Below are 228,281 nucleotides of genomic sequence, written 5' to 3' on the forward strand. Positions count from 1 at the left end.
GTTCGGAAAACGTAATCCGCCCAGTTGGCTGGCGATGGTGCACGGCCTGCTGGCTGCGGCCGGACTGACCTTGCTGGCATACGCCGCAATTGCCGGACAGGTACCCAACCTGGCATGGGTCGCGTTGGGCCTGTTGGTGCTCGCGGCAGCGGGCGGTGCGTTGATGAATCTTGTCTATCAGTGGCAGCGGCGGATATTGCCGCTGGGACTGCTGCTGGGCCACGCGATCCTGGCAGTCGTCGGCTTCGTGGCCCTGATTGCGGCCGCGTTTGGCTGAGTCACGAAGCCTGTTTGGCCGCGCCCGGCCTGGGGTCGGCCCAGACGCTGTGCGGATCACCTTCGCGCCCGCGCCGCGTGCTGGCACGGGCCAGTGCGGCGAAGCTCACCGCCAACACAATCGCCATCGCATCGACCGTGACCAGCACCCAGTGCCCTGCGGCCGCGGCCTTCCATAATGGCCAACCACTGGCGAAACCGTGCGCCATCGGGATCGCCAGCGTCACCAGCGCGGCCAGCCACAGCAGCTCGCGGACCCCACGCGATGGTGGCCTCAAAGCCGCCCACAGCGCGCATAGCGCCCAGGTGCCGAAACAGGCCCAGCGCTCGGCCACGGCGGTATCCAGCCCGAACATCGGCGCCAGTTGCGCGGCCACGAAGCTGGCCGAGATTGCCACGCACACGCCGATGCAGACCCCGACCGTGGCGCGCGCCATGTTGATCTGCGCGCGTCCCTGCTGCGGCGAGCGCTTCTTGCGTCGCGACTCGATCCACAACAGGTTGCCCGAATAGAACAGGAACGCGCCGGCCAGCCCGAGCAGGAAATACAGCCACTGCACCAGTGCGTTGCCGAACTCGCCGAAGTGCAGCGCGTAGGTCGCCTGCAAGGTCGCGTGGTTGGCGTCGCGCGCACCCTGCAATTGCACCGCCAGCACCTCACCGCTGCCGGCATCCAGCGCCACCGAGCCCATCGCCCCCAGCGCGCGCGACGTCTCGCCGGTGATCTCGACCACCGCGTTGGCGTCGCCGCCATGCTGCAGCTTCAGGTACGCCGGCTCGAAATCGTCGATGCCGTGCTCGCGCGCCGTCGCCACCGAACGCGCATGCCACTGCGCCAGCGACTGCATCGCGGCGGGCTCGCCGGAGGCAGCGACCACCGGCGCGGTGTCCATCGCCGCCGGCACCTCCGACAACAGCTTGCCGTCGTAGACCAGCGGGTTGAGCAGCGGCATCAGCACGAACAGCAGGCACAACACCGCACCGGTGACCGCGAACATCACGTGCGCCGGCAAGCTGAGCACGCCGATGACGTTGTGCGCGTCCTGCCAGAAGCGCTTGAGGTTGCGTCCCGGGCGCAGGGCAAACAGGTCCTTCGTCAGCCGCGGCAGGTGGATCACCACGCCGCTGACCAACGCCAGCCCGTACAGCAGGCTGACGATGCCCATCAGCCAGGTGCCAACCATCGGGATACCGAGTGAGAAGTGCAGCAGGTTGACCAGCTCGGCCAGGCTCGAGGTCGGCGGGGTCGGGCTGCCCTGCAGGGTGTCGAGGGTCGCGAACTGCCATATGCCCTCACCGTCCAGCCACCAGGCCGAAGCCTGCGCCGACTCGGCTCCGGGGAAGCCGAAGCCGAGGTGCACGCGCGCGCCGTCATGACGCGCCAGCACCTCGTCGAACAGGCGTTGGGCATCGGCGATCGAGTCGGGCTCGGCCTCCACCGCGCTCGCCTGCCAGACCGGCAGCTCGTGGTGGAACATGGTGATCGCGCCGGCATAGAAGGCGACGAACAGGGCGAAGCCGGCGACCAGCCCGACCCAGCTGTGGACCGCGGTGAACACCCGCAAGGTATTGGCGCGCAATTTCATCGAAGCGTCCTCATGCCGCCCACCCGCTCGCCTGCACGAGCCGCAGCAGGCCCAGTGCCAGCAATGCCATCCCGCCAATCCAGGCCCAGGCCCGCAGGCCGCTGGCGAAACGGAAGCTGGCCGCCGCGATACCGATCCACAGCGGGAACATCAGCACCAGCCCCGGCACCAGGGTTGACTGCCACGGGCCCGGCAGCAAGCGTCCGAGCAGGCTCACCAGGGCGGCGGCGAGGATGAAGCCCGGCAGTGCGCCGGCGGTCGCGCGGCCCCACATCAGTCGGTCCCGAGCGCAGCGCGCGGCTTGACCGGCGAAGACGTTTCGCGAGTCGCTCGTGCGCCCTCCGGTCGTGCATCTGCCGGCCGTCGCGCGGTCGTCCACCACGCCAGATACGGCAGCGCGACCATGGCGAGCATCCACGTCGCCAGCATCGCGCACAGCCCGGCGCCGACGCCGAGCACGGCAACCCACGCAGCCAGCGAGGCCAGCGCCAGCACCCCGCCGAGCATGCGCAAGCCGCCCCGACCGGCACCGGGCCGCCACGTGCGATTGGGCGAGGCCAGGTACAAGGCCAGCGCCGACAACAACGCGGCGGCGGCCGCGAGAATGCCCCATGCCATTTCCATCATCCGGCTCCGCTCGCCATCACCAACGGTAGCGCACGGTCGCAGTGACCGTGCGCGGGTGGCCGTAGTAGCACCACATCGCGCTGTTGCAGACCGCCACGTACTCCTTGTCCATCAAGTTGCTGGCGTTGAGCTGCAGGCGCCAGCGGTCGAAGTCGTAGTGCACCGCAGCGTCGAACAGCGTGTACGACGGCGTCTTCCACTCGTTGTAGATGTCGCCGTAGACCGAACCGGTGTGGCGCACGCCGCCGCCGAAACCGAGCCCGGACAGCGCGCCGTAGGCAATCGTGTAGTCGAGGCCGAGCGAAGCCTGCTGCTCCGGCACCAGCGCGACGCGCTTGCCGAGCGCGGCGGCATCGGTGGTCTGCGTGACCTCGGTGTCCATCCAGGTCGCGGCGCCGTACACGCCCAGCGTCGGGGTGAGGTTCCAGCGGCCTTCCAGCTCGACGCCGCGCACGCGGGTCTCGCCCTGCTGCACCGAGAACAGCACGTGGTCCGGGTCGACGCTCAGCGTGTTCTGTTGGCGGATGTCGTACACCGCCAGCGTCGCCAACCCGCGGCCGCTGGGCGGCAGGTATTTCACGCCGGCCTCGATCTGCTCGCCGGTGGTCGGCGCGAATGCGTTGCCGTCAAAGTCGACCCCGACCGTCGGCTGGAACGATTCCGACCACGCCACGTACGGCGCGAACCCGGAGTCGAACACGTAGTTGACGCCGAGCCGACCGGAGAACGCGTCGTCCTCCTGCCGGCTGCGCGTCACGGGGTCGGCGATCAGGTTGTCGGCGCGCGTGCGCACCTGATCCTGGCGGCCGGCGACGGTGACCACCCAACGGTCCAGCCGCAGCTGGTCCTGCAGGTAGATGCCGGTCTGCTGCTGCACCTTGTCCTCGTGGAAGGTGTAGTCCGGTATCACCACATCGGCGCCATAGACCGGGTTGAACACGTCGATCGGATCGATCCCGAACGCGAATGCCGACGCGTAGTCACTCTGCAGCCGGCGGTAATCGACGCCGGCCAGCACGGTGTGTTGCCACGCGCCGGTGACGAAGTCGAAGCTCACGTTGTTGTCGACGCCGAACGCCTTGGAATGCTCTTCCAGCGGGAACAGGTAACGGTTGAGCGTGTGCCCGTCTTCCTGCAGCCCCAGCGTGCCGATGCCGGCGTCATGGTCGACGTCGGTCTCGCCGTAGCGCAGGTTCTGGCGGAACGTCAGGCCATTGCCGAACACGTGCTCGAACTCGTAGCCGGCCGACTTGCTGGTGCGGATGTAGTCGTTCCAGCCCGGCTCGCCGGTGAAGACGCTGGGTGAGATCTGGCCGTGCGGACTCGGCAGCAGCGTGCCCTCGGCGGGCAGGAAGCCACTGCCGTTGGCGGTATCGGCCTTCTGCCAGCGCGCCAGCAACGTCAGCGAGGTGGCCTCGCTGGGCTTCCACGCCAATGCCGGGGCGAAGAAGTAGCGGTCGTCCTCGACATAATCAACCAGGTTGTCGCTGTTGCGGGCCAGGCCGGTGAGCCGGTACGACCACACGCCGGCCTCGTCCAACGGCCCGCCGAAATCGAACGCGGCCTGGCGCAGGTCGAAGTTGCCCAGCTGCACCTCGACTTCGCGCAGCGGCACATCGGTCGGGCGCTTGCTGACCAAGTTGACCAGCCCGCCCGGCGGCATCGCGCCGTAGGACACCGATGACGGCCCCTTCAGCACGTCCATGCGCTCCAGCCCGTACGGCTCGACGCGGGTCGCGCCGGTCCAGACGCCGTCGGTCAGCGCCAGCCCGTCCAGGTAGCGCGCCGGGCTGAAGCCACGCACCAGCAACCAGTCGCTGCGGGTGTCCTGGCCGTAACCGCCGCCCTGGGTGCCGGCCAGGTACCACATTGCCTCGTCGATGCCGTGCAGGCCGCGGTCGGCGAACTGCTGCGCGCTCACCACCGACACCGACTGCGGCGCCTCGGTGATCAGGGTGTCGGTCTTGGTGACGGTCTGGCTGCGCTTGATGATCTGCGCCTGGACCTGGACGGTGTCGAGGGTGGTGGCGTCGGACGACGCGGCGACGTCGGCGGTGGCGGCCAGTGGCGTGACCTGCGCAACGGCCGGTAATGCGGCCAGCAGTGACAAGCTGAGCAGGGCCGCGCGCGGTGCGGGCGACAGGAAGGATCGAGCGTCCTGGGACATATAAAGCCTTGACGGAAAAGAATAAGGAGACAGAACGACGCGCGTAACCCACGCGGCCCAGCCCAAGTTGATAATGATTCGCATTCTATTCCAGGTTGCGGCCAGCGACAACGCACACCCCGCAGTCCAAAGCCGCCACAACGTCGCCGCGACCCGCTCCGGCGAAGGTGCAGCGGTCACGTATCGGCCCGTGCGTCGATTGGCGTTAGCATCGGCTTTCCTCTGGGGAGACGACCATGCCGCTGCCAACCATCCGTTCGATTGCCTTGCCCGCCTTGATTTCTTTGTTGGTGTCGCCCTGTGCGCTGGCCCAGGCGGACCCGCAGCAACGGCCGGTCGTCACCGCCGCGGCCGAACGCCTGGGCGACGAGGTCGTCGAACTGCGGCGCTGGTTCCATGCCCATCCCGAGCTGTCCAACCGCGAAGAGCAGACTGCGGCCAAGGTCGTCGAGCACCTGCGCGCGCTCGGCCTGGAGCCGCGCACCGGGATCGCCCATCACGGCGTCACCGCGATCATCGACGGTGGCCTGCCCGGCCCGAAGATCGCCCTGCGCGCCGACATGGACGCCTTGCCGGTGACCGAGCAGACCGGACTGCCGTTCGCCTCCACGATCACCACCACCTTCAACGGGCAGGAAACCGGGGTGATGCACGCCTGCGGCCACGATGCGCACACCGCCATCCTGCTCGGCGTCGCCGACGCGCTGGTGGCGATGAAGGACGAGTTGCCCGGCCAGGTGATGCTGGTGTTCCAGCCGTCCGAGGAAGGCGCGCCGGCGGGCGAGGAAGGCGGCGCCTCGTTGATGCTGGAGGAAGGCCTGTTCGCCGACTTCAAGCCCGACGCGATGTTCGGCCTGCACGTGTTCTCATCGCTGCCGGCCGGCACCATCGGCGTCCGCGGCGGCCCGCTGATGGCCGCGTCGGACAAATTCACCATCACTGTCAACGGCCGCCAGAGCCATGGCTCGGCGCCGTGGGGCGGGATCGACCCGATCGTCACTGCCGCCGACCTGATCGGTACCGCGCAGACCATCGTCAGCCGCAACACCAACATCGCCAAGCTGCCGGCAGTGGTGAGCTTCGGCGTGATCAACGGCGGCATCCGCTACAACATCATTCCCGACTCGGTGGAACTGGTCGGCACCATCCGCACCTTCGACGAGGACATGCGCTCGAAGATCCACGCCGAGCTCGAAGGCGTCGCCCAGCATGTCGCCGCCGCGCATGGCGCCACAGTGACGACCGACATACCGGTCGGCACCGGCAACCCGGTGACCGCCAACGATCCGGAACTGACCGCGAAAATGCTGCCAAGCCTGCGCGCCGCCGCCGGCGTCGAACACGTGATCGAGCCACCGCTGCAGATGGGCGCGGAGGATTTCGCCTATTACGCGAAGGAAGTGCCGTCGATGTTCTTCTTTGTCGGCGCCACCTCGGCCGGGATCGACCCGGCGACCGCGCCGACCAACCACTCACCCCAGTTCAAGCTCGACGAGTCGTCGCTCGACCTGGGCCTGCGCGCGATGCTGCAGGTTTCGCTGGACTACCTGCACGGGGTCGAGGGCTGACCAGTAAACTGGCGTGCATGACTGCCATCGACCTGCCCCTGGGCCGCCACGTTGACTACCCGCGTGTGTACGACGCCGCGTTGCTGTTTCCCATCCCGCGTGCGCTGGGGCGGGGCGAACTCGGCCTGGACGCTGCCCGGTTGGCGCAGGCCGACTTGCCGTTCATCGGCCATGACCGCTGGCACGCCTACGAGCTGGGCTGGCTGGACGGCCGGGGAAAGCCGAGGGTCGCCACCGCCACCCTGACGGTCCCGGCCGACTCGCCAAACCTGATCGAGTCCAAGTCGCTCAAGCTGTACCTGAATTCCTTCAACGCGACCCGTTTCGACGACGACGCGGCCATGCTCGCGCGCATCGCTGCCGACCTGTCACGGGTCGCCGGCCGCCCGGTTGCGGTCACCTTCGGCTTGCCGCCCATCGACCAGGCCGACGGCGCGACCGATGATGACGGCAGCGACTCGCTGGACACGCTGGAGATCGATGTCGACCACTACGGCCCGCCGCGCGCGGACTTCCTGCAGGTCACGCGCGACGAGGTGGTCGAGGAAAGCCTGTCCAGCGCGCTGCTGAAGTCGAACTGCCCGGTGACCGGCCAGCCGGACTGGGCACGGGTGCGGATCGACTATCGCGGCCCGCGACTGGATCGCGCCGGCCTGCTGCGCTACCTGGTGTCGTTTCGCGACCACGCCGGCTTCCACGAGCAATGCGTGGAGCAGATTTTCCTGGACCTGATGCAACACGCGCAGCCGCAGCAGCTGTCGGTGCAGGCCCGCTACACGCGCCGCGGTGGCCTGGACATCAACCCGTGGCGGGCAACAAAAGGCTTTGCGGCCCCCATCGCCGGACGCGACCTGCGCCAATGAACGGCTGACCGGAAGGTTCACACCAGCACGATCCGTTCTTAACAACCTGCGTGGCAAGGTTATCCCGCCAACAAGGCAGGAGCCCACCCACGATGACCACCCCAGACAAAAAGGCCGACTTCTCCGGCGTCACCAGCAATGTCGACACCACGGCCAAGAAGGTCGAGGAAAAAGCCGATTTCTCCGGCGTCAGCAGCAGCGTCGATACCACCGCCGAGAAGGTCGGTGCGTCCGCACAGCAGACCTATACCGTGCAAAGCGGCGACACGCTGTCGGCCATCGCCAAGCAGTTCTACGGCAAGGCCGGCGCGTGGAATGCGATCTACGACGCCAACCGCGACCAGCTTGACGATCCGGACCGGATCCAGCCCGGTCAGATCCTCAACATCCCCGTCCAGGACGACAACCCGGCCGTTTGATTCCGGCACCCGACCGCCTTTCAGGAGAATCCCATGACTGCCAACAAACTCCCCTACGCCGTAGCCGCCGCCCTTGTTGCCTCGCTGGCGCTGGCCGGTTGCAACAAGGACAAACCGGCCACCGACACCACCATGGCCCCGCCACCTGTGGCGAGCGAGCCGGCCCCGCTGCCGCCCGCCGAGCCGATGCCGACCGAGGCCGCACTGGACGTCACTTCAGTCACCCTGGGGTCTGAAGCCGGCGCCGACAAGTCGATCGCTTCTCCAGTGACCACCTTCGGCACCGCGGATCCGATCATTGTCTCGATCGCCACCAATGGCGCGGCAAGCAATGCCGTCATCAATGCGAAGTTGGTCTACGAGGATGGCCAGACTGCCGGCGATGAGTCGCAGTCCGTCACCACCACGGGCATGGAAACCACCAACATCACCTTCAACAACGCCAACGGCTGGCCGGCCGGTACCTACACCGCGGAAGTCTGGGTGGACGGTGCCAAGTTGAACAGCACGCCATTCTCGGTCGAATAAATCCCGGTCAAAATAAGAAATACGCCTGAACAGTGGCATCTCTCTCCCTCCGGGCGCGACGAAAGTCGCGCCTTTTTTTTATTGCTGGTGGGATGGAGGGTCTTCATCACCCCTTGGGGCTACCATTCCCCCCAATCCCCCAACCCGTGTCGAAACCACCATGACCAACCCGCCAACCTATCTCGACGACGAGCAGATCGAGCGTCTCGCGGACCTGCTTGAGCGGCGCGCGGTACCGTTCCGCGGCTTCAACCTGGAAGCCCTCGACGGCTACCTGTCGGCGTTGGCGGTATCGCCCGGCGAGATCCCGATGAGCGAGTGGGAGCCGCCGGTGTGGGGCAAGGTGCCGCGTTGGGACGACCCGGTCGAGCGCGCCGGGGTCGAGAAGCTGCTGCTGGGCCACCGCAACATGGCCAACTTCCGCGTACGCCATGGCGACAGCGACTTGCCCGACCACCTCGCCCCGCTGCTGTGGCTGCCCGAAGACCTCGACAAACCCGAGGCCGAAGCCCTGCAGGAAGATGACCTGGATGTTGGCCGCGACTGGGCGCTGGGGTTCTTCACCGCGGTGGCGCTGCGCGAGGCGCAATGGGACCAGTGGCTGGACGACAACGAGTGGATGGAAGACATCTTCGACCTGTTCGACCGGCTCGCCAGTGGCGAGGTGATGGCCGAGGACCCGACCGCACCCGCCACCCCGATCAGCTACCGCGAGCGCCTGGAGATCGTCGCCGGACTGCCCGGCATGCTCGCCGACCTCAACCACCACCGCGTCGAAGCCCTCACCCCGCGCGAACCGATCCGCACCGAGCCCACCCCCGACCGCAACGCCCCCTGCCCCTGCGGCAGCGGCAAAAAATACAAAAAGTGCTGCGGCACAACGTAGGTCGGGTTTCAACCCGACACCGCCAACCCCGCATCACCGCCAATGTCGGGTTAAAACCCGACCTACAGGCAAGGACGAACAAAACGCACGGCCGTAGGTCGGGTTTCAACCCGACACCGCGGACCCGGCGTCACCGTCGATGTCGGGTTAAAACCCGACCTACATGCAGGGATGGACAACTACACAGCCAGGTTCACGGAGGAACAATGGCTTACACCGATTTGCGCAGGGGACGCGTTTCCCACACGGGCTTGCCGTATCACATCACGACGGTGACACGGGATCGCTTCCCGCATTTTTCGTCCCTCGATAACGGACGCAAGGTGGTGCAGGAGCTGATGGCATTGCAGGCCGCGGGGCGTGCCGAAACCCTGTGTTACGTGGTGATGCCAGATCACCTGCATTGGTTGATGGTGCTACACGAGGGCAAGTTGTCCGACGCGGTGCGTTTGTTGAAAGGGCGCACGGCGCGCGCGATTGGCCATGGCGTCTGGCAGCCGAATTATTTTGATCATGCGGTGCGCAAGGATGAGCAGTTGCGCGCAATCGCACGCTACATCGTGGCAAATCCGCTGCGAGCAGGCTTGGTCAAGCGGATCGGCGACTATCCGTTGTGGGACGCGATCTGGCTCGACGAAACCCTGTCAGGGTAGGTCGGGTTTCAATCCGACATCGACGGTGACGACAGATCCCCGGTGTCGGGCTGAAGCCCGACCTACGGGGGGGATGGGGTTTGGATCGATGAGACCTTATCGGGGTAGGTCGGGTTTTAACCCGACATCGGCGGTGACGACAGATACCCGGTGTCGGGCTGAAGCCCGACCTACGGCGGGGGATGGGGTTTGGATCGATGAGACCTTATCGGGTAGGTCGGGTTTCAACCCGACATCGGCGGTGACGACAGATACCCGGTGTCGGGCTGAAGCCCGACCTACGGCGGGGGATGGGGTTTGGATCGATGAGACCTTGTGGGGTAGGTCGGGTTTCAACCCGACATCGGCGGTGACGCCGGATTTGCGGTGTCGGGCTGAAGCCCGACCTACGGCGGGGGATGGGGTTTGGATCGATGAGACCTTGTCGGGTAGGTCGGGTTTCAACCCGACATCGGCGGTGACGACGGGTTTGCGGTGTCGGGTTGAAACCCGACCTACGGGGGCGGATGTGTGCGTCTTTGCTCCGGCCGGCGTCGGGGGCGACAATGGCGGGCCCGACCCGGGGGTGCCACGGGCACCGTCGGGTCCGCGCCGGCGGTGTCGGGTTGAAACCCGACCTACCCCGTCGCCCCCATTCCGCACGCGAGACCAACATGCCCAAGATCATCTACACCCTTACCGACGAAGCGCCGCTGCTGGCCACGCAGTCGCTGCTGCCGATCGTCCAGGCGTTCACCGGTACCGCCGGCATCGGCGTGGAGACCCGGGACATCTCATTGGCGGCGCGGATCCTGGCCCAGTTCCCGGAGCTGCTCGGCGAGCGCAAGGTCAGCGACGACCTCGGTGAGTTGGGCGCCATGGCCACCACGCCGGAGGCCAACATCATCAAGCTGCCCAACATCAGCGCTTCGGAGCCGCAGTTGCAGGCCGCGATCGCGGAGTTGCAGCAACGCGGCTACCCGTTGCCGGAGTATCCCAGCGCCCCGGCCAACGACGAGGAGCGCGACATCCGGGCCCGCTACAACCGGGTCAAGGGCAGCGCGGTCAATCCGGTGTTGCGCGAGGGCAACTCCGACCGGCGCGCGCCGCTGTCGGTGAAGAACTTTGTGCGCAAGCACCCGCACCGGATGGGCGCGTGGAGCGCGGACAGCAAGTCGCATGTCGCGCACATGGAAAGCGGCGATTTCTACGGTAGCGAGCGCTCGGTGGTGATCGGCCACGACGGTGCGGTCCGGATCGAGCTGATTGGCAACAACGGCGTCACCACCGTGCTCAAGGAAAGCACCGCGGTGCTGGCCGGGGAAATCATCGATGCGGCAACCATGAGCCGGCAGGCGTTGGCGGGCTTCACCGATGCCCAGATCGAGGATGCCAAGGCCAACAACGTGCTGTTTTCGCTGCACCTGAAGGCGACCATGATGAAGGTCTCCGACCCGATCATCTTCGGCGTGGTGGTCCGCGAGTTCTACCAGCCGGTACTGGAAAAACATGCCGCCGCGCTGAAGGACATCGGCTTCAATCCCGACAACGGCATCGGCGACCTGTACGCGCGCCTGGGCGGTTTGCCGGAAGACCAGCAGGCCGCGATCAAGGCCGACATCGATGCGCTATACGCCCCGAAGGAAGTCCCCTTGGGGGACGTTCAGCGCCCCAGTCTGGCGATGGTCAACTCCGACAAGGGCATCACCAACCTGCACGTGCCCAGCGACGTGATCGTCGACGCCTCGATGCCGGCGATGATCCGCGACTCCGGCAAGATGTGGAACGCGGCCGGCGAGCTGCAGGACACCAAAGCGGTGATCCCCGACCGCAGCTACGCGAGCGTCTATCAAACCGTGATCGACGACTGCAAGGCCCATGGCGCGTTCGACCCGGCGACGATGGGCAGCGTGCCCAATGTCGGGCTGATGGCGCAGAAGGCCGAAGAATACGGCTCGCACGACAAGACCTTCCAGGTGCCCGCCGATGGCTCGGTGCACGTGGTCGACGGGACCGGCAAGATCCTGCTCGAACATGCCGTGCAGGCCGGCGACATCTGGCGCATGTGCCAGACCCGTGACGCACCGATCCAGGATTGGGTGAAGTTGGCGGTCAGCCGTGCGCGTCTGAGCCACACGCCGGCGGTGTTCTGGCTGGACCCGCAACGCGGCCACGACACCGAGGTGATCGCCAAGGTCGAGCAGTACCTGAAGGACCACGACACCGAAGGGCTGGACATCCGCATCCTGGCGCCGGTGGAGGCCACGCAGTTCTCGCTGGATCGGATTCGCAAGGGCGAGGACACCATCTCGGTAACCGGCAACGTGTTGCGCGACTACCTGACCGACCTGTTCCCGATCATGGAGCTGGGCACCAGCGCCAAGATGCTGTCGATCGTGCCGCTGATGGCCGGCGGTGGCCTGTTCGAGACCGGCGCCGGTGGATCGGCGCCCAAGCATGTGCAGCAGCTGGTGCAGGAAAACCACCTGCGTTGGGATTCGCTGGGCGAGTTCCTGGCCTTGGCGGCGTCGCTGGAGCACCTGGCCACGACCACCGGCAACGCCTCCGCCCAGGTGCTGGCCGACACCCTGGACACGGCGACGGGCACCTTCCTGGACAACAACAAGTCACCCTCGCGCAAGGTTGGCGAGATCGACAACCGTGGCAGCCATTTCTACCTGGCGATGTATTGGGCGCAGGCACTGGCCGCGCAGGACGTCGACGCCGGCTTGAAGGCGAAGTTCGCCCCGCTGGCCAAAGCCTTGACCGACAACGAGGCAAAAATCATCGGCGAACTCAACCGGGTCCAGGGCCAGCCGGTCGACATCGGTGGCTATTACCACCCCGACCTGGCGCTGCTGGACCAGGTGATGCGGCCGAGCGCGACCTTCAACACCACGCTGGCGTCACTGTCCGCTGATTGATCCCGACTCGCGGGAGCGCAGTACCAGCAGGCCCGGCAGTCCGGGCCTGCTGCTTTGTCCGGCCGCGACAACCCGGCCGTTTATCCGCCCGACCTGACTATCGGCTTGGCGAGCCGCTTGCGCTACGCTGGCGCCTTCGCTGGATAGAAGGATTTCCGCATGAAACGTCTTTTGCTTGCTGCCTTGCTGCCGGGCCTGCTCACCGCCTGCAACGCCAATTTCACTGGCGGCTCCACAGACGCGGTCGCACCGGCGGATAGCACCGTCGCCGACGTTCCGGCCAGTGAAACCGCGGCCACCACGCTCGACGCCGTCATTGCCGGTGATTGGCGCGACCCCGCCAACGCGGCGCGCGACCAGTACCGGCACCCCGCCCAGACGCTCGGCTTCTTCGGCCTGCAACCGGACCAGACCGTGGTGGAAATCGTCCCCGGCGGCGGCTGGTATGCCGAGATCCTGGCACCCTACCTGCGCGACGGTGGCCAGTACATTGCCGCTGTGGTCAATCCCGCGGCCCTGCCCGCCGGCAATGGTCGCGATTATCAGCAACGCACCAGGGATGGAATCGAGGCGAAGTTTGCCGGCGCTCCGGCGCAGTTCGACCACGCCGAGGTGGTGGCCTACGACCCGGCCGCGCCGGTGTTCGGCCCGGCCGGCTCGGCCGATCTCGTGCTCACCTTCCGCAATGTCCACAACTGGCGCTCCAGCGGTCAGGCCCAGGGCATGTTCGACGGTTTCTTCGCGGTGTTGAAGCCCGGTGGCACCCTCGGTGTGGCCGAGCATCGCGCCGCCGCGGATGTCGCCGACGACGACAAGACCGGCTATGTCGGCCAGGCCCAGGTGATCGCGATGGCCGAGGCCGCCGGTTTCGTGCTCGACGCCAGCAGCGAGGTCAACGCCAACCCCCTCGACACCAAGGACCACCCGAACGGGGTCTGGACGCTGCCGCCAGGCAACAACCACGACGATGCCGACGCCGCCAAGTACGCCGCAATCGGCGAGAGCGACCGCATGACCCTGCGTTTCAGCAAGCCCGACTGATCACGTCGCCGACCCGCCGCTGCCAGGCGGCGTATCGCGTGCCGTCGTCGGTACCGACACCATGCTGATTGCGTTCAACAAACCCTACGGCGTGCTGTGCCAGTTCACCGATGCCGCACACGGACGTGCGAACGCCGAACCACCACGACCGACGCTGGCCGGCTTCGGCCTGCCATCCGGTGTGTATGCGGCCGGCCGGCTGGACTTCGACAGCGAAGGACTGTTGCTGCTGACCGACGACGGCAAGCTGGCGCACCGGCTGACCGACCCGCGCCACAAGCAGGACAAGACGTACTGGGCGCAGGTGGAGGGCGATCCAAAGCCGACGCAGCTGGCCGCGCTGCGCACCGGTGTCGAGCTGAAGGATGGCCCGACGTTGCCGGCCCGCGCTCGAATGATCGCACCGCCGGCATTGTGGCCACGCAATCCCCCGGTGCGGTTTCGCAAGAGCGTTCCCGACGCGTGGCTGGAGCTGGCGATCCGCGAAGGCCGCAACCGCCAGGTCCGTCGCATGACCGCCGCCGTCGGGCTTCCCACGCTGCGTCTGGTGCGGGTGGCCGTCGGCGCCTATCGGCTGGATACGTTGGCTCCCGGTGAGTGGCGCGAATTGTGAGGCCAGTGCCAGGGGCCACTGACTGAACGGTTCAGCGTTACTGCCGGCAGCCCTTCCGCTGGGAGCGATATCGCGCCGCCTCGCAGGTCTTTTCTGCTAACGTTTCATCTACGTTCAGCTTCTTCGCACGCCGCGCAACGGGATGAAACCCTCTTGACGGATTCAACATGCCTGTAGTCACCACCGTTGGCAGCATCCTGGTCGTTGATGACCAGCCAGCCAACTTGAAGATAGTCAGTGTCTTGCTGACGCGACAGGGCTATCACGTGGTGACCGCCACCAATGGCGAGGACGCGCTGGCGTGCTGTGCCGCCGCGGCACCGGACCTGATCCTGCTGGACATGATGATGCCCGGCATGGACGGCTTCGAGGTGCTGGCCGCGCTGCGGGAGCAGGAGCCGAGACTTCAGGTGCCGGTGGTGTTCGTCACTGTCGCCCACGACCGCGACCTGCTGCTGCGCGCATTCGAGGCCGGCGTTGTCGATTACGTGACCAAGCCCTTCCTGCCCGAAGAGCTGCTGGCGCGCGTCAATGCCCACGTCGGCCTGAAGCTGGCCCGCGACCGCCTGGAACGGGTCGCCCAGGAGCGCCAGGAGCTGGTCAACCTGGTTGCGCATGACCTGAAGAACCCGCTGTCGAGCGTATTGTTCGCCAGCGAAATCCTGATTCAGGACGGCTGCAGGCAGGAACGTATTCCCCGCTATCTGCAGATGATCCACGAGAGCGCCAATGACGCGCTGGGCTATATCCGCCACTACCTGGAAACCGGTCCGAGGGCGACTGGCGAAGCCGACCCACACGCCTGCGCCAGCCTGGGCGCAACCCTGGAATGGCTCGAGCAGCGCTACGCAGTCCAGCTTGAGGCGCACGGCTGCCAGTTGCAGCTGTTGCTACCGGCGGGCGATGCCAACGTTGCCATCGACGAGCGGGTGTTACGCCAGCTTGGCGAGAACCTGGTGACCAACGCGATGAAGTACGCACCCGGTACCGAGTTCGTGCTGGCGGGGCGTGCGGGTGCACCGGGGTTCTGGCAACTGGTCGCGGCGGACCGTGGACCGGGCATCTCCAAGTCGCGGCAGCGCGAATTGTTCAAGCCGTTCAACCGACTGGATCAGCCCGATGACGGGAATTCCAGCGGGCTGGGACTATCACTGGCCAAACAGATCGTCATCAACGCCGGTGGGCAGCTGTGGTACGAAGATCGCGAGGATGGTGGCGCGATGTTCGTGATCGAGTTGCCGGAGGCGGCGTCGACGACGGGTTGCGATGTAGAGGAAGCGCCTGCGCCCGCCTGATTTGGAACGCTGGTCCAGTGCGCCCGGTTCAGCCGGGACGGAATCGATTAATCCGAACGGGCAGTGGTTGCCACCGCACTGCGCTTGCGCACCGGGGTCTTGCGCGCAGGACGCTTGACTCGCCGCGTCTCCACCCGTGTCGCCTTGCCCTCGATCGCTGCGTTTTCCGCCCGCCTGGCCCGACGGCGTGCGGCATACCACAACAGTCCGGCGCCAGCCGCGGCGGCAACCGCCACCGCCGGGTTGCGGCGGATGAAAGTCGTGGCCACACGCCCACCGGTCTTGAGTGCACCCAAGGCCACACCGGCCTCCAGCAGGCCGCCGTTGCGCAGTTGCTTTGCGGTGGTCGGGATGGCATGCCGGATGCGGTCGCCGACCTGGCTGGCCAAGTCCAATGCGCGATCTGGGAGGTGGTCGAATCTGCTCATTGCGGTATCCGCGATATAGAGGTCGGACCCCAGTGTCGACAGATCGCCGTTGATGCGGCGTGAGACCGGTGCACCAATGCCCGCGTCGGTTCAGGTGCCGCGTGGCTTGGCACGATGGGTCGCCGTGGCCGTCCACGGGTCTTCAGGCCAGGGATGCTTGGGGTAACGGCCCTTCATCTCCTTGCGGACCTCCGGATAGGTGCGTTCCCAGAACCCGCGCAGGTCGCTGGTGACCTGCAACGGGCGACCACCCGGCGACAGCAGGTGCAAGGTCAGCGGCACCCGTCCGTCGGCGATTCGCGGGGTGTCGGCCAGCCCGAACAGTTCCTGCAACTTGACCGCCAGTACCGGCGCAAGGGGGACATCGGCCGCATCGTCGAAGCCATACTCGATCCTGCGTTCCAGCCCTGAGGGCACCGCGATCCGGGTCGGCGCCAAGGTGTCGATCGCCTGCCGCGTCGGCCAGGACACGCCCGACTTCAGTGCTTCGGCCAGTTCGGCCTCGCTCACCGCATCCAGCCGGCTCTTGCCCGCCAATGCCGGTTTCAACCAGCTCTCCAGGCTGGGCAGTAACACCTCGTCCGCCAACTCCGGCAGTGATGGATCCGGTCGCCAGACCGCCAGGCAACGCACCCGCGCCCGCCACTGCTGCAGGCCGTCGCTCCACGGCAACGCCACCAGGCCGAGTTGCCGCACCGCGTCGATCAGGGCCTCGGCATAACGCGAGCGATCCGGGTTCGGCAGCGACTGGCTGTCCAGCACGATGCGGTCGAAGTGTCGCTCGCGCACCGCCGCGATGCGCCGCGCATCCGCGTCCCAGAACACCCGGTCCCGGCTGATGAAGCGCTGCGGCCAATCGCGTTCAAGCCGTACCGGGTCCAGGGGTGCGGCGCGCAGGATTCGCGCATCGCGCGGGTCATCACGCAACTCGCTGACCAGCAGCCACGGCTCGCCAAACACCGCGCTGTCATCAAACAACCGGGCACTGCGGCCATTGGCGAGCTGGTAGCGCAACGGATCACTGCGGTGCTGATGGGCGATCCGGTCCGGGAAGGCATGCGCGAGCAGGTCGCCGAGACGGTGGGCAGCGGCATCCGCCGGAGGCCTCGCGCGAACCCGCAAGCGTCGGCACCACTGCGCGGCCGCCTGGTCGATTGCCACCAGCGCGCCGCGCGACGCCTCGGCCGGGACGCGACCGTTGCGGAAGCTGGCCAGCGCCTGCCAACGTGCGGCCAGCGCATCGCTGCGGCTTCGCAACGGGTCGCGCGCCTCGATCAGCGCGGCAAGGTCACACGCCAGCGCGCACTCGACCGGATCCTCGCAGGCCAGCAACATCGCCGCCAGCCGTGGGTGGGTGCCCAGGCCCAGCATGCGACGGCCCAGCGCGGTGATGCTCGTCTCGTCGAGCGCGCCCAAGCGCTGCAACAGCTCTTGCGCCGACGCCATCGCGCCCGGTGGGGGTGGATCGATGAAACGCAGCTCCGGATCGCCCCAGGCCGCCAATTCCAGCGCAAGACCGGCCAGTTCGACCTGGGTGATTTCCGCCCGGCGCTGCGGCTCCAGTCGTTGCGATTGCGGCCACAGGCGGTAAGCCCAGCCATCGGCCACCCGTCCGGCACGACCGGCGCGCTGGTCCGCCGAGGCCTGGGCGATGTGGACGATGTCGAGCCGGGAGAAGCCGCTGTTGGGGTCGAAGCGCGGCTCGCGGGCCAGGCCGGTGTCGATCACCACGCGCACCCCGGGCAGGGTGACGCTGGACTCGGCGACGTTGGTGGCCAGCACGACCCGGCGGCGACCGTCGGGATCGGGCTGCAGTACCCGCGATTGCTGCTCCACCGACAACGCGCCATGCAGCGTCAGAATGTCCACGCGCGGCGGCATTGCCACGAGTCCGGACGCGCCTTGTGCATCACCATTGCGCCCGCCCAGCAACCGCTCAACGCGGTTGATCTCCTGCTGCCCGGGCAGGAACACCAGCACATCCCCGGGATGGTCCGCCAAGGCATCCGTTACCGCGCGAGTGACCTGGTGTTCGATCTTTTCGTCACGCCGCGCGGGGAAGTGGTGGAGCTGCACCGGGTAGCTGCGGCCCTGGCTGCTCAGCCGCGGCGCATCAAGGAACTGCGCCAGTCGCGCGCCGTCCAGGGTCGCCGACATCACCACGATCCGCAGGTCCCCGCGCAGCGCCGACTGCACATCCAGCGCCAGTGCCAGGCCGAGATCGGCGGCGAGGTGGCGCTCGTGGAACTCGTCGAAGATCACCGCGCCGACCCCGTCCAGGGTCGGATCGTCCTGGATCATCCGGGTCAGGATGCCTTCGGTAACCACCTCGACCCGGGTCCGGGCCGAGACCTGGTTGTCGAAGCGGATCCGGTAGCCGACCGTCTCGCCCACCGCCTCGCCCCGCTGGCTGGCCATGAACCGCGCCGCCGCACGCGCCGCCACCCGGCGCGGCTCCAACATGATGATCCGCCTGCCCTGCAGCCACGGCGCATCCAGCAACGCCAGCGGCACCCGGGTGGTCTTGCCCGCGCCCGGCGGCGCCTCAAGCACCAGCCGGGAGTGCGTGGCAAGGCTGTCGCGGATCTGCGGCAACAGGACATCGATGGGGAATTCGGCGCGGCTCATCTGGGCACAAGGATATGGGGCGTGCGTTGAGATTGCTTGGACGATATCCCCGCCACACTGTAGCGACGGGGGTGAATGCCCTTGGGTGTGAAGTAAAGGAGGAGGCATCGGCTTCATCGGTGCCGGGGGACATTCGCACACAAGGGCGTTCGCGCCCGGTACCCCCGCCACCTAGACTGTCGCCATGAACCTGATCGATATCGGCGCCAACCTCACCCACGACTCCTTCGACCACGACCGCGACGCGATGATGCAGCGCTCGCGCGATGCCGGCGTCGTGCAGATGATCGTCACCGGCGCCAGCCACGAGCATTCGCCGCAGGCGCTGGCGCTGGCCCGTGCGCATCCGGGTGAGCTGTTCGCGACCGCCGGCGTGCACCCTCATCACGCCAGCGAATACACCACCGAATGCGATGCCGAAATGCGCGCACTGCAGGCGCAGCCGGAAGTGGTCGCGGTCGGTGAGTGCGGCCTGGACTACTTCCGCGATTTCTCCCCACGCCCGGCGCAGCGGCGCGCGTTCCAGATGCAGTTGCAGATCGCCGTCGACAGCGGCGACTCCGCGACCGGGCGCAAACCGCTGTTCCTGCATCAGCGCGATGCCCATGCCGACTTCCTGGGAGTGATGGCCGAGTTCGACGGCCAACTGGGTGCGGCCGTGGTGCACTGCTTCACCGGCAGCAAACAGGAACTGTTTGATTGCCTGGACCGTGACTGGCACATCGGCATCACTGGCTGGCTGTGCGACGAGCGCCGCGGCCTGCACCTGCGCGAGCTGGTGAAGAACATCCCGGCCAACCGCCTGATGATCGAGACCGACGCCCCCTACCTGCTGCCACGCACGGTCAAACCCGCGCCCAACCACCGCCGCAACGAGCCGATGTATCTGGCCCATATCGTCGAGGAGCTGGCGCGCGACCGCGATGAGGAGGCCTCGGTGACGGCGGCCAACAGCACCGCGACCGCGCGCGCGTTCTTTGGATTGCCGACGCCGGACTGATCCGGCTTCCGCCAGCTCAACTGCGCAGGCCAACCCCGCGCTTGAGCAACCACAACGCCAACGCCGTCAGCGCCACCACGAAGCCGATCATCAACGCGTAGGCGACCCACAGCGGCACGTCACTCACCCCCAGCAGGCCGTAGCGGAATGCGTTGACCATGTAGAAGATCGGGTTGGCGTGGGTCATCGTCTCGGCCCAGCCGGGTAGCAGCTTGACCGAATAGAACACGCCGCCCAGGTAGGTCAACGGCGTCAAGATGAAGGTCGGTACGATCGCCACATCGTCGAACTTGGTCGCAAACACCGCGTTGATGAAGCCCGCCAGTGAGAAGATCGTCGCGCCAAGCAACACCGTGGTCAGGGTCACCAGCGGATGCGGGATGTGGACGTCGGTAAAGAAGGTGGCAATCAGCAGCACGATCACCCCGACCGCCACGCCACGGGTCACCGCGCCGATGACGTAGCCGCCCAGGATCACCCAGTTGGGCATCGGACTGACCAGCAACTCCTCGACGAAGCGACTGAACTTGGCGCCGAAAAAGCTGGAGGCGATGTTGCCGTAGCTGTTCTGGATCACGCTCATCATCACCAGCCCGGGGACGATGAAATCCATGTAGCCGATGCCGTCCATGGTCCCGATCCGCGAGCCGATCAGGCCGCCGAAAATCAGGAAGTACAAGGTCATGGTGATCGCCGGCGGCACCAGGGTCTGGGCCCAGATACGCAGGATGCGGTTGACCTCACGACGGGTGATGGTGGCCAGGGCGACCAGGTTGGGATGGCTCATGCGGATTGCTCCGGCCGGGCCACCAGGCGCACGAACAGCTCCTCCAGCCGGTTGGACTTGGTCCGCATCGAGCGTACCCGGATACCCGCCCCGTCCAAAGCGGAGAACACCTGGTTGAGGCTCATCTGCCGGGGCATGTCCAGGTCCAGGGTGCGGTCGTCACGGGCAAACATGATTGCGCCGTCGATCACCGGCAGCGACGACGGCAACTCGCCATCGACATCCAGCACGAAGCCTTGCACGTCCAGCTGCGCCAACAGGCTGCGCATCGGGCCCTGGGCGACGATGCTGCCGTGGTCGATGATCGCCAGGTTGCGGCACAGGCTTTCGGCCTCCTCCAGGTAATGGGTGGTCAGGATGATGGTGGTGCCGGCGTCGTTGATCTCGCGCAAGGTCTCCCACATGCCGCGGCGGATCTCGATATCGACCCCCGCGGTCGGCTCATCCAGGATCAACAGCCGCGGGCGGGTCATCATCGCCCGGGCGATCATCAACCGGCGCTTCATCCCGCCCGACAGGGTCCGGCTGGTCATCTGCGCCTTGCCCCACAGGTGGGCCCGGCGCAGTTCGACCTCGGCGCGCTCCAGCGCCTCCTTGCGCGGCACGCCATAGAAGCCGGCGTAGTTCACCAGGATATCCAGGGGCTGCTCGAACAGGTTGAAGTTGATCTCCTGCGGCACCAGCCCGATCAATCGCATGGCGGGCTCGCGCTGCCGGCCCAGGTCGGCCCCGAAGATCTCCACCGAGCCGGAAGTCAGGTTGACCAATGACGAGACAATGCCGATCAGGGTGCTCTTGCCGGCGCCGTTGGGGCCCAGCAAGGCGAAAAAGTCGCCCTCCTCGACATCAAGGGACACGCCTTTGAGCGCCTCCACCGTATTGCCGTAGGTCTTGCGCAGGTCTCGCACCGACAAGGCCGGCGGGGTGAGGGTCGGAACCGGAGCATCGGGCGCAGCCATGGCGCTCGGTCGGGTTTGAGTCATCGGGTTTGCAGCCTTTGCCAGGGCCGTCGCAGGGAAGCGGGGCGACGATCACGGTAGTATAGGCGGCTTGATGGCCACGCCCCGGCCACCCTGTGTTCCGGTTGCCACGCGCCGCCGACACGGTTGCCCCCGACCAAGACAAGGCCCCTGTATTCGTGGCAGTCCAGCACTTTTCACTCAAACTCGTGTCCCGCCGCATGATCGCCCCCCAGGTCGGTCATTACGTGTTCGCCCGCGACGACGACCAACCGCTGGACTTCATCCCCGGGCAGTTCATCCAGGTCCACTTCCACTACGCCGATGGCACTGCGACCAAGCGCAGTTATTCGCTGGCGACCATCCCGGACCCGTCCAAAACACCGGACAACCTGGTGGAGATTGCCGTCAGCTACGTGCCTGGCGGCGCGGCAACGGCGTTGTTCGAGGGTCTTGAAGAAGGCGACGCGATTGATGCCACTGGTCCGTTCGGCCGTTTTTGCCTGCAGCCCACCGACAGCAACCCGCGTTACCTGTTGATCGGCACCGGCACCGGGGTCACTCCGTACCGGGCGATGCTGCCATTGCTGGAGCAGGCGATTGTCGAGCGCGACCTGCGCGTGGTGCTGCTGTTTGGTGCCCGCAATACCGACGAGCTCCTGTATGGCGATGAGTTCCGTGCGTTCGCCAATCGCCATCCCGACAACTTCCGTTTCATCCCGTGCTTCTCGCGCGAGTTGCCGGCGGCCGACTCGCCGCATGCGCACGCCGACGTGCGCCACGGTTATGTGCAGCAGTTCCTGCCCGGGTTCGCCCCCGATACCGCGACCGACGTGGCCTATCTGTGCGGCAATCCGAACATGGTCGATACCTGCTTCGAGGCACTGAAAGAGTCCGGCCTGGAGATCAGGCAGATCCGGCGCGAGAAGTACGTGTCCTCCAAATAAGGCTCGCCCGGGTGTCAGGTTTCGCGCGCCGGCTGCGTCTGTCATCCTGAACGGCGCCGAACATCCGCGTCAGGTTCATGCGCGCCAGGTTCACGCGCGTCAGGTTTTCGAAGACAAAGGGGCAAGTCATGACGATCCGTTGTTTGCTCGTCGCAATCGCGATGACACCGTTCCTGGCCGGCTGCGGCCAAACCACCGATCGCGATACCGCCGGTGGCGGGGTCGTGGATGGCGCCGCACCGGCCGGGGCCACTCACGACGCGCAGGGCGTCCGCTATTTCGGGGATATCGCGTTCGAAGCATGCGCACTGGCCAGTGCGACCGGCGGCAAGACCACCGAAGCCCAGTGCGGCACCTTCCAGGTGCCCGAGAACCCGGAACAGCCCGACGGCCGCATGATCGGCCTGAATATCGCCTGGTTGCCCACCGACGGTGGTAACGCGGCCCAGGACCCGGTGTTCTTCCTCGCCGGCGGCCCGGGCCAGGCCGCAACCGAACATGCCCAAACGGTGATGTTGGCGCTCGCCGACGTCGCCAAGCAGCGCGGCATCATCCTGGTGGACCAGCGTGGCACCGGCGATTCCAATCCCCTGGATTGCCGTGACGCCGATGGCGAGCCAATGGAAATGGATGCATCCGTCGAGCCAAGCCTCGCGCAGATCCAAACGTTCGCCGCTCAATGCGCCTTGGGCCTGCAGGGCCGCGCCGACCCGCGCTTCTACACCACCACCGATGCGGTGCGCGACCTGGACCGGGTACGCGGGGCATTGGGCGTCGAGAAGATCAATCTGGTCGGCGTGTCCTACGGCACCCGCGTCGCCCAGCAGTACGCGGCAACCTACCCGGAGCACACCCGGACCGTGGTGCTGGATGGGGTCGCCCCGAACTCGCTGGTGGTGGGCGGCGAGTTCGCCCGCACCCTGGAAGACGCGCTGACCCTGCAATCGACGAAGTGCCAGCAGCTCCCGGCCTGCCGCGAACGCTACCCCACCGATATGCGCGAGCAGCTGCGCACGGTGATGACGCGGCTGCAGGAAAGTCCCGTCGAGGTCGATTACCGCGACTCGCGTACCGGCGAGCTGCACCACGACACCGTTACCGCCGACGCGGTGGGCGGACTGGCTTTCATGTTCTCGTACGTCCCGCAGACCGCCTCGCTGTTGCCGCTGATGATCGACGAGGCCGCGCAGGGCCGCTACGCGCCGTTGATGTCGCTGGTGCAGATGAGCACCGAGCAGATGCAGGGCCAGATGACCCGCGGCATGCAGTGGTCGGTACTGTGCGCCGAGGACGCCGGCCGCTATCGTCCCGACCCGGCATCGAGCGACACCATCATCGGCAGCGATGTGGCGGAAACTTTCTTTGCGCCGTGTTCGGTCTGGCCGCACGGGAAGGCGCCGGCAGACTTCCACCAGCCATTCACCTCCGAGCTGCCGGTACTGCTGCTGTCGGGCGAACTGGACCCGGTCACCCCACCCCGCTATGCCGGGCAGGTCGCCGCCAACCTGCCCAACGGCCGCTCCCTGGTCTTGCAAGGCCAGGGCCACAACGTGTCCGCGGTCGGCTGCGTGCCCAAGTTGCTGGGTCAGTTCATCGAAACCGCCGATGCGGCGTCACTGGATGTCGCGTGCCTGGACAACCTGAGCTACGTGCCGCCATTCGTGAACTTCAATGGTTGGCCACCATGAGCCGGTTTGCCACTGCGCCCTTGTCCACACCACCGGTCAACGGTGGTCACCGCGCCGCACGGAGTCGCCCATGATCAGCGCCGAAAACCTGCACAAGTCGTTCCAGACCAAGAAGCGCAAGAACCATCCGGGCGTGGTCAAGGCGGTCGATGGTGTCGACTTCCAGGCACCCGATGGCCAGATCACCGGGTTGCTGGGCCCCAACGGCGCCGGCAAGACCACCACCTTGCGGATGCTCTACACGTTGATGAAGCCCGACGCCGGCAAGATCCTGGTCGACGGCATCGACACCGCCATCGACCCGGCCGCGGTGCGCCGTGCATTGGGTGTATTGCCGGACGCGCGCGGCGTGTACAAGCGCCTGACCGCGCGCGAGAACATTGCGTACTTCGGCGAGTTGCACGGTTTGTCGAAGGCCACCATTGCCGAGCGCACCCGGGCCTTGTCGGCCGCGCTGGACATGGACGAGATCCTGGACCGCCAGACCGAAGGCTTCAGCCAGGGCCAGCGCACCAAGACCGCGATCGCCCGAGCCCTGGTGCACGACCCGCGCAACGTGATCCTGGACGAGCCGACCAACGGCCTGGACGTGATGACCACCCGCGCGATGCGCGGCTTTCTGATGCACCTGCGCGACGAGGGCCGCTGCGTGATCTTCTCCAGCCACATCATGCAGGAGGTCGCCGCGTTGTGTGACCGCATCGTCATCATCGCCAAGGGACAGGTGGTCGCCGCCGGCACGGCGGACGAACTGCGCGCCAGGTTCGATGAACCCAACCTGGAAGACGCCTTCGTCAAGGCAATCGGCAGCGACGAGGGATTGCACGCATGAGCCGTCAGGATCCGTCCCCGCGACCGCCCGGCGTCTTCGCCACCTTGTGGTCGGTGATGCGCAAGGAGTTGCGTGATTTTTCGCGTGACCGCCGCACCCTGGCATTGACCTTGCTGATGGGCCCGTTGTTGTACCCGCTGATCATGCTGGGCATGGGCACCATGGCCGAGAACCGGGCCAGGACCCAGCTGGACAAGGAACTGGAAGTCCCGGTGATGGGCGCCGAACGCGCGCCCAACCTGATCGCATTCCTGGCGACCCATGGCATCAAGGCGATCGCACCACCGGCCGACGTCGACGCCGCGGTACGACAACAGGACGTCGATGTCGCCCTGGCGATCGACGCCGAGTTTGCCGAGGACTGGAAGGCGGGCCGGCCGGCGCGCGTCGACCTGATTCTCGACAGTACCCGCCGCAATGCGGACATCCCGGTGACCCGGCTGCGGACGGCATTGGCTGCCTATGGTGGGCAGGTGGGCGCATTGCGGCTGTATGCGCGTGGCATCGACCCCGCGATCATGCAACCGGTCGCGCTGGGCCGCCGCGACCTGGCCACCCCGGAGGCCAAGAGCGGCGTGATGATGGCGATGCTGCTGCCGTACCTGCTGATCCTGATGTCGTTCCTGGGCGGCGCCTACCTGATCATGGACGCCACGGCGGGAGAGCGTGAACGCCAATCGCTGGAACCGCTGTTGGCCACGCCCGCCTCGCGCGGGGCGATCGTCAGCGGCAAGATCGCCGCCGCCTGCCTGGTGGGGCTCACGTCGCTGTTGTTGACCTTGCTGGCGTTCAAGCTGAGCGCCCAGGTCGCCGGGCAGATGGCCTCGATGCTTGACGTGCGTTTCGCCGCGATCGGCAAGCTGCTGCTGATCCTGTTGCCGATGTTGTTCATTGGCACCACCTTGCTCAGCTACCTGTCGGCCACCTCCAAGAGCATGAAGGAGGCGCAGAGCCACATGACCTGGTTGATGCTGCTGCCGATGCTGCCGATCATGTTGCTGGCGGTGAACCCGCTGAAATCCGAACTGTGGCAGTACGCGGTGCCATTCCTGGCCCAGAACCAGTTGATCCAGAAGGTGATCCGGGCCGAGCCGATTGGCGCGGACATCTGGTTGATATACATGGTCGCCGGTTTCGGGCTGGCCGCCTTGTTGTGGTACGCGGCCGTGCGTCGCTACCACCAGGAGAAGCTGGCGATCTCCGGCTGACAGCGATCGCACGCCCACCAACAACAAACCCGGCCGAAGCCGGGTTTGTTGTTGCGCGAGTAGCCGATCGGATCAGCCACCGGCCGGACTGAAGCCGATGGTGCGCCGTGTAGTCACCGGCGCGGGCAGTGGCTGGAAGCGCCAACGCTCCACGGCTTCCAGGGCGGCGCGATCGAAGATACGCCGGGGTTCGGAGTGGATGACCCGGGCCGAGCTGACCGATCCATTGACACCCACGATGAATTCAACCTGCACCTCGCCGGACGTTCCGGCGCGGAACGCGTCACGCGGATACTCCGGCGCCGGCGTCGACAGCGGGCGCAAGTCAGCCGCGGTGGGCTTTGCGGCGGCCTTGGCCTGCGCAGCCGCCGCCGCTTTCGCCTCCTCGGCCTTGCGCCGCTCGGCCGCTTGTTCTGCCGCCGTGGCGGCTTGTTGCGCCGCGGTGTTCTCGGCAGCGTCATCCTCCGCCTGCTTGGCGAGCAGCGCCTTCGCCGCTGCTTCCTGCTGCTGCTTCTGGTCCGCCACGCGCTGGCGTTCCAGATCGGCTTGCCTGACCAGCTGTTCCTCGGCCGTCACCTCTTGCCGCGCGGCGCGCGCGGCGACCTCTTGCTGACGCGTGTCGATGCTGGACTTCAGGCGCGCCAACGCCGGGTGCTCCGGCTCCGCCTTCTCCAGCAATGCGGCCAGACGCTGGGCTTCGGCGAAGTCGTCACGGTTTATGCTCTGCTCGGTGGCAATCACCGTCATCGGCAACAGATCGGTCAACGCACTGGACACACCGGCGTCGGCGGGCGACTTGTCGCGCAAGGCAAGGAAGTACTCAACCGCGTTGTCCCCGGCGGGTGCGTACAGGCGATTGTCGCTGTATGCCTTGCGTGCCGCGTCGCGCAAATCCTCGCTGCTGAGGGCCTGCAGCTCCTCGGACACCGCTGTCTCGGGCGTCGCGGCGGGCGCTGCGGCGGGCGTGGCTGTGGTCGCGACCGGTGCGGTGACGTCTTCGGCAGGCTGCTCGTTGCCGCAAGCGCCCAACGCCAGGCCCATGGCCACTACCAGTGAAAATCTTGAAACCGTGGACATCCGGCAGGATGGCCGGATGGATGAATTGCTGATCATGACGAGCTCCCCTGAAGCGCATCCTGGTGGACACACTTGCACAAGGTCGCGAGAGTACGCCTGCTTTGTCAAGCTCAATCGGACAATCGGACACCACACCGCGGCACTCGACAGTGACCCACATTGCCATCCCGGATACGGGCGTTGGTTTTCCTCCACGGCGTTTTTGTGGTCGAATCGACGCTTCAAGCCGATCCTGGGGCGGTTTGGGGATGGACGGCTCTGGATATTTGAACTGCGCGGATGGTTGCCGATCCCGGTGCGGCGGCCGATGCAACGCGACCTGTCACCCAACCCAGTAAAAAAAAGGACTTCAGATGAGCCACTTGATCGATATTTTCCTGCAGCCCAGCAAGGTGTTCGCCGACCTGCGCGAGAAGCCCACGTTCTTGCTGCCATTGCTGGTCATCGCCGTGCTGTCGGCCGCCATGACCCTGGCCTACTTCCTGCGCGTCGACCCGGACTGGTACCTGGACCAGGCCACCCTGGCGATGAGCGCCGGCGATGCCGCACAAGCCCGCGAGATGATGCCGGGCGCGCGCACGATGGGTTACATCGGCGCGATCAGCTCACCGCTGGTCATCGTGGTGATCATGGCCCTGACCTCGCTGTACTACCTGCTGGCCGGCAAGGTCACCGGCAACGCCGTGTCCTTCAAGCACGGCATGAGCCTGGCCAGCTGGGCCAGCATGCCGGCCGTGCTGGGCACCCTGGTGGCCCTGATCGGCGCACTGATGATGGACCCGCAGACATCGCTGGAGTCGCTGATGCTGGCCAACGTGGATCCCTTGCTGGTGCAGCTGCCCGCGGATAGCCCCTGGTCTGCACTGGCTCGCAGTTTCAGCTTGCTGGTGTTCTGGTCCCTGTTCCTGACCGCACTGGGCTGGCGCATCTGGGGCAAGACCAGCTGGTTGCAGGCGATCGTGGTGGCGGCGCTGCCAAGCGTGCTGATCTACGGCGGCATGGCTGCTTTCGCGCTGTTGAAGTGACGGGCCTGCACGAATGAAGTTCAACAGGAAGTGGGTCGCAGCCGCGTTGGTGATCGCGGTCGTCGTGGTTCCTCTGGTGATCAAGAACAGCCGCGACGCCCGCGGGATCGAGGTCGAGATCGCGCCGGCCGAACAACACGAGGTGCGGCCGACCATCCTGGCGTCCGGGCTGCTGGCCTATCGCACCGAGGTCGACCTGACCGCCGAGGTGGTCGGCAAGGTGATCGAGATCCTGGTTGAGGAAGGCGATACGGTCGAGAAGGGACAGCTGTTGGCGCGGCTGGACCCGGAGACCTACAACAACGCCATCCAGCGCGAGGAAGCCAGCCTCCGGCAGAACCGCATCAGCATCGAGCGCCAGCGTGCGGAGCTGTCGCTGCGACAAAAGCAGTTCGAGCGCAGCAAGCAGCTGGTCGCCGGGCAGTTCATCGATCGCAATACCTTTGATGAAGATCGCAACCGCCTGGACGTGGCGCGGGCGGACCTCCGCGGCAGCGAGGAAGCCTTGAAACGCACCGTCGCGGTGCTCGACGAAGCGCGCGAGCAACGGGCCAAGACCGAGATCCGCTCCCCGCAGTCCGGCCAGGTGGTGTCGCTGCCGATCAAGGTCGGTGAGACCGCGATCCCGTCGACCTCATCGCTGGCCGGTGCAAAGCTGATGCAGATCGCCGACACCACCACCGTCCAGGCCGAGCTCAAGGTCGATGAGGGGGATATCGCCAAGGTCGCGTTGGGCCAGCACGCCGACGTCTACCCGGCGGCCTATCCCGAACAGGCGATCAAGGGCACGGTCAGCCAGATCGCCCTGGTACCGACGGTCGAAGGCCAGGGCCGCGCCTACCTGGTCACGGTGCACCTGGACCGGCCCGACGGGCTGACGTTGCGCTCCGGCATGAGCGTGCGCGCCGACCTGTTCCTCAGCGATGGCCGCAAACACCTGGTGGTGCCAGTGGAGGCGGTGCTCACCGACACCAGTGAGGCCGACCAGACCACTCGCCATGTATGGGTGGCGCGCGATGGACAGGCGCACAAGGCGACCGTCACCACCGGCCCGTCCGATGACCGTTGGGAGTCGATCGAGAAGGGCCTGGCGGCGGGTGACAAGGTCATCGTCGGTCCCGCCCGCACCCTGCGTACCTTGAAGGAAGGTGACAACGTGGAGGCGGTCAAGGCTGACAAGAAGAAGGACGCAGATAGCGACAGCAGCAGCGGCGATCGCGGCAACGACGGCGACGACGGCGACGATGCCAGCGACGACGACGCCGCATGATCTCGCTGAGCAATATCGTCAAGCGCTACCAGATGGGCGAGGAGACGGTGATGGCGCTGGCGGGCATCGACCTGTTCATCGACCGCAACGAGTATGTCGCGCTGGTCGGTCCGTCGGGTTCGGGCAAGTCGACCCTGATGAACCTGTTGGGCTGCCTGGACACGCCCAGCGAGGGCACTTACACGTTGAACGGCCGCGACACGTCTTCGATGAACGAGGACGAGCTGGCGCAGGTGCGTAACCGTGAGATCGGGTTCGTGTTCCAGAGCTTCCATCTGCTGCCGCGGCTGACCGTCCTGCAGAACGTGATGCAGCCATTGGTCTATCGCGGCATGCCGATCGCGGAACGGCGCAAGCAGGCGACCGACGCGCTGGTCAAGGTTGGCCTGGCGGATCGGCTTGGGCATCGGCCAACGCAGCTGTCGGGCGGGCAACGGCAGCGCGTGGCCGTGGCCCGCGCGCTGGTCGGCCAGCCTTCGATCCTGCTGGCCGATGAGCCCACCGGCAACCTGGATTCACGCACCTCCGCGGAGATCATGGCGTTGTTCGACGAGCTGCATGCGCAGGGCCAGACCGTGGTGGTGGTCACCCACGAGCCGAGCATCGCGGACCATTGCCGACGCTCCATCCGGGTCAGCGACGGGCGCATCGTCGAGGATCTCGTCCAGCCTGGCAAGACCTTGGTGAACTGACATGAGCGCCCTCATGGAGTCGTTTCGCGCCGCGCTGATCAGCCTGACTTCGCACCGGATGCGCAGCTTCCTGACCACCCTGGGGATCCTGATCGGGACCGCCTCGGTAATCGCGGTGGTCTCGCTGGTGCAGGGATTCTCGGACTCGATCAAAAGCCAGCTCGCCGACATGGGCGGCAGCACGCTGACGCTGACCGCGGAGAACAACAGCGAGAACTTCCGCACCGGCAAGCTCAACCACATCACTTTCGATGACATCGACGTGCTGCGCTACCGGGTACCGGGCGTGGACATGGTCGCCCCGTTGATGGCGATCCAGGCCGCCGGTGCGAGCTACGCCAACCACAGCGCGAGCCCGCAGATCTACGCCACCACCAGCGAGTTCCAGCAGGTCCGCAACGAGTACCCGGAGCACGGGCGCTTCATCGTCGAGAGCGATGACCAGGGGCGGCGGCGGGTGGCGGTGATCGGTACCGAGTTGCGCGACGAACTGGAGATGCCGGACAACCCGGTCGGCGAGTATTTCCAGATCGGCAGCGAGTGGTTCAAGGTCGTCGGGATGATGGAGAAGAAAGGCAAGATTCTCGGCTTCAGCCAGGACAATTTCGCCTACGTTCCGTTCGGCGTCGGCCGGGCGATGACGGGCAACAGCAACGAGCCGATACTGCAGGCGACCTTCACCGTCGCCAACCTGGAGGACGTCGAACTGGTCCGCGAGCGGGTCGAGCGCGCAATCCGGGCGTCGCGCGACATCGCGCCGGGCAAGGATTCGGACTTCAAGGTCGATGCCGCCGATTCCTTCCTCAAGCAGTTCAACCAGATTGCCGGCATGGCCACCGCGGTGCTGGCCGGTATCGTCGGCATCTCGCTGCTGGTCGGTGGCATCGGGATCATGAACATCATGCTGGTATCGGTGACCGAGCGGACCCGCGAGATCGGCATCCTCAAGGCGCTGGGCGCTACCCGCCGCGACATCCTCACCCAGTTCCTGCTTGAGGCCGGCCTGCTGGCCTTGCTGGGCGGGCTGATGGGGATCGTGCTCGGGGTCGGGGTCGGGATGGGCGTGGCCGCATTGATCCCCGGCTTTCCACCGGCCAATGTACCGCTGTGGGTGGTGGTGGCGGCGGCCGGTTTCTCGGCCATGGTCGGGGTGGTGTTCGGGATCATGCCGGCGTCGAAGGCGGCCGGGCTGGATCCGATCGAGGCGCTGCGCTACGAGTGAGCACATCGCGCGGTGGCGCTATTTGCCGACGCAGAAGCTCGAAAAAATGTGTCCCAGCAGGTCATCGGCGCGGACCCTGCCGGTGATTTCACCCAGGGCATCGTGACTGGCGCGCAGCGCTTCGGCGGCCAGTTCCAGCGCGTCATGGTCAAGCTGTGCACTCGCCTCGACCAGCTCGACACGGGCGCGTTGCAACGCGTCCACATGGCGCGCGCGCGCAGTGAATGCACCGTCGCCGGCATCGACTCCATCGCCCAGGGCCAATGCGCCCAGGTGGGCATGCAGGTCGTCCAGGCCGATGCGGGTGCGCGCCGATACCCACAGGTGCGATGACCCGTGATTGGCGTCCATCTGGCCCGATGCCGCCCGGCCTGACTTCATCGAATCGGGGATCGCCCCATCCAGCAAATCGGCCTTGTTGTGCAGCCACAGGATCCGCGGCACGCCGGCAATCGCCTCGGCCACCGCGGCGGTGCCGGCCTGCGGGTCGCGTGCATCCAGCACCACGATGGCCAGGTCGGCGCGTTCCAGCTCATCGTGGGCGCGGCGCATGCCTTCGCGCTCGATCGCGTCACCACCCTCGCGCAGGCCGGCGGTGTCGACCAGGGTCAGTTCAACGCCGTCGATGCGCACCACTTCCTGCAACAGGTCGCGGGTGGTGCCGGCAATGTCGGTGACAATCGCCCGGTCGCTGCCCGCCAGCACGTTGAGCAGCGAGCTCTTGCCGGCGTTAGGCGGGCCAATGATCACCGCATGCAGGCCATCGCGCAGGCGACGGCCGCGCTGGGCGGCCGCCAGCAGCTGATCCAGGGCTTGCTGCAGCTGCCCCAATTTGGCGCGCAGCTCATTGCCGCCCAGGGTGTCGAGCGGCTCGTCGGCAAAATCGATCGCCGCCTCCACATGCACGCGCACGCCGATCAGGCCGCTGGCGATCGCCTCGACCCGCGATGAGAACTCGCCGTCCAACGCCCGCCGCGCCGCGCGGGCGGCGCGCACGTCAGCCGCCGCGATCAGGTCGGCAACCGCCTCGGCCTGGGCCAGGTCGAGACGACCTTCCAGGAAGGCACGCTCGCTGAATTCCCCCGGTCTCGCCTGCCTGGCACCCAGGTCCCAGCAGCGAGCCAACAACGCCTGCAGCACGGCCGGCCCACCATGGCCCTGCAACTCGACCACGTCTTCACCGGTGTAGCTGGCCGGTGCGGCGAAGTACAACGCGATGCCGTCGTCGATGGTCTCGCCGCCAACGTCGGTGAACCGTACGTAGTGGGCGTGGCGCGGGACCAGCGGACGCAGGCAGACGGTCTCGCCGATTGAGCGCGCACGCGGGCCCGACAAGCGCACGATGCCCACGCCGCCCGCGCCGGGCGCGGTCGCTATCGCAGCAATGGTGTCGCGGTCGGGCCCGGTCATGGTGTCCATGATCGCAGATGGTCTCGTGGTAGGTGCCTGGTAGGTGCCGACGACCGATAGCAGAAACCCGCCAGTTGGCGGGCTCCTGTCTTCATTCCAGCGAGTGGCTAAGCCTTCACTGGCGCCGGCGCTTCGCTGTACTTCTTGATCATCCACCACTGCTGGATCAAGCCCAGACCCGCGTTGGTCACCCAGTAAAGCACCAGGCCTGCCGGGAAGAAGGCAAACATGACCCCGAACGCCAGCGGCATGAACTGCATCATCTTCTTCTGCATCGGATCGACGCCGGCCATCGGAGTGAGCTTCTGGGTCGCCCACATCAGCGCGATGTTGATCGCCGGCAGCACGAAGAACGGATCGCGTGCGGTCAGGTCCTGGATCCACAGGATCCACGGTGCATGACGCAGCTCGACCGACTCGGACAACATCCAGTACAGGGCCAGGAACACCGGCATCTGCAACAGCAGCGGCAGGCAGCCACCGACCGGGTTGATCTTTTCCTTCTTGTACAGCTCCATCATGGCCGCTTGCAGCTTCTGCTTGTCGTCGCCGTAGCGCTCCTTGAGCTGGGCCATGCGCGGCTGGAACTTGCGCATCTTCGCCATCGACTTGTACTGCGCCGCCGACAGCGGAAACATCACCGCTTTCAGCAGGAACACCAGCCCGACGATCGACCAGCCCCAGTTGCTCAACAAGCCATGCAACCACTGCAGCACCCAGAACAGCCATCCGGCCAGGGTCGCCATCGGTGAAAACCGGCTGAAGTCGACGGCGCGGTCCAGACCCGGCACCTGCTGGGCCTGGATCTGGCTGACCAGCTTGGGACCCACCCACAGGCGCGCCTGGGTGCTGGCAGTCCCGCCTGGCGCCACGCTGACGCCCGGACCGACCTCACGGATCAGGTACCGGGTGGCCCCGTTTTCACTGGCGGTCGTCAGCGAGAAGGTGCTGTCATCAGCCGCACCGGGAATCCAGGCACCGAAGAAGTGGTGCTGCAGGAACGAGATCCAGCCGCCGTTGACCTGCTTGTTCAGCGGGCCGTCCTCGATGAAGTCTTCGTACTTGCGCTTCTCGTACTTGTCCGTGGCACTGAACCACGCCGCGCCCTGGAAGCTGTACTTCTCCGGACTCATCGGTGCGCTGCTTTCCAGCGCGCGTGGCACCCGGCTCAATTGCCGATAGACAAAGCCCTGCCACGGATCCGTACCCTGGTTGATTACCTCGTCACGCACATCGACCACGTAGTTGCCGCGGTGGAAGGTATAGGTGCGCTGGATGCTCAGGCCATTCGGGCCATTCCATGTGTAAGGCACCACCAACTGGTCTTCACCCGGATCCAGCTGGAAATCCGCCCCTGCCGGCAGCGCGTCGCGGTCCAGCACGAAACCCGACTGGTGGGTCGGCGTGGAGCCGCTATTGCTGACCCAGCCACTCTGGGCGACAAAATAGTCGGCCGGGTCCTGGCTGAACAACCGGACCGGCGCGCTGTCTTCGTCCGCGGTGCTCGGATAGGCCAGCAGATCGGCCTGGAGCACCTCGCCACCATCAAGCACGATCTGGAGCACGTCAGTGGCGACGGTGACCGTCGCCGATTTAACGCCCGAGGTGGCGACAGCGTCGGGCGCAGCGGCCGCCGCCGGCGCAGCCATGGTCGGCACCCCGGGGACGCCGGCGCCCGTGCTGCCGGCACCATCAACGCCGGCGGGACGGTTTGCGGCCGGGATCGTCGACGTGCTCGCCGAGGTGCTGGTCGTCGGCGTCGTAGGAGGCGCGTCCTGCTCTTTGTTCCACTCCATCCACAGCAGGGTCGCCACCATCAGCCAGGCGAAAATCAGGAATACACGGGTCTGGTTCATGGGCAACAGGCAGGCTCATCCGCCGCCGGAAGGCGGCGTGGGGTCGGTGGAAGAAGGAACGTCGGAACGTCGGGATGGCGGCATTGTGCCGTCCGCGCCAGGCCGCGGCAACGGCGCCGACGCGGAACCGCGGGCCGCCATGGCGTCGATCGGCAGTGCACCCGCTCGCTGCAACAGCCCGAGAAAGGCCGCTTGCAATTGCTGGTGGTCACAGCGTGCGGCACCGACCCGGGCGACCAGCACGTAATCACCGTCAGCCAAATCAGCACGACAGGCGCGGAAAGTCTCGCGCAACACGCGCTTGATCCGGTTGCGCCCGACCGCATGCGGATCGACCTTGCGCGAGACCGCCAAACCCAGGCGCGGGCCCGATTCTGGACGCTGGAAACAAGGTCGACTGGAGCCGGGACGTTCACGGCGGGCCAGTTCACAGCTCGCTCGCGCCGCATCGGCGGTCTGCCAATGCAATGCGAGCACGGGCAGCGCCACGCGCCGGCCGTGCTTGAATATGCGGTCGAAATCGGATTTCGCGCGAACCCGCGCAGTGCGCGGGAAGCGGGTCTTCGGCATCAGGACGTCAACGGCGGCAAGGGGCTGCCGTTGCGACATCACCTGCGCTTAGGCGCAGAGACGCTTGCGACCCTTGGCGCGGCGACGCGACAGGATCTTGCGGCCATCGGCCGTCGCCATGCGTGCACGGAAGCCGTGGTCGCGCTTGCGCTTGAGGTTGCTGGGTTGGTAGGTGCGCTTGGTGGACATGGCTGCGGTTCTGCATTTACGGCGGAATAAGACCGGCAAGTCTAACGAGGATTCAGCGGGCTGGTCAAATGGCGGCGATCCGGGCCGCTGCGCCAGGCGCGTCCAGCCGCTGCAACGCGCCGCACAGCCGGCCAGCTGCGGCACCTGCGCCGCGTCATCGCCCGGTTCTGCTGCGTGCTAGTCTGGCTCGCCACAACCTTGATCCGCGCGGCGCGATGCCCATCCTCGCACACGCCGATCTTCGCCATTGCATGAAAGACCCTATGGACGCTTGGCCCCACTGCCTGGAACGACTCGAGGCCGAATTGCCGGCCGAGGACGTCCACGCCTGGCTCAAACCACTGCAAGCCAGCCGCCGCGACGGCGCTACCGTGCTTTTTGCGCCCAACGCGTTCGTCGTCGAGCACGTGCGGGAGCGCTACCTGGGGCGGATCCGCGAATTACTCGCGCATTTTTCCGGCGATGGCGATGTCAGCCTGGAAGTCGGCTCATTGCCGCGCGAAGCCATGCCCGCCGCGCTGGTGCCCTCCCCGGTACGCCCGATCAGCAGCGCTGCGATCGAGCCGTTCAACGGCAACCTGGACAACCACTACACGTTCGAGAATTTCGTCGAGGGGCGCAGCAACCAGTTGGGCCGTGCCGCCGCCATGCAGGCGGCACTCAGTCCCGGTGAGCGGGGCCATAACCCGCTGCTGCTGTATGGCGGCACGGGACTGGGCAAAACCCACCTGATGTTTGCCGCCGGCAACCTGATGCGTGCCAACAACCCCGCCGCGCGAGTCATGTACCTGCGTAGCGAGCAGTTCTTCAGCGCCATGATGAAGGCCTTGCAGGAAAAGGCCATGGACGGGTTCAAGCGGCATTTCCAGCGCGTCGACGCCTTGCTGATCGACGACATCCAGTTTTTTGCCGGCAAAGACCGTACCCAGGAAGAGTTCTTCCACACCTTCAATGCGCTTTTCGACGGCAAGCAACAGATCATCCTGACCTGCGACCGGTTCCCACGCGAGGTCGAGGGGCTGGAACCCCGATTGAAATCGCGTCTGGCCTGGGGCCTCAGCGTGGCGATCGATCCGCCTGACTTCGAGACCCGCGCCCAGATCGTGCTGTCCAAGGCGCAGGAACGCGGCGTGGCGATCCCGGAGGATGTCGCATTCCTGTTGGCCAAGAAGATGCGGTCCAACGTCCGTGACCTGGAAGGCGCCCTCAACACACTGACCGCCCGCGCCAACTTCACCGGTCGCGCGATCACCATCGATTTCGCCCAGGAAACCTTGCGTGACCTGCTGCGCGCACAGCAACAGGCCATCGGCATCCCCAACATCCAGAAGACCGTGGCAGACTACTACGGTCTCCAGATGAAGGATCTGTTGTCGAAGCGACGGACACGTTCGCTCGCGCGCCCACGGCAGATGGCCATGGCGTTGACCAAAGAGCTGACCGAACACAGTCTGCCGGAGATCGGCGACGCGTTTGCCGGACGTGATCACACCACCGTGCTGCACGCCTGCCGACAGATCAGGACGTTGATGGAAACGGACGGAAAGATGCATGAAGACTGGGAAAAATTGATCCGTAAACTCAGTGAGTAGTCCCTCCGGCAACGGTGTGCAGCACTGGGGTACAAGTTGTGGATAACTCGCACGTCGGGGTACGGGTCAAAACTTGTCCACAGGTTCAAGCTTCATTGAAGCGGCAGTTGTACCAGGTTTTAGATTGGCGGTTAATCTAGTTAAATCAATAGGTTGGGATGGTTATCCCGGATATTCCCGAACACCACCACCACCAGGCTTTTGATTTATACATTCTTTTGTATTGGGCATAGGGGTAGGACCGAATGCGTTTCAGCCTGCAACGAGAAGTGTTTCTCAAACCGTTGGCCCAGGTCGTCAACGTGGTCGAACGCAGACAGACCCTTCCGGTCCTGGCCAATTTGCTGGCCCAGGTCAAGGACGGCCAGCTGTCTCTGACGGGCACCGACCTGGAAGTCGAGATGGTCTCGCGAGTGGCGGTGGACGAAGCCGAGGATGGGGAAACCACAATTCCGGCGCGAAAGCTGTTCGATATCGTTCGGGCCCTGCCCGATGGCAGCAAGATCACGGTGTCCCAGAGCGGGGACAAGCTTTCCGTGCAAGCCGGACGTTCGCGTTTCACCCTGGCCAGCCTGCCGGCCAATGATTTTCCTTCGCTGGACGAGGTCGAGGCCACCGAACGGGTGCAGGTCTCCGAAGCAACGCTGAAGGAGTTGATCGAACGCACTGCCTTCGCAATGGCCCAGCAAGACGTCCGCTACTACCTCAACGGGCTGCTGTTCGACCTGCGCGAAGAGAGTCTGCGCTGTGTAGCCACCGACGGCCACCGCCTGGCACTGTGCGAGGCGCCCTACGAGGGTAACGCCCAGACCAAGCGCCAGATCATCGTTCCTCGCAAAGGCGTGACCGAGTTGCAACGTCTGCTGGAAGGCGGTGACCGCGAGCTGGAACTGGAAATGGGCCGCGGCCACATCCGGGTCAAGCGTGACGACGTTACCTTCACCAGCAAGTTGATCGACGGACGATTCCCCGATTATGAAGCGGTGATCCCGATCGGCGCCGACAAGGAAGTCCGGATTGACCGTGAAGTGCTGCGTGCTTCCCTGCAGCGCGCAGCGATCCTGTCGAACGAGAAGTACCGGGGCGTCCGCATCGAGGTCTCCCCGGGCCAGCTCAAGATCAGTGCGCACAACCCTGAGCAGGAAGAAGCGCAGGAAGAAGTGGAAGCAGATACCAAGGTCGACGACCTGGCGGTTGGCTTCAATGTCAATTACCTGTTGGACGCGTTGTCAGCGCTGAGGGGCGATCAAGTGGTGCTGGCATTGCGTGATGCAAACTCTTCGGCCCTGGTGCGAGAGGCCGACAACGAGCGTTGCCGCCATGTGGTGATGCCGCTCAGGCTTTGACGGACCCCGTACCCCACATGTTCCACGTGGAACGCGTTTACCTTGCCACTACGCCCGGTTTGTCCGGGCGTAGTGGTTTCTGCCGCGCGGCGATTGGCTTAAGGTGCGGTCAATGCGTGTAACCCGCCTTGATATCCGGCACCTGCGGCGATTTCAGGAACTGTTGCTGCAACCTGGCCCAACGGTGAACCTGATCACCGGTGATAACGGCGCAGGCAAGACCAGCATCCTTGAAGCACTGCATTTGATGGCTTACGGGCGCAGCTTCCGCGGTCGGGTGCGCGACGGGCTGGTCCGGCATGGGGATGACACATTGGAGGTTTTTGTTGAATGGCAGGAACTGACCAGAAGCCGTTCCGGGGGGCACTTCCTGCCGACGGGAGCCCCTGACGGTGATATCCGGATGCGGAAAGCCGGTTTGCGCCATAGCGGGCAAGACTGGAGTGGCCGGCTGGATGGGGCCGGCGTGTCTCACCTGGGAGAACTGTGTGCTGCTTTGGCGGTGGTTACGTTTGAGCCAGGAAGTCACGCACTGATAACAGGGCCCGCCGACATTCGCCGGCGCTACCTTGATTGGGGACTGTTCCACGTGGAACCGGGCTTTCTCCCCTTGTGGCGGCGCTACTCCCGGGCCCTCAAACAACGCAATGCGTTGTTGAAATCCCGCTCTGGTCACTCCCAGATCGACGCGTGGGATCGTGAGCTTTCCGAGGCAGGTGAGCCGCTCACCAGGTACAGACACGCCTATCTGTCCGCTCTGCAGCCTCTGTTCAGCGAGGTCGCGGCGGATCTGGCGCCGGCATTGGGGGGTGTCACGATGGACTACCAGCCGGGTTGGCGACGCGATGACCTTCCTCTTGCCGATGCGTTGCTGCTCGCCCGTGACCGGGACCTGCAGACGGGCTTCACTTCGCTGGGGCCGCACCGTGCCGATTGGCGCATCCAGTTTGGTTCGCTGCCAGGTCGGGACGCGTTGTCTCGCGGGCAGGGAAAGCTGACCGCGTTGTCCGCCTTGCTGGCGCAAGCGGGCCATTACGCGGCGACTCGTGGGGAATGGCCGGTGATTGCGTTGGACGACCTGTCCTCGGAGCTGGACCGTAACCATCAGCAACGTGTGCTTCAGCGTCTGTCAAACAGTGGCGCGCAGGTATTCATCACTGGAACCGAGCGGCCCGCAGCGCTGGCTGCCCTGTCCATCGATGCCACCTTGTTCCACGTGGAACAAGGTGTGCTGAGCGCAGGCGATACCGTCTAGTTCCACCGCAGGAGGCGCTCCACGCTGCCCATGCGGCTGCCTGAATGCCAATCCGGGCGCCGGGCCGTCAAATCCGCGGCAAGGCGCAAGGACACTCGTCCTGCCTGCTATACTGAGCTACGTTTTCCCTTGCGTTTCGACGCCGCCGCGTACTTGGCGGCCGCGTCGTCGGAGCCTGTTGCCGCATGACCCAGATCGAACACGATCCTTCCCCGATCCGCAGCGAAACCCAGCCGGACGCTACCTCGCCGTCGCAAACCTACGATTCCAGCAAGATTACGGTCTTGCGTGGACTGGAGGCCGTACGCAAACGTCCAGGCATGTATATCGGTGACGTGCACGACGGTACCGGGCTGCACCACATGGTGTTCGAGGTGGTCGACAACGCCGTCGACGAAGCCCTGGCCGGCCACGCCGACGATATCGTGGTCACCCTGCACGAGGATGGCTCGGTGGCGGTGTCCGATAACGGGCGCGGCATCCCGGTCGACCTGCACAAGGAAGAACACGTCTCTGCGGCCGAGGTCATCATGACCGTGCTGCATGCGGGCGGAAAGTTCGACGACAACAGCTACAAGGTATCGGGTGGCCTGCACGGCGTCGGCGTATCTGTGGTCAACGCCTTGTCCGAGCATCTCTGGCTCGATATCTGGCGCGATGGCTTCCACCACCGGCAGGAATATTCGCTGGGCGAGCCGCTGTACCCGCTGAAGAAGCTGGAAGCCTCCGACCAGCGTGGCACCATCCTGCGCTTCAAGCCGGCCACCGCGATTTTCTCGGATGTGGAGTTTCACTACGAAATCCTCGCCAAGCGCCTGCGTGAGCTGTCTTTCCTCAATTCCGGGGTTCGCATCACCCTGCAGGACGAACGCGGCGAACAGCGAAAGGACGTGTTCGAGTACGAGGGCGGCATCCGCTCGTTCGTCGAGCACCTGGCCCAGCTCAAGACCCCGCTGCACCCGAACGTCATCTCGGTCACCGGTGAGGAGAATGGCATCACCGTGGACGTGGCGATCCAGTGGACCGACGCCTATCAGGAAACGATGTTCTGCTACACCAACAACATCCCGCAAAAGGATGGCGGTACCCACCTGATTGGTTTCCGGGCCGCGCTGACCCGCACCCTGACCAACTATATCGAGCAGTCCGGGCTGGCCAAGCAGGCCAAGGTGACCTTGTCGGGCGATGACATGCGCGAAGGCATGATCGCGGTGCTGTCGGTCAAGGTGCCGGATCCGAGCTTCTCCTCGCAGACCAAGGAAAAACTGGTCTCATCCGACGTGAGACCGGTAGTTGAGCACACGTTCGGTGCACGTTTGCAGGAGTTCCTGCAAGAGCACCCGGTTGAAGCCCGTGCGATCACCGGCAAGATCCTGGATGCAGCCCGTGCCCGCGAGGCCGCCCGCAAGGCGCGCGACCTGACCCGTCGCAAGGGTGCCCTGGATATTGCCGGCCTGCCCGGCAAGCTGGCCGACTGCCAGGAAAAGGATCCCGCGCTGTCCGAACTGTTCATCGTCGAGGGTGACTCCGCCGGCGGCTCGGCCAAGCAGGGCCGCAACCGCAAGAACCAGGCGGTGTTGCCGCTGCGCGGCAAGATCCTCAACGTCGAGCGCGCCCGCTTCGACCGCATGCTTTCCAGCGCCGAGGTCGGCACCCTGATCACCGCGTTGGGCACCGGCATCGGCAAGGACGAATACAACCCCGACAAGCTGCGCTACCACCGCATCATCATCATGACCGACGCCGACGTCGACGGCGCCCACATCCGTACCCTGCTGTTGACCTTTTTCTACCGGCAGATGCCAGAGTTGATCGAGCGCGGCTACGTCTACATCGGCCTGCCGCCGCTGTACAAGATCAAGCAGGGCAAGACCGAGGTGTACCTCAAGGACGATGCGGCGCTCAACGCCTACCTGGCCAGCAATGCAATCGAAGGCGCGGCGCTGATCCCGGCCGAAGGTGAGCCACCGGTCACCGGCGTTGCCCTGGAGCAGTTGTTGCTTGCCTACGCCAGCGCACGCGAAGCGATTGCCCGCAATGCGCATCGTTACGACCCCGAGGTGCTCGAGGCGTTGATCGATTTCACGCCGCTGGACGCCGAGCATCTATCACAGAACATCGACGAACGCCATGAGCTGGACCTTCTGGAACAGCGCCTCAACCAAAAGCAGTTGGGCAAGCCGCGTTATGCGTTGAGCCTGCAGGCCGCCACCGATGCGCATCCTGCGGCGCTGGTGGCCAAGCGCACGCACATGGGCGAGGAGTTGCTGCAGGTACTGCCTTTGGCCGCGTTTGCCGGCGGCGAGTTGCGACCGTTGCGCGAGGCCGCCGCCCATCTGCATGGGTTGATCCGCGAGGGCGCGAAAATCATTCGTGGCAACCGCGAACAAGCCATCGACAGCTTTGCCGAGGCCCAGGTGTGGTTGCTGGAAGAGGCCAAGAAAGGCCGCCAGATCCAGCGCTTCAAGGGCCTTGGCGAGATGAACCCGGAGCAGTTGTGGGACACCACGGTCAATCCGGAAACCCGGCGCCTGCTGCAGGTGAAGATCGAGGACGCGGTGGCTGCCGACCAGGTCTTCAGTACCTTGATGGGCGATGTGGTGGAACCGCGCCGCGCGTTTATCGAAGACAACGCGCTGAAGGCGGGCAACCTGGATATCTGACCGGTCGTGCACCGGCATGTGATACCGCGCGGTGCAGGCATCGCGCGGGAGCCCGCTGGGGGGCGTTGACCTGGCATTCATCGCTTTGCGGTTACACCGAAAGCATCGCAAACAAGGAAATACCACCATGAAGCGTCTGCTCCTCGGAGTTGCGATGGCGGCCGTCGTCGCCGCTTGCGCGACCACCACCTCGCCCACTGGCCGCACTCAGGCGGTGGGCGCGATCTCGCAGCAGCAGCTCGACCAGATGGGGGCACAGGCGTTTGCCGAGTACAAGGCCAAACTGCCCCAAAGCAAAAATTCCAGCCAGACCCGTTATGTGCGCTGCGTGGTTGACGCTGTCACGCAGCAGCTGGGAAGCGGCGGTGGCAACACACAATGGGAGGTGGCGCTGTTCGACAACGATGAACCGAACGCCTTCGCGCTACCGGGCGGGAAAATCGGCGTCTACACCGGGATCTTCAAGGTCGCCAAGAACCAGGATCAGCTGGCCGCGGTGATCGCCCATGAAATCGGGCATGTCATCGCCCACCACCATGACGAGCGCATTACCCGGCAGATGGGCGCGCAGGCCGGGCTGGGTGTCCTGGGCGCGTTGATCGGTTCGCAATATGGGACCGGCGCAGCGCAAACGACCCAGCAGCTTGGCGGTATGGCGGTACAGACCGCGCTGTTGCTACCCAATAATCGGACCCAGGAGTCCGAGGCGGACGTTGTCGGACAGCGATTGATGGCACAGGCCGGATTCGACCCGGGGCAAGCGGTGAACCTGTGGCAGAACATGATCGGTGCCAGCTCCAGTCGCGCGCCCGAATGGCTGTCGACCCATCCCGATCCGCAGAGCCGTATCGCGGAGCTGGATGCGCGGGCGGACGGGTTGGCGGCGACCTATCAGCAAGCTCGCGCCGCCGGCCACGTTCCCAAATGCGGTTAAGGCGGCATCAGGCTAGGACGAAATGCACCTTCTACCCGCAATAAGTTTCTGCTAGGTTGTTCGTCCACTGTCCTCCAACCGATCCGCAGCCTCTGGCAGCGATCGCTGCCAAGGTGATTGAATGAACGGTTCCATGTCCTCCAAGCGGCTGCTCGCCGTTGCCATCGGCGCGATGTTCGCTGCGGCAGGTGGGGTCGCAGCGGCCCAGACGCAGCAGGCGCCCGACGCCGGTGCGACAGCGGCAGTCGCTGAGGCGCAGGCCGGCTCGTCGTCGTCCGCGCAGCAATCGACCGAGCGTCGCCGCGGCGGCGCCAGGCAAGCACGCACGGATCGGAGTACCCGCGGGAGCCAGGACGCGCGGGCCGAGGTCGAGCAGGCCTACCCCGAGGCAACCCGGCAGAATCCCGAGACCAATGCGAGCGCGAGCGCGTCACGCAAGATGAGCAAGATGATGGATCTGTATGAGGCGGACGAGGGTGCCCAGGCGCGCGCGATCGCCGATGAAATCCTCACCGATTCGAAAAGCAATAGTTATGAGAAGGCCTACTCGGCCCAGTTCGCCGGACAGGTCGCCTACGACGCGGATGACCAGGACGCCGCCATCGGTTACTACAAGCAGGTGATCGAGTTGGACGGGCTGGACAACAATGCCCACTACAACGTGATGTTGAACCTCGCCCAGCTGCAACAGCAGAAGGAGCAGTATCCGGAGTCGCAGGCGACGTTTGAACGCTTCTTCAAGGAGACCGGAAGCCAGGATCCGACCGCGTTGATGATGCAGGGTCAGGGTCTGTATCTGATGGAGCGCTACGAGGACGCCGCTGCGACCATGGAGCGGGCGATCGCAGCAAGCGCCGATCCCAACCCGCAGTGGCAGGCGCTGCTCATGCAGGTCTATGCAGAAGGCGGCAACAACGCCGAAGCGGTCGGCATGGCCGAGAAAGTGGCCGCCGCCAAACCGGACGACAAGCGCGCCCAGATGAACCTGGCGGCGACCTACCAGACCGCCGGCATGCCCGACAAGGCAATTGCCGTCCTGGAGCAGCTGCGTGCCAGCGGTCAGCTCAGCACGGGTAACGAATACCAGGTGTTGTACGCGACCTATGCCAACATGGACGGGCGCGAGAAGGACGTGATCGCCGTGATCAACGAGGGCATGCAAAAAGGCGCACTGGAGCCCGACCATCAGGCCTATCTCGCGCTGGCGCAGGCTTACTACTTCTCGGACCAGCCCGATCTTGCGATCGACGCGTACAACAAGGCGGCCCCGCTGGACAGCGACGGAAGCACGTACCTGAACCTTGCCAAGGTCCTGCATCAGGAAAACCATATTTCCCAGGCGAAGGATGCCGCCAGGAAAGCGCTTGAAAAAGGCATCGAGAAGAAAGAAGACGCCAACCGGATCATTGCGCTGCCCGGAAGCTGACCGCATCACGAAACCGTGCATTGCCGCTTGGAATCAGCGGTTGAGTTTGATATATCCTAGGAGGTTCCCGCCGCCCAAAAGCAGCGGAAACCATTTGACGGCCCGAGGCGTTACGTACGCTCCCGGCACCCCCACCCGAGCTGATGGCGCATGACGCAAGACCTGGAAATCCCAACCAAGAAACGAGACGACCGCGAAGGGTTGAACTGGGCGCGTGTCGCCGGTATCACCATCGCGATTGCCGTGCACGCCGCAGCGTTGCTGTTGATGCTGGCGCCGATGGCAGCTCCTCCGGTGGATACGGCAGAGGAGGAGGTGACGATGGTGAACATCATCAAGCCACCGCCGCCGCCACCACCACCGCCGCCGCCGCCGCCGGAGCAGCCCAAGCCGATTACTCCGCCCAAGGAGTTGTCGCCGCCGAAGCAGACGCCGTTGCCGCCGCCGCCGGAACAACCGCCCATCATCGTCGATGACCCGAGTCCGATGGATGTCCCGGCGCCACCGCCGGCACCGCCAGCACCACCGGCGCCACAAGACACGCTGGGCTCGGTCAACCCGTCGTCCAGGGCCATGAACCCGCCGAAGTATCCGCCCTCTGCGGTCCGAAGCGGAATCGAAGGCACCGTGATACTGGTCATCAGTATCGATGCCCAGGGCAACGTGTTGGACATCGAGGTAGAGAAGTCCAGTCGCAACCGCGATCTTGACCGGGCCGCAATAGAGGCGGCCAGAAAGTGGCGGTTTGCTCCGGAGATCAGTAACGGGGTTCCGGTCGCCAGCCGGGTTCGCGTCCCAGTGGACTTCACCCTTGATTGACCTGGCAGCAAATGATTTCGCAACAACTGTCCAGATAACATCCTGCGCAGGCAACACCGATTCCCAGAACCACCCATTGCAGTACTTTGACTTTGCAGTTCCCTTCTTCCACGACATCCAAAGGTAAGCGTCATGCTTCAGGAAACCACCACCGCTGCCGCTGCTGGAGGCAACAACGCCGACGCGTTCCAGCAGATGAGCTTCTCCCACATGGTGCAGAACTTCGATCTGGTAGCCTGGATCGTATTCCTCACCCTCACGCTGTTTTCGGTGCTGTCGATCTACTGGATCGTCGTCAACCTGATCAAGGGTGCGCGGCTGCGCTCCAAGGCCGATCGGGTCATCGAGACGTTCTGGGAAACGACCAACGCGCAGGATGCCATCCGTTACATGGAAGAACAGGGCAGCTCGGAGCCGTTCTCCAAAATCGCACTCGATGCGGCCCAGGCTGCGGCCCATCATCAGCGCAACGAAGGCTCTCGCCTGGTCGAATCGCTGAATCGCTCCGAGTTCGTCGACCGCGCCTTGCGCCAGTCGGTGACCCGTGAGTCGATGAAGCTTGAAAATGGACTTACCGTACTCGCGACCGTCGGTGCGACCTCGCCGTTCGTCGGTCTGCTGGGTACCGTTTGGGGCATCTACCACGCCCTTATTCGTATCGGCCAGAGCGGCAACGCGTCGATCGATGCGGTGGCCGGCCCGGTGGGTGAGGCGCTGATCATGACCGCATTCGGTCTGTTCGTCGCGATCCCGGCGGTGGTGGCATTCAACTTCTTCACCCGCGTCAATCAGGTGACGAACAGCCGCTTCGATACTTTCGCCCACGACTTGCACGACTTCTTCGCCACCGGTTCGCGGGTGGGTGAGTTGCCGTCCCAGCGCTGATAGACCAGCGTTCCCAGGCATGAGGTTGGAGTCCGGATATGTCCTTCAGTTCAAATAGCGGTGGCCCGATGGCCGAGATCAACGTGACACCGTTGGTGGACGTGATGTTGGTGCTGCTGATCATTTTCATGATCACGGCACCGCTCATGGCGCACAAAGTCCAGGTCAAGCTGCCTGAAGTGGTGATCGAAGATACGAAAAAGGAGGCGCCGGAGGTGCAGCCGATCACGATCGCGATCGAGGCCGACGGCTCGGTGTTCTGGAATGACGAGCCGGTCACGCCATCGTTGATGGAGAGTCGTCTGTCGGTCGAAGCCCAGAAGACACCACAGCCTCAGATCAACGTGCGCGGCGACAAGACCACCAAATACCGCATCATCAAGGACGTGGTGAACGTTGCGCAGTCGCAAGGCATGCGCAAGGTGGGCTTCATCGCTGTCAGGGATCGCACCCAATAAACCCGGAGAACACGAAATGTCCATGAGTTCAAGCTCCGGCGGCGCGATGGTCGATATCAACGTCACCCCACTGGTTGACGTTCTATTGGTGCTGTTGATCATCTTCATGGTGACCGCGCCGATTGCTACCTACCCGATCGAAGTCAACCTGCCGCAACGTTCCAACCAGCCACCGCCGTTGTCCGAACCCCCGCCGCCGATCCGCGTGCGGATCGAGGCGTCCGGCCAGGTGTTCTGGAACAACTCGCCGTACCCGTTGAGCGCGATCGCGAGCATGATGAAAGCGGAAGTCGCGCGCGATCCGACCAACCAGCCGCAGCTGGAGATCGACACCAACGATGATGCCGACTACGGCACGTTGGCCCAGGTGCTGTCGCTGGCCAGGAATGCGGATATGAAGAAAATCGGTTTCGTCGAGAAATAATCGTCAAGCGCTACCGTGGATTTGGAAACGCCACCTTTGGGTGGCGTTTTTTTTGCCACATCGATCAGCCTTGATCGCCGTCCTGCAGGATCGACAAGTAGCCGCGTACCGTCGCCGCCAGTCCGGCATACAGCGCTTCGGCAATCAGGGCGTGCCCGATCGATACCTCCAACAAACCTGGCACCGCGCGCACGAATGCCTGAAGGTTGTCCTGGCTAAGGTCATGGCCGGCGTTGATTCCCAGCCCGACCGCCTGCGCCCGGGCGGCAATGGTGTGGAATCGGACCAGCATCGCTCCGCTGTTGCCAGCCGCTGCGGATTCGGCATACGGGCCGGTATACAGCTCGACCCGGTCGGCGCCTGTGTGTGCGGCCAGCTCGATGCTCGCGGCGCGCTCCGGGTCCCACGCATCGGCAAACAGACTGACCCGGCAGCCCGAGCCGTGCAACTGGTCCACCAGCGGGCGCAAGCGTTCCGCGTCACGTCGGAAATCGAAGCCGTGGTCCGAGGTCAGTTGGCCGTCCCCGTCGGGCACCAGCGTCGCCTGAGTGGGTCGTACCCGCTCACACAGGGCCAGGAACCCGGGGTAACCGGGGCGGGCGGGAGCGAAAGGATTGCCCTCCAGGTTCAACTCCACACCGCGTGAGGCGGTCAATTCCGCCAACGCAAGCACATCATCGGCGCGGATATGACGGGCGTCGGGACGTGGGTGCACGGTGATGCCGTGGGCTCCGGCATCCAGGCAGGCACGCGCGGCATCCACCACGTCAGGTTGGTTGCCACCGCGCGAGTTGCGCAACACCGCGATTTTGTTGACGTTGACACTGAGGAAAGTCATCGCCGAAGCATAACGCGGCGGGCAGGGATTTCGCGGCGGGCGCACACGAAGCCCTACAGCAGCGGCGATACCAGCCGGGCCAGCGCTTCGGGTAGCCGGCTGCGCCACAACGGTCGTTCCCGGTCGTCCCTGACCCGCACCGAGTTTCCGCACTCGTGATCGACCAGTTGCGCCAGCCGCTGCGCCAACGGCCGGTTGCGAAACAACACCGAGACTTCGAAGTTGAGGCGAAAGCTGCGATGGTCGAAGTTTGCACTGCCGACGATGACAAGATCCTCGTCGCACACCAACGCCTTGCTATGCAGCAACCTGGGACCGTACTCGTAGATCCGTACGCCGGCGGCCAACAGGTCGTCGAAGTACGAGCGTGCCGCATGGGTAACCAGCCGGCTGTCACTCATCTTGGGCAGCACCAGACGGACGTCCAGCCCGCCCAGTGCAGCGGAAGTCAGCGCCATCATCGCGGCTTCACCGGGCACGAAATAAGGCGTCATCAGCCAGACACGGGTGGTGGCGGAATGGATGGCGGCCACGTGCAGCCGATGGATCGCCTCCCAGGACGAATCCGGCCCCGACACGAGGGTTTGTGCCGATATCCCGCCCGGTTGCGGCGGCGGGTGGTCCAGCGTCAACGGCGCGGCGCCGGTGGCGTAGGCCCAGTCCTCGACAAACACCAGTTGAAGGGAACGCACGACGTTGCCCTCCAGGCGCACGTGCACATCGCGGTAGGCATTGGGCTGCAGTTGTTCGTCCTGCTCGTCGGTGATATTGATGCCGCCGGTAAAGGCGGTGCGACCATCGATGACCACGATCTTGCGATGGGTCCGCAGGTTCAGCCAGGGGCGCTTCCAGAACCAGCGCAAGCGCATCGGATGAAACCAGCAAAACTCGCCGCCGGCGTCCAGCAAGGGCTTCAGGAATCTGCGCGAGACGCGACCGGAACCGACCGCATCCAGCAGCAGGCGCACCTTGACCCCGGCCTGCGCCCGCTCGACCAGCGCGTCACGCAACGCAGTCCCGGTGCGGTCGGGCAGGTAGATGTAGTACTCCAGATGGACGTGCTCGCGCGCCTGGGCGATGGCGGCGAGCAGTTGCGAATAGGTCTGCGCGCCATCGATCAGCAGCTCGGCACTGGTGGCGGTAGTGGGGGGTAGGCCGGTCGTTGACTGGGCCAGCCGGGCCAGCTCGATCGCATCGGGATCCAGCGACTGGCCGGGCGGCGGCGGTGGCAGCGCGGCATGCGCGCGAACGCGGCGCAGCCGATGCCGCTGGATCTTCTGCGGCCCGAAGAAATAATAGATCAGAAACCCCAGGTAGGGCAGGGCCGCCAAGCTGATCAACCAGCTGAGGGTTGCCGCCGGCTCGCGTTTTTGCAACACGATCCACAGTCCCAACCACACCACATAACTGGCCCAACCCACCGCCAGCCATAGTTTGAGGTGCTCAATGGCGAGCAGGTCGCGCCACAGTTCAGTCAAGACGTCGATCACGGCGTACCCCCCGGCTCACGCAGCGAGTGCCATCAGAACAACACTGGCAGCAGCGGCCCATCCAGCCACAGCCAGCGGGTCATCCACGCGCACACGAATGCAATCACAACCGTCAATGGGACTCCCACCCGCAGGAAGTCGCCGAACCGGTATTGGCCTGGTCCGAGGATCAGCAAGTTGCCGTGATGGCCGATCGGTGTGAGGAAGGCAACCACCGCCCCCAACGCGGTGCAGACCACGAACGGAGTGGGGTCCATGCCCAGCGACTGGGCAAGCTCGACGGCAATGGGACCCAACAACACCGTGGTCGCGGAGTCGGAAAGGATCTGGGTCAGCAAGCCGGCCATCGAAAACAGCACCAGCAATATCGCCAACACTGGCCAGCCGGCGACCACGTGGCGCAATCCGGAGGCCAGCAATTGCGCGGTGCCGGTCTGCTCCATGGCGATGCCCAACGGAATCACGCCGGCAATCATCACGAACACCCGGACGTCGATTTCCCGATAGGCCTGGCCGATCTCCACGCAACGGGTCGCAACGATGGCCACCGCACCCAGCAGGAATGCCAGCGGCACCGGGAGCCATTCGGTCACGGCGGCAAGGATGGTCAACCCGAGGATCACCAGTGCCAGAGGCGCGCGCACCCGCCGCTTGGCCTCCCCGGCGAATGGCACCAGCATGAGGAAGCCATGATGGGTGGCCAGCTCGGCGAATCGTGACGGCCGGCCCCACAGCACCAGCAAATCCCCTTCGCGCAGCCGGGCGTCCGCCAACCGCGGCGCGACATGGCCTTCGCGCCGCCACAACCCGACGATGACGGCCCGGAACTGGCGCGAGAAATCCAGCTCACGGATGCTGCGACCAATGAACTCCGAACCCGGTGCGACCACGGCCTGGACCAACTGCGCCTTGCCTTCATCCTCGCCGGTCGCCCGTGCCCCGAAGCGCGCGATGGCGTGCAGGTCGATGCCGGTATCGTCGTGCAGCGAGGCCAGCGCGTCCGCGGAGGCTTCCACCAGCAGCACGTCGCCACTGATGAGGGGACTGGAATCGCCCAGGTCGCGGCGCAACTTGTCGTCGCGCATCCAGCCGATCATGCGGAACTTGTCGCCCAGCGCTTTCTGCAATTCGGCCAATGGCCGGGTGCTCCAGCGCGAGCCTTCCACGATCAGCAGCTCGGTGCGGTAGCGATCCAGCCGCAGGTAGCCCTCATCGCCCAGCTCAGCGCCGCGCTTGGGCAGGATCCAGCGCGTGAGCAGCATGTAGACCATCCCGATCAATACCAGCGCAATGCCGATCGGGGTGATCGAGAAAATCCCCAGACCTTCCGCCCCGGTACGTTCCAGCAGGTTGTCGGCGAGCAGGAACGCCGGCGCGCTGACCAGGGTCAGGCAGGTGCCCAGCGAAGCGGCCAGCGACATCGGCATCAGCAATCGTGATGGGGCCAGCCCCTTGTCCTTGGCCAGCCGGCTCAGGATCGGCAGCATCATCGCGGTCACCATCACGTGATGGGTGAACGATGCCATCACCGCAACGGCCGGCATCGTCACCGCGATCGATCGTGCCTCGCTCTTGCCCGAGGCGCGGCCGATCCACTGGCCTATGTGCTCGGTGATGCCGGTGGCTGCCAGCCCGCCGGAGATGATGAAAACCGCTGCGACGATGATGGCCGGCTCACTGGCGAAGCCGGACAACGCCTGCTTCTCGTCCAGGATTCCGGTGACCACCAGCGCCAGCAGGATCAGCATGGCAGCCACGTCGACGCGCACCCGTTCGCTGATGAACAGGTACAGACCGCCTGCCAGGATCAGCAGGAATGTCAGTTGCTGCAGGGTTATCGGAAGCCAGTCCATGGGGGCCATTGTGCGGTACAACACCGGAGCTTCGCACGGTGGCCACTTCCGTGATCGGCCACCGAACCATCACAGGCCATCCCATTACAATGGGGCTGCCGGAATCACGTACTGCAGATGAACCAGCCCAGCCCCCCACAACTTGGCGATGATTGCTTCCGACTGGCGGTGGAGGCTTGTGTCATCGGCATGGGCATCACCGACCTGGAAGGTCATTGGCGTGAGGTCAATCCGGCCGTTGAACGCATGCTGGGCCGTGACGCGACCGCCTTGATCGGTCGGACGGCATTTGACTGCCTTCACCCGGACGATGAGCCATCGGCGCGAGAGCAACTGGCGGCCCTCGTTGCCGGCCAGATCGCGACCATCGACCAGCAATTGCGCTACCTGCGCAGTGACGGTAAGTCGGCCTGGCTGCAGGCCGACGTCGCGATACTGCGAGACCCCGAGGGGGCGCCTCAATACCTGCTGATGCAATGGCGCGATGTATCCGCCGAACACGGACGCGCGGCCGACGCGGAGGTCGCCAGCGGCCAATTGCAACTGTTCGTTGACGCAGCCACGCACGACCTGCGCGCGCCGTTGCGGTCGATCGAAAGCTTCGCCTCACTGCTGGCCCATCGCACTGGCGACGCGCTTGACCCGACCAGCCAGGAGCACTTGACGCGGATCCGCAACGCCGCCAAGGGCATGGGCGGCTTGCTGGCGGCGCTGAGCGACCTGTCGAGTGCGACCCGCGTCGAACTCAAGCACGCGCCGGTCGATATCAGCCTGCTCGCCGACTGGGTGGCAGCGGAACTGCAGGATGCCGACCCGCAGCGCAATGCCGAGATCGTGGTGCAGCCGGGATTGATGGCGCACGGCGATGAGCATCTGCTCAAATTGTTGCTGGTCCAGTTGTTGCACAACGCGTGGAAGTTTTCCCGTGACCGGCCTGCGGTGTGGATCGAAGTAGCCGGTCGGGTTCAGGGGGCCACCCTGGAGCTGCACGTGCGCGACCACGGCTGCGGTTTTGACGGGCAGTACGCCCACAAGTTGTTCGAACCTTTCCAGCGCCTGCATGGCCCCGATGACGGCGGTGGACATGGGCTGGGGCTGGCCATTGCCCACCGCATCATCGATCGCCATGGCGGACGCATCCAGGCGCAGTCCGAGCCGGGCGCCGGCGCCACCTTCTATCTGGAATTGCCCGCCGCGCGGGCCCGGGAATGCAATGCAGACACATAAGGTCATCCTGCTGGTCGAAGACAACCCGGACGATGTCGAGCTGACCCGGCTTGCCTTCGACGAGGCCAAGATCGCCAACCGCCTGGTCGTGGTCGGCGACGGTGCAGAGGCGCTGGATTATCTGTTCGCGCGCGGCGCCCACGGTGATCGCGATCCGGCCGACCTGCCCTCGATCGTCCTGCTCGACCTGAACTTGCCCAAGGTCGATGGCCGCGAGGTGTTACAGGCGGTGCGCGCCAACGAGGCGACCCGCAGCCTGCCCGTGGTGGTGCTGACCACCAGCACCGAACCGTTTGACGTGGAGGCCAGCTACGCGTTGGGCGTCAACAGTTATATCCAGAAGCCGGTCGACTTCGAGCAGTTTGTCTGGGCGGTCAAACAGGTGGGTTTGTACTGGTTGGTATTGAACCACCCGCGCACGCCGTAACCGGGTCAGGTCGCCAGCGCGTCACCCCTGCGCGTAGAGTTTTTGCGCCCGTTGGAACAGTATCCAGCTGGTGGCAATGACCTTGTCCCCGCCCACCGGCCGGTTGCCGCGGTGGGTATGGGTGAACGCCGCCGGCGCGATCAACAACGAGCCGGTCCGGGGTGCCACCTTGCGCCGCTGGTACAGGAACTCGGTCTCGCCTTGTTCGAACTCATCGTTCAGGTACACCGTCCATAACAGATGTCGGTGCAGCGTTTCCGCGTGCTGGTCGCGGGGATAAAGCTCGCAATGCCAATAGGGATAGCCGCCGCGGTCGCCGCGGTAGCGCTGCAGGTTGATCGCCCCCGGTCGCAGGACGGTCTGCACCACCGGCGCAAGGGCCGCATCGTCCATCGCCCGCAGGCGCTCGGGGGTTAGCCGATGATGCCGACCTTCCGCGTCCGGAACCTCCAGCATCAACGGCGCGATCAACGCATACGGATACCGGCGCAGGTAAGCCAGCAGGCCCCGGAGGACCGCATTGTTGAGCGTAGCCTCCACATCGCGCCACGGCTCGCGCCCGGTGATGGTCAGGTCCAGGCTGTCCTTCAGGTCGGGTTGTACGCCGCCACCGACCTGACCCGGCGTGGTGTCGTTGCTGCGTTCGAAGCGCGCCACCACATCGGCGCACCAGTCGCGTTCGAGCGCATCGTGTTGGGTCTCGATGAAGTCATCGACGTGGCCGCTATCCGGGTCGGTGCGGGACTCGATGGGGGAGGCGGTCATGTCAGGCATGGTGCTCCACGGAGCGATGGCAACAGCGGCCATTCTCGCACCCGACCCGCGGATATCGAAGCCGGGCGCACGAACCATACGCCGGCGTTGTAACTCTGCGGCCGGGATGTGTATCACCGGCGTTACACCGCTGAAAGCCAGTCACCGCGGGGCGATGGGCCAAATCGGGGCGTCCTGGCCGGATTTGACTGTGAGCCAGGTGTAACAACCGGCGATATAGAACCACCGGAATATCCTATTAACTCATTGTAAATAATGGGTTTTTCCGCTTTGGCATGGTGTCTGCGTGGAGGCTTAGACACCTACCGCGGGGAAATGTCATGCAAGGCGCTCGTCTCAAGCTCAGTCATTTGCTGTCGCCGCTGTTCATGGGCGTGTTGCTGGCGCCAGCGACGGCATTCGCGGCGGATGCCCACCAAGGCGTCAATGCAGAGCCGGGTGAGATCGTGCTGCTGCGGGATGTCTCCGCCCGTCATGCCTACCGGTCACCGCCACCGGGCATGGCACTGATCGTGGACCCGTCCCCGAAAAGCGAAATCAGCATGATGCTGGGCACCGGCGAATTGACGGACGCGGAATACGCGTCCATGGGCGCCGGCGCCGTGAGCCCGCGGCCGATTACCACCGTAGAGCGGATGACCACCCGCGCCATCGGCGGCTCGCTGGCGGGAGTGACCTCCGGCAACGGCATGCTTTCTGGAAGTGGAATCACCCAATCGCTGGGCGTGCACATGGGCGCGGTCGGCAATGTGACCCGCGGCATCGGTGACCAGGTGCAGGGCGCGCTGTCGCAGTTCCCGTTGGTATCGCCGCCCGCCAATGCGCCGCCGGGAGGGTGAGGATGGACATTCGTTCACTCACTGCGTTGACGACCGTGCTCTGCGCCGCGGTATTGGCCGTGGCCGTCGCGCCCGCCAACGCACAATCCGCCGATGACTACGCCGGCATGCTCGATTATCTGGCCAACAGCCGGATCGATGGCCAGGCGTTCGACGCGGCCAATGGCGCCATCGCTGTCAACCTGGCGGCGGGTGATTTCAACCAGCAAGCCAACCTGCGCAGCTTTTCCAGCGGTGAGCGCGCCGATAGCCAGGTCGTGGCCGTCCAGAAACAAACCGGCAACCAGTACGACATGCCCCTGCACGCCGCGGCAAGCATTGGCGGCGGAGCGTTCCATCGGACGAGCGGACTGGTGTCGATCAACCAGGCCAGCGGCAGTGGCAACGCGGAACTGAACGTTGTTACCGCCGCGCTGGCCAACCAGGGCATACGCGAGACGACCGACGGTGGATTGTCATCGGCCGTGTTCGCGACAGCGGGGGGGCAGCCGCTTCCGGATTCGAACGTGGCCATGACCGGCACGCGCAGCGTTGCGGTGGAGTCCACCGCGCTGCAGGGATTCGAGGGCGTCCTGCAACTCAACCAGATCGCGGGATCCGGTAACAGCATCAGCAACCAGTTTGGTCTGTCGGTGCATGGAGGCCCGTGAGCGACGTGTTTTTCAAGCAGTACCACGAGAGAGAGAGAGGAGTTACACCATGATCAACCTAAGGAAAACCGCCATCGCCATGGCTGTCGCCGCATTGGTGACCAGCCCGCTGGCCTTCGCGCAAACCGTCGACGACCCCAACATCAGCGCCGACATTCTCCATAACCATGTCGTCGTGGAAGACTGGGATATCACCGTCGACGACACCCGCAATACCACCGTCAACAACGACACCACCAACAGCACCACCGACAACACCAACGTCAACAATTACACCACCAACACGCAAAGCGATTCGTACTCCAGCGATGTGTCCATCAACGACGACCGCAGCTACAGCACTTCGGTAAGCGATTCGTACACCAGCGACTACACTAGCGACGTGTCCATCAACGATGACCGCGACTACAGCTGGAACAGCGATGTGACGGAAAACATCGAGCGCAACGAAGTGGTCAACTCCGATATCCGCAAGGAAGGCAACGAGCATCAGGTCGCGGTGTCCCTGAAGAAGGACCTGTCGCTGAGCTCCGATATCGCCATCACCGGCGCCCCCACCGTCTCGGGTGACATCGTCATTGATTCGGCCGCCATTGCGGTCGTCGACAACCGTCAGTCCTCCAGCGACAACGAGGGCTTCAACGACATGCTGACCAACGACGCTTCGATCGAGGATGACGTCGGCTCGGAAGCGTCCGGCAACCTGGCGTTCAACGTCGCCGCCGGTGACAACAACGTGCAGGACAACGCCGCCGCGCTGTCGGCTGCCGATGCCAGCTTTGCGTTTGGCATGGCCGACGCCGAGGTGTTCGTCAACCAGGCCGGTAGCGGCAACCTCACCACCAACGTCGGCGTGATCAACGATGCTGGTATCGGTGGCAACGCGTTCAATGCCGCTTCCGGCAACATCGGGGTCAACGTCACTTCGGGCAACAACAACCAGCAGAAGAACGCGCTGGCAGCCTCGGTCGCGACCAGTGCCTATGCGCAGTCCAGCGTCAGCTCCAACCAGAACAGCTCGGGCAACCTGACCGACAACATCGGCCATTATGAGAGTCGTAGCGAGACTGTCGATATCGACATCACCGGCTTTGTCGATGGCTTCACCGTCGCCGAAGGCTCGGGCAGCTATGAAGGCAGTGCCTCCGGCGAGTACGCCGGTACCGGCAACGCCTACCAGGCGCACAACTTCTATCCGGATGACTGGGATGAAGGTCCGCACCCGGGCGGTAACGATTCGGGCCATACCGACTTCGACGGCGAGGCCCAGGGTGCGGTCAACAATCCGTATCGCGACGTGGACGATGCCGGCACGGAAATCGGCGGGTTTGCGTTCGATACCGATGAAGCCGGCACGTACGAAGGCAGCGAGTCCGGGGAGCTGGGCTATTCCGAAATGGGCATAGCGATCCTCGACGCGACCTTGAGTGGCAGTGTCACCAACTGGTATGACATCGCGGTCAACGCCACCAACACGGCCAGCTTGTCGGGCAGCGCGTTCAGCGCCGCATCGGGCAACATCGGCGTCAACGTGTCGGCCGGCACTGGCAACATGCAGGCCAACAGCCTGGCCATGGCCGTGGCCCAGCCGTCCACCGGCGGTGGCGGCGAAATTCCTCCTGTTGAGTAACAAGATTCATCAAGGAGCGTAAAACCCCGGCCACTCCCTGATGGCCGGGGGTTCCCCGGAAGCCCCGCTCCACTTCCCCCGGGAGTGGGGCTTTCTCTTTCCAATGGATGAGCCATGTACCGAGGACTATTGATCACCGCCCTGCTGTCATGCGTCTGCATGGGAGTGGCGGCACCGGCCCAGGCCAGCGAGGTCGCCTTCAGCGGCGTGCTGCCCAACGGCGCGGTGTATACGGGCAACGTGGAGAGCATGCGTGAGGGCCGGTTCCGCAACGTGGTCCGGCAACAGACCGACTACAGCTGTGGTGCCTCCGCGCTGGCGACCATCCTGCGCTACGCCTACAACCTGGATGCGGACGAGAAGACCGTGATCCAGGGAATGCTGGGGGTATCGGATGCGGAGTTGGTGGCCCAACGCGGGTTCTCGCTGCTGGACATCAAGCACTACGTGGAATCGCTTGGGATGCGCGGTCGCGGCTACCGGGTCACCGAGGCGCGGTTGCGCACGTTGCGGGTCCCCGGACTGGTGTTGATGGATGTGCGTGGCTTCCGCCATTTCGTGGTGCTCAAGCAGGTGGTCGATGGCTATGCCGAGATTGCCGACCCGATCCTCGGCAACCGAAGTGTCCCGATCGAGGAATTCCTGGAGTCGTGGCCCTCGCGAGCGGTATTCGTCGTTATAGGCAGTGACTTCAATCGAAACACCGTGCTGCTGGATCCGGTCAGCCGGCCCAGCGCACGCGCATTGCTTGCCCGGCAAGCGCCAGTCACCGATGCGGAGTTGCTGGATTTTGGTTTCACCCATGCGGATCTATTCTGAAGGAGCGCAATCATGCGCATTCGCCCAATTCATCTTCTGGTCGCCGCCTTCCTGGCCTGCCTGCCAGCGGTCCCGGTCATCGCTGCGCAGGACGCCGGGCAGGCAACCCCTGGGCCGGCCGCTGCGCCTGGACTGACAGCCATCCCCGACCCCGAACTGGCCCTCATGCGCGGTCGCTATACCGTTGGCGACAACGCAGTGGCGTGGTTTGGGGTGTCGATGATCTCCACCTGGCAGACCGCGTCCGGTCAGACCCTGCAAAGTACGTTGGCGTTGGGTATGGACTTCAGTCAGTCACAAACTCCGACGATCTCTTTCACCCCGACGGTCAGCATCACCGCGGCGGATGCCGCGATGCCGGAGACCAGTGGGGTGGTGCGTAGCGTTGATGCCTCCGGGCTTGCCAACGTGTCGGGCATGACCCAAAGCGTGCAGGTTGCCGGTGATGGCAACCGCGCCAACAACATCACCCAGCTGAATGTCCGTGACGGGTCCGCACCGGCGGGCGCGGCGACCGGCATCGGTGCCAATGCGGCCCAGAACCAGGGCAATGCGTTGGCGAGCGCCAGCTTCCAGGACAACTCGGCCAGCGTGCTGCTGGCCATCGACGGCCAGGGCGCGGTGCGGCAGTGGATCGGCAATGGCGGTCTCGGCCAGTCCATCCAGTTGACTGCGGACAACCAGCAGGTCAGCAACCAGTTGCAGATCGACCTGGTACGGCAGTCGCTCGCCGCCAACGTGCAGCTTTCACAGAACGTGGCCCAGGCGATCAACCTGACCCGCGGCATCCCTGGCGGTTACTAGGCGTAGGCGGAGCCGATTCATGAGCACGGATGGCAGCTTGGACACCGAGGGAACCTGGCCGATGAAGATGATCACCGCCGCCATGGCCGGCGCCTTGATGTCGGGCGTGCCGGGCCTGGCGCTTGCCCAGCAGGCCCAAACCGCGCCGGATGCGCAGGACACGCCAGCTGTTGCCACAGACGTCACTGCCGCTGATCAGGCCGATGTCCAGGCGTTGCTGGCCGAGTTGGAGTTGCTGAAAAACAGCTACGCGCAGGAGGTTCGTCGCCTGCGCGAGTTGGACATGCAGGTCCAGGCCCTGCAATCGCGCGTGCAGGGCAAGACCATGCCCGCGCAGACCTCCGCGCCAGTGGCCAGCCACAACCAGCCTGCACCGGCGACCGCAGCCCAAGGCGCTGCCGCCCCGGCGCAGGCACCCACGCCGTCGGCGGAAGGCTACGCCAGTACGGCCGCCGAGGCCAAGCAGGCGCAGCAGGCCCCGACCCGCAGCGTGCAGGACGTCAAGCAACAACAAGCGGCGTTGTTCAATCGCCGGTTGACGCTGGAGAACAGCGTTTCCTACAACCGCTACGACCGCAAGCAACTGACCCTCACCGGCTTTCTCGCGCTGGACGCGATCTTCCTGGGCAATATCGCGATCGAGAATGTCGAGTCCGACACGCTGACCTACAATTTCGCCGCCCGGTATGGCGTCAGCCCACGCGTGACCCTCAATCTGGACGTGCCCTATATTGCCCGCAAGACGGTGTACCAGAAGGGCGGTGCAGGTGGGTCGGCAGCGGCGATCGCGCAGGAAGACACCACGGGTCACGGCATCGGCGACATCACCGTCAGCGGCAACTACCGCGTGCATCCGGAGAGCACGAGCTGGCCGGAAACCATCCTCACTCTTGGCGTTACCACCCCCACCGGACGCGAGCCGTACGGGATCTCCTGGAACGTACTGGAGCGCGATGACGACGGCTTCATCCGGTTCGCAGTGCCGGAAGACGAGCCCACCGGCAACGGCGTGTGGCAGACCAATATCGGCATGTCGATGGTCAAGACCGCCGACCCGGCCATCCTGTTCGCGAATTTCGGCTATATCCACTCGTTCAAAAACAGTTTCGACGATCTGGACAACAATCCGGACACCGTCAACCCCGGTGACGTGCAGCTTGGCCGCAGCTTCTACTTTGGCGCCGGCGTTGCGTTCGCCTTCAACGAGCGCACCAGCCTGAGCATTTCGGTGAGCGACAAGCTCAGTGCACGTGCACGCACCCGTTATGACGGTCAGGACTGGCTGAAGATCATCGGCAGCGATGCCAATGCGGCGATGTTCAACCTGGGCGTGACCTACGCGTTGAGCGAGCACACCACCCTGGTCAGCCAGCTTGGTATTGGCTTGACCCCGGACGCGCCGGACTTCAGCCTGTCATTCAAGGTTCCGTACATGCTGTAACCGGTGCCCGGCGGCGCGGCGCTGTTAGCGCAGGTCGCTCAATACCAGTCCGTGCTTCTTGCACAACCGGTACACCGTTACCCGGGACACCTTCAACCGGCGCGCGGCTTCGCTGACGTTGTAGCCACTGTCACGCAGGCAGGCCAGGATGGCGTCGCGTTCGGCGCCCTCGCGTGCGCGGTCCAGGAGGTTGTTGCCGGCAGCGGAAGCGCACTTGCCGTGCCCTGCTGGCAAGGCGCCATCCACGTCCGCCACGCCTGCATCCGCCAAGCCCATGTCCTGTGCGGTTATCAGCTCGGTGTCGGCGGTGACGGCGGCGCGCTGAACCCGGTTGAGCAACTCACGTACATGGCCGGGCCAGCCGAAGCTGCGCATCGCCTGGCGCGCCTGCGGCGTGAACGAGCGTGCGCGGCCGGGATATTTGCGCTGGAAATCGTCCAGAAAATGCTGGGCCAGCAGCTCGATGTCGCCGGCCCGGTCGGTCAGATCGGGCATGTGCAGGCGCAGCACATTCAGGCGGTAGAACAGATCGCTGCGAAACCGTCCTTGCGAGACAGCCAGGTCCAGGTCGATATTGGTCGCCGCCAGCACCCGGACATCAATCTCGATCGACTGGTGGCTGCCGACACGCTCCAGGTGGCCTTCCTGCAACACCCGCAACAAGTTGGTCTGTGCCTCCAGTGGCAGGTCGCCGATTTCGTCCAGGAATACGGTGCCGCCTTCGGCGAACTCGAACAGCCCGGCCCGTCGCGTGGTAGCGCCGGTGAATGCGCCGCGTTCATGGCCGAACAACTCCGACTGAACCAGATTGGCCGGCAACGCGCCGCAGTTGATCGCAGCGAACGGCTGGGTGCGGCGGCTGGAAAGATCGTGCATGGCCCGCGCGGCGACTTCCTTGCCGGTACCGGTGGCGCCGGTGATCAAGACCGAAAGGTCCACCTGGGCGTACTTGCGGATGCTCAGATGGGCGTCCTGCATGACCGGGCTTTTGCCGATCAACGCATCGATCCCGCGTGCATCGCCGCCGTGCTGGCTGCCGATGGCGATATCCAGTGCATGGATCAGACTGGTCAAATCCACCGGGGTCGTGAACACCTTCACGCAGTGGTCCAACAGGCGTTGTGTCGCGGGGTCTGCGGTCGTCGCGCGTGCGGGCCGGATGGCCATCAGCAACAGGTACGTGTAGTCGGAGGTCAATGGTTCGATCTGCGCCAAGCCGTCGTTACCGGCGCTGCGAAAATCGACCAGTCCGACCACCGTATCGCCGCCACGCATGCCGACCCCGCCGCCATCGGCCAGGTTCGCAATGCGGACTTGCCAACCCGCTGCCGCTAGCGCATCGCGTTCGCGTTGCAGTGGCCGCCCGAACCAGATGACGCATTGCCTGGACAGGTGTGGAATCGCAGCCATGAGACCCCTTCGAAAGCCGGTCGAATCGGATCAGCCCGCCCCGGCCGCGACCAATCGGCTTTCGGTGGCATCGGTCATCCCGCGGCGCCCATGAGTACCCACGCGGTGGTGACGTCGTCATGAAATCGGGCATATGACGACTTCGACCCTTGTCGGAGGGGCCTGTCCGGCGCATGACGACGCCAAAACGACCGGCTACGGCAGTAGCCGGTCATCCCAAGATGCGGGGCAGAAAATACGGCGCTGGGCGTTGGCTATCAACGGTACCAGCAAGGGTATCCGGCCACTTTCTGACCGCCAGTCCAGTGACGACGGGTTGCGGGCCTCGGCGTGGCGGGCTTACGCCTTCGCGTCGTCGGGGTTCTGGTCATGCTCGTGGTGATAGCGCACCGCCGCTTCCACCTCGTGGCGGGAACCCAGGAATACCGGCACCCGCTGGTGCAGACCGGTGGGCTGTACCTCCAGCATCCGCGTCCGTCCGGTGCTGGCGGCGCCGCCGGCCTGCTCGACCAGCATCGCCATCGGGTTGGCCTCGTACATCAGACGCAACTTGCCGCCCTTGGCCGCGCATTTGGCATCCAGCGGGTAGCTGAAGATGCCGCCGCGGGTCAGCAGGCGGTGCACGTCGGCGACCATGCTGGCGACCCAGCGCATGTTGAAGTCCTTGCCACGCGGACCGGTCTTGCCGGCCAGCAGGTCGGCCACGTAGGCCTGCATCGGCGGCTGCCAATGGCGCTGGTTGGACATGTTGACCGCGAACTCCTGGGTGTCGGCCGGGATCTGCATCCCACGGGTGGTCAGCATGAAGCTGCCGATCTGGCGGTCCAGGGTGAAGGCGTGGGTGCCATGGCCGACGGTCAGCACCAGGGTGGTGTTGGGCCCGTAGGTGCAATAGCCCGCGGCGAGCTGGCTGGTGCCCGGTTGCAGGTAGTGCTCGTCGGCCGGCACGCTCACGCCCTCGGGACAGCGCAGCACCGAGAAGATCGTGCCGACCGAGATGTTCACGTCGATGTTGGAGCTGCCATCGAGCGGGTCGAACAACAGCAGGTAGTTGCCGCGCGGACCGTCCGGCGAGATGTCGGCGATCGGCACGCTGTGGTCCATTTCCTCCGACGCCAGCCCGGCCAGGTGGCCGCCCCAGGCGTTGGCTTCCATCAGCACGTCGTTGGCGATCACGTCGAGCTTCTTCTGCGCCTCGCCCTGGATATTCATGCTGGCCTGGCCGGGCGTCCCGGCGTCTCCCAGCACGCCGCCCAGCGCCCCTTTTCCAACCTCGATGGAGATGCGTTTGCAGGCCCGTGCGACCACTTCGATCAGCAGGCGCAGGTCCGGACCGATGTGACCGGCGCGTTCTTCCTCGATCAGGAAGCGGGTCAGGGAGCGGGGCGAGGAGAAACTGGCAGCGGCGTGGGTCATGGCATCGAGGCGTCAGTGGCAACGGCCCGCATTGTAAGCCGCCCAGCCGGTTGCGACCGGCGGCACGGCGGTTCAGGTCAGGAGTCCAGGGTGTCAACACCGGTCTTGGCGTGTTTAGATCAACTACCCCATTGGTTGGAGTGTCATGCCTACCTACTCGGCGTTATCACTTGCATGTTTGCTCGCCGCCGGCCTGTTGGCAGGCTGCGAGGCCGCGCCGCCTGCGGCCCCACCGCAAGTGGATGCCAGCGCCACGCCGGCGCGCCAGTTGACCGAGTCGGTTGGCAGCGACGAGCAACTCAGCCTGGATGACCGGCTTACCTGTCAGGAAGCCGAGCTGTTCGAGCAACCGCCCTGGGTCCAGGCGGCGTGGCTGGCCCACGGCGTCGCGTTGTCATGCGAAGTCGATCCCGGCACCGCCCCCGAACCGCCGGCGATGCCGACCGCTGACACGACCGACGACGGCCAGCCGCTGCGCGCCGCCAGCGCGAGGTGCACCGGTAACGGCAGCCTGCGCCTGTTCGGCTTGCCGGTACTGGCGGTCCGCGTTGCAGCGGTGGGTCAGCCCGGTCAAGGGCTGGAAATCGACTTGCGCGCCAGTGCCGGTGAGCTGGCCGTCGCCGCCGGACAGGCGCTGGGCCTGGTGCTCCCGCCGCGCCCGCCGACCCCGGGACCTGCTGGCCAGGGTACGGGTGACAAGGAGGCGTACCAGGCAACGGCAGACGACGGCCGCATCTTTTATGTCACGGCGCGACAAACCGGACCGGTCCAGGTGACCCCGGAGCCGACCGGGATCGCGACCTTTGGCTGCCTGCGGCCGGAGTCCGTCATCGAAGCCGCCAACGATACAAACGCCAAGGCGGGGTAATCGGCTCAGACGTCGCCGTCGTCGAGCCAGCCCTCGCCACTCCCCCGGTGGTAGACCTTGTCGCCATCGCGCACCTCGCCGGCGGGGATTGAATCCTGATCGGCCAGTCGCTGGTAGATCGGTGCAAAGTCCGGCCCGGTGGCTTCCATCAGCTGCTCGAAGCCGTCGATCACGAAATAGGTCTTCTGGAAAGTGTCGATGCGGTAGCGGGTGCGCATGATGCGCTCCAGGTCGAAACCGATCCGGTTGGGCGCGTCCGATTGCAGGCAGTGGATCGACTCACCCTTGGAACTGACGATGCCGCTGCCGTAGATCCGCAACCCGTCCTTTTGTTTAATCAGTCCGAACTCGACCGTGTACCAGTACAACCGGGTCAGGTTGACCAGTGCGTCGGCGCCGATGCCGTGCGCCTTCACGCCGCCACGGCCATAGGCCTGCATGTAGTCGGCAAATACCGGGTTCATCAACAGCGGCACGTGGCCAAACAGGTCGTGGAACAGATCCGGCTCGGCCAGGTAATCCATCTGATCGGGCTTGCGGATCCACCAGGTGACCGGGAAGCGGCGATGGGCGAGGTGCTCGAAGAAGGTCAGTTCGGGCAGCAGGCCCTCCACCCCGATCAATTCCCAGCCGGTGGCCGCGCGCAAGGTCGGGTTGAGGTCGGTGAACCGGGGGATCTGGTCGGGCGTCATTTCCATCGCCGCCAGTGCCGCGATGAACTCGTCGCTGGCCAGTCCGGGCAGGACCTGCTTCTGGCGCTGGAACAATTGTGCCCACACCGCGTGGTCGGTCTCGGTATAGCGATCCCAGGGTTGTTCGACGACGGCGGTGGTATACACCGGCACGTAGCCCTTGTCGGTCATGCCGGATTGTTGGTTGTGGTTGGGCGATTCCATGCATGGCACTCCTGTAACGGGTGGAAACCCGGTGATACACACAACTGTAGCGACAAACCGCCGCAAATGGATTGCGTTGTTGCAGAGGGTGCCCGCTGTATTGCACGATACTTGCGTGTAATAGACCATGAGCGCAGATATATGCCAACTGCCACCCTCGACCGTACCGATCTCCTATTGCTGGCGGCGCTGCAACAGGCCGGGCGCCAGACCAATGCCGAGCTGGCGCAGCAGGTCAACCTGTCGCCATCGGCTTGCCTGCGCCGCGTCCAGCGACTGGAGCGCGAGGGGGTGATTGCCGGCTACCGGGCGGTGGTCGGTCCGGAACATATCGGGCTCGGCCTGCAGGCCTTCGTGCGGGTCCAGTTGAGTCGTCACGACACCAAGGCGATCGATGCCTTCGGGGAGTTCGTCAATCAGTGGGACGAGGTGGTCGCCTGTCATGCCTTGACCGGCGACATGGACTATCTGCTGCAAGTCGTGGTGCGCGACCTGGAGCATTTTTCCCATTTCCTTCTGGACCGGCTGCTCAACCAGGCCGGCGTCGATGACGTCAACTCGAGCTTCGTGCTGCGCACGGTCAAGGCGTTCCGGGGGTTGCCGTTGCCAAGTGCCACATCCTGAACGCCGCTGATTCAGGGCTTGGCCCTAGGTGCCAGGCGGCAACTAGCTGCCGCTGTCGGTGATGGCCGCGGCACCGTCGCAGTCGGACTTGTCACCGAACCAGCCTAGTGCGGCCTTGCAGCGGGCAATCGCCTCGGCCTTCGCCGCCGCCGCGGCTCGCGACTTCGCGATCGCGGCATCGACCCGCGCCTGCTTCATCGCCGCCAGCTGCGCGCGGATCTGCGGGATCGCCGCCAGTGCGGCCTGTTCGCCGGCAAGGATCGCGCGGTTACGCTGCGCGAAATCGGCGGCACCGATATCGTTGACCTTGGGACGGATCACCACGTCGGCGCGCGCCAGTTCCTGGGTGCCGAGCTGGCGACCCATGATCGTGACCGACTGTTTGACGATGCCCAGCAGGCTGTCGGGCATGTGGCCGCTGGCCTGGCTGGAGATGTCGACCGCGATCACGAACTCCGCTCCCAGCTGACGTGCGGCGTCGACCGGGACCGGGCTGACCACGCCGCCGTCGACGTAATGCCATTGGCCGATCGCCGCGGGTTCGAACACGCCGGGGATACTGCTGGAGGCGCGCACCGCCTGGCCGGTGTCACCACGCAGGAACACGCTGCGTTTGCCGTCCTCAAGCCGGGTCGCGACCGCGGCGAAAGGTTTGTCAAAGGCGTTGATCGGGCGCTGGTCGACCAGCGCGTTGACGTAATCCTGCAGCAACTGGCCCTTGATCAGGCCGCCCGAGAACAGCCGGACATCGCGGATCTTGCTCTCGTCGAGCGCGACCGCGTGGCGCTGCAACGCGAATGCATCCATGCCGCTGGCGTAGAGCGCGCCCACCATGCTGCCGGCGCTGGTGCCGGCGACCACCTCCGGCTCCAGGCCATTGGCTTCGAGCATCTTGATCACGCCGATATGGGCGAAACCTTTGGCCGCGCCACCACCGAGGGCGAGGCCGATGCGGATGTCGGGCACCACCGGCTCTGGCGCGACGGCATCGGGTGGCGTCGGCCGGGTCTGGCCAAGGCACGCGCTCAACAGCACGGCGATGGGCAGCAACAGCAGCGGGCGCAACCGCGAGGGCGCGTTCGTCGACATGATCAGGCAGTGATGCGGGTGAGCGGAGCGGGGAGCATACCGGTAACGGCTTGAACCACGGATTAGAACCCGCGGTCGCCGCTGATCAGGCCGCCAAGGCCGCCGAGCACCGAGCCTTCGCCCTTGTCGCGGCCGCCACCACCGGGCGCCGCCGCCAGCATCCGTCCGGCCATCCGCGAGAATGGCAACGACTGCAACCAGACCTTGCCCGGCCCGGTCAGGGTCGCCAGGAACATGCCTTCACCGCCGAACAACATGCTCTTGATGCCACCCACGGCCTTGACGTCCATGTCGACGCTGGAGTGATAGGCCATCACGCAGCCGGTGTCGACGTCGAGCCGTTCGCCGGCCTTGAGGTCGATCTCCATCACGGTGCCGCCGGCGTGCACGAACACCCAGCCGTCGCCCTCGAGCTTCTGCATGATGAAGCCCTCGCCGCCGAACAGCCCGGTCAGGATTTTGCGCTGGAACTGGATCCCGATCCTGACCCCGCGCGCGCCGGCCAGGAAGCTGTCCTTCTGGCAGATCAGCCGGCCGCCATGGTCGGACAGCTTCATCGCCATCACCGTGCCCGGATACGGCGCGGCAAATGCCACCTTGGCCTTGCCCTGGCCGGAATGGGTGAACACGGTGGTGAACAGGCTCTCGCCGGTGACCACGCGCTTGCCGGCCGACAGCAACTTGTCCATGAATCCGCCGCCACTCTGGCCACCGTGGCTGCCATCGCCGAACACGGTGTCCATCTTCACCACCGAGTCCTTGTACATCAGCGAGCCGGCCTCCGCGATCGCACTTTCACCGGGATCCAGCTCGACCTCGACGAATTGCATGTCGCTGCCGACGATGCGGTAGTCGATCTGGTCATCGTGGCCGCGGCCGGAGCCGGTTGATGGCAGTGCCGGCATGCTTGGCGGAGTCCCGGCGGTCACCAGATTCAACTCGGCGACGTTGCCGACCGGTTGCCACTGGTCAAACCCCTCGCGCCAACAGAAGTCTTCGGGGTGCTGCTGCGCGTACGCGGATGCCGCGTTGTCGTCGAGCGGGCCGACCCGTGGGCTGTTGCTGCCGGCGCTGAAGTACCAACGGTCCATGGCGAATCCTTGTGTTCTGGTCGGGTGGGAATCCGAGTTTACCCGTCAGAGGCGGCCTCACTTCGGTCCTGGGCAAGTGCAACGGCGGCATCGTGGTGTTCTATGCTCAGGCGGTGTTTGAACTCAGATGCGTTACCAAAACCCATGGCCGGGTGCTTGCGCTCGACCGCGTCGACCTGCGCATTTCCGCCGGCCGCACCACGGCCTTGATCGGTCCCAGCGGCGCTGGCAAGTCGAGCGTGCTGCGGATGCTGATCGGGCTGGACTGGCCCGATGACGGCGAGGTTCGTTTTGATGGCGAGCCGCTGCAGCCGGGGCAGTTGCTGGAACAGCGACGCCGGATCGGTTACGTGATCCAGGAAGGCGGGTTGTTCCCGCATCTCAGCGCCGCTGCGAACGCCGCGTTGCTGGCGCGCACGCTGGGTTGGTCGACGGCGCGAATCGACGCGCGCATTACGGTGTTGGCCGATCTGTGTCGGCTGCCGGCCGCTGCGCTGCGACGCTATCCGGCCGAGTTGTCCGGCGGCCAGCGCCAGCGGGTGGGACTGATCCGGGCGTTGATGCTGGACCCGAAAGTGCTGTTGCTGGACGAGCCGCTGGCCGCGCTCGATCCGATCGTCCGCCATGAGCTGCAAGCGCAGATGCGCGAGTTGTTTGCCGAGCTGCGCAAGACCGTGGTACTGGTCACCCACGATGTTGCCGAGGCGGCGTACCTGGCAGACACCCTGGTGTTGCTGCGCGGCGGGCGTATCGTCCAGCAAGGCCGTGCGCGTGAGCTGCGCGATGCACCAGTCGAGCCGTTCGTGACCGAGTTCATGAGCGCCCAGCGCAGCCTGGAGGAATGCCTGTGAGGGCGCGGCTGGCGCTGGCGATTCTGGCGGCGATTCTGGCGGTCTGCGGGGCCAGCGTGTCGGCGGCGCAGGCCAGGCCGGTGGTGATTGGCTCCAAGGCATTCACCGAATCGGTGATCCTGGGTGAGATCGGCGCCGACCTGGCGAGCGACGACGGCGTCGTGGTCGAGCACCGACGCCAGCTCGGCGGCACCCGCATCCTGTGGCGGGCGTTGATCGAAGGTGAGGTTGACGCCTATCCCGAATACACCGGCACACTGAAGCAGGAGTTGCTGCTGATGCCCGCCGCGACCACCGACCAGGTGCGCGACGCGCTGGCCGAGCGCGGGTTGGCCATGACCGGGCCGCTGGGTTTCAACAACACCTATGCCCTGGGCATGCGGGCGACACGGGCGGCGGAACTCGGGATCAAGACGATCTCCGACCTGCGCGCATACCCGGCGCTGGTGATCGGCCTGAGCAACGAGTTCATGCAGCGTGCCGATGGCTGGCCCGGTCTGCGACGCGAATACCGGCTGCCACAGCAGCCCGATGGCCTGGACCACGATCTTGCCTACCGCGGCCTCGCCAGCGGCGCGTTGGACGTTACCGATCTGTACAACACCGATGCCGAGATCCCGTACTACCAGCTCGCAGTGCTTGACGATGACCGCGGCTATTTCCCGCAATACCAGGCGGTATATCTGTACCGCGCCGACCTCGCGCAGCGCGCGCCGGACTGGTTGGAGCAGCTGCGGGGCCTGGCCGGACGAATCGATGCGGCCACCATGCAGCGGCTTAACGCACGGGTGAAGATCGACGGTGAGACCGAAGCGGCGGTCGCGGCGGATTGGCTCGGCGTCGCCGCACCTGAGCAGCGCACTCGCGCATCCCGGGTCTGGCAGCGCACCGGCGAGCATCTCGCGCTGGTCGGCATCTCGCTTGGGTTGGCGTTGCTGGTGGCACTGCCGCTGGGAATACTGGCCGCTCGCAGGCCGCGGCTGGGGCAGGTGATCCTGACCACAACCGGGCTGCTGCAGACCTTGCCGTCGCTGGCGGTATTCGTGTTCATGATCCCGCTGTTCGGGATCGGTGCCGGGCCGGCGATCGCGGCGCTGTTCCTGTACAGCCTGCTGCCGATCGTCCGCAACACCCACGCCGGGCTGACCGGGATCCCGCGCGAGTTGCGCGAAACCGCCGCCGCGCTCGGGTTGCCACCGCGAACGCGGTTGCGGCGGGTCGAGTTGCCGCTGGCGTTGGGCACGATTCTGGCCGGCATCAAGATTGCGGCGGTGATCAACGTCGGCACCGCCACCCTGGGCGCGCTGATCGGCGCCGGCGGCTATGGCCAGCCGATCCTGGCCGGCATCCGGCTGGACGACATCGGTCTGATCCTGGAGGGCGCGGTACCGGCGGCATTGCTGGCGTTGGTGGTGCAGGGCGGATTCGAGCTGATCGAGCGCGGACTGACCCCGCGCGGATTGCGGCTGGCCGCGCGGCAGTGACCGTTACGCCGGGGCAGGCATCACTCGCGCCGCCGGAACGGCAACACTACGCCGCGTTGGTCATCCTCGGGCCGATGCCACAACACCGGCACGTCATCGGGCGAGGCTGGCTCCAGGCTGTCGCGCTGGTCGCGTAGCGCTTCTGCCGCCGCTTGCTCCTCTTCCAGATCCCAGCTGTACTTCTTGCGTGGGGGTTGCGGGTCCAGCCGACGCCACAGCAAGGCGGCAAGCACCCCACCGATGGCGCCGCCGAGGTGGGCCTGCCAGGACACCCCGACCTCGCGCGGGAACACCGTCAGCAACATGCCGCCATAGAGGAAGAACGCGATCATCGCCGCTGCAATCGCCGGCCGGTCGCGGCGCAGCAGGCCGAGCACGAACACCAGGAACATCAGGCCGTGGGTGATGCCACTCGCGCCGAGGTGATGCGAGCCGGCCTCGCCCAGCAACCATGCGCCCAGTCCCGATCCCAGCCACATCAGCGGCAGTGCGCGCACCGTGGCGCGCGGGTACATGCCGCCGGCGAGCGTGCCCAGCATCAGCAGCGAGATCGCATTGGCGACCAGATGGTCGAACGAGCCATGCAATAGCGGCGCCCCAATCACGCCCAGCAGGCCGACTACCGACCACGGCTGCACCATCCAGTCGCGCAGGTCGACGCTGCCCTGGGCGGAAAACACCACCACCAGCAGCAACACGAACCCCAGGCTGAGGTTGAATGCGCCCATCCAGCGCTTTCGGTCCACCGCGCGCTGGGTCTTGGCGTCCAGCGGGCGGGCTTCAATGTCATCAGTGGCAGCCATCACTCAACTGTGGAGACCGCGGCGGCAAATACAAGGCTTGCGGCCCCGGTAGAATGGCCGGATGAACAATGCAATCGCTGCTGCCATCCCCACCGTCCACCTGAAGAACGCCTGGAAATCCTCGCACCCGTGGATCTTCCAGAGGCTGGTCGCCAAGCCCGAAAAGCGGCCCAGGTCCGGCGAGATCGTCGATGTGATCGGGGTGGATGGCGACATGATCGGTCGCGGCTTCTACAACGGCCACTCGCGCATCGCCCTGCGCATGCTCGACCACAACCCCAATGCGGTGATCGATGCGGACTGGTTCGCACGCAAGATTGCCGCGGCGGTATCGCTGCGCCGGGACGTGCTGAAGCTCGACGAGGTCAGCGATGCCTGGCGCGTGTTCCACAGCGAGGGCGACGGCATCTCCGGTCTGGTGATCGACCGTTACGCCGACTTGCTGGTGCTGGAGTTCTTCAGCGCCGGTGCGTTCCGCTACCGCGAGTGGATCCAGGCGGCGTTGCGCGAGCAGTTCCCCGGTTGCCGCTTCTACATGTTTGCCGATGAGCATGTGCAGAAGCAGGAGAGCTTCGACTTCCGTGGCACCGAGCCGGTCCAGCCCAGCGTGATCACCGAGCACGGCATCAAGTTCCGCGCCGATCCGTGCGGGGCGCACAAGACCGGCTTCTTCGCCGACCAGCGCGAGAACCGCCAGTGGCTGAGCCAGCACGTCGAAGGCAAGCGCGTGCTGGACCTGTGTTGCAACACCGGCGGCTTTGGCATCTACGCCGCGGCGCGCGGTGCGACCGAGGTGGTCGGGGTCGATATCGATGCCGACGTGCTGTCGATCGCCAAAGGCAACGCCAAGCTCAACAACGCTCACGTCAAGTTTATCCAGGCCGATATTTTTCCGTGGCTGCGCGATGCGGGCAACGCGGGCGAGCAATACGACGTGGTGATCCTGGACCCGGCCAAGATGACCCGCGACCGCGAGCAGGTGATTCCGGCGCTGAAGAAATACCTGGACATGAACAAGCTGGCGATGAGCGTGGTCAAGCCCGGTGGGCTGCTGGCGACGTTTTCGTGCACGGGGCTGGTGGCGGAGGATCAGTTCCTCGACATGATCCGGCGCGCGGCGTTCTACTCGAACCGCACCGTGCAGATCCTCAAGGTCGCCGGTGCCGGCGCGGACCACCCGTGGCTGGCGCAGGTGCAGGAGTCGCGTTACCTGAAAGCGGTGTTCTGCCGGGTGCTGGACTAAACGCTGCCGCAACAGCAACAGCAACCGCAACCGCAACCGCAACCGCGGGAGCGTATGCGGGCGCCGGATGGGCGACGCCCGGTGCGGGTATTGCTACTCGGTTCGGGCGGCCATCCTTGGCCGCACTCACCGCCGTGCGCCATCCATGGCGCACTCTCCGCAATACCCGCATCGGACGCCGCTTCGGCGTTTGGCTGTCGGCGGTTCTTTGAGTGAGCGTCATCTCCCAACAAACCGTCATCCCCGCGAAAGCGGGGATCCATGGACTTTAGGCCGTTGATCGGCACCGAAACAGCAGCCGGTGGGGCAGGAGGTGGCCTGTGGGGGGATTGCGGAAAAGCGGGCCATGGATGGCCCGCGGCCCGCCTCAGGGCAGGATGCCCTGACGAAGGGCTGGAGCAATCCCCCCGCAGGCCGCCTCCTGCGCAGGACGGGCGCTCCGAAGCCGGTAGAGCTACAAGGCGCGCCCGTCGTAAGGGTGGACCGGGATTGCCTCCAGATCGATGTCTTCCAGGCAGCGGATGTTGATCGCCGCTACTGCGTTGCCCTTGGGGTCGACGCCCTCACCGTACGGATGGATCCCGCAGGTAGCGCAGAAGCGGTGTTCAATCAGGTGCTTGTTGAAGGTGTAGATCGACAGCGCGTCCTCGCCGGTGACGCGCAGGCGGTCGCGTGGCACGAACCACAGCAGCGAGCCCTTACGCTGGCAGATCGAGCAGTTGCACGACACCGCGGTACCGATCTCGCCGTCGGCTTCGAACGTTATCTTGCCGCAGTGGCAGCTTCCCTTGTGGGTCATCGCGGGCCTCCTTCATCGGCCGATGGGGTGTGGTGACGATACTCTCCCGCCCCCGCGTCTCAACTGCCGCGACGGCGCCGGATACACTGGTGGCATGCCTGAATCCTCATTGCTGCTGATAATCCTGCTGCTCGCGGTCCTGGTCGCGATCGTATTGCTGGTCCTGCTGTTGCTGCGCAAGCCCGATGCGGTGCTGGAGGCCCACCGGGCCGGGCTGGAGCAGGCCTTGCGCGATGAGCAGCGCGACGGCCGCGGCGAGTTGCGCCAGCAGCTGGACAGCATCGCCCAGCAGCAGGACACGCGCATGGAAGGCTTCGGCGGCAAGCTGACCGAGCTGACCGTGCGTACCGACCAGCGGCTGGACCTGTTGCGCGACGCGCTGCTGGAGGACGCGCGCAAGGCGCGCAGCGAGGGCGCCGAACTGCAGCAGCGCTCCAGCGATGCGGTCGGCCAGCGGTTGACCGAGTTGACCCAGCGCAACGAGCTGCGCATCGGCGAGATGCGCACCACGCTCGAGCAGAAGCTTCGCGAGCTGCAGACCGACAATGCTGCCAAGTTGGAGCTGATGCGCGCGACCGTTGACGAGAAACTGCAGACCACCCTGGAGACGCGGCTGGGCGAGTCGTTCCGGTTGGTGTCGGAGCGGCTGGAGCAGGTCCAGCGCGGGCTCGGCGAGATGCAGCAGCTGGCCAGCGGTGTCGGTGACCTCAAGCGCCTGCTGACCAACGTCAAGACCCGCGGCACGTTTGGCGAGGTGCAGTTGGGTGCGTTGCTGGAGCAGGTGCTCACCGTGGAGCAGTTCGACTGCAACTACGCCACGGTGCCGGGCAGCAGCCAGCGGGTCGAGTTCGCGGTGCGCCTGCCCGGCACTCGGCCGGACACCCCGGTGCGGTTGCCGATCGATGCCAAGTTCCCGCGCGAGGATTACGAGCGCCTGCTGGATGCGCAGGACCGGGCGGACGCGGAGGCCGTCGCGGTGTCGTCGTTGGCGCTGGAGCGCCGTATTCGCGATGAGGCCAAGAAGATCCAGCAAGCCTATGTCGCCCCGCCCCACACCACCGATTTCGCGTTGATGTTCCTGCCCACCGAGGGCCTGTTTGCCGAAGTGCTGCGCCGCCCTGGTCTGTTCGAGAGCTTGCAACGCGAATACCGGGTCACCGTGGTCGGCCCGACCACCCTGCTGGCGCTGCTCAACAGCTTGCAGATGGGCTTTCGCACCTTGGCGATCGAGCAGCGCTCCAGCGAGGTCTGGCAACTGCTGGGCGCGGTCAAGAGCGAGTTCGGGAAGTTCGCCGGGGTGTTGGAGAAAACCCGCAACCAGCTCGACACTGTGCGCAACAGCATCGACGCCGCCGGCGTGCGTACCCGGGCGATCGAGCGCAAGCTCAAGGGCGTGGAGACACTACCGGCCGACCAGAGTCAACGCCTGCTGGGTGCCACGCTCGAGGTTGATGATGAAGACGAGGGTTGAGCCTGGCTCTCAGTTGCCCGGCGGCATGACCGGCATTGCACCCACCGGCACGATCGGGTTGTCGTCTTCCAGCAAATAGTCGGGCAGCGCGGTCTCGCCTTTGTCCTGCATGCGCTCACCAAAGATCTGGTAATCGCGGCGTTGCATCCACGCGTCGCGAACCAGCGCATAGTCGTCGGCGGCGCCGACACGCAGGCTGTCGGTGGCCAGCAGCTGGGTACGTACGTTCACCAGCTGCAGGCCCTGCAGCGGTATCCGGACCTTGTCTTCTTCGATCTGGCGCAGCGGGCTCAGTGGCGCGTCACCCACCATGCCGAACACGTCACGGATGGTGCGTGGCCCGAACAGCGGCAGCTCGACGTAACGCGAACGCTCCCAACCCCAGATCCCCAGGGTCTGGCCGAAATCTTCGCTGCGGTTGTCCAGCGAGGCGTCACTGGCCGGGTCGAAGATGCCGCCGATGCCCAGCGTGGTGTTGAGGGCGAAGCGCCCAAGCGACTGCGCCGCCTCCGCCGGCTTGCCCTGCAGCAGTGCATTGACGGCGGTCACCGGCTGGCCAAGGTTGCTGAAGAAATTGCTCACGCCCAGCCGGATCGGGCGTGGCACCGCAGCCACGTAGGCACGTGCCAGGGGCCGTGCAACGGCGCGGTCAATGAAGTTGTTGAACACGTGCATCTTGCGGTTGTAATTTTCCCACGGGTCGTAGGCGCCGCGTATCCGGGCCGGCTCGGGCAGGGTTGGATCGGCGACCGGGTCATAGGGCTGGCCATAAATCGCGTTGAAGTCGAGCTCCGCCGGGGTGGGCGGGGCTTGCGCGCTGCCGGGCCCGCCGCCTGCCGTTTCCACGATCCCGGCCGGTGGTGTGTCAGAACCGTCGGTGGCCGCGATCTGGGCCGAGGTGTCTGTCGCGGCCGGAGCCATGGCCTGCTCCGCGGCCGGGGTCGATGCACAGCCGACGGCACCAATGGCCAGCACGAAGGCCAGCGCGGGGCCGCAGAAGGCGGCAGCATCCCTGTCACGACGAGGGCTGATGGATTTTTGCACAGACATTGGGGGATTCTAAGGGACGATCGGGGCAACCAGGACCAGCGGGGGCGGGACGTTGAATCCCGTTACCTGGTTCCGGTCACTCAATGGGAGAAATCCAGGTCCGAGCCAAGCCGGTAGGCGGCACGAAGCTCGGCCAAACCCACCGGATCACCCACGATGGCGACTTTGCCAGCGCGCGAGGCCAGCTCGGCCAACAACGCCACGCCGGCGCTATCGACCCGGCTGACCTGACCCAGCTCGAAGCGGATAACGGACTGCAACTGCGGCAGGGCGGATTTCCACAAGGCGGGCACGGCTTCGCGTTCCAGCGCGCCGTTGAACACCAGCGCATCGCCATCGCGTGAAACCGTTGCGGGCCGGGTCGCCATGGCTACTTGGCGTCCGCCTGCAGCTTGCCGGCTTCCAGATCAGCGGCAACTTCGGCGATCGACTTGCGCGACAACGGGGTGTCGAACTGGTTGCGGAAGGTCTGGATGAAGCTCACCCCTTCCACCATCACGTCGAATACCTTCCATTGCCCGCCGACCTTGTGCATCAGGTAATCGACCGGAATCGGTTGGCCGCCCTGGCGCAGGAACTCGCTGGATACCTTGACCATCGAGCCGCCACGCAACGGGCTCTCGGAATTCACCCGGACCTTCAACTGGGCGTTGAAGTCCAGCAGCGATGAGCCGTAGCGCTGCATCAGGTTGCTGGTCAATGCATCGGCAAAGCGTTTGACGTCGGCATCGGAAGCGCCACGGCCATGACGGCCCAACACCAGCCGCGCGGCGTAGTTGGCGTCGAACATCTGGTCGAATTCACCGGCGATGAACGTGCTCAGCGCGGCGCGATCGGTGGTGAACTCGTCGCGACGGGCTTCCAGGGTGGTCAGGATGCGGGTCGCGTTGTCGAGCACCAGCTTGCTGGGCGCGGTGGCCGGCGCGGCGGTCTCGGCCTGAGCGGGCGCACCGGAGGCGAACGCGAGGACAGGCGACGTCGTCAGCACGGCGGCGGCCACCAGGGCAGCCAGTACGGTCGGGATGGGATTGCGAGTCATGGCAGTTATTCCTTGACGGGGGCAGGTTCGCTTTCCTGCAGGTAGGCCGGCACGTCGGCAGGGGCGGGTGTATCGGCATTGCCGGCGGGTGTATCGCCATTGTCCGGACCGCCGCTGAACATGTACTTGCCGACCATCTGGATCAGGTCGACCGACGACTGGGTAAGGAAGATCTGGTCGCCGGGCTTCAGCGGCTCCAGGTCACCGCCAGGTTGCAGCCCGATGTAGCTCTCGCCGAGCAGGCCGGAGGTCAGGATCGCCGCGCTGGTGTCCGATGGCAGGTCGTTGTAGCGCTCATCGATGGCCAGCGTCACCACCGAATCCAGCTTCACCGGGTCCAGGGTGATATTCGACACGCGACCAATCGCCACCCCGCCAATCTTGACCGGGGCGTTGGCGCGCAGCGGGCCCAGGTTGCTGAAGCGGGCGGTGATTTCGTAATCGCTGCCGCCAAACCAGCCCAGCTTGCCATTGGTGGAGCTGATCGCCAGCACCAGCAGCGATGCCAGCGCGAGCAGCAGGAACGCGCCAACGGCGAATTCGATACGGGGGCTACGGTTGCTCATGGTGTCTACCTTGGTGCTTGCGCGCATCGATTAGATGCATGGGGTTGTTGATGCATGGTGCTACTGGAACAACAGTGCGGACATCACGAAGTTCAACATCAGCACCAGCAGCGAGGCGTTGACCACCGCCTTGGTGGTGGCGACCGAGGTGCCTTCGATGGTCGGCTCGGCGTGGAAACCGACGTAGGCGGCGACCAGCGCGGCGACCGCGCCGAACACGGCGGATTTCACCATCGCCATGCCGAAGTCATCGACCAGATCGACGCTGTCGCGCAATACCTGCCAGAAAATACCCGAGTCCACGCCGATCACGTGCACCGCTTCCAGGTAACTGGCACTGATCGCCAGCGAGCAGAAGAACCCGGTCAGCAGCGGCACGCACAACACCGCCGCCCAGAACCGTGGCGCCACCGCCTTGCCGACCGGATCGATGCCCATCAGGCCCAGCGCGGTGATCTGGTCGGTGGCGCGCATCAGGCCCAGCTCGGCGGCGATCGACGAACCGGCGCGGCCGATGAACAACAATGCGGTCAGTACCGGGCCCAGTTCGCGGTAGATGCCCAGCCCCAGGATCATGCTGACCTGGTTGCTGGCGCCGTAGGTGTCGAGTGCGCGATAGGCCAGCAACGTCAGCGATAAGCCGACGAACGCGCCGCCAACGGCGATGATTGGCAGCGAACGTGCGCCGATCTTGTAGATCTCGCGGACCAGCTCGCGGAACAGGTCGACACTGGGCACCGAGGCACGCAGCACCGACAAGGTAAACAGGCCGGCGCGGCCAACGGAGCGGGTAGCGGCAGCCAGGGCCATCAGGCGACTTCCTTGGTGGTTGCGGTGGCGGGGTTGCCGGGCTCGGTGCCACGAAGTTCGGCGCCGCGAGGCAGCGCGTCAAAGCCGATCGGACCGTCCGGGTTGCCGTCCAGGAACTGCCGGACCAACGGGTCGGTGCTGGCCTCCAGCGCGTCCGGGGTGCCGGAGAACACGATCGTACCGTTGGCGATCACGATGGCATGGTCGGCGATCGGCAAGGTCTCGCGGACGTGGTGGGTGACTACGATGCTGGTCAGGCCAAGGCTGTCGTTGAGCCGACGCACCAATTCCATCACCACTCCGCTGGCAATCGGGTCCAGCCCGGTCAGCGGCTCGTCGTAGATCATCAGCGGCGGGTCCATCGCCAGCGCCCGCGCCAAGGCGACCCGGCGCGCCATGCCGCCGGACAGCTCGCGCGGGAAGGCGTCCGCTGCCGCGCGCAAACCGACCGCGTGCAGTTTCATCCGCACCAGTCGCTCAATCACCGGTTTGGGCAGCCGGGTATGGGTGCGCAAGGGCAGGGCGACGTTCTCGGCGGCGGTCAGGTCGGTCAGCAGCCCGTTGCCCTGCAACATCACCCCGATGCGCTTACGCAGTTCCAGCAACGGTCGCGACGCGCGCGGCATCGGCTGGCCGAAGATCTCCACCGAGCCGGCCGCCGGCCACAATTCACCGGTCAGCGCCGCCAACAGGGTGGACTTGCCGCTGCCCGACGGACCCAGCACCGCGACCACCTGCCCGCGCGGGACTTCCAGGTTGATATCGCGCAGCACCACCTGGTCGCCCCGGTCGAGGCGAAGGTTGTTGACGCGGACGATGGGGTTGGAGTCGGTCATCGGCAAGGATTGGCGCGCCGGCATGCAGGCGCAGACATCGCGCAGCTTGGTGGGCGGCACCTGAACAAGGGTTGTCGACATTGTCGCAGGGTGTTGCCGCTCGCGCAGGCATTGGGGCCAGTCGCGGCGTTTGCGACGGCGCTGCGGCAAGATGAGAGCATGCCCGACGCTGCCGATTTCCGCCTCTACCATTCCAACGCACTTGATCTGCTGGCCAACCTGCTGGCGGCGGAGTTGCGCACGCCGGCGCCGGGGCAGTCGCTGCTGACGCCCGATATCGTGTTGATCCCGCAGGTGGCGATGCGGCGTTGGCTGCAGGCGACGCTGGCGCAGGCGCATGGGATCGCGGCGAACCTGGAGTTCCTGACCCCGGGCGAGTTTGTCCAGCGGGCGCTGGATGCCAACGTGCCCGGCGCGGCGGATGATCTGGCTGCCGACGCGCTGCACTGGCAGCTGTACGGCGCGCTCACCACCCCGGCACTGTTGCGCGAGCCGGCGTTGCGGGCGCTGGCCAGCTACCTCGCCGATGGCGACGCGCTCAAGCCATGGTCGTTGGCGGGCGAGCTGGCCTCGGTGTTCGAGAAGTACCAGGCCTGGCGGCGCGACTGGCTGCTGGCCTGGGAGGCCGGGAAATCCCCGCTCGATCCGCAAGCGGTGCTGTGGCGTCATATCGCGGCGGGTAAACGCCATCGCGGGCGCCGGATCGACGACTATCTGCGCGGCTTTGCCGAGCCCGGCGCGCCGTTGCCGGCCGGGCTGCCATTGCGGCTGTTCGCGTTCGCGACGCTGAATATCTCGCCGGACGTGTTGCGGGTCATTGCAACCCAGGCCCGGGTCGGGGTGCTGCATTTCTACCTGCCTACCCCGACCCGGTCGTACTGGGGCGACCTGCAGACCCTCGCCGCGAGATTGCGGGCGCAGGCGGCCGACCCGTTTGCCGATGACGGTGCGGACAACCCGCTGTTGCAGGCCTGGGGCGCGGCCGGGCGCGACTTCATGGCGGTGTTGGGAAACTACGAGGTGGTGCATCCCTCGGGCGAGATCGCGGCGTATGTCGATCCGGAGCAGGCCGGCAATTCGCGCACGTTGGCCGAGGACGGGCTCGCCGACAGTCTGTTGAAGCGGCTGCAGGGCGACTTGTTCCATCGCCGCGCCACGCCGTCGGGCGCGTTGCGCGCGGGGGTGAATCGCAACGACCCCAGCCTGCAGGTCCACGCCTGCCACACCCGGCTGCGCGAGGTGCAGGTCCTGCACGACCAACTGCGTGGTCTGTTGGAGGACCCGCGCTTCGATCCACCGTTGCAGCCGCGTGAGATCGTCGTGCTCGCCCCCGACATCGATCCCTATGCGCCGCATATCCAGGCCGTGTTTGGCGGCTTGGCGGCCACGCCGGCGTTCATCCCGTACGCCCTGGCCGACACCAGTCCGCTGGCGTCAGAGCCGCTCGCCGAAGTGTTCCTGCGCCTGCTCGAACTGCCGATCTCGCGTTTCGGGTTGAGTGAAATCCTCGACTTGCTGTCCAGCCCACCGATCGCCGCCGCTGCCGGCCTGGACGCCGCTGCGCTGGAGCGCCTGCAGGGCTGGCTGCAGGCGGCGGGTGCACGCTGGGGCATCGACGCCAGGCACCGCCAGCAACACCAGGCGCCACCTGATGACGCCTACACCTGGGCTTTCGCACTGGATCGCCTGCTGCTGGGTCATGCCAGTGGCGATGACGCTGAAATCGCCGGGGTCGCGCCGTGGCCGGGGCTGGAGGGCGGCGCACTGGATGCGCTGGACGCGTTGATCCGCTTGCTGCGCGTGCTTGCACGCCACCAGCGCATGCTTGGCGCGGCCATGACACCCCACCAGTGGCGGGACCGTTTGCTGGAGCTGCTGGCGGCGGTCCTGCCGCTGGCGCCGCAAGAGCCGGCCGACCAGCGCGCGTTGGAGCGGTTGCGCAGCCAGATCGACGCCTTCGCCGATGCCGCAGTGCGGGCAGGGTACGAGTCCGCGGTGCCGCCGGAAGTGGTGCGGGCATACTTCAATGCTCAACTGGCCGAAGCCGATACCCGTGCGCCATTGCTGACCGGCGGGGTGAGCTTCGGCCGCATGGTGCCGATGCGTCTGCTGCCGTTCCGGGTGATCTGCGTGCTGGGCATGAACGATGGCGACTACCCGCGTCGCGACCCGGCCGCCGGCCTGAACCAGTTGACCGCGGAGCTGGGCACCGATCGGCGCCGCCATGGCGACCGCTCGTTGCGCGACGACGACCGCTTCCTGTTCCTGCAACTGCTGGCCGCGGCGTCGGACGTGTTCTATCTCAGCTACCTGGGCGCCGACCCGCGCGACGGCAGCGTGCGCGAGCCATCGGTACTGGTATCGGAACTGCTGGATGCCGCGGCCGGCTACCACCAGGCCGCGCCGGACGATCCCGATCGCGATGGGGTACGCAAGGCGCTGGTCGTGCATGAGCCCTTGCAGCCGTTTGCCCCGGCGGCATTTGGCAGCGACGACGAAGACGGCCTGGAGCCGCGCCGTTACAGCTACCGCGGCGAATGGCATCCAGCAGCCAGTGTCGGCGACCATCGCCGCGTTCCGGTGGCGCGCTGGTTGCTCGATCCGCTGCCCGCCGGCGAGCGGGTCGAACGGGTATCGCTGGCCGACCTGCGCAACTTCCTGCGCGATCCGGCTGCGGCCTTCCTGCGTCAGCGCCTTGCGCTGCGACTGCCGGCGGCCGCCGACGCCGTGGACGACGGCGACCCGCTCGCTCCGCCTCCCGCCGGCCTGCAGCGTTGGCATCTGCAACAAGCGGTATTCGGGGCGTGCGTGGACGGCGAGCGTGGTGGTCGGCCCCCGAACGCCTTGCACGAACGCCTGCGCGCGCAAGCACTGTTGCCTTCCGGCCCGCTGGGCGAGCACCAGTTGCAGACGGTGTTGCGGCAAGTGCAACCGTATGCCGAGGCGTTCGTGGAATGGCGCGGCGACAAGCCGGCGCACAACGAGGATTTCGAACTGGAGCTCGATGGCGTGCAACTGCATGGCCGGATCGAGCAGGTCCATGACCACGGCTTGCCACGTTTGCGCTACGACAAGCTGCACGGCCCCGCCCAGATCACCCACGGACTGGACTGGCTGGTGCTCGGCGCGCTGGGCATGGCACAACCGCTGGCGCAGTTTTTCCAGACCGGTCGTGGGCCCGGCCCCGTAGTGCGTGAGCCGGCAGCCACCGAGCCGGCGCGCGCTGCATTGGCCGCCTTGTTGCGGCTGCGGGCCTGGGGGCTGCGTGAGCCATTGCCGTATGGCCCGCGTGCCGGCTGGGTCTGGTACGACGCCGACAACGATGAAAAAGGCTGGGCGGCGGCGCTCAACCAATGGCATTCCGAGCGCGGCTTCAGCGAAGGCGCAACCGACAGCGCGGTGCTGGCGCTGCGTGGACGCGATCCATTTGGCGATGACGAGCTGGCCCAGGAGTTCCGCCGCATCGCCCGGATCGTGTTCGATGCCGTGGTCCGCGGCATCGATGCGGAGGCCGTATGAGCAACAGTGCGAGCAGCAGTGTGAGCAGCACCGAGGACGATGCCATCGCCATCACCGATCCCTACCTCGACATCGCGTTGTCCGGGGTGCAGCTGATCGAGGCCAGCGCCGGCACCGGCAAGACCTTCACCTTGGCGACCCTGGTCACCCGGCTGGTGGTCGAGCGCGACCTGCGGCTGGGCCAGATCCTGGCAGTGACCTTTACCGACGCGGCCACCCAGGAACTGCGCGCACGCTTGCGCAAGCGGCTGGCGAAGGCGGCGAGGATCGCACGCGCGCTGGCTGCAGATTCGACGGACCCGCTGGCCGGTGCCGACCCGGGCAACCCTGGCTTGACCGGCGACGGCGCGGTCATCGACGCCTGCGCGCACGACGACCCCGAAAGCCGGCTGACCCGGACCATCATCCAGCGCCAGTTGCAACATGAGGATGCCAACGTGCTGGCCGCCCGCCTGCACCGTGCCGAACTGGAAATCGACCTCGCGGCGGTGTTCACCATTCACGGCTTCTGCCTGCGGGTACTGAGCGAGCACGCGTTGCTGACCGGACAGGCGTTCTCGCCGCCGGAGCTGATCGGCAATGACCGCGAATTGCGTGATGAGGTGGCCGCCGATCTGTGGCGCAGCCATGGCGCCCAGCCCGACGATGCGCCGCTGCTGCACGTGCTGTGGAGTGCTGGACCAGAGGCCTTGGCCCAGGACCTGGGCGCCTTGTTGCGTGCGCCGGAACTGATGCCGCCAAGGCCGAATGGAACACCGGACCCGCTTCCCGACCTGGAACGGGCCGCCGTCGGTTTGCGCACCGCCTTCGCGGAGCACGGCGATGACCTGCGCAAACAGCTGGACGACGCGATCGCCAACAAGGTGCTCAACGGCAACAGCTACCGCGCAGGACTGCCCGACCAACTGTGGGCGGAATTGCGTGGCTGGTGCGTGGCGGGCGTGGCCACCGCCGACATCGATGACCGGATCAGCCGGCTGACACCCGGCCAACTGGCACTGAGAACCAACAAGGACCGGCATGCCGGTACGCCGACGTCCCCGTTGTGTGAGGCTGTTGCCGGCTTCATTGCCGCCCGTGAGGCGCGCGGCGAATGGCTCGCCGCACAGGCGTTGATCCTGCTGCACCGTATCCGTGACGAGGCCGCGGCGCGACTGCGACAACTCAAGCGCACCCGCCGAGTCCAGGGCTACGACGACCTGATCGATGGTGTTGCCGACGCCCTCGAAGGCCCGCATGGCGACGAGCTGGCGAGGCAGCTGCGCGCGCAGTACGCGATCGCGCTGGTGGATGAGTTCCAGGATACCGACGCGCGGCAATGGGGAATCTTCCGACGGGTATTTGGCCCCGACTCTGGTGCCGTCGACGCCGCCACTGGCGCCACCGACGCGGGCCCCGCGCTGTTCCTGATCGGTGACCCCAAACAGGCGATATACGGCTTCCGCGGCGGCAACGTGCACACCTATCTGGCCGCCAGCCGAGATGCGGTGATCGCACCGCCGCTGACGCACAATTTCCGCTCCCGGCCGGGTGTGTTGCGCGCGATCGAAGCGCTGTATACGCAGGCCGGCGAGGACGCTTTCATCGACTCCGGCATCCGCTTCCGCAAGGTTGAGCCGGGCGCGGGCAACAGCGATGCCGACTACCAGCGCAACGGCGCCAACGCGCCGGCGTTGACTGTGCGGCAGATACCAGTGGCGAGCGATGACAAACCGTACAAGGCCGATGAATCGCGCGCGGCGGTGACCCGCGCCTGCGTGGCCGAGATCCATGCCGTGCTTGGCGATGCCCGCGCCGGCAAGGCCACCATCAAGGGCCAGCCGGTGCAGCCCGGCGACATTGCTGTGCTGGTACGCGATCACAGCCAGGCATCGCGCATGCAGGCCGCGTTGGTGAATGCCGGCATTGCGGCGGTGGCCGCCGGCAAGCAGAGCCTGTTCCAGAGCGAGCAGGCCAATGAATTGCTGGCGGTGCTGGAAGCGTTGCTGCAGCCGGCCGACGAAGGGCGCCTGCGGGCCGCATTGGCGACGGTGCTGGTCGGCATCGATGCGGCCGGAATCGACCGCCTCGACCACGACGACGACTGGCGTCAGCAGCAACAGATGCAGGCACTGGGTTGGCGCGAGCGCTGGCAGCGACACGGCGTAATGGCGCTGGTGTCGGAACTGTGCGCGGCCAATGCCGAGCGCCTGCTTGGACTGGTCGACGGCGAGCGCCGGCTGACCAATCTGATGCAACTGGGCGAACTGCTGCAGGAGGCGGGCGCGAAGGCCGTGGGCATGCATGGCCTGCTCGACTGGTTGCATGCCCGCATCGCCGACGCCGACCCCAATGACGATACCCAGCTGCTGCGGCTCGAGTCCGACGCGCGCCGGGTGCAGATCCTGACCTTGCACAAGAGCAAGGGACTGGAGTTCCCGCTGGTGTTCCTGCCGTTTGTCGGTATCGGCAGGAAACCCGGCCAACCCGCGCGCCACTGCCAGGTTCCCGATGAGTGTGGCGGCGTGTTGCATTGGAAAGCCGGTGATCAACAAGACCCGGCGCTGTGGGTCGGCGCGGTAGAAGACTGGCAGCGCGAACAGCAGGCCGAGGATGCCCGGCTGTTGTACGTCGGCCTGACCCGGACCCGGCACGCGCTGTGGCTCGCTTGCGGTCCCCTGTACCAGTCCGCGAACGCATCGGTGCAGCCCATGCTGGCCGACGCGGAGCGGCTGCGCGAGCATGCCGACATCGTGGTGGATGAAGACGAATTGCCTGCGAGCCTGCCGCCGCTGGCGGCGCAATCCAGCAGTGCGGTACCACCGGCGCGGATCGCGCAACGCAACTTGCCGCGTGACTGGTGGGTCTACAGCTTCACCCAGTTGAGCAAGGCCGATGCGGGTCTGGGCGAGTCCACCAGTGCCGCCAGCATTGCCAATGAGCGTGGCGCCAGCGACGAGCCCGTGCTCGATGAAGGCATGCTCGATGAAGGCACGTTTGAGGAAGGCACGCTTGAGGAAGGCGTGCAGGATGCCGCCGAAGGTTCCGGTGCGGAGCCCGTCGCGCCGGTGCCGCTTGATCAACATTTTGATCATCGCTTCAGTGGCAGCCGCTTCGGCAACGTCCTTCACGACGCGCTGGAGCACGTCGACTTCCATGCCTGGTCCGGCTGGCGCGCCGCGGCCGCGCCCGAGGGCCAGGCCGCGCCGTTGGCCGCGGCATTGCGGCGCGGCGGCTATCCCGACGCCGATATCGACGAGGGCGTCGTCGAGCTGACGTCGCTGGTCGGCCGCACCCTGACCGTCACGCTTGCCGAGGGCGGGCGGCTGTGCGAGCTGCCGCCCGATGCGCGTCGGGCCGAGTTGGAGTTCCATTTCGCCATGCAACCCACCTCAACCGAAGCGTTGCTGTCGATCCTGCACGCACACGGGGTGGTCAGTGAGCGCCGGGCCTTTGGCGCCAGGCGACAGCTGGAAGGCTTGATGACCGGCAAGATCGACTTGACCTACACCCGCGACGCCCGTTGGTACCTGCTCGATTACAAATCCAACCGGTTGCCCGGCTACGACGCGGCCAACGTGGCGCGCGCGATGACGCACAGCGAGTACGACCTGCAGGCGCTGGTCTACACCGTCGCCCTGCACCGCTGGCTGCGGTTCCGGCTGGGCGGGGACTATGACTACGAGCGCGATTTCGGCGGCACGCGCTATCTGTTCTGTCGCGGTTTGGCGATCGGGACCAGCACGGGCATCCACGCCGCCAAGCCAGCGTTTACGCTGGTCGACGGGTTGGATGCGTTGTTTGAAGGCGGGGCCAACCGATGACTTTGTTCGACCAGCTGAGACGCAGCGGCGGCTTGCGCGCCATCGACCACGCATTGACGCAAAGCCTGCGGCGGCTCGAACGCGGCGACCCGTCGGGAACCATCACCGACGACAGCCCCGTTGCCACCCACGACTGGGTGCTCAGCGGTGCCGCGCTGGCATCGCTGGCGGTGGCACACGGTCACGCCGGCTTCGACCCGGCGCAACCGGGCTTGCTGCTGGATGCGGCGATCGACTGGCCCGATGCGGACGACTGGCGCGAGGTGCTTGCCGCGTCGCGCTGGGTCACCACCCCGGCAGCGCAGGCGGTGGCGCCGACCCATGCGCCATTGGTGCTGGACGGTGGCCTGTTGTACCTGCGCCGCTACCGCGAATACGAACGTCGCCTGGCCCTGCGCCTGCAGGAAATCGCCGCACACACGCCGGCCGCGGGCGACATGACGGCACTGGCGCCGGTCTTCAGCGCGTTGTTCCCGCAGGCGGGTGACGGCGAGGATCGTCAAGCCCGCGCCGCCACGCTCGCTTTGGTGCGCTCGTTGTTGCTGGTGACCGGCGGGCCCGGCACCGGCAAGACCACCACCATCGCCCGCTTGCTGGTGCTGTTGATCGCGCAGGCCAGGCTGAAGGGCACGCCACCGCTACGCATCGCGCTTGCCGCACCGACCGGGCGCGCCGCTGAACGCATGGCCGAAAGCCTGCGCGCCGCCGCGGGGACGATGCGCGAGCTGGCCGCGTTCGCCCCGGCATCGCCCGACGCCACACTGCTGGACGCGTTGCCGACCGAAGCGAGCACCCTGCATCGCCTGCTCGGCACCGTTCCTGACAGCCCATCTTTCCGCCATGGCATCGACAACCCGCTGCCGTTCGATGTGATCGTGGTTGACGAGGCCTCGATGGTGGACCTGCCATTGATGTGCAAGCTGGCCGAGGCGGTGCCTGAGGGCGCGCGCCTGATCCTGCTGGGCGACCCGGACCAGCTGCCATCGGTTGAAGCCGGCGACGTGCTGGCCGGTATCGTCGAAGCCGCCGGCGCCGGTGATGGGCTGCCGTCCGGCGTCACGACGGGTCTGGCTGGCCACCGTGTGCAACTGCAACGCGGCTATCGTCAGACCGGTGCGTTTGAGCTGGCCGCGCTCGCCGATGCCGTGCGTGCTGGCGCTGCGGACACCGCACTGGAACTGCTCAGAAGCGGGTCCCTTGCCGGTGTGCACTTCCACGAGAACCTGCTGGATCCCCTGGACCGGCGCCAGTCCCACCGCGACATTCTGCTGTCGCATTGGCGCGCGCTCGGTGATGCGCCCGACCCGGCCACTGCATTGGCGCGGGCCGGACGGGTGCGCCTGCTGACCGCTCTGCGCGACGGCGCGCAAGGCGCACGTGGATTGAACGAGCGCATCGAGGAGGCACTGGTGGGTCGCCAGCGCGGGGGCTACTTCCAAGGGCGGCTGTTGCTGGTCACCCAGAACAGTTACCGCCATCGCCTGTTCAACGGCGACATCGGCATCTGCCTGCGCGATGACCGGGGGATGCTGGTGGCCTGGTTTGCCGATAACGGCATCGACCGCAACGTTGCGTCGGCAGCCGACGGGCCCGCTCCCTCCACGCGTCACGAGGGGGTGCGGGCCTTTCATCCAGCCGCGCTGCCGGCCCACGAGAGCGCCTTTGCGATGACCGTGCACAAGGCACAAGGCTCGGAATTCGATGAGGTGTGGTTGCAGTTGCCCCGCCAGGACGGTCGCGGCGTGTCGCGCGAGCTGGTCTATACCGCACTGACGCGGGCGCGAAACGAGCTGCATCTGTGCGCCAGCGAGGCGGTATTGCGCGGCGCATTGGCGCGTCATGCGGGGCGGGTATCCGGGCTGGCTCGGCGCCTGTGCCAACCGCAAAGCGGTGGATGAACGAGGTCCCCCTGTTCATTCATTCCTTCACTCCAGCACGATCAGGCCGCTCCTAGTGTCGTGGCATCCGGTGCCGCAAGCCGGGTACCCCCCCCACAACGGAGCAAGCCCATGAACGATGTCAAGAAAGACCACAGTATTGGTGCAGGTGCCGGCGCGGTCGCCGGCGCGGTGACGGGCGCGGCGGTTGGCGCGGCAGGCGGGCCGATCGGCAGCGCGGTGGGCGCGGTGGCCGGCGGCGTGGTCGGGGCGAAGGCGGGCGATTCCATGGCCGAGGCGGTCAACCCCACCGAGTATCGCGAGCATTTCCAGCGCGAATACAAGAACGCTCCGTACTATTCCGCCGATCGCCAGTGGAATGACTACGAGCCGGCCTATCAGTATGGCTATGACACCTACGGCCAGTACAACGGCAAGAAGTTCGACGACGTCGAGCCCGAGTTGCAGCGCAAGTGGGACCAGACCCGGGCCCAGGACAATTCGCGCATGGAGTGGAACGACGCCAAACACGCGGTACGTGATGGCTGGCACCACATTGAACGCGCCATGCCGGGCGATGCCGACCGCGACGGTCGCTGATCGGCCACAGCCGCACCCACAACAAGAAACGACGCATCAGTACTTCAACGGGGCCGCCTTGCGGCCCCGTTTTTTCTTTGCTGGAGTAGCATGATCGGCCCGCAAACAGGTGCGCGACCCATGGCCGACCCCAACCAACCTACTCGTGAGCAGGCCGAAGCCGCCGTGCGCACTTTGCTCAGCTGGGCCGGCGACGACCCCACCCGCGAGGGCTTGCTGGACACGCCCAAACGCGTCGCCAAGGCATATGCCGACTGGTTCAGCGGCTATGCGATGGATCCCGACGAGTACCTGGCGCGCACCTTCGAGGAGGTCGCCGGCTACGACGAGTTGATCGTGCTGCGCGACATCCGCTTCGAAAGCCATTGCGAGCATCACATGGCGCCGATTATCGGCCGCGCCCATATCGGCTACCTGCCCGACGGCAAGGTGGTGGGCATCAGCAAGCTGGCGCGCGTGGTGGATGCCTATGCCCGCCGTCTGCAAGTGCAGGAAAAAATGACCGCGCAGATTGCCGACTGCATCCAGCGGGTGCTGAACCCGCGCGGCGTCGGCGTGGTGATCGAGGCCACCCATGGCTGCATGACCACCCGCGGCGTGCACAAGCGGGGCGTGGCGATGATCACCTCCAAGATGCTTGGCGGCTTCCGGGACGACGCCCGTACACGCTCGGAGTTCTTGCAGTTCATCGGTACCACAGGCTCGCGTTGAGTGGCTCCGTCACGTCGTCCTAACCCGCCCGGCCATGCCGGTTTGTATGCTTGAACCATGCCCGTGACCATTGACTCCAGATCGTTGTCGGCGGCGGCCACCGTGCCGCCCCGCGACCTTGCTGCCCGCTACCGGGATGTGCGCGCACGCAGCCTCGCGTTGGCGGCCCCGCTGTCGGCCGAGGATGCGATGGTGCAGTCGATGGCCGACACCAGCCCGAGCAAATGGCACCTCGCGCATACGACCTGGTTTTTCGAGCGTTTCGTGCTCGGCGCCCGCGACGATTACCAGCCGCTCAATGCGGCCTGGGACTATCTGTTCAACAGTTACTACCAAAGCGTCGGGCCGATGCACGAGCGCACACAGCGCGGGCTCTTGTCGCGGCCCACGCTTGCGCAGGTGCTGGACTATCGAGACCAGGTGGATGCGCGGATGGCCGCGGCGTTCCTTTGCGGCGATTTCGAGTCGGCGGAAGATGGTGGCGGCGGATTGCTGCAGCGCATCGAGCTGGGGCTCCACCATGAGCAACAGCACCAGGAGCTGTTGCTGACCGACATCAAGCACGCCTTGTGGTGCAACCCGCTGAAGCCGGCGTACCGCACCGATCTGCAGCAGCCACGCAGTCACCCCAGCCCGCTGGAATGGATCGGCCAGGATGAGGCCATCATCCACGTGGGTGCACCGCCATGGCCGAACGCCAGCGACGTTTTTGCCTATGACAACGAATCGCCGCGGCACCGGGTATTGATGCCGTCCCACGCGTTGGCAAGCCGACCGGTCAGCAACGTGGAATACCGCGCCTTTATCGACGATGGCGGCTATCGGAACCCGGCGCTGTGGCTCAGCGCCGGCTGGGCGCAGGTCAGTCAGCAGCGCTGGTGCCGGCCGCTGTACTGGGAGCAGGCGCTGGAGCGTGAGTTCACCCTTGGCGGGCTGCGGGAGATCGACCCGCATGCGCCGGCGTGCCACCTGAGCTATTTCGAAGCCGACGCATTCGCGCGCTGGGCCGGCGCGCGACTGCCGACCGAGTTTGAGTGGGAGCATGCCGCGCAACCGCTGCCGGTTGATGGGAACTTTGTCGACGACGACCGGTTGCAGCCGCTTGGCGTTCGCGCCGATGGCCGCACGCCGCGGCAAATGTTCGGCGACGTCTGGGAATGGACTTCCAGCAGCTACAACGCCTACCCCGGCTTCCGCGAGATGCCCGGCGCGCTGGGCGAGTACAACGGCAAGTTCATGTGCGGCCAACAGGTGTTGCGCGGCGGCAGCTGCGTCAGCCCGGCCGACCACCTGCGAGCAAGCTACCGCAATTTCTTCTATCCGCCCGACCGCTGGCAGTTCTCCGGTCTGCGCCTGGCCAGGGATGCCTGATGACAACTGTCGAGACCGCCGTGCTACCGCAAATCACCGACCTGCAACCCACCCCCGACGACATCACCGGCGACACCCTGGCTGGCTTGTCATCCACGCCGAAGACGCTGTCGTCGAAGTACTTCTACGATGAGCGCGGCTCGCAACTGTTCGAGCAGATCACCCGTCAGCCCGAGTACTACCTAACCCGCGTCGAGCTGGAACTGCTGCATGCCTCGATGCCGAAAATCCGCGAGGTGGTCGCCGCAAACGCGCACGTGGTCGAGTACGGCAGCGGCAGCGGACGCAAGACCCAACTGCTGCTGGAAGGGCTGGATGACCCGGTCGCCTACACCCCGATCGAGATCTCGCGCACCGCGCTGGTGGCCAGTGTCGAGCGGCTGGCACTGATGTTTCCGCAGATCGAACTGTTGCCGGTGTGCGCCGATTTCACTGATGCGGTACCGCTGCCACGGCCGGTGCGCGAGGCGGGCCACACGCTGGTGTTTTTCCCCGGCTCGACCCTGGGAAACTTCGATGAAGCCGCTGCGTTGCGTCTGCTGTGCTCGATGCGCGCAACCATGGGTGCACGTGGCCAGGCGCTGATCGGGATCGACCTGGACAAGGATGGCGCCGTGATCGAGTCGGCCTATAACGATGCCGCCGGGGTCACCAGGCAATTCACCCTCAACCTGCTGGCCCGGCTCAATCGCGAGATCGACAGCGATTTCGACCTGGATGGATTCACCCACCGCGCGGTGTATTCGCACGAGCGTGGCCGCATCGAGACCGATCTGGTCAGCCGGCGCGCGCAGGACGTCCACGTTGCCGGTAAAACCTTTCATTTCAGCGAAGGCGAGGCGATGCCGGTCGAGTACAGCCACAAGTACACCGACGCCAGCTTCGAAGCGCTGGCCGAGCGTGCCGGACTACGCGTGGTCGAGCGCTGGAACGACCCGCGCGACTGGTTCGGCCTGCGCCTGCTGCAACCAAGGTGAATGTCATGCCCCCTGAATCAAGCCAACCTCCCGCGAGCTACCAGGACCTGCGAGCGCTGTTTCTCAACTGCACGCTCAAGCGCAGTGATGGCGAGGACTCCCACACCGCGCGACTGATCGAAGTCGCCGCCGGGGTGATGCGCGCGCAGCAGGTAAGTGTCGATATCGTGCGCGCGGTCGACCTGGATCTGGCTCCGGGCGTGATGCCCGATATGACGGAGCACGGCTTCGATCATGACGACTGGCCGTTGTTGTGCAAACAGGTGATGGCCGCCGACATCCTGGTGTTGTGCACGCCGATCTGGCTCGGCGAGCAAAGCTCGGTCTGCCGCCGGGTGATTGAGCGGCTGTACGCTGAATCGGACAAGACCGGCGACAACGGCCAGTACCTGTATTACGGCCGTGTCGGCGGCGCGCTGGTGACCGGCAACGAGGACGGCATCAAGCATTGCGCGTCGAGCCTGCTTTACGCGCTCAACCACATCGGCTACACCATTCCCCCGGCTGCGGACGCCGGGTGGATCGGCGAGGCCGGTCCCGGCAAGTCGTATGGCGACGACGGCAGTGGCTTCGACAACGACTTCACCCAGCGCAACACCACCTTCATGGCGTGGAACCTGATGCACCTGGCGCGGTTGCTGAAGGACGCCGGCGGCGTACCCGCCCACGGCAACGTGCCCGCTGCCTGGGAGGACGGCCAGCGCTTTGGCCATCCGGACCCGGCCGAAGCCGCCGGTCGCGCCGACCGGCGCTGAGTTGGTGACGGGCGCCCGCGCCGGGAAACGGTGTTTGATAGGCTTCCGGCAAACGCCACTACCTGCCGGGGTTTCACCATGCGCCTGCTTCCTCCAGTCACTCTTCTTGCCACCTTGGTGATCGCCGGCTGCAGCGGTGTCGAGTACCGCGACACCAATGCCGCCGTCGACGCGCGCCCCGAATGTAGCGGCGCCGATGAGGGCCGCCCCGGAGAAGGCGTACCGGCATGGTGCGAGCGCAGTCAGGAAGCGGTGTGGTCGAGCGATTCAGAGCCGGCCGGGATCGACTTCAGCGCCGGAGACGACGATCGGCGCTAGCTGCCTTCCTCCAGCCGGATTGTTCAATCGGCGTGGAGGTCGTCGCCGGTTTTCTTGACAGTGGATTACACAGTGGCGATTAGCGTGGTCTGCACTGCGAAGTTGTTGGACTTCGCGATCACTGGAGGCACCTCATGACCACCAATCGCACTGGCGACAACCCGACCCGTCTGCTGGATGAGACCAGCCAACAGGCCTACTGGAAGAACCAGTACAGCAAGGAAGGCTATTACGAGGCCGGCCGCACCTACGACGAGTACGACCCGGCCTATCGCACCGGCTATCAGGGCCAGCAGCGATACCAGGGCAAGACCTTCGACCAGGCCGAGCCCGAGTTGAAGAGCGACTACGAGCAAGCTCGCGGCCAATCCCAGCTTGGTTGGGAAAAAGCCAAGCACGCTGTCAAGGCCGCCTGGCACCGGGTCGAGGACGCGCTGCCGGGTGATGCCGATCGCGACGGGCACTGACGCGACGGCCACTGAACCGGGGTCTCATCCCAAGGCTTGAACGCTGGGTGCCGTGGACGCCTGCGGCACTCAGGGTTCCAGCGTTTCCAGCGTCTCGGCCGGCAGCGGAACCATCGCCCAGAAGGGAACGTTGCGCTCGCGCCAATCCGTGGCGGCCTCATTGAGGATCGCCAGCAAGGTGTTGAAGCCGGCATCCCGGGTGGCCTGCCATTGGCCGCTGTTGTCCAGCACCAGCAGGTAGCCGGGTGCGGGCAGCCATGACAGGTCGCCGAGGCAGTCGGCGAGCGCATCCCAGTTGGCGCCGAACCAGTCCGGGAACTGCAACGTCTCGCCGATCCTGGCCAGCGCGCCGGCCTTGTCAGCGCAGTTGGCCAGGTCGATGCGCGCCACGGTGAAATCCAGGGACGCGGCAGCGGCCGTCATTGCCGGGGTGTCGCGGCCATCGATGAAGTACGCCCCGGCGCGCAGCGGGTCAACCAGCATTGGACGCAGTTCGCTGGCGTTGGTGGCGTTCATCGCGATGCCGCCGGTAGTTGGAAACGACGAAAGCTGCGGTAATGGTCGTCGGTGTAGAAATACTCCACCGGCGGGTCGCCGCCGGTCACGATGCGCCGTGCGCCGCGATCGCGGGAGCCGGGCGTAGGCACGGTGAACTCGCGGTAATAGCCGCGCGGCTGCGTCGGCAACTCGCGTTCGCGATTCTGGAACACGCCGCCGTCCTGGCGATAGTCGTACGGCCCGCCACGGGCGATATCGGCCAGTACCGCATGTGCCTGGGGCGGCAGGAATGCCGGATAGCCCGGGCCGGTAGCCGACGCGGAACCGGTGACGTCGCCGGGCAATTCACCGGGTGCCGTGGCCGGTGCGTGGACACCGGGCGCGCTGACCGGAGGGAGCAACGCGCCGTTATCGGGTCGTTGGGTCCATGCCAACAACCCGACCAGGACAACGCCGGCAACCAGCCAAGCCGATCGGTTGCGGTGCATGGCGCTGTGTCCTAGCCGCAGGTCAGGCTGTTGATCGCGCCCAACTCGTTGACGTGCATGTTCAGCCGGTCCTCCCGGTAATCCTGGGTCACGGCCTGGTTCGGTTCGATCACCCGTACGTGGCTGCTGTTGCTCTCGATGCGCGCGCGCTCGACAACTTCGGCGGTGGCGGCGTTGCCGATCGCCCACGAGATCGTGTCGGTCGTGCACGGGCCCACGATTACCTGCGGCGGAGGTGCTGCCATCGTGGTGCAGCCGGCGGCCGCGAACATGATGATGGCGGCAGGTAAGGCGATTCGAATCATGGTGCTGCTCCTGATAGTGATTGCCGTGAAGTCATTGCCGTGAGCGTGCCGTCGAAACCGTTAGGATCATGTAAAAGCCAGTCGCAGTATCAGCCGCGCCAGGGTCACCACGTCCTGATGGTTGTGCGCGCACACGCGCCGCAGCAGCGCGGACGAGCCGCCGCGCAGATACGATCGCCACGCCGCGGGTGCTTGCGAGCCGGGCAGGTCGTCCTCGCGAACGATCTTCAGCAACTCGCGCTCGATCGTCGCAAGCCGGCAGTTCTCCCACGTCCCGCGGTAGCGACGCCGCGTCGGGAACAACAGGTCGACATGGTCCAGCGGCGTGATCGGGTCGTCCATCCGCGCGAGCCGGTAGCGCGTCTTCAGCAACGGCGAGTCGTAGCAGCGGCCGTTGTAGCTCGACAGCACCGTGGTCGGCGCCAGCCAGTCGGCGAACGTGCGCAGCATCAGTGGTTCGGCCGCCAGGGTAGTGATCAGCAACTGGCGCACACGCAAGCCATCGCCATGGGTCGGATGACGATGCCAGTCCGCCGCGCCGATCTGGAACGCGCGCGTGCCGGTGCCGCCGGCCAGGCCGGTGGTCTCGGTATCGAAGAACAGCAGGTCGCGTGGGTTGACCGTGTCGTCGCGTTTGGCAAAGGTCAGCGGCAGCGCGTCGACAGGCGCCGCGAACGGCAGCCAATCCTCGATCAGCCGCAGCCCCGGGGCGATCTCCTCGCCGGGCAGTGAACGGTCAACCGGACCGCGCGGCGGTGTCGCATAGATGGGCAAGCGCTCGCGCACGCCGAGCAGGCGACGCAACGATTCGATCGAGGTCTTCGCGCTTCCGGGGTCTGGTCGGGTGTCCGGCTTGCCAGCCTCGCGCTTGAGCGCGCGCAGACGTTCAAGCGTGATGCTCACACCGCACCCACGGTTGGCACCAACAGGCCCAGCACCCGTCGTGCCAACGACTTCGGGGTGAGGCCGTCGCCGTCTTCGGTGGCGGCCAGGATCGGTCCGACGCACGCCGGGCAACCGCCCTTGCAATCGCACCGCTCGACCAGCTCGATCGCGCGTTGCACCAGTTCCGCCTGCCGTACCCACAACGGCTCGCTCAAGCCCACGCCGCCGGGGAAGTTGTCGTACAGATAGACGGTCGGCACGAACTGACGGACTTCGATCAGCGCGCGGTCGGTGGCCGCCTGGCTGACCGGTGAGCGTGAGTCGCCCGTATCGCCATGGCTTCCGCCACCATGATCCCCGTCGCCTTCCCACCCGCGCAGCCTGCCGCGGCCGCTGGCGTCGGCAACGGCGAACCACGCGCCGTCGTCGTTGCCGACCGACTTCTGCAAATCGCGCGCATCGGCCATCACCGCCACCGTCGCCACCACGTGCAGTGCGTAGGCCGCGCCGAGGAAGCCATCCAGCGCATCCTGGCGCGACTCGAACCACGCCAGCAGCACCGACTGCGGCAGCTGCCACCACACCGCAGTGGTGTGCAGCTCCTGGTCGGGCAGGTTGACCGGGCCGTAGCCGATGTTCTCGTGGGTGTAGTAGCGGATCTTCTTGTAACCCGACACCCGCCGCACCACGTGAACCTCGCCGTGATGCGCGTTGCCACGACCGGCGAGATCACTGTCAAAGCGCTCCAGCACCTTCAGCCTGGTGTAGTCGATCGAGTCGGTGTAGTAGTCCACGTGGGTGCGGGTGACAAAGGCCTTGCGTCCATCCCAGTCGAGCCGCTCGACCTGGTACGGGGTGCTTTGGACCATGTGGATCGCGCCCTCGTACAGGGTCAGTGCGGCCGCCGAGTAATCAACCTCGGCGATGATCCGCTGCTGTCCACCGGTCTTGTCGACTACCACGAAGTTGCCGTCGGCGACCGAGCGCAGCGACACCGAACCGGCCGGATAGCTGTCGGCGATCCACTCCCAGCGGTCGCCTTCCCGGTGCACCACGTCGGTTTCGGCCAGGGCTTGCAGGTACACGTCCGGCTCGATTGGGCCGAACATCTCGTCCACCACAAAGGCCAGCTCGAACGCCGCGCAGCGGATGTGGTCGAACAGGATCAGCGGCTGGTCCGGGGCAATGCGGGCGTGCTCCGGTGGTGCATCGGCGAAGAAGTCCGGGTGCCGCACCACGTACTGGTCGAGCGGCTGCGAATTGGCCACCAGCACGCCCAGCGATGGTCGCTGCCGCCGGCCGGCACGGCCGAAGCGTTGCCACGTCGCCGCGACCGTGCCGGGATAGCCGTTGAGCACCACCACGTCGAGCGAACCGATGTCCACGCCCAGCTCCAGCGCCGAGGTCGAGATGATCCCGTCGATGCGGCCGTCGCGCATGTCGCGCTCCGCCAAGCGGCGCTCGGTCGGCAAATAGCCGCCCCGGTAGGCGCGGATCCGCGGCGGCTTGCGCGGGTCGGAATCGAACACGTCTTTCAGATACTTGGTCAGCACCTCGACCATCAGCCGCGACTGTGCGAACACCAGCGTCTTCAGCCCGGACTTGATCGCGATCCGCGCAATCCGGTTGCTCTGCGACCGCGCCGAGGCACGCAGCCCCAGATCCTTGTTGACCACCGGCGGATTCCACAGCAGCACGTGTTTGTCGCCGGTCGGCGCGCCGGATTGGGTGATCGTGTGCACGTCTGCCTCGATGAGTGCGCGCGCATGCTCGCCCGGATTGCCGATCGTCGCCGAGCACAGGATGAACTGCGGCGTCACCCCGTAGAACGCGCAGATCCGTTTCAGCCGGCGCAGCACGTTGGTCACGTGCGAACCGAACACGCCGCGGTAGGTATGGATCTCGTCGATCACCACGTAACGCAGGTTCTCGAAGAACTGCGCCCACTTGGTGTGATGCGGCAGGATCGCCTGATGCAGCATGTCCGGATTGCTCACCACGATGTCGCCGTGCAGCCGGATCGCCTGGCGCGCATCGCCGGGCGTGTCGCCGTCGAAGGTGAACGCTTTCACTCCGAGATTGCCCGCGCGGTTGAGCTCCAGCAACTCGGCTACCTGGTCCTGGGCCAGCGCCTTGGTCGGGAACAGGTACAAAGCCTTGGCCTTCGAATCGCCCATCGCCGCCGCCACCACCGGCAGGGTGTAACACAGTGATTTGCCCGACGCGGTCGGCGTCACGATGGCGATATTTTCGCCACGTTGGGCTGCCTCCCAGGCCTCCGCCTGATGGCTGTACAGCCGGTCGACCCCACGCGCGCGCAACGCCGCCGCCAACGCCGCCGGCACGTCGTCCGGGATCGGCTCATACGATCCCTCCTGCCCCGGGACCATGAAACTGCCGGTGATACGGTCCGCGTAGCGTCGCGACAGCCGCTGAGTCAGCAGCGCACTGTCACGCGACGGCTGGCCATCGGTGGTGGCCAGCGAACGTTCGGCGCTCTCGGTGCGGGGAGCGAGGGCAAAGGCCATGGCGCAAGATCCGGGGAAAGAGCGCCATCGGACCACGGGGGTGTCTCAGGGTGTGAGACGGGCTTTTTCAACAAAAACGCCCGCCGGGGAGAGAGACCGGCGGGCGCCCGTACTGCACGTTTATCAGCGTTTGGCGATCAGTTCGTGATCTTGACGTCGTCGATGTAGACGTTGACGTTGTAGGCGGTGTTGGCGTGGTACAGCCAGATCGCGTCGAGTTTGACGGTGCTGGCGGTAATCGCGCCGTTGCCGCCGACCCAGGCGCTCCACTGGGCGGCGTCGGTCATCGACCAGGACACATAGGTCCAGGTATTGGTCGCAATCGACTTGCTGGTGGAGCGTTCGGTACCGTCGCTGTCGTCAATGCCCATGCCCACGCGCATGCCGCTGCCGCCGGTCCACACCCAAAAGCCGATCTTGCCGTTGGAGCGGGTCAGGGCGGTGTTGCTGCCCGGGCTGCCGCCGCCGGACAGCAGCCGCACGTTCCAGGCTGCGGTGGTGGCGGTGTTGTCCTTGAGCAGCACCCGCAGCGAGCACGAGCCGTACTTGCGCGTGCCGCAGTCGCGGGTCGCGGTCGAGGCGGTGGAGATCCCGGTCGTGCTGCCGGAGTAGGTGGGGCTGGTGTTGAAGTGGCCGACGCTGCTTTCGAAGCGGTCGAGGTACCTGGTGGTGCCGCCGCTCGTCGGATTCAGCAGCGAGTAGTACTTGCTCCAGTTCCAGTTGATGCCCGGATCGGTGTGGGTCTGTCCGCTGAAGTGCTGGTGGCCCTTGATTTTGACGCTGGTGGGCAGGACTTTGATGCCGCTGCTGGCGGCACCCTTGTATGCGCTGGCGCAGGAGATCGCGCTGTACTTGGAGCAGAAGTTGCGCACCAGGGCCGCGGATGCGTTGTACATCGAGGTGGTGTACCAGGAGCTGTTGTTGACGTACCCCTCGTGCTCGATGCCCAGGGTGTAGCTGTTCTGGTTCCCCACGTGCCAGCCGGTGTGGGCGTTGCGCACCATCTGCGTCACCTGGCCGTCGGAGCTGCGGATCACGTAATGCGCGCTGACGTTGGCGGCCGGGTTCTTGAACCACGAAATCGTGCCAGCGTAGCTGCCCTGCGCGGTGTGGATGGTGACCGCGCTGATCGCCGAGGAGCGCGAGGCGGTGTAGTTGGTCGAGTGCGCCGCGTTCCAGATCGCCGGGCCGTAATCGGTGCTCTGGATGCCGACATCGGTGGCCGGTGCCGCGTCGCCGGCGGCCGACAGCGACGTGCGCGGCGACTTGGCCCGCAGGGTTTCGCTGATCGGATCGAGCTCGTAGTCGGCGGTCTCGATGCGGTCGTTCTCGACGTCCAGCCGCACCATCGGCGCGCGCAGCTTGATCAACTGGTCGATATCGAACGCCCGCTCCCACTCGATCGCGTGCTCGGGCACCACGATGCCGCGGTCGTTGACGCCGCGGTCCTGGGCCAGCAGGACGTCATACGCGAAGCTGGTGCGCGCGTAATCACCGACGGCGCTGGCCCGGGCGGCCTCGACCGGCGATGGCGAGAAGCCCGCGTACCGCATCAACGCCGGGCGGATGTCCTCCGGTGACCGGGCCACCGCGCCGCGCTTGTCCAGGCGCGTGCGGGCGTCGGCTGCGGGCGGGTCCTTGCGGATCTCCGCATCCAGCAGCGCCGCTGCGGCCAGCACGTTGGTGCGTGCATCGCTGCGGACCAGGCTCGGCGACACGCCCAGCAGACGCGCGCCCTCGGTGACCTGGTCGGCAAAGCCCTGGCCGGCGTACAGACCCATCACACCGTGCGCGGCGGGCATGTGGTGGTGCGCCTCGGCCTGGGTCTCGTTGCGCTCGGGCTGGATGTGCATCCAGCGGCTCTGGACGTAGGCGATGGATTCCAGCGTACCGGCCGGAATCGCGGGATAGCGGGCATAGGCCTGTTGGAAATACCTCTGGAATGCCTGGCGTTGCGGCAGCAGCGCGGCCTCCTCGGCATTCAAATGCGCCCCCAGTGTGGCGTCCTGCATCGGTACCGCGGATTCTTCTGCCAGTGCGGTGGTGGCGAGCAGTCCGCCGATTACCACGGATAACAACATGCGCGAATATCGCTTCATCTTGGTCAAACTCCGTTTTTGGATGTGCTCCCCCTGGAGCGTCAGCTTCTACACCACCCGGCCAGCTGGGATTCAGGAAGTTGCGGATGCGTGACGGCCTTCGCCTTCCGGCCGTGATCGGGCCCGAGTCAATCGGAAAAATCCGTCGCGGTGCCTCCGGATTTGCCGCGGCGCATCGACACGCCGCGCAGGAAAACCGTATGGACGGCGCTGCGGACGGCGGGGCGGGTGTAACGACGCTGCGGTTCTATCAGGCGGCCGGAGCTTGGGTGGTTTCTAGCTCCGTCGCCGACACCGGCCGCAGCGTGAGCGCACGCAGGCGCCGGCAATTGGCAACGCCGATACCGCTGTCGCGTCCGGCGGTGTGCAGCGTCACGTGCGGCGGCGGGACCGGTAGCTGGCGGCCGAGCAGACGGCCCAGCGCGTGATGGAACGGGGCCATTGCCGGCAGCTCGACCAACTCGATGATCGAGTGGGCGATGCCAGGTTGGCCTTCTTCATTCAACGGCTTGCGCAGTAGCAGATGCCGACCGGTGCGACTGAAATCCCAACGCTGGGACGAGAACGCGTCGTCAAGCGCGCCGGTGAGACAAGCCTCGGCGAACACCTCGCGCAGTTCGCAGCCCAGGGTGTTGCCGATCAAAGTGACATGGAGCTCGGGCTTCGGCTCCAGTACCAATCCGTCGATGGCGACATCGGCACGTGGCGGCGGCCAGCGCTCCGGGGGAATCGGCAGGATGAGGGTGTTGCCGGAGAGCATCATGGCCCCATCATGGGCGAGGTCCGGACTTGGCGGTAACGCGGACGCGCCCCGGCCGTCGCGCGCATCACAGTGTTTCATCCGCCGTTCTGTAATGCCGACGTGTTGCGGCGCACAATATGCCGTTGTATTTGCAAGGATCCGGCCCGTGGCGGATACCCCAACCTCGACCATCCCGGTGCTCGACCGTCGTCGCATCGCCCTGATACTGTTCGCGTTGGCGACCGGCGGCTTTGCGATCGGCACCAGTGAGTTCGCGATGATGGGCTTGATGCCGAGCCTGGTGCTGGGCCTGGACATCACCGAACCCCAAGTCGGTCATCTGATCAGTGCGTACGCGCTCGGGGTCGTGGTCGGCGCGCCGGTGCTGGCGATCCTCGGTGCGCGGTTGCCGCGGCGCTCGTTGCTGCTGGCGCTGATGGGCTTCTACGCGCTCGGCAACCTGGCGACCGCATTCGCCCCGAACTACCACGCGATGCTGGCGTTCCGCTTCATCGCCGGCCTGCCGCACGGCGCCTTCTTCGGTGTCGCGATGCTGGTCGCCGCCTCCATCAGCCGCCCCGACCAGCGCGGCGCGGCGATCAGCAAGGTCATGCTGGGCCTGTCGATCGCGATCCTGGTCGGCAACCCGCTGGCCACCTGGCTGGGACAGGCCCTGAGCTGGCGTTACACGTTTGCCCTGGTGGCGGTGGTCGCGGTGCTGACAGTCGTGATGATCGCGCGTTTCCTGAGCGCTGATCCCTCCGAGCCACGCCAAAGCCCGTTGCGGGAAATACGCGCGTTTCACCAGTCGCAAGTGTGGTTGACGCTGCTGATCGGCGCGGTCGGCTTCGCCGGCATGTTCTGCGCCTTCAGCTACCTCGCGCCCACGCTGACCGAAGTGACCGGGGTCAGCGACGGCTGGATCCCGATCGCGATGGCGGTGTTCGGCGTCGGCTCGGTCATCGGCAACCTCGCCGGCGGCTGGCTGGTCGACCGCATGCAGTTCCGCGCCACCGCGGTGATCCTGGGCTGGTCGGCGCTGGTGCTGCTGATCTACCCGTTCGCCGCGCACTCGCTGTGGAGCATCCTGCCGGTGGTGGTAGCGCTGGGCACGATGGGCGCCCTGGCCCCGGTGCTGCAGACCCGCTTGATGGACGTGGCCGGCGAAGCGCAGACCCTGGCCGCCGCCTCCAACCACGCCGCCTTCAACGCCGCCAACGCCCTGGGCCCGTGGCTGGGCGGCATGGCCATCAGCGCCGGATTCGGCTGGACCTCGACCGGTTACGTGGGCGCCGCGACGGCGCTCGGCGGACTACTGATCTATGCGTGGGCGCGTTGGGATGAGCGGCGGTTGCGCGCGTTGGACGCGGCGTAAAAATCAACGTCTGGATTGATATTCCAATTATCAACTGATAGGTTGATATTCGACTTATCAACTTACAGGTTGATCTATGGCCACACCAGTTCGTATCCCCGACCAGCTCGGCGGTCTGCTGCGTACCGCCCGGCTGCAGCAGGGCTATACCCAGGCCGATGTCGCCAACCGGATGGGCGTCAGCGTGCAGGCGATGTCCAAACTGGAGAACAACGCCGGTCGTGCTGCCTTCGATCGCATCCACCGGCTGTGCCTGATCCTCGGGCTTGAGTTGGTGCTGCAACCACGAACCGGCATCGATCCCGATGCTGCAACCCCGGAGTGGTGACCGTGGCGACACTGGACCTATGGATGAACGGAACGCAGGTTGGCCACTGGACACGGCGAAGCGGAGTCGACCAACTGGTCTATCGACGCGAGTGGATTGAATCCCCTGAAGGCCGGCCGTTGTCGCTGTCGCTTCCCTATCCTCGGCAAACGGCGCGCGATGTCACCCTGCGCACGCCCGCGGTGGCGGCGTACTTCGAGAACCTGATCCCGGACAACGAGCGCATCCTCCAACGCATTCGCGACCGCTACCGGGCGCGCAGTGCCAATGCGTTTGATTTGCTGGCGGCGGTCGGGCGCGATTGCGTGGGTGCACTGCAGCTGGTCCCGGAAGACGAGGAGCCGGGCGACTCCCGCAGGATCGATGCACAGCCGCTGGACGAGGCCGGCGTGGCGCAAGTACTGCGCAACACCACGGTCGACCGTTTGCTGACGCCGGGCGACGAGGACGCGTTCCGGCTGTCGATCGCCGGCGCCCAGGAAAAAACCGCACTGCTGCGCCATGGCGATCGCTGGTGCGTTCCGCACGGCGCCACGCCCAGCACCCACATCTTCAAGCTGCCACTGGGCCTAGTGGGAAACATGCGTGCGGACCTGTCGTCCTCGGTCGAACTGGAATGGCTGTGCATGGAGCTGGTGCGCGCGTACGGATTGCCGGTGGCCAATGTGGAAATCGGCCATTTCGAGGACCAGAAGGCACTGATCGTCGAGCGATTCGACCGGCGACTGTCAAGCGATCGCGGCTGGTGGATGCGCGTCCCGCAAGAAGACATGTGCCAGGCCGGTGGCCTGCCGCCGTCGCTGAAGTACGAATCCGACGGGGGCCCCGGCATCCGCGACATCATGGAAGTGTTGCGTGGTTCGAATAATTCCGTGGACGACCGGATCACCTTCTTCCGGGCACAACTGCTGTTCTGGCTGATGGCGGCCACCGACGGCCACGCCAAGAACTTCAGCTTGACGTTGTTGCCGGGCGGCGCCTATCAGCTGACGCCCCTGTACGACATTCTCTCGACTTATCCCATCCAGGGACACGGGACGGGCAGGCTGGACCCTCGTGAAGCAAAGTTGGCGATGGCCGTCACCGGGCGCAACCGACATTACAAGGTGCGCGAGATCCACCGCTGGCACTGGACTTCGATGGCAGCCCAGCTCGGTCTTGAGACCGCGCCGGGTGAACTGGTCGCTGCCATGGTGGCGGCTACCCCGCGGGTACTCGATCAAGTCGGCGAGGCGTTGCCCGAGGGCTTCCCGCAAGCGCTGTACGAGGGGGTCCGCGATGGGATGCTGGCCGCGGCGAAAAGACTGGAGGCGGAACCCGACCTGCGCGGCAGTGCCGACAAGTGACGCCGGCTTCGGACGGACGCCTCCCGATGACGTAGCCTGGGCAGGCAGCAGGATTGCAGCAGTCGCCCGGCTTGGATGCTTGCGTCGCTTTGGGGAAGCACGTGCGCTATTGGTGGGTAAACCAGAATCAGACATATCGCCATGAAGTCGCTGGCGGCTATCTGTGGTCGCCGAAACGCAACGCAAACGGCGCCAGGAACCCCTACTACGACTTCATGCGCGTGGTCTCGCCGGGCGATCTCGTGTTCTCGTACGCCGATACCTTGATCAAGGCCATTGGTTTGATCAAGACACACGCGTATGAAGCGCCGAAACCGCTGGAGTTCGGCAACACGGGCGCTTACTGGGAAAAGATCGGCTGGCGGGTGGACGTCGGATTTCGGGAGATGACCCATCAGGTGCGGCCGGCGGATTACGCCGAGCAGATCGCCAAGGTATTGCCCGGCAAGTACTCACCGCTGCGGCCCAACGGCTTTGGACTCCAGAACGTGTATCTGACCCGCGTTCCCGCAGACCTCGCCGAGACGTTGTTGAGCCTCATTGGTGTGGAAGCCCGGAACATCGCAAGAGCGGCACGCATTGCGGACGAGGCGACAGCTACTGATGCCGTTGGATTGATCCAATGGGAAGCGCATCAAATTGAGCAGCTCAAGCAGGACCACCACATCGCTCCGACCGAGCGGGAAGCGTTGGTTCTTGCACGAAGAGGGCAAGGCAAGTTCCGACAGAAGGTCGCGGCTATCGAGAAATGGTGTCGAATTACGCACGTTGAGAAGCCGGAACACTTGAGGGCAAGTCATTGCAAGCCGTGGCGTGACTCCAGTAACGAAGAGCGGCTGGATGGTGAGAATGGATTATTGCTGACGCCGACCATTGATCACTTGTTCGATCGTGGCTTCATCAGCTTTGAATCGAACGGCGACTTGCTCGTTTCTCCGGTTGCCCACCGAGACTCACTCGAGCGGATGGGGATCGAGATGGCGACCCGCGTCAACGTCGGGAGCTTCAGTTCCGGTCAGCGGCAGTTCCTTGATTTTCATAGGAACAGCGTGTTCCTCGATAGCAAAGCTCCACTTGACTAAGCAGTTGAATATCGACTGGGCACTGAGCTTCGACCAAGATCGTACTCAACTCGCTACCCGCCCAACGAAAACCCCGCCTCCACGACAGGTTTTACCCATTCTGGCGTGGCCGCCAACGACTCCAGGTCGGTGGGGAAAATGAGCTTTCCGGCGACGACTTCGGCGACCAGCAGCGGGTCGGGAATCGCATCGCCCATTTCAGCGTCGACGCTGTTGTCGTACACCTGCAGGTGGGCCAAGTGCGGCATCAGTGCGATCAGGTTTTCCAGCGCCGCCGGGTAGCGCTCGCGGATCTTCGCTTCGGCAATGGCGTGGCCGCCTGCGGTGACGCGGGCCTGGACGCGGGCGATATGGTGTTCCGGCGACGGCAGGCCGCAGAACCAGATCAACACGTCGTGTGATCGGGTTGCTGCCATGATGCGGGCGGGCACGGTGCGGCCACCCAGCGTGGTCTCGAAAGCGTAGTGGGTGCCTCGCGTGAGCGCGTCTTCCAGCCGCCGCATACCTTCCTGCCATGCCGCCGCGTTGGCTTCGCCCTGGCCGCAGCCCGTCGCTGCAACCAACTCGCGCGCATGCGTGTCGGGATTGAACCAGGTCAGCCCTGCCTGTTGCAGCAGGTACCCGCCGATGGAACTCTTGCCGGCACCGTTGACGCCGGCAAGAACGTAAAGCACCGGCCGCGGCGTATTCATCGGCGCGCCATCAATGGCTGGCGCCAACCTTGACCTTGCCGCCCAGCTTGGCCGGACGGCCCATCACTCCGCGCAGGCGATCACCGGCGTCGGGGGCTTGCAGCGCGGCGAGTCGCTCGTCGAACCGGCGCCGCAATGTGTCCAAGGCGTCCTGGTCTTTTGCTGCCGCATCGCGCAGGGCGTGCAAGATGAGGTCGTATTCCGCGACCGACAGGATTACCGCCTCGGGCTGGTTGTGATTGGTGACAACGACTCTGCCGACGCGGCCCACCGACTTCATGACACCGCGCCAACCGAGCTTCTTCACATCCGATGCGGGCGTGTGCGGCAGGTCTTCAATCATAGTGAGCGGGCGAGGGAGCGCCATGGCGAGCAACCGGTAGCGGGTAATAAGGCCAATATACCCTTATTGGCCATATCCCGTCCAATGGCGATGTTCAACGCGGCAGTACCACTACCGCCTCGCCTTCATCCTCCTCGCACCGCGCCCCCGTATCCGCCACCGGCGATGGCACCTGCCCGGGCACTTCCGATGGCACGGCAATCGCATCCGGACCTACCGGCAGCATTGTCGCCGCGCGCCAGCGACCCCACTTGTAATAGGCCAGCGAAAGCACCATCGACACGAACGCGCTGACCGGGAAGCTCCACCAGATCGCGTCCACGCCCAGTTCCGGCTGCAGCCAGTTGGCGAAGGGCACGCGCACGCCCCACAGGGCCAGGCCGAGGATCACCAGCGGCGGGATCACCGCGCCGGTGGAGCGGACCACGCCGGCAACCACGAAGGTCACCCCGAAAAACAGGAACGACCACACCGCGATGTGGTTGAGGTGACGGGCGATCTCCAGCGCTTCGCTGCCGGTGGGCATGAACATCGCCAGGGTGTACTGATCGAGCAGGATCAGCGGAGCGATCAGTGCGCCGGTCAGCAGGAAGTTGAAGCCGATGCCGTGGCGGGTCGTTGCTTCCACGCGGTCCCAGCGGCCGGCACCGACGTTCTGCGCGGCCATCGACGAGCAGGCCGCTCCGATGGCCATCGCCGGCATCTGCACATAGGTCCACAGCTGCAGGGCGGCGCCGTAAGCAGCGGTGGTGAGGGTGCCGTACTGGTTGACCATGGTGATCATTGCGATCATCGCCAACGAGATCATCACCATCTGCAGGCCCATCGGCACGCCCTTGACCACCAGCGTGCGCACGATGATCCAGTCGGGCTTGAACAGGTGGCGCTCATCGCGGCCGATCCACAGCGGATGGCGCTTGTGCCGCAGCCACGCCAGCATCGCCGCCAGCGCGATCACGTTGGCAATCAGGGTGGCCATCGCGCTGCCGGCCATGCCCATCTCGGGCAGCGGGCCGACCCCGAACATCAACAGCGGCACCAGCACGATGTCCAGCAGCACCGCGATGAACAGGAACAGGAACGGCGTGCGGGTGTCGCCGGCGCCGCGCAGGATCGCCGACAGGAACGCGAACGCGTACAGGAACGGCAGCGCCAGGAAGATGATCTTCAGGTAGGCGTCGGCCAATGGCAGCGCCGCCTCGGGGGTCGACATCCAGACCAGCACATGGCGCGACAGCGGCAGCCCGATCGCCGCCAGCGCGACCGAGACGCCGAGGAAGAACGTCGCCGCCGAGCCGATCACCCGGCGTGCTTCGGGCAGATTCTTCCGGCCCATCGCCTGCCCGACCAGGATGGTCGAGGCCATGCCGAAGCCGAACACCCCGCCCAGCAGCAGGAACATGATGTTGTTGGCGTTGGCGATCGCCGTCAGCGCCTCCTCGCCGAGGAAGCGACCGACCCAGACCGCGTTGACCGAACCGTTGAGGGACTGCAGCACGTTGCCGCCAAGGATCGGCAGGGCAAACACGAACAGGGTGCGCCCAATCGGGCCTTCGGTAAGGGTGCGTTGTTGGATCATCGGCGCTCCAGGCAGGCGGCCAGCGTAACGGGACACGGTGCACGCGGCGCGAATGCGCGATAATCCACCATGATCAGAATCACCGATATCAGGCTTCCGCTCGACCACGCCGAATCGGCCCTGGTCGATGCCATCGTGGCCCGCCTCGGCATCACGACCGACGAACTGACCGCTTACACCCTCGCCAAGCGCAGCCACGATGCGCGTCGGCGTGGCGGGATCGTGCTGATCTATTCGGTCGACGTGGACACCCCGCGCGAGGCGGACATCCTGCAACGGCTGGCGCAGCAGGTGCCCGCGCCGGGATTGCCGAAGGTCGGGCCGACGCCGGACACAACCTACAAGTACGTCGCCCGGGCGCCGGCGGAACTGCCGCTGCGGCCGGTGGTGATCGGCACGGGCCCATGTGGTTTGTTTGCCGGGTTGGTGCTGGCGCAGATGGGCTTCCGGCCGATCATCCTGGAGCGCGGCAAGGCGGTGCGCGAGCGCACGGTGGATACCTTCGGGCTGTGGCGCAAGAAAGTCCTCAACCCTGAGTCCAACGTGCAGTACGGCGAAGGCGGGGCGGGTACGTTTTCGGACGGCAAGTTGTACAGCCAGATCGCCGATCGCCACCACCACGGACGCAAGGTGCTGACCGAGTTCGTCGCTGCCGGTGCGCCGCCGGAAATCCTGTACGTCGCCAAGCCGCATATCGGTACATTCAAGCTGGTATCGATGGTGGAGCACATGCGCGCGACCATCGAGTCGCTGGGTGGGGAAATCCGCTTTTCGCAACGCGTCGATGACGTGTTGGTGGAGACCGATGCGGCCGGCACCCGGCAGGTGCGCGGCGTGATGCTGGCAAGCGGCGAGGAGCTGCGCACGGACCATGTGGTGTTTGCGGTCGGCCACAGCGCGCGCGATACGTTCGAGATGCTGCACCGGCGCGGTGTGTGGCTGGAGGCCAAGCCGTTCTCGATCGGGTTCCGCATCGAGCATCCGCAATCGGTGATCGATACCGCGCGGTTTGGCCCGCAGGCCGGGCATCCGGTGCTGGGCGCAGCGGATTACAAGCTGGTGCACCACTGCAGCAACGGACGTTCGGTGTACAGCTTCTGCATGTGTCCGGGCGGCACCGTGGTTGCGGCTGCGAGCGAGCCCGGCTGCGTGGTGACGAACGGCATGAGCCAGTACTCGCGCAACGAGCGCAACGCGAATGCGGCGATCGTGTGCGGGATCACACCGGCGGACTTCGCGCCTTACGGCCGGCGCCAGGACGGTACCGCCGACCCGCTGGCCGGCATCGCATTGCAACGCCACTGGGAGGCGCGCGCATTCGAGCTGGGCGGCGGCGAGTATGAGGCGCCGGCGCAACTGGTCGGCGACTTCCTCCAGGATCGCGCCTCGCAGGAATTCGGCACGGTGCTGCCGTCCTACACCCCGGGGGTATGGCTGGGTGATTTGAGCCAGTCATTGCCCGACTACGCGATCGCTGCGATCCGCGAGGCGCTGCCGGCGTTCCACAAACAGTTGCGCGGTTTTGCGATGGGCGATGCGGTGCTGACCGGGGTCGAGACGCGCACGTCCTCGCCGGTGCGCATGGCGCGCAACGCGGAGGGTCACAGCCTCAATACCCGTGGCCTGTTTCCCGCCGGCGAAGGCGCGGGCTATGCGGGTGGCATTCTTTCGGCGGGCGTGGATGGCATCCGGGTGGCCGAAGCGGTGGCACTGAGCATCGTCGGCGCTGGCGATTCCATCGGTTGACCCCGATGCGGCATGCTGGGCGCATGTCCGACAAGCCGTTTTCCCCTTCTTGCGAGCGCAACCGTGAGCCGATCCTCGCGGTGCTGCGGCGCCATTTTTCCGACCGGCGCCAAGTGCTGGAGATCGGCTCGGGCACCGGCCAGCATGCCGTGCATTTTGCTGCAGCGATGCCATGGCTGGTGTGGCAGTGCTCGGACCGGGCCGGGTATCTGCCGGGGATCGGGCAATGGCTGGATGAGGCGGCGTTGGCGAACACGCCGGCGCCGCTGGCCCTGGACGTAAGTGCCGGGCCTTGGCCGGTCCACGCGGTGGATGCGGCGTTCACCGCCAATACCTTGCACATCATGGGCTGGACCGAGGTGCAGGCGTTCTTCGACGGGCTCGATGCCGCGTTGGCCGACGACGCGACGTTGGTGGTGTACGGGCCGTTCAACTACGACGGTGAGTACAGCAGCCACAGCAACCGCGAGTTTGATGGCTGGTTGAAGGCCCGCGACCCGCGCTCGGGTATCCGCGACTTCGAGGCGGTCGATGTGTTGGCGCGTGGGATCGGCCTGCGGTTGGTGGAGGACGTGGCGATGCCGGCCAACAACCGGTGCCTGGTCTGGACCCGGCAAGCTACCTGCCCGATTCACCACGCCTAGACCCCCCCTGACGCATCGTCATGGCATCGGCGTGGACGGAGAGTGGGATGAAAACCAACGGCCCGGTATTCGGCGAGCGGTCCTTCAGCAAGGTGGCGGCGTTGTTTTCCGATGAAGCCGCGGCGCGGCAGGTGGCGGCGCGCTTGCGTAGCGAGCTCGAGCTGGGCGAGCAGCAGGTCCAGGTGGTGACGCCCAGCGACCCGCGGCTCGGTCGCAAGATCGAACCCGACAGCCGCGGTATCTGGCACACCGCGATCAAGGCGCACATCACCTTCGGCCTGCTTGGCATCGTGGTGGGGTTGGCGTTGTTCATGGTGCTGTGGGGAGTGGGGATCGGCGCGGTGCGGAGCTCGCCATGGGCGACGGGCGGCGCGCTGGTGTTCTTCGGCGCCGTGTTCGGCCTGTTTGGCGGCGGCTTCGTGACCCTGCGTCCGGACCAGGACGTGCTGATCAACCAGGTCCGCGAAGCGATCGAAAACGGCCGCTTCGCGGTCGTGGCCCATCCCGACAACCACGAGCAGCGCGACCGCATCACTGCGATGCTGGAAGCGGCATCGGACGAGGTGGTCGGCACGCTGTAGCACGCAATCATCGGCCATGCCATTTGGCAGGCGCGCGCGGGTGGTCGGCTAGTAGGATGGGGCGGTTGCTTTCCCGGGGGTTTGCCGATGTCGCGGTTACGTTGCCTGTCTGTCCTGTCGCCGGTGCTGGTCGCCGCGTTGTTGCCATGCTCCTTCGCCGTGGCCCAGCAGTCACCGCCTGCCACCGCGCTGACCGTTATGTCCGCACCATCGACGCCGGCTCCGGCACCGCTCGACCAGCCATACCCGGGCACGCTGTCGGTCACCGTTGATGCCACCGATCTGGCGCGGCGCGCGTTCCATGTGCGCCAGAGCATTCCGGTGCAGGCCGGGACCATGCGATTGCTGTTCCCGAAATGGATCCCGGGCAAGCACCGGCCGGCCGGGCCGATCCGCAAGTTGGCGGGACTGACGATCCACGGCAATGGCCAGGCGATCCAGTGGCAGCGCGACCCGACTGACGTCTATGCGTTCCAGCTCGACGTCCCCGCCGGCGTGGCCACGCTGGAGATCGAGTTCGACCTGCTCACCCCGACCGCCGGCAACCAGGGCCGGGTGGTGATGACGCAGGACATGCTCAACGTGCAGTGGGGTTCGGTGGCGTTGTACCCGGACGGCTACTACAGCCGCCAGATCCAGATCAGCCCGACCCTGGTGCTGCCCGCCGGGTGGCAGGCCGGCACCGCATTGGAGCTGCAATCGCGCGCAGGCGACACCTTGCACTACGGCACGGTCAGCTTCGAGGTGCTGCAGGATTCGCCGGTCTACGCCGGGCGCCACTTCCGCCAGGTCGACCTGGACCCGGGCGCGGACCGTCCGGTGCGCTTCGACATCATTGCCGACTCGGCCAAGTACCTGGAGGCTACCGAGGAGCAGCTGGACAAGCATCGCGCGCTGGTCGAGCAGCTCTACAAGCTGTTTGATTCGCAGCATTACGATCACTACGACCTGTTGTTCTCGCTGTCGGACCGGATGGGCGGGCAGGGGCTGGAGCACCAGCGCTCGAGCGAGAACGGGGTGAAGCCAGGCTACTTCACCGAGTGGGACAAACACGTCGCCAGCCGCGACCTGCTGCCGCACGAGTTTGTGCATTCCTGGAATGGCAAGTTCCGTCGTCCCGCCGGATTGGCGACGCCGAACTTCCACGTGCCGATGGACGGCAGCCTGCTCTGGGTCTACGAAGGCCAGACCCAGTATTGGGGCATGGTGCTGGCGGCGCGCTCGGGGCTGTGGGACAAGGACGCCGCGCTGGGGGCACTGGCGCTGGTGGCCGCCACCTACGCCACCGACCGCCCCGGCCTGCAATGGCGCACCGTCCAGGACACCACGTACGACCCGGTGATTGCCGAGCGCCAGCCGCAGCCGTATCGCAGTTACCAGATGAGCGAGGACTACTACAACGCCGGCGCGCTGATCTGGCTTGCGGTCGACAGCAAGCTGCGCGAGCTGAGTGGCGGACGCAAGTCGCTGGATGATTTCGCCAGTGCGTTCTTCGGCATCCAGGATGGCAGTTGGGAGGTGGTGCCCTACGAATTCCAGGACGTGGTGGAAGCACTGGATGGTGTGGCTGCACACGATTGGGCCGGTTTTCTGCGCAGCCGCCTGGATGCCCACTCAGCGCCGCTGGACGGGCTCGCCGCGGCAGGTTGGAAGCTGGTCTACACCGACAAGCCATCGGACTACCACAAGAGTCTGCTGGCCTCGCGCAAGGCCGCCGACTACACGGCGTCGCTGGGAATGATGCTGGCCAGCAGCGACGGCAAGGTCAACGCGGTGCGCTGGGACGGGCCGGCATTCAACGCCGGCATCGCCACTGGCAGCACCTTGTTGGCAGTGAACGGCTACGCGTTCGAGACCGACTTGCTGGACGACGCGATCAAGGCCGCCCACGCGGACGGCACGCCGATCGAGCTGGTGGTCAAGCATGGCGAGGTCGTGCGTACGCTCACGCTGGACTACCGCGACGGGCTGAAGTATCCGCACCTGGAGCGGGTCGCGGGCAGCAAGGACCGCTTGAGCCGGATCCTCTCGCCGTTGTGAGCCCGGCCATCGCAACCAGTTATCATGGGGTGGAATCAGGGGGAGTACGTATGAAAATCAACAGCCGGCCCTTCGCGAGCGCGCTGTTCACGGCGTGTCTGGCATTTGCTGGAGCGGTCTCGGCACAAACCGCCACGATACCGCTGACGCCAATCTCGGAGTTTTATTTCGCCGAAGACGCGCGTACCACCCAGCCCGTGGTGGCCGTCCGGGGCGAAGGTGAAGCGGTCACCCAGAAGCTGGTCAAGGCGCTTGCGCGCAATCCGCGGGCGAAGAAAGAGACCGCCCAGCTGGCCCACATTGCGTTGGCAGGTGGCCGCTCCGGACTGGGCGTGGAGTTGTACCAGCGCCTGCTTGGCCAGATTGACACCAATGACGGTCTGTACCGGACGGTGATGTGGAATTACGGCTGGGATCTGTACCGCAGCGACGATCATGCCGGCGCGTTGACCCAATGGGAAAACTTGTTGAAGTCGCGCAACATCACGGCCGACTGGATGCCGATGACGTTTGCCTTGGCATTGTGGCAGCTCGATCGCCGCGACGAGGCGGTGCAGTGGTACGCGGCCGGTGTGCGCACCCATCCGGCCAAGTGGCGCTCGTCCGACACCCTCGCGTCGGCACTGCCCGATTGGAGTGCCGATGAGGTGGCCGTGTTGTCCCAGGTGCAACAGGCTTGGGCGGCGAATCCGCCCGAATGGCGCTGACAACCGGGCCATAGCGCGGGTCATGGCGCCGCTCCCTCCCGGCCCGGTGTACGCTGCAGGCAGCAGCCTGTGACGCTGCGGTGGCCGTGAACCTGGGAGACGCTATGAAGACCGTGCTGGTGGCCAGTTCCAAGGGCGGGGTAGGCAAGACCACCATCGCCACCCATCTTGCCGCGCAGGCCGCGCTGGCCGGCGCAAACACGGCGTTGGTCGACGCCGATCCGCAGGGCTCGGCTCGTCGCTGGGCGGAGCGTCGCTCGGTGCTGGACAGCGCGGTGTTGCCGGTCGATGGCACCCGTCGCGGCAAGTGGCGCGCGCAGCTGCCATCCGATACCGACCTGGTCATCGTGGACGCCGCCGCCGGTGCGATGGCGCGCGAGCTGGAGACCTTCCTCGACGTCGCCGCCGCGGTCGTCGTCCCGGTACAGCCTTCCACGTTTGATATCGAGGCCAGCGTGCCGTTCCTGGATTCGCTTGCCCAACACCCGCGCGTGCGCAGCGGTGAGTTGCGGGTCGGCCTGGTCGCCAACCGCTTGCGCCCCTGGACCACCGTCTCCCGGGAAACCCTGGAGCTGCTGAAGCAATGGCCGTACCCGCTGGTCGCACAGCTGCGCGACAGCCAGGCTTATGTAGTCTTGAGCGGCCTGGGAAAGAGCCTGTTCGACTACCACTCCATGCATGTGCGCGAGCACCAGGCCGACTGGAAGCCGCTGCTGAAATGGCTGAAGAAATGACGCGCCGCCGTTTTGCTCCGCACTCGACTCCAGGGCGTGGCTACCTGCGCCGACTTTCCGCTTGAACCTTCCGCTTCGATGAGGTCCTGCCATGCGTGAATTGATCCTGCTCCGTCATGCCCATGCCGATCACGGCGCCACCGGCCACGCCGACATGGACCGCGCATTGTCCTCGGAGGGTTGGGCCGAGGCCGAGGCCGCCGGACACTGGCTCGCGGCGCAGAAGCTGGTCCCCGATTGCGTGTTGTGTTCTCCTGCGCGCCGCACCCGGGAGACGCTGGAAGCCGTACTGGGGGTGATCGGGTACGTCGAGCAGCGTGTCGATGACACCATCTACGGCGCCGATCCCGGCGCATTGATCGCGTTGGCCGACGCCCACCGTGATGTTGGGCGCCTGCTGCTGGTGGGCCACAACCCGGGCCTGGAGCAGTTGGCGGCGTTGCTGCACAGCGGCCAGTCCGGCGACTATCGCGGCATGGCCTCGGGTGGGATCGCGGTGTTGACCATTCCCGATGACCATAGGCTCGAGCCGGGCGTGGCCCAGCTCAGCGCTTTCTGGTGGCCGTGAGCCCGAGTTACGTATGGCTTGGGTGGATTGCGACAGTGCTGTGGGCAATGGCGTCGGCGTTGCCTGCGCACGCCGGCGCGGCACCCGGACCGGTGGCCACTGGCGGCGATACCGCCGGCGAGATGGGGTTTGATCCACTCCACACCCAATTCAGCTTCGAACTGCGCACCCGTTGGGGACAGCGTGTGCAAGGCCGGTTTCCGGTCCATGACGGCGCCATGGTGACCTTGCCTGGCGGTCGCAGCCAGATTTACATCCGCTTGGCGACCAATGCCGTGGAGGTGACCGATTCCCCTCGCTATAGCGAGTTGGCCCGCGGAGAAGGTTTTTTTGATGCGCAGCGCTATCCGGTGATCGAGTTCGTGTCCGAGCCGCTTGGTGTCGCGCTTGGCCACGACGGTGGCAAGTTCCGGGGTCGGCTCAGCATGCACGGGGTCAGCCGGATGGAGACATTCACGCTGGCGCCGTCCACCTGCATGCGGCCGGCGCTGGACTGTGATGCGGTGGCCGTGGGCAGCGTCAGCCGGCGTGATTACGGACTTGATGGCTGGCGGCTGATGTTGACCGACCAGGTGCAGTTCACCATGCGTGTGCGCTTGCGCCAACCGACGCCATGAGCGCTGCCACGCAAGGCCGTGCGGCCTGGCTGTTGCGGCCGCCCATCGCGCTGCTGGCGCTGGCCCTGGGGGCCTGCGCAAGCTTGACACCGCAACAGGCCACTCGCGCCAGCGCGATTGCCCAGGCCGCGCGTTCGACCCAGTTGAGCTGCGATGCCATCGACGCATGCGCCCAGCCGTCACCGCTGCGTGCGCTGGCCGGAAAGGCCTTCAGCGAGTCCACGGCGGAGCAGCCGCGGCATTACGCATTGCTGCTGGATGGCGGCACCAACGCGATGCTGGCGCGAATCAACCTGATCCGCAGCGCCACCACCGCCATCGACCTGCAGACCTACATCTACGAAGCGGACGATGCCGGGCGCCTGGTGCTGGACGAGTTGGTGCTTGCCGCCCGCCGCGGGGTCCGGGTGCGGTTGTTGATGGACCAGTTGGCGGCGCTGCAGAATGTGGAAACCCTGGCCGCATTCGCGGGCGTCCACCAGAATTTCCAGGTCAAGCTGTACAACCCGGTGCTGCACCGGGCCAGGATCAGCTACCCGCAGTACCTGCTTGCCGCCGCCTGTTGCTGGCGCCAGCTCAACCAGCGCATGCACACCAAGCTGCTGCTGGTGGACGGGGCGATCGGGATCACCGGCGGACGCAACTACCAGGACACGTATTACGACTGGGACGACCAGTACAACTTCCGTGATCGCGATGTGCTTGTCGCCGGTCCGGTGGCGCGGGCGATGGCGGTCGATTTCGGCAGATTCTGGGATGACTCGCGAAGCGTTCCTCCGGCACGGCTGGTGGATGTCGGCGAGGTCCTGCTCCAGCGCGGAGTGCCGCCCCTGCCGGCTTATCAGTTCGAACGCCCGCAACGTGCCCAGGCGATGCGCGACGATGCCAGCGATCGCGCGGTCGTGCAGGCGCGCCTGGTGGATCGCGCGCTCGCGGTGGGCAAGGTCCACTACGTCTCCGATGGCCCGGACAAACACCATGCCGAGGTACCGACGGATTTTGCCGCGGCATCCCACTCACTGGGCCGGCTGATCGCGTCGGCACAGGAAGAAGTGCTGCTGCAGACGCCGTACCTGGTGCTGTCCAAGTCGGCACAGGACTTGTTCGAACGCCTGCACGACCGCCCCGACCCGCCGCGGGTGGTGGTCTCGACCAACAGCCTGGCCGCGACCGATGCATTCTTCGCCTATGCGCTGTCCTACAAGTACAAGCGTCGCTACCTGCGCGATTTCGGCTTCCACATATACGAATACAAGCCGTTCCCGCAAGACGCGCCGATCGACTTGTCGACCACCGGTGCCGTGTTGCCCGACTACGTGCCCGAGTCGAGTCAGCCGACCGCGCCGCCGACCCGGCTCGACCGCAACAGCGTGCTGCGTTCTGCGCGCTATCGGCGGCCATTGCAGTCGGAATATGGCGCTACCCGCTACCTCAACCGCCGCGCCAACGAGCCGGTGCCATTGAAGCGCGCGGGGGTGCGCATGGGGATGCATGCCAAGTCGCTCGTGATCGATCGCCGGATCGGTGTGGTGGGGACGCACAACTTCGATCCGCGCGGGGACGTCTACAACACCGAAAGTGCGGTGATCATCGATGACATCGCGTTTGCGCGAGCATTGGCGGCCAGCATCCGGCGCGACATCAGTCCGGCCAATTCCTGGGTGATCGCTCCGCGCGACAAGCCGCCGGTGTTCTCCGGGCTGGAGTACTCGCTGGGTAAGATTTCCGAGTACCTGCCCATTTTCGATCTGTGGCCGACGCGTTACGCGACCAGCTACGAGTACGTGCCCAGCCCGGAATGTCCGGCTCCGCTGCCGCCCGACGACCCGCGCTTTCGTGCCTGCTATCGGCCGGTGGGTGACTTCCCCGAAGTAAACATGGTGGGGAAAGGGTTGCCGACGCGACTGTTTACCGCCTTCGGCGCGGGCTTGGCACCCATCCTGTAGCGCGCGTTCCCCCGGCTCACCTTCATCCCGCAAACGCACCCCTGTCGTTAGTTGGGTGACTTCTGGCACGTGTACGTGATAAACGGTGTTGTACATTACCAACACACCCAAGCACTACACCACAGAGGCAAGGCCATGAACGTCGCGTCCAGCAACCCGTCCACCAACGCCAACTACTCCTTTGATCGCCAGCAGCACAACATCGACACCTCCCAGGCCCGCCGCAGCGGTGCAGAGCGTGATTTCGGCATCGGTTACGGCAACCGCGGCTATGCCAGCAATCCGGACTATCTGCGCACCCCGCGCTACGCCGGCAACCCAGGGAACCACCTGTTCAGGGTTGGCTGACCCCTATTCATAAACGAGAGCAGGTGTGTTATAATGTTGCATTCAAAATCAACGTAACACCTTGTTTTCAGGAGAAAAAAAGTCAAACTCAAGTCTATTTTCAACAGCATGGCCCCGTCCATCCACCGCAATGGCGGTAGCGCACCGTCCGCACGCGTTTCCGCGGCAAGCGACACCAGCGCCCAACCAGTACCCGTGGATCACCAGCCGCGCCGCCGGCACAGCGCTGCGCCGCACGGTTACAGCAGCGCCAGCAGCTATCTGACCCGTCCAGCCCGCAGCAGGTTTGGCTCGCGCCAGGTACGGTTCCGGATTGGCTGATCGTCGGCTATCGTGACCCGATGAATGCAACGTCTTCCGAGGGTAACGTCCCGCCTCCCGGCGGCCCGGTGACCAGCCCGTTCAGGCGCGCGACCACCGTTGAGCGTCTCAATGAGCTATCGCGTGACACGGCGATAGACACGCTGGGTATCGTCTTCACCGAGATCGGGGCCGACTACCTGCGTGCCACGATGCCGGTCGGCGCGAAGACCCGGCAGCCCTATGGCCTGCTGCACGGCGGTGCGTCAGTGCTGCTGGCAGAAACCCTGGGGAGCAGCGCCGGAAACCTGTGTGTAGCAGAGGATCGCGTCTGCGTCGGTATCGAGATCAACGCAAACCACTTGCGAGCCGTTCGCGACGGCGTTGTCACGGGCACCGCGCGAGCGCTGCACGTGGGTGGCCGGACCCAGGTCTGGGAAATCCGCATCGCCGATGACCGCGACCGGCTGGTCTGCATCTCCAGGCTGACTTTGGCGGTCGTGGCCAGCCGCGGCGAGTAGTCAGAACGCGTGATGGGTTGAACGGCGATCGTCGTTACCCGAGCCTTCCACTGGTATCTTTCACCGCATGAATGCGCCGTCTCCGACCGGCGCCGCGGCGCCTGGCGCACCGCTGGCGCGCCTGTTCCGCTACTGTTATCGGATGCCGATGCTGTTATGGCATCTGTTGGTCGACCTGCCACTGGTGCTGGTGATGATCAGCCCATTGCTGGGCGGACTTCAGGTCGGCGGCGAGCGGCTGGACCACCGGATGATCCGCGCGTGGTCGGCCGGGTTGATGCGGGTGTTCGGCTTCCGCCTGCGCCGGGTGGGCACGCCATCGCCGGGGCCGACGATGTTTGTCGCCAACCATGTCAGCTGGATCGACATCGTTGCGCTGCACAGCCAGCGGATGATGGGGCTGGTGGCCAAGCGCGAGATCCAGGGCTGGCCGATGGTCGGCTGGTTGGCCGGGCGTGCGGAGACCATCTTCCACTCCCGCGGCAGCACCGAGTCGCTGGGCGGCGTGCTGCATGAGATGTTGACCCGCCTGCGCAATGGCCGTTCGGTGGGGGTGTTTCCCGAGGGCGGTACCCGCGGCGGCGGTGAAGTCGGGCCCTTCCATGCGCGGATATTCCTGGCCGCCGTGGAGTCGGGGATGCCGGTGCAACCGGTCGCGCTGCGGTACGGCGAAGGCGGATCCGCCCAGCACACGGTGGCGTTCGCCAAACGGGAATCCTTTGTCGGCAACTTCTGGCGTCTGCTGGGCGAGCCGGCGCGGGTCGCGGAGATTCATTTCCTGGCCCCCATCACGTCCGGCGAAGCCGACGGGCGACGAAGGATCGCCGAGTTGGCGCGCTCGCGCATCCTGCAGGCAATGGCGAGCTGACGGATTCCTCGATGTTGACCGCAGCCGACTACCAGCCACCGCGCTGGCTACGCAATGCCCACCTGCAGACACTGCTGGGGGGCAGCGTGATGCGCCAGCGGATGGGCCGGCGGGCGTTGGAGGCCACCGCTGCGGTCACCACTTCACATCTGATCGACGGCGGTCACGGCGTGCGCCTGCAAGGCCTGCACAGCGCCGTGCCCGGGGTCGCGCCGCGTGGGCTGGCGCTGCTGCTGCATGGCTGGGAGGGCAGCGTCGATTCCAGCTATATGTGTTTGACCGCGGCGCGTCTGCTGGAGTCGGGCTTCGAGGTATTCCGGCTCAACTTCCGCGACCACGGCGGGACCCATCACCTCAACGAAGGCATCTTCCACTCCAACCGGATCGACGAGGTCGTGCAGGCCGCCGGCGACGTCGCCCGGCGGTTCCCGTTGCGTCCGTTGGTGGTGGCGGGGTACTCGTTGGGCGGGAACTTTGCCCTCCGGCTGGCCTTGCGTGCGCCGGCGGCCGGATTGTCGATCGCGCGCGTCGCGGTCGTGTGTCCGCTTATCGATCCGGCGCGCACGATGGACGCAATGGAGCGGGGCTTTCCGCTGTACATGCAGCATTTCGAGCGCAAATGGCGGCAGTCGCTGCAACGCAAACGCGCATTGTTCCCGAAACAGCATGACTTCGACGACCGGGTACTGGGCCTGCGGATGCGGCCACTGACCCAATGGCTGGTCGAGCGCAATACCGACTTCGGCACGTTGGAGCGGTACTTTGATGGCTATTCGATTGCCGGCGACCGGCTGGCCGGCTTGCAAGTGCCGGCGAGCGTGCTGATGGCGGCCGACGACCCGGTGATCCCGGTGGACGGCTGGCAGTCGCAGCGATTGCCGCACACCGTGCAGTTGGAGATCTCGCCGTGGGGCGGCCATTGCGGGTTCCTGGAAAATGCGCGACTGGATGGATTTGGCGAACGCTGGATCTCGCAGCGCCTGTCCGGGTCAGCGCAATGAATCCGGACGCCGCACCGTAAGGCCCACGTCGCGGCGGGCGGCACACAGCGCCGTTACAATGGGCGATCCGCCCGAATTGCGAGCAGTAATCCATGTACGAACCGATCATCGACGCCCTGCGTCGCGGCGATGCCACGCAAGCGCTTGAGGCCGCGCGCGCTGCCGTCTCCGGGCAACCCCAGGACTCCGCCGCCCATCGGTTGCTGGCCTCAGCGTTGCGACTGGCGGGCGATCGGGAGGCCGCGATCGAGTCGATCGACCGCGCCATCAGCCTTGCCCCCGATGACGCCAATTTGCACCTGGAGCGTGCCGGGCTGCTGTTGCATGAGCGAAAGCTCGATGAGGCGCAAGTCGCCCTGGCCCGCAGCACCGGCCTGGACCCCAACCAGTTCCCGGCCTACATCGTGCAGGCACAGCTGGCCATCGGCCGCGGCGACCTGGTGGAAGCCGCGCGACTGACCCGCACGGCGGCGAGGATTGCGCCGGAACACCCGCAGATCGCTGCGCTGGAAGGCACCCTGGCGCTGCGCGGCGGGGATCCCGACCGCGCGCTGGCGATCTTGAACACGGCCGCCCAACGGTGGCCCGAGGAGCCGACCCTGCGTCACTCGCTGGGTTTTGCCTACATGGCCAAGGGCCACTACGCGTTCGCCGAGCAGGCGTTCGCCAGTTTGCGCGAGGCGAACCCCGACTCGATGCCGTTGCGCGCGCTGGTCGCCGACCTGCTGCGCCGCCAGGGCCGGCCCGAGGCCGCCGCCGACGAGATCGCACCTTTGCTGGAAGGCGAGCACACCAGCCCGTCGCTGCAACGGATGATGGCCGAGCTGGAGTTGGAAGCCAATCGCAATGAAGCCGCCCGTGACCGGTTGCGCGGCGCGCTGCAAGCGCAGCCGGGTGACCGCCGTACCCTGTTGGCGATCAGCGAGGCATGGCGTCGGCTGGATGCCGCGGACGAGGCGCGCAGCACGCTGGATGCCCTGCTGGCGGAACACCCGCAACTGGTGGATCTGTGGCGTGCGCGCCTGTTGTTCGAGCAGTTCGCCAGCGATGACGCGGTCGAAGTGATCCGCCGCTGGCAGCAGGCGATGCCCGACTGCATCCCGGCCATGGAAGCGCAGATCACCGTCCACGATCTGGCCGGCCATCCGGAGCAGGGCGACGCCCTGGCCCAACGCATTACCGAGATTGAACCCGGGCACGCCAAGGCCGAGATGCGGATCATCAACGGGCTCCAGCAGCGCGACCCGGAGGCGGCCATCGAGCGCGTTGAGGGCTTGCTGGCGCGCGCTACCAACGAGACGGTCAATGGCAACCTTCGAAGGCTCCTGGGCCGCACGTTTGACACTGCTGGACAACCCGACGCCGCCGTCGCGACCTGGGCCGAGCTGCACGCCGAGGTCGTTTCCAAGCGCCTGCCTTTGCCCACGCCCAGCACCCTGGATGGGCCGTGGCCGGAGGCGGTCGAGCTGACGCTGGCTCAACAAGTCGAACAGCCGGCGTTCCTGCTGTGGGGTGCGCCCGGTTCATTGATCGAACGCGTCACCGGCACCCTGCATCTGGGTGGCGCGACGCTGTATGGCGACCGCTTCGGTCCCAATCCGCCCAACGACCTTTTCCAGCGCTACCTCACCATCGATGCGCTCAGTACCGGCACGGCCGAGCCGGCAAACCTGATCGCCGAGTGGAAGGCGGCGCTGCCCGCGCGCGGGATCAAGCCTGCCGAGGTATTTGACTGGCTGCTGTGGTGGGACAACGCCGCCGTGCTTGCACTGCGCCCGCATCTGCCCGAGGCGTTGCTGGTGATCGCGTTGCGCGATCCGCGCGACATGCTGCTGGACTGGCTGGCATTCGGCTCGCCAGCGCCGTTCGCGCTCGAGTCGCCGCTGGTCGCTGCGCGCTGGTTGGCCCAGGTGCTCACCCAGGTCGCCGATCTGCATGAACAAGACCTGCTCAGGCACCGCTTGCTTCGCTTGGACGGCATTGAGAACGACCCGGCCGGGGTTGCCGCCGCGATTGCCGAGGCGATCCAGGTCGCGGTCGCTCCGGCGCCGCCGGGCCGCCTGGGCGAGGACCGGTTCCCCGCCGGCCACTGGCGCGATTTCGGGCCGTCGCTCGCTGATGCCTTTGCGGTGCTGACACCGGTCGCCGTCCGCCTGGGCTACCCGGAAGCTTGAGCCCCCGAGCCCCGAGTCCTATCGAGGAGTCCTGCATGCACATCCACAGCAACAGCTTCCAAGCCCGTCAACCACTGCCGGCGGAGTTTGCCGCCGGGCAGCCGGTTGCTGACGGATTCGGCTTTGCCGGCAACCGCAACCCGCACCTGGCCTGGGAGGACGTCCCCGCCGGCACGCGCTCGTTTGCGCTGCTGTGCATTGATCCGGACGTGCCCACGGTGGCCGGGATGGCGGGCAAGGAAGGGGTGCAGATCCCGATCGGGCAACCGCGCGGCGACTTCATCCATTGGGTGATGATCGACCTGCCCGCCGACCTGCGTGAGATCGCCGCCGGCGCGTGCAGTGACGGAATGGTTCCCCACGGCAAGCGCGAGCCGGCAGGTCCTGCCGGGTCACGCCAGGGGCTGAATGACTACACCGGCTGGTTTGCCGGCGACCCGGACATGGCCGGCGACTGGCACGGCTACGACGGCCCGTTCCCGCCGCCCAACGACCTGCGGGTACACCGTTACTTCTTCCGTGTATTCGCGCTGGATGTCGACATCCTGCCGGTCCCGGTGAAGTTCACCGCGGCGGATGTGTTCTCCGCGATGCACGGCCACGTCCTGGCCGAGGCAGCGGTCCACGCGACGTATTCGTTGCACCAATAGCCCGGCAGCAAGCAAGCCGCCGCACGGCTCAGCCGCCGGCGGGCAACCACAGCAGCAACGCGGCGCCCAGCGCGATCCGGTAGATCGCAAACGGGGTGTAGCTGTGTTGCTTGATATAGCCCAGCAGCCAGCGCACCGCAATGAAGCCGGTGGTGCTGGCGGCCACGAATGCCAGCCCCAGCTCACCCCAGGCCTCGCCACCGCCGGCGGCAGCGCCACCTTCAAGGAAGTACTCCAGGATCGTGTAGGCGCTGGCGGCAAACATGGTCGGGATGCCGACCAGGAACACGAACTCGGTGGCCGCCGAACGCTGCCCGGTGCCGGCCAGCATCGCCATGAAGATCGCCGCGCCGGAGCGCGAGGTGCCGGGGAACACGCCGGCCAGGACCTGGGCCAGGCCGACCAGGATCGCGACCGTCCAGGTGACCTTCGCCGAGGGTGGCCGGCCGCTGGCGATCTTTTCGGCAAACAGGATCCAGACCCCGCCCAGGATCAACGCGATCGCGATCGGCGAGACGGTGTCGGGCAGCTCCCAGCCCAGCAGTCGCACCGGCAACCCGACCAGCGCCGTTACCAGGAAGGCGACCGCGATCTTGCCCAGGTACAAGCGGTTCTCACGATCGCCCAGGCCGGTGGCCAACGACCACAGCCGCTCACGGAACACCGCGGTGATCGCCAGGATCGCGCCGGCCTGGATCACGATGTTGAACAGGTCCGAGCGCGCACCCAGCCAGTGCTGGGCGATCAGCAAATGCCCGGTGCTGGAAATGGGCAGGAACTCGGTGAGGCCTTCAAGGATGCCGAGCAGCAGCGCGGCGAACAGGTCGGACATGGACAAAGGGGCCGAAGAAAACAGGGATGTACGCGCGCATAGTGACGTGGAAGGATAGCGGAACGTGGGGTTTCGGGATTCCGGCTGATTTCGGGGGTCGATCAGTCGGTGGTCCGCCGGGCGCTGTTATCCTGTGCGGTGCCGCCCGCAGGGCCTCACGAATCCCCCCCATGAACCGTTTGACCACCCACGAAATCCACGAATACCTGGCGCGGCATTTCGCCGACGGCGAGCAGGCCACCGTTGAACTGGTCGATGGCGCCGATCCGGCGCTCAACATCGTGTTGCACGAATACGGCGACATGGAACTGCAGCTGGCTGCCTCGGGCGAGCAGATCTTCGTGTCCACGGTGCTGTTTGAAGCCACCATGGTTGGCGACCGCGCCGGACTCAACGACGCCTGCATGCGGATGAACCCAATCAACCCGTTGTCCAATCTGGGTCTGGACAGCGTGGATGGCCGCGACACCTATATCGTGTTCGGCGAGCTGTCCTCCGCGTCCAGCCAGGAGACCATCGTCGAGGAGATCCTGACGCTGGCCGAGAACACCATTACCGCCGCCCAAGCCCTCCAGCCCTACCTTGCGCAGGTAACGCCATGAGTCTGTTCCAGAAGCTGATCACCCTGTTCCGTGGCACCGCGACCGATGCCGCGCAGAAAACCGTTGACGCCAACGCGATCCGCATCCTCGACCAGGAGATGCGCGATGCCGGCAACGAGCTGGCCCGCTCGCGCGACGAACTCACCAAGCTGATGGCGCAGGGCAAGCTGCTGCAGCAGAAGATCACCGCCCGCGAAGGCAAGCGCCACGAATACGAGGGGTTCATCCAGGGCGCGCTAGCCAAGGGCGATGAAAGCCTCGCGCTGGACGTTGCCGCGCGGTTGGCGCCATTGGAGGCCGAGGACCGCAGTGACCTGCAGGCCAAGACCCAGATGGAAAGCTCGGTGACGACCCTGAAGGCCAGCATCATCAAGGCCGAAGGCCAGCTGCGTGGCATGCGCCAGCAGATCGATACGGTCAAGGCGACCGAAGCGGTGCATCGCGCCCAGGCCACGATCTCGGCACGTCATTCCGGCGCCAACAGCAAGATGCGCACTGCGCTGGATTCGCTCGAGCGCATCCAGGCACGTCACCTGGAGACCGCAGCACGCATCGAGGCCGCCGAAGAGCTGGAAAGCGAGACCGGCGACGGCGATCTCAACAAGCGTCTGGCGCAGGCTGGCCTGTTGACTGCCGACCCCGACGCCAGCGCGATCCTGGCCCGCTTCAAGCAACCGCAGCAGACCTTGATCGGTCAGCCGATCACGGCCGCCCCGGTACGGCAGCTGCGCGGGCCTGACGACGACGGTCGCGCGTAACCGGATGCAGGCCTGCACATGAGCTGGTTGGACACACTGCGCGGCCGGAGTGGCAAGGACCAGCCGCCGACCGACGGCAACGGTGATATCTCCCACGCATTGCCATTGGGGTTGCGGGTGGGCGCCCAGGTGTCGATCGACACCACCTTGTACCGGGTCGCCCCGGGCGCGATGACCGCGGAGTTGCCGGGCGGCCACCAAGGCGTGCCTTGCTACGGCCATATCGATCTGGGTGATGGTTACGCCTTGCACCGGTTCTATCTTGACGACGACGCCTACCTGCAGGTCAGTACCGTCGGCGGCGACGTCGAGGCGATCAAGGCGTTCGTCTTCCATGACACCGTGCACCCACCCGACAAGGCGGCGTTCCAGCGCTTTGTCGCCGCCGACGCGCAGTTGGGCGATCCGCAGGTCGAGTACGCCGGGCACCGCTGGGACCGCGTCACCGCCTCGACTGCGGGTGACGAGGCGCGCATCCCGCCCATCGCCTACGACGAGGTGTTGTACAGGGGCCGCCCGCCACGTCGCGACGACGACCTCACCCATTACGCCATGCTCTATCACCGACCGGTGCCCGAGCTGGGCCGCGACGAGTACCTGCTGGTCACCGCCGAGGACTCCGGCCCGAATGATTTTTGCGTTACCTATGCCGTCGGTATCGAGCTGACCATCGCCGACCTCGACATCACCTGAAAACCCCGGTCCGGCCTGATCGCCGCGACCACCACGCCGCTACCGGAGCCGCCCATGCCCACTGTTGTCACCCTGCCTGGATTCACTGCTTTCGCCGCCTACCTGGGTACTGGCCTGTTGGTGTGGGTGCTTGCCCTGGCGGTATATGCACTGGTCACCCGCCACAGCGAGTTTGCCCAGATCCGCAAGGGCAATGTTGCCGCGGCGATTGCCTTCGTCGGCGCCGCGATCGGTGTCGCCCTGCCGATCAGCAGCGCGATCACCCACTCGGTCAGCCTGCTGGACTCGGTGGTCTGGGGCGCGTTGGCGGTGGTGTTCCAGCTGCTCGCCTACGGCGTTGCGCACTTGTTCGTGGCCAACATCTCCCAGCGCGTCGATGATGGCGATCTGGCCGCCGGCGTGTTCCTGGGCGGCAGCGCGGTCGCGATCGGGCTGATGAATGCCGCCGCGATGACCCCATGAAGCGCTCCCGCAATCTCAAGCTGGTGTTGATGGCGGCCTCGATCCCGGTGGCGCTGACCGCCTGCGATTCGGAGCCGACCGGCACCGTGGTGCAATCGGTTGAGCAGTGCAGCGCGAGCAGCACCCTCAGCGTCGAGCAATGCGAACAGGCCTACCGGAGCGCGCTCGCCGGTCATGCCACCGCTGCCCCGCGCTTCCAGAGCCAGGCCGACTGCAACGCCGAGTTCCAGGCCTGCACCCCGGTGCAGGAACAGGGCCGGACGATGTACATGCCACCGATGTCGGGCTTTCTGATCGGCTACCTGGTCGGCAACGCACTCAGTGGCCCCGGTCAGTACGGCAGTGCGGGGCCGCTGTACCGCAACCGGAGCGGCGAGTACCTCAACACCCGCGCCGATCGGGTTGCCCGTGGTGCCGGCCCGGTCACCGGCAGGCGCGGCGTCGTGCCGGCGCCCACCCGCGCGATCACGGTCTCTCGCCATGGCTTTGGTTCCTCCGCCGCCGCGCGCAGCGCGTTCGGCCGCGGCAGCTGATGCGTCGGATCACGATCGCCCCACGCCCGGACTGGCAGGCCGAGGCCGAGCGGCTGGGCTTCCACTTCCACACCATCGACGGCGAGCCGTACTGGGACGAGTCCGCGTATTACGCGTTCACCCTGCGTCAGGTCGAGGACGACATCGAGGCCGCGACCGAAGCCGTGCATGCCATGGCGATGGCGTTGGTCGATGAGGTGGTCGAGTCCGAAGCGCTGCTGGCCCGGCTCGCGATTCCGGCCAGCCATTGGGACTGGATCCGCACCTCCTGGCAGGGTCACGATCCGCATCTGTACGGCCGGCTGGACTTTGCCTACGACGGCCTCGGCCCGGCCAAGCTGTACGAGCTCAATTACGACACGCCGACCTCGTTGTATGAGGCGGCGTACTTCCAGTGGGTGTGGCTGGAGCAGCAGATCGCCGCCGGCCAGCTGCCGGGCGGGGCCGACCAGTACAACCGCATCCAGGAATACCTGTGCGAGGCGTTGGCGACGCTCGCGCGGGAGCAGCGACTGGCCTCGCCGATGCACTTCTCCTCGGTGCGCGAATCGATCGAGGATCGCGGTACCGTGCGCTACCTGCAGGACTGCGCCGAGCAGGTCGGCATCGACACCCGTTTCGTCGCGATCGAGGACATTGGCATCAGTGCCGAAGGCTGGTTCACCGACTCGCAGGACTACGTGATCCGCACGCTGTTCAAGCTCTACCCACTGGAATTCATGATGGCGGAGACCTTCGGTCCGAACCTGGACGCCGGGCGGATCCAGCTGGTCGAGCCGGCCTGGAAGGCGGTGCTCAGCAACAAGGGCATCCTGCCGCTGCTGTGGGAGCGCCATCGCGGCCACCCCAACCTGCTTGAGTCCCGCTTCGACGACGCCGGCGGCGAGGTGCCCCGCGGTTGGGTGCGCAAGCCGCTGCATTCGCGCGAGGGCGCCAATATCGAGTTGGTGGCCATCGACGGCACCCGCCTGACGTCCGACGGTCCCTACGATGACGGCCCGGCGATCCTGCAGGCGCACCACCCGTTGCCGGATTTTGACGGCCAGTTTCCATTGGTCGGCAGTTGGGTGATTGCCGACCAGGCTGCCGGCATGGGCTTGCGCGAGGATGCGACGGCGATCACCCAGGACACCTCGCGGTTTGTTCCCCACGCTATTATCGACTAGCGCGTACGAACCGATGGAATGGCAGGCACGCCACCTGCGTAAAGGTCTATCTGTCGGCAGCGCACGCCTGCCTCTCACTTCTTCCGCCAGGAATTCCCATGTCCATCGAGAACATCGAAAAGCTCATCCAGGATCACAAGGTCGAGTTCGTCGACCTGCGCTTCGCCGACATGCGCGGCGTGCAGCATCACGTCACCTTCCCCAAGTCGATTGTCGATGAGACGTTGTTCGAGGAAGGCAAGATGTTCGACGGCTCGTCGATTGGCGGCTGGAAGGGTATCCACGACTCGGACATGGTCTTGATGCCGGACCCGTCCACCGCCTTCCTGGACCCGTTCACCGCTGATCCGACCCTGGTGCTGACCTGCGACATCCTCGACCCGGCGACGATGCAGGCCTACAACCGCGACCCGCGCGGCATCGCCAAGCGCGCCGAGGCCTATCTCAAGTCCAGCGGTATCGCCGAGCAGGCGTTCTTCGGCCCGGAGCCGGAGTTCTTCATCTTCGACAGCGTCCGCTACGCCAATGACATGGGCCACACGTTCTTTCATGTCGACTCGGAAGAGGCGGCCTGGAACTCCGGCAAGGACTACGCCTCAGGCAACACCGGCTACCGCCCGGGCGTGAAGGGCGGTTACTTCCCGGTCGCGCCGCTGGACTCGCTGCACGACATCCGCGCCGAGATGTGCAAGGCGCTGGAGGCGGTGGGCATCGAGGTCGAAGTCCACCACCACGAGGTGGCCAACGCCGGGCAGTGCGAGATCGGCACCCGCTTCAACTCGCTTACGAAGAAGGCCGACGAACTGCTGACGATGAAGTACATCGTCAAGAACGTCGCCCACCGCAATGGCAAGACCGCGACCTTCATGCCCAAGCCGATCGTGGGTGACAACGGCAGCGGCATGCACGTGCACCAGAGCCTGGCCAAGGGCGGCAACAACCTGTTCTCGGGGGACGGCTACGGCGGGCTGAGCCAGATGGCGCTGTGGTACATCGGTGGCATCTTCAAGCACGCGCGCGCGATCAACGCCTTCGCCAATGCCACCACCAACTCCTACAAGCGGCTGGTGCCGGGCTTCGAGGCACCGGTGATGCTCGCGTACTCGGCCAGCAACCGGTCGGCCTCGTGCCGGATCCCGTATGTCGCCAACCCGAAGGCGCGCCGGATCGAGATGCGCTTCCCGGACCCGATGAACTCCGGCTACCTGATTTTCTCGGCGTTGATGATGGCCGGCCTGGACGGGATCAAGCACCAGATCGACCCGGGCCCGCCGTCCGACAAGGACCTCTACGACCTGCCGCCGGAAGAAGAGAAGAATATCCCGACCGTCTGCCACAGCCTTGACCAGGCGCTGGAGGCGCTGGACCAGGACCGCGACTTCCTCAAGGCCGGTGGTGTCTACAGCGACGACTTCATCGACGCCTACATCACTCTGAAGATGAAGGAAGTCACCGCATTCCGCGCCGCGACCCACCCGCTGGAATACCAGATGTACTACGCGATCTAGCCGCGACGAAATACGCCACCAGTTGGTCGACGGCTTCCGACGGCGCCAAGAGCCGATACCGTTATCCCCGCGCAGGCGGGGATCCAGGCGCCATCTCAGGCCACCCGCCTCATGGGAACCCGTCATCCCCGCGCAGGCGGGGATCCATGGACTTTGCTCTCAACTGGGCTGACGAGGGGCCAGCAACAGCTCCGCTGAGTGTTCGCGGTAGGTGAGCTGCATGGCCGCCACCACCTCGTCGCATGCGTGCCCGACCGCCTCAAATAGCGGGCTGCCGGCCAGCAGTCGGCCATTGAGCGCCGCGCTGAACAGGTCGCCAGTACCCTTGGGTGCGGCGTCAATACGAGCGTGTTCGAGCACTTGCGCGTCGTCGTGGCTGACGATCGCCACCCGCATCCGTCCGTGCGCCCAGGAGTCGGGGGCGGCGCTGGTGACCACGACCCACCGGGTACGGCCGACCAGCAGCGTCCGCGCGGCGGCGATGACCTGCTCGACAGTGTCGACCGGGTGGTCGCTGAGGCGCTGCAACTCGAAGCCATTGGGGGTCAGCCCGTGGGCCAGGGGCAGCAGGTGCTGGCGGTAGGCCGCCACCATGCCGGGGTCGACATACACGCCGGTATCGTGATCGCCGATCACCGGATCGATCTGGACATGCAGCTGCGGGTGAGAGGCTTCCAGCCCGCGGATCCAGCTGGCCAGCGCGAATGCCTGATCCGGGCCGCCGAGGTAGCCGACCAGCACCGCGCGCAGCCGGGTCAGTGCATTGCGCGCCTGCAAGTCGTCCAGGTAGCCGGAAAACCACGCGGTCGGCAGCGCGCCGCCGTGCATCGTCGGGTAGTGCGGTGTGTTGCTCAGGATCACCGTCGGCACTGCGGCAACCCGCAGGCCGAGCTTCTGCAGGGTGGGTACGGCAACGCCGTTGCCAACGCTTCCATAGACCACCTGCGACTGCACCGACACGACATCGATGTGCAGCGGCTGCAAGCGGGTCGATGGGTCCGTGGGATCTGCGGACGTCATGCCGGATCAGTCGGCCAATAGTGGCTGTCCGGCAGTGCGCGGGCACCGTAGATCGCCTGGCCGACGCGGACCACGGTGGAGCCTTCCTCCACCGCCAGCTCGAAGTCCCCCGACATGCCCATCGACAACCCGTCGAAGTCCATTCCGTCCGGTGCATCCTGGCGCAACTGATCGCGCAGGTTGCGCAGCAGGACGAAGCAACTGCGTACCCGGGCGGCGTCGGAGGTCAGGGCGGCCAGCGTCATCAACCCGCGTACGCGCAGCGAGGCAAACGCAGGCAGCTGTTTCACGAATGCCGTCACGTCATCCGGAGACAGGCCATATTTGCTGGCTTCGCCCGATGTGTTGACCTGGATGTACACGTCCAGCCGGCGACCTTCGGTCTGCAGGCGGCGGTCCAGTGCTCTGGCCAGTCGCAGGCTGTCGAGGGCCTGGAATTCGGTGGCAAAACGGGCCACCAAATTCGCCTTGTTGGTCTGCAAATGGCCGATCACCGACCACTGCAGGTCGGCCAGATCCGCCATGGCCTCCCATTTGCGGTAAGCCTCCTGGACCTTGTTCTCGCCCAGCATCCGGCAGCCGGCGGCATAGGACAGGCGGATGTGTGCCTCGTCGATGGTCTTGCTGACCGGCAACAGCCGGACCTCATCGGGATTGCGTCCCGCCCGCTGGCACGCCGCGGCAATGCGTGCGCGAATCGCCGCGAGGTTGCGTGCGAAGTCGTCGACGGTGACGGCTTGCGGGTAGACCGGTGGTGGTAGCGGTAACCCGGGATGAGGGACGTCCAACGGCGGGAGCCTCCAAAGGCGGTTGGCTGATTGTACCGCTGGTACTCTGTGACCAGCCCAAGATTCACCTGCGCTGAACCGCCGCGGCGCTACGGTGCAGCGGTCCTCGGATTCATCACCATTGCCATCGACCCACTGAAGGAGCCATCCATGAAGATCGCCCTGATTACCAGCGCCAGCCTGCTGAGCCTCGCCCTGGCCGCGTGCAGCACTGCGCCCAGCACCACACCCGCCACCACTGACGCCACCACGCCCGCCACTACTGACGCTGCAGCCTCCAGCGGCGCCAGTTTGCCGACCCAGTCCACCGTTGCCAGCGCGCACGTCAATCTCGCTGCCGCGTCGGGCAGCCTGGTCAGCGGCAAGCTCAGCGTGGTTCCGATGGGCGATGGCGTGCATTTGACCGGTGAAATCGGCGGCCTGACGCCCGGCAGCACCCACGCCATCCACATCCACGAGAAGGGCGATTGCAGCGCGGCCGACGCCAGCAGCGCCGGCGGGCACTTCAATCCGACCGCCATGCCGCACGGCAAGGTTGACACCGCTGCCCATCACGCCGGTGACATGAACAACCTCGTCGCCAACGCCGATGGTGTGGCCACGGTCGACGTGCATGCCAGTGGCCCGGTGCTGGGGGGTGGTGCGGCCAACGACGCCATCGGCAAGGCGGTGATCGTGCACGGCGGGGCAGACGACTACACCAGCCAGCCGTCCGGTGCCGCCGGCCCACGCATTGCCTGCGGTGTGATCCAGGCCGGTTGATGCAAGCCGGTTGACCCAGGCCGGAGCGGCGTCAGATCAGGGCGGCGCGGCAATCGGTGTCGCGATCGCAGTGCACGAACTGCACTGCGACCCCGTGTGCTCCCAGCACGGCGGCGATCTGCCGTTGCCGCGCCTGGAAGTGCTGGAATTGCCGGTGACGGCGATCACGCAGCGCGTCGCTGTCGGCCGCGTTCTCGGCAACCGCTTCATCGACGGCATAGCGTTGTTGCCAGCCCGCCGGTGAGAAGAGCGCGATCCGTACTTCGCCCTCGGTGTAGTGCAGCAGCGGCTCGGGCGGCTGGTCCAGCCAGGCGGATTGTTCCGGGCGCAGCAAAGCGGTTTCCAGTATCGGCCACAGCGGCCCCAGTCCGGCATGGTCGTACTGGATCGAGGTCATCGCGGCGAGGTCGTTCACGGTCAGGTAGCGGGCGTGTTCGACTTGCAGGCCGAACGCCTCCTGCGCGGCCAGCGCGGTATCGGCGGCGGCCATCCCGACCTCGATCAGGTCGTTCTCGAACGCATCGCCCACCCGCGCGACGGCATCGCTTGCGCCGGTCAGCACGAACGGCATCAGCCGCAATGGCCCGCCAAGGTAGTCGGGTGAAGGGGCCAGCGCGCCGGGCATTTGCGAATCGCTGGCGCCGAAGGCAATGATCCGGCCGGCGTCAAGGTCGTGGCTGCCGCGCGGCGCACGTGCGGCGAGTTCGGACAACTCCCGATGCAATGGCCAGCCGGGGCGCAACAGCTCCACCGGGTCGTAGTGGGCGCCCACCGTCACCAGCTCCAATGCGCTGGCTTCGGGCGCGAAGGAGGCCAGATCGCGCGCCACCAGGTGTGCCAGTGCGCCGACCTCCGGCTGCGAGAGCCGGTCGCGGCCCACCGGCGCGGCGCCGACCACTTCGATGGCGAAGGCGCCCAGCACGTGCAGCTCGGGTGTGGGGTGGACAGTATCGGCGGCTGGACTCATTGGATCCCTGGCAAATTCGCGGGTTGGACACACGGTCTGGAGTAATTGGATACGCAGGCGTTTGGACGCCCGCAGGTGCGGCGCTACACTGCGGTCATTATGCCCGCAAGCCATCGTGGGACTCACGCAAGCCGCGTTGGCACGACTGCAACGCCCATCGTCCGAGGTGATCAATGCGCCAAACCCGTCCTGTCGCCGTGCTTGGCGGTGTGCGAATTCCGTTCTGCCGCCAGAACACCGCGTATGCGGATGTTGGCAACCTGGGAATGTCGGTGCGCACGCTGGGCGCGCTGGTAGAAAAATACGGGTTGCACGGGCAACAGTTGGGCGAGGTGGCGATGGGTGCGGTGATCAAGCACTCCAGCGACTGGAACCTGGGTCGCGAGGCGGCGTTGTCGTCCGGGCTGTCGCCGCTGACCCCGGGCTTGACCATGCAGCGTGCCTGCGGCACCTCGCTGGACACGATCATCACGGTCGCCAACAAGATTGCGATTGGCCAGATCGAGGCCGGGATCGGCGGGGGTTCGGACACCACCTCCGATGTGCCGATCGTCTACGGCAAGGAGTTGCGCCGGCGTCTGCTTGCAGCGGCCGCAGCGAAGGACTTGAAGGGCAAACTGGCGGCGTTCAAGGGGTTTTCGCTGCGGGAATTGAAACCTGACTTCCCCGGCGTGGCCGAGCCGCGTACCGGCAAATCGATGGGTGAGCACTGCGAGGACATGGCCAAGCAGTGGAACATCGCGCGCGATTCGCAGGACGAGTGGGCGCTGTCGTCGCACTTGAAGCTGGCGGCCGCCTACGAACGCGGGTTCTTCGATGACCTGGTGGTCAGCTTCCGCGGCGTCTCGCGTGACAACAACCTGCGCCCGGACAGCACGCTGGAGAAGCTGGCAACGTTGAAGCCGGCCTTCGACCGGACCTCTGGCCGCGGCACCTTGACTGCGGCCAACTCGACCCCGCTGACCGATGGCGCGGCCGCCTGTCTGCTGGCCTCCGAGGAGTGGGCGCAGGCGCATGGCCACGAGCCGCTGTGTTACCTGCGTGATGCGCAGGTGGCGGCGGTCGATTTTGCCCACGGGGAAGGGTTGCTGATGGCCCCGACCATCGCGGTGCCCGAGATGCTCGCGCGCAATGGCCTGAGCTTGCAGGATTTCGACTTCTACGAGATCCACGAGGCGTTTGCCGCCCAGGTGCTGTGCACCTTGCGGGCGTGGGAGAGTGAGGACTACTGCAAGACCCGGCTTGGGCTGGACGCACCGCTGGGTCGCATCGACCCGGCAAAGATCAATATCAACGGCTCGTCGTTGGCGACCGGCCACCCGTTTGCGGCGACCGGCGCGCGGATCGTCGCCAGCGCGGCCAAGGAGCTGCAGCAGCGCGGCGGGGGCCGCTGTCTGGTCTCGATCTGCACCGCCGGCGGCATGGGCGTGACCGCCATCCTGGAGCGCTGATTCAACCAGCTATTCGCGCAATCGGGGCATTCCGTGCTCGTCGCGTTCCTCGGTCACCGCGCGATCGTGGATCTGCTGGCGCATGTCACGGCCCGGCAGTTCGGTGACCGCTTCGCCCCGATGCAATCGCAATGCATTGCCGTAGCTCAGCCGCGCACGCGATTCATCGCCGGCCTGGGCGAACCCATGGCCGAGCTCTTCCCACGCGTCGCCGCTGGCACCTTGCGCCAGCGCGCGATGCAGATAGTCCTCGGCTTGTGGCCACTGCCCCTGGGCACGATTCAGCCGGGCCAGCGTCAGCAGCAGGCCCGGACTGGCAGGGTGGGCTTGCAACCAGCGCTCGGCATTCTTGTGCCGGCGGTCCAGCTGACCGATCGGCAGGCGGCCATACAACCCGGCCAATGAGTCGTCCCACTGCTTGTCCAGCGCCTGTTCGACACTCTTGGCGGCGGCCTCCTCCCAGCGCAACGCCGCGGCACGCTCGGCATAGGCGCTCACCGTGCCGGGGTCGGTACGGAACGGCTTGGGCAGCGCTTCCCAGCGATCGGCCAGTACATTCGCGTCTGGAGCCTGGCGCAGCGCGGTTTCGGACCACTCGGTTTCCAGTCGGTCCAGGCGATCAACGGGCAGGACCTTCTGCTGCCGCATCGCGCCCAGCAGGCCGTAGGCCTCGCCGACATCGCCGGTCGCAGCCAGCGCCTGCGCACGCAGGTACAACCCGCGCGGCGGCAGCGGCTGCAGGTTGGGAGTCTCCAACGCCAGCAGGGCGTCGCCCGGGCGGCCGTCCGCCAACGCCAGGTCAGCTACCGTCAGCGCACGCGTCACCGGGTGCGGGACCGCCAAACCATCCAGGTACTGGTTCGCCTGCGCCGTGTCGCCGCGGGCGGCAGCGGCGCGGGCCGCGCCAATGCGGGCAATATGGGCGACGCCATCGTCTTCTGCGCCGGGGTTGCGCGCCGCCTCTTCAAGAAGCTTCTCCGCACGGTTCCAGCGACCCAGCTCAAGGGCGTCCAGCCCATCGATCAGCTTGGCGCGTGCGGCTTTTTTGCGCCGCCGCCGCAGCGCGACGATAGGCAAGCTGATCATCTTCCAGATCAGCCACAACACCAGCAACGACCCCAGCCCGATCAGGACCGCCGCAGCCAGGGTGGTGGTATAGCGGGTGCCGCGATAATCCAGGATCAGCGAGCCGGGGTCTTGCACCAGCAATTGCGCGACCAGCGCGCCGACCAGTATCAGCACGATCCAGAACAACAGGTTTCGGAACAGGTTCATTCAATAGGCTCCCGATGCATGGCGCGAGACTGACGCAATTGGTTCAGTTGGTTCAGTGTGGTGCCCAGGGTTGGAAGCGAAAGTGAAAGTGGCATTGCCGCGATCTCATCCAGCTCGATACGCCGCGCGCGTGTCTCGTCGGCGGCAGCGGGCAGGCGGTCCAGCCAGAGCCGGGCCCGGGCGAGCGCGGACCGGTAACCCTCAACGTCGCGACGCTCTGCGGCCGCCCTGGCCAGCGTGATCTCCAGTTGCAGCCCTGTCTCGGTCGCGGCGCGGCCGGCCGGGTCCACGGTTACGGGTTCGTCGTTCCGGCGCACTTCCACGATGCCGCCAAACGCACGCTTCCACCATGGCGCTGCGGCAGCGCTTGGTGGCGTTTGCAGCGGGGGTGTCGCTTCGATGCGCTGGGCGAAACCATCCAGCCGCGCCAGTGCCGCCGCGCGGGGCTCGGTGCCGGCCTGGTCCAGCGCGGCACGTTCCTGGCCCAGGGTCTGGCGCAGGCTCAGATAAGCGGGGTCATCGACGCGCTCCAGCACGCTGGCAGCCAGTGCGTACGCGCGCCGGGCGCCATCCAGATCGCCGGCAATCATCAATCGTTGCTGAGCGATGCCCAGCAGCAGTGCGGCTTCGTCCAGCCGTAACGCCTGCACGCCACGAAGGCTGGGGTCGGAATAGCGTGCGAAGCTGCTTTCAATCAAGGCCGAGCGCTCGGCCAGCCCGAGCAGCTCGCTGCGCAGGATCTGATTGGTGGCCACGGACTGTTGCAGGCGTTGGGTCTGGGCTTTCTGATTGCGGCGCAGCAGGTCGACGCGCTGGTCCAGCGCATCCAGCTGCAAACCAGCGGCATTGCTGGTCGCCTGCTCGATGGCCAAGCCCCGTTGCCACTGTTGCCAGCCAACCCACCCGGCTGCCGCGATCAACAGCAGTACTGTCAACCACGGCCATGTACGGCGGCGGCGCGGAGTCGAATCGGACGAGGTCGTGGACACGGCAGACGCAGTCAGGTTGGGGTCAGGCAATGTTACCGGAACTGCTGTCCGAACCCGGTGCGGCCGGGTCCCGGGACAAGGCGGCCAGTGACGCGGCGACGAGATCGGTCGGTCGGGCGCTGTGGGCGCGGTGGCAACGGGAGAACCCAAGTTCGCGGGCAAGATCACCCAATCGCTCACTGGCGACGGCGACCGGCATCGCCCGCAACCGCGCGACGACGTCGTCGGGGACGCTGGCCACCACCAGTTGCAGGGCTTCTGCACTGGACACCGCCAGCACCGCGGGCGCCGCGAGGCGACGGATCGCGGCCAACGCCCGTGGCGAAGGGGTTACCGGCACCCGCTGGTAGACGTTGGCGCGGATTACCTGTGCGCCGCGTGCCTGCAGGGCCGGTGCGAGGACACCGCGTCCACCGGGTGCGGTCACCAGTCCCAAGGTGCTGCCTTGGAGTTCCTGCAGACCGGGCAGTGCCAACAAGCCTTCACTGTCCATTCGCTCGGGAGTGACCACCGCAGTGATGCCGGCCCGACGCAAGGCCAACGCGGTACCGGCGCCAACCGCAAACCAGCCTTGGCCGGGCGCCACTCGCAACGGTTGCAGCGCCGCCGCGGCGCGGGCCGCGGCAGGACTGGTGAACAGCACCCGCGGTGCGGCCAGGGCGGCCTGCAGGGCGTCGCGGTTGTCGGGGTCATCAATGGCCTGTAGCGTCCACGGTGACAACGCAAGCAAGCCGCCGTCATGACGCGCAGCGGCCCGCCGCAACGTCGCATGCCCGCCGCGTGGCCGCAGCGAGATCACGTACCATACGGCGGGCGATGAGCGCGATGACATCGCGACAGCTTGGCATGCGTGTTGGAAGGTTGCATTCGCCATGCCCAAAGCCCAGGCCCGCCATTTCCTCCTCCCCGCCGGTAACGCCGGCTCGACAGAGTTCCCATGCCGTATAGCGACGCGCTGCAACGCCTCACTCATCACTATCACTCGATGCCGCCGGTGGCGGCCATGGAACTCCGGATCGACGGTTACGACGGCCGGCGGCTGCAGCTGCATGCGCCGCTGGCTCGCCATCTCAACGACAAGGGCTGCGCGTTCGGCGGCAGCCTGGCGTCGGTCATGACCCTGGCGTGCTGGGGCCTGATGTCGTTGCAGGTCGAGGCAGCAGGCATCCAGGCCGATGTCTATGTCGCCGACAGCCAGGTCCGCTATCTGTTGCCGTTGTTCAATGACCTGCAGGTGAGCGCGGAGCTGGCGCCGCGGTCGAGCTGGGACCACTTCATCGCCACCTTGCGCCAACGCGGTCGGGCGCGGGCGCATCTGGTGGCGCGGGTGCCGTTGCCCGATGGCCGCATCGCGACAGATTTCACCGCCCGCTACGTCGCCATCGCCCGCTGACCGGCAGCCCGTCACGTAGCCCGCTAGGATGGCGGCTCTTGCCACCGCACTGGAACCTGCATGCTCCTTCGCCCATTCGAGTCCACGTCCCGGTTTCGTCGTCGTATCTCGCGCCTGTTGGTGCTGGGCGCACTACTGGGACTGCTCACCCTTGGCGGCTGTGCGAGCGGCAGTCCGGCCGCCAGTGCGCTTGATTCCGCGCAATATGCCTGGTCCGGTGCGATCCGCTGGGGTGATTTCGGCGGTGCGCGCAACCTGGTCGATCCCGAGGTCCGGGCCGAAAATGCAATGACCGAGCTGGAGATGAAGCGCTATGAGCAAATCCAGGTCTCTTCGTACCGTGACGTCGGCTCCACCCGCAATCTCGAGGCGGGTACGGCGATGCGCAACATCCAGATCGGCGTGATCAACCGCCACACCATGACCCAGCGAACGGTGAATTACCGCGAACAATGGCGTTACGACGAGGCAGTGAAAGGCTGGTGGCTGACCAGTGACCTGCCCGACCTGTGGGCGGGGGAGTGACGGTTTTTTTGCACGCCCGGCGGCACTGGGCGACAATCCCCGCCCCATTGCCCTGCCCGTGACCCCGTGACTGTCGAAACCCTGCTGGCCTTCGCCGAGCGCAACCTCTATCTGTCCCTGGCGTTGGTGGGTATCACCGTCGCGCTGGTCTATGTCGAGATCTCCCGCCTGTTCCGTGGCTATACCGCGTTGCGGCCGGCTGAACTGACCGGGTTGATCAACCGCGAGAACGCGCTGGTGATCGATCTGTCGGCTGCCAATGATTTCGAAAAAGGCCACATCGCCGGCAGCAAGTCGGTGCAACCCAGCCAGTTCGATCCGGAAAGCAAACTGCTGGCGCCGGTCAAGGCGCTGCCGGTAGTGGTGACCTGCCGTAGCGGCCAGGCCTCGGCCAGCGCCGCCAAGCGATTGAAGAAAGCCGGTTTCGAGAAGGTGTACTGGCTCGATGGCGGCGTCCAGTCCTGGGTGCAGGCGGACATGCCGCTGGTCAAGGGACGCCGTTGATCGCCTGAGTTTCCGAGGTGCGCGAACGTGCGTGCCATAATCTTTCCTTGCGTTTTACTGGAGTCACCTGATGTCCGAAGAAACCCTCAATGGTGCCGCGGCGCCTGCCGATGCCGCCGCCACTGGCCCCTCTTTCACGATCGAGAAGATCTATGCCAAGGACGTCTCGTTCGAGGTTCCCGGCGGCCCGGCCGTGTTCAGCGAGCAGGCGCAGCCGCAGCTGCAGCTGAATCTCAACCAGGCCGTGCAGCGCCTGAACGAGACCAACTACGAAGTCGTGCTCGGGATTACCCTGACCTGCAACGCGGATGACAAACCGCTGTATCTGGTGGAAGTGAAGCAGGCGGGTGTGTTCACCCTGAGTGGCTTCGACGCCGCCCAGCTCGACAACCTGCTGGGTACCCACTGCCCGACCGTGCTGTACCCGTACGCCCGCGCGCTGATCAGCAACCTGGTCCAGTCCGGTGGCTTCCCGCCGTTCTTCCTGCAGCCGATCAACTTCGATGCGCTGTATGCCGAAGGCCTGCGCCAGCGCTCGGAGAAGCAGGCGGAAAGCCTGAGCAACGCCGAGACCGCCGGCAACGCCTGAGTCTCCGCGATGCCGACCCGCTTGACCGAGACCGACGCGTTGCGCATCGCCGTGCTGGGTGCCGGTTCCTGGGGCACCGCCCTGGCCGCACTGATCGCCCGCCACGGACACCAGGCGGTGCTGTGGGGGCGCGACGCTTCGGTCATCGCGACGATCGACCAGGGCCAGCAGAACACGCGTTACCTGCCCGGTGTGCCGTTGCCCGATACCTTGCGCGCGACCACCGATCTGGCCGTGGCGATGGCGGGTGTCGATCTGGTATTGGTCGCAGTGCCTTCGCACGCGTTCGCGGACACCTTGCGTGCGTTGGCGCCGTACCGCCCGGCGCATGCCGGCGTAGCGTGGGCGACCAAGGGCTTTGAGCCCGGCAGCGGCCGCTTCCTGCATGAGGTGGCCGCGCAGATCCTGGCGACCGACCCACCAGGCGTGCCGGTGCCACTGGCGGTGGTGACCGGCCCGTCGTTTGCCAAGGAGGTCGCCCGCGGCCTGCCGACCGCATTGACCGTGCACTCCGACACACCTGCGTTTGCACAGCAGGTCGCCGAGATCCTGCACGGACCGAGTTTCCGCGCCTACACCGGTGACGACATGCTCGGCGCCGAGCTGGGCGGTGCGATGAAGAACGTGCTCGCGGTGGCCACCGGGGTTGCCGATGGCATGGAGTTGGGCCTGAACGCACGTGCCGGATTGATCACCCGCGGATTGAACGAGATGCTTCGCCTCAACCGCGCCCTGGGTGGCCGCCCCGAGACCCTAATGGGGTTGGCCGGTCTGGGCGACCTGGTGTTGACCAGTACTGGTGACCTGTCACGCAACCGCCGGCTCGGATTGGCGCTGGGCCGGGGCCAGTCGATCGAGGACGCGGTGCGCGAGATCGGCCAGGTGGTCGAATCGGTGCAGACCGCCGATGAGGTCATGCGGTTGGCGCGTCGACACGACGTCGAGTTGCCGATTGCCGAGGCGGTATATGCCGTGTTGCATGGCGAGATATCACCGGGCGAGGGCCTGCGCCAGTTGATGGGACGCGAACAAAAAGCCGAGTATCCGGGCGCCCTGTTTGGCTGACATCGCTTGATTGGCAGCTAAAAAAAAACCCGGCCGAGGCCGGGTTTTCTGATCGCGACGATCGGGGAGAGAGAGATCGCAATCTGTTGCAGGGTGCTGCCTAGAACGTGATGCGCGGACCGATGAAGTACTGGGTGTCGCCGTCGACGAACTTGACATCGCCGCTCAGGCCCCAGGTCGGGTTGAACTTGAACTGGGCGCCAAGGCGGCCGTAGAAATCGCCGTCGTAGTCGCTGCCATCCTCATACCCGGCCAGCGCGTAGCCTTCCAGGTTGGGGGTCATCGCGCCACGCACGCCGGCTTCGACGCTGTAACCGTTGAGGCTGTTGTTGAACTCGTCCTCGGAGCGCTCGTAGGCAACCCGGGTCAGCAGGTCCGCACGCGGCGAGATTTCGTGGTTGTAACCGATACCCACGCGCATCTGGTCGATGTCGACACCTTCGTACGGAACCCCGAGGACGCGGAAATCGTCCGTCTTCTGGCCCGAATAGCCGCCGAACACGTGGAAGTTCGGCGCGATCGCGCCAGAACCGGCGATGGCCCAACCGTCGGCGCCCGTGGCGTCGGTATCGGTGTTGATGTAACCGCCTTCGACATAATTATAGGAAACGCCATCGGCCGCGGACGCCGCGAACGGCAGGGCAGCAACCAGGGTCAGGGCGAGCAGTGACTTCTTCATCGGGCTTGGCCTCTCGAATTTGGTGGTTCGTTCGGGTGCGGCCGCCTCAAACCAAGGCGACATCGCGACCCGACGCCGGCAGTATCGCGGATGCAACAAAATCCCAACTGAATAATGTACGTGCCGGTACAGGAACTACAGGCGGCATTCAGGGTCGTGCGGAAGCGGGTGCCATCGCGGTTGGCCATTGACGACGGCATGCACGCGCCCAGCCTAGACTGGATGCGCGGGAACAATGACGGAGACCGTGCCCATGACGCCATCGCCAGCCACCCTCGCGCTTGTCGCCGATGTCGGTGGCACCAATTCCCGTTTCGCGTTGACCGATACCGCCGATCCGCGACCCGGGCTGCTGCAGCCGCGCAAGTTGGCCAACGCCGGTTTTCCGAGCCTGCAACGCGCCGCGGAACACTATCTGGATGAGGTTGGCGTGCGTCCGGCCCGCGCGGCAATCGCAGTGGCCTCCCCGCTGGTCGCCGACGTGATCCAGCTGACCAACCGGGCGTGGTCGTTCAGCCGCGCCGGCTTGCAACAGGCGCTGGGGCTGCACGAGTTGCGGCTGATCAATGACTTTGCGGCGGTGGCGTGGTCGCTGACCGTGCTGCAAGCGGATGACTGGACTGCCCTGTCGGGTCCGGATGCAAACGGGCTGCGGGGGCCGGTCAGCGTGCTTGGACCCGGAACCGGCCTCGGCGTCGGCCAATTGGTCGGCTGCCCGACCGGCGGGTGGCACGTGGTGGCGACTGAGGGCGGCCACGCGACATTCGCCCCGGTCGATGAGCCCGAGCACGCCATCGCGGCCTGGCTGGGGCGAAAGTTTGGCCGGGTTTCCAATGAACGCCTGCTCAGTGGCAGCGGGCTGGCATATATCGACGCGGTGCTGCGTGGCGCAGGTCCGCCGGGCGCCGACGAGGGTGTCGTGTTGCGCGCCCCGGCCGAGATCACCCGGGCGGCGATGGAACGCCAGGAGCCGACGGCGGTGCGTGCCCTGAACCGCTTCTGCGCGATCCTGGGTAGTGTCGCCGGTGACATGGCGTTGATCCACGGCGCGCGCAGCGTGGCGATCGGCGGCGGTATTGCACCGCGCTTCATTCCTTTCCTGCGCGACAGCCCGTTTCGCGAACGGTTCCTGGACAAGGGGCGTTTGACCGCTCGCCTGGAATCGGTGCCGGTGCACGTGGTGACCCATCCCAACCCGGGTTTGCTGGGAGCGGCGGTCGCATTGCGCGCCGCCGGCGCCTGAACCCGCTCAAGGCGGCCGTCCGGCCTGATCCAGATCAGTGCCATACGCGGACACCGTCGCGAGACTGCGTACATCGGCCCGCGGCTCGCCAGCCCGCCACTGTTGCATCGCCTGCAAGGAGCTTCGTCATGACCACCCGCTTCCCATCGATCTCGACCAGCATCCTCGACGCCGTCGGCGATACCCCGCTGCTTGAAGTGGAGGGCATCTACGCCAAGCTGGAGTTCCTCAACCCGTCGGGATCGATCAAGGCGCGTATCGCCAAGTACATGATCGAACAGGCCGAGCAATCGGGCGCGCTCAAGCCCGGTGACACCATCGTGGAAGCCACCAGCGGCAACACCGGCAACGCGCTGGCGATGGTGGCAGCGGTGAAGGGCTACCGGATGCTGGTGGTCATGCCGCAAGGGCTGTCCAGCGAGCGGGTGGCGATTTCACGCGCCTATGGCGCGCAGGTGAGGTTCTGTGGCGACTTCCACGTCAACGCCGCGTTGGAGATGGCGCGTGAACTGGGTGCCAGGCCGGGTCATTTCTGCCCCAGCCAGTTCGAGTCGGAATGGAACGTCGAGGAAAACCGGGTGATCCTCGGCCCCGAAATCCTCGCCCAGTTGCCGGACGGCGTGGTGCCCGACGCGCTGGTGGTCGGGGTCGGCACCGGCGGCACCCTGATTGGTGTCGGCCAGGCGTTCCGTGCGGTCAACCCCAACGTGCGCCTGTTTGCGATGGAGCCATCGGAATCGCGCACCCTGCTTTGCGGTGAAGTGGCGCTGCACCAGATCGAGGGCATCTCCGATGGCTTCGTGCCGGGGATCTTCCAGCGCCACGGCGCACTGGTCGACGAGGTGACCAGCGTTGCCAGCGCCGAGGCGGTACAGGCAATGCGCGACCTCGCCAGCAGGCACGGCTTGTTCTGCGGTCCCAGTTCCGGCGCCCACCTGCTGGCGGCCAAGCGCGTGCGCGAGCGGCACCCGGAGCTGAAAACCGTGGTGACCCTGTTCTGTGACAAGGGCGAGAAGTACCTGCAGGACTACTTCATGCAGGACGAAGGCGAGCTGCCGGAGCCGAGCCCGTTCGCGTAAGCCCGTCGCGCGCCCGGCATGTGCCGCCCGGCGCGGCGCTACCGGCCCGCGCAGTGCCTGACCATCGGCACGGGGACCGGTCCGGCGGGTTGGTTACCATCAAGGACTTGCCGTGGCCGGCCCGGCCGCGCGTTTCGAGCCGGAGCGTGACGATGCGCCAGTCCAGTCTTTCCCTGATTATCGCCGTGGCATTGGGCAGCCTTGTCGGCTGCCAGTCGACACCAGCACCGGCGGATGCGACGGGTACCGCCGTGTCGGCCGAGTCGACCGCGCTGTCGGCACGCTTTGACAAGGTCGCCGAATCGCTGCTGATGAGCGGGCTGGAACGCAGCCCCGAGCGCTCGATCTACGCCGGCCGCTACGACAACGCGGCGACCCTGACCATCCCCGACGCCGCCCGGCGCGCGGACGATCTAGCCTTCGCCCGCGCCGGCCTCGCCGAGCTGGCCGGGTTCGACCCGGCGCGCCTGGCACCCAGCGAGCGCATCGACTACGAGCTGCTGAAGAACCAGTTTGAATCGCGTATCTGGTACCAGACCACGTTCCGCAGCTGGGCCTGGAATCCGGCCAGCTACAACGTCGCCGGGCCGATCGCGCTGTTGCTCAACACCCCCTATGCCGAGCAGGACGCGCGTCTGCGTACCGTGCTGGCGCGGCTGGAGCACGTGCCGGAGTACTACACCGCCGCGCAGGCGAACATCGACAACCCCACCGCCGAGCACGTGGAGCTGGCCATCGTCCAAAGCGATGGCACGTTGAGCGTATTGGGCGATGGCCTGCGCAAGCAGGTGGCCGAGTCGGGTCTGGACGCGACCGAGAAGGCGCTGTTTTCTACCCGCATCGATGCCGCGCGCACGGCTGTCGAGCACTGGGCCGACTGGTTGAAAGCCGAGCAGTCGCAGCTGGCCGATTCGGGTGACGCGCGCTCGTTCCGCATCGGCGAGGAGTTGTACGAAACCAAGTTCGCTTTCGACGTGCAGTCGCATTTCACCGCTGCGCAGCTCCACCAGCGTGCGGTGGAAGCAAAGAACACCCTGCACGAGCACATGGATGGCCTCACCCGCGAGTTGTGGCCCAAGTACTTTCCCGACACCCCGATGCCGGACGATCGCCTGGTCCGGATAGAGCAGATGATCGACAAGCTATCCGCCCGCCATGTCGCCCGCGACGAGTTCTTCGACGAGATCAATCGCCAGATCCCGTTGTTGGCCGACTTCGTGCGCGAGCATGACCTGCTGGATCAGGACCTGAGCCGTCCACTGGTGGTACGCGAGACGCCCGAGTACATGCGTGGCGGCGGCGCGGGAGCCTCGGTCAGCGCGCCGGGCCCGTTCAATCCGACCGCCAACACCTACTACAACGTCAGTCCGCTGGATGGGTACACCGATGCGCAGGCCGAAAGCTTCCTGCGCGAATACAACCACTGGGTGCTGCAGGTGCTCAACATCCATGAGGCGATCCCGGGCCATTACACCCAGTTGATGCACGCCAACAAGAGCCCAAGCCTGATCAAGGCCATGCTCGGCAACGGCGCGATGATCGAAGGCTGGGGGGTGTATGCCGAGCGGATGATGCTGGAGTCCGGTTGGGGCGACCAGGCGCCCGAGATGTGGCTGATGTATGACAAGTGGAACCTGCGCGTGGTCACCAACGCGATCCTCGACTACGCGGTCCATGTGAAGGGCATGACCGAAGCGGAGGCGATGGCGTTGCTGCAGCGCGAGGCGTTCCAGGAAAAAACCGAAGCCGTCAACAAGTGGCGCCGGGTGCGCCTGTCACAGGTGCAGCTGACCTCGTATTTCACCGGCTACACCGAGATCTACGACTTCCGCGAACAGCAGAAGGCGACGTTGGGCGATGACTTCGACTTGAAGACATTCCACAACCGGTTCCTGAGCTACGGCAATGCACCGGTGCCAGCGATCGTGGAGTTGATGACCGAGTAAGTCGCAAGATCCGGTCGTCATCGTGGCGGCGCGCCAGCTGGCGTGCCGTCCTGGTCCAGGTCGCCTGGACGGCTACACGCTGCCGGCAAATCCATGCTGGCGCCAGGCTTCGAACATTACTACCGCGACCGCATTGGACAGGTTCACGCTGCGGTTGTCGGGCTGCATCGGCAGCCGGATCCGCTGCTCCACCGGGACCTGTTCCAGTACCTCCGGCGGCAGCCCGCTGGTCTCGCGTCCAAACAGGAACGCGTCGCCCGGTTGATAGCCCGGGGCGTCAAAGCGGGTTGCTCCGCGGGTGGTCACCGCAAACAGTCGCGGCGTGGCGCGCTGGGTTTCGGTGATCGCGGCCAGCGTGGCGGCGAGGTCATCGTGGACCTGCACCCGGGCGTACTCGTGGTAGTCCAGGCCGGCGCGGCGCAGGCGCTTGTCGTCCAGCTCGAAGCCCAGCGGCCGGACCAGGTGCAGCCGTGCACCGGTGTTGGCGCACAGCCGGATCGCATTGCCGGTATTGGGTGGGATTTCGGGCTGAAACAGGATGACGTTGAACATCGGCACAGTCTAGAAGGCGTAGCCACCCGCGGGAATCCTTCATGGGGCCCAGCGCGGTGGCGTCGTACTGATCCGGTGACCATCGGTGGGGGGGACTTGTGACCCGGTACTCATAACCGCAAGTGCCGTTAAGATTGGTGCTTCCGCCCAAGCCGGGCGATCCACATGCAAAAGGAGTATTTCATGTCCGTATCGTCCAGCTTTCCGGCAACCCCGCACCCGACGGCCGTCCGACGCAGCGTGCTCGCACTGGCGCTGGCAGCCGCCGTGGCGGGTCTTGCCCTGGCCCCGACGCTGGCGCGCGCGGACGTTCGCGCAGACGTTGTTGGCGCCACCGACAACCCGGTCGCGGCCAATGCCGGCACCGAGAACGTGGATATCGCGTACCAGGAGTTCACACTGCCCAACGGGCTGCGGGTGATCGTGCACGAAGACCACAAGGCGCCGATCGTCGCGGTCAACATCTGGTACCACGTCGGCAGCAAGGACGAGCCACGCGGCCGCACCGGCTTCGCCCACCTGTTCGAGCACCTGATGTTCAACGGCTCGGAGAACAATCCGGGCGAGTATTTCGACCCGTTCGAACTGGTCGGTGCGACCGACATGAACGGCACCACCAATACCGACCGCACCAACTACTTCCAGAACGTGCCGACCACCGCGCTCGACACCGCGTTGTGGATGGAGTCCGACCGCATGGGCCATCTGCTCGGCGCGATCGACCAGAAGACCCTGGACGAGCAGCGCGGCGTGGTCCAGAACGAGAAGCGCCAGGGCGAGAACCAGCCCTACGGCCAGGTCTGGACCAAGCTCAACCTTGCCCTGTATCCGGAAGACCACCCGTATCACCACAGCGTGATCGGCTCGATGGCCGACCTCAACGCGGCCTCGCTGGAGGACGTCAAGAACTGGTTCCGCGCCTGGTATGGCCCCAACAATGCGGTACTGGTGCTGGCCGGTGACATCGACCTGGAAACGGCGAAGAAAAAGGTCGCCAAGTACTTTGGCGCGATCCCGGCCGGTCCGGACATGGCGCAGCCGCCGGTCGATGTCGCCGTGCGTCCCGCCGACACCCGCGAGACCATGCACGACGCCGTTCCGCAGGCGCGCATCTACCGGGCCTGGAATGTCGCGCAAACCGGCACCACCGACGTCGACCAGTTGCACGTACTGGGGCAGATCCTCGGCGGCAGCGACACCTCGCGGCTGGAGAAGCGGCTGGTCCACGGGGATAAACTGGTCGACAGCGTCAGCGCCGGCGTCAGCGAGTCGCAGTTGGGCTCCAATTTCCTGGTGACCGCCAGCGTCAAGGAAGGCGTCGACCCGAAAAAGGTCGAAGCGATCATCGACGAGGAGTTGGCCAAGCTGCTGACCAAGGGCCCGACCGCCCAAGAGCTGGAGCAGGCCAAGACGGTGATCCGTGCCGGCTTCATTCGCGGGGTTGAGCGCATCGGCGGCTTCGGCGGCAAGGCCGACGCGCTGGCCAGTTGCGAGATCTTTACCAGCGATGCCGGCTGTTTCCGTGAAAGTATGGAGACGATCGCCGCGGTGACCCCGGCCCAGTTGCAGGCCGTCGGCAAGCAATGGTTGGGCGATGGCGACCACACTTTGGTGGTGCTGCCCGGCGAGCGCACCGCGCTGGCCGAGGAGCCGGCCGTCGAGCCCGCGCCGCTCACGCTGCCGCCGGTCGATCCCGAATACCGCGTGCTGCCGGCCACGGTCGATCGCAGCAAGGGCGTGCCGATGCCCGAACAGTTCCCCGAACTCAAGTTCCCGCAGCTGCAGCGCGCGACACTCGACAACGGCACCAAGGTGATCCTCGCCGAGCGTCACGCCGTGCCGGTGGTGCAGATGAGCCTGCTGCTGGACGGCGGCTACAAGGCCGACGTGCTGAGTGACGGCAAGCTCGGCACCTCGAGCTTCACCATGAGCATGCTCGATGACGGCGCAGCGGGTTACAGCGCGCTGGAGTTCGCCGCTGCGGCCGAGTCGCTGGGCGCGAACCTGAGTGCCAATGCTTCGCTCGACGGCGCCAGTGCCTCGCTGTCGGCGTTGAAGGAGAAGCTCGACCCGTCGTTGGCCCTGTTCGCCGACATGCTGCGCGAGCCGACCTTCGACCAGGCCGAGATCGACCGCATCAAGGCCAGCTGGATTGCCGGTATCAAGCAGGAGAAGGCGCGTCCGAACGCGGCCGCGCTGCGGGTAATGCCGCCGTTGTTGTACGGCGAGGGTCACGCCTACGCGATGCCATTCAGTGGCTCGGGTACCGAAAAATCGATTGCCTCGCTGACCCGTGCCGACCTGGTCGCGTACCACGACACCTGGGTACGGCCGGAGAACGCAACGCTGGTCGTGGTGGGTGACACCACCCTGGAGCAGATCGTGCCATTGCTGCAAAAGCACCTGGGCGACTGGAACGGCGAAGGCAAGCCGGCCGTCACCGCGTCGGTGGCCCAGGTGGCGCTGCCGGATGCGTCGCGCGTGTTCCTGATCGACCAGCCTGGTGCGGTCCAGGCCAATATCTACGTCGGCCAGCTGGTTCCCTCGACGATGTCGGATGACGCTACCGAGTTTGATTTCGCCAACACCGTGCTCGGCGGCCAGTTCAGCTCCCGCCTCAACATGAACCTGCGCGAGGACAAGCATTGGGCCTATGGCGCCTACAGCTTCTCGCCGGACGCGCTGGGACAGCGGCCGTGGCTGGCGTTCGCGCCGGTTCAAATCGACAAGACGGCCGAGTCGATGGCCGAGATGAAACGCGAGATCACCGAATACGCGGATGGCTCGGCGCCGGCGACGGCCGAAGAAGTCGCGAAGGTGCGTTCCAACGAAATCCGCAGCTTGCCAGGCGCCTATGAAACCGGCCGCGCCGTGCTTGGGACGCTCGCCGGGATCGTGCGCTACGACCGCCCGGATGATTACGTGTTCGAGCACCAGGCCGAGATCAAGGCATTGACTCCGGCGCAGGTGGCCGAGGCCGCCGGCACCATCGCGCCGGATGCGCTGACCTGGGTGGTGGTGGGTGACCTGGACCAGATCGGCGCGCCGGTGCGGGCGCTCGAGCTGGGCACGGTCCAGGTGCTGGATGCCGATGGCAACCCGGTTGCCGCCACGGCGAAGGCGACGCCGGAAGCGGCGCCGGACGCGATCGAAGCCGTTGACGCCACGGAAACCGACGGCAACGCCGACTGAAGTCGACGTATCTCATCGCAACCAACCGGGTGGGCGCGCACCGCGTGTCCGCCCGGTTCGCCCTTGCCCAGTTCAGGCCTGCCTGGTTCACACTTGGCTTGTTCAGGGCCGGGTGCAAAAGCGTTGCGAAAGGAGGCCACAATTGAGTCCCGCCCACCGATCCCAGGAGTTCCCATGATTCGCCTGCTTATCCTCGGCTGCGCCACGCTTGCCTTCACCAGTGGCTGTACCTGGGTGCCCATGGCTCCCGGTGCCAGCGCGGTGCAGGTGATTTCCGCCGGTCCGGCGCCCACCGGTTGCACCAAGCGCGGCGACGTTGCCGTGTCAGTCAAGGACAGCGTGGTGTTCTACGAGCGCAATGACCTGCGGGTGCGCGAGGAACTGGAGACCCTGGCCCGCAATGAGGCACCGGGTATCCAGGCCGATACCATCCAGCCGCTGGGGCCGCCATTGAAAGGTGAACAGCGCTTCGCGGCCTACGACTGCGGCGGCAACCCGTCGGTTGCCAATCCGGTGGCCCCAGTCGCGCCCAGGGGCGAGGTGCAGACCTATCCGGTCGGTGGCTGACCCGGGCAACGGCGGATTGGTTAATGCAGGCTTGCCTGCAAAGCGTTAATCTGTCTGGATACCTGTCTTTCTGGTCTACCATTCATGCAGTTCCAACATGTCGCCATTGCCGGCCTGGCCCACATCGACGCGCCGCGCCGGCTGAGCTCGGACGAGATCAACCTCCGGCTCAAGCCGACGCTGGACCGTCTGGGTATCCGCACCGACGTGTTGGGTGATATCGCCGGTATCCATGCGCGACGTCTTTGGGACGGCGACATGCTCGCGTCCGATGCGGCCACCTTGGCCGCAGTCAAGGCGCTGGCGGATGCGGGCATCGATCCCAACCGGATTGGCCTGCTGGTCAACACATCGGTCAGCCGCGATTACCTGGAGCCATCCACCGCCTCGATCGTCAGCGGTAATCTCCGCCTGCCCGACACCTGCCAGAATTTCGACGTCGCCAATGCCTGCCTGGCGTTCATCAATGGCATGGATATCGCCAGCCGCATGATCGAGTGCGGCGAGATCGACTACGCACTGGTCGTGGATGGCGAGACCGCCGACCTGGCTTACGAGAAAACCCTGGAGCGCATGACCCGCGCCGACTCCACCGAGGCGGATTTCCGTAGCGAGTTGGCCACCCTGACCCTGGGCTCGGGTGCCGCGGCGATGGTGATGGCGCGCGCCGAGCTGGCGCCGGGTGCACCGCGCTACAAGGGCGGGGTGAGTCGTGCGGCGACCGAATGGAACAAATTGTGCCGGGGCAATCTCGACGGCATGGTCACCGATACCCGCCTGCTGCTCAGCGAGGGCATCAAGCTGGCTGAGAAAACCTTCGCGGTGGCCAAGCAGAAGCTCGGCTGGGTCGCCGAGGAGCTGGATGAGTTCGTGATCCACCAGGTCAGCAAGGTCCACACCGCTGCCTTCACCAAGGCGATGGGTATCGATCCGAAGAAAGTCCTGACGATATTCGGCGAGCACGGCAACATCGGACCGGCATCGGTGCCGATCGTACTCAGCAAGTTGCGGGAGATGGGTCGATTGAAAAAAGGTGACCGGGTGGCACTGCTGGGCATCGGTTCGGGTCTGAACTGTTCGATGGCCGAGGTGGTCTGGTAACCGCCAGCCCGTAACGCGGTGCCTTGTACCGCCCGCGTTGCTTACATCGCCGGGCACGCCGGGTCGCGTCCGGCGTAGACGGCACATATTTCCTGCCGACACTTGAGGCCCTTGGCGCTGTTGGGCGCCGGGCATTCGCGCAAGTTCGCCTGGATCTGCTGCGAGCGACTCGGCGTCGCGTCAGCACGACTCACGCGGCGCACCAGACCGACGCCGACCTTGTCGGTCGCTTCCATCCTCTGGATCAGGGCGTCCAACCCGCTGGGTTGCAGGCTGGCGGGCGCCTGGATGTTGCGCAACAGCGTGGCAAGCAGGTCGGCCTGGATGCCACCCGTTCCCGCTGGCTGTGGGACGCGCGGTGTGCGGCCGGAGCTCACAGGGCCGGTTGGCAGGGAGGTGGCTGAGCGGACGGGACTGACGGATGCATCTCGCCGGCCCCGGGTGGCGACGGCAATGCCCGCAAACGGTGATGGCCCGCTAACCGATGGGGTCGAGCGGCTCGCCGAGCCGTCTTGAGTTCGTGGGTCATTTCCGCTGTCGGCAGTTCCGGGCGTGACGGCGGATGGGTCGGAGGCGTCGTCGATAATCGTCGCTGCGAACCGCATGGCCGGTCCGATCATGCTGGCATCGCTCGCCGCGTGCGGCGTTGGCTGGGCCGCCGGCTCCGCAGGCATACCGTCGGTCGCGCCAGAGTCAGCGCGCCACAACGCGCCCTGCCACAACCCCCCGCCGACAAGCATCACCAGCGCGGCTAGCGACAGCCGTAACCACCAGCGGCGCGGCCTGCCTGCGACCGTGGGCGACGCGGGCTTGCCGCCCGCCATGTCTGCTAGGATTCGCGCCGACGACGGGGCCGGCGCGGTATGTTCAGGTGTGCCGGCCAGCAAGCTGGGGCGGCGGGACTTGGCTTCTTGCCGATCCACGTGGACTCCTTTCCGAGCCGGTCCAATCCGGCAAGCTTTGATCCTTGATCCAGTATGTCCCGATACGGTGTGAACCGGGCCGGGTGCGTCGGCATTCTGCGGCGGGGCCGGGGCCGCGTCAATTCGACGGCCGGCAGCGGCCGGACCACAACCTGGGAAGTGATGATGACGCTATGGATGGCGATGTTCTTCGCAGTGACCGCTGCGGTGGCGTGGCTGATGCTGTTCCCGGCCGCGCGTGACGACGTGTTGGCGGGGGTGGGCCGGTGGCGGTCGCGGGTGGCCGGCGCGATCGCGCGCTGGCAGTTGCGGGCCAGCGGCCGCGGGGCTGATTCGTCGCGCGCGCTGCGCGAAGCAACTGGCCGACTGGTGGGCGGTTTTCGGCGCCACCGGTGGTTGCTGATCGGCACTGTGCTGGTGGTGTCGGTGCCGCCGGTGCTGATCCTGCAGCTGCGCCAACAGGTCACGTTGGAAGGATTCGATGGTGCAGCCGCAGTCGCCTCCGATCACCACGTGCTCGAACTGCTGCGCGGCGAGCGCCTGGCGCCACCTCCAGAGTTGCCACCGGCGTTCTTCCTCGCGGCCGAGGCCGCGTTGCAAGCCGACGTTGCGCGCCGCGTGGCGGATACCGGGGCGCCGGTGGCCATTTCCAGTGCCGACCGCAAGTGGGCCCGGATCGAGCCGTCATTCCAGCAGCGGGTGCTGGCGATCTACCAGGTGATGCGTGAGCAACATGGCTACCAGATGGTGCTGGTCGAGGGCTACCGCAGTCCCCAGCGGCAAGCGGCGCTGGCACGCAGGGGGGGCGCCGTGACGGGGGCGAAGGCTGGCCAGAGCTGCCACCAGTATGGACTTGCGGTGGACAGCGCGTTGTACCGCGATGGCAAGCTGCAATGGGACATGGATGATCCGTGGACCCGACGCGGCTACTTCCTGTACGGCGAGGTGGCAGCCGATGCCGGGCTGGAGTGGGGCGGCAACTGGCGCAGCATCAAGGATTACGTCCATCTCGAACAGAAGACGGCGTGCCGTCACGCGCGCCGCGCGGCCGGTTACTGATCGTCGCCGGCCGCGGGTGCCAACCCCAGGTGACTCCTGCTATTGTTGGCGCTGGCAACTGGATGCCAATCGCCCTTCGGGGCCGCCAGCAGGGAGCACGGCCAATGTCCAAGCCTTTCATCGTCGTGGGCGACAAGATCGACCATGGCGGCACCGTCGCCAGCAGCACCGCGACCACCGATATCAACGGCCTGCCGGTCGCCCGCATCAACGACAAGGTCACCTGCAGCCAGCACGGTGACACCGTGATCGTGACCGGCGACCCAACCACCATCATCGACGGCCAGCCGGTCGCCCGCCACGGCGACAAGACCGCCTGCGGGGCGACGTTGATTGCGAGCCAGACCCAGACCTTTATCGGCTGAGCGGACCCCAGGGAGCGAGGCGTCGGCGCACGAGGCGCGGGTGCGATTTCGAATGGACACGACACGGAGCAATACCAGCATGGACGCAGGGAGGGCCGCTTGAAGATCGCACGGGGACTGCGCGCGGGTGCGCTGGTGCTGCTGCTGTTCGCGGTGGTCTGGTTCGCGGTTGTGCTGTATTGGCAGGCTGGCGAAATCAATCCTACCGCGGGTGATCTGACGGTATGGCTGCTTGGCTTGCCGCTGGTCTTGCTCGGCGGCTTCTGGCTGCTGCGCCGGCGCAGCCGGCGGGCGACGCAGAAACGCGCCGCGCCACCGGAGGCGGCTGCGGAGGTCGGCATCGAGCCCGTCATCGACAGCGGGCCGCAGCCTGACCGCATCGTGCATCTGCTGGCGGCTTCGGTGTGGCTGCGCGCCGGCAGTGATGCGGCCGGCGTCGCCGCGGCACTGGCCAATCCCGAGCGCCCACCATTGCACCCACGCTTGAAGGACGCGCTCGGCTTGCCGGTGTTTGCCGCCGAAGTCGATGGACTCGACCCCGGTGCGGTCGACACGGCGCTGGCGGCGGTGCTGGCCGACCCTGACACGCGGGACCGGGTGTTCGGCGAAGAGAGCCTGCGCGCGCTGGCGATGCTTGATCCGGTGGCCGAGGAACTGTTGGCCGCGGGGTTGCCGTCGGCGCCAACGGTGTCCGATCTGCTGCCCGCAGGCGGAGGCTTGCATCCGCATGCGATGCACCATTCACGCTCCTCGCGCGCGTCCGCGCCGGCACCTGCCGCGGCAATGCTGCGGGTGCGTCTGCTGCTGCCTGCGACGTGGCCAACGGCGGCGCGCCAAGCCAGTGGCGACTGGTTGCAGGCCAAGGCCCGAGCGATCGGTTTCAATGAAGACCAGTTCCACGTCGAGGTGGCTCCAGCCCATGCCGCCGGCGATGGCTGGCGTCTGCTCGACCAGTTCGCCCAGGCTCAGGCCCACGCGCGAGACGGCGGCGGCGACCGCCTGTTGTTGCTGGCCGCACATTCGGCAATCGCCGAGACCAGCATCGAGCGGCTCGACGCGCGCCACGAGTTGCTGGTAAGCGGCCATCCCGAGGGCCTGATCCCGGGTGAGGGCGCAGCCGGTGTGCTGCTCGGCAATGCGGCACTGCCGCCCGACCCGGATGCGCCACCGCCATTGCGCCTGCACCGGACGCTGCACGGCCGCGCCGGCACTGGCCGTGGCGCCAGCCGGCAGGCGGGTGAGCTGCTGCAGCACGCGCTGACCACCGCCGCTCAGCCGGCCGAGGCGATTGGAGTGGTGCTCAGCGATGCCGACCACCGCCCCAGCCGCGCGATCGAGATCGCCGGCGCGATCTCGGCAACCCTGCCCGCGCTCGACCCGGTCGATGATGCGCGCCACCTCGGCCTGGCTTGCGGCGACCTGGGTGCGGTCGCGCCGCTGGCCCTGCTTGCCGTTGCGGCGGCGCAGGCGGCCAAGGACCAGACGCCGGTGCTGGTGTTCGGTTTGGCCGACGCGCAGGCGCGGGTTGCGCTGGTGCTGTCGCCCTTGCCGTTCGCCGCCGCCGATACCGGCGCCAACTCCCCGGCTCCCCCCGGTTCCACCGAGGCCGCACCCGCGGTCGCGGCCAACGCGTGACGACGATGGGTGTGTTGTAGATGAGCAGCTTCTGGATGAACCTTCGTTATTGGCTGATGGATTACCGCGTGCTCGCCGTGTTGGGCATCGCCGGTGCCGCTGCGATCGCCTATTTCGGCATCGATGGCCTGATGGCGACAGGTGGCTGGCTGCTGGTCGCGGTGATCGCCGCGTTGGCGCTGTGGCTGCTGGTGGTGGTCGTGCGCAAGCTGCTGGCGGTGCGCGCAGCCAAAGGCATCGACGGCATGGTCTCCGGGCAAGCCGACCAGGCCGTGACCGCCGCGCAGCCGGCCGCGCGCGCCGATGCCGAGATCCTGCGCGAGCGCATGGGCGAGGCGGTCAATGCGATCAAGTCGTCCAGGCTCGGCCAGATGAAGGGCCGCGCCGCGCTGTACGAGTTGCCGTGGTACGTGATCATCGGCAATCCTGCCGCCGGCAAGAGCACCGCGATCCTCAATTCTGGCCTGCGCTTTCCGTTCGAGGACAACCGCAGCAACGTCATCCACGGCCTCGGCGGCACCCGCAACTGCGACTGGTACTTCACCACCGAAGGGATCGTGCTCGATACCGCGGGCCGCTACTCGGTCAGCGCCGAGGACCGGCTGGAGTGGCTGACCTTCCTGGACCTGTTGAAGAAAAACCGCCCGCGCGCGCCGATCAACGGCGTCATCATCGCCGCCTCGATCGCCGAGCTGTCGGGCAGCAAGCCCGAGTTTGCGATCGACCTGGCCAAGAACCTGCGCCAGCGCGTGCAGGAGTTGACCGAGCGGCTGGAGGTGCATGCGCCGGTCTACGTCGTGTTCACCAAGGCCGACCTGATCAGTGGGTTCAGCGACTTCTTCCACGGCCTTGACCCGTCGGAACGGGAAAACGCCTGGGGTGCAACCCTGCCGTTCGACCCGACCGGACAGACCGACGCATTGAGCGCCTTCGACAATCACTTCGACCAGTTGTCCGACGGGCTGCGCGAGATGAGCCTGTCGCAGATGGCCATGGCGCGTGGCCGCGAGATTCCGCCGGGGCTGTTGACGATGCCAATGGAGTTCGCCGGCATCAAGCCGGCGCTGCGCACCTTCATCGCCACCTTGTTCGAGGACAACCCGTATCAGTTCAAGCCGGTATTCCGCGGTTTCTACTTCACCAGTGCCCTGCAGGAAGGGGTCGCGGTGCAGCCGGCGTCGGACCGGGTGAGCCGCCAGTTTGGCCTGCAAGCCGGTGCCCATGCCGGCGAATCGATCGCCCCCACCGACAGCAGCCATTTCCTGCTGGGCTTGTTCCGCAAGGTGATATTCGCCGACAGGCAACTGGTGCGGCAGTACGCCAGTCGAAGCCGCACCCGCTTGCGCCACGCTGCATTCCTGGGCGCACTGGTGTTGTTGGCCGCCGGGCTGGCCGGGTGGGCCTGGTCGTACACCGGCAACCAGCAGCTGGTCGCCGATGTCACCGCCGACCTGGACAAGGCGGTCGCACTGCAGGTCGACAAGATCGATCTGGAGTCGCGCGTGCAGGCGCTGCTGGTCCTGCAGGACCGGCTGGAGCAGCTTGAGCGCTATCGCGATGACCACCCTCTGAGCCTGGGTTTGGGCCTGTACCAGGGGCAGGCGATCGAAGCCAAGTTGCGCACCGAGTACTTCGACGGCATGCGTCAGCTGATGCTGGTGCCGGTCGCCAGCAAGCTGGAGGCCTACCTGGGCCAGGTCATTGCCCATCGCAGCGAACTGGGTCCGTCAGCGGCAGCGACCAACGTCGACGTGGAGGCTGGAGCGGTCGTGGCCGGTGAGTCAACCGACGCGCAGCTGTACCAGGACGCCTCCCCGACCGATTCGCAGGATGCCTACAACGCGCTCAAGACCTACCTGATGCTGGGTGATCACGCGCGGGTGGAGAGCACGCACTTCAGCGACCAGGTGACGCGCTTCTGGCGCGGCTGGCTGGAGGCCAATCGCGGGGCCATGAGCCGCGAAGACATGCGGCGCGCGGCCGCTCGCCTGATGACGTTCTACGTGCAGCAATCCGGCCGCGCCGACTGGCCGCAGCTGGAGCTGAAGTACAGCCTTGTCGACGACAGCCGGCAGGCATTGAAGCAGGTCATGCATGGCACCCCGGCGCGCGACCGCGTGTACGCGCAGATCAAGGCGCGCGCGGCGACCCGCTTCAGTCCCGTCACCGTGGCGGCACTGTTGGGGGACAAAGCGGCCGACGGTGCCATCACCGGCAGTCACCAGATTCCGGGGACATTCACCCACAAGGCGTGGCAGGACTATGTCGAAGACGCCATCAGCGAAGCGGCCAATACCGAGCTCAGCGGCACCGACTGGGTGCTGGAGACTACCGTCCGCAATGATCTGACGCTGGCGGGCAGTCCGCAGCACATCGCCAAGGAATTGACCGCGATGTACAAGGACGAGTACGCGCGCGAGTGGCGCAGGTTCCTGCAGGGTGTCAGCGTGGCCCGCTTCGATGATTTCGACGACGCCGTGGCGCAGCTGAACCGGCTTGGCGACCCGCGCAACTCGCCGTTGCGCACATTGCTGGAAGCCGTCCACCGGGAGACCGTGTGGGACAACCCGGCCGCAGCCAGTGCGGCGGCCGGCGCCGCCCGCAGCGGCATCGCCGGTTGGTTCAACCGGGTGATCATGCGCCGCAACCCGACCTCGATACCGGTGGCCATCGACCCGGACACCGGCCAGGAGGTTGCGGCCACCGCCGGTCCGATCGGCCAGCAATTCGACGCACTGGCGCGACTGCTGGTGGAGCGCGACAGCAATCCGGCGCTACTGAACCAGTACTTCGAAGCGCTGGGCAAGGTCCGTAGCCGTTTCAACGCGATCAAGGCCCAGGGCGATCCCGGCCCGGGAGCACGCCAGTTGATGCAGCAGACCCTGGTGGGCGAAGGCTCCGAACTGGCGGCCGTGCTCACGCTGGTCGATGAAAAAATGCTCAATGGGCTGGCCGAGCAACAGCGCGAGACCTTGCGTCCGTTGCTGCTGCGATTGCTGATGCAGAGCTTCACGGCGTTGGTGCAGCCGACCGAAGTCGAGCTCAACCGGATCTGGAACGCGCAGGTCTACCAGCCGTTCCAGGACGGGATCGGCCAACGCTATCCCTACGCCCCGGAAGCGCCGGTGGAGGCCTCGCGCGCCGACATCGAGCAGATCTTCGGCGCGCAAGGTGCAATCGCGAAGTTTGGCCAGACCGGACTGGGGTCGCTGGTAATCCGTCGTGGCAACACCCTGGCCACGCGGCGTTGGGCCGATATCGGCATCAACCTGCGGCCCGAGCTGATTGCCGGCTATGGGCAATGGGTGGGGGCCAGTGCGGCCGGCGAGGGCCCGACGATGGTGTTCCAGGTGTTGCCGCTGGCGGCCAACGGACGCGAGTACACCCTTGCCGTCGATGGCCAGCAACTGCGCTATCGCAACACGCCGCCGCAATGGCATACCTTCCAGTTGCCTGGCCAGGGGGTTCCCGGGGTCCAGATCAGCGCAGTGACCGGTGACGGTCGCAGCGTGCAGGTATTCGATGCGGCCGGCGATGCCGCCACCTCGGCGATGTTCGATGCGGCGAGCAAGACGAGCCTGGGCAAGCAGCATTACCGGCTGAGCTGGGAACGCAATGGTGCCAAGGTTGCCGTCGAGCTGCGCATTGTCAATTCGGTGCAGTCCAATGCCGGTTCCGCGGATTCGGTTGGTTTGCAGCTGCCGGCCTTGGTGGCCGGAGCCGTGTCGGCGGTCAGCACCGGTGCCACGAGCGCCGTTGCCGCTCCGTCCGGAGCCCAGTAATGGTTACCGTGGAGACCGCACTCCCGGTCAGCTATTTTGGCAAGTTGCCCAGTCGCGGCGACTTCGTGCGTACGCCCGACAGCCATCCATTGATGGTGATGCTCGACCGATGGGCCGGACAGGGACTGGAGTTGCTGGCGCGCGACCCGGGCTGGAAACAGCTCTACGACGATGCGCCAGCGATGCATTTCGCGTTCCTGGGCTCGCGCAGCCGATTGGCGATTGGCGGCCACTTCCTGCCCAGTCGCGATAGCTCCCAACGCCGTTTCCCGTTCCTGTCCGCGACCCGGATCGAGGTCGCCCAACCACTGGCATTCATCGGCCGCAGCCCGATGGCGCTGTCGCGGCTTTGGGCCAGCCTGGCACGTCACTCCGCTGAGGCGGTGGCGGCCGACGATGCCAGCGGACCGTTGCGCGCGCTGGCCGAAAGTCGGGCCACCATCCATCCCGATCCGCAGATCTACGAAGCGCCATTCAACGACTTCATCGAGTTGCAGGACATCGACTCATTGCAGGATTTGCTGCGCCAATCGGGTCATCCCGAGCTGCGTCTGCGCTGGTTGTTGCCGGCACTGGGGTTGCTGTTGCAGCCCGTGGTTGCCGGCGGATCTGCGCAGATCGACAAGGCACTGGCGCTGCCGTTGCCACGTGATGCGCTGTATCGGCCACTGGTCGCCGCGTTCTGGCTCGACCTTGTGGCCGGCTTCCTGACGCGGGTCGACGTTGAACTGGCGCTGCTGATGATCGAGGGTGGCGCGATGGAGCCGGGGCCGCGACTGCTGGTCGCCTTCAATGGTGCCGACGGCCGCACCTTGCAGGCGGCGCTGGACCCCCAGCTGGCACGCGAGCAGATCATCCGCGTCGACGATGCGGAATGGGTCGACGACCAGATCGCCGGCGACTATGCCCTCAACAAGCTGGTCAGCTACCTCGATCGCGACGATCTGTCGTTGCGCGCTGCCCGCACGATATTCAATGAGACCTTCCTGGGAACCTGATATGCGCCCACATCCCCGCCCACGACTTGCCACCTTCCTGCTGGGATTTGCCAGCGCGACCCTTGCGTGCGCGAGCCTGGCCGCCACTATGCAGCAGCGGTCGACGCCGGCGGCTCCGGTGGCTCCGGTGGCATCCGCCGCCATAGCATCCACCTCCGATGCGGGCAAGCAGGTCATCGCCGCCGGTACCGTCCCCGATGAGGCGACCCGCGCGGCGATACTGACGCGGCTGGGTGAGCTGTACGGTCCGCAGCGCGTCGTCGACCGGATCGAGGTGGATGCCGTGATCGCCCCGCCCAACTGGCGGGACCGCGTACTTGGCATGCTCGGGCCGCAGCTGCAGCAAGTATCGGCCGGGCAACTGGCCATCGATGGCACCCGTATCCGCGTCAGTGGCCAGGTCGGTAACGAGGCCGCGCGCCAGCAGGTGGCGAGCGCCATCGCCAAAGCAGCCGGCCCGGACTATGTGCTGAAAAATGCGTTGAGCGACGACGGTGACGACAACGGCGGCAGCCTGCAGGCACTCCTGGACGGGGCGCTGGCCGATCGCATCGTCGAGTTCGACAGTGGCAGCGCGACCCTGACCGCCGGCGGCCGCGACATCCTGGATGAGATGGCCGCCGCACTGGCGCAATTGGGCAACCAGCAGGTCCAGGTGATCGGCCATACCGACAGCGTCGGCCCGCGTCAGGCCAACATTGCCCTGAGCCTGCAGCGGGCGATCGTGGTCAAGGCCTACCTGGAGCACCACGGCATCAGTGCCGACAACCTCGGGGTACAAGGCTTCGGGCCGGATCGACCGATCGCCGACAACGCGACCGATGAGGGCCGCTCGCGCAATCGCCGGATCGAGTTCCGGGTGTTGTGACCCGCATCGGCTGACGCTGGCCGGCCCATCCCACTAAACTGTGGTGATGACTATCCGAACGTTTTCCGGCCACACCCCGACCCTTGGCGAGCGCGTCTACGTTGACCCGGCCGCCACCGTCATTGGTGCCGTCAGTCTCGCCGACGACGTTTCCATCTGGCCCGGCTGCGTGCTGCGTGGTGACGTCAATTCGATCCAGGTTGGCGCGCGCACCAACATCCAGGACGGCACCATCGTCCATGTCACCCACGAAGGACCGTTCACCCGTCCCGGCGGCTTTCCCACCGTGATTGCCAACGACATCACCATCGGCCATGGCGCGATCATCCATGCCTGCCAGCTGGATGAGTTCTGCCTGGTCGGGATGGGCGCGATCGTGCTCGACGGTGCGACGGTGTCGCGGTACGGGTTCGTCGGTGCTGGCGCCGTGGTGCCGCCGGGAAAGACCGTTGGCGAAGCGGAGTTGTGGCTCGGCAATCCGGCGCGTTACGTGCGCACGCTGAGCGACCGCGAGATCGAGCAACTGCAGTACAGCGCGCGTCACTACATGGCCTTGAAGGACCAATACCTGCAGCAGGCCAAAGCCTGACCGGAAGTTTCACCGTCCGGGGGGCGCACTCTGGCGCCCCGGTCGCTCGCGTCAGGCGGGGGTAACCGGCACGTTGCTTCCAGCGCGCAGCTCGGCGTAGATCGCATCGCCGTCCGGACGCACGCCGTGCCAGCACTTGAAGCTCTCGGCGGCCTGCTCCACCAGCATTCCCAAGCCATCGATCGTCTGGTCGGCGCCCGCGGCGCGCGCCCAGCTCAGGAATCCGATCGCCGCCTCGCCATAGCCCAGGTCGACCACGTCGCAACGCGGGGCAATCAGGGAGTTGGGTAGCGGTAGCTCGCCACCATCCATGTTCCGGCCGATCGAGGTGGCATTGATGATCAGGTCGAATGCACCCACCGTGCCCAAATCGGAGAAGTTGCGCGGGTGCACCCGGCTGGGTTCGCCCAGCAGGTCGGAGAGTCGATCGGTGCGGGTGTCGGTGCGGTTGACGATGAACAACCCGGCAATGCCGGCGTCGAGCAGGGCCGGAGCCACGCCGTGCGCCACGCCGCCCGCGCCGATCAGTAACACCCGGCGTCCGCGCAAATCCTGGCGGTGCCGATCGGTGAGGTCGCGCACCAGGCCGAGTCCGTCGGTGTTGTCACCCTCCCAGCCGGACTTGGTGCGGATCAACGTATTGACCACCCCACAGCGTCGGGCGCGATCGGTCAGGCTGCCGCAGATTGCGGCCGCGCGGGCCTTGTTCGGCAAGGTGACGTTGGCGCCGACGCCGCCATGGGCGGCAAACTCGACCAGTGCAGCGTCGAAATGCCCGGCATCGGCATCGATCCTGCCGTACTCAAGCGCGATCCCGGTTTGCCGGCCGTAGGCGGCATGGATCAGCGGTGACAGGGAATGTGCGATCGGGTGGCCGATCACGGCGAAGCGGGGAATGGTCATGGTGGCCTCGCTTGATAATGGAGGATGCATTACAGGCAGACGCGCAAAACGACATCGCACGGCCTTGCAAGCAGTCTACTCGCCGCGGTGTCAACGCCGCCGGCGGCGAGTGGCACCAAAAGTCTTCATGACGCTACCGCGCTTCAGGCGGACTCGTGGATCCACCGGGCTGCATCGAGCGCAAAGTAGGTCAGCACGCCATCGGCGCCGGCGCGCCTGATGCTGGTGAGTGCTTCCATCACACAGCCGCGTTCGTCGATCCAGCCGTTGTTCGCAGCGGCCTTCAGCATCGCGTATTCGCCGCTGACCTGGTAAACGAAGGTCGGCACGCCGAACGCATCCTTCACCCGGCGAACGATGTCCAGGTAGGGAAGACCGGGTTTGACCATCACCATGTCGGCACCCTCGTCCAGGTCCAGCGCGACTTCACGCAAGGCCTCGTCCGAGTTGGCCGGGTCCATCTGGTAGGTCTGCTTGTCGGCCTTGCCGAGCGCGGACGCCGAGCCGACGGCGTCGCGGAACGGACCGTAGAACGCGCTGGCGTACTTGGCGCTGTAAGCCATGATGCGGGTGTGGATGTGGCCTTCGGCCTCCAGCGCCTCGCGGATCCGGCCGATCCGGCCATCCATCATGTCGCTGGGTGCGACGATATCGACGCCGGCGGCAGCATGCGACAGCGCCTGTTTGACCAACGCGTCCACGGTGGTTTCGTTCACCACGTAGCCGCTGTCATCCAGCAGCCCGTCCTGGCCATGGCTGGTGTACGGGTCCAGGGCAACATCGGTGATTACCCCGAGCTGCGGGAAACGTTGCTTGAGTGCGCGTACCGCTCGCTGGCACAGGCCATCGTCATCCCATGCCGCCGCGGCATCCAGCGACTTGGCGTCCGGTGCGGTGACCGGGAACAGCGCCAGCGCGGGGATCTTCAGTTCGCTGGCCTGCTCGGCGACCTTCAGCAGCTCATCGATCGACAGCCGCTCCACACCCGGCATCGAGGCGACCGCCTCGCGGCCGGTGAGCTCGTGGACGAAGACCGGGTAGATCAGGTCGTTGCAGGTCAGGACCGTCTCGCGCATCAACCGGCGCGAGAAATCGTCGCGACGCATCCGCCGCGGGCGTACATAGGGATAACTGCTCATGGCCGGCATTTTACGCCAGCGTGCCGGAAAGCGCCGGGTCAGCGCTCGCCAGTCAGAAGAGCCCGCCACCCAGGCTCAGGCGAACGATGGCGACGATGATCACGATACCGTTCATCACCAGCCCGGCCTTCGCCCGGCCACGGTTCTGGCTACGGGTGAACGCAATGCCGATGGCGGCGATGACCGCGCCGACCGCGGCGAACGGAATCAGTAGCCAGTTGGTGATGCCGATGATCGGTATGAGTGCAATCACCATCCAGATCATCGCGACAATGCCCCATAACAGGCTGATCAATCCCATGCTGGTTTCTCCGTGATGCCGTCGCTGGTTCAAGGTGGCCATTGTCGCGCACTGGTCGCCGGCGGGCGAGGATCAAAGGTCATGCGTGCCGTCGATTTCCATTCGCAATTCGCGTCGGCAGATCGTGGCATGCAGGATGATCCGCGGCACGTCCGGTGCCAGCCGTTGCTCCAGCATCGCGGCCATGTGGTCCAGTTCGGCAGGGTCGCGCACGTAGACCTTCAGGTGCGAGCCGGCACCGAAACTGGTCGGCACTCCGGGTCGAAGGCGGCGGGCGGCGCCAATCAGGCTGTCGAAATTGGCCAAGGTCTCGTCGAGCTGGGTCTCGATCGCGTCGGCATGCCGCGACTCGTGGCCGACGATGGCCGCAGTGCCCGACAGCAGCAGCGGCATGGTGCTGCCGGGCGACGGCAGCATTGCGCGAGCGAAGCTGGGCGAACGCGGACCATAGCGGCGCGGGTACTGCCAGGCGCTGATTTGGCGCGGGTTCTCCACCGCGGTTCCGGGCGTCTTCGCCGCCAGCCAGTAGACCTGCAGGCGACGCTGGCCATCGACGCGGCCGATGGCGGTCGCGGCGGGCAGTTGCGCGGCATCGAACTCACCCAGCCCGATGGCGCGGCCGACGCAGAAGCGGCGATAACGCTCGCCATCGCCGTCACCGTCGGTGATCGCGTCCAGGTAGTTCCAGATTCGCAGCAGGTGCGGGTAGCCGCGCCTGGCCGTGAACGCGAGCAGTTCGCGATAGGCGCTCTCGGCGGCGGCACCGATATCCTCACCCGCAGGCTCGTCGATCTCGATGGCACCAAATTGCAGCGCGCCATCCTCGGCCCAGGCCACATCGCCCTCGCGGCCGCGTTGCACGCCAGGGCTGGCGCGCCAGACTTCCAGCGGTGCCTTGCCGAGAGGTTGCAGGCCCACCCGCAGGTAGCGGGGATCGTCATGGCAGGGTGCGGCGTCGCCAAAACCAAACACCGCCAGGGTGTCGTCCGCGGCGAGCAGTTCGGCCAGGTCCTGGTGGACGTAATCGACCGCCAGGCAGGCCGGCGTCGGATGCGGGTGGGAGCCGTGGATCAAGGGTTCAGGGTCGGGCTGGATCATGGCGCCCATGATAGCCGGTGGCCCGTGCACGCCCGTGTGGTTGCGCCGGGGCGCGGCATGCCGGATCGTTACCTCTTTGAATTGTCCTGGAACCTGTCAATGCCCGTACAAACTCCTGCCGAGGCCGCCTTGGCGCAATTGCTGGTTGAAAGCCTGAATCTGGAGGATGTCGAGCCGGCGCAGATCGACCCGCAGGCGCCGCTGTTTGGTGACGGGCTGGGTCTGGACTCGATCGATGCGCTGGAACTGGCCTTGGCGATCAGCAAGGTGCACGGGTTCCAGCTGCGTTCGGACAATGAGGAAAACCGTCGCGTGTTTGCCTCCCTGGCCGCGTTGTCGGCGCATGTCGAACAACACAAAACCGCCTGACCCAGAAACCGTGCTGACGACCTGTCAATGACGGCCCTGGTGGTCGCGCGGTTGGTGCTGGCCGTCGCCTATCCGTTGCTGGCCCATCGCGCCAGCGTCGATGGCGACAACCTGCTGGCGTCGGTGGCGCTGGCCGATCTGGTGCTGGTCGTGCTGCTGGTGCCATTGGTGCGCCTGCGGGGCTGGGCCTGGGCGGTGATGTTGCTGGCCGTGGCCGGGCTGTGGTCGCTTCATGACGGCGACATCCCGGTGTTGTTGCTGCTGGCACCACCAATGCTGTTCACCGCGCTGGTGTCGTGGTGGTTTGGCCGCAGCCTGCGGCCGGGCCGGGTGCCATTGATCAGCCGGATCGCCGCAGCGATGGAAGCCTGCGAGCCCGCTGCGCTGGAACCCCGGCTGCAGCGTTACACCCGTCGGCTTACGCTGGCCTGGGCGCTGTTGCTCGGTACCCTGGCGCTGGCCGATGGCGTGCTGGCGATGATCGCCGTGCCCGACGGCCTGCTGGTCCGCCTCGGCCAGCCGCCGCTGGTCAGCGTGTCGCAGCAGGTCTGGTCGTGGTTCGCCAACCTGCTCGACTACGGCATCATCGGCGCCTTCTTCGCTGGCGAGTACCTGCTGCGCAAGCGCCTGTTCCCGGATGCCCCGTATCGGGGTTTTATTGATTTCCTGCGCCGGATGGCCGCGCTTGGCCCCCGCTTCTGGCGCGACTCATCCTCCTGACCTCCTGACCTCCGGGCCGGCTGGCTTATCCTTGCCGGTCCCATTGCAATCCAGGATTGCTGTGTCGTCGATGCCATTCGTGATCCCGCCTGACCACCCCAGCCTGCCAGGGCATTTCCCCGGCCATGCGCTGGTCCCCGGCGTGGTCGTGCTGGACCGGGTGCTGGATGCGGTCCAGCAACTGCAGCCCGACCTGGAGCTGGCGGGCCTGAGCCTGCCTCGGGTGAAGTTCCTGCAGCCCTTGTTGCCCGGCCAGCCCGCCCGGGTGGAACTGACGCGGTTGGAGTCTGCGGGTTGGCGTTTCCAGGTGGTGCGCGGGGACACCGTGTTGGTCCGGGGCGACCTCATGACCGGAACAGCACGGTGAGCGGACTCTGGCAGCGGCGCCCCGAGGGTGGCAACCGCACTGCGTTGCGGATGATCGCCGCTATCGCTCGTGGTACGGGACGCTGGCCGGCGCGGCTGCTGCTGGTTCCGATCACCGCGTACTTCCTGCTCATGCGTGGCCCGGAGCGCCGCGCGTCACGCGCCTACCTGACCCGGGTGCTGGGCCGGCCCGCCAGACTGACCGAGGTCGCCGGTCATATCCACGCCTTTGCCGCCACCATCCTGGACCGGGTGTTCCTGCTGGGCGGTGAGCTGGATCGCTTCGATGTGCGTGTGCAGGGCGCGTCGGCATTGCTGGACCAGCTCGCGCGCGGCCGTGGTGCGCTGATGTTTGGCTCCCACCTTGGCAGCTTCGAGGTGTTGCGCGTGCTCGCTACCACCCATCCGGAGGTGCAGTTGCGGGTGGTGTTGGATGTCGGCCACAACCCGACCCTGACCGCCTTGCTGGATGCGCTGAACCCCGCTGTCGCACGTACCGTGATCGATGCAGGCCAGGGCGGGCCCTCGGTGTTGCTGGCCATCAAGGAAGCCACCGATGCCGGCGCGCTGGTCGCGCTGCTGGTCGACCGCGTCCAGCCGGGGCAATCCTCGCACCCGGTCGAGTTTCTGGGCGATGTCGCCCGCTTCCCGCTGGCGCCCTGGCAGCTGGCCAGTGTGCTTGATGTCCCGCTGGTGCTGGGTTTCGGGCTGTATCGCGGCGGCAACCGCTACGACCTGGTGTTCGAGGTGCTCAGTGAAGGGCTCTCGATACCCCGCAAGGAGCGCCCTGCCAGGCTGGCCGCCCTCGTTCAGGGTTACGCCAACCGCTTGCAGCACCATGCAGGCATTGCCCCGTACAACTGGTTCAACTTCTATGACTTCTGGCAAGCCGATGATGATGCGATCGATCTCCACCGCCCTGGCACTGACACTGACCGGCGCGTTGCTGCCGGCCATCGCGACGGCTGAGCCGGCCGCGCCGCAGACGGCGGCCAGTCCGGCAACGGCCGCCAACCAGGTGGACAACGACTGGATCCTGGCGCGGCTGGCGCGACCGGCACCGATGCGTACCGCCTTCGTCGAGCTGCGCGAGTCGTCTTTGCTGAAGAGCCCATTGCGGCTCAGCGGCGAGTACCGCCGGCCGGCGGACGGCGTGTTGGTACGTGAGGTGCGCGCGCCCTACGCGGAAACCACCACCATTACCGCGGGCGAGGCGACTCTCGAGCGCGCCGGGAAATCGCCACGTACGTTCTCGTTGAGCCGGGCCCCGGAGCTGGCCAGCCTGCAGGCAAGTTTTGGTGCGCTGTTGTCCGGTGATCACACCACGCTGCAGCAACTTTATGCCGTCACCAGTGACGGCACCCGCCAGCAATGGACGATGACCATGGTGCCGAAGGACCCGCAATTGGCCGGGAAGCTGCGCGATATCACCCTGTATGGCCAAGGCGCGGAGCTGCGCTGCATCGAGACCCGGACCACCGCCGACCCGGCGCCGCAACGCACCTTGTTGGCGGGCGCCGCACGCGACGCGGTGGGTGTCGACGATGCCGCCGGTCTGGCCAGGCTATGCCACCACAGCAGCGCGGCGGCGCAATGAGTCCGCAACGATGAGCGCTGCGTGGCGGTTGGGGTGGGCGCTGGCGTGGCTGGCGCTGTTGCTGGCGGCGGGCTGGTGGGTCGGCCAGCACCTGCAGCTCAGCGGCGACCTGCGCAAGTTCATGCCCGAGGCGCGCACGCCCGAGCAGAAGATGTTGATTGATGAGCTTGGCGAAGGTCCAGGTTCGCGTTTGTTGTTGCTGGCACTGTCCGACGATGACCCACAGGCACTGGCGCGACAGTCCACCGCGTTGCGGCAGGTGCTGGCCGGCGATGAGCAGTTCAGCCTGGTTGCCAATGGCGGCGTGGCCGGGTTGGAGGCGATCCCGGAGCGGTTGCGACCTTATCGATACCTGCTGTCCGACACCCTCGACTCGCAGCCGCTGGATGAGGACTACCTGGCCGAGCAGCTGCAGGCGAGGGTGCAGGATCTGGGCTCGCCGGCAGCCGCGCTGATCGAGCCGCTGCTGCCGGCCGATCCGACCCTGGAAATCCTCGCACTGGCGGAGGACTGGCAACCCGAAAGCGCACCGCGGCGCCTGCACGGAGTGTGGTTCGATCAAGCCGGCGAACGCGCCTTGCTCGCGGTGCAAACGCAGGCGGCGGGGTTCGACCCAAGCGGACAGCAGGCGGCGGTGACCGCGATCGAACACGCGTTAGCACAGGTTCGTGGTGACAGTCCGGCGCGGCTGGTGATGACCGGTCCCGGCGCTTTCTCGGTCGAGGTCGGCGGACGCACCAAACGTGAGGCCAGCTTGATCGGCACCCTGGACGGGCTGGTGTTCGCGCTGCTGCTGCTGCTCGCCTACCGCAGCTGGAAGGCACCACTGCTGGGTGCATTGCCGCTGGCCAGCGGTGGGCTGGCCGGTCTGGCTGCGGTCGCGTTGGGGTTTGATGGGGTGCACGGGATCACCGTGGCATTCGGCTTCACCCTGATCGGCGTCGCCCAGGACTATCCCATCCACCTGATCAGCCACCAGCGGCCCGGTTTGTCGCCGTGGGACAACGCGCGTGAGTTGTGGCCAACCCTGGGCACCGGCGTGGTTGCGACCTGCATCGCCTACCTGACCTTCCTGGTATCGGGCGTGGAAGGCCTGAAGCAGCTGGCGGTGTTCACCATTGCCGGTCTCGGTGTTGCCGCGCTGGCGACGCGTTTCCTGCTGCCGGGCCTGATCGATACCGCCGAGAACGGCGGAAATCCATACGATGCCGCGGCTTCACCGACCATGGCGCTGTTATGGCGACGGTTCTCGGGCTGGCCGCGGATGGGCGTGGTGTCATGCGTCTTGCTGGCGCTCGTGGCCGCTGCCGTCGCCGGATTCGCTCCGGGGTCGTTCTGGCAGAACGACCTGTCCAGGTTGACCCCGGTGCCGGAGCACCTGCTGGCCCTGGATGGCGAGCTGCGCGGCGAGCTGGGTGCTCCCGACGTGCGCTACCTGGTGACCCTGCAGGCCGATGACACCGAATCGGTCCTGCAGGCTTCCGAGCGCCTGCAACCGGTACTGCGGCAGTTGCGCGACGACGGGCTGGTGCAGGGGTTCGAGCTGGCCGCACGCTACCTGCCCAGCGCCGCTACCCAACGCGCGCGCCAGGCGCGGCTGCCCGACGCCACCGTCCTGGAGGCAACGCTGGAAGAGGCGGTGGCGGCCAGTCCCTTCCGAAGCGACGTCTTTGCGCCGTTCCTGGCGGATGTGGCGGCGGCACGCGTTGCGCCACCGTTGACGGTCGATGATCTGGCCGGGACGCCGCTGGCGGCGAGCGTCGAGGGCTTGCTGGTGCGCGGCGATGGGCATGTCACGGCCCTGGTCGCCCTCAGCGGGCTGACCGATCCGGTTGCCGTCGCCCGCGCGATCGAACCGCATGGCGCGACGTTGCTGGACCTCAAGCAGGCGTCCGAGTCACTGGTGGCCGAGTACCGCGAGCGTCTGTTGTGGGCGTTGGCGTTGGCCGCGGTGCTGTTGATTGCCACCGTGTGGGCGGCGCTGCGTGACTGGCGCCGGGCGTTGCGCGTGGTCGCGCCGATGGCCCTGGCCACGTTGCTGCTGCTGGCGGTGTTGCGCGGGCTGGGCGTGGAGCTGAACCTGTTCCACCTGGTCGCGCTGATCCTCGCCGCCGGGCTGGGCCTGGACTACGGATTGTTCTTCGATCACGCCGGGGACGATCGCGACAGCCAGCTGCGCGCGCTGCATGCGATCGTGGTGTGCAGCCTGGCGACGCTGCTGGTGTTTGCGCTGTTGGCCAGCTCCAGCATCCCGGTGTTGCGTGCGATCGGCAGTACCGTGGCGATGGGCGTGTTGTTCAATTTCGTGCTGGCGTTGTTGATAGTGCGCCAGGACGCAACCGGCAAACCGTCGGTGGCAACGTCACGGGACCTGGCGCGGAGTCGCCTGTGAGCCGCCTGTGAGCCGGCCCGTCGAGCGCGACCAGATTGCCCGCCTGATCCCGCACCAGGGCCAGATGTGCCTGTGGGACGAGGTGCTGGACTGGGACGCGGACGTCATCCATCTGCGCACCGCGCGCCATCGCGATCCCGCCCACCCGCTGCGCAGCCACGACTGCCTGCGTGCGATCCATCTGTGCGAATACGGCGCGCAGGCGATGGCGGTGCATGGCGGGCTGCTGGCGCAACTCGCCGGCGCAATTGCTCGCCCGGGCATGCTGGTGGCCCTGCGTGCGGTGGAATTGCAGGTTGCCCGGATCGACCGGCTTGAAGGCGATCTGGAAGCCGAGGCGCGACTGCTGATCGGCGGCGACAGCGGCTGGCAGTACAGCTTTCGGATCAGCCACGCTAGTGTTCTGCTGGCCGAAGGACGTGCGGCGGTGATGCCACAGTCGCGAACTTCGCGCTAGTGGCTAAGACTTGCCGTAGTTTTGCTGAAGCACCACTTGCAAGCTTTTTTCCGAGTCGGAGGCTAGCAAGCGTGGCACTGCATCTACTGCGAGAAGAGCCGACCTGGCAAAGGTCGGCTCTGTTTACATCTACGCGCGGCGGCAGCTATTAACCATCATGGCGCGATGACTGCATATGCTCGTGCGATGGCGGAAGCGAGCATTGAAGCTGCCTCCTCGCAAGTATCCGCAGTCACGGATATGGTGATCCCGGTCCCACCCGGAATGCTTACCGTCGCAGTCATAGTGCAGCTGGTTGCACCTTGAGCACCAAATTGCGTTCCAGTGCGAGCGCCAACAGTCCTACTTGTCTGTTTTATTTCGACATTCGATACGGTGGCGTTGTATTTCGAAGCCTCTCTCTGCAGCTCCTGGGTTAGCGAGTCAATGCTGATACTTTGCGCCTGCGGGGAGCCGGCAGCCAAAGCGGAGGGTGTGAAGGTAAAGCTGGCGCATAACGTGATAACAAGTGCCAATGAGAGTGATTTGAGCGATTTCAGAAGCATCCTTATCCTCCTGCTCTATACGTGACTTGAGTGCCACTCTGTACGGCTATCATGAGCGAGATTAAAAACCTGTTAAATATGCGTTATTCATTGAATATCTTCACATGCAATTTGCATTACGAGGGCGGTTTCAAGGTCCTGTGACGTCTTTCCCCCTATCCACGACCTCCCTGGAGAAAAAAGCCTCCCGAGAGACTTGTTCAACGCGCTCAATTGTAAAACGAGCATTGCCGTGCAATCACCGTCCGTTGCCATCCGCATCGTCCGGAACCGCGCGTTCGACGCGGTGCTACGACGCTAGAGGCTTAATGTTGCGGTCTTTCCGCCTCTAGGCGCGACACGCCTTTTGTGCGTTTCCAGCGGCCTGCCAGTCCCGGTCGGCCTGTTCCCAAGTGGGTCACAAGAGCTAACGTGGCTTCTGCGCATGTTCTCTGCCGTCTCCTCGTGGAAGCCCTTTTTTGGTGGACAATCTGTGGTCGGCAAGTCATTCGCCGTACGAGACGGATAAGGAGACTCCTCATCACTGAACCATACATTCCGCGTCGTGCACTGGTCACTGGCGGCAGTGGCGATATCGGCAGCGCGATCTGCGCGCGGCTGGCGGCCGATGGCCTGCATGTCATCGTCCATGCCAATGCCAACCTCGAGCGCGCGGCCCAGGTGGTCGCGGCGATCCACCACGAAGGCGGCAGCGCGCAGGCGGTCGGCTTCGATGTCACCGACGGTGCCGCGACGCGCACGGCGATCGATACCTTGCTGCTCGATGGCCCGATCCAGGTGGTGATCAACAATGCGGGTATCCATGACGACGCGCCGATGGCCGGGATGGACGAGGAGCAGTGGCGACGGGTGATCGACGTATCCGTGCATGGTTTCTTCAACGTCACCCAACCGCTGCTGCTGCCGATGGCACGCACGCGTTGGGGCCGGGTCGTCAGCGTGTCCTCGGTCGCCGCGGTATTGGGAAACCGCGGCCAGTGCAACTATGCCGCCGCCAAGTCGGCACTGCATGGCGCCAGCAAATCCCTGGCCCGGGAGATGGCCAGCCGCGGGATCACCGTCAACGTGGTCGCGCCGGGAGTGATCGAAGGTCGTATGGCTGACCAGGCGTTTGCACCGGAGATGATCAAGCAGATGGTCCCCGCCGGCCGCGCCGGGCAACCCGCCGAGGTCGCCGCCCTGGTCGGCTTCCTGTGCTCGCGGGATGCCGGCTACATCAATGGCCAGGTCATCGGCGTTAATGGCGGGATGGGCTGATCAGGGCGATACTCAAATCAACTGTGTCCACTCGGGCGACCCCGAGGAGTTTCGCCATGCGAATGAAGACTGCGCTCGTTGTGTGCCTTGCGCTGGCTGCCAGTGGCTGCGCCAGCACCTCCAAGGTCATGCTTGGTCCGGCCCGCCCGGCCATCGCGCCGGCCCAGGTCCGGGTCTATTTCTCCCCGCCGCCGGGGCGTTATGAGGAGATTGCGATCCTGGAGACCTCCAGCGGTGGCTTCACCTATGGCGAGCAGAACAAGATGAACGCGGTGATCGGCAAGCTGCGGGTGGCCGCGGCCGCCCTGGGCGCCAACGGCGTGCTGTTTCAAGGCGCGGCGGAAGGCTACGGCGGCAGCAACGTCGGCATCGGGGTCGGCAGTGGCCGCTTTGGCGGTCGCAGCCACGTCACTGGCGGCATCGGGGTGGATATCAGCCCGACCCAGAAGCACGCGGCCGGGATAGCGGTCTACGTGTTCAATCCACCGCCGGTGCAGTCGCGCCCGATCGTTCCTGCGGATTGATTGCTGGCGCTGTTCCGTACCAGAACGGCTCCAGCATCGGCGCGCTGTCATCGTCGATCCTGCCTTTGTTGATCGCGCCGCCCAGCAGCGCAGTCAGTCCGTGGTCGTCAATGTGCGGGTACTCGCTGCGCGCCCGCGCCAGCAACTGGGTCGCCAACCGCGTCATCAACGCGACGTTTTCGCCCACGCGGGCGACGAAGGGGTCGTCGTCCAGCTCGTCGCTGATCGCGGCGTTGATGCGGCGGAACCAGTCGATCGGGTACTGGTCCAGGTCGCGGCCATCCAGCGGGCCGTTGATGCTGCTGGATTGCCCGGCGTTGCGCTCGCCCCACCCACGCAGCAGCGGTTGCATGGCCGCGTTGAGCGAGCTGGCGCGCTCCAGCGTTCCGCGCAGCCGGCCCAGTATCGGTAGCGCCGTGAGTCGCGCGCTGATGAACAGCGGCGCCAGTACCGACCAGTAATAGGTGTAGTCCCAGATCACCTTCAGCGGCATCACCCGGGCATCGCCGAACAACGGGTACTGGTCCTGGTACAAAGTCAGGGTGCTGCGGTAGAACGAGAAGTACAGCTGCTGGTAGATCTCCGCGTGAGCGGCGAATGGCTGGCCAGCGCGATCCTTGCCGATCAGGTCGCAGACGTAGCTGTTGCTGATCGCGATGAAGTCGCTGCCGGGCGAATAGAACGGGTCCAGGAACACCCCGGCGACGCCGGTGATCGCCCAGCGGTCGGCACTGAACACCTGTGTGCAGCCGTGCGAGAAGTGACGCAGGAACTTGAAGTCCTGTACGCGATGCTTGTCCTGCCCCAGCGCCTGGGCCATCCGCGGCTGGTGCTCGGCCAGCCAGGCCATCGCCTTGTCGTGGGTATTCATGGTCGCCAGTGGATGCATCCGCGCATCGCACACGATGCCCAGCGAGTGCGAGTCGGACGACAGCGGAATCAGCCAGAACCAATAGCCCGGGCCACACATGTGGTTGGTCGACTGCCAGCGCAGTGGCGGCTTGCAGCGTTGCAACCACGCCTCGTTGCTGGACCAGTCGGCGGGATCGACATGGCCGTCCACGCGCCACCAGGCCGCGTTGACGTCGTGGTCGTTGGGCTCGGCCAGGCCAAGTTTGTGCTTGAGCAGCCCGGCGCGCCCGCTGGCGTCGACCAGCCAGCGCGCCTGCAACGAGTCGCTGCTGCCAGCATGCTCGAAGCGCACGGCATGCGGTTGGTCACTCCCGCCCATTTCGATTCCACGCACCACCGTGCCATCGCGAAAATCCACCCCGAGGCTGCGCGCGTGCAGGCCCAGATAGTTTTCGAACCGGCCGCGGTCGAGCTGCCAGGACGGTGCCGGCAGGAACTCGCTGATTCCCAGCTCGGTGCAGCGGTCCACTTCCTGGCGGCCCTCGCTGAAGAAGAACCGGAATCCGAACTTCCGGATGTGCTCGCGATCCAGGTAGTCGTGCAAGCCGAGCACTTCGGCAAAATAATGCGCGGCAATTTCGACGGTGGATTCGCCGACCTTGAACGCCGCCTCGCGCACCGGATGGGTGTTGCGCTCCAGCACCGTCACCTGGATATCGGGGTCACGCTGCTTGAGTTGTATCGCCAGGCACAAGCCTGCAAGTCCTCCGCCCAGGATCACCACGTCGGTGATGGCGGGTTGGCTCATGAGCTGGCTGTCTGCGGCGCTGGTGCGCTGACGAACTCGCCAGTCGGGTCGTGGATCAGCGGCGGGTTGGCGCGGATACGGCGGTAGGTCGCTGGCATCTGCAGTGGGTGCAGCGACTGGCGCACGATGTGCACGGTGATCCGGGTGAAGTCGCGCAGCGGCCGGAAATGGCTGCGGCGGAACGATTCGGTCGGCGGAAGATGATCGGCTCCGGCTCCCGGCGCCGCGCACTGGTAGCGTGATTCGATCGGCACCGACACGCAACGTGCACCCAGCTCGCGTGCCGCCGAGATCAGGATCTGGGCTTCGAACACGAAGTCGTCACCGGGCACGTCGTCCAACGCGGCCACCGCCGCCGGATACAGGCGCTGGCCGCTCTGGCTGTCGGCGACCTGGTAGCCGGTGCCCCAGGCAATGCCCCAGTCGCCGAACGCATTCGCCAGCCGCCGGTAACGGGGTTGTCGGGCGCGTTTGCGCATCCGCGCAGCGATCACGATGTGGTCGGGGTAGCGGTTGGCGGCATCGATCAGTCGCGGGATGTCGCTGGCGCTGTGCTGGCCGTCGCCGTCCATCGTCACGATCGCCTTGGCGCCCAGTCGCAGCGCCTCCTGGAACCCGTCGCGCAAGCTGGCGCCCTTGCCGAGGCGAGACGGGTGGCGCAGTACCGTGATGGGCAACCCGGCGACCCGGGCCAGGGTCTCGTCGTCGGAACCATCGTCGACCAGGATCACGTTGCGGCACTCGGCCAATGCTCCCTCAACCACCCCGCGGATGCGCAAGGCCTCGTTGAGCGCTGGGATCACCACGGCGATGTTGTTGCGATCCAGGCGTTCAGCCATGCGCAGCCTCCGGTGGGACGATCGTGACCTGCAGTATCCGTCCCGGCCCGGCATTCAGCGTGACGACGGGCTGACCGGTGGCAAGCGCATCAAACAGCGGCAGCGCCGGCGCCATCGCGTTGGCGGCCGAATGACGTGCGAGCGCACCGGTTGCGACGGGCGCGTCGCCATCGATGAATGCGACCTGGATCCGCGGCGCACCCGGCTGCGGATCGCGTGACAGCAACAGCGCACCACCCAACACCCCTTCGCTGCGCGAGACCTCGGCCAGTGGGCCGGTCGTGGCGCTGTCATAGCCGACCAGCAACACCGCCTCCTCGCCAGTGGCCAGTTGCACCAGCGCCTCCAGCAGGCCCTGGGCGAAGGTGGCATCGAAGGCGCTGATCGCGGTAGTCGGCTGCATCGCGCCGGTACCGATGGTCCAGTAGCCGGCGGCCGCGTTGTGCACCGAGTTGTGGAAACGGGTCGGCGAAATCGTCTCGGGCTGGTTGGCGAGGGTCGCGCACATGTAGTCGGTGATTGCCAGCTCGCCGTGGGTGGAGGCAAACACCGACGGCAGCTCGGCCGGATCACGCCCGGCGGCCTGGCAGGCGGCCAATGCCACCTCCAGTGCCACCGCGACGGTGCCTGGCGCGCGCCGGCGCTCGTTGGGCGCGAGCAACTGTGGTGATGGACGTTTGGGGGCCGTGGCCGGCCGCGTTCCGTCGGCAACGAACGCGCACGCGGCGTCCCAGGACGGCAATCCATCGGCCCAGAACCCGATGCCCTCGATGGTAGCGGTGAGCGGGCGGGTCATGACCGGCCGAATACCAGCGAGCAGTTGTTGCCGCCGAAGCCGAACGAATTGTTCATCGCGTGGGAAAGCGAAGACGCGGCCCCAGCGTGGGCATTGTCGAAGCGGATCTGGGCACCGCAGGCCGGATCGGGCGTGTCGCTGTTCAGCGTGCCCGGCAGCAATCCGTGCTCCAGTGCGAGCAGGGCGAACACCGACTCGACGATGCCGGCCGCGCCCAGGGTATGGCCGGTCCAGCCCTTGGTCGAGCTGGCATGCAGGGTGGCCGGGAAGATCGCATCCACCGCCGCCGCTTCGATGCCGTCGTTGGCCGGCGTCGCCGTGCCGTGCAGGTTGAGGTAGCCGACCTGCACGGCATCGATCCCGGCGCGGGCCAGTGCATCGCGCATCGCGTACTGCGCCCCCAGACCTTCGGGGTGCGGACTGGACATGTGGTGGGCATCGCTGGATTCGCCATAGCCGCGCAGCTGCAAGCCGGTCTCGCCGGGTTGCGCGCGCTCCAGCAGTGCGAAACCACCCGCTTCCCCGAGTGACAGGCCGCGGCGATTCGCATCGAACGGCTTGCACGGATCCGGCGACACCACCTGCAGCGAACCGAAGCCATACAACACGCTGCCGCACAGGGTATCCACGCCGCCGACCAGGGCCGCATCGACCAGCCCTGCCTGGATCAGTCGCGCGGCCTGGGCAAACACCTTGGCGCTGGACGAGCAGGCGGTGGCAACGGTGACGCAGGGTCCGCGCAGGCCGGTGGCGTGGCGGACGAAGTCGGTCAACGAATGCACGGTGTGGACGATGGGACGTTCCATGTCGGCAGGGAAGTGCGAGCTGCCGTCGGCCCCGGTTTCCAGTCGCCGGTAGGCCTCCTCGCTGGCACCGATGCTGGAGGTCGACGTGCCCAGTACCAACGCGATCCGTTCGGCGCCATGCTTTGCGATTGTCTCTGCCAGCGCGTCCGGCAGGCTGTCTTGCTGCAACGCGAGCCAGGCCAGGCGGTTGTTGCGGCACTCCCAGTTGGCGAATGCCGGCGGCAACGGCGCATCTTCCAGCCCATCGACGCGACCGATCCAGCACGGCAATGGCTGGCCGTCGGTCAGCGGGCCGAAATCGTTTTGGCGCAAGCCGCTGCGGCGTTCAAGCAGGGCCGAGCGCTGGGCCTGGATGCCGCAACCCAGTGCGGTGGTCGCGGTCCAGGCACGCAGCGCAAGCGGCGTCATCGGGGCAGGGGAGCGGGGCGAGATGGAGGCTGGCGACACTCGGAGATCCTGTAAGCGGGTTGGGTGGTCGATCGCTCGCGTCGTACAGCGCGCGAGTATAAGCGGCACCCGCCGAGCGCGGCATGATGGTTCCGGTTTATGGTCTACGTCGCGCCAGCCTACCGCTGGTGGCGTTCCAGTCGACCGGCAGGGGTAAATCAATGGGTGCGATGAATGGCAAATCTCGGTTCTACGGTGCGTTGGTGAGTGGATTGCTGGCGACGACGATGCTGCCCGCGGCAGCACAGGACGCGCCGCGGGACCTGACGGCCGACGACTACGCACGCGCGGAAGCGTTCCTGGGCTACAACACCACGCCGCTGCTCGACCACGCGGTCAACACGGTGGTGTGGCAGGACGACGACCACTTCTGGTTCCGCGACCACGACGCCGACGGCGACCATTTCTGGCGGGTCGAGGCCGCCACCGGTAAGGCCACGTCCGCATTCGATCGCGACCTCCTGGCGGCCGCGCTGACCGATGCGGGCGCCGAGGATGTGGACGTCACCAAACTGGCCATTGCCGACGTCCAGATCGCCGCCGATGGTCGCCTCGACATCAGCTTGCGCAATAAACAGCACTATCTTTGCGACCTGCAAGCCGCCCCGGCCTGCGTGGCGGCGCGCGGTACCGATACCCGCAAGCCAGGCAGCGAGGCGGCCGGCACGCCCGGCAATGAGCCGGTGGTCGAGTCGCCCGATGGCAAGCGGGCTGCGTTCATCCGCGACTGGAACCTGTGGGTGCGCGACATCGACACCGGCGTCGAGACCCAATTGACCACCGATGGCGTGACCGATTACGGCTACGCCACCGACAACGCCGGCTGGACCCACAGCGACCGCGCGATCCTGGTGTGGTCGCCGGACTCGAGCAAGATCGCGACCTTCCAGCAGGACCAGCGCAGGACCAGCGAGATGGTGCTGGTCGGCACCAACGTCGGCGCGCCGAAGGTCGAGCGCTGGAAGTACCCGTTCGCCGGCGACGAGCACGTCACCATGATCGAGCGGGTGATCATCGACGTGGGCGCGACCGCTTCAGGCACACCCACCGTCACCCGCCTGCAGATGCCACCTGACCAGCACCGCTCGACCCTGTGCGATGACGTCAGCTGCGACGGCGGCTGGGAAGACGTGCAGTGGGCGCCGGACGGCAAGACGCTCGCCTTTGCCTCCACCTCACGCGACCACAAGGACACCTGGCTGCGCGTCGCCGATGCCACCACCGGCTCTGTGCGCGAGGTCTACCACGAGCACGCACCGACCTATTTCGAGAGCGGCAACGGCAAGGTCAATTGGCACTACTTGCCCAGCGCCGACCCGGACACCAACGAGTTCATCTGGTTCTCCGAGCGCGCCAACTGGGGCGACCTGTATCTCCACGATCTCGCCACCGGCAAGCTCAAGCACCCGATCACCACCGGAGAAGGCAACGTCACCCAGGTACTCAGGGTCGATCCCGAAACCCGCACCATCTGGTTCCGCGGCGTCGGCATGGAAGATGGCCGCAACCCGTATTACCAGCACTTCTACAAGGTCGGATTCGACGGTGGCGAGCCGGTACTGCTGACCCCCGAAGACGCCAACCACACCGTGACCCTGTCGCCTGACGGCAGCTACTTTGCCGATTCGTACTCGACCCCGACCGCGCCTCCGGTGACGCTGCTGCGCCGCGCCGACGACGGCAGCACCATCGCCGAGATCGCCCGTGCCGACGACAGCCGCCTGCGCGCCATCGGCTGGGTGCCGCCGACCCCGGTCACGGTCACCGCCCGCGACGGCAAGACCACCCTGTACGGGCTGATGTTCACTCCGACCGACCTCGACGAGTCGCGCAAGTACCCGGTAGTGAACTACATCTACCCCGGCCCGCAGACCGGCTCGGTGCGTGGCCGCAGCTTCAGCGCCGCGCGCAGCGACCACCAGGCGCTGGCGGAACTGGGCTTCATCGTGATCGCCATCGACGGCATGGGCACGCCGTGGCGTTCCAAGTCGTTCCACGATGCCTTCGACGGCGACATCGGCGACAACACCCTGCCCGACCAGGTTGCCGGCCTGCGCGAACTCGCCGCGCGCCACCCGTGGATCGACCTCGACCGCGTCGGTGTCTGGGGTCATTCCGGCGGTGGCTACGCGACCGTGGATGCGATGCTGACCTACCCGGACTTCTACAAGGTCGGCATCTCCGAGAGTGGCAACCACGACAACCGCAGCTACGAGGACGACTGGGCCGAGAAGTGGCAGGGGCTGGAGGTGGCCAACAAGGATGGCAGCAGCAATTACGACGCCCAGGCCAACCAGAACCGCGCCGCCAACCTGCAGGGCAAGCTGCTGCTCGCGCACGGGATGATGGACGACAACGTGCCGCCACAGAACACGCTGCTGGTGGTGGACGCGTTGATCAAGGCGAACAAGGACTTCGACCTGCTGCTGTTCCCCAACGCCCGCCACAGCTTCGGCGCGGACACCAACTACATGACCCGCCGGCGCTGGGACTACTTCGTCCAGCACCTGATGGGCGCGACGCCGCCGGTGCAGTACCAGATGCAAGCCGCCAACCCGTGACCTGACGCCATTCCCTTGACCATCACCTCCCCTCTTCGCCGCGAGTGGTTCGGCAATATCCGTGGCGATGTGCTCGCCGGTCTGGTCGTCGCACTGGCGCTGATCCCGGAGGCGATCGCGTTCTCGATTATCGCCGGGGTCGATCCCAAGGTCGGCCTGTACGCCTCGTTCTCCATCGCCGTGGTGATCGCCTTCACCGGTGGCCGGCCGGGCATGATTTCCGCCGCCACCGGGGCGATGGCGCTGGTCATGGTCACCCTGGTCAAGGAGCACGGGCTGCAATACCTGCTCGCCGCGACCGTTTTGACCGGCGTGCTGCAGATGGCCGCCGGGGCGTTCAAGCTCGGCAGCCTGATGCGGTTTGTGTCGCGATCGGTGGTCACCGGTTTCGTCAACGCGCTGGCGATCCTGATCTTCATGGCCCAGTTGCCCGAGCTGACCGGCGTGCCATGGACGGTGTACGCGATGACCGCCGCCGGGCTGGCGATCATCTACCTGTTCCCGTACCTGACCCGTGCGATTCCGTCGCCGCTGGTCGCGATCGTGGTGCTGACCGTCGTCGCGGTCGTGCTGAAACTGGACATCCGCACCGTCGGCGACATGGGCGAGCTGCCCGACAGCCTGCCGATCTTCCTGTTGCCGGACGTGCCGCTCAACCTGGAAACGCTGTGGATCATCCTGCCGGTCTCGGCCACCTTGGCGGTCGTCGGCCTGCTGGAGTCGCTGCTGACCGCGCAGATCGTCGACGAGCTGACCGACACCCCCAGCGACAAGAACCGCGAATGCGTGGGCCAGGGCGTGGCCAACGTCGCCACCGGATTCATCGGCGGGATGGCCGGCTGCGCGATGATCGGCCAGTCGGTGATCAACGTGAAATCCGGTGGCCGCGGTCGCCTGTCGACGCTGGTCGCCGGTTCGGTGTTGCTGATGATGGTGGTGTTTGCCGGGCCGTGGGTGAAACAGATCCCGATGGCGGTGCTGGTGGCGGTGATGATCATGGTCTCCATCGGCACCTTCAGCTGGTCGTCGATCAAGAACCTGCGCCATTACCCGACCACGTCCAGCATCGTCATGCTCGGCACGGTGGTGGTCACGGTGTTCACCCACGACCTGGCGCGCGGGGTGCTGACCGGCGTGCTGCTGTCGGCGCTGTTCTTCGCCCGCAAGGTCGGCCGCGTGCTGCACGTGGCATCGGTCGCCAATGACGATGGCGACGCGCGCAGCTACGTCGTGACCGGCCAGGTGTTCTTCGCCTCGGCCAGCGCATTCACCGCCGGCTTCGATTTCCGCGAGGTGTTGCAGCGGGTCAGCATCGACGTCTCCAACGCGCGCTTCTGGGACCTCAGTGCCGTCGGCGCGCTGGACAAGGTGGTGATGCGTTTCCGCCGCGAGGGGACTACGGTGGAGGTCATCGGCCTGGACCAGGCCAGCGCCACCCTGGTCGACCGGCTGGGCGTGCATGACAAGCCCGATGCCGAGCGCCTGATGGGCGGCCACTGAGGAGAACGCCGTGATGAGCCAGGCCCCCACGTTTGCCGAACGCCGCGTGCTCGCCGCGATTGACGTGTCCGGTTATGCCGCCAGCGTCGCCGCGCACGCCGGCTGGGCGGCGTCCCGGCTCGGAGCGCCGCTGGAACTGATGCACGCGATCGATCGCGAGGCCGCGCCGGTCACCATCGACCTCGCCGGCAACCTGTACCTGGGCACCCAGGAAGACCTGCTGGAAGAGATGACGCTGCTGGACGAGCAGCGCGGCAAACTCGCCCAGCAGCGCGGGCGGGTGATGCTGGAGCAGGCCCGCGGGATCGCCGAAACGCACGGCGCCGCGGCGACCGTCCGTCAACGCCATGGCCCACTGGCGGACACCCTGCTTGAGCTGGAGGACGAGATCCGGCTGTTCGTACTGGGCAAGCGCGGCGAGAACGCCGACTTCGCGCGCGGCCATCTTGGCAGCCACCTGGAGCGTGTCATCCGCGCCGTGAGCCGGCCGGTTCTGGTGGCCCCGCGCGCCTGGCGGCCGATCCAGCGATTCATGATCGCGTACGACGGCAGCGCCACCACCCGCCGTTGCGTCGAACTGGTGTCCGCCAGCCCCCTGCTGCGCGGACTGCCGTGTGACGTACTGACCGTCGGCGATGCCGCCGAGGTACAGGGCGAACCGATGCAGTGGGCGCAGGCACAACTGCAAACCGCCGGCTTTTCACCGCAGATGCTCGCGCTGCCCGGCGCACCCGAGAACGTGATTGCCGAACAGGTCGCCACGCAGTCCATCGACCTGCTGGTGATGGGCGCCTACGGCCACTCCCGCATCCGCAACCTCATCGTCGGCAGCACCACCACCCAGGTAGTGCGCAACTGCCAGATCGCGGTGCTGCTGTTGCGTTGAGCGGTGAGTGTGTTCACCCGCGATGGCGGTGGTGTATTACGCCTTCGGCTAATACACCCTACGTTCCGGCACACCCTACGTTCCGGGCCCGCGGATCTAGGGCGCAATAAGCGAAGCGCATTGCGCCGCCCTGACCCCCACACACCTCCGGATCAACGCAATCGCCCGTGACCCAACACCTCCCGATTGCTTCCGGGCTCGTCATGACCGGCGAGTGCCGCAACGTACTCCGGCGAACTCGACAGGTTGTTGTGATCCGCTTCGGCAATCCTGACCACCGTCGCCACGCCCGCAGGAAATGCATCGGCCAGACGCTGCGAGCTCTCATTGGGGAGGATCCGGTCATGGCCCGCAATGATGATCGTGGTTGGCATCTGCAGGTGGCTGACATACCGCCAGGATTCATATTTATCCTGCAGCAGAAGTCGTGTCGGAAACCATTTGAAGCGTTCGGCCGCCAGCTCCAGCAGGCTGTTGTAAGGGGTGACCAGGACCAGCCGCTCGATGGATCTTGACGCGGCAACCTGGACCGCGATTCCGCTTCCCAGGCTGCGTCCGATAATGGAGACCCGTGGATGCTGTTTGGCCACCTGATCAAACAAGACCATCGCATCCGAGACCAGCGCGTGTTCCGCCGGAGTTCCCGTGCTTCCTCCATAGCTGCGGTAATGCATCGCATAGATGGCGACATCCGGGAACGCCTGGCTCAATAGCCCGATCGTTTGGGATACATCTTCCGCGTTGCCACCGAAATACAGTGCGGCCCGGTCGCTGTCGATGCCGTTGGTGGATACCAGAACCTGCGCATCGGCCCGGTGCAGGGTGATCGTGGGCGTGTCGACGCTGCGGTTGGTGGGGTAGTAGATGTAGGAGCGCTGGGACAGGTAGAGCAGCCCGCAGATGGCCAAGTAGATCAAGCCGATCAGTACCGCGCCAGTCGCCAATGTTTTTGAAACTTGACTCATGGGAACCTGATGTCGCTCGTACTTGCCCCGCGGGCCTGCCTGTTCCGCTCAGGAATAGGGATGGGCGCGATGACTGATGTAGAGGGCACTGCCCTGTAGGTCGAAGATCAAGTTGAAGTGCCTCAGGACGTCCATCCCCATGACGCTCATTTTCTGCGTTCCAACAGAGCCGGCGAAGAATCCGACCGGAACGTCCTGAAGCGAAGTGGTGCCAAGGGCAAGCACGGGCAAGGTTCCTTTGTGGACTTCAATGTTGTTCCCGAAAGAGTCTTTCAGGCTGCTGGTTTCCGTAACATCTATTTTCTCCTTCAGGCCCGTTCTCGCGGAAAATTCATCGTCGAGAAGAAGGCCCCCGGAATAGCCGGAGTGGACCAGAAACCGGTGCTTGTATGGCTGTCCCGCGAGGGTCAGCTCGGCTTCGACAAACAGGAGGTCGCCATTCGATGTGTCCAGATCCAGCCGATGCCACTGCTGTGCTTTTGCGGGCAAACTGTCATGGGTGAGGATGATGTTTCGGGCAAAGTCGATTTCAATCATGCGGCCCTGAAAAAAATCCAATCCGAACTTGCCGTCGGTGGCGACGCCGGAATTCTTGTCTTCCCAAATGGTGATGTCGTCGCGATGGAACGATCCGATCGTGATGTCGTTGCCCACGCTTACCCGGGAATCGGATTCGCCACCCCAGCTTTTAACGGAATGGGTGTCTGTAAAGACAATCCCGGACGAAGCGGCGACTGCTTCTTCCGTCAATGTGACATCGGAGCTCGCCGTGTGGAGCATCAGGTTGACTGAGTCGGCGCCATTCAAGGCTGCCCTGACAACGATGTTGTTGTGTTCGTTGGCCGTGAACGGAATGATGGTGCTGCCGGCATTGGCGTAGCCAGAGATGACCGTTACAAGTACCAGGAAGGCGGTGCTGGATCGAATGGAATTACGCATGCTCCGATACTCCCATGCCGCCAGCGTCGGCGCGAGCGTGGCGACGTCGTAGCAACGCGTGTCGGCAGGTACGCGGTGCGCGGCGCCCGGTAGAATGACCCGATGGATGTTTCCCACCTGCTTGACGCGCTCAACCCGGCGCAGCGCGAGGCTGTCAGCGCGCCGCCCGGTCACTATCTGGTATTGGCCGGCGCCGGCTCGGGCAAGACCCGCGTACTGACCCACCGCATCGCCTGGCTCAACGAGGTCTTCGGGGTGCCGACCCACGGCATCCTGGCGGTGACGTTTACCAACAAGGCGGCGGCCGAGATGCGCCACCGGGTCGATGCGCAGTTGCGCAACGGCGCGCGCGGGATGTGGATCGGCACGTTCCACGGTCTGGCGCACCGGCTGTTGAGGCTGCACTGGCAGGAGGCGAAGCTGCCGGAGGCCTTTCAGGTGCTCGACTCGGACGATCAGCTGCGGCTGGTCAAGCGCGTGGTGCAGGGGTTGGAGCTGGACGACACCCGGTTCCCGCCGCGCCAGATCGCGTGGTGGATCAACGCGCAGAAGGACGAAGGACGTCGGCCGCAGCATCTACAACCCGAGCCGGGTGACCAGTGGACCGACGTCATGCGCCGTTGCTACGAGGCGTACCAGGAGCGTTGCGAGCGCGCCGGGCTGGTCGATTTCGCCGAGCTGTTGCTGCGTGCGCACGAGCTGTTGCGCGACAACCCGGCGTTGCTGGCGCATTACCGCCACCGTTTCCGCGAGATCCTGGTCGACGAGTTCCAGGACACCAACGCGATCCAGTACGGCTTCATCCGCCTGCTCGCCGGCGACAGCGGCAAGGTGTTCGCGGTCGGCGACGACGACCAGTCGATCTACGGGTGGCGCGGCGCGAAAGTCGAGAACATGCAGAAGTTCCTCAAGGACTTCGGCGCGAGCGGCGTGGGCGCGCAGACGATCCGGCTGGAGCAGAACTACCGCTCCAGCGCGAATATCCTGGACGCGGCCAACGCGGTGATCGCGCACAACCCGGACCGCCTCGGCAAGCAGCTGTGGACCGATAGCGACAGCGGCGAGCCGATCGACCTGTACCAGGCCTACAACGAGATCGACGAGGCGCGCTTCGTGGTCGAACGCCTGCGCCAGTGGGTGCGCGACGGCGGCAGCCACGGCGATGTCGCGATCCTGTATCGCAGCAACGCGCAGTCGCGCGCGTTCGAGGAAACCCTGCTCGGCGAGCAGGTGCCGTACCGCGTCTACGGTGGCCAGCGCTTCTTCGAGCGCGCCGAGATCAAGGACACGCTCGCTTACCTGCGGCTGGTCGCCAACCGCAACGACGACGCCGCGTTTGAGCGCGCGGTCAACACGCCCACGCGCGGCATCGGCGAGCGCACGCTGGATGAAGTGCGTCGCCGCGCGCGGGCCGACGGTGCGCCGTTGTGGGTCGCCGCACGCTGGCTGACCACCGAGACCCTGCTGGCCGCGCGTGCGCGCAATGCGCTGGCGGGCTTCATCGCGATGATCGACGGTCTGGATACCGACATCGTCGAGATGCCGTTGCAGGAGAAGATCGACCACGTGCTCGAACGCTCCGGGCTACGCGAGCATTACGCGCGCGAGTCGAAGGGCTCGCTGGATTCGCGCACCGACAACCTCGACGAGCTGGTCTCGGTCGCCGCGCGTTTTGTCCGCAACGACGAGGACGACGTGGCGGCGATGCCGGAGCTGGTTGCGTTCCTCAGTTACGCCTCGCTGGAGGCCGGCGAAGGCCAGGCCCAGGCCGGCGAGGACGGCGTGCAGTTGATGACCCTGCACAGCGCGAAAGGGCTGGAGTTCCCGCTGGTGTTCCTGGCTGGATTGGAAGAGGGCCTGTTCCCGAACAACAAGTCGATCGAGGAAGCCGGCCGACTGGAGGAGGAGCGCCGTCTCGCGTATGTCGGCATCACCCGCGCCCGCGAGAAACTGGTGCTCAGCTACGCCGAGGCGCGGCGCATCCACGGCCAGGAAATGTACGGGGTGCCATCACGTTTCCTGCGCGAGATCCCCGCCGCATTGCTGCACGAGGTGCGCCCGAAGCTGCAGGTCTCACGGCCGATGTTCAACAGTGCGCCGCGCCGGGACTACGGCCACGCCGCGATGGAGACGCCTGCATTGCCATTGGGCGCGAACGTGCGTCACGCCAAGTTCGGTACCGGCGTGGTCACCGACTTCGAAGGCGGCGGTGCGCACGCCCGGGTGCAGGTGAACTTTGATGATGTCGGCAGCAAGTGGCTGGTGCTGGCGTACGCGAACCTGCAGCCGGGTTGAGCGCTTGCAACTCGTTTGCGGCGACGCGAGCGATGATTGCCATCGGGGACAGGGGACGGGAACAGCGGACAGACATGGAGCTTTTGGCGCGTGAGCGCGAGGGGGTCTTGTGCCAGGTAGTTTTCAACTGGCAGGGGCAATGGTCGGGCGCCAGGACATCGACAGATGCCCGCCGTGATCGGCGCCTTCGGTGAAGCCAAGGCGCCGGTACAAGCGCTTGGCACCGGCGTTGTCGCAGCGCACGTGCAGATGCACGCCACACCCGCGCTCGCTGGCCTCGCGCTGGGTATGCGCGATCAGTGCGCCGCCGACGCCTTGCCGTCGCGTGCCCGCGCACAGGCTGATATCAACGACGACATAGTCCGGCGCTCCGCGGAACAGGTAGTAGCGTCCAACCGGTTCGCCGTGCTGTTCGACCAGCAGGAAATCGGCGCCGTGGTAATGGTCGAGGTAGTGCGCGTGTTGCAGCGCGAACTGGCTGTCGGCAAATACCTGCACCGCCGAGGGCGGCCATTGCAGCGGCGCCAGTTCTTCGGCGCGCAGGGACTGGTACAGCTGCCGCAGGAACGGCAGGTCGGCATCGCGCGCCGGGCGGAGCGCGATGCCGCGTTGGTGCAGCACGCTCGGTACGGTCGGTTCGATGCCGGCCGCTCCGCTCGGGAACGGTGGCGGCCGGCTCACCAGCGACGCATCAGTCGAACTGGGGGAATGCGCCCTCCAACGCGATGCAGAAACTCACCGCGAGGTAGGGCTGCCGGTTTTCGTGCGGCTGGCCGCCGCCGCTCGGGCTGATCAAGTCCGGCGCAAATCCCACTGCCGGACCGGTCTCGGCAAACGGCGCGCTGGCCGTGGGGTTGGATAGCGCGCTGCCGCTGGACGGGCCGCTGGTGCGCTTGCTCGTGTCGGCTTGCGTATACGCGGTGAGGCCATGCTGATGCGCCGGCATCTCGCTTGACGTCAGCGTCACCGACGGCGCGCCGAATGTCTCGCCCGCGACGCGATGGGACAGGCCGGGCGCCTGGCCCTGGTTGCAGGCCCCGCGGCCGGTCAGGTTGGGCAGGGCGAACGTGGTCTGGCCGTCACCCCCGTAGGTGGTGCCAATCAGCGCGAACAGCGAGCTGTTCTGCTGGATGCGCAGCAGCGCACCGTTGCATTGCGCCCAGCCGGGTGGCACGAAGTTGAAGCCAAAGACCTGAATCTCGCCAACGAATGGTTGGGTCATGGAAAATCCCCTGATTGATGGACCGCGACATGCGCGGTGTGCGCCTTCACGGCGCTTGAGCCGAAGTGGGTCAGTTTTGCGACGGGAATATGCCTGCCCACGCAATGCAGTACTGCACGGTCAGCGTTGGCATCAGGTTGTCGTGTGGCTGGCTGCCGCCGGTCGACGTGACCGAAGCCGCCGCCATCGCCAGTGGCGTCGCTCCGCTGAGGTCGGACACGTACATGGTGTCGGGACTGATTCCGCCCAGGCAAAGCGTCGCTGCCGGCATGGTCGCGCTTGCGGCCGTACCGGTGGCGCCGAGCAGGTGCGTGTGCGCAGGCAACTGGCTGGCTACCAGAGTGACGCTCTCACTGCCACCGGACTCGCCGATGACCCGCGGCGTGAGGCCGGGTCCCCTGCCGTTGTGCAGCGGCACCCGGCCGCGCAGGTCGGGCAGCCCGAACGTGCTCTGGCCATCGCCGCCGTAGGTGGTGCCGAGCAAGGCGAACAGGACCTCGCTCTCGGCGATCGACTGCAGGCTGCCGTCGCAGGAAAACCAGCCGCTGGGGACGCGGGAGAAGCTGAACAGCCGGATCTCTCCGACGAAAGGTGTGCTCATGGTCCGTACTCCATTGTGGACGTGTGGCGCGGGGCCTGGATGGCCGGGACGCGTCAGCTGCGCGAGGGGAAGATGCCCTGCAGCGCGATGCAGAAATTGATCACCTGGTACGGCTGCATGTTCTGATGCGGCTGGCTGTTACCGGCCCCGGCCAGGCTGCCACCAGCCAGTGGCACCCGGGCGGCGCTTGCGGGCGCATACAACGCGCTCGAGTTGGCTCCATAGAGGTTTTCGAGCGGAAAGCGCGAGGTGCCGGCGGCACTGGTGCCCTGCAACTGGTGGCTGTGCGAAGGCAGATTGGTGGGGATCAGGGTGACCGATTCCACGCCGCCCGCCTCGCCGATCGGATGTGGCGCCGGTTGCCACGACGGGTCCGCCGATGGCAAGGCACCCACGGGCACCCGTCCCTGCAGGTTGGGCAGCGCAAAGGTGGTCCGCCCATCGCCGCCGTACTGCGTGCCAAGCAAGGAAAACAACGCGGTGTTCTGGCTGATCGGCATCAGCTGTCCATTGCACAGGGCAAAACCGCGCGGCGCGAAATTGAACGCCGTGGTCATGATCTGCCCGAGAAAGACTTCACTCATCTCCATCCCCCTGGTTGATACGGTCCGTCATGGGCCGTCGGCGCACTTTCCCCTTCAGGTTTGTAAATGGCAACAGGGAATTTGCGTCGAAGCGGTATTGACAGTCGATCATAAACCTGAAATCAGCACTATAAACCGTGACCCGTTCCTGTTTTAATGGCCCGAATTGGGGAGCAGCCGGCCGAGTGCCGATGTCTGCGCAATGGAATCTCGACAACACCGATGCGTTCGGTGGCGGGTCCGTCGATCGACGTCACCCGTACTCAGGGGAACAACTCATGCAGCAGCAGGCAGCGCAGTACGCCGGCACGTCGACGATTTCGCGCGCCCGCAGATCACCATGGATGGTGACATCACGGTGGCTGGGCAGCTTGGGTCGCTGGAAGCGTTGGCTGGCAGTGTTGTGCCTGGCCTTCGGCATGGCCGGGCCTGCCTGGGCCACCTGCACCTCGCCGGAGGTCCAGTCGATCGCCTCCGGAGCCAGCGCCACCTTCGGCTGCAACGACTCGGTTGGTTTCGATCACACGCCCGTCGTGGCCCCCAGTCACGGCTCGCTGGCGTTTGGAGGAGTCCCCACCAACGTTTACGCGGTCATCTATACCAACGACGGCGGCGGCGATCTGTCCGACACGTTCGTGCTCTACGACTATGAACTCTCGGCCCAGGTCACCTTCAACGTCACGATCGGACCCGCCACCAGCCCGATAACCATCAGTCCGGCAAGCCTGCCGGCCCCGGCGGTCGGGGTCGCCTACAGCCAACCCCTGAGCGCCTCCGGCGGCACCGCGCCCTACACCTACTCGCTGGGGTCGGGGACGATTCCGCCGGGAATCTCGGTGTCGTCGACGGGAGTGATTTCCGGCACCAGCACGGCCTCCGGCCCGCACACGTTCACCGTCAACGTGTCCGATTCGACAACGCCCACGCCGATTACGACGAGCAAGAGCTACTCGGTCACCATCGCCGCCCCGGTGCTCGACCTGACCCCGGATGCGCCGGACGCCGGCGTCGTCGGCGTGGCGTACAACCTGCAGTTCGCCAGCTCCGGCGGCACCGCCCCCTACACCTATCAGGTCGAGGGCGGCCTGGGCACCTTGCCGCCCGGCCTGAGCCTGTCGTCCTCCGGCCTGGTCAGCGGCACGCCGACCGCCGCGGGCACCTATACGTTCTCGCTGCGCCACGACGACAGCACCAGCAGCTCCACCGGCGGCGACCATTTCCGCGCGCAGATGGTCTCGATCACGATCGACAACGCCTCACCCCCGGATGCACCGACCATCGGCACCGCCACCGCCGGAGATGCCCAGGCAAGCATCACCTTCACCGCGCCAGCCGATGACGGCGGCTCCGCGATCACCGGCTATACCGTCACTTCAAGTCCCGGCAGCATCACGGCCAACGGCCCGGCCAGCCCGATCACCGTGACCGGCCTGACCAACGGCACCGCCTATACCTTCGCTGTCACCGCCACCAACAATGCCGGTACCGGTGCCGCGTCGGCGCCCTCCAACAGCGTCACGCCGATGGCACCCATCCCGGTACCTGAGGTGACGTCGATTGCCCCCGACACCGGCAGCACTGCCGGCGGCACGACGGTGACGATCACCGGCAGCGACTTCGCCGGCGCCACGGCGGTCCGCTTCGGCGCGGCCAATGCGATCGGCTTCACCGTCGCCAGCGCAACCTCGATCATCGCCACCGCGCCTTCGGGCAGCGCCGGCAGCGTGGATGTCACGGTCACCACCGCCGGCGGCACCAGCGCCACAGGCGCGCAGTCCGAGTTCACCTATATCGGAGCCCCGGTGGCCAACCCGGTCAGCGCCACCGTCGCCCATGGCAGCGGCGCCAATCCGATCACCCTGAACATCACCGGCGGCACGCCCACTTCAGTGGCCATCGGCACCGCCGCGAGCCACGGCACTGCGGTCGCCAGCGGTACCACGATCACCTACCAACCCGATGCTGGCTACGTCGGCCCGGACAGCTTCACCTACACAGCCACAAATGCGAGCGGCACTTCGGCCCCGGGCACCGTCAGCATCACCGTGAGTGATCCAACGCTGGGGCTGACACCCGCCAGTGGCACGCTGCCACTGACGTATGCCGCCCCCGATTCGCAGACGTTCACCGCCAGTGGCGGCACCAGTCCCTACAGCTACGTGCTGAACGGAACCCTGCCCGAAGGCCTCAGCTTCAATACCCTTACGGGTGTGCTCGCGGGCGCGGCGACCCAGACCGGCAGCTATCCTGTCGTGGTCACGGCCACCGACGACAGCACCGGCAGCGGCGCCCCGTTCTCGATCACGCAGAGCTACACCGTGGAGGTTGCCGCGCCCAGCATCGTGCTGACGCCTGCATCGCTGCCCGCCGGTTCGGCCGGCACCGCTTATCCGGCCACCAGCTTTAGTGCCAGTGGTGGGGTGGCGGCGTACAGCTACGCCGTCACGGTCGGCGCCCTGCCGGCGGGCCTGGCGCTATCCTCGGCGGGGCAGTTGTCCGGTGTGCCGACAGCGGCGGGCAGCTTCTCGTTCACTGTCACGGTCACCGATGCCTACGGCCAGATCGGCGCCCGGGCCTATGTCCTTGGCATCGACGTGCCCACGCTCACCCTGAGCCCGGCCACGCTGGCGAACGCCACCGCCGAGACCGCTTACAGCCAGACGCTGACCACCAGCGGCGGCGTGGCGCCTTACAGCTACGCCATTACCAGCGGCGCCTTGCCGGCCGGCCTGAGTCTCGATGTCAGTACTGGCCTGATCGCCGGCACGCCGACTGTCAGCGGCAGCTTCAGTGTTGGCGTCAGGGTCACCGACGCGAGCACCGGCGCCGGTGCGCCGGCATCCGTCATGAGGACGTATTCCCTGGCTGTCGCGGCGCCAGTCATCTCGATCACTCCGGCCAGCCTGCCGGCCGCCCAACAGGCTGCGGCCTACAGCCAGGCGCTCACCGCCAGCGGTGGCGATGGCAGCTACAGCTTCACGGTGACCGCCGGCGCGCTACCGGCGGGCCTGAGCCTGGCAGGCAATGGCTTGCTGGCCGGCACGCCGAGCGTATCGGGTAGCTTCGGCTTCACGGTAACCGCCAGCGACGGCCTGAACTTCACCGGCACGCAGGGTTACACGCTGGCGGTCGCCATCGCCGCGCCGGTGGCCGTGGACGACAGCGCCAGCACGTCCGCCAACCAGCCGGTCACCATCGCGGTGACCGGCAACGACGGCGGACCGATCGCCAGCATCGCCTTCGCCAGCGCACCGGCCCACGGCACCGCGACGGTGAACGGGCTCGACGTGGTCTACACCCCGGCCACCAGCTTTTTCGGCAGCGACACGTTGACCTACACCGCCACCGGAGCAGGCGGCACCTCCGCGCCGGCGACCGTCACCATCACGGTGACGCCGCTGGCCGTGCCCACGGCCGTGGCGCACACCGCGACCACGCTGGCCGGTACGGCGGTGACGATCCATGCCACCGAAGGGGCGACCGGCGGTCCGTTCACCGCCGTGACCCTGGCCAGCGCGCCGGCCCGCGGCACCGCCATCGTTTCCGGGGAGGACATCGTCTATACCCCGACCATCGATGCCGCAGGTCCGATCAGCTTCACCTACACGCTGAGCAATGCGTTCGGCGCGTCGCCGCCGGCCACGGTCACGGTGCAGGTCCACCCGGTGCCACAGGTCGTGGCGCAGACGGTAGACGCCATCGCCGGCACCATGGTGCAGGTGGAGCTCACCAGGCAGGCAACAGGCGGCCCGTTCACCGGCGCCGAACTGCTCTCGATCTCGCCGACCTCGGCCGGCACCGGCGCCATCGTGAAGGGCGCCGATGGCTATCGACTCGATTTCGCCGCCGCCGCGACGTATGTGGGCGCGGCACGGGTCAGCTTCACGCTCAGCAATGCCTATGCGACCTCGTCAGTGGGCATCGTCACGGTGAACGTGACTGCGCGGCCGGATCCCTCGAAGGACGCCGAGGTGCTCGGCGTGCTGGGCGCGCAGGTCCAGGCCGCCCGCCGTTTCGCCACCGGCCAGATCGGCAACTTCCAGCAGCGACTGGAACATCTACACAGCAGTCGTGGCGGCGCCGCCGGTTTTGACAGCGGTTTGTCGGTGGCAATCGACCAGCCGTGTGGCGATCGCGACTGGCAGGGCGTTGGCAGCGTTTGCCCACGTCCGCTTGGCGACGAGCAGGCACCGGTGCGGAATCCGAAGGCCGTGGGTGCTTCGCCCAACGCGACATCCCGCTTGTTCGGGATATGGACCAGCGGCGCGATGCGATTCGGCGACTACGATCCGCGACGCGGCGCCAGCGGCTTCGAGTTCGAGACCAGCGGCGTCAGCCTCGGTGCCGACTACCACCTCGCCCCGGACTTCGCGCTGGGCGGCGGCCTCGGCTATGGCCGCGATGTCAGCGACATCGGCGAGCACGACAGCCGCAGCGAGGCCGATGCCTGGAGCGCCGTGGTTTACGCCAGCTATCACCCCGGCGACCACTTCTATCTGGACGGCTTGATCGGCCACCAATGGTTGTCGTTCCAACTGCGCCGCCATGTCACCGCCAATGGTGCCCAGGTGCGCGGCGACCGCGATGGCCAGCAATGGTTCGCATCGCTGGCTGCCGGCTATCAGTGGCAACGCGCGCAATGGGGCGTCACGCCCTATGCGCGCCTGGACGTGGCACAGGCGACGCTGGATGACTACGTCGAGCATGGCGATCCGGTGTACGCGCTGGCCTTTGCCGAGCAGGACATCGACACCACCACCACCGGCCTCGGCGTGCGCGTGGATTACCTGCACGAACGGGAGTGGGGCACATTCGCCCCGCAATTGCGGCTGGAATACCAGCATGACATCGAGGCCGACAGCCTGGCGGCGATACGCTACGCCGACTTGCCGATGGGGCCGATCTACCGCGCCGGCATCGACGGCTTCGATCGCGACCGGCTGGTGATCGGGCTCGGTGCGGGGTGGAGCACGGTGAACAACTTTGGCTTGAGGCTGGAGTACCGCAGCATGCTCGGTAACAGCGGCGCCGATGACCAGGCGGTGACGCTGCAGGTCGAGAAGAAATACTGACGGCGACTACTTCGGATGCCACTTGTCGTCGTCGCCTTTTTCATATTTTTGTTTGACTGCGGACGGGGATGACGACACCGGATCGCTCAAGTCCCCGGGCGCTGCGCCGGCCGGGGCTCGGAGACCTCGCGGCCACCCTGGGCGCGGCCGGCCATCTCTGCGCCGGCATCGCGGGCCAGGCGCGTCATCATCCATACCGAGCTGGCGGAGATCAGCCCGACGGTGAGGAAGGCGAAGCCGAAGTTGATCGCCGCGTCCATCGGCTGCCCGGTGGCGGCGCTGGACACCGCCAGTGCATAGCCACCGATGGTGACGCCGATCGCCAGCGAGACCTGCTGGGCCATGGCGGCGAAACTGCTGGCCGGTGCCATGCGGGCGGAGTCGACGTCGGCATAGATGATCGCGTTGAGGCTGGTGAACTGCAGTGAGCGGAAGCACCCGCCGATCAGCAACACGCTGATCACCAGCGGGTAGGGCGTATCGGCGCGGAACAGGCCGAAGCCGCACAGCAGGAACGAGGCGATCAGCGCGTTCACCACCAGCACTCGCCGGAACCCGAACCACTTGATGATCCGTGGCGCCATCGACTTCATGAACATCGAGCCGACCGCGGACACGAAGGTCAGCAATCCGGATTGAAGCGGGTTCAGGCCGAAGCTGAGCTGGAACATCAGCGGCAGCAGGAACGGCATCGCACCGACACCGATCCTGAAGATCGACCCGCCCAGCACGCCGATGCGGAATGTCGGCAACCGCAGCAAGTCCAACTGGATCAACGGGTGCGGGTGCTTGCGGGCGTGGAATACATACAGAGTCAGCGCGATCAGCCCGACCAGCAGGCAGCCCAGCGCGGTTGACAGGTTGACCAGGTGCCGGCCCAGGATGGAAAAGCCGAAGATCGTCAGCGCCAGCCCGCTCGACGAGAGCGCAAAGCCCAACCAGTCCAGCGGGCGCACCGGTTGTTTCAACATCGGGATGTGACGCCAGGCCATGTAGATGCCGAGCAGGCCGATCGGCAGGTTGATCAGGAAGATGAAGCGCCAGTGGCCGTACGTTGTGATCAGCCCGCCCAGCGGAGGGCCAAGCATCGGCCCAAGGAGCGCAGGGATGGTCAGCCAGCTCAGTGCCTGCAGCAGCCGGTCCTTGGGGATTGAACGCAACAGCACCAACCGTCCTACCGGCACCATCATCGCGCCGCCGGCGCCTTGCAGGAACCGCGCGGCCACCAACTGGCCCAATGAGCCGGCGATGGCGCAGGCAAGCGAGCCGAGCAGGAACACCCCGATGGCGACCATGAAAGTAGGCCGCGCGCCAAAACGGTCCGCGATCCAGCCGCTGATGGGGATGAACACCGCCAGTGCCAGCATGTAGGTGGTCAACGCCAGCCGCAGGCTCACCGCCTCCACCCCCAGGTCCGCCGCAATCATCGGCAGCGAGGTGGTGATCGCGGTGGAGTCCATGTTCTCGATGAACAGCGCGGTCGCGACAATCAGCGGCAGCAGGCGTTCACGTCTCATGCTGGATCTGTCAATGCAGTCCGGTTATCGCGTTGGGAGAGCAGCCTGGACAAGGGGTCATCTGAACGCGCTCAGTCCCATTCAAACAACTCCCAGTACACCGGCGACACCGGCGAACCGTCGTCGGGCTTGCCATCGTCGTTCTCGTCCCGCAGGTAATAGGTCGGGCCGCGCGCGGGTGTGACCTTGATCACCTTGAGCTGGCCGGCCACCCGGTATTCCTCGATTACGTCGCCGTTGGTCTCCACCCGTTGGGTAACGACCGGGTTCTCCAGCATCGCGGTGGGGTCGTCGTTGATGGCGGTAGTGGCGCAGGCGGCTGGGAGCAACAACAGCGCGAGAAGCAGCGGCGACAGGATTTTCATCGGAGGTGCCTCTTGGCTGGGAGCCCACAGGGTACCTGCCGGCGGGTATTGGTGTGGTGATCGAGCCAGCGGTTTGCGGCCAGGCCGGCCCCGGACCGGGACACGTAGAATCAGGGGCATGAAAAGACTCGTCCTGATCGATGGTTCCAGCTACCTCTACCGCGCCTTCCACGCGCTGCCGCCGCTCACCAACGCCGATGGCGAGCCGACTGGTGCGCTGTTCGGGGTGGTCAACATGCTGCGCGCGACGCTGAAAGAGAAGCCCGATTACGTGGCGTTCGTGATCGATGCGCCCGGCAAGACCTTCCGCGATGACCTGGACGAGCAGTACAAGGCCAACCGTCCGCCGATGCCCGACGACCTGCGCCCGCAGGTGCAGCCGATGTGCGACATCGTGCATGCGTTGGGGATGGACATCATCCGCATCGATGGGGTCGAGGCCGACGATGTGATCGGCACTCTGGCAGTGCAGGCCGCCGATGCCGGCATCGACGTGACCATCTCCACCAGCGACAAGGATTTCGCCCAACTGGTGCGAGCGAGCCATGACGACGACGGTGCGCCGCGCGCCGGTATCGCGCTGGTCAACACCATGAGCGGTAGCCGGCTGGACAGCGATGCCGGCGTGATCGGCAAGTTCGGAGTGCGGGCCGACCAGATCATCGATTACCTGGCGCTGATGGGCGACAAGGTCGACAACATTCCCGGCGTCGACAAGTGCGGGCCGAAGACCGCGGCCAAGTGGCTGGCCGAGTACGGGACGCTCGACGGCGTGATCGCCCATGCCGATGGTATCAAGGGCAAGATCGGCGAGAATCTGCGCGCGGCGCTGCCGCGGCTGCCGCTCAACCGCACCCTGACCACGATCAAGCTGGATGTCGACGTGGGGCGTGCGCCGGACGATCTGGTCCTGCGCGATCAGCACGTGGATGACCTGCGCGGCTTGTACGCGCGTTATGGCTTCAAGCAGGCGCTGCGTGATCTGGAAGGCGGCCCGGGAGACGCCGCGAGCGACACCGGCAGCGTGCGCAACACCGCCGCCGGTTACGCGCGCAGCAGCAACGCAGCGACTGACGTGCCAGACCCGGCGTTGGCAGCGCCCGGCGAGTACGAGTGCGTGCTGACCCGCGCGCAGCTGGATACGTGGGTGGCGAAGCTGCAAGCCGCCGACGAGTTCGCCTTCGATACCGAGACCGACGCGCTGGACGCGATGCGCGCCAACCTGGTCGGGCTGAGCTTCGCGGTCGAACCCGGACGCGCCTGCTATATCCCGGTTGGCCACGACTACCCCGGCGCGCCGGCGCAGTTGCCGCGTGAGGAAGTGCTGGACGCCCTGCGGCCCGTGCTGGGCGATGCCGGCAAGCGCAAGCTTGGCCAGCACGGCAAGTACGACCTGCATGTGCTGCGGCGGCACGGGGTCGAGGTGCGTGGCTACGCCGACGACACCATGCTGGAAAGTTTCGTCTTCAACGCCACCGCCAGCCGTCACGACATGGACTCGCTTGCCCTGCGCTATCTGGGCTACCAGACCACCAAGTACGCCGACGTCGCCGGCAAGGGTGCCAAGCAGATCACCTTCAACCAGGTCGCGATCGACGATGCCAGCGACTATGCCGCCGAGGACGCCGACATCACCCTGCGGCTGCACCGCGTGTTGTCGGCCAGGCTGGGCGAGGTGCCCGCGCTGGAGAAGGTCTACCGCGAGATCGAGATCCCGCTGGTGCCGGTGCTGGAGCGCATCGAGGCCAACGGCGTGCTGGTCGACGCCGACGAACTGCGCCGGCAGTCGGCCGATCTGGGCAAGCGCATGCTCGCCGCCCAGCAGAAGGCGACCGAGCTGGCCGGACGCACCTTCAACCTGGACTCGCCCAAGCAGGTCTGCGCGTTGTTGTTCGAGGAGCTCAAGCTGCCCGCGCTGGTGAAGACGCCCAAGGGCCAGCCCTCGGCCAACGAGGAGGCGCTGGAGGCGATTGCCGACCTGCACGAGCTGCCGCGGGTGATCCTGGACTACCGCAGCCTGGCCAAGCTGCGCAGCACCTACACCGACAAGCTGCCACTGATGGTCAACCCCGACACCGGCCGCGTGCACACCAGCTACCACCAGGCCGGCGCCGCGACCGGCCGGCTGGCGTCCAGTGATCCGAACCTGCAGAACATCCCGATCCGCACCGTCGACGGCCGCCACATCCGCACCGCCTTCATCGCCCCGGAAGGCCGCCGCATCGTCGCCTGCGACTACTCGCAGATCGAACTGCGGATCATGGCCCACCTGTCGGGGGATGAGGGCCTGCTGCGCGCCTTCGACGCCGGGGTCGACATCCACCGGGCAACCGCCGCGGAAGTGTTCGGCAAGACCATCGAGGAGGTCAGTGGCAACGAGCGCCGCGCCGCCAAGGCGATCAACTTCGGCCTGATGTACGGCATGAGCGCGTTCGGCCTGGCCAAGCAGCTGGATGTCTCACGCGGGGAGGCGCAGGACTACATCGGCCTGTACTTCAGCCGTTATCCGGGGGTGCGCGAGTACATGGACCGCACCCGGCAACAGGCGCGCGAGCAGGGCTTTGTCGAGACCGTGTTTGGACGCCGGCTGTACCTGGACAACATCGACGCGCGCAACCAGGGCCTGCGGGCCGGCGCCGAACGCGCGGCAATCAACGCGCCTATGCAGGGCACCGCGGCGGACGTGATCAAGCGGGCGATGATCGACATCCACCAGTGGCTGGCCGCCTACGCGGACCGGGCGTTGATGATCCTGCAGGTCCACGATGAGCTGGTGTTCGAGGTCGATGCCGACTTCGTGGACACGTTGCTGGCCGAAGTTCCTGCGCGAATGACCGCCGCGGCGGAATTGCGGGTGCCGCTGGTGGTCGACAGCGGGATCGGCATGAACTGGGACGAAGCGCATTGATGGCGGTTCCAACCGGCCGGTTGCTGTCGCGGCGATCGATGAGACGACGCCGAAATCGGAGTTAACCGCGAATAGAGAGGGTTAACTCCGCCGAATGCCAACTTCGGCAAACTGGAATTCAAATTTGTGAATTAACGTGATTTTAACAGCACGTTTGCCGACGTTGTTCGTCTGAATCACTCCTGAACTATTCCATCGCCCCGGGTCCCATCTTCACGAACCATCCATGTGATTAGTGGTCATATGCTCGCGACAGGTGCAACGCCTGTCGCTGATCTCTCCCTCCCCTGGAGTGATCTCGGAGCGAAGACCCCTCCCCAGGTCCCGCTCCACCAGCCTCACCGGCCCCCCTGCCGGTGGGGCTTTTTTTTGCTTGGCATTTGACGGATGGCGGTGTGGTGAGGCTCTGACTTTGCCGACTGCGGACGTCCATGCCCGCTGTGCGCAGCATGCGCTCAGGACGTCGGGTCGAACACCAGGTTGGACTCGACTTAGCGGTCTCATCGGTACAGTTGGAGCTGGCGTTCGCATGCGCCGTGCTTTGGATGTCGCGGCGGCGCTCGACGATTGGCAGGTAGGTGTTGAGGAAACCGTTTCCGGCGTGAGCTGATAGGCGAAGTCACTTCGAACTCCTCGCGCAGGTTATCGAAGAACAGACCGCCGACGCCGCGTGCCTCGCCGCGATCGAGGCCAGATTGTGGCCAAGTAACTTTCGGCATTTAAGGGAAACTACCCCTTGACCCGCCCGTTAATTTTGTGCTACGTATGTCGCCGCACATGATGTGCTGCAGTTAGTTTGCGCTCCAACTTTCGCGTGATGCGCAAGGCAAGGCTTGGGGGGAACATGATGTTCAAAAGGGGAGTGGTGACCGCGGTTTTTCTGTTCGGGGCATTGGGCGCAATGAATGCTGCCCACGCACAAATTTCAATGACTCGATCTCAGGCAGATCCAGCGAACAAGCTGTTCAGGATGGTCGCACCTGATGGGACCATCGTTGCGGCCGACGGCGAGACTAGGCGTTTTTTTATTGAAACTCCGGGTGGTGCATCGTTCGAGTTCACTTTCGACCAAGCATTGGCCGCGGCGGAGTCGAACCCGTCTGAGCGCATCAGGCTGAAGGCAGATTTTGAAGCCGCATTGGCCGATGCAAAACTGGCGAATTATTCGTATGCCTACCGGCGGGAACTGGGGCCATGTCAGCCACCCCCAGGCAAGATCTTTTGTGAGATTCAGCCTTTTGCCGCGCCCACCCCCAATCAGTCCGCTTTCGCGGACCCCCCTGAAGACGACGAGGACGAAGAAACCCACGACTTGGACAAAGTGTCGGTCACTGCACGCCGACCAAATATAATGACTGGTGGAGCCGGGAGCGGGTGGGGTTACCGGCCTGGTGGCATTGTCTATGGAAATCCCCACAGCGGGGGTTCAGCCGAGGCCGAGCAGTTCCAGCGTTGTTGGGCAGAGGATTACGACGATTTCAAAAGTAATCGCGCCGACTCTTGTTTCACTGCAAATGTCACAGCTGCTACGACGATCGGATTAATGTTCATCGCTGGTGATGCATGTCTATTAGCGGGGGGAACGCTGGGTGGAGGAGGCGTCACCCTAGCTGGCTGTGGAGGTGCAGTCATTGTTTATGTTGTTTCCTTGGTATCGGCGGTCCACTACGATAATAAATGTTTGGCCGAATATACTGCGCCGGCACACTGCCAATGACGCGTCTCCAATTTATTTTACTTCTTTCGCCGCTCATGTTTTTAGTCGGGGCCGGTGTCGCCCTATATATCCATAAACGCAAGCCAGAGTGGCAGCATTCAAACGCAATGTTTTGTTGTGGGTTTTTGTGCGGCATTGTCTTCATGGCGGCAGCTATGATTTTCATGTCCAGAATCGATTTCGGTGCGAACGAAGTCAGGAGTGACGGTAGACAGGACGACCGCACTGCGCCGCGGACGGCAGATCCCCACCACGTTTGCAGAAAAGAAGTTGAGGCGATCTATGCCAGCTCGGTCAGCCAGTCGCGCGGTTTCAGGTACTCGACCAGCCGCGCCTCGGGGCTGCCCGGCTCGGGGGTGTAGCCGTACTCCCAGCGCACCAGTGGCGGCAGGCTCATCAGGATCGACTCGCTGCGTCCGCCCGATTGCAGGCCAAACAGGGTGCCGCGGTCGAGCACCAGGTTGAACTCGACGTAGCGGCCACGCCGGTATAGCTGGAACTGGCGTTCGCGCTCGCCGTACTGGCAATGCTTGCGGCGCTCGACGATCGGCAGGTAGGCGTCCAGGAAGCCATCACCCACGGCCTGCATGTAGGCGAAGTCGGTTTCAAAGTCCTCGCTGAGGTCATCGAAAAACAGCCCGCCGATGCCGCGCGTCTCGTTGCGGTGCTTGATGAAGAAGTACTCGTCGCACCATTGCTTGTGGGCGTCATACCGGGACTGGCCGCCGAAGGGTTCGGACAGCTCGCGGGCGGTGCGGTGCCAATGCAGGACATCTTCGTCAAAGGGATAAAACGGGGTCAGGTCGAAGCCGCCCCCGAACCACGAAGCGACGGTTTCGCCATCGCGCATGGCACGGAAGTGGCGGACGTTGGCGTGGGTGGTTGGCAGATACGGGTTGCGCGGATGGAATACCAGCGATACCCCGATGGCGCGCCAGGAGGCCCCGGCCAACTCGGGCCGCGAGGCGCTGGCGGACGGCGGCAGCCGGGTGCCGGCCACATCGGAGAAGCCGATGCCGGCCTGCTCGAAGACCGCGCCATCGCGAAGTATCCGGGTGCGTCCACCGCCGCCCTCGTCGCGGGTCCAGGTGTCCTGGACGAAGCTGGCACCGCCATCGGCTTGTTCAATGGCGGTGCAGATGCGGTCCTGCAGGTTGGTGAGGTAGCCGCGGACGCGGTCGAAATCGGTGTCGGATTCGGCAGGGTTCGGTTTCATCCGGCCATTCTAGTTGAGCGGCGAAGGCCCGGCCGCCCTACATCGACGCCTTGGGGTTGCTGCTCTACTTCAGTGCCCGCTCGAACAGCTCGAAGATCCGCCGGTACTCGTCATACCAGCTGTCGGAATGGACGAAGCCATGGCGCTCCAGCGGATACGACGCCAATTCCCAATCGTCCTTGCGCAGCTCGATCAAGCGCTGGGCGATCATCACCGAGTCCTTGTAGAACACGTTGTTGTCCATCATCCCGTGGGCGATCAGCAGATTGTCCTGCAGGCCTTCTGCGTACTCGATCGGTGAAGACTTCAGGTACGCCTCGGGATCGACCTCCGGGGTGTTGAGGATGTTGGAGGTGTACTCGTGGTTGTACTGCGACCAGTCCGCCACCGGGCGCAGCGCGGCGCCAGCCTTGAACTTGCCCGGCTCTTTGAACAGCGCCATGAAGGTCATGAAGCCGCCGTAGCTGCCGCCATAGATGCCGGCGCGGTCGACGTCACCCTGCTTGTTGGTACCCAGCCAGGCCAATCCGTCGAGGTAGTCCTGCAATTCCGGGGTGCCCATCTGGCGGTAGATCGCGGTGCGCCAGTCGCGGCCATGGCCCGCCGATGCACGGTAATCCAGATCGAGCACGATGTAGCCGTGGTCGACCAGCAGGTTGTGGAACATCTGCTCGCGGAAATACACCGGGAAGCGGTCATGCACGTTCTGCAGGTAGCCGGCGCCGTGGACGAACATCACCACCGGATAGTGCTTGCCCGGCTCGAGCACATCCGGGCCATAGAACTTGCCCCAGATCGGACCGGCGCCGTCGCTGGACGGGATCTGCACCATCTCCGGCTGGATCCACTGGCGTGCCTTGTACTCCGGGGTGCGGGTATCGGTAAGCGCAACGGTGTGCTCGCCAGTGGTATCGACCACCGCGATCTGGGTCGGCAGGTAGCTGTCGGAATGGCGAACCAGCAGTTTCGAGCCATCCGGTGACAGCTCGAAGCTCTCCACGCCGTCCAGCGCGGTGACCTCGCGGACCTGCTGGCCATCGCGGTCGACGGCACAGACTTCGTAATCGCCGGGCCAGTTGCGGTTGCACACAAAGTAGAAACTGCGGCCGTCGACGCCCGGCACCGGCGCGGATGCCTCCCATTGCCCCGAGGTCAGTGCACGCGGGGTGCCGTTGCCATCGGCAAGGTACAAGTGCGAGTAACCGCTCTGCTCGGACAGCAGCCACAGGGCGCCATCGTCGGTCCAGCCGAAGTCGTTGAAGCTCCAGTTGATCCAGGCGTCATCGTGCAGGCGGTGGCGCGTTTTCAGCTCCGCATCCGTCACCTGGCCGGCGCGCGGGGTCACCGTCGCAATCCAGCGGTCCTTGTTGTCCACCGCGCGTAGCAGAACCGCCGCGCTGCTGCCATCGGCGCGCCAATGGATGGCGGGCGTGCTGCCGTAGCCATCGGTCTCCACCCGCACGGCGCGGTCGCCCTTCAGCGGTTCCAGCTCGGCCGCCTCGCGCAAGGCCGCCAGCGGGTCGGACCCCACGCCGGGCAGGGCATCGAATGTCAGCTCGTCCACCTCGCCGCTGGCAACATCCACCAGCCACAGCTGCTGCGGCACGGGAGCGTTATGACCAACCCGGGTGCGGGCCTCTTCAAACTCTTCGTACCCGGACTCGGTCACGTACTTGGGCATTTTGCCGGCCTGGCCCTCCTTGGCATCCTTTTCCTGGGTGACCACCAGCAGCCATTGCGAGTCAGGTGACAACGCGCTGTCGATGATTTCGACCTTGTCGCCCAGGTAGGCCGGGACCGGTGCGCGGGTCGGGTCGACGCTGCGCCAGGCTTCGGCTTGCTCGCTGGCGGCGTCGCGCTTGGCGCGGTCGTCGGCGAGGGTGCGGATCACGCGTAACTGGCGGTCGCGCAGGTCATCGGCTTTGGGCTCGGTCGCCGGATCCTTCTCCGCCTTGACCAGCGCCGCCTGGCTGCTGCCCTGTCCGGCGCGCCATTGGTACCAGTCGTTGCCGGCACGGAACACCAGGTTGCCGTTCCGGCTCCATTGCGGTCGCGACTCGGACTGGTCGCTGCGAGTGACCTGGGTCAGTGCCCCGCTACGCAGGTCGCGCACGAAGATGTCGCCGTTGCGGGCAAATGCGGCGCGGGTGCGGCTGGCATCATAGGCCGGGTTGGCGGCATCCAGTTGCGCGCGCGCGGCGTCGTCCACCTTGATCGGTGTACCGCCGGCAATGCCGGTCTGCCAGGTGTCGCGGATGGATTCGTCGGCGCGCTTCAGGTGGTACTGGACGTGTTGGCCATCCCACGCCCACCAGGCCTGCTCCACTGGTGGCCCGATCCAGTCCGGGTTGGCCATCGCCTGGGTGAGGGTGATGGGCTCCTGGGCAACGGCGGCGAGCGGCAACGCTCCAAGAGACAACGCTAGGGCGAGCAGGGAAAAACGCATGGGCGGGACCGTTGGTTGCTGAATGGTGGGAAAACCGATCCAGCTTATCAGCGTAAAAAACCCGCGCACGGGCCATCGGTAACAAGAGCGTCGCCACGCCGCAGCCGGTCGCGAGGCTGAACGCGGCGGTACGCGCCCGCCCGGGTTGCCGGTATGCTTGGATGACCATCCGTCGTAGCGCAGTCTCCCCCGGCCGACGCCATGAAAGCCCATGTATACAAGAGCCTCCGCAAGGACGGCGCCTACCTGTTTCTCGCCGCGCGCGACGACTTCGAACGGGTGGCCGCGTCTGTGCGCGGGCCATTGGAGCCCTTCCAGCTGGTGCTGGAGGTAGACCTGACGCCACCGCGCGAGCTGGCTCGCGGCAATGCCGCGGAGGTGCGCGATAGCCTCGCCCTGCGTGGCTTTCACCTGCAACTGCCGCCAGCCATCGACATTGACCCATTGACATCAGATTGGGGCACCGATGGTTGAGTCGCGCAGATTGACCAAGCCAGTGGCTGCACTGGCGTTTACGGCGCTGGTGCTGACCGCATTGACGGGCGCGAGTGGCCTGAACGGCTGGGCCGTGGCCATTGCCGGAACCCTGGCGCAGCCCCTGTTCGCGCTGGCCGCCCGGCATTGGCAGCTCCAGGCGCCGTTGGGCCTGGCCCGGTCGCGCGCCGAGTTGGCGCCACTGCTTGCGCTGTGGGCGCTCGCGTTCTCCGCGTTTTCCGTATTGGTGGCGTGGCCGCTGTCGCTGGTACTGGCCAGCGGGTCGCTGCTTTCGACCTTGGCATTGAGCGCGGTGATCGGTATCGCGCTGCTGGCGCTTTGGTGCTGGTGGCCGTTGTGGCAAGGGCTGGAGCATGACGGTGGTTCACTGAGTGACCACTGGCGCGCCCGGGACGGACTGGAACCGGGCGCCTGGCGTGGCCTGGTCGTGGCCGTGGCCGTGGCGGCAATCAGCGGGTTGATCCTGTGCCTGGCCTGGTCCGGCTTGGCGGTGGGCGCCCTCCGTTGGGCGATGGTGGTGGTGTTGGCCGCGGTATCGGTCGGACTGCACGGGTATCTGCAGCGTGTCACCCCGGCCGACGCACTGGAATATCTCGGTGAGGAAGACCTCGACGACGATCTGCCGCAAGCGGCCGTCGACACGTCCGCCAGGGGTGCGGATGAACCTGATGGAGAGCCCGGTGGCGTCCCGGCTGTCGCCATTACCGTCGGCGACACCACGGTGGTGGGGGATGAGGCCGTCATTGCCGTACCGGCGCCGGCCGAGCCGGCGGAGCCTCTGGAGCCGGCGTTGTACGAGGCTGCCCGTGGTGGCCGCGTCGAGCGCGCGCTGGAGCTGATGGACGCCGGTGCGGACCCGCATGCGCCGCCACCGGCCGACGATCGCGACCAACGCAGCCTCGCGGTACTGGCGGCGGTGCTGCCCGACCTGCGCTTGCTGCGTGGGCTGATTGCGCACGGCGTCGACCTCAACGGCCTGCATGCCGGGATCACGCCATTGCTGGCGGCGACCCGTGACAGCTGGCACGGTCGGCCCGACGCGGTCACCACCTTGCTGGCCAACGGGGCCGATCCGCGTGCCACCGATGGCGATGGCAATACGCCGCTGCACCTGGCCGCACGCAGTTCCGACCCGGGCGTGGCGGCGCTGCTGCTCGATGCCGCCGCCGATCTGGAAGCACTCAACAGCGAGGCTTTGTCGCCGCTCGGGGTGGCCTGCGCGGCCGGCAACTGGCGGTTGGCCAAGTTCCTGCTCGAGCGCGGCGCCAAGCCCGAACCCGTCGATGGCCAGCCTGCACTGTTGGCCGCCGCTGGCGGGGAGGATGACGACACGGCCGGCGTCGCGTTGTTGCTGAAGATGAAAGCGCGCGCCGATGCCCGCGACGGCCAGGGTCGCAGCGCGCTGCACCAGGCCGTCCGCGCCGGCCATGCGGAGATCATCGACGCCCTGCTAGCCGCCGGTGCGGACCCCGCCGCCACCGATGACCAAGGCGCCAATATCCTGACCCTGGCATGCCAGGCTGAAGGCATGGGTCCGGAACTGCTGCGCAAGCTGCTCGCGCTGGGAATTGATCCGCAGCGGCACGACAACGTCGGCAAGCGTGCAGTCGATTACGCCGCCCAATCCGGCCGCTGGCCGCTGGTCGCGGTGCTCGACCCGGACTACGCGTTCCCGTCCAGGGTCGGCCACGACGACCAGGACCTGCTGGCCGACCGGGCGCCGGCAACCTTGCTGCGCGACGGACTGGCCGAGGGCCGCGAAGATGCGCTCGAGGAGGTTGCCGCCTTGCTTGATCCGCGTCAGTTGGGCGCGTTGTTGCACGATGGGGATACGGCGCTGCCGCCGCGACAGATCGCGTGGCTGCTCGCGCACGGTGCCGACCCGGAAGTCCGTGACGGCCGCGGTATCACGCCGATGTTCGCCCTGCTCAAACGTGGCCCGGCAGCGGTGGACGCGTTGCAGACCCTGCTCGATCACGCCGTTTCCCCGTCCGGGATGGGCGGCCTGGCCAGCTTCCTGGGCGCGTGTGTCGGCAACGATCGCGCTACCGATGGGCTGGAGCGACTGGCGCTGGAACTGCTGGAGCGCGGCGCCGATCCGTTTGGCAGCAATGGCGCCAACGATCCGCCGCTGACACTGGTGGTGAGGTTGGGCTGGCCGCAGTTGCTCGACCGGCTGCTGGCGACCGGGGTGGACCTGGACGCCCGCGACAGCCGTGGCATGAGCGCATTGCACCTGGCTGCCGCACTGGGCCGCCAGGACATGCTGAAACCGCTGGTCGCCCACGGGGCGGCGCCCGATCTGCTGGCCGCCGATGGCCAGACGCCGCTGGGCGTCGCGCTGGCGATTGGTCGGCGCGACCTGGCCGACTGGCTCGACTGGCGGGGTTGGCCACTGCCGCGGCGGCGCCTGCAGCCCGCTGACGTTCCGGCGGCGGCGATCGTGGGCGACGCCGATGCGGTGCGCCGCCTGCTTGAGCTGGGTTTGCCGGTGGATGCCACCGACAGCCAGGGTTGCAGTGCCTTGCTGCGAGCATCGGGCGGCGGGCATCGCTCCGTGGTCGACCTGCTGCTGGCCCATGGCGCGGACCCGCGACTCGCGGCCGGCACCGGGGCCACGCCGTTGTCGGCGGCGGTCAGCATGCGCCATACCGATATTGTCGAGCGCCTGTTGGGCGCCGGCGCCGATATCGAGCAGCGGCTGCCGGGTGGGTTGACCGCGTTGATGGTGGCCTGCGCACTGGGGCTGCCGGACCTGGCGGCACGCCTGGTGGGAGCGGGTGCCGATGTGCGGGCACTGGACGCACAGCATCGGGGCGCGCTGCATTGCGCGGCCATGTTCGGCTTTGCCGCGCAGGACCGCACCCACCTGATGGCCTTGTTCGACATCCTGCTGCTGGCCGGAGCCGAAGCCGATCTGGACGCGGAAGCGGGCCACGCCACGCCATTGCTGCTGCTGCTGGGTGCGCGCGCCGAGCCAGGCAGCGCGGCCGTCGAAGAGGTGCTGATTGCCGGCCTGGAGCAACTGGTGGATCACGACGCGCGCCTGGACGTGCAGGATCCGCGCGGTTTCGGGCCATTGCACCTGGCGGCGCTGCACGGGCTGCCCGCGGTGGTCACGTGGCTGCTGCGCGCCGGTACCGATCCGGATCTGCGCGACACCCTCAACCGCACGGCGCGCGAAATCGCGGTGATGCGTGGCTTCGTCGATATTGCCGCCCAGCTCAGCCCGGGAATGCCGGGTGGCGACGTGTCGATGGCGCGTCTGTTGCGCGACCAGTCCTAGCTGCGACCAGTCCCGACTCCTGCCGGACTTGCGAGCCGGGCGGCAGCGTCTTGCCCGCCGTGGTTTACGGCGGCGCCTCGCGTTTGCTGGTGATGCCGCCCAGCACGCCTTCCCCGCGGTCGGCATCGAACAACTGCTCCAGCTCGCGACGGGCCAGGGTCGACACCTGCAATATCGCGTCGTCATCGTCATGCACCCGGTACTGCGCCTCCAGCAAGCGTTCGTCGAGCGCCAGGAAGCGCTGGGCGTGGTCATGGGCGAGCTCGGCCGGCAGGCCCAGCGCGACCAGCACGTCCTCGCCGAGCTTCAGGCTGGAGTGCAGCATCTCGCGCACGCCGCGCGCGCCCAGGTCCATCAGCTGCCAGGCATGGCGCCGGTCACGCGCCCGTGCGAACACCGTCGCTTGCGGATACAGGTGGCGGATCACCCGCACCGTACGCAGGCTGCTGACCGGGTCGTCGATCGCGATCACGAACACCTTCACGTGCGCGGCGCCGGCCGAGCGCAGCAGCTCCGGTCGCGCCGGGTCGCCATAGAACAACGGGTTGCCGAAGCGACGCATGAAGTCGACCTGGTCGGCGCTGTGCTCGATCGCGATGAACGGGACTTTTTGCGCCACCAGCAATCGCGCCACGATCTGTCCGAAGCGACCGAAGCCGGCAATCAGCACCTGCGGGTGGCCGTCGTCGGGTAGCGGATCGAAATCGCGTGGCGGCCTGACCACCGGATGGCCGCGCAACAGCCGGGCGACCGCCATCATCAACAGCGGCGTCAGCGCCATCGAGATACCGACCGCGGCGACCAGGCGGTCGCGCATCACGTCCTCGATCAAGCCGGCCTTGACCGCTTCGGAGAACACCACGAAAGCGAACTCGCCGCCGACCGCCAGCACGCTGCCCAAATGCAGCGCATCACGTCGCGACAGCCGGCCGGGGCGCACGCCGATGCCGACCAGGATGGCGAACTTCACCACGATCAACACCAGCACCATCAGCTCGATCAGCAGTGGTTCGGCGAACACCAGCTTGAGGTCGACACTCATGCCGACCGCCATGAAGAACAGCCCCAGCAGCAAGCCCTTGAACGGCTCGATCTGCGATTCCAGCTCGTGGCGGAACTCCGAGTCTGCCAGCAGCACGCCGGCCAGGAACGCGCCCAGGCCCGCCGACAGCCCCGCGCTCTGCATGATCCACGCCGAACCCAGTACCGCCAGCAATGCCGCGCTGGTGAACACCTCGGGCATCATCGAGCGGGCGACGAAGCGGAACACGTGGCGCAGCAGCACCCGCCCGCCAAATACCAGCGCGACGATCGCGAACACCGCTTTCAATACCGCGTCCCATCCCAGTCCCCCTTCGGCATGAGCGGCTTGTCCGAGCAACGGGATCGCGGCCAGCAACGGGATCGCGGTCAGGTCCTGGAACAGCAGGATCGCGAATGCCAGCCGGCCGTGTTCGCTGCTCAATGCCTTGCGCTCCGACAGGAGCTGCAGCCCGACCGCGGTCGAGGACAGCGCCAGCCCCAATCCAATCACCAGCGCCGCTTTCCAACCGAATCCGGCCAGCGTCGCCAGCAGGCCCAGCGCCAGGCCGGTGACGAGCATCTGCGCCCCGCCGGCGCCAAACACCGGCCGCCGCATCACCTTCAAGCGCGCCGGCGAAAGCTCCAGGCCGATCACGAACAGCATCATCACCACGCCGATCTCGGACGCCGCCATCACCGGCTCCGCGTTGCGGATCACCCGCAGTCCGTACGGGCCCAGCGCGACTCCCGCGGCCAGATAGCCCAATACCGCGCCCAGGCCGAAGCGCCGGAACACCGGCACCGCGATCACCGCCGCAAGCAGGAACACCACCGCAAGTTCAAGACCGCCACTGCTCATGCGCACCTCTATGTCGGTGTCTGATTATGCGCGGTGACGATGTTGAGTGATGGTTGGGGTGGCCCGCCTGCCGCCACACATTAAAAAAAACGCCCCGGAATACGGGGCGTTTTATCATGGCCAGCGCGTACTGCCGGGCGCGGCGCTTATCGCTTCATCGAGCTGAAGAACTCGTCGTTGGACTTGGTGCTCTTCATCTTGTCGAGCAGGAACTCCATCGCGCCGATCTCGTCCATGCCGTGCAGCAGCTTGCGCAGGATCCAGATCTTCTGCAGCAGCTCGGGCTCGATCAGGTAGTCCTCGCGGCGGGTGCCGGAGCGGTTGATGTCGATCGCCGGGTACACGCGCTTCTCGGCGATGCGGCGGTTGAGGTGGACCTCGGAGTTGCCGGTGCCCTTGAACTCCTCGTAGATCACCTCGTCCATCTTGCTGCCGGTGTCGACCAGCGCGGTGGCGATGATCGTCAGCGAGCCGCCTTCCTCGACGTTGCGTGCCGCGCCGAAGAACCGCTTCGGGCGGTGCAGGGCGTTGGCGTCGACGCCGCCGGACAGTACCTTGCCCGAGCTGGGCAGGACGTTGTTGTAGGCGCGTGCCAGGCGGGTGATCGAGTCCAGCAGGATGACGACGTCCTTCTTGTGTTCGACCAGGCGCTTGGCGCGCTCGATCACCATCTCGGCGACCTGCACGTGGCGGCCGGCCGGCTCGTCGAAGGTCGAGGAGATGACCTCGCCGCGCACGGTGCGCTGCATCTCGGTGACTTCCTCGGGCCGCTCGTCGATCAGCAGCACGATCATGTGCACGTCGGGATGGTTGTGGCTGATCGCGGTGGCGATCTGCTGCATCATCATCGTCTTGCCGGCCTTGGGCGGGCTGACGATCAGCGCGCGCTGGCCTTTGCCCTGCGGCGCCATCAGATCGAGGATGCGGCCGGTGATGTCCTCGGTGGAGCCGTCACCGCGCTCCAACTGGAACTTGCGGCGCGGGAACAGCGCGGTCAGGTTCTCGAACAGCACCTTGTTCTTGGACGCTTCCAGCGGCTCGCCGTTGATCGTGTCGACGATCGACAGGGCGAAATAGCGCTCGCCATCCTTCGGGAAGCGGATCCGGCCCGACAAATGGTCGCCGGTACGCAGGTTGAAGCGGCGGATCTGGCTGGGCGAGATGTAGGTATCGTCCGGGCCGGCCAGGTAGCTGGCCTCGGCCGCGCGCAGGAAGCCGAAGCCGTCCGGCAGGATTTCCAGCACGCCGTCGGCGGCGACGCCTTCGCCGTGGCGGGTCAGCACCTTCAGTACCGCGAAGATGACATCCTGCTTGCGTGCGCGGGCGACGCCTTCGGAGATGTTCAGTACTTCGGCGATGTCGAGCAGCTTCTGCGCCTGCATCCGCTTCAGGTCGCCCAGCGAGTACTTCGGGAAGTCCTCGGGGACCTGCGGATTGGTGCGCGGGACGAAGGGCTCGTTGCCGCCGTCATCGCTGGGCAGGCCATCGCGGTTGCCGCTGCCACCACCGCCACCGCCGGCACCCTTGCGATCGCCACGGTCACGACGGCCGCGGAAGCGCTCGCGACGATTGCCGCGGCCGCCTTCCTGGTCACGATGTTGACCGTCGCGTTGGCTTTCGCGCTGCGGGTTGTTATCGCCGCCGTTGCCGTTGCCGTTGCCATTGCCATTGCCAGACGCGGGTTGTTCACTCGCGGGCGCAGGATTTTTCTTCGGCGGATTGGCGGCTGCCGAGTCACCGGATGTGGCTATCGGTGCCGGGTTCGCGGACGGTTGGCTCGAAGGCGCCGGGCTTCCAGCTGCCGGCGCGGCCGTTGCCGGACTTGCCGAAGCGGCATCCGGTGCCGGCTTCGCGGCAGGCCGCGGCTCGGCCTTGGCTGCGTCGGCCTTGGGCGGCGCAGCGGGCTTCGGGGCGGTGGCCTGTGGCGCATCGCTCTGTGGCGCCTCCACCTTGGTGGCGCTGGCTTTAGGGGCTTCGGTCTTGCCGGTGGTGACGGCAGCCTTGCTGGCGCGGGGCTTGCGCACGCGCTTTTCGGCAGTATCGCCGGCGTCGGGGATGTTGTCGGACAAACGGGTATTCCTCGCTAAGCGGCGAGCGTCCGCATTGGGCGGACGAAGCGTCAGGGACGTTGGATTTCAGAAGGGTGCGGCGGGGAACGTGCTTTCGCGGACCGTCAGTTACAAGTGGGCCGCTGGGTCGTTCAAGCGCCGGGTACTGCGAAACTAGCATTGCCACTGGCCCTGCCGCAAGTGGTGCGGCAGGGGTTGCTGACTGAACAGTTCAGCTGGGGTGCAAAAAACTCAGAGCACCTTGTCGATCATCTGCGCCAGTTGCACCTTGCCGACTGCGCCGATCTGGGTCTGCTGGACTTCACCGTCCTTGAACAGCAGCAGCATCGGGATCGAGCGTACGTGGTACTTCATCGCGGTGGCGCGGTTGTGGTCGACGTTCAGCTTGGCGATCTTGACCTTGCCGGCATAGTCGTCGGCGAGCTGGTCCAGCGCCGGGGCGATCATCTTGCACGGGCCACACCATTCGGCCCAGAAGTCGACCAGTACCGGCTCGGAGGATTGCAGTACGACAGCGTCGAAATCGGCATCGCTGACCTGGATGGTTTTATCGCTCACGTGGTTCTCCTGGGGTGGGGCGGGCGCCGATGGCAGGTTTTGCCGGGCTTTGCGCTAAGCTGGGGCGTTTCGCGGCGGCTTCAAGGCCTCCGCACGCTGTGGTCAGGACATGCTGACCGACCCTGGCAGTCTGCTTGGCGGACGCCACCCACGCAAGCGCAGTCCTGCGCGCGGATCCCTGAAACATATGAGTGACAAGCCTTTAACCGACATTACCTTTGATTCCTTTGAGCTCCACCCGCGGCTGCTGGCCGGGCTGGAGTCCGCTGGTTTCACCCGTTGTACCCCGATCCAGGCGATGAGCCTGCCGGTCGCGCTGAAGGGCGGCGATGTCGCCGGCCAGGCCCAGACCGGCACCGGCAAGACGTTGGCGTTCCTGGTCGCCACGATCAACCGCCTGCTGACCCAGCCGGCGCTGGCCGAGCGCAAGCCCGGCGATCCGCGTGCGCTGATCCTGGCGCCCACCCGCGAGCTGGCGATCCAGATCCACAAGGACGCGGTAAAGCTCGGGCCGGAAGTGGGCCTGACATTCGCGCTGGTGTACGGCGGCGTGGATTACGACAAACAGCGCGAGCTGCTGCAGCAGGGCGTGGACGTGATCATCGCCACCCCCGGCCGGCTGATCGACTACGTCAAGCAACACAAGGTGGTCAGCCTGCACGCCTGCGAGGTCTGCGTGCTGGATGAGGCCGACCGGATGTTCGATCTTGGTTTCATCAAGGACATCCGCTTCCTTTTGCGGCGGATGCCGGCGTGCACGATCCGCCAGACCCTGTTGTTCTCGGCGACGTTGAGCCATCGCGTGCTCGAGTTGGCCTATGAGCACATGAACGAGCCGCAGAAACTGGTCGTCGAGTCGGAGTTCATCACCACCTCGACGGTGCGGCAGTTGCTGTACTTCCCCGCCGACGAAGAGAAGATCCCGCTGTTGCTGGGCCTGCTGTCGCGCAGCGAAGGCGCGCGAACCATGGTGTTCGTCAACACCAAGGTCTGGGTCGAGCGGGTTGCCCGCGCGCTGGAGAAGGGCGGTTACCGGGTCGGCGTGCTCAGTGGCGACGTGCCGCAGAAGAAGCGTGAGTCGTTGTTGGCCAAGTTCCAGAAGGGCCAGTTGGAAGTGCTGGTGGCGACCGACGTCGCCGCGCGCGGCCTGCATATCGACGGGGTCAAGTACGTCTACAACTACGACCTGCCGTTCGACGCCGAGGACTACGTCCATCGCATCGGCCGCACCGCGCGGCTGGGCGAGGAAGGTGACGCGATCAGCTTCGCCTGCGAACGCTATGCCATAGGCCTGCCGGACATCGAGGCCTACATCGAGCAGAAGATTCCGACAGCGCGGGTCGAGCCGGAGTTGCTGGTGCCGCTGCCGCGCCCGGTGCGTGAAAAGGTCGAAGGCGAAGAGCAGGAAAGCGTTGGCGCGATCTTCAAGGAAGCGCGCGAGCAGCGTGCCGTCGAGGAGGAGCGCCGCGGGGGTCGTAGCCGTACTGGTGGCAGTGGTAGTGGTAGTGGTAGTGGTGCAGCTCGAACCGGCGCTGGTAGCCGCCGTGATGGCGCTTCCGGATCACCGGGTCCACGCCGCGCGGCCGCAGCCGGTGCTGCCGCCGTGAACAGCCAGCCCGGTATCGATGCCAGCGCGAGTGCGGATACCGCAGTCACCGCTCCCGCGCAAAGCACCCCGTTGCACGGTGCGCCGAAGCCGGCTCCGCAGTCGGCAGCTCCCGGCGCCGGGAGCGCGACGGCCGAGGGCGATGAAGCCGCTCGTCCGCCACGCAAGCGTCGCCGGCGACGCCGTGGGCGCAAGCTCGAGGAAGGCCAGACCAGCGGACAGGCCGGGGACCAGACAGCGCAGGCGCCAACCCCGCCCGCAGCCGGCAAGACCCCGTCCGGCAAGACCGGAAATGCAAACGCTCAGCCAGCGCGGAGCACGGGCAACAGCTCCGGCTCGACCCGACAGGTCACTGCCAACAAGGTGGTTTCGCAGCCCAGGACGCCGCCGTCGTCCAGCGACGAGAAATCCGGACTCCTCGGTCGCATCGGACGCGGATTGAAGTCACTGGTGACCCGCGGGCCACGTTCCAACCACTGATCCCGTCGACGGGGCCGATACCGGTCCCGTCGCTTGGACATCTCCCGGTGATTGGCGCCACGTCGGACAGTGGCGCTAGCCATTGCCGCCGCCGCCGTCGATACTTGGTGCCATCGTCTTCGACAGGTGCGCGATGAGCGTCTTGCGCTTCGACAACGTCAGCAAGCAATACAGCGGTGGTCGTCAGGCGCTGGCCGAGGTCAGCTTTGAGGTCGCGTCGGGCGAGATGCTGTTCGTCACCGGGCATTCCGGTGCCGGCAAGAGCACCTTGCTGAAGCTGATCCACCTGTCCGAGCGGCCCAGTCGCGGCGCGGTGCTGTTTGGCGACAAGAACCTGATGCGGGTGCGTGGCCGCAGGATTGCGATGCATCGGCGCCAGGTCGGTGTGGTGTTCCAGGACCATCGCCTGCTGGCCGACCGCAGCGTTGCCGACAACGTCGCGCTGCCGCTGTTGCTGCAGGGCCTGCGTCGGGCCGAGATCATCAAGCGGGTACGTGCCGTGCTTGACCGGGTCAGCCTGGGCGCGCGGGCACAGGCATTGCCGTCGCAGCTGTCGGCCGGCGAGCAGCAGCGCGTCGGGATCGCCCGGGCGATCGTGGGCGAGCCGTCGTTGCTGGTTGCCGACGAACCCACCGGCAACCTGGACCCGACCTTGTCGGCGGAGATCATGACCCTGTTCGAGTCGCTGCCCGAGCGCGGCACCAGCGTGCTGATCGCCAGCCATGACCTGGCCCTGGTCAAGCGGATGAAGAAGCGTGTGCTGGTGCTCAACCAGGGCCAGCTGGTGGATGACATATCGCCCGAGGACCTGGCCGAATGACCGGGCCCGGTACCCGCGCCGAGACTCAGGCCAAGGCGCGTTCGCGCACCCATCGTGGCGGACTGGGGACGTGGTTCGACCACCACGTCTACAGTCTGGTCGCCAGCGTGGGACGCATGCTGCAAAAACCGTGGTCGACGGCATTGACGATCGGGGTGATGGCGTTGGCGTTGGCGCTGCCGCTGGGGTTGTGGTCGGCGCTGGCCAATGTCGAGCGCTTCGCCGGCGACGTCCAGGAGGCCCGCCAGATCAGCGTTTTCCTGAAGCCGGAGATCAGCCTGGATCGTGCCCGCGTGCTTGCCGACGAACTGCGCGAGCGTCCCGACGTGGCGGCGGTGGAATGGCGCACGCCGGAGCAGGGGCTGGCCGAATTACGCGAGACCAGCGGCCTGGGTGAAACGATTTCCAGCCTCGACGGCAATCCGTTGCCGAGCTTGCTGGTGGTCCGGCCCAGCGGTGATGAAGCCTTGTTGGCCGCGTCGCTGGAACAGTTGCCGGAGACTGACATCGTCCAGCACGACGCGGCCTGGCGCGTGCGCCTGGACGGCTGGTTGCGGTTCGGCGGGCGCCTGGCCTGGGTGCTGGCGGCGATGCTCGGCCTGGGCGCGTTGCTGGTGGTCGGCAATACCGTGCGCCTGGACATCCAGCAACGCACCGATGAGATCAATGTGCTGCAACTTCTGGGCGCTGCCGACGGCTTCATCCGTCGTCCATTCCTGTATCTGGGCCTCGGCTATGGCCTGGTTGCCGGGGCGCTGGCGCTGGCGCTGTTGACCGGGGCCGACCTGTCGCTGCGCGCTCCGTTGGCCGAGCTTGCCAGCAGTTACGGCAGCAATTTCGCCCTGCAGGGATTCAGCGTCCGTGCCGCGATCGCGGTCGTGGCCGGTGCCGGCGTGCTGGGCTGGATCGGTGCCTGGCTGGTCACCGGACATTACCTGCGCCAGACCCGGCCGACCGACACATGACCGCGATGGCCGAAAACGCGATGGCCGACAAGCTGCGGCACGTCGCCAATGCCGTTCCCCGGGTGATGGTGGTTGATGGTTCGCGACTGGTGCGGCGCCTGATTGGCGATGTGCTGGTGCGCGAGTTGGAGAATGTCGAGGTGGTGCCGTGTGCCAGCATCGCCGAGGCCGGCGAGGCGCTTGCCGCCGGCCCGGTGGACCTGGTGACCACCGCGCTGGCGCTGTCCGACGGTGACGGCATCGCGTTGGCGCGGACCGTGCGCGAGGCGGCGGGCCAGGCCTACGTCCCGGTCATCGTGGTCTCCGCCGACGCCCAGACGCACCTGGAGTCGCGCCAGTTCACCGAGGACGTCACCGACTATTTCGACAAATCGCTCGGCCATGCCGCGCTGGCCACGTTCATTTGCGGCTACGTGCAACCGCAGACGATTCCCGGCGCCCGCGTGCTGTATGTCGAGGACAGCCGGGTGGTGGCGTTGGCGACCAAGCGGATGCTGGAGCGGCAGCAACTGGAAGTGCTGCATTTCGTCGGCGTGGAGGAAGCGCTGGAGTACCTGGAAGGCCATCGTGGCCAAGCCGATCCGGGTACCGACCTGGTACTGACCGATGTGTACCTGAAAGGTGAGCTGGAGGGCAGCGACCTGCTCGACCGGCTGCGCAATGATTTCGGTTACGGCAAACGCCGCCTGCCGGTGCTGGTGATGACCGGCGATGCCAACCTCGACAACCAGAGCGCGCTGCTGCGTGCGGGCGCCAACGATCTGGTGCTCAAGCCCATCGAGGAGCGGTTGCTGGTGACCAAGACCCTGTTCCAGCTGCGGTTGGCAAAACTGGCCTGAGCACGGGCGTTTCGCGGCCGGCTTTTGCGTTTCAGTTCGAGCTCCGTTCAGCGTTCTCACGAGCAGGTCATGCCGGCGATGTGAGCATGACTGCATGCACAAAGCCGATGCCGCACCGACCCGCTTCACTGAAGATCAGTTCAGCGAAATCGACTTCAGCGAAGACAAAAAGCTGCTCCTTGCCCAGCCCAACCCGGACTGGGACGTCGTGCTGGGCCACGGCCCGGTAGTCGCCACCGCCATCCACGACGGCCACGCGATACGACCCTCGTTGCGCCCGCACCTGGCCGTCACCGATGACGAGCGACGCCGCGAGGAGGATCCGCTGACCGGTTTGTTGACCGCCGTCGGCGACGTGCGTATTCGGGTCGATGCATCGCGCTTCCAGGCCGACCTCAACCGCCCGCGCGAGAAGGCCATCTCGACCGATCCGGCGGATACCTGGGGTTTGCGCGTCTGGCGTGGCGAGCTGCCCGCCACCGAGCGCGACCAGTCATTGGCCGACTACGACGCCTTCTACGCCATGGCGGGTGAGTTGATCGAACGGTTGATCGAGCGCTGGGGCTGCGTGCTGTTGATCGATATCCACAGCTACAACCACCGGCGCGACGGGGCCGATGCCGCGCCGGCCCCGCAGCAGGACAATCCCGATATCGAGCTGGGCGTGACCACGCTTGACCCGGACCGCTGGGGCGAGGTCGCGCTGCGTTTTGCGCAGGCCTTGCGCGATACCCCGGTTGCGGGGTGCCATCCCGACGTGCGCGAGAACGTGCGCTTCCCGACCGGCGGGTATTTCCCGGAATGGGTGTATGCCACCTGGGGCGAACGGGTCTGCACGATCTCGCCGGAATACAAGAAAATCTACATGGACGAGTGGACCGGGCAGGTCGATATCGCGGCGCTGGAGGGCTTTCGCCGCGGCCTGCACAACGCCGTCGACGCAGTGCGCGGGCAGTTCACCGCATGCACGTGAATTCGCCCTCGCTCCCGACACCACCGACGCCGCGGCCGATGCGCCCGCTGCCGCCGATCGCCGCACGGGTCGACGTTGAACTGGCGCGCATGGACGGCGAAGTCGACTGGCTGTTGGCGCTGTCGCCCATCTGCAACGACCAGCTATGGAGCAGTTTCGAAGCCAGCGGATACACCGCGATCGAGCCGTTGCAGTACATCGACCTGGAGGTCGACCTGCACGCCGTCCGGGAGCGTTTGCGCGGGTTGCCGGTGGACGACATCGAGTCGCCGTTGTTGTCCGGCCTGCTGTCGGAGAAACAACGTGAACTGGAGCGGCAAATCGAGTTGGTGCGGCTGCGCGGTACCGATGGCTTCATCAACGCCAGCCTGGATTTGTTTGGTGGCGTGGATCCGCCGCTGCTGCAACTGGCCAATGAGATCCTGGCCCAGGTCCAGCCGGGCACCGGTCAACCGGCGGACGCCGGCATCGACGAGATAATGACCGCGGTGGAAGCGGAAGTGGACTGGTACCGCCAGCAGTCGCCGGATTTCCATTTCCAGGTGGTGGTCGATACCGATCTGAACTCGCTGATGATGGTCTCGCACGGCACGTTCTACGTTGACGGCGATATCCGCATCCCGCACGCGCGCGTGCAGCCGTTGATCCAGCACGAGATCGGCACCCACGTGGTGACCCGGCACAACGGCCACCGGCAACCGCTGCAGCAACTCGAGGTCGGGCTGGCGCATTACGATCCGCTGCAGGAGGGTCTGGGCGTATTGGCCGAGTACCTCGCCGGCTACCTGCCCGCCGAGCGGCTGCGCTCGCTGGCCGCGCGCGTGGTCGCGACCGAGATGGCGATCCACGGCGAGGACGTGCCGGCCATTTTCGACCTGTTGCACCGGACCCACGGGTTTCCCACCGAGGATGCCTTCGATGTCGCCGTTCGCGCGCGCCGCGGCGGCGGCCTGACCAAGGACGCGGTGTACCTCAGCGGTCTGCGCGACCTGATTGATTACCTGCACGCCGGCGGTGCGTTCGAGCCGTTGTTCATCGGCAAGTTCGCCCTGTCGCACCGGGTGGTGCTGGACCAGTTGCTGGAAGAGGGCTGGGCGAGCGCACCCGACCTGCTGCCGCGCTATTGCAGTTTCCCGGAAACCGAAGCGCGTCTGGCCCGATGCCGGACCCTTCCCGTTACCCAGTTATTCCACAAGGAACCCGCCACATGAGCAGCACCTCCAAGGCCGATCCAGGCGACAAGACCCCCACCGTGGCCGAGCCGGCCGCCAGCGCGGCGGCATCGCCGGAGCCCGTCCGGCCCGATCCGATCAAACTCGGCTTCGTCATCAACGACATGGCGACCGAAAAGAACAATTACACCACCATCCGGCTCGCGCGCACGGCGATCAATCGCGGCCATTCGGTGGCGCTGATCGGGCTGGGCGACTTCATCTACGATGCCAATGGCACCATTCGCGCGATTGCCCACATACCGCGCCATACGCAGTACAAGGACGACGACGAGCTGCTCGCCGACCTGCAGGACGAGGGCGCGGAAACCCAGCGCATCTCGGTGGAAGAACTCGACGTGCTGCTGCTGCGCAGCGACCCGGCGGACGAGGTGGTCGACCGGCCATGGGCGCCGAACAGCGGCTTGTTGTTCGCCCAGCTGGCCGCGCTGCGCCACGTGATCGTGCTCAACGACCCGACCCATCTGACCGATGCGTCCAACAAGACCTATTTCCAGCATTTCCCGGAGGAGGTGCGGCCGGTTACCTGCATCACCCTGGACGCCGACGAGATCAAGTCGTTCATCAAATCCCACGACGGCTACGGCGTCATCAAGCCGCTGCAGGGCTCGGGCGGGCAGAGCGTGTTCGTGGTGACCCCCGACAGCGACGCCAACCTCAACCAGATGATCGACGCGGTGACCCGCGACGGCTATGCCATCGTGCAGGAATACCTGCCCAAGGCGGTCGATGGTGACCTGCGCCTGTTGACCCTGAACGGACGGCCGTTGATGGTCGACGGCCATTACGCCTGCTTCCGCCGCTACAACGACAGCGGCGATGCGCGCAGCAACATCACCGCCGGCGGCAAGATCGAGATGGCCGTGCCCGATGCCGATGCGCTGCGCCTGGCCGAGATCGTCGGGCCCAAGCTGATGCGCGATGGCATGTACCTGGCCGGGCTGGATATCGTTGGTGACAAGATGATGGAGATCAACGTCGATACGCCCGGCGGCATCAACATGGCCGAGGAGTTGACCGGCGTCGACTTCAGCAGCCACATCATCGGCGACCTGGAGCGCAAGGTCCGGCTCCGCGACCAGTACAAGCGCACCTTGAGCAACACCGAGCTGGCGATGATGTGATCGCCCGGATGTAAACGCGCCCGGCTTTGTCGAGTCCGCCACTTTGCATTCCACGCGGCCATCGGGTCTGATCGTGCTCCGGCCCCGCACGTGATTCCGATGGCAGACGACGCACGCATCAAGCTCGAACCTTCCTGGCGCTCCCGCGTCGGCGACTACCTGTTGCGCGATGAGATGCAGGCGTTGTCCGCGTTTCTTCGTCAGCGCCATGCCGGAGGTGCCCGGATCTATCCGCCCGGCCGGGACATCTTTGCCGCCTTCGATGCCACGCCGTTCGATGCCGTCAAGGTCGTGATCCTCGGTCAGGATCCGTACCACGGGCCCGGTCAGGCGCACGGCTTGTGCTTCTCGGTGCGACCGGGGGTTCCGGTTCCGCCGTCGTTGCTGAACATCTACAAGGAGATCGAACGTGACGTCGGTGTCGCCCGTCCCGACCACGGCTGCCTGCTGCCATGGGCCCATCGTGGGGTGTTGTTGCTCAATGCGGTGCTGACGGTGGAAGCCGGCCGTGCGGGTTCGCATCAGGGCAAGGGCTGGGAAGGATTCACCGATCACGTCGTGGACACGCTCAACCGTGAACGTGAGGGTCTGGTATTCCTGTTGTGGGGCAGCTACGCGCAGAAGAAGGGCCAGATCATTGATCGCCAGCGGCACAAGGTCCTGAAGGCGCCACACCCGTCGCCGCTGTCGGCCCATCGCGGGTTTACCGGCTGCGGGCATTTTTCCGCCACCAACCAGTACCTGTCTCGACGCGGCCAGGCACCGGTCGACTGGTCGCTGCCAAGCACCGCGGCACTTGCCGGGACCGCTGCTGATGACCCCGATTCGGCCAGTGCGGTTTGATCGGGAACTCACGCCGCCGCTGGCAGTCTGTAGCTACGAGAATCTTGGCGACTGTCCCATGAACGGAACACTGCCGCCCAATCGATCCATTAGCACACACCCATATAGCCTGCTAAAATGCGCCCCATGACTGATATCGCCATTGCCAATCCTCTTGTATCCAACAGCTTGCCGGTTCCCAGTGCGCTGGGATCGCTGGATGCGTACATCGGTGCGGTCCACCGCATCCCCGTGCTCACCGTCGAGAACGAGCAGGCGCTCGCACGCCGCTTCCTCGGTGAGGAAGACCTCGGCGCCGCGCAGGAGCTGGTCCATTCGCATCTGCGCTTCGTGGTCCATGTGGCTCGCGGCTACAACGGTTACGGGTTGGCGCTGGGCGACCTGATCCAGGAAGGCAACATCGGCCTGATGAAGGCAGTCAAGCGTTTTGATCCCGACCAGGGCGTGCGCCTGGTCAGCTTTGCGGTGCACTGGATCCGCGCCGAGATGCACGAGTTCATCCTCAAGAACTGGCGCATCGTCAAGGTCGCCACCACCAAGGCGCAGCGCAAGCTGTTCTTCAACCTGCGACGCAGCAAGAAGCGCCTGGGCTGGATGAACGCCGAGGAGGTGCGGGTGGTTGCACGCGACCTCAACGTGTCCGAGCGTGAAGTGCTGGAGATGGAGTCGCGCCTGTCCGGCCGGGACATCGGCTTTGACGCGCCGGCCGCGGACGACGAAGAACGCGCCCCGCCATCGCCTGCCGCCTACCTGCGTACCCACGACGAGGACCCGTCGCAGATCTACGAGCGCGAGGACCAGGAAGACCACCAGGTGGGCCTGCTCCATGAAGGTCTGGCAAAACTCGACGAGCGCTCCCGCGATATCGTCGCCCGGCGCTGGCTTGGCAACGAGAACAAGGTGACCTTGCAGGAGCTGGCCGACGAGTACGGCGTATCCGCCGAACGGATCCGCCAGATCGAGGCCAACGCGATGAAGAAGATGCGCGCCTTGTTCGCCGCGTAGGAATGACCACGACATCGCAGTGATTCACAACGGCCCGGGAAACCGGGCCGTTTGCGTCTGGGTGGCAAGTTTAAAAAAAGCCGGGGCTCGTCCGCGTTTTTGCCTGTCATCCCCGCGAAGGACTCGTCATCCCCGCGAAGGCGGGGATCCATGGACTTTGATATTCAAGCACTCAATGCTCATGGTGTTGCACTTCGATATTGAGAATTCCCGGTAAGGACCGGATATCGGGCGGACTGTTCGAAGCTCCTGGTCGGAAGCACGGGCTGGCAATGATGACGGTGGTGATGCGCTAGGCTCGTCGCAAACCGCATGGAGCCTTACCGATGGCCGATACCGACAAGCGCATTGCCCTGCTGATCGACGCCGACAACGCGCCGGCCGCCAAGATCGACGTCATTCTGGCCGAGGTCGCCCGCTACGGCGTGGCCAACGTGCGGCGCGCCTATGGCGACTGGAAGAATCCGCATCTGAAAAGCTGGGAGGCCTGCCTGCACGAGTATGCGATCCGGCCGGTCCAGCAGTTCGCCTACAGTCGCGGCAAGAACGCCTCGGACATGGCGATGGTGATCGACGCGATGGACCTGCTGTACGCGCGCAACCTGGATGGTTTTGCGATTGTGTCCAGCGACGCCGACTTTACCCCGCTGGTGATGCGGCTGCTGACCGACGGGGTCAAGGTGTATGGCTTCGGCGAGAAGAAGACGCCCGACCCGTTCGTCAACGCGTGCTCCAAGTTCACCTACGTCGAAGCGCTGGGCCAGCGCGAGCAGGTCGGCGCGACCACCGCTACCCAGGCCAGCAGCGGTTCGGCGCTGCGCGGCGATGCGCGCCTGCTGCAGATGTTGCGTGGCGCGGTCGACTCGGCCAGCAGCGACGATGGCTGGTCACGACTGGGTGCGGTCGGCCAGCAGATCGGTAACCAGGCCTCGTTCGACTCGCGCAACTACGGCTATCGCAAGCTCAGCGACCTGATCGAGGCGACCGGCGTTTTCGAGGTGCGGCGTGACGAGCAGACCGTGCTGGTGCGGGAGAAGCCGGCGGGTACCGCCGCCAAGAAGGCCTCGGCGCGAAAGAAGGCGGCGCCGGCAACACGGGCTGATCAGTAAAGATCGACCGGGTCGACGTCCAGCGACCAGCGCACCTTGCGCGCTTCCGGCATCGCGTGGATGGCCGGCAATGCGGCATCAAGGGCGGCGTGCAGGCTCCGGCGTCCGGGTGACGACAGCAACAGCTGGCTGCGCTGGTAGCCGGCGCGACGCGGCATCGGGGCCGGCAACGGGCCGCTGAGTTCCAGGGTTGCGTCCGCTTGGGCTTCAATGGCCAAGCGCGCCGATTGCAGAAACTTATCGGCCAACTCGACCCGCTTGGCTTCCGCCCGCAACATGGCCAGATGGGTGAACGGCGGCAAGCCTGCGGCTTCACGCTGTCCCAGTTCTGCGCAGGCGAACGCGCCATAGCCGCCGCTCAGTAGCGTGGCCAGCAAGGGGTGCTCGGGATGGTGGGTCTGCAGTACGACCTGGCCGGGCTTGTCGGCACGTCCGGCGCGACCGGCGACCTGGATCAGCAACTGCGCGAGTTTCTCCGGCGCGCGGAAATCCGCACTGAACAACCCCTCGTCGATGCCGACCACGGCCACCAACGTCAGGTTCGGCAGGTCGTGGCCCTTGGCCAGCATCTGGGTGCCGATCAGGATGCCGGGATGGTTGCCGAACTGCGCCAGATGTTGTTCCAGGGCGTCCCGGCGGCGGGTGGTACCGCGGTCGATTCGCAGCACCGGCAGGTCGCTGAACCGCTCGCGTAGCGCCTCTTCAATCCGTTCGGTGCCCGCGCCTTGCGATTGCAGCGCCAGCCCGCCGCAGTCCGGGCAGGCATTGGGGGCCGGCCGACGCGCGCCGCAGTGGTGGCATTGCAGTCGCCTGCCGGAAGCATGCACGGTCATCGGCGTGCCCTGGGTCGGCGTGCTGCAGCGCTGGCATTGCGCGCTCCAGCCGCAGTCGTGGCACAGCAGCACCGGTGCGTAACCGCGGCGGTTTTTGAACACCAGTACCTGGCCGTCGGCGGCCAGTGCCTGCGCGACCGATTCCAGCAGTTCCGGCGACAGTCCCGCCTGCAGCGGCCGCTTGCGCACGTCCAGCACCCGCACCCGGGGCGGCCGGGCATTGCCGGCGCGCTGGTGCAGCCGCAGGTGGGTGTGGCGGCCGGTTTGCGCGTTGTGCAGCGATTCCAGCGACGGGGTGGCACTGCCCAGTACGATCGGCACGCCCAGCGCCTTGGCCCGCACCAGCGCGAAGTCGCGCGCGTGGTAGCGGATCCCGTCAAGCTGCTTGAAGCTGCTGTCGTGCTCCTCGTCGAGGATGATGATGCCGGCCTCGGGCAGCGGCAGGAACACCGCCGAGCGCGTGCCGAGGATGACCCGCGCCTCGCCGCGCAGACAGGCGGTCCAGGTGCGCGCGCGCTCGCCATCGGACAAACCCGAGTGCAACAGGTGCACCGGTACCCCGAGGCGGGTGCGAAAGCGGCCGAGCAGCTGCGGGGTCAGTCCGATCTCGGGTACCAGCACCAGTGCCTGACGGCCGCGCGCGAGGCAGTCGGCGATCGCGTGCAGGTAGACCTCGGTCTTGCCGCTACCGGTGACCCCGTCCAGCAGGAAGGGTGCGAACTCGTCACGACCGGCCAGCAGCGCGTCCACTGCGAGCTGTTGCTCGGCGTTCAAGGTCGGCCCGGCGGCTGGATGGGCCAGTTGTTGCGATGGCGCGATGGCGATCCGCTCGGCCAGCCCGCGTTTGGCCAGCGAGCGCGCGGCGCTGCGCCAGTCCGTGATTGGCAGGTCGAGTGCATCCTCGGGCACCGCACCCGCTTGCAGCCGCTCGGCCAGCTGTCGGGGTCGTCCGGCGCGCATCCCGTCCAGCGCAGTCTGGCCGGCCGGGGTCAGTTGCCACGCCCACGCATGGGTGTCGGGCAGCGGCTCGCCATGGCGCAGTGGCCCCGGCAGCGCCGTGGCGAATACCTCGCCCAGCGGCGCGTGCGCATAGCGGGCCAGCCAGCGTAGCGAGGCCAGCAATTCACCGCTGAATAGCGGCGCGGGATCGAGAACTGCCAGCACCGGCTTCAGGGCCGGTGCGCCGGGCTCGGCGTCGGTGCCCAGCGCCGCCACCACGCCGATCCGTTCGCGTGGGCCAAAGGGCACCCGCACGCGGCTGCCGACACTGGCAGGCGTGCCTGAATCGGGCGCCAGATAGTCGAACAGTCGCGGCAATGGCAGCGGCAGTGCGACGCGTACGACGTGCGGAACGGGCGGGTGGGCAGGCATCACCCCAGTCTAGCGGTCGGCCCCAATTCACCGGAGTCAAGGGTGGGTGAAGTTGCAGGCCATTGTTGCCTGAACCGTGACGAAGTGTGCGCAAGCTCCCGTTTTTGAAGGGGTTTGTCTTTATCCACATTAGCTGTGGATAACTCTGTGGATGGGACCTCGGCAATATTGCGTGATCGCGACGGCACAAGCCCTTCAGCTGAGTTGATGAAAAAAGCGCCAAACCAGATAAACCCATGGAAATCATAAGGTTGTCCGTGAAACATCGCTGAAATATGGCATCGATAAAACTGAACAGAGCGTTTATGTCAAAACGATGACCGCTGTGCACAACCGTTTTCGGTTGCAGCCCGCATCCCGCTTCGTTCGTGGCGCTTTGGGGGGTTTGTCAAGCCGTCCCGTGCCGCCAGCGGCTGGTTATGATGACGCCATGCCGAAGTTGTCCCGATGACCAACCCCCAACCCGACAATCCGCGACTCACCGGGCGCACCCCAGCGTCGCCCGCGTTGGCGGCGTTCCTGCGTGGCGTGGAGCGGCGGGGGGCGGTACTGGCGGAACTGCAATGTGGCGATGCGGATACTGGCGACATTGCACTCGGCGCGACGATGGCAAAGTTTCGGCTCCAGGCCGGTGAATGGGCCATGGGCGAGTGGCCGTGGCGCTTCTGGGCGCTGCTGTTGGCGGAGCCGGGGTTACACACACGGGACCAGGTTCCGGCGGCGATCGAGCTGGAAGCGACCGACCGTCTGGCGGCGATGGGCAGTGGTCCCCGCGCGGCGCTGCTGTTGCGGCTGGCCGCCGGGCTGGGGGAAGCCGATGCCGCCGCGGTGTTTGCGATCAGCGAAGCGACCTATCGCCTCGCCTTGCAGCGGGCACTGCCGCATCACGCCGACGGCCGTGCCGACCCGCGGGCCTGGCAGCGCCTGCGGGAGCAGACCCACCGCCGGATCAAGACCCTTCCGCCGGAGCGACTGGCGAGGCTGGGCCAGATGCGTGAATCAGCATTGCGCGGCGATGCCGCGGCCGGACCGGACACCGCCGGCGGACCGGTGTGGGGTAGCGTTGGGGCGCCGACAGCTCGACCGCGGTGGTTGATGCCGGTGTTGTGGAGCGCACTGGCGCTGTGCGCGCTGGCGTTGGCGGTCACGTTCTGGGAACCAGCCCGCACCGCGCTGGAAGGGCCACCCGCAGGCTCGGTGTGGAAACGGACGTTGCCGGCACAGTCGCCGGCCTCTCGCTACGATGCCGATGCGGGCCTGGTGGCTCACCGCGATTTCGAGTTGTTGGCCGATCCCGACGGCGAGGTCCAGGCACAGCGACTCGGCTTCCATTCGTGGCTGGCCGCGCGCGGTGTCAGCACGTCGTTGCCGGGCGCCGAGGCCGGCCTCAGCCGGAAAACATCGGCCAACGGTAATGTCTCGCCGCCCGACATCGACAGCACAGGGGAGACCGCTGATGAACCGTAGTGGCCGCTGGTCGCGCTTGGCTGCAGGACTGCTGGCACTGCTCGCGACTGCGACTGCCAGCGGCACCGCGCAGGACCGTCCGCCAGTACTGGACGACTTTGCAAACGTCTTGCCGCAGCTACAGCCCGAGGCACGCGCCCGGCTGCAGCGCCATGCCGGGCAATGGGCCGGTTGGAGCGAAGCACGGCGAGAACAATTCCGGCAGAGTGCGGCGCAATGGGAGGCGTTGTCCCCGGCCGAACGTGACGCGCGCCGCGAGCGTCATGCGGCCTGGCAGGCGATGCCGGCCAGTGAACGCCGGCAGGTAGCGGCCGCCGCTGCGGCGTATGCGACGCTGCCGGCGGACCAGCAGCAGGCGTTGCGGAGCGAGTTCGACGCGCTTGACCGCAGTGAACGCCGCGGCTGGATGCTGGGCCCGGCCCTGGGCGCCGACTATTCCGCGTTGCAGCCGCTGCTGGCACAGGTGCCCGAGGCCGAACACAAGGCATTGTTGGCGGTACTGCGGCAGTTGACGCCGGTCCAGCGCCGCGACCTGGCGGTACTGGTCCAGCGTACGCCGCCGCAGGAGCGCGCCCGCGTGCGAAGCGAGCTGGTATCCACCGCCGCGAGCAATCGCGACGACTGGTTGTGGGACCGGCTGCACCGCTGAGCGGCCGCCGACGCGTCGCTCATGCGTGCGCCAATTGGGCGAGAAACATCAGCATCGTCGCGGCCATCAACAGCACGAAATAGATCAGGCCGATGACGACGTATTTGACCAGCGTCATCCACCAGCCTTGCTGGTAAACCCGCTTCTGCATGAGCAACAGGTAGATCGGCATCCATACCACCACGGCGGCGAACAGCACGCCCAGCGCGACCCCCAGCCAACTCGCCAGTGGCGCCAGCCAGGAGTCCAGCGAAGACAGGACGAAGGTCAGCGTCAGCGCGATCAACAAGAACACATGGCTGTACAGCGCGACCACCAGGTGCTCCATGTACAGCCGCCGCTTGAACAGATAAGCCAGCTTCAACATCAACGCGAACACCGGCACCAGCAGGAACAGCGCGGACGGTGCTGCCGACATCAGTACTTGCAACCACACGTCCAGGGTGGCTCCGTCCATCGATTGCATGTTGGTTTCGATGTTGCCGATCTTGCCGTTGAGCCAACGGTTGGCGAAGTCCGGCCACCAGCCGATCACGAACGGATTGGTCTGCGCGTCCCATTCACCGCTGTGGCCGAACAGATTGATCTGCACACGCTTGGGTTTGGATTCCGCGGTTTCGGGTATGCCGACCAACGCCTGCGCAGCATCGTCCACGGGCGCACCGGTCAGTTCGACCACCCGGTTTGCCGCCGCCGCGCGCACCCGCACTTCGGCGGTCACCAGCAGGGTGTCCACGCCGATAGCTTGGCCGGCCTGCTCACGGGCCTGCTCGATGTCGGCGACCAGTTGGTCGCGGATGCGCTCGACCGCCGCGACGCTGGTTGCCGCGTCGATTGCCGCGACGCCCTCCGTCGTTGTCGTGCTTTCGTCGATATGCACCGTCGCCGCGCCGATGAAGAAGGCCAGCACACTGAGGAC

The 228,281-nt window shown here is 66.1% G+C and carries 201 protein-coding genes and 4 pseudogenes (2 of these 205 cut by a window edge); 130 read left to right on the plus strand and 75 right to left on the minus strand.

What is annotated here, in order from left to right:
• Positions 1-277: the 3' portion of a hypothetical protein gene (locus tag ACW7G1_RS00675; RefSeq protein WP_456977847.1), read on the plus strand. 86 nt of this gene lie to the left of the window's left edge; 277 of the gene's 363 nt are visible here — the last part of the coding sequence; its start codon lies beyond the left edge, outside the window; its stop codon occupies positions 275-277.
• Position 278: 1 nt separating this feature from the next.
• Here ACW7G1_RS00675 and ACW7G1_RS00680 read toward each other — a convergent pair whose 3' ends face one another.
• Genes ACW7G1_RS00680 through ACW7G1_RS00695 form a run of 4 tightly spaced genes read right to left on the minus strand, consistent with a single transcriptional unit; the run spans position 279 to position 4,656 of the window.
• Positions 279-1,862 (minus strand): PepSY-associated TM helix domain-containing protein, encoded by a 1,584-nt coding sequence (locus ACW7G1_RS00680; RefSeq protein ID WP_456977848.1) that lies wholly within the window; start codon positions 1,860-1,862, stop codon positions 279-281.
• 10 nt (positions 1,863-1,872) lie between these two features.
• Entirely contained in the window at positions 1,873-2,136 is a 264-nt protein-coding gene (locus tag ACW7G1_RS00685; RefSeq protein ID WP_456977849.1) for a hypothetical protein, read from the minus strand.
• Positions 2,136-2,486: a hypothetical protein gene (locus ACW7G1_RS00690; RefSeq protein ID WP_456977850.1), complete on the minus strand. Its 351-nt coding sequence runs from the start codon at positions 2,484-2,486 to the stop codon at positions 2,136-2,138. The genes ACW7G1_RS00685 and ACW7G1_RS00690 overlap by 1 nt, the downstream gene beginning before the upstream one ends.
• 19 nt (positions 2,487-2,505) lie before the next feature.
• Complete coding sequence (locus ACW7G1_RS00695) at positions 2,506-4,656, minus strand: TonB-dependent siderophore receptor (RefSeq protein ID WP_456977851.1); 2,151 nt, start codon at positions 4,654-4,656, stop codon at positions 2,506-2,508.
• A 236-nt stretch (positions 4,657-4,892) separates the two neighbouring features.
• Here ACW7G1_RS00695 and ACW7G1_RS00700 point away from each other — a divergent pair, with 236 nt between their 5' ends.
• The 10 genes from ACW7G1_RS00700 to ACW7G1_RS00745 all read left to right on the plus strand — a co-directional run bounded on the left by ACW7G1_RS00700 (position 4,893) and on the right by ACW7G1_RS00745 (position 15,425).
• Positions 4,893-6,224, plus strand: a complete 1,332-nt coding sequence (locus ACW7G1_RS00700; RefSeq protein ID WP_456977852.1) for an amidohydrolase — start codon at positions 4,893-4,895, stop codon at positions 6,222-6,224.
• Positions 6,225-6,241: 17 nt separating this feature from the next.
• A complete protein-coding gene (gene queF / locus ACW7G1_RS00705) occupies positions 6,242-7,087 on the plus strand; it encodes an NADPH-dependent 7-cyano-7-deazaguanine reductase QueF (protein WP_456977853.1) in 846 nt (281 codons plus the stop codon).
• A gap of 92 nt (positions 7,088-7,179) precedes the next feature.
• Entirely contained in the window at positions 7,180-7,506 is a 327-nt protein-coding gene (locus tag ACW7G1_RS00710; RefSeq protein WP_456977854.1) for a LysM peptidoglycan-binding domain-containing protein, read from the plus strand.
• Between the two features lie 33 nt (positions 7,507-7,539).
• On the plus strand, positions 7,540-8,034 hold the full coding sequence (locus ACW7G1_RS00715; protein ID WP_456977855.1) for a hypothetical protein: 495 nt from the start codon (positions 7,540-7,542) through the stop codon (positions 8,032-8,034).
• 160 nt (positions 8,035-8,194) lie between these two features.
• Entirely contained in the window at positions 8,195-8,920 is a 726-nt protein-coding gene (locus ACW7G1_RS00720; RefSeq protein ID WP_456977856.1) for a UPF0149 family protein, read from the plus strand.
• A 206-nt stretch (positions 8,921-9,126) separates the two neighbouring features.
• Positions 9,127-9,573 (plus strand): REP-associated tyrosine transposase, encoded by a 447-nt coding sequence (locus ACW7G1_RS00725; RefSeq protein ID WP_456977857.1) that lies wholly within the window; start codon positions 9,127-9,129, stop codon positions 9,571-9,573.
• A gap of 653 nt (positions 9,574-10,226) precedes the next feature.
• Positions 10,227-12,476, plus strand: coding sequence for an NADP-dependent isocitrate dehydrogenase (locus ACW7G1_RS00730; RefSeq protein ID WP_456977858.1), 2,250 nt, complete (start codon positions 10,227-10,229; stop codon positions 12,474-12,476).
• Between the two features lie 159 nt (positions 12,477-12,635).
• Positions 12,636-13,517, plus strand: coding sequence for a class I SAM-dependent methyltransferase (locus ACW7G1_RS00735; protein WP_456977859.1), 882 nt, complete (start codon positions 12,636-12,638; stop codon positions 13,515-13,517).
• A 61-nt stretch (positions 13,518-13,578) separates the two neighbouring features.
• Entirely contained in the window at positions 13,579-14,130 is a 552-nt protein-coding gene (locus tag ACW7G1_RS00740; RefSeq protein ID WP_456977860.1) for a pseudouridine synthase, read from the plus strand.
• Positions 14,131-14,297: 167 nt separating this feature from the next.
• On the plus strand, positions 14,298-15,425 hold the full coding sequence (locus ACW7G1_RS00745) for a hybrid sensor histidine kinase/response regulator (RefSeq protein WP_456977861.1): 1,128 nt from the start codon (positions 14,298-14,300) through the stop codon (positions 15,423-15,425).
• A 47-nt stretch (positions 15,426-15,472) separates the two neighbouring features.
• Here ACW7G1_RS00745 and ACW7G1_RS00750 read toward each other — a convergent pair whose 3' ends face one another.
• Together ACW7G1_RS00750 and hrpB are read right to left on the minus strand one after the other, a co-directional pair.
• Positions 15,473-15,853 (minus strand): hypothetical protein, encoded by a 381-nt coding sequence (locus ACW7G1_RS00750; RefSeq protein WP_456977862.1) that lies wholly within the window; start codon positions 15,851-15,853, stop codon positions 15,473-15,475.
• A 90-nt stretch (positions 15,854-15,943) separates the two neighbouring features.
• Positions 15,944-18,481 (minus strand): ATP-dependent helicase HrpB, encoded by a 2,538-nt coding sequence (gene hrpB, locus ACW7G1_RS00755; RefSeq protein ID WP_456977864.1) that lies wholly within the window; start codon positions 18,479-18,481, stop codon positions 15,944-15,946.
• Positions 18,482-18,665: 184 nt separating this feature from the next.
• Between hrpB and ACW7G1_RS00760 the strand changes: the two genes are divergently transcribed.
• Positions 18,666-19,481, plus strand: a complete 816-nt coding sequence (locus tag ACW7G1_RS00760; protein ID WP_456977865.1) for a TatD family hydrolase — start codon at positions 18,666-18,668, stop codon at positions 19,479-19,481.
• A 16-nt stretch (positions 19,482-19,497) separates the two neighbouring features.
• On the opposite strand, the gene ACW7G1_RS00765 is transcribed toward ACW7G1_RS00760, so the two are convergent.
• Together ACW7G1_RS00765 and ACW7G1_RS00770 are read right to left on the minus strand one after the other, a co-directional pair.
• Positions 19,498-20,268, minus strand: coding sequence for an ABC transporter permease (locus tag ACW7G1_RS00765; protein ID WP_456977866.1), 771 nt, complete (start codon positions 20,266-20,268; stop codon positions 19,498-19,500).
• Complete coding sequence (locus tag ACW7G1_RS00770) at positions 20,265-21,227, minus strand: ABC transporter ATP-binding protein (RefSeq protein ID WP_456977867.1); 963 nt, start codon at positions 21,225-21,227, stop codon at positions 20,265-20,267. Before ACW7G1_RS00770 ends, ACW7G1_RS00765 begins: the two co-directional genes overlap by 4 nt.
• A 221-nt stretch (positions 21,228-21,448) precedes the next feature.
• Between ACW7G1_RS00770 and ACW7G1_RS00775 the strand changes: the two genes are divergently transcribed.
• From ACW7G1_RS00775 to ACW7G1_RS00790, 4 genes are all read left to right on the plus strand, one after another.
• Complete coding sequence (locus ACW7G1_RS00775) at positions 21,449-22,174, plus strand: ferredoxin--NADP reductase (RefSeq protein ID WP_456978798.1); 726 nt, start codon at positions 21,449-21,451, stop codon at positions 22,172-22,174.
• A gap of 128 nt (positions 22,175-22,302) precedes the next feature.
• Positions 22,303-23,862 carry an alpha/beta hydrolase gene (locus ACW7G1_RS00780; protein WP_456977868.1) on the plus strand — a complete coding sequence of 520 codons (1,560 nt, stop codon included), beginning with the start codon at positions 22,303-22,305 and terminating at the stop codon, positions 23,860-23,862.
• A 70-nt stretch (positions 23,863-23,932) separates the two neighbouring features.
• Positions 23,933-24,694: an ABC transporter ATP-binding protein gene (locus tag ACW7G1_RS00785; protein WP_456977869.1), complete on the plus strand. Its 762-nt coding sequence runs from the start codon at positions 23,933-23,935 to the stop codon at positions 24,692-24,694.
• Complete coding sequence (locus ACW7G1_RS00790; protein ID WP_456977870.1) at positions 24,691-25,902, plus strand: ABC transporter permease; 1,212 nt, start codon at positions 24,691-24,693, stop codon at positions 25,900-25,902. The genes ACW7G1_RS00785 and ACW7G1_RS00790 overlap by 4 nt, the downstream gene beginning before the upstream one ends.
• A gap of 72 nt (positions 25,903-25,974) precedes the next feature.
• On the opposite strand, the gene ACW7G1_RS00795 is transcribed toward ACW7G1_RS00790, so the two are convergent.
• Positions 25,975-26,979, minus strand: a complete 1,005-nt coding sequence (locus ACW7G1_RS00795; protein WP_456978799.1) for an energy transducer TonB — start codon at positions 26,977-26,979, stop codon at positions 25,975-25,977.
• Between the two features lie 353 nt (positions 26,980-27,332).
• On the opposite strand from ACW7G1_RS00795, the gene ACW7G1_RS00800 reads away from it, so the two are divergent.
• The 4 genes from ACW7G1_RS00800 to ACW7G1_RS00815 are packed head-to-tail and all read left to right on the plus strand — an operon-like array spanning position 27,333 to position 31,188.
• On the plus strand, positions 27,333-28,004 hold the full coding sequence (locus ACW7G1_RS00800; RefSeq protein ID WP_456977871.1) for a YIP1 family protein: 672 nt from the start codon (positions 27,333-27,335) through the stop codon (positions 28,002-28,004).
• Positions 28,005-28,017: 13 nt separating this feature from the next.
• A complete protein-coding gene (locus ACW7G1_RS00805; RefSeq protein ID WP_456977872.1) occupies positions 28,018-29,274 on the plus strand; it encodes an efflux RND transporter periplasmic adaptor subunit in 1,257 nt (418 codons plus the stop codon).
• Complete coding sequence (locus tag ACW7G1_RS00810) at positions 29,271-29,966, plus strand: ABC transporter ATP-binding protein (RefSeq protein ID WP_456977873.1); 696 nt, start codon at positions 29,271-29,273, stop codon at positions 29,964-29,966. Before ACW7G1_RS00805 ends, ACW7G1_RS00810 begins: the two co-directional genes overlap by 4 nt.
• A 1-nt stretch (position 29,967) precedes the next feature.
• Complete coding sequence (locus tag ACW7G1_RS00815; RefSeq protein WP_456977874.1) at positions 29,968-31,188, plus strand: ABC transporter permease; 1,221 nt, start codon at positions 29,968-29,970, stop codon at positions 31,186-31,188.
• Positions 31,189-31,206: 18 nt separating this feature from the next.
• Here ACW7G1_RS00815 and mnmE read toward each other — a convergent pair whose 3' ends face one another.
• The 4 genes from mnmE to rpmH all read right to left on the minus strand — a co-directional run bounded on the left by mnmE (position 31,207) and on the right by rpmH (position 35,213).
• Entirely contained in the window at positions 31,207-32,598 is a 1,392-nt protein-coding gene (gene mnmE / locus ACW7G1_RS00820) for a tRNA uridine-5-carboxymethylaminomethyl(34) synthesis GTPase MnmE (protein WP_456977875.1), read from the minus strand.
• 107 nt (positions 32,599-32,705) lie between these two features.
• A complete protein-coding gene (gene yidC / locus ACW7G1_RS00825; protein ID WP_456977876.1) occupies positions 32,706-34,454 on the minus strand; it encodes a membrane protein insertase YidC in 1,749 nt (582 codons plus the stop codon).
• 15 nt (positions 34,455-34,469) lie between these two features.
• Entirely contained in the window at positions 34,470-35,024 is a 555-nt protein-coding gene (gene rnpA, locus ACW7G1_RS00830) for a ribonuclease P protein component (RefSeq protein WP_456977877.1), read from the minus strand.
• Positions 35,025-35,072: 48 nt separating this feature from the next.
• Positions 35,073-35,213 (minus strand): 50S ribosomal protein L34, encoded by a 141-nt coding sequence (gene rpmH / locus ACW7G1_RS00835; protein ID WP_456962744.1) that lies wholly within the window; start codon positions 35,211-35,213, stop codon positions 35,073-35,075.
• A 263-nt stretch (positions 35,214-35,476) separates the two neighbouring features.
• On the opposite strand from rpmH, the gene dnaA reads away from it, so the two are divergent.
• The 10 genes from dnaA (at position 35,477) to ACW7G1_RS00885 (ending at position 47,015) form a co-directional block, all read left to right on the plus strand.
• Complete coding sequence (dnaA, locus tag ACW7G1_RS00840; RefSeq protein ID WP_456977878.1) at positions 35,477-36,805, plus strand: chromosomal replication initiator protein DnaA; 1,329 nt, start codon at positions 35,477-35,479, stop codon at positions 36,803-36,805.
• 245 nt (positions 36,806-37,050) lie between these two features.
• Positions 37,051-38,151 (plus strand): DNA polymerase III subunit beta, encoded by a 1,101-nt coding sequence (gene dnaN, locus ACW7G1_RS00845; protein WP_456962742.1) that lies wholly within the window; start codon positions 37,051-37,053, stop codon positions 38,149-38,151.
• A 112-nt stretch (positions 38,152-38,263) separates the two neighbouring features.
• Positions 38,264-39,406 (plus strand): DNA replication/repair protein RecF, encoded by a 1,143-nt coding sequence (gene recF, locus ACW7G1_RS00850; protein ID WP_456977879.1) that lies wholly within the window; start codon positions 38,264-38,266, stop codon positions 39,404-39,406.
• A gap of 185 nt (positions 39,407-39,591) precedes the next feature.
• Entirely contained in the window at positions 39,592-42,069 is a 2,478-nt protein-coding gene (gyrB, locus tag ACW7G1_RS00855; protein WP_456977880.1) for a DNA topoisomerase (ATP-hydrolyzing) subunit B, read from the plus strand.
• 127 nt (positions 42,070-42,196) lie between these two features.
• Positions 42,197-43,003 (plus strand): M48 family metallopeptidase, encoded by an 807-nt coding sequence (locus tag ACW7G1_RS00860; RefSeq protein ID WP_456977881.1) that lies wholly within the window; start codon positions 42,197-42,199, stop codon positions 43,001-43,003.
• A 133-nt stretch (positions 43,004-43,136) separates the two neighbouring features.
• Positions 43,137-44,429 carry a tetratricopeptide repeat protein gene (locus tag ACW7G1_RS00865; RefSeq protein WP_456977882.1) on the plus strand — a complete coding sequence of 431 codons (1,293 nt, stop codon included), beginning with the start codon at positions 43,137-43,139 and terminating at the stop codon, positions 44,427-44,429.
• 150 nt (positions 44,430-44,579) lie between these two features.
• The gene (locus ACW7G1_RS00870; RefSeq protein WP_456977883.1) at positions 44,580-45,248 is read left to right on the plus strand and encodes an energy transducer TonB; all 669 of its coding nucleotides are present in this window, start codon (positions 44,580-44,582) and stop codon (positions 45,246-45,248) included.
• Between the two features lie 132 nt (positions 45,249-45,380).
• Positions 45,381-46,133, plus strand: a complete 753-nt coding sequence (locus ACW7G1_RS00875; protein WP_456977884.1) for a MotA/TolQ/ExbB proton channel family protein — start codon at positions 45,381-45,383, stop codon at positions 46,131-46,133.
• Between the two features lie 38 nt (positions 46,134-46,171).
• Complete coding sequence (locus tag ACW7G1_RS00880; protein ID WP_456977885.1) at positions 46,172-46,591, plus strand: ExbD/TolR family protein; 420 nt, start codon at positions 46,172-46,174, stop codon at positions 46,589-46,591.
• Positions 46,592-46,613: 22 nt separating this feature from the next.
• Complete coding sequence (locus ACW7G1_RS00885) at positions 46,614-47,015, plus strand: ExbD/TolR family protein (protein WP_456977886.1); 402 nt, start codon at positions 46,614-46,616, stop codon at positions 47,013-47,015.
• Positions 47,016-47,079: 64 nt separating this feature from the next.
• Here the strand turns inward: ACW7G1_RS00885 and ACW7G1_RS00890 are convergent, their stop codons facing one another.
• The 3 genes from ACW7G1_RS00890 to ACW7G1_RS00900 are packed head-to-tail and all read right to left on the minus strand — an operon-like array spanning position 47,080 to position 51,196.
• A complete protein-coding gene (locus ACW7G1_RS00890) occupies positions 47,080-47,853 on the minus strand; it encodes a pyridoxine 5'-phosphate synthase (protein ID WP_456977887.1) in 774 nt (257 codons plus the stop codon).
• A gap of 53 nt (positions 47,854-47,906) precedes the next feature.
• Positions 47,907-49,343, minus strand: a complete 1,437-nt coding sequence (gene cls, locus ACW7G1_RS00895; RefSeq protein ID WP_456977888.1) for a cardiolipin synthase — start codon at positions 49,341-49,343, stop codon at positions 47,907-47,909.
• Positions 49,344-49,375: 32 nt separating this feature from the next.
• Positions 49,376-51,196: an SLC13 family permease gene (locus tag ACW7G1_RS00900; RefSeq protein ID WP_456977889.1), complete on the minus strand. Its 1,821-nt coding sequence runs from the start codon at positions 51,194-51,196 to the stop codon at positions 49,376-49,378.
• Positions 51,197-51,313: 117 nt separating this feature from the next.
• On the opposite strand from ACW7G1_RS00900, the gene ACW7G1_RS00905 reads away from it, so the two are divergent.
• Together ACW7G1_RS00905 and ACW7G1_RS00910 are read left to right on the plus strand one after the other, a co-directional pair.
• Entirely contained in the window at positions 51,314-52,423 is a 1,110-nt protein-coding gene (locus ACW7G1_RS00905; RefSeq protein WP_456977890.1) for an ATP-binding protein, read from the plus strand.
• Positions 52,410-52,850 carry a response regulator gene (locus ACW7G1_RS00910; protein ID WP_456977891.1) on the plus strand — a complete coding sequence of 147 codons (441 nt, stop codon included), beginning with the start codon at positions 52,410-52,412 and terminating at the stop codon, positions 52,848-52,850. Before ACW7G1_RS00905 ends, ACW7G1_RS00910 begins: the two co-directional genes overlap by 14 nt.
• A 21-nt stretch (positions 52,851-52,871) precedes the next feature.
• On the opposite strand, the gene ACW7G1_RS00915 is transcribed toward ACW7G1_RS00910, so the two are convergent.
• A complete protein-coding gene (locus ACW7G1_RS00915; protein ID WP_456977892.1) occupies positions 52,872-53,615 on the minus strand; it encodes a 2OG-Fe(II) oxygenase in 744 nt (247 codons plus the stop codon).
• A 329-nt stretch (positions 53,616-53,944) separates the two neighbouring features.
• Between ACW7G1_RS00915 and ACW7G1_RS00920 the strand changes: the two genes are divergently transcribed.
• The 6 genes from ACW7G1_RS00920 to ACW7G1_RS00945 all read left to right on the plus strand — a co-directional run bounded on the left by ACW7G1_RS00920 (position 53,945) and on the right by ACW7G1_RS00945 (position 59,807).
• Positions 53,945-54,463, plus strand: a complete 519-nt coding sequence (locus ACW7G1_RS00920) for a hypothetical protein (RefSeq protein ID WP_456977894.1) — start codon at positions 53,945-53,947, stop codon at positions 54,461-54,463.
• Between the two features lie 2 nt (positions 54,464-54,465).
• Positions 54,466-55,113: a hypothetical protein gene (locus tag ACW7G1_RS00925; protein WP_456977895.1), complete on the plus strand. Its 648-nt coding sequence runs from the start codon at positions 54,466-54,468 to the stop codon at positions 55,111-55,113.
• Positions 55,114-55,162: 49 nt separating this feature from the next.
• Positions 55,163-56,743, plus strand: coding sequence for an adhesin (locus ACW7G1_RS00930; RefSeq protein ID WP_456977896.1), 1,581 nt, complete (start codon positions 55,163-55,165; stop codon positions 56,741-56,743).
• 159 nt (positions 56,744-56,902) lie between these two features.
• Positions 56,903-57,562, plus strand: a complete 660-nt coding sequence (locus tag ACW7G1_RS00935) for a C39 family peptidase (RefSeq protein ID WP_456963052.1) — start codon at positions 56,903-56,905, stop codon at positions 57,560-57,562.
• A gap of 12 nt (positions 57,563-57,574) precedes the next feature.
• A complete protein-coding gene (locus ACW7G1_RS00940) occupies positions 57,575-58,366 on the plus strand; it encodes a hypothetical protein (protein WP_456977897.1) in 792 nt (263 codons plus the stop codon).
• A 97-nt stretch (positions 58,367-58,463) separates the two neighbouring features.
• Positions 58,464-59,807, plus strand: coding sequence for a transporter (locus tag ACW7G1_RS00945; protein WP_456978800.1), 1,344 nt, complete (start codon positions 58,464-58,466; stop codon positions 59,805-59,807).
• Between the two features lie 24 nt (positions 59,808-59,831).
• On the opposite strand, the gene ACW7G1_RS00950 is transcribed toward ACW7G1_RS00945, so the two are convergent.
• Both ACW7G1_RS00950 and ACW7G1_RS00955 read right to left on the minus strand, forming a co-directional pair.
• On the minus strand, positions 59,832-61,217 hold the full coding sequence (locus ACW7G1_RS00950) for a sigma-54 interaction domain-containing protein (RefSeq protein ID WP_456977898.1): 1,386 nt from the start codon (positions 61,215-61,217) through the stop codon (positions 59,832-59,834).
• Positions 61,218-61,556: 339 nt separating this feature from the next.
• Entirely contained in the window at positions 61,557-62,633 is a 1,077-nt protein-coding gene (locus ACW7G1_RS00955) for a class 1 fructose-bisphosphatase (protein WP_456977899.1), read from the minus strand.
• 145 nt (positions 62,634-62,778) lie between these two features.
• On the opposite strand from ACW7G1_RS00955, the gene ACW7G1_RS00960 reads away from it, so the two are divergent.
• On the plus strand, positions 62,779-63,501 hold the full coding sequence (locus ACW7G1_RS00960; RefSeq protein WP_456977900.1) for a hypothetical protein: 723 nt from the start codon (positions 62,779-62,781) through the stop codon (positions 63,499-63,501).
• A 5-nt stretch (positions 63,502-63,506) separates the two neighbouring features.
• On the opposite strand, the gene phhA is transcribed toward ACW7G1_RS00960, so the two are convergent.
• The gene (phhA, locus tag ACW7G1_RS00965; protein ID WP_456977901.1) at positions 63,507-64,397 is read right to left on the minus strand and encodes a phenylalanine 4-monooxygenase; all 891 of its coding nucleotides are present in this window, start codon (positions 64,395-64,397) and stop codon (positions 63,507-63,509) included.
• Between the two features lie 141 nt (positions 64,398-64,538).
• On the opposite strand from phhA, the gene ACW7G1_RS00970 reads away from it, so the two are divergent.
• Positions 64,539-65,021 (plus strand): Lrp/AsnC family transcriptional regulator, encoded by a 483-nt coding sequence (locus ACW7G1_RS00970; protein ID WP_456962721.1) that lies wholly within the window; start codon positions 64,539-64,541, stop codon positions 65,019-65,021.
• A gap of 42 nt (positions 65,022-65,063) precedes the next feature.
• Here the strand turns inward: ACW7G1_RS00970 and ACW7G1_RS00975 are convergent, their stop codons facing one another.
• Together ACW7G1_RS00975 and ACW7G1_RS00980 are read right to left on the minus strand one after the other, a co-directional pair.
• Positions 65,064-66,110 carry a patatin-like phospholipase family protein gene (locus ACW7G1_RS00975; protein ID WP_456977903.1) on the minus strand — a complete coding sequence of 349 codons (1,047 nt, stop codon included), beginning with the start codon at positions 66,108-66,110 and terminating at the stop codon, positions 65,064-65,066.
• Positions 66,111-66,172: 62 nt separating this feature from the next.
• A complete protein-coding gene (locus tag ACW7G1_RS00980) occupies positions 66,173-67,201 on the minus strand; it encodes a TIGR00266 family protein (protein WP_456977904.1) in 1,029 nt (342 codons plus the stop codon).
• Positions 67,202-67,314: 113 nt separating this feature from the next.
• On the opposite strand from ACW7G1_RS00980, the gene ACW7G1_RS00985 reads away from it, so the two are divergent.
• Entirely contained in the window at positions 67,315-68,052 is a 738-nt protein-coding gene (locus ACW7G1_RS00985) for an ATP-binding cassette domain-containing protein (protein WP_456977905.1), read from the plus strand.
• Positions 68,043-69,536, plus strand: coding sequence for an ABC transporter permease/substrate-binding protein (locus ACW7G1_RS00990; RefSeq protein ID WP_456977907.1), 1,494 nt, complete (start codon positions 68,043-68,045; stop codon positions 69,534-69,536). Before ACW7G1_RS00985 ends, ACW7G1_RS00990 begins: the two co-directional genes overlap by 10 nt.
• A 20-nt stretch (positions 69,537-69,556) precedes the next feature.
• Here the strand turns inward: ACW7G1_RS00990 and ACW7G1_RS00995 are convergent, their stop codons facing one another.
• Positions 69,557-70,339, minus strand: coding sequence for a rhomboid family intramembrane serine protease (locus ACW7G1_RS00995; protein WP_456977908.1), 783 nt, complete (start codon positions 70,337-70,339; stop codon positions 69,557-69,559).
• Positions 70,340-70,400: 61 nt separating this feature from the next.
• Between ACW7G1_RS00995 and ACW7G1_RS01000 the strand changes: the two genes are divergently transcribed.
• Complete coding sequence (locus tag ACW7G1_RS01000) at positions 70,401-71,582, plus strand: class I SAM-dependent rRNA methyltransferase (RefSeq protein WP_456977909.1); 1,182 nt, start codon at positions 70,401-70,403, stop codon at positions 71,580-71,582.
• 454 nt (positions 71,583-72,036) lie between these two features.
• Here ACW7G1_RS01000 and ACW7G1_RS01005 read toward each other — a convergent pair whose 3' ends face one another.
• Positions 72,037-72,381: a GFA family protein gene (locus ACW7G1_RS01005; protein WP_456977910.1), complete on the minus strand. Its 345-nt coding sequence runs from the start codon at positions 72,379-72,381 to the stop codon at positions 72,037-72,039.
• Between the two features lie 94 nt (positions 72,382-72,475).
• Here ACW7G1_RS01005 and ACW7G1_RS01010 point away from each other — a divergent pair, with 94 nt between their 5' ends.
• Positions 72,476-73,852, plus strand: a complete 1,377-nt coding sequence (locus ACW7G1_RS01010; RefSeq protein WP_456977911.1) for a DNA recombination protein RmuC — start codon at positions 72,476-72,478, stop codon at positions 73,850-73,852.
• 9 nt (positions 73,853-73,861) lie between these two features.
• On the opposite strand, the gene ACW7G1_RS01015 is transcribed toward ACW7G1_RS01010, so the two are convergent.
• The 6 genes from ACW7G1_RS01015 to ACW7G1_RS01040 all read right to left on the minus strand — a co-directional run bounded on the left by ACW7G1_RS01015 (position 73,862) and on the right by ACW7G1_RS01040 (position 78,153).
• A complete protein-coding gene (locus ACW7G1_RS01015) occupies positions 73,862-74,902 on the minus strand; it encodes an MlaA family lipoprotein (RefSeq protein WP_456977912.1) in 1,041 nt (346 codons plus the stop codon).
• Between the two features lie 80 nt (positions 74,903-74,982).
• The gene (locus tag ACW7G1_RS01020) at positions 74,983-75,270 is read right to left on the minus strand and encodes an STAS domain-containing protein (protein ID WP_456977913.1); all 288 of its coding nucleotides are present in this window, start codon (positions 75,268-75,270) and stop codon (positions 74,983-74,985) included.
• Positions 75,271-75,272: 2 nt separating this feature from the next.
• Positions 75,273-75,941 (minus strand): MlaC/ttg2D family ABC transporter substrate-binding protein, encoded by a 669-nt coding sequence (locus tag ACW7G1_RS01025; RefSeq protein ID WP_456977914.1) that lies wholly within the window; start codon positions 75,939-75,941, stop codon positions 75,273-75,275.
• A gap of 5 nt (positions 75,942-75,946) precedes the next feature.
• Positions 75,947-76,507 carry an outer membrane lipid asymmetry maintenance protein MlaD gene (gene mlaD / locus ACW7G1_RS01030; protein WP_456977915.1) on the minus strand — a complete coding sequence of 187 codons (561 nt, stop codon included), beginning with the start codon at positions 76,505-76,507 and terminating at the stop codon, positions 75,947-75,949.
• A gap of 60 nt (positions 76,508-76,567) precedes the next feature.
• Positions 76,568-77,317: an MlaE family lipid ABC transporter permease subunit gene (locus ACW7G1_RS01035; protein ID WP_456962709.1), complete on the minus strand. Its 750-nt coding sequence runs from the start codon at positions 77,315-77,317 to the stop codon at positions 76,568-76,570.
• Positions 77,317-78,153: an ABC transporter ATP-binding protein gene (locus tag ACW7G1_RS01040; protein ID WP_456978801.1), complete on the minus strand. Its 837-nt coding sequence runs from the start codon at positions 78,151-78,153 to the stop codon at positions 77,317-77,319. The genes ACW7G1_RS01035 and ACW7G1_RS01040 overlap by 1 nt, the downstream gene beginning before the upstream one ends.
• A 159-nt stretch (positions 78,154-78,312) precedes the next feature.
• Here ACW7G1_RS01040 and recC point away from each other — a divergent pair, with 159 nt between their 5' ends.
• From recC to ACW7G1_RS01090, 10 genes are all read left to right on the plus strand, one after another.
• The gene (gene recC, locus ACW7G1_RS01045; protein WP_456977916.1) at positions 78,313-81,672 is read left to right on the plus strand and encodes an exodeoxyribonuclease V subunit gamma; all 3,360 of its coding nucleotides are present in this window, start codon (positions 78,313-78,315) and stop codon (positions 81,670-81,672) included.
• On the plus strand, positions 81,669-85,475 hold the full coding sequence (locus ACW7G1_RS01050; RefSeq protein ID WP_456977917.1) for a UvrD-helicase domain-containing protein: 3,807 nt from the start codon (positions 81,669-81,671) through the stop codon (positions 85,473-85,475). The genes recC and ACW7G1_RS01050 overlap by 4 nt, the downstream gene beginning before the upstream one ends.
• Positions 85,472-87,373 carry an exodeoxyribonuclease V subunit alpha gene (gene recD / locus ACW7G1_RS01055; RefSeq protein ID WP_456977918.1) on the plus strand — a complete coding sequence of 634 codons (1,902 nt, stop codon included), beginning with the start codon at positions 85,472-85,474 and terminating at the stop codon, positions 87,371-87,373. The genes ACW7G1_RS01050 and recD overlap by 4 nt, the downstream gene beginning before the upstream one ends.
• A gap of 111 nt (positions 87,374-87,484) precedes the next feature.
• On the plus strand, positions 87,485-87,952 hold the full coding sequence (locus ACW7G1_RS01060) for a hypothetical protein (RefSeq protein WP_456977919.1): 468 nt from the start codon (positions 87,485-87,487) through the stop codon (positions 87,950-87,952).
• Between the two features lie 120 nt (positions 87,953-88,072).
• Positions 88,073-88,663 (plus strand): GTP cyclohydrolase I FolE, encoded by a 591-nt coding sequence (folE, locus tag ACW7G1_RS01065; RefSeq protein WP_456977920.1) that lies wholly within the window; start codon positions 88,073-88,075, stop codon positions 88,661-88,663.
• A gap of 57 nt (positions 88,664-88,720) precedes the next feature.
• A complete protein-coding gene (gene egtB / locus ACW7G1_RS01070) occupies positions 88,721-90,034 on the plus strand; it encodes an ergothioneine biosynthesis protein EgtB (RefSeq protein WP_456977921.1) in 1,314 nt (437 codons plus the stop codon).
• Entirely contained in the window at positions 90,034-91,011 is a 978-nt protein-coding gene (gene egtD / locus ACW7G1_RS01075; RefSeq protein WP_456977922.1) for an L-histidine N(alpha)-methyltransferase, read from the plus strand. The genes egtB and egtD overlap by 1 nt, the downstream gene beginning before the upstream one ends.
• A gap of 5 nt (positions 91,012-91,016) precedes the next feature.
• Positions 91,017-91,766 (plus strand): flavodoxin family protein, encoded by a 750-nt coding sequence (locus ACW7G1_RS01080; RefSeq protein ID WP_456977923.1) that lies wholly within the window; start codon positions 91,017-91,019, stop codon positions 91,764-91,766.
• A 78-nt stretch (positions 91,767-91,844) separates the two neighbouring features.
• Positions 91,845-92,084: a hypothetical protein gene (locus tag ACW7G1_RS01085; protein WP_456977924.1), complete on the plus strand. Its 240-nt coding sequence runs from the start codon at positions 91,845-91,847 to the stop codon at positions 92,082-92,084.
• A gap of 134 nt (positions 92,085-92,218) precedes the next feature.
• Complete coding sequence (locus ACW7G1_RS01090) at positions 92,219-92,551, plus strand: hypothetical protein (RefSeq protein ID WP_456977925.1); 333 nt, start codon at positions 92,219-92,221, stop codon at positions 92,549-92,551.
• A gap of 69 nt (positions 92,552-92,620) precedes the next feature.
• Here ACW7G1_RS01090 and ACW7G1_RS01095 read toward each other — a convergent pair whose 3' ends face one another.
• The 7 genes and pseudogenes from ACW7G1_RS01095 to ACW7G1_RS01125 all read right to left on the minus strand — a co-directional run bounded on the left by ACW7G1_RS01095 (position 92,621) and on the right by ACW7G1_RS01125 (position 100,117).
• The gene (locus ACW7G1_RS01095) at positions 92,621-93,067 is read right to left on the minus strand and encodes a barstar family protein (RefSeq protein ID WP_456977926.1); all 447 of its coding nucleotides are present in this window, start codon (positions 93,065-93,067) and stop codon (positions 92,621-92,623) included.
• Positions 93,064-93,537 carry a ribonuclease domain-containing protein gene (locus tag ACW7G1_RS01100; protein ID WP_456977927.1) on the minus strand — a complete coding sequence of 158 codons (474 nt, stop codon included), beginning with the start codon at positions 93,535-93,537 and terminating at the stop codon, positions 93,064-93,066. Before ACW7G1_RS01100 ends, ACW7G1_RS01095 begins: the two co-directional genes overlap by 4 nt.
• Positions 93,538-93,548: 11 nt before the next feature.
• Entirely contained in the window at positions 93,549-93,842 is a 294-nt protein-coding gene (locus tag ACW7G1_RS01105; RefSeq protein WP_456977928.1) for an I78 family peptidase inhibitor, read from the minus strand.
• Positions 93,843-93,908: 66 nt separating this feature from the next.
• A pseudogene (locus ACW7G1_RS01110) lies at positions 93,909-94,703 on the minus strand (ribonuclease H-like domain-containing protein); the annotation flags it as partial.
• Between the two features lie 38 nt (positions 94,704-94,741).
• Positions 94,742-97,255: a DEAD/DEAH box helicase gene (locus tag ACW7G1_RS01115; protein ID WP_456977929.1), complete on the minus strand. Its 2,514-nt coding sequence runs from the start codon at positions 97,253-97,255 to the stop codon at positions 94,742-94,744.
• A 137-nt stretch (positions 97,256-97,392) separates the two neighbouring features.
• Entirely contained in the window at positions 97,393-99,354 is a 1,962-nt protein-coding gene (locus ACW7G1_RS01120; RefSeq protein WP_456977930.1) for an N-acetylmuramoyl-L-alanine amidase, read from the minus strand.
• 250 nt (positions 99,355-99,604) lie between these two features.
• Positions 99,605-100,117, minus strand: a complete 513-nt coding sequence (locus ACW7G1_RS01125) for a hypothetical protein (protein ID WP_456977931.1) — start codon at positions 100,115-100,117, stop codon at positions 99,605-99,607.
• 145 nt (positions 100,118-100,262) lie between these two features.
• Here ACW7G1_RS01125 and ACW7G1_RS01130 point away from each other — a divergent pair, with 145 nt between their 5' ends.
• The 4 genes from ACW7G1_RS01130 to ACW7G1_RS01145 all read left to right on the plus strand — a co-directional run bounded on the left by ACW7G1_RS01130 (position 100,263) and on the right by ACW7G1_RS01145 (position 104,227).
• Complete coding sequence (locus tag ACW7G1_RS01130; RefSeq protein ID WP_456977932.1) at positions 100,263-101,471, plus strand: MFS transporter; 1,209 nt, start codon at positions 100,263-100,265, stop codon at positions 101,469-101,471.
• A 76-nt stretch (positions 101,472-101,547) separates the two neighbouring features.
• The gene (locus ACW7G1_RS01135) at positions 101,548-101,799 is read left to right on the plus strand and encodes a helix-turn-helix domain-containing protein (RefSeq protein ID WP_456977933.1); all 252 of its coding nucleotides are present in this window, start codon (positions 101,548-101,550) and stop codon (positions 101,797-101,799) included.
• A gap of 23 nt (positions 101,800-101,822) precedes the next feature.
• Complete coding sequence (locus tag ACW7G1_RS01140; RefSeq protein WP_456977935.1) at positions 101,823-103,145, plus strand: type II toxin-antitoxin system HipA family toxin; 1,323 nt, start codon at positions 101,823-101,825, stop codon at positions 103,143-103,145.
• A 53-nt stretch (positions 103,146-103,198) separates the two neighbouring features.
• Positions 103,199-104,227 carry an HNH endonuclease gene (locus tag ACW7G1_RS01145; RefSeq protein WP_456977936.1) on the plus strand — a complete coding sequence of 343 codons (1,029 nt, stop codon included), beginning with the start codon at positions 103,199-103,201 and terminating at the stop codon, positions 104,225-104,227.
• Between the two features lie 53 nt (positions 104,228-104,280).
• Here the strand turns inward: ACW7G1_RS01145 and ACW7G1_RS01150 are convergent, their stop codons facing one another.
• The 3 genes from ACW7G1_RS01150 to ACW7G1_RS01160 form a co-directional block, all read right to left on the minus strand.
• A complete protein-coding gene (locus tag ACW7G1_RS01150) occupies positions 104,281-104,919 on the minus strand; it encodes an AAA family ATPase (protein ID WP_456977937.1) in 639 nt (212 codons plus the stop codon).
• 10 nt (positions 104,920-104,929) lie between these two features.
• The gene (locus ACW7G1_RS01155) at positions 104,930-105,262 is read right to left on the minus strand and encodes a type II toxin-antitoxin system prevent-host-death family antitoxin (protein WP_456977938.1); all 333 of its coding nucleotides are present in this window, start codon (positions 105,260-105,262) and stop codon (positions 104,930-104,932) included.
• A gap of 94 nt (positions 105,263-105,356) precedes the next feature.
• Positions 105,357-106,841, minus strand: coding sequence for an MATE family efflux transporter (locus ACW7G1_RS01160; RefSeq protein ID WP_456977939.1), 1,485 nt, complete (start codon positions 106,839-106,841; stop codon positions 105,357-105,359).
• 69 nt (positions 106,842-106,910) lie between these two features.
• Here ACW7G1_RS01160 and ACW7G1_RS01165 point away from each other — a divergent pair, with 69 nt between their 5' ends.
• From ACW7G1_RS01165 to ACW7G1_RS01235, 15 genes are all read left to right on the plus strand, one after another.
• Positions 106,911-108,587 carry an NAD(P)/FAD-dependent oxidoreductase gene (locus tag ACW7G1_RS01165; RefSeq protein ID WP_456977940.1) on the plus strand — a complete coding sequence of 559 codons (1,677 nt, stop codon included), beginning with the start codon at positions 106,911-106,913 and terminating at the stop codon, positions 108,585-108,587.
• Positions 108,588-108,610: 23 nt separating this feature from the next.
• Complete coding sequence (locus ACW7G1_RS01170; protein ID WP_456977941.1) at positions 108,611-109,231, plus strand: DUF938 domain-containing protein; 621 nt, start codon at positions 108,611-108,613, stop codon at positions 109,229-109,231.
• 47 nt (positions 109,232-109,278) lie between these two features.
• Positions 109,279-109,812: a hypothetical protein gene (locus ACW7G1_RS01175; protein WP_456977942.1), complete on the plus strand. Its 534-nt coding sequence runs from the start codon at positions 109,279-109,281 to the stop codon at positions 109,810-109,812.
• A gap of 198 nt (positions 109,813-110,010) precedes the next feature.
• Complete coding sequence (locus tag ACW7G1_RS01180) at positions 110,011-111,852, plus strand: M61 family metallopeptidase (RefSeq protein ID WP_456978802.1); 1,842 nt, start codon at positions 110,011-110,013, stop codon at positions 111,850-111,852.
• A gap of 50 nt (positions 111,853-111,902) precedes the next feature.
• A complete protein-coding gene (locus ACW7G1_RS01185; protein ID WP_456977943.1) occupies positions 111,903-112,559 on the plus strand; it encodes a tetratricopeptide repeat protein in 657 nt (218 codons plus the stop codon).
• 104 nt (positions 112,560-112,663) lie between these two features.
• On the plus strand, positions 112,664-113,293 hold the full coding sequence (locus ACW7G1_RS01190) for a nucleotide-binding protein (RefSeq protein ID WP_456977944.1): 630 nt from the start codon (positions 112,664-112,666) through the stop codon (positions 113,291-113,293).
• A gap of 91 nt (positions 113,294-113,384) precedes the next feature.
• On the plus strand, positions 113,385-113,861 hold the full coding sequence (locus tag ACW7G1_RS01195; protein WP_456977945.1) for a SixA phosphatase family protein: 477 nt from the start codon (positions 113,385-113,387) through the stop codon (positions 113,859-113,861).
• Positions 113,858-114,478, plus strand: coding sequence for a YceI family protein (locus tag ACW7G1_RS01200; protein WP_456977946.1), 621 nt, complete (start codon positions 113,858-113,860; stop codon positions 114,476-114,478). Before ACW7G1_RS01195 ends, ACW7G1_RS01200 begins: the two co-directional genes overlap by 4 nt.
• Positions 114,475-116,424 (plus strand): phospholipase D family protein, encoded by a 1,950-nt coding sequence (locus ACW7G1_RS01205; protein ID WP_456977947.1) that lies wholly within the window; start codon positions 114,475-114,477, stop codon positions 116,422-116,424. The genes ACW7G1_RS01200 and ACW7G1_RS01205 overlap by 4 nt, the downstream gene beginning before the upstream one ends.
• Positions 116,425-116,559: 135 nt before the next feature.
• A complete protein-coding gene (locus ACW7G1_RS01210; RefSeq protein WP_456977949.1) occupies positions 116,560-116,772 on the plus strand; it encodes a hypothetical protein in 213 nt (70 codons plus the stop codon).
• Between the two features lie 389 nt (positions 116,773-117,161).
• A complete protein-coding gene (locus ACW7G1_RS01215) occupies positions 117,162-117,593 on the plus strand; it encodes a hotdog fold thioesterase (protein WP_456978803.1) in 432 nt (143 codons plus the stop codon).
• A 67-nt stretch (positions 117,594-117,660) separates the two neighbouring features.
• Entirely contained in the window at positions 117,661-118,461 is an 801-nt protein-coding gene (locus tag ACW7G1_RS01220) for a lysophospholipid acyltransferase family protein (RefSeq protein WP_456977950.1), read from the plus strand.
• Between the two features lie 11 nt (positions 118,462-118,472).
• Entirely contained in the window at positions 118,473-119,462 is a 990-nt protein-coding gene (locus tag ACW7G1_RS01225; RefSeq protein WP_456977951.1) for a YheT family hydrolase, read from the plus strand.
• 92 nt (positions 119,463-119,554) lie between these two features.
• Positions 119,555-121,636, plus strand: a complete 2,082-nt coding sequence (locus tag ACW7G1_RS01230; protein WP_456977952.1) for a tetratricopeptide repeat protein — start codon at positions 119,555-119,557, stop codon at positions 121,634-121,636.
• A 35-nt stretch (positions 121,637-121,671) separates the two neighbouring features.
• A complete protein-coding gene (locus tag ACW7G1_RS01235; protein WP_456977953.1) occupies positions 121,672-122,286 on the plus strand; it encodes a YbhB/YbcL family Raf kinase inhibitor-like protein in 615 nt (204 codons plus the stop codon).
• A gap of 28 nt (positions 122,287-122,314) precedes the next feature.
• Here ACW7G1_RS01235 and ACW7G1_RS01240 read toward each other — a convergent pair whose 3' ends face one another.
• Complete coding sequence (locus ACW7G1_RS01240; protein ID WP_456977954.1) at positions 122,315-123,118, minus strand: undecaprenyl-diphosphate phosphatase; 804 nt, start codon at positions 123,116-123,118, stop codon at positions 122,315-122,317.
• Positions 123,119-123,288: 170 nt separating this feature from the next.
• Between ACW7G1_RS01240 and ACW7G1_RS01245 the strand changes: the two genes are divergently transcribed.
• The 7 genes from ACW7G1_RS01245 (at position 123,289) to glnA (ending at position 128,840) form a co-directional block, all read left to right on the plus strand.
• A complete protein-coding gene (locus tag ACW7G1_RS01245) occupies positions 123,289-123,720 on the plus strand; it encodes a YjfI family protein (protein ID WP_456977955.1) in 432 nt (143 codons plus the stop codon).
• On the plus strand, positions 123,717-124,478 hold the full coding sequence (locus tag ACW7G1_RS01250; RefSeq protein ID WP_456977956.1) for a PspA/IM30 family protein: 762 nt from the start codon (positions 123,717-123,719) through the stop codon (positions 124,476-124,478). Before ACW7G1_RS01245 ends, ACW7G1_RS01250 begins: the two co-directional genes overlap by 4 nt.
• An 18-nt stretch (positions 124,479-124,496) precedes the next feature.
• Positions 124,497-125,171 (plus strand): YjfK family protein, encoded by a 675-nt coding sequence (locus ACW7G1_RS01255; RefSeq protein WP_456977957.1) that lies wholly within the window; start codon positions 124,497-124,499, stop codon positions 125,169-125,171.
• A gap of 54 nt (positions 125,172-125,225) precedes the next feature.
• The gene (locus ACW7G1_RS01260; protein WP_456977958.1) at positions 125,226-125,633 is read left to right on the plus strand and encodes a DUF350 domain-containing protein; all 408 of its coding nucleotides are present in this window, start codon (positions 125,226-125,228) and stop codon (positions 125,631-125,633) included.
• Positions 125,630-126,166: a DUF1190 domain-containing protein gene (locus ACW7G1_RS01265; protein WP_456977959.1), complete on the plus strand. Its 537-nt coding sequence runs from the start codon at positions 125,630-125,632 to the stop codon at positions 126,164-126,166. Before ACW7G1_RS01260 ends, ACW7G1_RS01265 begins: the two co-directional genes overlap by 4 nt.
• The gene (locus ACW7G1_RS01270) at positions 126,166-127,332 is read left to right on the plus strand and encodes a glutathionylspermidine synthase family protein (RefSeq protein WP_456977960.1); all 1,167 of its coding nucleotides are present in this window, start codon (positions 126,166-126,168) and stop codon (positions 127,330-127,332) included. Before ACW7G1_RS01265 ends, ACW7G1_RS01270 begins: the two co-directional genes overlap by 1 nt.
• A gap of 98 nt (positions 127,333-127,430) precedes the next feature.
• Entirely contained in the window at positions 127,431-128,840 is a 1,410-nt protein-coding gene (gene glnA, locus ACW7G1_RS01275; protein WP_456977961.1) for a type I glutamate--ammonia ligase, read from the plus strand.
• Between the two features lie 159 nt (positions 128,841-128,999).
• Here the strand turns inward: glnA and pdxK are convergent, their stop codons facing one another.
• A complete protein-coding gene (gene pdxK, locus ACW7G1_RS01280; protein ID WP_456977962.1) occupies positions 129,000-129,860 on the minus strand; it encodes a pyridoxine/pyridoxal/pyridoxamine kinase in 861 nt (286 codons plus the stop codon).
• Entirely contained in the window at positions 129,857-130,648 is a 792-nt protein-coding gene (locus ACW7G1_RS01285; RefSeq protein WP_456977963.1) for a YggS family pyridoxal phosphate-dependent enzyme, read from the minus strand. Before ACW7G1_RS01285 ends, pdxK begins: the two co-directional genes overlap by 4 nt.
• 150 nt (positions 130,649-130,798) lie before the next feature.
• On the opposite strand from ACW7G1_RS01285, the gene ACW7G1_RS01290 reads away from it, so the two are divergent.
• Positions 130,799-131,410, plus strand: coding sequence for a superoxide dismutase family protein (locus ACW7G1_RS01290; protein ID WP_456977964.1), 612 nt, complete (start codon positions 130,799-130,801; stop codon positions 131,408-131,410).
• 31 nt (positions 131,411-131,441) lie between these two features.
• Here the strand turns inward: ACW7G1_RS01290 and ACW7G1_RS01295 are convergent, their stop codons facing one another.
• Positions 131,442-132,377, minus strand: a complete 936-nt coding sequence (locus ACW7G1_RS01295; protein ID WP_456977965.1) for a hypothetical protein — start codon at positions 132,375-132,377, stop codon at positions 131,442-131,444.
• Positions 132,378-132,550: 173 nt separating this feature from the next.
• On the opposite strand from ACW7G1_RS01295, the gene ACW7G1_RS01300 reads away from it, so the two are divergent.
• Positions 132,551-133,828 carry an acetyl-CoA C-acetyltransferase gene (locus ACW7G1_RS01300; protein WP_456977966.1) on the plus strand — a complete coding sequence of 426 codons (1,278 nt, stop codon included), beginning with the start codon at positions 132,551-132,553 and terminating at the stop codon, positions 133,826-133,828.
• A 9-nt stretch (positions 133,829-133,837) separates the two neighbouring features.
• On the opposite strand, the gene ACW7G1_RS01305 is transcribed toward ACW7G1_RS01300, so the two are convergent.
• From ACW7G1_RS01305 to ACW7G1_RS01315, 3 genes are all read right to left on the minus strand, one after another.
• Positions 133,838-135,103 carry a heme biosynthesis HemY N-terminal domain-containing protein gene (locus ACW7G1_RS01305; protein ID WP_456977967.1) on the minus strand — a complete coding sequence of 422 codons (1,266 nt, stop codon included), beginning with the start codon at positions 135,101-135,103 and terminating at the stop codon, positions 133,838-133,840.
• Positions 135,100-136,038, minus strand: coding sequence for a uroporphyrinogen-III C-methyltransferase (locus ACW7G1_RS01310; RefSeq protein WP_456977968.1), 939 nt, complete (start codon positions 136,036-136,038; stop codon positions 135,100-135,102). The genes ACW7G1_RS01305 and ACW7G1_RS01310 overlap by 4 nt, the downstream gene beginning before the upstream one ends.
• 76 nt (positions 136,039-136,114) lie before the next feature.
• A complete protein-coding gene (locus ACW7G1_RS01315) occupies positions 136,115-136,924 on the minus strand; it encodes a uroporphyrinogen-III synthase (protein ID WP_456977969.1) in 810 nt (269 codons plus the stop codon).
• 105 nt (positions 136,925-137,029) lie between these two features.
• On the opposite strand from ACW7G1_RS01315, the gene ACW7G1_RS01320 reads away from it, so the two are divergent.
• From ACW7G1_RS01320 to ACW7G1_RS01340, 5 genes are all read left to right on the plus strand, one after another.
• Positions 137,030-137,485 carry a YiiD C-terminal domain-containing protein gene (locus ACW7G1_RS01320; protein ID WP_456977970.1) on the plus strand — a complete coding sequence of 152 codons (456 nt, stop codon included), beginning with the start codon at positions 137,030-137,032 and terminating at the stop codon, positions 137,483-137,485.
• A gap of 60 nt (positions 137,486-137,545) precedes the next feature.
• The gene (locus ACW7G1_RS01325) at positions 137,546-138,010 is read left to right on the plus strand and encodes a hypothetical protein (RefSeq protein ID WP_456977971.1); all 465 of its coding nucleotides are present in this window, start codon (positions 137,546-137,548) and stop codon (positions 138,008-138,010) included.
• Positions 138,011-138,076: 66 nt separating this feature from the next.
• A complete protein-coding gene (locus ACW7G1_RS01330) occupies positions 138,077-138,514 on the plus strand; it encodes a rhodanese-like domain-containing protein (protein ID WP_456977972.1) in 438 nt (145 codons plus the stop codon).
• Positions 138,515-138,584: 70 nt separating this feature from the next.
• Positions 138,585-139,103, plus strand: a complete 519-nt coding sequence (secB, locus tag ACW7G1_RS01335) for a protein-export chaperone SecB (RefSeq protein ID WP_456977973.1) — start codon at positions 138,585-138,587, stop codon at positions 139,101-139,103.
• A 9-nt stretch (positions 139,104-139,112) separates the two neighbouring features.
• On the plus strand, positions 139,113-140,168 hold the full coding sequence (locus tag ACW7G1_RS01340) for an NAD(P)H-dependent glycerol-3-phosphate dehydrogenase (protein WP_456977974.1): 1,056 nt from the start codon (positions 139,113-139,115) through the stop codon (positions 140,166-140,168).
• Positions 140,169-140,268: 100 nt separating this feature from the next.
• Here ACW7G1_RS01340 and ACW7G1_RS01345 read toward each other — a convergent pair whose 3' ends face one another.
• Positions 140,269-140,847 (minus strand): outer membrane beta-barrel protein, encoded by a 579-nt coding sequence (locus tag ACW7G1_RS01345; protein WP_456977975.1) that lies wholly within the window; start codon positions 140,845-140,847, stop codon positions 140,269-140,271.
• Positions 140,848-141,100: 253 nt separating this feature from the next.
• On the opposite strand from ACW7G1_RS01345, the gene glk reads away from it, so the two are divergent.
• The 3 genes from glk to ACW7G1_RS01360 all read left to right on the plus strand — a co-directional run bounded on the left by glk (position 141,101) and on the right by ACW7G1_RS01360 (position 145,115).
• On the plus strand, positions 141,101-142,090 hold the full coding sequence (gene glk, locus ACW7G1_RS01350) for a glucokinase (RefSeq protein WP_456977976.1): 990 nt from the start codon (positions 141,101-141,103) through the stop codon (positions 142,088-142,090).
• A 128-nt stretch (positions 142,091-142,218) separates the two neighbouring features.
• Positions 142,219-143,169 (plus strand): PLP-dependent cysteine synthase family protein, encoded by a 951-nt coding sequence (locus tag ACW7G1_RS01355; RefSeq protein WP_456977977.1) that lies wholly within the window; start codon positions 142,219-142,221, stop codon positions 143,167-143,169.
• Positions 143,170-143,321: 152 nt separating this feature from the next.
• A complete protein-coding gene (locus tag ACW7G1_RS01360) occupies positions 143,322-145,115 on the plus strand; it encodes a DUF885 domain-containing protein (protein ID WP_456977978.1) in 1,794 nt (597 codons plus the stop codon).
• Between the two features lie 72 nt (positions 145,116-145,187).
• Here the strand turns inward: ACW7G1_RS01360 and ACW7G1_RS01365 are convergent, their stop codons facing one another.
• A complete protein-coding gene (locus ACW7G1_RS01365; RefSeq protein ID WP_456977979.1) occupies positions 145,188-145,667 on the minus strand; it encodes a tRNA (cytidine(34)-2'-O)-methyltransferase in 480 nt (159 codons plus the stop codon).
• Positions 145,668-145,850: 183 nt separating this feature from the next.
• Here ACW7G1_RS01365 and ACW7G1_RS01370 point away from each other — a divergent pair, with 183 nt between their 5' ends.
• The 3 genes and pseudogenes from ACW7G1_RS01370 (at position 145,851) to ACW7G1_RS01380 (ending at position 150,527) form a co-directional block, all read left to right on the plus strand.
• Complete coding sequence (locus ACW7G1_RS01370; protein WP_456977980.1) at positions 145,851-148,859, plus strand: M16 family metallopeptidase; 3,009 nt, start codon at positions 145,851-145,853, stop codon at positions 148,857-148,859.
• Between the two features lie 177 nt (positions 148,860-149,036).
• Positions 149,037-149,345: pseudogene (locus ACW7G1_RS01375) on the plus strand (DUF4156 domain-containing protein); the annotation flags it as partial.
• A gap of 165 nt (positions 149,346-149,510) precedes the next feature.
• The gene (locus ACW7G1_RS01380) at positions 149,511-150,527 is read left to right on the plus strand and encodes a 3-oxoacyl-ACP synthase III (RefSeq protein ID WP_456977981.1); all 1,017 of its coding nucleotides are present in this window, start codon (positions 149,511-149,513) and stop codon (positions 150,525-150,527) included.
• Positions 150,528-150,568: 41 nt separating this feature from the next.
• Here the strand turns inward: ACW7G1_RS01380 and ACW7G1_RS01385 are convergent, their stop codons facing one another.
• Positions 150,569-150,904, minus strand: a complete 336-nt coding sequence (locus ACW7G1_RS01385; protein WP_456977982.1) for a hypothetical protein — start codon at positions 150,902-150,904, stop codon at positions 150,569-150,571.
• A 711-nt stretch (positions 150,905-151,615) separates the two neighbouring features.
• Here ACW7G1_RS01385 and ACW7G1_RS01390 point away from each other — a divergent pair.
• The 7 genes from ACW7G1_RS01390 to ACW7G1_RS01420 all read left to right on the plus strand — a co-directional run bounded on the left by ACW7G1_RS01390 (position 151,616) and on the right by ACW7G1_RS01420 (position 160,746).
• Positions 151,616-152,509 carry a M15 family metallopeptidase gene (locus ACW7G1_RS01390; protein WP_456977983.1) on the plus strand — a complete coding sequence of 298 codons (894 nt, stop codon included), beginning with the start codon at positions 151,616-151,618 and terminating at the stop codon, positions 152,507-152,509.
• 104 nt (positions 152,510-152,613) lie between these two features.
• Positions 152,614-152,874, plus strand: coding sequence for a PAAR domain-containing protein (locus ACW7G1_RS01395; RefSeq protein ID WP_456977984.1), 261 nt, complete (start codon positions 152,614-152,616; stop codon positions 152,872-152,874).
• Positions 152,875-152,973: 99 nt separating this feature from the next.
• A complete protein-coding gene (locus tag ACW7G1_RS01400; protein ID WP_456977985.1) occupies positions 152,974-154,509 on the plus strand; it encodes a hypothetical protein in 1,536 nt (511 codons plus the stop codon).
• Between the two features lie 35 nt (positions 154,510-154,544).
• Complete coding sequence (gene tssM / locus ACW7G1_RS01405; RefSeq protein ID WP_456977986.1) at positions 154,545-158,291, plus strand: type VI secretion system membrane subunit TssM; 3,747 nt, start codon at positions 154,545-154,547, stop codon at positions 158,289-158,291.
• A complete protein-coding gene (gene tagF / locus ACW7G1_RS01410) occupies positions 158,291-159,289 on the plus strand; it encodes a type VI secretion system-associated protein TagF (protein WP_456977987.1) in 999 nt (332 codons plus the stop codon). The genes tssM and tagF overlap by 1 nt, the downstream gene beginning before the upstream one ends.
• 1 nt (position 159,290) lies before the next feature.
• Positions 159,291-160,157 (plus strand): OmpA family protein, encoded by an 867-nt coding sequence (locus ACW7G1_RS01415; RefSeq protein WP_456977988.1) that lies wholly within the window; start codon positions 159,291-159,293, stop codon positions 160,155-160,157.
• 43 nt (positions 160,158-160,200) lie between these two features.
• Positions 160,201-160,746 (plus strand): gamma carbonic anhydrase family protein, encoded by a 546-nt coding sequence (locus ACW7G1_RS01420; protein ID WP_456977989.1) that lies wholly within the window; start codon positions 160,201-160,203, stop codon positions 160,744-160,746.
• A 51-nt stretch (positions 160,747-160,797) separates the two neighbouring features.
• Here ACW7G1_RS01420 and aroE read toward each other — a convergent pair whose 3' ends face one another.
• The 4 genes from aroE to ACW7G1_RS01440 all read right to left on the minus strand — a co-directional run bounded on the left by aroE (position 160,798) and on the right by ACW7G1_RS01440 (position 164,187).
• Positions 160,798-161,649, minus strand: a complete 852-nt coding sequence (gene aroE / locus ACW7G1_RS01425) for a shikimate dehydrogenase (protein WP_456977990.1) — start codon at positions 161,647-161,649, stop codon at positions 160,798-160,800.
• Between the two features lie 143 nt (positions 161,650-161,792).
• A complete protein-coding gene (gene hemB, locus ACW7G1_RS01430) occupies positions 161,793-162,788 on the minus strand; it encodes a porphobilinogen synthase (protein ID WP_456977991.1) in 996 nt (331 codons plus the stop codon).
• A 52-nt stretch (positions 162,789-162,840) separates the two neighbouring features.
• A complete protein-coding gene (locus ACW7G1_RS01435) occupies positions 162,841-163,089 on the minus strand; it encodes a hypothetical protein (RefSeq protein WP_456977992.1) in 249 nt (82 codons plus the stop codon).
• Between the two features lie 72 nt (positions 163,090-163,161).
• A complete protein-coding gene (locus ACW7G1_RS01440; RefSeq protein WP_456977993.1) occupies positions 163,162-164,187 on the minus strand; it encodes a chorismate transformation enzyme, FkbO/Hyg5 family in 1,026 nt (341 codons plus the stop codon).
• 99 nt (positions 164,188-164,286) lie between these two features.
• Between ACW7G1_RS01440 and ACW7G1_RS01445 the strand changes: the two genes are divergently transcribed.
• The 7 genes from ACW7G1_RS01445 (at position 164,287) to ACW7G1_RS01475 (ending at position 170,088) form a co-directional block, all read left to right on the plus strand.
• Complete coding sequence (locus tag ACW7G1_RS01445) at positions 164,287-164,556, plus strand: phosphopantetheine-binding protein (RefSeq protein WP_456977994.1); 270 nt, start codon at positions 164,287-164,289, stop codon at positions 164,554-164,556.
• A 27-nt stretch (positions 164,557-164,583) separates the two neighbouring features.
• Positions 164,584-165,276 (plus strand): ketosynthase, encoded by a 693-nt coding sequence (locus tag ACW7G1_RS01450; RefSeq protein ID WP_456977995.1) that lies wholly within the window; start codon positions 164,584-164,586, stop codon positions 165,274-165,276.
• A 70-nt stretch (positions 165,277-165,346) separates the two neighbouring features.
• On the plus strand, positions 165,347-165,643 hold the full coding sequence (locus tag ACW7G1_RS01455) for a hypothetical protein (RefSeq protein ID WP_456977996.1): 297 nt from the start codon (positions 165,347-165,349) through the stop codon (positions 165,641-165,643).
• Positions 165,640-166,611: an acyltransferase gene (locus ACW7G1_RS01460; RefSeq protein WP_456977997.1), complete on the plus strand. Its 972-nt coding sequence runs from the start codon at positions 165,640-165,642 to the stop codon at positions 166,609-166,611. Before ACW7G1_RS01455 ends, ACW7G1_RS01460 begins: the two co-directional genes overlap by 4 nt.
• Positions 166,538-167,239, plus strand: coding sequence for a LolA-related protein (locus ACW7G1_RS01465; RefSeq protein WP_456977998.1), 702 nt, complete (start codon positions 166,538-166,540; stop codon positions 167,237-167,239). Before ACW7G1_RS01460 ends, ACW7G1_RS01465 begins: the two co-directional genes overlap by 74 nt.
• A 10-nt stretch (positions 167,240-167,249) precedes the next feature.
• Positions 167,250-169,631 (plus strand): MMPL family transporter, encoded by a 2,382-nt coding sequence (locus ACW7G1_RS01470; RefSeq protein ID WP_456977999.1) that lies wholly within the window; start codon positions 167,250-167,252, stop codon positions 169,629-169,631.
• A gap of 64 nt (positions 169,632-169,695) precedes the next feature.
• Positions 169,696-170,088, plus strand: a complete 393-nt coding sequence (locus ACW7G1_RS01475) for a phosphotransferase (protein ID WP_456978804.1) — start codon at positions 169,696-169,698, stop codon at positions 170,086-170,088.
• 155 nt (positions 170,089-170,243) lie between these two features.
• Here ACW7G1_RS01475 and ACW7G1_RS01480 read toward each other — a convergent pair whose 3' ends face one another.
• Positions 170,244-170,633, minus strand: coding sequence for a hypothetical protein (locus ACW7G1_RS01480; RefSeq protein WP_456978000.1), 390 nt, complete (start codon positions 170,631-170,633; stop codon positions 170,244-170,246).
• Positions 170,634-171,152: 519 nt separating this feature from the next.
• On the opposite strand from ACW7G1_RS01480, the gene fabG reads away from it, so the two are divergent.
• Together fabG and ACW7G1_RS01490 are read left to right on the plus strand one after the other, a co-directional pair.
• Positions 171,153-171,890: a 3-oxoacyl-ACP reductase FabG gene (fabG, locus tag ACW7G1_RS01485; RefSeq protein WP_456978805.1), complete on the plus strand. Its 738-nt coding sequence runs from the start codon at positions 171,153-171,155 to the stop codon at positions 171,888-171,890.
• A 56-nt stretch (positions 171,891-171,946) separates the two neighbouring features.
• Complete coding sequence (locus tag ACW7G1_RS01490) at positions 171,947-172,414, plus strand: hypothetical protein (protein WP_456978001.1); 468 nt, start codon at positions 171,947-171,949, stop codon at positions 172,412-172,414.
• Here the strand turns inward: ACW7G1_RS01490 and ACW7G1_RS01495 are convergent.
• From ACW7G1_RS01495 to ACW7G1_RS01510, 4 genes are read right to left on the minus strand one after another with little or no spacing between them, the layout of a single operon-like run.
• On the minus strand, positions 172,368-174,074 hold the full coding sequence (locus ACW7G1_RS01495; protein WP_456978002.1) for an NAD(P)/FAD-dependent oxidoreductase: 1,707 nt from the start codon (positions 174,072-174,074) through the stop codon (positions 172,368-172,370). The genes ACW7G1_RS01490 and ACW7G1_RS01495 overlap by 47 nt on opposite strands.
• Complete coding sequence (locus ACW7G1_RS01500) at positions 174,071-174,913, minus strand: glycosyltransferase family 2 protein (RefSeq protein ID WP_456978003.1); 843 nt, start codon at positions 174,911-174,913, stop codon at positions 174,071-174,073. Before ACW7G1_RS01500 ends, ACW7G1_RS01495 begins: the two co-directional genes overlap by 4 nt.
• Positions 174,906-175,709 carry a beta-ketoacyl synthase chain length factor gene (locus ACW7G1_RS01505; protein WP_456978004.1) on the minus strand — a complete coding sequence of 268 codons (804 nt, stop codon included), beginning with the start codon at positions 175,707-175,709 and terminating at the stop codon, positions 174,906-174,908. The genes ACW7G1_RS01500 and ACW7G1_RS01505 overlap by 8 nt, the downstream gene beginning before the upstream one ends.
• On the minus strand, positions 175,706-176,923 hold the full coding sequence (locus ACW7G1_RS01510; protein WP_456978005.1) for a beta-ketoacyl-[acyl-carrier-protein] synthase family protein: 1,218 nt from the start codon (positions 176,921-176,923) through the stop codon (positions 175,706-175,708). The genes ACW7G1_RS01505 and ACW7G1_RS01510 overlap by 4 nt, the downstream gene beginning before the upstream one ends.
• Before the next feature lie 200 nt (positions 176,924-177,123).
• Between ACW7G1_RS01510 and ACW7G1_RS01515 the strand changes: the two genes are divergently transcribed.
• From ACW7G1_RS01515 to ACW7G1_RS01525, 3 genes are read left to right on the plus strand one after another with little or no spacing between them, the layout of a single operon-like run.
• Positions 177,124-179,523: a DPP IV N-terminal domain-containing protein gene (locus ACW7G1_RS01515; RefSeq protein ID WP_456978006.1), complete on the plus strand. Its 2,400-nt coding sequence runs from the start codon at positions 177,124-177,126 to the stop codon at positions 179,521-179,523.
• Between the two features lie 15 nt (positions 179,524-179,538).
• Positions 179,539-181,023, plus strand: a complete 1,485-nt coding sequence (locus tag ACW7G1_RS01520; RefSeq protein ID WP_456978007.1) for a SulP family inorganic anion transporter — start codon at positions 179,539-179,541, stop codon at positions 181,021-181,023.
• A 13-nt stretch (positions 181,024-181,036) separates the two neighbouring features.
• Positions 181,037-181,909: a universal stress protein gene (locus ACW7G1_RS01525; protein ID WP_456978008.1), complete on the plus strand. Its 873-nt coding sequence runs from the start codon at positions 181,037-181,039 to the stop codon at positions 181,907-181,909.
• Positions 181,910-182,061: 152 nt separating this feature from the next.
• Here ACW7G1_RS01525 and ACW7G1_RS01530 read toward each other — a convergent pair whose 3' ends face one another.
• Both ACW7G1_RS01530 and ACW7G1_RS01535 read right to left on the minus strand, forming a co-directional pair.
• Positions 182,062-182,874, minus strand: coding sequence for an alpha/beta hydrolase (locus tag ACW7G1_RS01530; RefSeq protein WP_456978009.1), 813 nt, complete (start codon positions 182,872-182,874; stop codon positions 182,062-182,064).
• Positions 182,875-182,922: 48 nt separating this feature from the next.
• Entirely contained in the window at positions 182,923-183,930 is a 1,008-nt protein-coding gene (locus tag ACW7G1_RS01535) for a hypothetical protein (protein ID WP_456978010.1), read from the minus strand.
• On the opposite strand from ACW7G1_RS01535, the gene uvrD reads away from it, so the two are divergent.
• Complete coding sequence (gene uvrD / locus ACW7G1_RS01540; RefSeq protein ID WP_456978011.1) at positions 183,916-186,108, plus strand: DNA helicase II; 2,193 nt, start codon at positions 183,916-183,918, stop codon at positions 186,106-186,108. The genes ACW7G1_RS01535 and uvrD overlap by 15 nt on opposite strands.
• Positions 186,109-186,231: 123 nt before the next feature.
• Here the strand turns inward: uvrD and ACW7G1_RS01545 are convergent, their stop codons facing one another.
• The 4 genes from ACW7G1_RS01545 to ACW7G1_RS01560 form a co-directional block, all read right to left on the minus strand.
• Positions 186,232-186,789 (minus strand): N-acetyltransferase family protein, encoded by a 558-nt coding sequence (locus ACW7G1_RS01545; RefSeq protein ID WP_456978012.1) that lies wholly within the window; start codon positions 186,787-186,789, stop codon positions 186,232-186,234.
• A gap of 10 nt (positions 186,790-186,799) precedes the next feature.
• Positions 186,800-187,330: a phage tail protein gene (locus ACW7G1_RS01550; protein ID WP_456978013.1), complete on the minus strand. Its 531-nt coding sequence runs from the start codon at positions 187,328-187,330 to the stop codon at positions 186,800-186,802.
• A gap of 70 nt (positions 187,331-187,400) precedes the next feature.
• A complete protein-coding gene (locus tag ACW7G1_RS01555) occupies positions 187,401-187,931 on the minus strand; it encodes a phage tail protein (RefSeq protein WP_456978014.1) in 531 nt (176 codons plus the stop codon).
• Positions 187,932-187,984: 53 nt separating this feature from the next.
• Positions 187,985-188,515: a phage tail protein gene (locus ACW7G1_RS01560; protein ID WP_456978015.1), complete on the minus strand. Its 531-nt coding sequence runs from the start codon at positions 188,513-188,515 to the stop codon at positions 187,985-187,987.
• Between the two features lie 278 nt (positions 188,516-188,793).
• Here ACW7G1_RS01560 and ACW7G1_RS01565 point away from each other — a divergent pair, with 278 nt between their 5' ends.
• On the plus strand, positions 188,794-193,587 hold the full coding sequence (locus ACW7G1_RS01565) for a putative Ig domain-containing protein (RefSeq protein WP_456978016.1): 4,794 nt from the start codon (positions 188,794-188,796) through the stop codon (positions 193,585-193,587).
• An 86-nt stretch (positions 193,588-193,673) separates the two neighbouring features.
• Here ACW7G1_RS01565 and ACW7G1_RS01570 read toward each other — a convergent pair whose 3' ends face one another.
• Both ACW7G1_RS01570 and ACW7G1_RS01575 read right to left on the minus strand, forming a co-directional pair.
• Entirely contained in the window at positions 193,674-195,104 is a 1,431-nt protein-coding gene (locus ACW7G1_RS01570) for an MFS transporter (protein ID WP_456978017.1), read from the minus strand.
• 71 nt (positions 195,105-195,175) lie between these two features.
• Positions 195,176-195,469 (minus strand): DUF2782 domain-containing protein, encoded by a 294-nt coding sequence (locus tag ACW7G1_RS01575; protein WP_456978018.1) that lies wholly within the window; start codon positions 195,467-195,469, stop codon positions 195,176-195,178.
• A 118-nt stretch (positions 195,470-195,587) separates the two neighbouring features.
• On the opposite strand from ACW7G1_RS01575, the gene polA reads away from it, so the two are divergent.
• Positions 195,588-198,377 (plus strand): DNA polymerase I, encoded by a 2,790-nt coding sequence (gene polA, locus ACW7G1_RS01580; protein ID WP_456978019.1) that lies wholly within the window; start codon positions 195,588-195,590, stop codon positions 198,375-198,377.
• 503 nt (positions 198,378-198,880) lie between these two features.
• Here polA and ACW7G1_RS01585 read toward each other — a convergent pair.
• A pseudogene (locus ACW7G1_RS01585) lies at positions 198,881-199,060 on the minus strand (coproporphyrinogen III oxidase); the annotation flags it as partial.
• A 131-nt stretch (positions 199,061-199,191) separates the two neighbouring features.
• Here ACW7G1_RS01585 and ACW7G1_RS01590 point away from each other — a divergent pair.
• The gene (locus tag ACW7G1_RS01590; protein WP_456978020.1) at positions 199,192-200,094 is read left to right on the plus strand and encodes a hypothetical protein; all 903 of its coding nucleotides are present in this window, start codon (positions 199,192-199,194) and stop codon (positions 200,092-200,094) included.
• Between the two features lie 280 nt (positions 200,095-200,374).
• Here the strand turns inward: ACW7G1_RS01590 and hemF are convergent, their stop codons facing one another.
• Positions 200,375-201,310: an oxygen-dependent coproporphyrinogen oxidase gene (gene hemF, locus ACW7G1_RS01595; protein ID WP_456978021.1), complete on the minus strand. Its 936-nt coding sequence runs from the start codon at positions 201,308-201,310 to the stop codon at positions 200,375-200,377.
• Positions 201,311-201,374: 64 nt separating this feature from the next.
• On the minus strand, positions 201,375-203,744 hold the full coding sequence (locus ACW7G1_RS01600) for a prolyl oligopeptidase family serine peptidase (RefSeq protein WP_456978806.1): 2,370 nt from the start codon (positions 203,742-203,744) through the stop codon (positions 201,375-201,377).
• A gap of 213 nt (positions 203,745-203,957) precedes the next feature.
• On the opposite strand from ACW7G1_RS01600, the gene ACW7G1_RS01605 reads away from it, so the two are divergent.
• Together ACW7G1_RS01605 and ACW7G1_RS01610 are read left to right on the plus strand one after the other, a co-directional pair.
• On the plus strand, positions 203,958-204,230 hold the full coding sequence (locus tag ACW7G1_RS01605; protein WP_456978022.1) for a YcgL domain-containing protein: 273 nt from the start codon (positions 203,958-203,960) through the stop codon (positions 204,228-204,230).
• Between the two features lie 22 nt (positions 204,231-204,252).
• Positions 204,253-207,537, plus strand: coding sequence for an ankyrin repeat domain-containing protein (locus ACW7G1_RS01610; protein ID WP_456978807.1), 3,285 nt, complete (start codon positions 204,253-204,255; stop codon positions 207,535-207,537).
• A 64-nt stretch (positions 207,538-207,601) separates the two neighbouring features.
• Here ACW7G1_RS01610 and ACW7G1_RS01615 read toward each other — a convergent pair whose 3' ends face one another.
• The 3 genes and pseudogenes from ACW7G1_RS01615 to trxA form a co-directional block, all read right to left on the minus strand.
• Positions 207,602-209,419 (minus strand): monovalent cation:proton antiporter-2 (CPA2) family protein, encoded by a 1,818-nt coding sequence (locus ACW7G1_RS01615; protein WP_456978023.1) that lies wholly within the window; start codon positions 209,417-209,419, stop codon positions 207,602-207,604.
• A 146-nt stretch (positions 209,420-209,565) separates the two neighbouring features.
• Positions 209,566-210,996 (minus strand): annotated as a pseudogene (gene rho / locus ACW7G1_RS01620) (transcription termination factor Rho); the annotation flags it as partial.
• Positions 210,997-211,719: 723 nt separating this feature from the next.
• A complete protein-coding gene (gene trxA / locus ACW7G1_RS01625) occupies positions 211,720-212,046 on the minus strand; it encodes a thioredoxin TrxA (RefSeq protein WP_456962622.1) in 327 nt (108 codons plus the stop codon).
• 187 nt (positions 212,047-212,233) lie between these two features.
• Here trxA and rhlB point away from each other — a divergent pair, with 187 nt between their 5' ends.
• The 10 genes from rhlB (at position 212,234) to ACW7G1_RS01675 (ending at position 223,042) form a co-directional block, all read left to right on the plus strand.
• Positions 212,234-214,132, plus strand: coding sequence for an ATP-dependent RNA helicase RhlB (gene rhlB, locus ACW7G1_RS01630; RefSeq protein WP_456978024.1), 1,899 nt, complete (start codon positions 212,234-212,236; stop codon positions 214,130-214,132).
• A 133-nt stretch (positions 214,133-214,265) separates the two neighbouring features.
• Complete coding sequence (gene ftsE, locus ACW7G1_RS01635; protein WP_456962621.1) at positions 214,266-214,952, plus strand: cell division ATP-binding protein FtsE; 687 nt, start codon at positions 214,266-214,268, stop codon at positions 214,950-214,952.
• Positions 214,949-215,917 carry a permease-like cell division protein FtsX gene (gene ftsX, locus ACW7G1_RS01640; protein WP_456978025.1) on the plus strand — a complete coding sequence of 323 codons (969 nt, stop codon included), beginning with the start codon at positions 214,949-214,951 and terminating at the stop codon, positions 215,915-215,917. The genes ftsE and ftsX overlap by 4 nt, the downstream gene beginning before the upstream one ends.
• Positions 215,918-215,922: 5 nt before the next feature.
• Positions 215,923-216,756 carry a response regulator gene (locus tag ACW7G1_RS01645; protein WP_456978808.1) on the plus strand — a complete coding sequence of 278 codons (834 nt, stop codon included), beginning with the start codon at positions 215,923-215,925 and terminating at the stop codon, positions 216,754-216,756.
• Positions 216,757-216,850: 94 nt separating this feature from the next.
• A complete protein-coding gene (locus ACW7G1_RS01650) occupies positions 216,851-217,729 on the plus strand; it encodes an N-formylglutamate amidohydrolase (RefSeq protein WP_456978026.1) in 879 nt (292 codons plus the stop codon).
• 38 nt (positions 217,730-217,767) lie between these two features.
• The gene (locus tag ACW7G1_RS01655; RefSeq protein WP_456978027.1) at positions 217,768-218,940 is read left to right on the plus strand and encodes a flavohemoglobin expression-modulating QEGLA motif protein; all 1,173 of its coding nucleotides are present in this window, start codon (positions 217,768-217,770) and stop codon (positions 218,938-218,940) included.
• The gene (locus ACW7G1_RS01660; protein WP_456978028.1) at positions 218,937-220,085 is read left to right on the plus strand and encodes an ATP-grasp domain-containing protein; all 1,149 of its coding nucleotides are present in this window, start codon (positions 218,937-218,939) and stop codon (positions 220,083-220,085) included. The genes ACW7G1_RS01655 and ACW7G1_RS01660 overlap by 4 nt, the downstream gene beginning before the upstream one ends.
• Before the next feature lie 99 nt (positions 220,086-220,184).
• Positions 220,185-220,928 (plus strand): uracil-DNA glycosylase, encoded by a 744-nt coding sequence (ung, locus tag ACW7G1_RS01665; RefSeq protein WP_456978029.1) that lies wholly within the window; start codon positions 220,185-220,187, stop codon positions 220,926-220,928.
• Positions 220,929-221,054: 126 nt separating this feature from the next.
• Complete coding sequence (gene rpoH, locus ACW7G1_RS01670; protein ID WP_456978030.1) at positions 221,055-221,933, plus strand: RNA polymerase sigma factor RpoH; 879 nt, start codon at positions 221,055-221,057, stop codon at positions 221,931-221,933.
• 326 nt (positions 221,934-222,259) lie between these two features.
• Entirely contained in the window at positions 222,260-223,042 is a 783-nt protein-coding gene (locus ACW7G1_RS01675) for an NYN domain-containing protein (RefSeq protein ID WP_456978031.1), read from the plus strand.
• Here the strand turns inward: ACW7G1_RS01675 and ACW7G1_RS01680 are convergent.
• Positions 223,036-225,246 carry a primosomal protein N' gene (locus tag ACW7G1_RS01680; RefSeq protein ID WP_456978032.1) on the minus strand — a complete coding sequence of 737 codons (2,211 nt, stop codon included), beginning with the start codon at positions 225,244-225,246 and terminating at the stop codon, positions 223,036-223,038. The two genes, ACW7G1_RS01675 and ACW7G1_RS01680, sit on opposite strands and share 7 nt — an antisense overlap.
• A 447-nt stretch (positions 225,247-225,693) precedes the next feature.
• Here ACW7G1_RS01680 and ACW7G1_RS01685 point away from each other — a divergent pair, with 447 nt between their 5' ends.
• Together ACW7G1_RS01685 and ACW7G1_RS01690 are read left to right on the plus strand one after the other, a co-directional pair.
• Positions 225,694-226,713, plus strand: coding sequence for a hypothetical protein (locus ACW7G1_RS01685; RefSeq protein ID WP_456978033.1), 1,020 nt, complete (start codon positions 225,694-225,696; stop codon positions 226,711-226,713).
• Positions 226,703-227,362, plus strand: coding sequence for a DUF3106 domain-containing protein (locus ACW7G1_RS01690; RefSeq protein ID WP_456978034.1), 660 nt, complete (start codon positions 226,703-226,705; stop codon positions 227,360-227,362). The genes ACW7G1_RS01685 and ACW7G1_RS01690 overlap by 11 nt, the downstream gene beginning before the upstream one ends.
• A 19-nt stretch (positions 227,363-227,381) precedes the next feature.
• On the opposite strand, the gene ACW7G1_RS01695 is transcribed toward ACW7G1_RS01690, so the two are convergent.
• Positions 227,382-228,281 carry the 3' portion of a DUF3667 domain-containing protein gene (locus ACW7G1_RS01695; protein WP_456978035.1) on the minus strand. 270 nt of this gene lie beyond the right edge of the window, so 900 of the gene's 1,170 nt are visible here — the last part of the coding sequence; its start codon lies beyond the right edge, outside the window — the gene reads right to left on this strand; it ends in the stop codon at positions 227,382-227,384.

The sequence above is a fragment of the Lysobacter sp. A378 genome, from assembly GCF_054052125.1.

Excerpts from the sequence above, each read along its gene's own strand:
- ACW7G1_RS00680 (WP_456977848.1), bottom strand. The coding sequence starts at position 1,862 with ATGAAATTGCGCGCCAATACCTTGCGGGTGTTCACCGCGGTCCACAGC.
- ACW7G1_RS00685 (WP_456977849.1), bottom strand. The coding sequence starts at position 2,136 with ATGTGGGGCCGCGCGACCGCCGGCGCACTGCCGGGCTTCATCCTCGCC.
- ACW7G1_RS00690 (WP_456977850.1), bottom strand. The coding sequence starts at position 2,486 with ATGGAAATGGCATGGGGCATTCTCGCGGCCGCCGCCGCGTTGTTGTCG.
- ACW7G1_RS00695 (WP_456977851.1), bottom strand. The coding sequence starts at position 4,656 with ATGTCCCAGGACGCTCGATCCTTCCTGTCGCCCGCACCGCGCGCGGCC.
- ACW7G1_RS00700 (WP_456977852.1), top strand. The coding sequence starts at position 4,893 with ATGCCGCTGCCAACCATCCGTTCGATTGCCTTGCCCGCCTTGATTTCT.
- queF (WP_456977853.1), top strand. The coding sequence starts at position 6,242 with ATGACTGCCATCGACCTGCCCCTGGGCCGCCACGTTGACTACCCGCGT.
- ACW7G1_RS00710 (WP_456977854.1), top strand. The coding sequence starts at position 7,180 with ATGACCACCCCAGACAAAAAGGCCGACTTCTCCGGCGTCACCAGCAAT.
- ACW7G1_RS00715 (WP_456977855.1), top strand. The coding sequence starts at position 7,540 with ATGACTGCCAACAAACTCCCCTACGCCGTAGCCGCCGCCCTTGTTGCC.
- ACW7G1_RS00720 (WP_456977856.1), top strand. The coding sequence starts at position 8,195 with ATGACCAACCCGCCAACCTATCTCGACGACGAGCAGATCGAGCGTCTC.
- ACW7G1_RS00725 (WP_456977857.1), top strand. The coding sequence starts at position 9,127 with ATGGCTTACACCGATTTGCGCAGGGGACGCGTTTCCCACACGGGCTTG.
- ACW7G1_RS00730 (WP_456977858.1), top strand. The coding sequence starts at position 10,227 with ATGCCCAAGATCATCTACACCCTTACCGACGAAGCGCCGCTGCTGGCC.
- ACW7G1_RS00735 (WP_456977859.1), top strand. The coding sequence starts at position 12,636 with ATGAAACGTCTTTTGCTTGCTGCCTTGCTGCCGGGCCTGCTCACCGCC.
- ACW7G1_RS00740 (WP_456977860.1), top strand. The coding sequence starts at position 13,579 with ATGCTGATTGCGTTCAACAAACCCTACGGCGTGCTGTGCCAGTTCACC.
- ACW7G1_RS00745 (WP_456977861.1), top strand. The coding sequence starts at position 14,298 with ATGCCTGTAGTCACCACCGTTGGCAGCATCCTGGTCGTTGATGACCAG.
- ACW7G1_RS00750 (WP_456977862.1), bottom strand. The coding sequence starts at position 15,853 with ATGAGCAGATTCGACCACCTCCCAGATCGCGCATTGGACTTGGCCAGC.
- hrpB (WP_456977864.1), bottom strand. The coding sequence starts at position 18,481 with ATGAGCCGCGCCGAATTCCCCATCGATGTCCTGTTGCCGCAGATCCGC.
- ACW7G1_RS00760 (WP_456977865.1), top strand. The coding sequence starts at position 18,666 with ATGAACCTGATCGATATCGGCGCCAACCTCACCCACGACTCCTTCGAC.
- ACW7G1_RS00765 (WP_456977866.1), bottom strand. The coding sequence starts at position 20,268 with ATGAGCCATCCCAACCTGGTCGCCCTGGCCACCATCACCCGTCGTGAG.
- ACW7G1_RS00770 (WP_456977867.1), bottom strand. The coding sequence starts at position 21,227 with ATGGCTGCGCCCGATGCTCCGGTTCCGACCCTCACCCCGCCGGCCTTG.
- ACW7G1_RS00775 (WP_456978798.1), top strand. The coding sequence starts at position 21,449 with ATGATCGCCCCCCAGGTCGGTCATTACGTGTTCGCCCGCGACGACGAC.
- ACW7G1_RS00780 (WP_456977868.1), top strand. The coding sequence starts at position 22,303 with ATGACGATCCGTTGTTTGCTCGTCGCAATCGCGATGACACCGTTCCTG.
- ACW7G1_RS00785 (WP_456977869.1), top strand. The coding sequence starts at position 23,933 with ATGATCAGCGCCGAAAACCTGCACAAGTCGTTCCAGACCAAGAAGCGC.
- ACW7G1_RS00790 (WP_456977870.1), top strand. The coding sequence starts at position 24,691 with ATGAGCCGTCAGGATCCGTCCCCGCGACCGCCCGGCGTCTTCGCCACC.
- ACW7G1_RS00795 (WP_456978799.1), bottom strand. The coding sequence starts at position 26,979 with ATGTCCACGGTTTCAAGATTTTCACTGGTAGTGGCCATGGGCCTGGCG.
- ACW7G1_RS00800 (WP_456977871.1), top strand. The coding sequence starts at position 27,333 with ATGAGCCACTTGATCGATATTTTCCTGCAGCCCAGCAAGGTGTTCGCC.
- ACW7G1_RS00805 (WP_456977872.1), top strand. The coding sequence starts at position 28,018 with ATGAAGTTCAACAGGAAGTGGGTCGCAGCCGCGTTGGTGATCGCGGTC.
- ACW7G1_RS00810 (WP_456977873.1), top strand. The coding sequence starts at position 29,271 with ATGATCTCGCTGAGCAATATCGTCAAGCGCTACCAGATGGGCGAGGAG.
- ACW7G1_RS00815 (WP_456977874.1), top strand. The coding sequence starts at position 29,968 with ATGAGCGCCCTCATGGAGTCGTTTCGCGCCGCGCTGATCAGCCTGACT.
- mnmE (WP_456977875.1), bottom strand. The coding sequence starts at position 32,598 with ATGACCGGGCCCGACCGCGACACCATTGCTGCGATAGCGACCGCGCCC.
- yidC (WP_456977876.1), bottom strand. The coding sequence starts at position 34,454 with ATGAACCAGACCCGTGTATTCCTGATTTTCGCCTGGCTGATGGTGGCG.
- rnpA (WP_456977877.1), bottom strand. The coding sequence starts at position 35,024 with ATGCCGAAGACCCGCTTCCCGCGCACTGCGCGGGTTCGCGCGAAATCC.
- rpmH (WP_456962744.1), bottom strand. The coding sequence starts at position 35,213 with ATGTCCACCAAGCGCACCTACCAACCCAGCAACCTCAAGCGCAAGCGC.
- dnaA (WP_456977878.1), top strand. The coding sequence starts at position 35,477 with ATGGACGCTTGGCCCCACTGCCTGGAACGACTCGAGGCCGAATTGCCG.
- dnaN (WP_456962742.1), top strand. The coding sequence starts at position 37,051 with ATGCGTTTCAGCCTGCAACGAGAAGTGTTTCTCAAACCGTTGGCCCAG.
- recF (WP_456977879.1), top strand. The coding sequence starts at position 38,264 with ATGCGTGTAACCCGCCTTGATATCCGGCACCTGCGGCGATTTCAGGAA.
- gyrB (WP_456977880.1), top strand. The coding sequence starts at position 39,592 with ATGACCCAGATCGAACACGATCCTTCCCCGATCCGCAGCGAAACCCAG.
- ACW7G1_RS00860 (WP_456977881.1), top strand. The coding sequence starts at position 42,197 with ATGAAGCGTCTGCTCCTCGGAGTTGCGATGGCGGCCGTCGTCGCCGCT.
- ACW7G1_RS00865 (WP_456977882.1), top strand. The coding sequence starts at position 43,137 with ATGTCCTCCAAGCGGCTGCTCGCCGTTGCCATCGGCGCGATGTTCGCT.
- ACW7G1_RS00870 (WP_456977883.1), top strand. The coding sequence starts at position 44,580 with ATGACGCAAGACCTGGAAATCCCAACCAAGAAACGAGACGACCGCGAA.
- ACW7G1_RS00875 (WP_456977884.1), top strand. The coding sequence starts at position 45,381 with ATGCTTCAGGAAACCACCACCGCTGCCGCTGCTGGAGGCAACAACGCC.
- ACW7G1_RS00880 (WP_456977885.1), top strand. The coding sequence starts at position 46,172 with ATGTCCTTCAGTTCAAATAGCGGTGGCCCGATGGCCGAGATCAACGTG.
- ACW7G1_RS00885 (WP_456977886.1), top strand. The coding sequence starts at position 46,614 with ATGAGTTCAAGCTCCGGCGGCGCGATGGTCGATATCAACGTCACCCCA.
- ACW7G1_RS00890 (WP_456977887.1), bottom strand. The coding sequence starts at position 47,853 with ATGACTTTCCTCAGTGTCAACGTCAACAAAATCGCGGTGTTGCGCAAC.
- ACW7G1_RS00900 (WP_456977889.1), bottom strand. The coding sequence starts at position 51,196 with ATGGACTGGCTTCCGATAACCCTGCAGCAACTGACATTCCTGCTGATC.
- ACW7G1_RS00905 (WP_456977890.1), top strand. The coding sequence starts at position 51,314 with ATGAACCAGCCCAGCCCCCCACAACTTGGCGATGATTGCTTCCGACTG.
- ACW7G1_RS00910 (WP_456977891.1), top strand. The coding sequence starts at position 52,410 with ATGCAGACACATAAGGTCATCCTGCTGGTCGAAGACAACCCGGACGAT.
- ACW7G1_RS00915 (WP_456977892.1), bottom strand. The coding sequence starts at position 53,615 with ATGACCGCCTCCCCCATCGAGTCCCGCACCGACCCGGATAGCGGCCAC.
- ACW7G1_RS00920 (WP_456977894.1), top strand. The coding sequence starts at position 53,945 with ATGCAAGGCGCTCGTCTCAAGCTCAGTCATTTGCTGTCGCCGCTGTTC.
- ACW7G1_RS00925 (WP_456977895.1), top strand. The coding sequence starts at position 54,466 with ATGGACATTCGTTCACTCACTGCGTTGACGACCGTGCTCTGCGCCGCG.
- ACW7G1_RS00930 (WP_456977896.1), top strand. The coding sequence starts at position 55,163 with ATGATCAACCTAAGGAAAACCGCCATCGCCATGGCTGTCGCCGCATTG.
- ACW7G1_RS00935 (WP_456963052.1), top strand. The coding sequence starts at position 56,903 with ATGGGAGTGGCGGCACCGGCCCAGGCCAGCGAGGTCGCCTTCAGCGGC.
- ACW7G1_RS00940 (WP_456977897.1), top strand. The coding sequence starts at position 57,575 with ATGCGCATTCGCCCAATTCATCTTCTGGTCGCCGCCTTCCTGGCCTGC.
- ACW7G1_RS00945 (WP_456978800.1), top strand. The coding sequence starts at position 58,464 with ATGTCGGGCGTGCCGGGCCTGGCGCTTGCCCAGCAGGCCCAAACCGCG.
- ACW7G1_RS00950 (WP_456977898.1), bottom strand. The coding sequence starts at position 61,217 with ATGGCTGCGATTCCACACCTGTCCAGGCAATGCGTCATCTGGTTCGGG.
- ACW7G1_RS00955 (WP_456977899.1), bottom strand. The coding sequence starts at position 62,633 with ATGACCCACGCCGCTGCCAGTTTCTCCTCGCCCCGCTCCCTGACCCGC.
- ACW7G1_RS00960 (WP_456977900.1), top strand. The coding sequence starts at position 62,779 with ATGCCTACCTACTCGGCGTTATCACTTGCATGTTTGCTCGCCGCCGGC.
- phhA (WP_456977901.1), bottom strand. The coding sequence starts at position 64,397 with ATGGAATCGCCCAACCACAACCAACAATCCGGCATGACCGACAAGGGC.
- ACW7G1_RS00970 (WP_456962721.1), top strand. The coding sequence starts at position 64,539 with ATGCCAACTGCCACCCTCGACCGTACCGATCTCCTATTGCTGGCGGCG.
- ACW7G1_RS00975 (WP_456977903.1), bottom strand. The coding sequence starts at position 66,110 with ATGTCGACGAACGCGCCCTCGCGGTTGCGCCCGCTGCTGTTGCTGCCC.
- ACW7G1_RS00980 (WP_456977904.1), bottom strand. The coding sequence starts at position 67,201 with ATGGACCGTTGGTACTTCAGCGCCGGCAGCAACAGCCCACGGGTCGGC.
- ACW7G1_RS00990 (WP_456977907.1), top strand. The coding sequence starts at position 68,043 with ATGCCTGTGAGGGCGCGGCTGGCGCTGGCGATTCTGGCGGCGATTCTG.
- ACW7G1_RS00995 (WP_456977908.1), bottom strand. The coding sequence starts at position 70,339 with ATGGCTGCCACTGATGACATTGAAGCCCGCCCGCTGGACGCCAAGACC.
- ACW7G1_RS01000 (WP_456977909.1), top strand. The coding sequence starts at position 70,401 with ATGAACAATGCAATCGCTGCTGCCATCCCCACCGTCCACCTGAAGAAC.
- ACW7G1_RS01005 (WP_456977910.1), bottom strand. The coding sequence starts at position 72,381 with ATGACCCACAAGGGAAGCTGCCACTGCGGCAAGATAACGTTCGAAGCC.
- ACW7G1_RS01010 (WP_456977911.1), top strand. The coding sequence starts at position 72,476 with ATGCCTGAATCCTCATTGCTGCTGATAATCCTGCTGCTCGCGGTCCTG.
- ACW7G1_RS01015 (WP_456977912.1), bottom strand. The coding sequence starts at position 74,902 with ATGTCTGTGCAAAAATCCATCAGCCCTCGTCGTGACAGGGATGCTGCC.
- ACW7G1_RS01020 (WP_456977913.1), bottom strand. The coding sequence starts at position 75,270 with ATGGCGACCCGGCCCGCAACGGTTTCACGCGATGGCGATGCGCTGGTG.
- ACW7G1_RS01025 (WP_456977914.1), bottom strand. The coding sequence starts at position 75,941 with ATGACTCGCAATCCCATCCCGACCGTACTGGCTGCCCTGGTGGCCGCC.
- mlaD (WP_456977915.1), bottom strand. The coding sequence starts at position 76,507 with ATGAGCAACCGTAGCCCCCGTATCGAATTCGCCGTTGGCGCGTTCCTG.
- ACW7G1_RS01035 (WP_456962709.1), bottom strand. The coding sequence starts at position 77,317 with ATGGCCCTGGCTGCCGCTACCCGCTCCGTTGGCCGCGCCGGCCTGTTT.
- ACW7G1_RS01040 (WP_456978801.1), bottom strand. The coding sequence starts at position 78,153 with ATGACCGACTCCAACCCCATCGTCCGCGTCAACAACCTTCGCCTCGAC.
- recC (WP_456977916.1), top strand. The coding sequence starts at position 78,313 with ATGCCCGACGCTGCCGATTTCCGCCTCTACCATTCCAACGCACTTGAT.
- ACW7G1_RS01050 (WP_456977917.1), top strand. The coding sequence starts at position 81,669 with ATGAGCAACAGTGCGAGCAGCAGTGTGAGCAGCACCGAGGACGATGCC.
- recD (WP_456977918.1), top strand. The coding sequence starts at position 85,472 with ATGACTTTGTTCGACCAGCTGAGACGCAGCGGCGGCTTGCGCGCCATC.
- ACW7G1_RS01060 (WP_456977919.1), top strand. The coding sequence starts at position 87,485 with ATGAACGATGTCAAGAAAGACCACAGTATTGGTGCAGGTGCCGGCGCG.
- folE (WP_456977920.1), top strand. The coding sequence starts at position 88,073 with ATGGCCGACCCCAACCAACCTACTCGTGAGCAGGCCGAAGCCGCCGTG.
- egtB (WP_456977921.1), top strand. The coding sequence starts at position 88,721 with ATGCCCGTGACCATTGACTCCAGATCGTTGTCGGCGGCGGCCACCGTG.
- egtD (WP_456977922.1), top strand. The coding sequence starts at position 90,034 with ATGACAACTGTCGAGACCGCCGTGCTACCGCAAATCACCGACCTGCAA.
- ACW7G1_RS01080 (WP_456977923.1), top strand. The coding sequence starts at position 91,017 with ATGCCCCCTGAATCAAGCCAACCTCCCGCGAGCTACCAGGACCTGCGA.
- ACW7G1_RS01085 (WP_456977924.1), top strand. The coding sequence starts at position 91,845 with ATGCGCCTGCTTCCTCCAGTCACTCTTCTTGCCACCTTGGTGATCGCC.
- ACW7G1_RS01090 (WP_456977925.1), top strand. The coding sequence starts at position 92,219 with ATGACCACCAATCGCACTGGCGACAACCCGACCCGTCTGCTGGATGAG.
- ACW7G1_RS01095 (WP_456977926.1), bottom strand. The coding sequence starts at position 93,067 with ATGAACGCCACCAACGCCAGCGAACTGCGTCCAATGCTGGTTGACCCG.
- ACW7G1_RS01100 (WP_456977927.1), bottom strand. The coding sequence starts at position 93,537 with ATGCACCGCAACCGATCGGCTTGGCTGGTTGCCGGCGTTGTCCTGGTC.
- ACW7G1_RS01105 (WP_456977928.1), bottom strand. The coding sequence starts at position 93,842 with ATGATTCGAATCGCCTTACCTGCCGCCATCATCATGTTCGCGGCCGCC.
- ACW7G1_RS01115 (WP_456977929.1), bottom strand. The coding sequence starts at position 97,255 with ATGGCCTTTGCCCTCGCTCCCCGCACCGAGAGCGCCGAACGTTCGCTG.
- ACW7G1_RS01120 (WP_456977930.1), bottom strand. The coding sequence starts at position 99,354 with ATGAAGCGATATTCGCGCATGTTGTTATCCGTGGTAATCGGCGGACTG.
- ACW7G1_RS01125 (WP_456977931.1), bottom strand. The coding sequence starts at position 100,117 with ATGATGCTCTCCGGCAACACCCTCATCCTGCCGATTCCCCCGGAGCGC.
- ACW7G1_RS01135 (WP_456977933.1), top strand. The coding sequence starts at position 101,548 with ATGGCCACACCAGTTCGTATCCCCGACCAGCTCGGCGGTCTGCTGCGT.
- ACW7G1_RS01140 (WP_456977935.1), top strand. The coding sequence starts at position 101,823 with ATGAACGGAACGCAGGTTGGCCACTGGACACGGCGAAGCGGAGTCGAC.
- ACW7G1_RS01150 (WP_456977937.1), bottom strand. The coding sequence starts at position 104,919 with ATGAATACGCCGCGGCCGGTGCTTTACGTTCTTGCCGGCGTCAACGGT.
- ACW7G1_RS01155 (WP_456977938.1), bottom strand. The coding sequence starts at position 105,262 with ATGATTGAAGACCTGCCGCACACGCCCGCATCGGATGTGAAGAAGCTC.
- ACW7G1_RS01160 (WP_456977939.1), bottom strand. The coding sequence starts at position 106,841 with ATGATCCAACAACGCACCCTTACCGAAGGCCCGATTGGGCGCACCCTG.
- ACW7G1_RS01165 (WP_456977940.1), top strand. The coding sequence starts at position 106,911 with ATGATCAGAATCACCGATATCAGGCTTCCGCTCGACCACGCCGAATCG.
- ACW7G1_RS01170 (WP_456977941.1), top strand. The coding sequence starts at position 108,611 with ATGTCCGACAAGCCGTTTTCCCCTTCTTGCGAGCGCAACCGTGAGCCG.
- ACW7G1_RS01175 (WP_456977942.1), top strand. The coding sequence starts at position 109,279 with ATGAAAACCAACGGCCCGGTATTCGGCGAGCGGTCCTTCAGCAAGGTG.
- ACW7G1_RS01180 (WP_456978802.1), top strand. The coding sequence starts at position 110,011 with ATGTCCGCACCATCGACGCCGGCTCCGGCACCGCTCGACCAGCCATAC.
- ACW7G1_RS01185 (WP_456977943.1), top strand. The coding sequence starts at position 111,903 with ATGAAAATCAACAGCCGGCCCTTCGCGAGCGCGCTGTTCACGGCGTGT.
- ACW7G1_RS01190 (WP_456977944.1), top strand. The coding sequence starts at position 112,664 with ATGAAGACCGTGCTGGTGGCCAGTTCCAAGGGCGGGGTAGGCAAGACC.
- ACW7G1_RS01195 (WP_456977945.1), top strand. The coding sequence starts at position 113,385 with ATGCGTGAATTGATCCTGCTCCGTCATGCCCATGCCGATCACGGCGCC.
- ACW7G1_RS01205 (WP_456977947.1), top strand. The coding sequence starts at position 114,475 with ATGAGCGCTGCCACGCAAGGCCGTGCGGCCTGGCTGTTGCGGCCGCCC.
- ACW7G1_RS01210 (WP_456977949.1), top strand. The coding sequence starts at position 116,560 with ATGAACGTCGCGTCCAGCAACCCGTCCACCAACGCCAACTACTCCTTT.
- ACW7G1_RS01220 (WP_456977950.1), top strand. The coding sequence starts at position 117,661 with ATGAATGCGCCGTCTCCGACCGGCGCCGCGGCGCCTGGCGCACCGCTG.
- ACW7G1_RS01225 (WP_456977951.1), top strand. The coding sequence starts at position 118,473 with ATGTTGACCGCAGCCGACTACCAGCCACCGCGCTGGCTACGCAATGCC.
- ACW7G1_RS01230 (WP_456977952.1), top strand. The coding sequence starts at position 119,555 with ATGTACGAACCGATCATCGACGCCCTGCGTCGCGGCGATGCCACGCAA.
- ACW7G1_RS01235 (WP_456977953.1), top strand. The coding sequence starts at position 121,672 with ATGCACATCCACAGCAACAGCTTCCAAGCCCGTCAACCACTGCCGGCG.
- ACW7G1_RS01240 (WP_456977954.1), bottom strand. The coding sequence starts at position 123,118 with ATGTCCGACCTGTTCGCCGCGCTGCTGCTCGGCATCCTTGAAGGCCTC.
- ACW7G1_RS01245 (WP_456977955.1), top strand. The coding sequence starts at position 123,289 with ATGAACCGTTTGACCACCCACGAAATCCACGAATACCTGGCGCGGCAT.
- ACW7G1_RS01250 (WP_456977956.1), top strand. The coding sequence starts at position 123,717 with ATGAGTCTGTTCCAGAAGCTGATCACCCTGTTCCGTGGCACCGCGACC.
- ACW7G1_RS01255 (WP_456977957.1), top strand. The coding sequence starts at position 124,497 with ATGAGCTGGTTGGACACACTGCGCGGCCGGAGTGGCAAGGACCAGCCG.
- ACW7G1_RS01260 (WP_456977958.1), top strand. The coding sequence starts at position 125,226 with ATGCCCACTGTTGTCACCCTGCCTGGATTCACTGCTTTCGCCGCCTAC.
- ACW7G1_RS01265 (WP_456977959.1), top strand. The coding sequence starts at position 125,630 with ATGAAGCGCTCCCGCAATCTCAAGCTGGTGTTGATGGCGGCCTCGATC.
- ACW7G1_RS01270 (WP_456977960.1), top strand. The coding sequence starts at position 126,166 with ATGCGTCGGATCACGATCGCCCCACGCCCGGACTGGCAGGCCGAGGCC.
- glnA (WP_456977961.1), top strand. The coding sequence starts at position 127,431 with ATGTCCATCGAGAACATCGAAAAGCTCATCCAGGATCACAAGGTCGAG.
- pdxK (WP_456977962.1), bottom strand. The coding sequence starts at position 129,860 with ATGACGTCCGCAGATCCCACGGACCCATCGACCCGCTTGCAGCCGCTG.
- ACW7G1_RS01290 (WP_456977964.1), top strand. The coding sequence starts at position 130,799 with ATGAAGATCGCCCTGATTACCAGCGCCAGCCTGCTGAGCCTCGCCCTG.
- ACW7G1_RS01295 (WP_456977965.1), bottom strand. The coding sequence starts at position 132,377 with ATGAGTCCAGCCGCCGATACTGTCCACCCCACACCCGAGCTGCACGTG.
- ACW7G1_RS01300 (WP_456977966.1), top strand. The coding sequence starts at position 132,551 with ATGCGCCAAACCCGTCCTGTCGCCGTGCTTGGCGGTGTGCGAATTCCG.
- ACW7G1_RS01305 (WP_456977967.1), bottom strand. The coding sequence starts at position 135,103 with ATGAACCTGTTCCGAAACCTGTTGTTCTGGATCGTGCTGATACTGGTC.
- ACW7G1_RS01315 (WP_456977969.1), bottom strand. The coding sequence starts at position 136,924 with ATGTCATCGCGCTCATCGCCCGCCGTATGGTACGTGATCTCGCTGCGG.
- ACW7G1_RS01320 (WP_456977970.1), top strand. The coding sequence starts at position 137,030 with ATGCCGTATAGCGACGCGCTGCAACGCCTCACTCATCACTATCACTCG.
- ACW7G1_RS01325 (WP_456977971.1), top strand. The coding sequence starts at position 137,546 with ATGCTCCTTCGCCCATTCGAGTCCACGTCCCGGTTTCGTCGTCGTATC.
- secB (WP_456977973.1), top strand. The coding sequence starts at position 138,585 with ATGTCCGAAGAAACCCTCAATGGTGCCGCGGCGCCTGCCGATGCCGCC.
- ACW7G1_RS01340 (WP_456977974.1), top strand. The coding sequence starts at position 139,113 with ATGCCGACCCGCTTGACCGAGACCGACGCGTTGCGCATCGCCGTGCTG.
- ACW7G1_RS01345 (WP_456977975.1), bottom strand. The coding sequence starts at position 140,847 with ATGAAGAAGTCACTGCTCGCCCTGACCCTGGTTGCTGCCCTGCCGTTC.
- glk (WP_456977976.1), top strand. The coding sequence starts at position 141,101 with ATGACGCCATCGCCAGCCACCCTCGCGCTTGTCGCCGATGTCGGTGGC.
- ACW7G1_RS01355 (WP_456977977.1), top strand. The coding sequence starts at position 142,219 with ATGACCACCCGCTTCCCATCGATCTCGACCAGCATCCTCGACGCCGTC.
- ACW7G1_RS01360 (WP_456977978.1), top strand. The coding sequence starts at position 143,322 with ATGCGCCAGTCCAGTCTTTCCCTGATTATCGCCGTGGCATTGGGCAGC.
- ACW7G1_RS01365 (WP_456977979.1), bottom strand. The coding sequence starts at position 145,667 with ATGTTCAACGTCATCCTGTTTCAGCCCGAAATCCCACCCAATACCGGC.
- ACW7G1_RS01370 (WP_456977980.1), top strand. The coding sequence starts at position 145,851 with ATGTCCGTATCGTCCAGCTTTCCGGCAACCCCGCACCCGACGGCCGTC.
- ACW7G1_RS01380 (WP_456977981.1), top strand. The coding sequence starts at position 149,511 with ATGCAGTTCCAACATGTCGCCATTGCCGGCCTGGCCCACATCGACGCG.
- ACW7G1_RS01390 (WP_456977983.1), top strand. The coding sequence starts at position 151,616 with ATGACGCTATGGATGGCGATGTTCTTCGCAGTGACCGCTGCGGTGGCG.
- ACW7G1_RS01395 (WP_456977984.1), top strand. The coding sequence starts at position 152,614 with ATGTCCAAGCCTTTCATCGTCGTGGGCGACAAGATCGACCATGGCGGC.
- tssM (WP_456977986.1), top strand. The coding sequence starts at position 154,545 with ATGAACCTTCGTTATTGGCTGATGGATTACCGCGTGCTCGCCGTGTTG.
- tagF (WP_456977987.1), top strand. The coding sequence starts at position 158,291 with ATGGTTACCGTGGAGACCGCACTCCCGGTCAGCTATTTTGGCAAGTTG.
- ACW7G1_RS01415 (WP_456977988.1), top strand. The coding sequence starts at position 159,291 with ATGCGCCCACATCCCCGCCCACGACTTGCCACCTTCCTGCTGGGATTT.
- aroE (WP_456977990.1), bottom strand. The coding sequence starts at position 161,649 with ATGACCATTCCCCGCTTCGCCGTGATCGGCCACCCGATCGCACATTCC.
- hemB (WP_456977991.1), bottom strand. The coding sequence starts at position 162,788 with ATGAGCAGTTATCCCTATGTACGCCCGCGGCGGATGCGTCGCGACGAT.
- ACW7G1_RS01435 (WP_456977992.1), bottom strand. The coding sequence starts at position 163,089 with ATGGGATTGATCAGCCTGTTATGGGGCATTGTCGCGATGATCTGGATG.
- ACW7G1_RS01440 (WP_456977993.1), bottom strand. The coding sequence starts at position 164,187 with ATGATCCAGCCCGACCCTGAACCCTTGATCCACGGCTCCCACCCGCAT.
- ACW7G1_RS01445 (WP_456977994.1), top strand. The coding sequence starts at position 164,287 with ATGCCCGTACAAACTCCTGCCGAGGCCGCCTTGGCGCAATTGCTGGTT.
- ACW7G1_RS01450 (WP_456977995.1), top strand. The coding sequence starts at position 164,584 with ATGACGGCCCTGGTGGTCGCGCGGTTGGTGCTGGCCGTCGCCTATCCG.
- ACW7G1_RS01455 (WP_456977996.1), top strand. The coding sequence starts at position 165,347 with ATGCCATTCGTGATCCCGCCTGACCACCCCAGCCTGCCAGGGCATTTC.
- ACW7G1_RS01465 (WP_456977998.1), top strand. The coding sequence starts at position 166,538 with ATGATGCGATCGATCTCCACCGCCCTGGCACTGACACTGACCGGCGCG.
- ACW7G1_RS01470 (WP_456977999.1), top strand. The coding sequence starts at position 167,250 with ATGAGCGCTGCGTGGCGGTTGGGGTGGGCGCTGGCGTGGCTGGCGCTG.
- ACW7G1_RS01475 (WP_456978804.1), top strand. The coding sequence starts at position 169,696 with ATGTGCCTGTGGGACGAGGTGCTGGACTGGGACGCGGACGTCATCCAT.
- ACW7G1_RS01480 (WP_456978000.1), bottom strand. The coding sequence starts at position 170,633 with ATGCTTCTGAAATCGCTCAAATCACTCTCATTGGCACTTGTTATCACG.
- ACW7G1_RS01490 (WP_456978001.1), top strand. The coding sequence starts at position 171,947 with ATGCGAATGAAGACTGCGCTCGTTGTGTGCCTTGCGCTGGCTGCCAGT.
- ACW7G1_RS01495 (WP_456978002.1), bottom strand. The coding sequence starts at position 174,074 with ATGAGCCAACCCGCCATCACCGACGTGGTGATCCTGGGCGGAGGACTT.
- ACW7G1_RS01500 (WP_456978003.1), bottom strand. The coding sequence starts at position 174,913 with ATGGCTGAACGCCTGGATCGCAACAACATCGCCGTGGTGATCCCAGCG.
- ACW7G1_RS01505 (WP_456978004.1), bottom strand. The coding sequence starts at position 175,709 with ATGACCCGCCCGCTCACCGCTACCATCGAGGGCATCGGGTTCTGGGCC.
- ACW7G1_RS01510 (WP_456978005.1), bottom strand. The coding sequence starts at position 176,923 with ATGACGCCGCTTGCGCTGCGTGCCTGGACCGCGACCACCGCACTGGGT.
- ACW7G1_RS01515 (WP_456978006.1), top strand. The coding sequence starts at position 177,124 with ATGGGTGCGATGAATGGCAAATCTCGGTTCTACGGTGCGTTGGTGAGT.
- ACW7G1_RS01525 (WP_456978008.1), top strand. The coding sequence starts at position 181,037 with ATGAGCCAGGCCCCCACGTTTGCCGAACGCCGCGTGCTCGCCGCGATT.
- ACW7G1_RS01530 (WP_456978009.1), bottom strand. The coding sequence starts at position 182,874 with ATGAGTCAAGTTTCAAAAACATTGGCGACTGGCGCGGTACTGATCGGC.
- uvrD (WP_456978011.1), top strand. The coding sequence starts at position 183,916 with ATGGATGTTTCCCACCTGCTTGACGCGCTCAACCCGGCGCAGCGCGAG.
- ACW7G1_RS01550 (WP_456978013.1), bottom strand. The coding sequence starts at position 187,330 with ATGACCCAACCATTCGTTGGCGAGATTCAGGTCTTTGGCTTCAACTTC.
- ACW7G1_RS01555 (WP_456978014.1), bottom strand. The coding sequence starts at position 187,931 with ATGAGCACACCTTTCGTCGGAGAGATCCGGCTGTTCAGCTTCTCCCGC.
- ACW7G1_RS01560 (WP_456978015.1), bottom strand. The coding sequence starts at position 188,515 with ATGAGTGAAGTCTTTCTCGGGCAGATCATGACCACGGCGTTCAATTTC.
- ACW7G1_RS01565 (WP_456978016.1), top strand. The coding sequence starts at position 188,794 with ATGCAGCAGCAGGCAGCGCAGTACGCCGGCACGTCGACGATTTCGCGC.
- ACW7G1_RS01570 (WP_456978017.1), bottom strand. The coding sequence starts at position 195,104 with ATGAGACGTGAACGCCTGCTGCCGCTGATTGTCGCGACCGCGCTGTTC.
- ACW7G1_RS01575 (WP_456978018.1), bottom strand. The coding sequence starts at position 195,469 with ATGAAAATCCTGTCGCCGCTGCTTCTCGCGCTGTTGTTGCTCCCAGCC.
- polA (WP_456978019.1), top strand. The coding sequence starts at position 195,588 with ATGAAAAGACTCGTCCTGATCGATGGTTCCAGCTACCTCTACCGCGCC.
- hemF (WP_456978021.1), bottom strand. The coding sequence starts at position 201,310 with ATGAAACCGAACCCTGCCGAATCCGACACCGATTTCGACCGCGTCCGC.
- ACW7G1_RS01605 (WP_456978022.1), top strand. The coding sequence starts at position 203,958 with ATGAAAGCCCATGTATACAAGAGCCTCCGCAAGGACGGCGCCTACCTG.
- ACW7G1_RS01615 (WP_456978023.1), bottom strand. The coding sequence starts at position 209,419 with ATGAGCAGTGGCGGTCTTGAACTTGCGGTGGTGTTCCTGCTTGCGGCG.
- rhlB (WP_456978024.1), top strand. The coding sequence starts at position 212,234 with ATGAGTGACAAGCCTTTAACCGACATTACCTTTGATTCCTTTGAGCTC.
- ftsE (WP_456962621.1), top strand. The coding sequence starts at position 214,266 with ATGAGCGTCTTGCGCTTCGACAACGTCAGCAAGCAATACAGCGGTGGT.
- ftsX (WP_456978025.1), top strand. The coding sequence starts at position 214,949 with ATGACCGGGCCCGGTACCCGCGCCGAGACTCAGGCCAAGGCGCGTTCG.
- ACW7G1_RS01645 (WP_456978808.1), top strand. The coding sequence starts at position 215,923 with ATGGCCGAAAACGCGATGGCCGACAAGCTGCGGCACGTCGCCAATGCC.
- ACW7G1_RS01650 (WP_456978026.1), top strand. The coding sequence starts at position 216,851 with ATGCACAAAGCCGATGCCGCACCGACCCGCTTCACTGAAGATCAGTTC.
- ACW7G1_RS01655 (WP_456978027.1), top strand. The coding sequence starts at position 217,768 with ATGCGCCCGCTGCCGCCGATCGCCGCACGGGTCGACGTTGAACTGGCG.
- ACW7G1_RS01660 (WP_456978028.1), top strand. The coding sequence starts at position 218,937 with ATGAGCAGCACCTCCAAGGCCGATCCAGGCGACAAGACCCCCACCGTG.
- ung (WP_456978029.1), top strand. The coding sequence starts at position 220,185 with ATGGCAGACGACGCACGCATCAAGCTCGAACCTTCCTGGCGCTCCCGC.
- rpoH (WP_456978030.1), top strand. The coding sequence starts at position 221,055 with ATGACTGATATCGCCATTGCCAATCCTCTTGTATCCAACAGCTTGCCG.
- ACW7G1_RS01675 (WP_456978031.1), top strand. The coding sequence starts at position 222,260 with ATGGCCGATACCGACAAGCGCATTGCCCTGCTGATCGACGCCGACAAC.
- ACW7G1_RS01680 (WP_456978032.1), bottom strand. The coding sequence starts at position 225,246 with ATGCCTGCCCACCCGCCCGTTCCGCACGTCGTACGCGTCGCACTGCCG.
- ACW7G1_RS01685 (WP_456978033.1), top strand. The coding sequence starts at position 225,694 with ATGACCAACCCCCAACCCGACAATCCGCGACTCACCGGGCGCACCCCA.
- ACW7G1_RS01690 (WP_456978034.1), top strand. The coding sequence starts at position 226,703 with ATGAACCGTAGTGGCCGCTGGTCGCGCTTGGCTGCAGGACTGCTGGCA.